The 228,853-nt window shown below is 66.1% G+C and carries 208 protein-coding genes, 1 tRNA gene, 1 pseudogene and 1 riboswitch (2 of these 211 only partly in view); of the genes and pseudogenes, 104 read left to right on the top strand and 106 right to left on the bottom strand.

Going from position 1 to position 228,853, the window contains the following annotated elements; genetic code table 11:
- Positions 1-1,177: the 5' portion of an MFS transporter gene (locus C8J43_RS07970; protein ID WP_133030421.1), read on the bottom strand. Its footprint begins 68 nt before the window's first position; only the first 1,177 of its 1,245 coding nucleotides appear in the window; it begins with the start codon at positions 1,175-1,177; its stop codon lies off the left edge, out of view.
- A gap of 125 nt (positions 1,178-1,302) precedes the next feature.
- On the opposite strand from C8J43_RS07970, the gene C8J43_RS07965 reads away from it, so the two are divergent.
- From C8J43_RS07965 to C8J43_RS07955, 3 genes are all read left to right on the top strand, one after another.
- Positions 1,303-2,307, top strand: coding sequence for a LacI family DNA-binding transcriptional regulator (locus C8J43_RS07965; RefSeq protein WP_133030420.1), 1,005 nt, complete (start codon positions 1,303-1,305; stop codon positions 2,305-2,307).
- Between the two features lie 273 nt (positions 2,308-2,580).
- Complete coding sequence (locus tag C8J43_RS07960; RefSeq protein WP_133030419.1) at positions 2,581-3,345, top strand: NUDIX domain-containing protein; 765 nt, start codon at positions 2,581-2,583, stop codon at positions 3,343-3,345.
- 4 nt (positions 3,346-3,349) lie between these two features.
- A complete protein-coding gene (locus tag C8J43_RS07955; protein ID WP_133030418.1) occupies positions 3,350-4,099 on the top strand; it encodes an extensin family protein in 750 nt (249 codons plus the stop codon).
- A gap of 8 nt (positions 4,100-4,107) precedes the next feature.
- Here C8J43_RS07955 and C8J43_RS07950 read toward each other — a convergent pair whose 3' ends face one another.
- From C8J43_RS07950 to C8J43_RS07935, 4 genes are all read right to left on the bottom strand, one after another.
- Positions 4,108-4,662, bottom strand: coding sequence for a hypothetical protein (locus C8J43_RS07950; RefSeq protein WP_133030417.1), 555 nt, complete (start codon positions 4,660-4,662; stop codon positions 4,108-4,110).
- Between the two features lie 236 nt (positions 4,663-4,898).
- Positions 4,899-5,198, bottom strand: coding sequence for a hypothetical protein (locus tag C8J43_RS07945; protein ID WP_056051272.1), 300 nt, complete (start codon positions 5,196-5,198; stop codon positions 4,899-4,901).
- 81 nt (positions 5,199-5,279) lie between these two features.
- A complete protein-coding gene (locus C8J43_RS07940) occupies positions 5,280-6,059 on the bottom strand; it encodes a transglutaminase family protein (protein WP_056491021.1) in 780 nt (259 codons plus the stop codon).
- 88 nt (positions 6,060-6,147) lie between these two features.
- Positions 6,148-6,897 (bottom strand): Bax inhibitor-1/YccA family protein, encoded by a 750-nt coding sequence (locus C8J43_RS07935; RefSeq protein WP_133030416.1) that lies wholly within the window; start codon positions 6,895-6,897, stop codon positions 6,148-6,150.
- A gap of 122 nt (positions 6,898-7,019) precedes the next feature.
- On the opposite strand from C8J43_RS07935, the gene thpR reads away from it, so the two are divergent.
- On the top strand, positions 7,020-7,577 hold the full coding sequence (gene thpR / locus C8J43_RS07930; protein ID WP_133030415.1) for an RNA 2',3'-cyclic phosphodiesterase: 558 nt from the start codon (positions 7,020-7,022) through the stop codon (positions 7,575-7,577).
- A 43-nt stretch (positions 7,578-7,620) separates the two neighbouring features.
- The gene (locus tag C8J43_RS07925; protein ID WP_133030414.1) at positions 7,621-8,157 is read left to right on the top strand and encodes a superoxide dismutase family protein; all 537 of its coding nucleotides are present in this window, start codon (positions 7,621-7,623) and stop codon (positions 8,155-8,157) included.
- Positions 8,158-8,409: 252 nt separating this feature from the next.
- On the opposite strand, the gene C8J43_RS07920 is transcribed toward C8J43_RS07925, so the two are convergent.
- The 3 genes from C8J43_RS07920 to C8J43_RS07910 form a co-directional block, all read right to left on the bottom strand.
- A complete protein-coding gene (locus C8J43_RS07920) occupies positions 8,410-10,011 on the bottom strand; it encodes an MFS transporter (protein WP_133030413.1) in 1,602 nt (533 codons plus the stop codon).
- Between the two features lie 87 nt (positions 10,012-10,098).
- Complete coding sequence (locus C8J43_RS07915; protein ID WP_133030412.1) at positions 10,099-10,899, bottom strand: hypothetical protein; 801 nt, start codon at positions 10,897-10,899, stop codon at positions 10,099-10,101.
- A complete protein-coding gene (locus C8J43_RS07910; RefSeq protein WP_133030411.1) occupies positions 10,899-12,119 on the bottom strand; it encodes a TIGR04063 family PEP-CTERM/XrtA system glycosyltransferase in 1,221 nt (406 codons plus the stop codon). Before C8J43_RS07910 ends, C8J43_RS07915 begins: the two co-directional genes overlap by 1 nt.
- A 97-nt stretch (positions 12,120-12,216) precedes the next feature.
- Here C8J43_RS07910 and C8J43_RS21865 point away from each other — a divergent pair, with 97 nt between their 5' ends.
- Genes C8J43_RS21865 through C8J43_RS07900 form a run of 3 tightly spaced genes read left to right on the top strand, consistent with a single transcriptional unit; the run spans position 12,217 to position 14,759 of the window.
- Positions 12,217-12,363 (top strand): hypothetical protein, encoded by a 147-nt coding sequence (locus C8J43_RS21865; protein WP_165899571.1) that lies wholly within the window; start codon positions 12,217-12,219, stop codon positions 12,361-12,363.
- Positions 12,356-13,711 carry a putative O-glycosylation ligase, exosortase A system-associated gene (locus tag C8J43_RS07905; protein ID WP_133030410.1) on the top strand — a complete coding sequence of 452 codons (1,356 nt, stop codon included), beginning with the start codon at positions 12,356-12,358 and terminating at the stop codon, positions 13,709-13,711. Before C8J43_RS21865 ends, C8J43_RS07905 begins: the two co-directional genes overlap by 8 nt.
- 10 nt (positions 13,712-13,721) lie before the next feature.
- Positions 13,722-14,759 (top strand): acyltransferase, encoded by a 1,038-nt coding sequence (locus C8J43_RS07900; RefSeq protein ID WP_133030409.1) that lies wholly within the window; start codon positions 13,722-13,724, stop codon positions 14,757-14,759.
- Between the two features lie 89 nt (positions 14,760-14,848).
- Here the strand turns inward: C8J43_RS07900 and C8J43_RS07895 are convergent, their stop codons facing one another.
- Positions 14,849-15,412, bottom strand: a complete 564-nt coding sequence (locus C8J43_RS07895; RefSeq protein ID WP_056065353.1) for a type 1 glutamine amidotransferase domain-containing protein — start codon at positions 15,410-15,412, stop codon at positions 14,849-14,851.
- A 182-nt stretch (positions 15,413-15,594) separates the two neighbouring features.
- On the opposite strand from C8J43_RS07895, the gene C8J43_RS07890 reads away from it, so the two are divergent.
- From C8J43_RS07890 to C8J43_RS07865, 5 genes are all read left to right on the top strand, one after another.
- Positions 15,595-16,551, top strand: coding sequence for a DNA topoisomerase IB (locus tag C8J43_RS07890; protein ID WP_133030808.1), 957 nt, complete (start codon positions 15,595-15,597; stop codon positions 16,549-16,551).
- An 11-nt stretch (positions 16,552-16,562) separates the two neighbouring features.
- Complete coding sequence (locus C8J43_RS07885; RefSeq protein WP_133030408.1) at positions 16,563-17,729, top strand: mechanosensitive ion channel domain-containing protein; 1,167 nt, start codon at positions 16,563-16,565, stop codon at positions 17,727-17,729.
- Positions 17,730-17,859: 130 nt separating this feature from the next.
- The gene (locus tag C8J43_RS07880) at positions 17,860-18,318 is read left to right on the top strand and encodes a MaoC family dehydratase (protein WP_133030407.1); all 459 of its coding nucleotides are present in this window, start codon (positions 17,860-17,862) and stop codon (positions 18,316-18,318) included.
- Between the two features lie 133 nt (positions 18,319-18,451).
- Entirely contained in the window at positions 18,452-19,630 is a 1,179-nt protein-coding gene (locus tag C8J43_RS07875; protein WP_133030406.1) for an acetyl-CoA C-acyltransferase, read from the top strand.
- A 399-nt stretch (positions 19,631-20,029) separates the two neighbouring features.
- Positions 20,030-20,512: a pyridoxamine 5'-phosphate oxidase family protein gene (locus tag C8J43_RS07865; RefSeq protein WP_133030405.1), complete on the top strand. Its 483-nt coding sequence runs from the start codon at positions 20,030-20,032 to the stop codon at positions 20,510-20,512.
- A gap of 36 nt (positions 20,513-20,548) precedes the next feature.
- Here C8J43_RS07865 and phaZ read toward each other — a convergent pair whose 3' ends face one another.
- Entirely contained in the window at positions 20,549-21,793 is a 1,245-nt protein-coding gene (gene phaZ / locus C8J43_RS07860) for a polyhydroxyalkanoate depolymerase (protein ID WP_133030404.1), read from the bottom strand.
- Between the two features lie 162 nt (positions 21,794-21,955).
- Here phaZ and C8J43_RS07855 point away from each other — a divergent pair, with 162 nt between their 5' ends.
- Positions 21,956-23,731, top strand: coding sequence for an ABC transporter transmembrane domain-containing protein (locus C8J43_RS07855; protein ID WP_133030403.1), 1,776 nt, complete (start codon positions 21,956-21,958; stop codon positions 23,729-23,731).
- Here C8J43_RS07855 and C8J43_RS07850 read toward each other — a convergent pair.
- A complete protein-coding gene (locus tag C8J43_RS07850; RefSeq protein ID WP_056051304.1) occupies positions 23,728-24,066 on the bottom strand; it encodes a TfoX/Sxy family protein in 339 nt (112 codons plus the stop codon). The two genes, C8J43_RS07855 and C8J43_RS07850, sit on opposite strands and share 4 nt — an antisense overlap.
- Before the next feature lie 108 nt (positions 24,067-24,174).
- Here C8J43_RS07850 and C8J43_RS07845 point away from each other — a divergent pair, with 108 nt between their 5' ends.
- Positions 24,175-25,332, top strand: a complete 1,158-nt coding sequence (locus tag C8J43_RS07845; protein WP_133030402.1) for a saccharopine dehydrogenase NADP-binding domain-containing protein — start codon at positions 24,175-24,177, stop codon at positions 25,330-25,332.
- On the opposite strand, the gene C8J43_RS07840 is transcribed toward C8J43_RS07845, so the two are convergent.
- From C8J43_RS07840 to rnr, 3 genes are read right to left on the bottom strand one after another with little or no spacing between them, the layout of a single operon-like run.
- Positions 25,333-25,632, bottom strand: a complete 300-nt coding sequence (locus C8J43_RS07840) for a hypothetical protein (protein ID WP_133030401.1) — start codon at positions 25,630-25,632, stop codon at positions 25,333-25,335.
- 31 nt (positions 25,633-25,663) lie between these two features.
- A complete protein-coding gene (locus tag C8J43_RS07835; RefSeq protein ID WP_121884445.1) occupies positions 25,664-25,960 on the bottom strand; it encodes a hypothetical protein in 297 nt (98 codons plus the stop codon).
- Positions 25,961-26,010: 50 nt separating this feature from the next.
- On the bottom strand, positions 26,011-28,242 hold the full coding sequence (gene rnr, locus C8J43_RS07830; RefSeq protein ID WP_133030400.1) for a ribonuclease R: 2,232 nt from the start codon (positions 28,240-28,242) through the stop codon (positions 26,011-26,013).
- A 231-nt stretch (positions 28,243-28,473) separates the two neighbouring features.
- On the opposite strand from rnr, the gene C8J43_RS07825 reads away from it, so the two are divergent.
- Positions 28,474-28,743 carry a hypothetical protein gene (locus tag C8J43_RS07825; RefSeq protein WP_056052907.1) on the top strand — a complete coding sequence of 90 codons (270 nt, stop codon included), beginning with the start codon at positions 28,474-28,476 and terminating at the stop codon, positions 28,741-28,743.
- 227 nt (positions 28,744-28,970) lie between these two features.
- On the opposite strand, the gene C8J43_RS07820 is transcribed toward C8J43_RS07825, so the two are convergent.
- From C8J43_RS07820 to C8J43_RS07805, 4 genes are all read right to left on the bottom strand, one after another.
- Positions 28,971-29,690 (bottom strand): SPOR domain-containing protein, encoded by a 720-nt coding sequence (locus C8J43_RS07820; RefSeq protein ID WP_107961713.1) that lies wholly within the window; start codon positions 29,688-29,690, stop codon positions 28,971-28,973.
- A complete protein-coding gene (argS, locus tag C8J43_RS07815) occupies positions 29,690-31,414 on the bottom strand; it encodes an arginine--tRNA ligase (RefSeq protein ID WP_133030399.1) in 1,725 nt (574 codons plus the stop codon). Before argS ends, C8J43_RS07820 begins: the two co-directional genes overlap by 1 nt.
- A gap of 398 nt (positions 31,415-31,812) precedes the next feature.
- Positions 31,813-32,967 (bottom strand): DUF1501 domain-containing protein, encoded by a 1,155-nt coding sequence (locus tag C8J43_RS07810; RefSeq protein WP_133030398.1) that lies wholly within the window; start codon positions 32,965-32,967, stop codon positions 31,813-31,815.
- A gap of 2 nt (positions 32,968-32,969) precedes the next feature.
- On the bottom strand, positions 32,970-34,511 hold the full coding sequence (locus C8J43_RS07805; protein ID WP_133030397.1) for a DUF1800 domain-containing protein: 1,542 nt from the start codon (positions 34,509-34,511) through the stop codon (positions 32,970-32,972).
- Positions 34,512-34,729: 218 nt separating this feature from the next.
- On the opposite strand from C8J43_RS07805, the gene C8J43_RS07800 reads away from it, so the two are divergent.
- Positions 34,730-35,023, top strand: a complete 294-nt coding sequence (locus tag C8J43_RS07800; protein WP_243645468.1) for a hypothetical protein — start codon at positions 34,730-34,732, stop codon at positions 35,021-35,023.
- A 180-nt stretch (positions 35,024-35,203) separates the two neighbouring features.
- Here the strand turns inward: C8J43_RS07800 and C8J43_RS07795 are convergent, their stop codons facing one another.
- The 20 genes from C8J43_RS07795 to C8J43_RS07700 all read right to left on the bottom strand — a co-directional run bounded on the left by C8J43_RS07795 (position 35,204) and on the right by C8J43_RS07700 (position 59,616).
- Positions 35,204-36,370, bottom strand: coding sequence for a deoxyguanosinetriphosphate triphosphohydrolase (locus C8J43_RS07795; protein ID WP_133030396.1), 1,167 nt, complete (start codon positions 36,368-36,370; stop codon positions 35,204-35,206).
- Between the two features lie 25 nt (positions 36,371-36,395).
- Complete coding sequence (locus tag C8J43_RS07790; RefSeq protein WP_133030805.1) at positions 36,396-38,570, bottom strand: tetratricopeptide repeat protein; 2,175 nt, start codon at positions 38,568-38,570, stop codon at positions 36,396-36,398.
- A gap of 324 nt (positions 38,571-38,894) precedes the next feature.
- Positions 38,895-40,469, bottom strand: a complete 1,575-nt coding sequence (ftsZ, locus tag C8J43_RS07785; RefSeq protein WP_133030395.1) for a cell division protein FtsZ — start codon at positions 40,467-40,469, stop codon at positions 38,895-38,897.
- A 113-nt stretch (positions 40,470-40,582) separates the two neighbouring features.
- Positions 40,583-41,845, bottom strand: coding sequence for a cell division protein FtsA (gene ftsA, locus C8J43_RS07780; RefSeq protein ID WP_056051322.1), 1,263 nt, complete (start codon positions 41,843-41,845; stop codon positions 40,583-40,585).
- Between the two features lies 1 nt (position 41,846).
- Positions 41,847-42,821 (bottom strand): cell division protein FtsQ/DivIB, encoded by a 975-nt coding sequence (locus C8J43_RS07775; RefSeq protein ID WP_056060220.1) that lies wholly within the window; start codon positions 42,819-42,821, stop codon positions 41,847-41,849.
- Positions 42,818-43,756, bottom strand: coding sequence for a D-alanine--D-alanine ligase (locus tag C8J43_RS07770; RefSeq protein ID WP_133030394.1), 939 nt, complete (start codon positions 43,754-43,756; stop codon positions 42,818-42,820). The genes C8J43_RS07775 and C8J43_RS07770 overlap by 4 nt, the downstream gene beginning before the upstream one ends.
- On the bottom strand, positions 43,753-44,856 hold the full coding sequence (gene murB, locus C8J43_RS07765) for a UDP-N-acetylmuramate dehydrogenase (RefSeq protein ID WP_243645467.1): 1,104 nt from the start codon (positions 44,854-44,856) through the stop codon (positions 43,753-43,755). The genes C8J43_RS07770 and murB overlap by 4 nt, the downstream gene beginning before the upstream one ends.
- Before the next feature lie 41 nt (positions 44,857-44,897).
- Positions 44,898-46,316, bottom strand: a complete 1,419-nt coding sequence (gene murC / locus C8J43_RS07760) for a UDP-N-acetylmuramate--L-alanine ligase (protein ID WP_056051327.1) — start codon at positions 46,314-46,316, stop codon at positions 44,898-44,900.
- Positions 46,313-47,467: an undecaprenyldiphospho-muramoylpentapeptide beta-N-acetylglucosaminyltransferase gene (murG, locus tag C8J43_RS07755; RefSeq protein WP_133030393.1), complete on the bottom strand. Its 1,155-nt coding sequence runs from the start codon at positions 47,465-47,467 to the stop codon at positions 46,313-46,315. Before murG ends, murC begins: the two co-directional genes overlap by 4 nt.
- Positions 47,464-48,645, bottom strand: a complete 1,182-nt coding sequence (locus C8J43_RS07750; RefSeq protein ID WP_060526809.1) for a putative peptidoglycan glycosyltransferase FtsW — start codon at positions 48,643-48,645, stop codon at positions 47,464-47,466. Before C8J43_RS07750 ends, murG begins: the two co-directional genes overlap by 4 nt.
- 71 nt (positions 48,646-48,716) lie before the next feature.
- Positions 48,717-50,093: a UDP-N-acetylmuramoyl-L-alanine--D-glutamate ligase gene (gene murD, locus C8J43_RS07745; RefSeq protein ID WP_133030392.1), complete on the bottom strand. Its 1,377-nt coding sequence runs from the start codon at positions 50,091-50,093 to the stop codon at positions 48,717-48,719.
- Positions 50,090-51,160 (bottom strand): phospho-N-acetylmuramoyl-pentapeptide-transferase, encoded by a 1,071-nt coding sequence (gene mraY / locus C8J43_RS07740; protein WP_056051331.1) that lies wholly within the window; start codon positions 51,158-51,160, stop codon positions 50,090-50,092. The genes murD and mraY overlap by 4 nt, the downstream gene beginning before the upstream one ends.
- Positions 51,161-52,540, bottom strand: a complete 1,380-nt coding sequence (gene murF / locus C8J43_RS07735) for a UDP-N-acetylmuramoyl-tripeptide--D-alanyl-D-alanine ligase (protein WP_133030391.1) — start codon at positions 52,538-52,540, stop codon at positions 51,161-51,163.
- A gap of 124 nt (positions 52,541-52,664) precedes the next feature.
- The gene (locus C8J43_RS07730; protein ID WP_133030390.1) at positions 52,665-54,080 is read right to left on the bottom strand and encodes a UDP-N-acetylmuramoyl-L-alanyl-D-glutamate--2,6-diaminopimelate ligase; all 1,416 of its coding nucleotides are present in this window, start codon (positions 54,078-54,080) and stop codon (positions 52,665-52,667) included.
- 10 nt (positions 54,081-54,090) lie between these two features.
- A complete protein-coding gene (locus C8J43_RS07725) occupies positions 54,091-55,809 on the bottom strand; it encodes a penicillin-binding protein 2 (protein ID WP_060526690.1) in 1,719 nt (572 codons plus the stop codon).
- On the bottom strand, positions 55,806-56,495 hold the full coding sequence (locus tag C8J43_RS07720) for a hypothetical protein (protein ID WP_133030389.1): 690 nt from the start codon (positions 56,493-56,495) through the stop codon (positions 55,806-55,808). Before C8J43_RS07720 ends, C8J43_RS07725 begins: the two co-directional genes overlap by 4 nt.
- On the bottom strand, positions 56,492-57,442 hold the full coding sequence (gene rsmH / locus C8J43_RS07715; RefSeq protein ID WP_056051344.1) for a 16S rRNA (cytosine(1402)-N(4))-methyltransferase RsmH: 951 nt from the start codon (positions 57,440-57,442) through the stop codon (positions 56,492-56,494). The genes C8J43_RS07720 and rsmH overlap by 4 nt, the downstream gene beginning before the upstream one ends.
- Positions 57,439-57,966 carry a division/cell wall cluster transcriptional repressor MraZ gene (locus C8J43_RS07710; protein ID WP_183129002.1) on the bottom strand — a complete coding sequence of 176 codons (528 nt, stop codon included), beginning with the start codon at positions 57,964-57,966 and terminating at the stop codon, positions 57,439-57,441. The genes rsmH and C8J43_RS07710 overlap by 4 nt, the downstream gene beginning before the upstream one ends.
- Positions 57,967-58,319: 353 nt before the next feature.
- Entirely contained in the window at positions 58,320-58,589 is a 270-nt protein-coding gene (locus C8J43_RS07705) for a hypothetical protein (protein ID WP_243645466.1), read from the bottom strand.
- A 58-nt stretch (positions 58,590-58,647) separates the two neighbouring features.
- Entirely contained in the window at positions 58,648-59,616 is a 969-nt protein-coding gene (locus tag C8J43_RS07700; RefSeq protein WP_133030388.1) for a cysteine synthase A, read from the bottom strand.
- A 190-nt stretch (positions 59,617-59,806) separates the two neighbouring features.
- On the opposite strand from C8J43_RS07700, the gene C8J43_RS21860 reads away from it, so the two are divergent.
- The 4 genes from C8J43_RS21860 to aat all read left to right on the top strand — a co-directional run bounded on the left by C8J43_RS21860 (position 59,807) and on the right by aat (position 62,060).
- Positions 59,807-59,959, top strand: coding sequence for a hypothetical protein (locus C8J43_RS21860; RefSeq protein ID WP_156364198.1), 153 nt, complete (start codon positions 59,807-59,809; stop codon positions 59,957-59,959).
- A gap of 139 nt (positions 59,960-60,098) precedes the next feature.
- A complete protein-coding gene (locus C8J43_RS07695; RefSeq protein WP_056051347.1) occupies positions 60,099-60,482 on the top strand; it encodes a hypothetical protein in 384 nt (127 codons plus the stop codon).
- Between the two features lie 124 nt (positions 60,483-60,606).
- Complete coding sequence (locus C8J43_RS07690; RefSeq protein WP_133030387.1) at positions 60,607-61,317, top strand: ParA family protein; 711 nt, start codon at positions 60,607-60,609, stop codon at positions 61,315-61,317.
- Positions 61,314-62,060: a leucyl/phenylalanyl-tRNA--protein transferase gene (aat, locus tag C8J43_RS07685; RefSeq protein ID WP_133030386.1), complete on the top strand. Its 747-nt coding sequence runs from the start codon at positions 61,314-61,316 to the stop codon at positions 62,058-62,060. Before C8J43_RS07690 ends, aat begins: the two co-directional genes overlap by 4 nt.
- Positions 62,061-62,095: 35 nt before the next feature.
- Here aat and C8J43_RS22610 read toward each other — a convergent pair.
- The 5 genes and pseudogenes from C8J43_RS22610 to C8J43_RS22155 all read right to left on the bottom strand — a co-directional run.
- Positions 62,096-62,329, bottom strand: a pseudogene (locus tag C8J43_RS22610) (DUF2155 domain-containing protein); the annotation flags it as partial.
- Positions 62,330-62,526: 197 nt separating this feature from the next.
- Positions 62,527-62,919 (bottom strand): NADH:ubiquinone oxidoreductase subunit NDUFA12, encoded by a 393-nt coding sequence (locus C8J43_RS07675; RefSeq protein WP_056051356.1) that lies wholly within the window; start codon positions 62,917-62,919, stop codon positions 62,527-62,529.
- 277 nt (positions 62,920-63,196) lie between these two features.
- Positions 63,197-63,691: a DUF192 domain-containing protein gene (locus C8J43_RS07670; protein ID WP_133030385.1), complete on the bottom strand. Its 495-nt coding sequence runs from the start codon at positions 63,689-63,691 to the stop codon at positions 63,197-63,199.
- On the bottom strand, positions 63,691-64,269 hold the full coding sequence (locus C8J43_RS07665; protein WP_243645504.1) for a cold shock protein: 579 nt from the start codon (positions 64,267-64,269) through the stop codon (positions 63,691-63,693). Before C8J43_RS07665 ends, C8J43_RS07670 begins: the two co-directional genes overlap by 1 nt.
- Before the next feature lie 100 nt (positions 64,270-64,369).
- Positions 64,370-65,047 (bottom strand): RecX family transcriptional regulator, encoded by a 678-nt coding sequence (locus C8J43_RS22155; protein ID WP_207893344.1) that lies wholly within the window; start codon positions 65,045-65,047, stop codon positions 64,370-64,372.
- Positions 65,048-65,145: 98 nt separating this feature from the next.
- On the opposite strand from C8J43_RS22155, the gene C8J43_RS07655 reads away from it, so the two are divergent.
- Both C8J43_RS07655 and C8J43_RS07650 read left to right on the top strand, forming a co-directional pair.
- Positions 65,146-66,933, top strand: a complete 1,788-nt coding sequence (locus C8J43_RS07655) for a fatty acyl-AMP ligase (RefSeq protein WP_133030384.1) — start codon at positions 65,146-65,148, stop codon at positions 66,931-66,933.
- Between the two features lie 138 nt (positions 66,934-67,071).
- Entirely contained in the window at positions 67,072-69,429 is a 2,358-nt protein-coding gene (locus C8J43_RS07650; protein ID WP_243645465.1) for an EAL domain-containing protein, read from the top strand.
- Between the two features lie 56 nt (positions 69,430-69,485).
- Here the strand turns inward: C8J43_RS07650 and C8J43_RS07645 are convergent, their stop codons facing one another.
- Complete coding sequence (locus C8J43_RS07645; protein ID WP_133030383.1) at positions 69,486-70,802, bottom strand: M20/M25/M40 family metallo-hydrolase; 1,317 nt, start codon at positions 70,800-70,802, stop codon at positions 69,486-69,488.
- A 286-nt stretch (positions 70,803-71,088) separates the two neighbouring features.
- On the opposite strand from C8J43_RS07645, the gene C8J43_RS07640 reads away from it, so the two are divergent.
- The gene (locus C8J43_RS07640) at positions 71,089-71,670 is read left to right on the top strand and encodes a hypothetical protein (RefSeq protein ID WP_133030382.1); all 582 of its coding nucleotides are present in this window, start codon (positions 71,089-71,091) and stop codon (positions 71,668-71,670) included.
- Here C8J43_RS07640 and C8J43_RS07635 read toward each other — a convergent pair.
- Positions 71,663-72,118: a universal stress protein gene (locus C8J43_RS07635; RefSeq protein ID WP_056051362.1), complete on the bottom strand. Its 456-nt coding sequence runs from the start codon at positions 72,116-72,118 to the stop codon at positions 71,663-71,665. The genes C8J43_RS07640 and C8J43_RS07635 overlap by 8 nt on opposite strands.
- A 122-nt stretch (positions 72,119-72,240) precedes the next feature.
- Here C8J43_RS07635 and C8J43_RS07630 point away from each other — a divergent pair, with 122 nt between their 5' ends.
- The 5 genes from C8J43_RS07630 (at position 72,241) to C8J43_RS07610 (ending at position 77,492) form a co-directional block, all read left to right on the top strand.
- Entirely contained in the window at positions 72,241-73,593 is a 1,353-nt protein-coding gene (locus C8J43_RS07630; RefSeq protein WP_133030381.1) for a pyruvate dehydrogenase complex dihydrolipoamide acetyltransferase, read from the top strand.
- A 10-nt stretch (positions 73,594-73,603) separates the two neighbouring features.
- Positions 73,604-73,834, top strand: a complete 231-nt coding sequence (locus tag C8J43_RS07625) for a hypothetical protein (protein WP_243645464.1) — start codon at positions 73,604-73,606, stop codon at positions 73,832-73,834.
- On the top strand, positions 73,831-74,220 hold the full coding sequence (locus C8J43_RS07620; RefSeq protein ID WP_133030379.1) for an acyl-CoA thioesterase: 390 nt from the start codon (positions 73,831-73,833) through the stop codon (positions 74,218-74,220). Before C8J43_RS07625 ends, C8J43_RS07620 begins: the two co-directional genes overlap by 4 nt.
- 15 nt (positions 74,221-74,235) lie before the next feature.
- A complete protein-coding gene (gene lpdA / locus C8J43_RS07615) occupies positions 74,236-75,630 on the top strand; it encodes a dihydrolipoyl dehydrogenase (RefSeq protein ID WP_133030378.1) in 1,395 nt (464 codons plus the stop codon).
- Between the two features lie 437 nt (positions 75,631-76,067).
- Entirely contained in the window at positions 76,068-77,492 is a 1,425-nt protein-coding gene (locus C8J43_RS07610; RefSeq protein ID WP_133030377.1) for a hypothetical protein, read from the top strand.
- 16 nt (positions 77,493-77,508) lie between these two features.
- Here C8J43_RS07610 and C8J43_RS07605 read toward each other — a convergent pair whose 3' ends face one another.
- From C8J43_RS07605 to C8J43_RS07590, 4 genes are all read right to left on the bottom strand, one after another.
- Positions 77,509-78,600, bottom strand: a complete 1,092-nt coding sequence (locus C8J43_RS07605) for an RcnB family protein (RefSeq protein WP_133030376.1) — start codon at positions 78,598-78,600, stop codon at positions 77,509-77,511.
- 118 nt (positions 78,601-78,718) lie between these two features.
- Positions 78,719-79,210 (bottom strand): GAF domain-containing protein, encoded by a 492-nt coding sequence (locus tag C8J43_RS07600; RefSeq protein WP_133030375.1) that lies wholly within the window; start codon positions 79,208-79,210, stop codon positions 78,719-78,721.
- Between the two features lie 326 nt (positions 79,211-79,536).
- Entirely contained in the window at positions 79,537-79,962 is a 426-nt protein-coding gene (arfB, locus tag C8J43_RS07595) for an alternative ribosome rescue aminoacyl-tRNA hydrolase ArfB (RefSeq protein ID WP_133030374.1), read from the bottom strand.
- 21 nt (positions 79,963-79,983) lie between these two features.
- Entirely contained in the window at positions 79,984-80,697 is a 714-nt protein-coding gene (locus C8J43_RS07590; RefSeq protein WP_133030373.1) for an RNA pseudouridine synthase, read from the bottom strand.
- Positions 80,698-80,727: 30 nt separating this feature from the next.
- Here C8J43_RS07590 and C8J43_RS22295 point away from each other — a divergent pair, with 30 nt between their 5' ends.
- The gene (locus tag C8J43_RS22295; RefSeq protein ID WP_279388825.1) at positions 80,728-81,492 is read left to right on the top strand and encodes a M15 family metallopeptidase; all 765 of its coding nucleotides are present in this window, start codon (positions 80,728-80,730) and stop codon (positions 81,490-81,492) included.
- Between the two features lie 209 nt (positions 81,493-81,701).
- Here the strand turns inward: C8J43_RS22295 and C8J43_RS07580 are convergent, their stop codons facing one another.
- Positions 81,702-82,013 carry a hypothetical protein gene (locus tag C8J43_RS07580; RefSeq protein ID WP_133030371.1) on the bottom strand — a complete coding sequence of 104 codons (312 nt, stop codon included), beginning with the start codon at positions 82,011-82,013 and terminating at the stop codon, positions 81,702-81,704.
- A gap of 548 nt (positions 82,014-82,561) precedes the next feature.
- Here C8J43_RS07580 and rpoB point away from each other — a divergent pair.
- Positions 82,562-86,716, top strand: a complete 4,155-nt coding sequence (gene rpoB, locus C8J43_RS07575; RefSeq protein ID WP_056051380.1) for a DNA-directed RNA polymerase subunit beta — start codon at positions 82,562-82,564, stop codon at positions 86,714-86,716.
- Positions 86,717-86,884: 168 nt separating this feature from the next.
- Positions 86,885-91,171, top strand: coding sequence for a DNA-directed RNA polymerase subunit beta' (gene rpoC / locus C8J43_RS07570; RefSeq protein WP_056060318.1), 4,287 nt, complete (start codon positions 86,885-86,887; stop codon positions 91,169-91,171).
- 72 nt (positions 91,172-91,243) lie between these two features.
- Here the strand turns inward: rpoC and C8J43_RS07565 are convergent, their stop codons facing one another.
- Positions 91,244-91,678 (bottom strand): hypothetical protein, encoded by a 435-nt coding sequence (locus C8J43_RS07565; RefSeq protein WP_133030370.1) that lies wholly within the window; start codon positions 91,676-91,678, stop codon positions 91,244-91,246.
- Positions 91,679-91,875: 197 nt separating this feature from the next.
- Between C8J43_RS07565 and C8J43_RS07560 the strand changes: the two genes are divergently transcribed.
- From C8J43_RS07560 to C8J43_RS07550, 3 genes are all read left to right on the top strand, one after another.
- Positions 91,876-92,598 (top strand): response regulator, encoded by a 723-nt coding sequence (locus C8J43_RS07560; RefSeq protein ID WP_133030369.1) that lies wholly within the window; start codon positions 91,876-91,878, stop codon positions 92,596-92,598.
- Positions 92,595-93,956, top strand: a complete 1,362-nt coding sequence (locus C8J43_RS07555) for a HAMP domain-containing sensor histidine kinase (protein ID WP_243645463.1) — start codon at positions 92,595-92,597, stop codon at positions 93,954-93,956. The genes C8J43_RS07560 and C8J43_RS07555 overlap by 4 nt, the downstream gene beginning before the upstream one ends.
- 89 nt (positions 93,957-94,045) lie before the next feature.
- A complete protein-coding gene (locus tag C8J43_RS07550) occupies positions 94,046-94,834 on the top strand; it encodes an EF-hand domain-containing protein (protein ID WP_133030367.1) in 789 nt (262 codons plus the stop codon).
- Positions 94,835-94,886: 52 nt separating this feature from the next.
- Here C8J43_RS07550 and C8J43_RS21855 read toward each other — a convergent pair whose 3' ends face one another.
- Positions 94,887-95,063 carry a hypothetical protein gene (locus C8J43_RS21855; RefSeq protein WP_165899570.1) on the bottom strand — a complete coding sequence of 59 codons (177 nt, stop codon included), beginning with the start codon at positions 95,061-95,063 and terminating at the stop codon, positions 94,887-94,889.
- Positions 95,064-95,224: 161 nt separating this feature from the next.
- Between C8J43_RS21855 and C8J43_RS07545 the strand changes: the two genes are divergently transcribed.
- Positions 95,225-96,520: a glycoside hydrolase family 130 protein gene (locus C8J43_RS07545; RefSeq protein ID WP_121904664.1), complete on the top strand. Its 1,296-nt coding sequence runs from the start codon at positions 95,225-95,227 to the stop codon at positions 96,518-96,520.
- Positions 96,521-96,620: 100 nt separating this feature from the next.
- On the opposite strand, the gene C8J43_RS07540 is transcribed toward C8J43_RS07545, so the two are convergent.
- Positions 96,621-97,229: an isochorismatase family protein gene (locus C8J43_RS07540; RefSeq protein ID WP_121904214.1), complete on the bottom strand. Its 609-nt coding sequence runs from the start codon at positions 97,227-97,229 to the stop codon at positions 96,621-96,623.
- Between the two features lie 83 nt (positions 97,230-97,312).
- Between C8J43_RS07540 and pncB the strand changes: the two genes are divergently transcribed.
- Positions 97,313-98,617: a nicotinate phosphoribosyltransferase gene (pncB, locus tag C8J43_RS07535; protein WP_133030366.1), complete on the top strand. Its 1,305-nt coding sequence runs from the start codon at positions 97,313-97,315 to the stop codon at positions 98,615-98,617.
- Positions 98,618-98,749: 132 nt separating this feature from the next.
- Here pncB and C8J43_RS07530 read toward each other — a convergent pair whose 3' ends face one another.
- Entirely contained in the window at positions 98,750-99,088 is a 339-nt protein-coding gene (locus C8J43_RS07530; RefSeq protein ID WP_056051400.1) for a DUF2794 domain-containing protein, read from the bottom strand.
- A 13-nt stretch (positions 99,089-99,101) separates the two neighbouring features.
- A complete protein-coding gene (gene epsC / locus C8J43_RS07525) occupies positions 99,102-99,794 on the bottom strand; it encodes a serine O-acetyltransferase EpsC (protein ID WP_056057758.1) in 693 nt (230 codons plus the stop codon).
- A 156-nt stretch (positions 99,795-99,950) separates the two neighbouring features.
- On the opposite strand from epsC, the gene C8J43_RS07520 reads away from it, so the two are divergent.
- Positions 99,951-100,724, top strand: coding sequence for a sulfite exporter TauE/SafE family protein (locus C8J43_RS07520; RefSeq protein WP_093400338.1), 774 nt, complete (start codon positions 99,951-99,953; stop codon positions 100,722-100,724).
- A gap of 131 nt (positions 100,725-100,855) precedes the next feature.
- Here the strand turns inward: C8J43_RS07520 and C8J43_RS07515 are convergent, their stop codons facing one another.
- Both C8J43_RS07515 and C8J43_RS07510 read right to left on the bottom strand, forming a co-directional pair.
- The gene (locus tag C8J43_RS07515) at positions 100,856-101,374 is read right to left on the bottom strand and encodes a carboxymuconolactone decarboxylase family protein (protein WP_121904218.1); all 519 of its coding nucleotides are present in this window, start codon (positions 101,372-101,374) and stop codon (positions 100,856-100,858) included.
- 128 nt (positions 101,375-101,502) lie between these two features.
- Entirely contained in the window at positions 101,503-102,048 is a 546-nt protein-coding gene (locus C8J43_RS07510; protein WP_055879693.1) for a peroxiredoxin, read from the bottom strand.
- 148 nt (positions 102,049-102,196) lie between these two features.
- Between C8J43_RS07510 and C8J43_RS07505 the strand changes: the two genes are divergently transcribed.
- The 3 genes from C8J43_RS07505 (at position 102,197) to C8J43_RS07495 (ending at position 104,759) form a co-directional block, all read left to right on the top strand.
- Positions 102,197-103,099 (top strand): hydrogen peroxide-inducible genes activator, encoded by a 903-nt coding sequence (locus C8J43_RS07505; protein ID WP_133030365.1) that lies wholly within the window; start codon positions 102,197-102,199, stop codon positions 103,097-103,099.
- A 238-nt stretch (positions 103,100-103,337) separates the two neighbouring features.
- Positions 103,338-103,970, top strand: coding sequence for a fasciclin domain-containing protein (locus C8J43_RS07500; protein ID WP_133030364.1), 633 nt, complete (start codon positions 103,338-103,340; stop codon positions 103,968-103,970).
- A 135-nt stretch (positions 103,971-104,105) separates the two neighbouring features.
- Positions 104,106-104,759, top strand: coding sequence for a fasciclin domain-containing protein (locus C8J43_RS07495; RefSeq protein WP_133030363.1), 654 nt, complete (start codon positions 104,106-104,108; stop codon positions 104,757-104,759).
- Between the two features lie 111 nt (positions 104,760-104,870).
- Here the strand turns inward: C8J43_RS07495 and C8J43_RS07490 are convergent, their stop codons facing one another.
- The 3 genes from C8J43_RS07490 to pgsA are packed head-to-tail and all read right to left on the bottom strand — an operon-like array spanning position 104,871 to position 106,141.
- Entirely contained in the window at positions 104,871-105,320 is a 450-nt protein-coding gene (locus C8J43_RS07490) for a molybdenum cofactor biosynthesis protein MoaE (RefSeq protein ID WP_133030362.1), read from the bottom strand.
- On the bottom strand, positions 105,317-105,574 hold the full coding sequence (gene moaD / locus C8J43_RS07485; RefSeq protein WP_133030361.1) for a molybdopterin converting factor subunit 1: 258 nt from the start codon (positions 105,572-105,574) through the stop codon (positions 105,317-105,319). The genes C8J43_RS07490 and moaD overlap by 4 nt, the downstream gene beginning before the upstream one ends.
- A 15-nt stretch (positions 105,575-105,589) precedes the next feature.
- Complete coding sequence (gene pgsA / locus C8J43_RS07480) at positions 105,590-106,141, bottom strand: CDP-diacylglycerol--glycerol-3-phosphate 3-phosphatidyltransferase (protein ID WP_133030360.1); 552 nt, start codon at positions 106,139-106,141, stop codon at positions 105,590-105,592.
- Positions 106,142-106,256: 115 nt separating this feature from the next.
- On the opposite strand from pgsA, the gene C8J43_RS07475 reads away from it, so the two are divergent.
- Positions 106,257-107,582, top strand: coding sequence for an MFS transporter (locus tag C8J43_RS07475; protein WP_133030359.1), 1,326 nt, complete (start codon positions 106,257-106,259; stop codon positions 107,580-107,582).
- Positions 107,583-107,686: 104 nt separating this feature from the next.
- On the opposite strand, the gene C8J43_RS21850 is transcribed toward C8J43_RS07475, so the two are convergent.
- Positions 107,687-107,851, bottom strand: a complete 165-nt coding sequence (locus C8J43_RS21850) for a hypothetical protein (protein ID WP_165899569.1) — start codon at positions 107,849-107,851, stop codon at positions 107,687-107,689.
- Positions 107,852-108,046: 195 nt separating this feature from the next.
- Here C8J43_RS21850 and C8J43_RS07470 point away from each other — a divergent pair, with 195 nt between their 5' ends.
- The 3 genes from C8J43_RS07470 (at position 108,047) to C8J43_RS07460 (ending at position 112,215) form a co-directional block, all read left to right on the top strand.
- Positions 108,047-109,165, top strand: a complete 1,119-nt coding sequence (locus C8J43_RS07470) for a DUF47 family protein (protein WP_133030358.1) — start codon at positions 108,047-108,049, stop codon at positions 109,163-109,165.
- 147 nt (positions 109,166-109,312) lie between these two features.
- Positions 109,313-110,311 (top strand): inorganic phosphate transporter, encoded by a 999-nt coding sequence (locus tag C8J43_RS07465; RefSeq protein ID WP_107953866.1) that lies wholly within the window; start codon positions 109,313-109,315, stop codon positions 110,309-110,311.
- Positions 110,312-110,421: 110 nt separating this feature from the next.
- Positions 110,422-112,215 (top strand): autotransporter domain-containing protein, encoded by a 1,794-nt coding sequence (locus C8J43_RS07460; RefSeq protein WP_165899568.1) that lies wholly within the window; start codon positions 110,422-110,424, stop codon positions 112,213-112,215.
- 146 nt (positions 112,216-112,361) lie between these two features.
- On the opposite strand, the gene C8J43_RS07455 is transcribed toward C8J43_RS07460, so the two are convergent.
- Both C8J43_RS07455 and C8J43_RS07450 read right to left on the bottom strand, forming a co-directional pair.
- A tRNA-Ala gene (locus tag C8J43_RS07455) sits at positions 112,362-112,437 on the bottom strand.
- An 82-nt stretch (positions 112,438-112,519) separates the two neighbouring features.
- Complete coding sequence (locus C8J43_RS07450) at positions 112,520-112,846, bottom strand: TIGR02300 family protein (protein ID WP_031395784.1); 327 nt, start codon at positions 112,844-112,846, stop codon at positions 112,520-112,522.
- Positions 112,847-112,945: 99 nt separating this feature from the next.
- Here C8J43_RS07450 and aroA point away from each other — a divergent pair, with 99 nt between their 5' ends.
- Both aroA and cmk read left to right on the top strand, forming a co-directional pair.
- Positions 112,946-114,280 (top strand): 3-phosphoshikimate 1-carboxyvinyltransferase, encoded by a 1,335-nt coding sequence (aroA, locus tag C8J43_RS07445; RefSeq protein ID WP_133030356.1) that lies wholly within the window; start codon positions 112,946-112,948, stop codon positions 114,278-114,280.
- Position 114,281: 1 nt separating this feature from the next.
- Positions 114,282-114,920, top strand: coding sequence for a (d)CMP kinase (cmk, locus tag C8J43_RS07440; RefSeq protein WP_133030355.1), 639 nt, complete (start codon positions 114,282-114,284; stop codon positions 114,918-114,920).
- Between the two features lie 283 nt (positions 114,921-115,203).
- On the opposite strand, the gene C8J43_RS07435 is transcribed toward cmk, so the two are convergent.
- Entirely contained in the window at positions 115,204-115,461 is a 258-nt protein-coding gene (locus tag C8J43_RS07435; protein ID WP_133030354.1) for a SemiSWEET family transporter, read from the bottom strand.
- A 276-nt stretch (positions 115,462-115,737) separates the two neighbouring features.
- On the opposite strand from C8J43_RS07435, the gene rpsA reads away from it, so the two are divergent.
- Complete coding sequence (gene rpsA, locus C8J43_RS07430) at positions 115,738-117,456, top strand: 30S ribosomal protein S1 (RefSeq protein WP_055879635.1); 1,719 nt, start codon at positions 115,738-115,740, stop codon at positions 117,454-117,456.
- 160 nt (positions 117,457-117,616) lie between these two features.
- Entirely contained in the window at positions 117,617-117,895 is a 279-nt protein-coding gene (ihfB, locus tag C8J43_RS07425; protein ID WP_056051424.1) for an integration host factor subunit beta, read from the top strand.
- 426 nt (positions 117,896-118,321) lie between these two features.
- Here the strand turns inward: ihfB and C8J43_RS07420 are convergent, their stop codons facing one another.
- Entirely contained in the window at positions 118,322-118,519 is a 198-nt protein-coding gene (locus C8J43_RS07420) for a hypothetical protein (RefSeq protein WP_133030353.1), read from the bottom strand.
- A 169-nt stretch (positions 118,520-118,688) separates the two neighbouring features.
- On the opposite strand from C8J43_RS07420, the gene C8J43_RS07415 reads away from it, so the two are divergent.
- Complete coding sequence (locus C8J43_RS07415; protein WP_133030352.1) at positions 118,689-119,384, top strand: outer membrane beta-barrel protein; 696 nt, start codon at positions 118,689-118,691, stop codon at positions 119,382-119,384.
- Between the two features lie 43 nt (positions 119,385-119,427).
- A complete protein-coding gene (locus C8J43_RS07410; RefSeq protein ID WP_133030351.1) occupies positions 119,428-120,498 on the top strand; it encodes a PA0069 family radical SAM protein in 1,071 nt (356 codons plus the stop codon).
- Between the two features lie 257 nt (positions 120,499-120,755).
- Here C8J43_RS07410 and C8J43_RS07405 read toward each other — a convergent pair whose 3' ends face one another.
- Both C8J43_RS07405 and C8J43_RS07400 read right to left on the bottom strand, forming a co-directional pair.
- Positions 120,756-121,118 (bottom strand): VOC family protein, encoded by a 363-nt coding sequence (locus tag C8J43_RS07405; protein WP_133030350.1) that lies wholly within the window; start codon positions 121,116-121,118, stop codon positions 120,756-120,758.
- A gap of 178 nt (positions 121,119-121,296) precedes the next feature.
- Positions 121,297-122,832 (bottom strand): aminoacyl--tRNA ligase-related protein, encoded by a 1,536-nt coding sequence (locus C8J43_RS07400; protein WP_133030349.1) that lies wholly within the window; start codon positions 122,830-122,832, stop codon positions 121,297-121,299.
- A gap of 84 nt (positions 122,833-122,916) precedes the next feature.
- On the opposite strand from C8J43_RS07400, the gene C8J43_RS07395 reads away from it, so the two are divergent.
- A complete protein-coding gene (locus C8J43_RS07395; protein ID WP_133030348.1) occupies positions 122,917-123,813 on the top strand; it encodes a DMT family transporter in 897 nt (298 codons plus the stop codon).
- A 156-nt stretch (positions 123,814-123,969) separates the two neighbouring features.
- On the opposite strand, the gene C8J43_RS07390 is transcribed toward C8J43_RS07395, so the two are convergent.
- From C8J43_RS07390 to glmU, 7 genes are all read right to left on the bottom strand, one after another.
- Positions 123,970-124,482 carry a CcdC protein domain-containing protein gene (locus tag C8J43_RS07390; RefSeq protein WP_133030347.1) on the bottom strand — a complete coding sequence of 171 codons (513 nt, stop codon included), beginning with the start codon at positions 124,480-124,482 and terminating at the stop codon, positions 123,970-123,972.
- Between the two features lie 149 nt (positions 124,483-124,631).
- Positions 124,632-126,293, bottom strand: a complete 1,662-nt coding sequence (gcvPB, locus tag C8J43_RS07385; protein WP_133030346.1) for an aminomethyl-transferring glycine dehydrogenase subunit GcvPB — start codon at positions 126,291-126,293, stop codon at positions 124,632-124,634.
- On the bottom strand, positions 126,290-127,660 hold the full coding sequence (gene gcvPA, locus C8J43_RS07380) for an aminomethyl-transferring glycine dehydrogenase subunit GcvPA (RefSeq protein ID WP_133030345.1): 1,371 nt from the start codon (positions 127,658-127,660) through the stop codon (positions 126,290-126,292). The genes gcvPB and gcvPA overlap by 4 nt, the downstream gene beginning before the upstream one ends.
- Positions 127,661-127,791: 131 nt before the next feature.
- Entirely contained in the window at positions 127,792-128,163 is a 372-nt protein-coding gene (gene gcvH, locus C8J43_RS07375) for a glycine cleavage system protein GcvH (protein ID WP_133030344.1), read from the bottom strand.
- A 1-nt stretch (position 128,164) separates the two neighbouring features.
- Positions 128,165-129,412, bottom strand: a complete 1,248-nt coding sequence (gene gcvT, locus C8J43_RS07370) for a glycine cleavage system aminomethyltransferase GcvT (protein WP_133030343.1) — start codon at positions 129,410-129,412, stop codon at positions 128,165-128,167.
- Positions 129,413-129,566: 154 nt separating this feature from the next.
- Positions 129,567-129,670, bottom strand: a riboswitch (glycine riboswitch).
- 256 nt (positions 129,671-129,926) lie between these two features.
- Positions 129,927-131,750: a glutamine--fructose-6-phosphate transaminase (isomerizing) gene (glmS, locus tag C8J43_RS07365; RefSeq protein WP_121904235.1), complete on the bottom strand. Its 1,824-nt coding sequence runs from the start codon at positions 131,748-131,750 to the stop codon at positions 129,927-129,929.
- 40 nt (positions 131,751-131,790) lie between these two features.
- Positions 131,791-133,182: a bifunctional UDP-N-acetylglucosamine diphosphorylase/glucosamine-1-phosphate N-acetyltransferase GlmU gene (gene glmU / locus C8J43_RS07360; RefSeq protein ID WP_133030342.1), complete on the bottom strand. Its 1,392-nt coding sequence runs from the start codon at positions 133,180-133,182 to the stop codon at positions 131,791-131,793.
- Between the two features lie 65 nt (positions 133,183-133,247).
- On the opposite strand from glmU, the gene C8J43_RS07355 reads away from it, so the two are divergent.
- Positions 133,248-133,931, top strand: a complete 684-nt coding sequence (locus tag C8J43_RS07355) for an HAD family hydrolase (protein WP_133030341.1) — start codon at positions 133,248-133,250, stop codon at positions 133,929-133,931.
- Positions 133,928-134,287 carry a hypothetical protein gene (locus C8J43_RS07350; RefSeq protein ID WP_056051447.1) on the top strand — a complete coding sequence of 120 codons (360 nt, stop codon included), beginning with the start codon at positions 133,928-133,930 and terminating at the stop codon, positions 134,285-134,287. Before C8J43_RS07355 ends, C8J43_RS07350 begins: the two co-directional genes overlap by 4 nt.
- 10 nt (positions 134,288-134,297) lie before the next feature.
- Here C8J43_RS07350 and C8J43_RS07345 read toward each other — a convergent pair whose 3' ends face one another.
- The 4 genes from C8J43_RS07345 to C8J43_RS07330 are packed head-to-tail and all read right to left on the bottom strand — an operon-like array spanning position 134,298 to position 136,804.
- Positions 134,298-135,260, bottom strand: a complete 963-nt coding sequence (locus C8J43_RS07345; RefSeq protein WP_133030801.1) for a nucleotidyltransferase family protein — start codon at positions 135,258-135,260, stop codon at positions 134,298-134,300.
- An 11-nt stretch (positions 135,261-135,271) separates the two neighbouring features.
- Positions 135,272-136,132 (bottom strand): HprK-related kinase A, encoded by an 861-nt coding sequence (locus tag C8J43_RS07340; protein WP_133030340.1) that lies wholly within the window; start codon positions 136,130-136,132, stop codon positions 135,272-135,274.
- Positions 136,129-136,404, bottom strand: a complete 276-nt coding sequence (locus C8J43_RS07335) for an HPr-rel-A system PqqD family peptide chaperone (protein ID WP_243645462.1) — start codon at positions 136,402-136,404, stop codon at positions 136,129-136,131. The genes C8J43_RS07340 and C8J43_RS07335 overlap by 4 nt, the downstream gene beginning before the upstream one ends.
- A 4-nt stretch (positions 136,405-136,408) precedes the next feature.
- Complete coding sequence (locus tag C8J43_RS07330; RefSeq protein WP_207893362.1) at positions 136,409-136,804, bottom strand: hypothetical protein; 396 nt, start codon at positions 136,802-136,804, stop codon at positions 136,409-136,411.
- 152 nt (positions 136,805-136,956) lie between these two features.
- Between C8J43_RS07330 and C8J43_RS07325 the strand changes: the two genes are divergently transcribed.
- The 9 genes from C8J43_RS07325 (at position 136,957) to C8J43_RS07285 (ending at position 145,902) form a co-directional block, all read left to right on the top strand.
- Positions 136,957-138,183, top strand: a complete 1,227-nt coding sequence (locus C8J43_RS07325) for an ATP-binding protein (protein WP_133030337.1) — start codon at positions 136,957-136,959, stop codon at positions 138,181-138,183.
- Between the two features lie 46 nt (positions 138,184-138,229).
- Positions 138,230-139,288, top strand: a complete 1,059-nt coding sequence (locus tag C8J43_RS07320) for a substrate-binding domain-containing protein (RefSeq protein ID WP_133030336.1) — start codon at positions 138,230-138,232, stop codon at positions 139,286-139,288.
- A 307-nt stretch (positions 139,289-139,595) separates the two neighbouring features.
- The gene (pstC, locus tag C8J43_RS07315; RefSeq protein WP_133030335.1) at positions 139,596-140,972 is read left to right on the top strand and encodes a phosphate ABC transporter permease subunit PstC; all 1,377 of its coding nucleotides are present in this window, start codon (positions 139,596-139,598) and stop codon (positions 140,970-140,972) included.
- Complete coding sequence (pstA, locus tag C8J43_RS07310; RefSeq protein ID WP_133030334.1) at positions 140,965-142,263, top strand: phosphate ABC transporter permease PstA; 1,299 nt, start codon at positions 140,965-140,967, stop codon at positions 142,261-142,263. The genes pstC and pstA overlap by 8 nt, the downstream gene beginning before the upstream one ends.
- Entirely contained in the window at positions 142,263-143,042 is a 780-nt protein-coding gene (pstB, locus tag C8J43_RS07305; protein WP_056051462.1) for a phosphate ABC transporter ATP-binding protein PstB, read from the top strand. Before pstA ends, pstB begins: the two co-directional genes overlap by 1 nt.
- Before the next feature lie 14 nt (positions 143,043-143,056).
- Entirely contained in the window at positions 143,057-143,746 is a 690-nt protein-coding gene (gene phoU / locus C8J43_RS07300; RefSeq protein WP_056057297.1) for a phosphate signaling complex protein PhoU, read from the top strand.
- Positions 143,746-144,438: a phosphate regulon transcriptional regulator PhoB gene (gene phoB / locus C8J43_RS07295; protein WP_055873047.1), complete on the top strand. Its 693-nt coding sequence runs from the start codon at positions 143,746-143,748 to the stop codon at positions 144,436-144,438. The genes phoU and phoB overlap by 1 nt, the downstream gene beginning before the upstream one ends.
- 127 nt (positions 144,439-144,565) lie before the next feature.
- Complete coding sequence (locus C8J43_RS07290) at positions 144,566-144,907, top strand: hypothetical protein (RefSeq protein WP_133030333.1); 342 nt, start codon at positions 144,566-144,568, stop codon at positions 144,905-144,907.
- 95 nt (positions 144,908-145,002) lie between these two features.
- The gene (locus C8J43_RS07285) at positions 145,003-145,902 is read left to right on the top strand and encodes an SDR family NAD(P)-dependent oxidoreductase (RefSeq protein ID WP_133030332.1); all 900 of its coding nucleotides are present in this window, start codon (positions 145,003-145,005) and stop codon (positions 145,900-145,902) included.
- Positions 145,903-145,977: 75 nt separating this feature from the next.
- Here the strand turns inward: C8J43_RS07285 and C8J43_RS07280 are convergent, their stop codons facing one another.
- Together C8J43_RS07280 and C8J43_RS07275 are read right to left on the bottom strand one after the other, a co-directional pair.
- A complete protein-coding gene (locus C8J43_RS07280) occupies positions 145,978-146,334 on the bottom strand; it encodes a PilZ domain-containing protein (RefSeq protein ID WP_121904243.1) in 357 nt (118 codons plus the stop codon).
- 106 nt (positions 146,335-146,440) lie between these two features.
- Positions 146,441-146,851, bottom strand: coding sequence for a phasin family protein (locus tag C8J43_RS07275; RefSeq protein ID WP_133030331.1), 411 nt, complete (start codon positions 146,849-146,851; stop codon positions 146,441-146,443).
- 142 nt (positions 146,852-146,993) lie between these two features.
- Between C8J43_RS07275 and C8J43_RS07270 the strand changes: the two genes are divergently transcribed.
- The 6 genes from C8J43_RS07270 to C8J43_RS07245 all read left to right on the top strand — a co-directional run bounded on the left by C8J43_RS07270 (position 146,994) and on the right by C8J43_RS07245 (position 154,682).
- Positions 146,994-147,608 (top strand): TetR/AcrR family transcriptional regulator, encoded by a 615-nt coding sequence (locus C8J43_RS07270; protein WP_133030330.1) that lies wholly within the window; start codon positions 146,994-146,996, stop codon positions 147,606-147,608.
- 308 nt (positions 147,609-147,916) lie between these two features.
- Complete coding sequence (locus C8J43_RS07265; RefSeq protein ID WP_133030329.1) at positions 147,917-148,315, top strand: hypothetical protein; 399 nt, start codon at positions 147,917-147,919, stop codon at positions 148,313-148,315.
- Between the two features lie 95 nt (positions 148,316-148,410).
- Positions 148,411-149,589, top strand: a complete 1,179-nt coding sequence (locus C8J43_RS07260; RefSeq protein WP_133030800.1) for an efflux RND transporter periplasmic adaptor subunit — start codon at positions 148,411-148,413, stop codon at positions 149,587-149,589.
- Positions 149,590-149,725: 136 nt separating this feature from the next.
- Positions 149,726-152,902 carry a multidrug efflux RND transporter permease subunit gene (locus C8J43_RS07255; protein ID WP_133030328.1) on the top strand — a complete coding sequence of 1,059 codons (3,177 nt, stop codon included), beginning with the start codon at positions 149,726-149,728 and terminating at the stop codon, positions 152,900-152,902.
- Positions 152,903-152,912: 10 nt separating this feature from the next.
- Complete coding sequence (locus C8J43_RS07250; protein ID WP_133030327.1) at positions 152,913-154,325, top strand: TolC family protein; 1,413 nt, start codon at positions 152,913-152,915, stop codon at positions 154,323-154,325.
- An 87-nt stretch (positions 154,326-154,412) separates the two neighbouring features.
- Positions 154,413-154,682: a hypothetical protein gene (locus tag C8J43_RS07245; RefSeq protein WP_056051483.1), complete on the top strand. Its 270-nt coding sequence runs from the start codon at positions 154,413-154,415 to the stop codon at positions 154,680-154,682.
- Positions 154,683-154,725: 43 nt separating this feature from the next.
- Here C8J43_RS07245 and C8J43_RS07240 read toward each other — a convergent pair whose 3' ends face one another.
- A complete protein-coding gene (locus C8J43_RS07240; protein ID WP_243645461.1) occupies positions 154,726-155,064 on the bottom strand; it encodes a hypothetical protein in 339 nt (112 codons plus the stop codon).
- 61 nt (positions 155,065-155,125) lie between these two features.
- Between C8J43_RS07240 and C8J43_RS21845 the strand changes: the two genes are divergently transcribed.
- Together C8J43_RS21845 and C8J43_RS07235 are read left to right on the top strand one after the other, a co-directional pair.
- Positions 155,126-155,278 (top strand): hypothetical protein, encoded by a 153-nt coding sequence (locus C8J43_RS21845; RefSeq protein ID WP_165899566.1) that lies wholly within the window; start codon positions 155,126-155,128, stop codon positions 155,276-155,278.
- A 62-nt stretch (positions 155,279-155,340) separates the two neighbouring features.
- A complete protein-coding gene (locus C8J43_RS07235) occupies positions 155,341-156,414 on the top strand; it encodes a lactonase family protein (RefSeq protein ID WP_133030326.1) in 1,074 nt (357 codons plus the stop codon).
- Positions 156,415-156,422: 8 nt separating this feature from the next.
- Here C8J43_RS07235 and C8J43_RS07230 read toward each other — a convergent pair whose 3' ends face one another.
- From C8J43_RS07230 to C8J43_RS07205, 7 genes are all read right to left on the bottom strand, one after another.
- On the bottom strand, positions 156,423-156,692 hold the full coding sequence (locus C8J43_RS07230) for a hypothetical protein (protein WP_133030325.1): 270 nt from the start codon (positions 156,690-156,692) through the stop codon (positions 156,423-156,425).
- 100 nt (positions 156,693-156,792) lie between these two features.
- Positions 156,793-158,337 carry a DHA2 family efflux MFS transporter permease subunit gene (locus C8J43_RS07225; RefSeq protein WP_060526619.1) on the bottom strand — a complete coding sequence of 515 codons (1,545 nt, stop codon included), beginning with the start codon at positions 158,335-158,337 and terminating at the stop codon, positions 156,793-156,795.
- Positions 158,338-158,614: 277 nt separating this feature from the next.
- On the bottom strand, positions 158,615-159,778 hold the full coding sequence (locus C8J43_RS07220; protein WP_133030324.1) for an efflux RND transporter periplasmic adaptor subunit: 1,164 nt from the start codon (positions 159,776-159,778) through the stop codon (positions 158,615-158,617).
- On the bottom strand, positions 159,775-161,187 hold the full coding sequence (locus tag C8J43_RS07215; protein WP_133030323.1) for an efflux transporter outer membrane subunit: 1,413 nt from the start codon (positions 161,185-161,187) through the stop codon (positions 159,775-159,777). Before C8J43_RS07215 ends, C8J43_RS07220 begins: the two co-directional genes overlap by 4 nt.
- On the bottom strand, positions 161,184-161,657 hold the full coding sequence (locus tag C8J43_RS07210) for a MarR family transcriptional regulator (protein WP_056051492.1): 474 nt from the start codon (positions 161,655-161,657) through the stop codon (positions 161,184-161,186). Before C8J43_RS07210 ends, C8J43_RS07215 begins: the two co-directional genes overlap by 4 nt.
- An 80-nt stretch (positions 161,658-161,737) precedes the next feature.
- Complete coding sequence (locus C8J43_RS21840; protein ID WP_156359358.1) at positions 161,738-161,899, bottom strand: hypothetical protein; 162 nt, start codon at positions 161,897-161,899, stop codon at positions 161,738-161,740.
- A 510-nt stretch (positions 161,900-162,409) separates the two neighbouring features.
- On the bottom strand, positions 162,410-165,946 hold the full coding sequence (locus C8J43_RS07205) for an autotransporter domain-containing protein (protein WP_133030322.1): 3,537 nt from the start codon (positions 165,944-165,946) through the stop codon (positions 162,410-162,412).
- Between the two features lie 426 nt (positions 165,947-166,372).
- On the opposite strand from C8J43_RS07205, the gene acnA reads away from it, so the two are divergent.
- Positions 166,373-169,057, top strand: coding sequence for an aconitate hydratase AcnA (gene acnA / locus C8J43_RS07200; protein WP_060526615.1), 2,685 nt, complete (start codon positions 166,373-166,375; stop codon positions 169,055-169,057).
- Positions 169,058-169,486: 429 nt separating this feature from the next.
- Here the strand turns inward: acnA and putA are convergent, their stop codons facing one another.
- Positions 169,487-173,089: a trifunctional transcriptional regulator/proline dehydrogenase/L-glutamate gamma-semialdehyde dehydrogenase gene (gene putA / locus C8J43_RS07195; protein ID WP_133030321.1), complete on the bottom strand. Its 3,603-nt coding sequence runs from the start codon at positions 173,087-173,089 to the stop codon at positions 169,487-169,489.
- A 107-nt stretch (positions 173,090-173,196) separates the two neighbouring features.
- On the opposite strand from putA, the gene C8J43_RS07190 reads away from it, so the two are divergent.
- A complete protein-coding gene (locus tag C8J43_RS07190) occupies positions 173,197-173,658 on the top strand; it encodes an Lrp/AsnC family transcriptional regulator (protein ID WP_133030320.1) in 462 nt (153 codons plus the stop codon).
- Between the two features lie 24 nt (positions 173,659-173,682).
- Here C8J43_RS07190 and C8J43_RS07185 read toward each other — a convergent pair whose 3' ends face one another.
- Together C8J43_RS07185 and C8J43_RS07180 are read right to left on the bottom strand one after the other, a co-directional pair.
- Positions 173,683-174,189 (bottom strand): DUF2141 domain-containing protein, encoded by a 507-nt coding sequence (locus C8J43_RS07185; RefSeq protein WP_133030798.1) that lies wholly within the window; start codon positions 174,187-174,189, stop codon positions 173,683-173,685.
- On the bottom strand, positions 174,189-175,112 hold the full coding sequence (locus C8J43_RS07180) for a hypothetical protein (protein ID WP_133030319.1): 924 nt from the start codon (positions 175,110-175,112) through the stop codon (positions 174,189-174,191). The genes C8J43_RS07185 and C8J43_RS07180 overlap by 1 nt, the downstream gene beginning before the upstream one ends.
- A 337-nt stretch (positions 175,113-175,449) precedes the next feature.
- Between C8J43_RS07180 and C8J43_RS07175 the strand changes: the two genes are divergently transcribed.
- The 10 genes from C8J43_RS07175 to C8J43_RS07130 all read left to right on the top strand — a co-directional run bounded on the left by C8J43_RS07175 (position 175,450) and on the right by C8J43_RS07130 (position 189,727).
- Positions 175,450-176,244 (top strand): polysaccharide deacetylase family protein, encoded by a 795-nt coding sequence (locus C8J43_RS07175; RefSeq protein WP_133030797.1) that lies wholly within the window; start codon positions 175,450-175,452, stop codon positions 176,242-176,244.
- Positions 176,241-177,431, top strand: coding sequence for a glycosyltransferase (locus C8J43_RS07170; protein ID WP_133030318.1), 1,191 nt, complete (start codon positions 176,241-176,243; stop codon positions 177,429-177,431). The genes C8J43_RS07175 and C8J43_RS07170 overlap by 4 nt, the downstream gene beginning before the upstream one ends.
- Complete coding sequence (locus tag C8J43_RS07165; protein WP_133030317.1) at positions 177,431-177,664, top strand: hypothetical protein; 234 nt, start codon at positions 177,431-177,433, stop codon at positions 177,662-177,664. Before C8J43_RS07170 ends, C8J43_RS07165 begins: the two co-directional genes overlap by 1 nt.
- A gap of 122 nt (positions 177,665-177,786) precedes the next feature.
- Positions 177,787-178,287 (top strand): RNA polymerase sigma factor, encoded by a 501-nt coding sequence (locus C8J43_RS07160; protein WP_060526608.1) that lies wholly within the window; start codon positions 177,787-177,789, stop codon positions 178,285-178,287.
- An 84-nt stretch (positions 178,288-178,371) separates the two neighbouring features.
- Positions 178,372-179,358 carry a FecR domain-containing protein gene (locus C8J43_RS07155; protein WP_133030316.1) on the top strand — a complete coding sequence of 329 codons (987 nt, stop codon included), beginning with the start codon at positions 178,372-178,374 and terminating at the stop codon, positions 179,356-179,358.
- Positions 179,258-181,606 (top strand): TonB-dependent receptor plug domain-containing protein, encoded by a 2,349-nt coding sequence (locus C8J43_RS07150; RefSeq protein ID WP_133030315.1) that lies wholly within the window; start codon positions 179,258-179,260, stop codon positions 181,604-181,606. Before C8J43_RS07155 ends, C8J43_RS07150 begins: the two co-directional genes overlap by 101 nt.
- A gap of 130 nt (positions 181,607-181,736) precedes the next feature.
- Positions 181,737-184,289, top strand: coding sequence for an exo 1,3/1,4-beta-D-glucan glucohydrolase (locus C8J43_RS07145; protein ID WP_133030314.1), 2,553 nt, complete (start codon positions 181,737-181,739; stop codon positions 184,287-184,289).
- A 159-nt stretch (positions 184,290-184,448) separates the two neighbouring features.
- Positions 184,449-187,394: a sugar-binding domain-containing protein gene (locus C8J43_RS07140; RefSeq protein ID WP_133030313.1), complete on the top strand. Its 2,946-nt coding sequence runs from the start codon at positions 184,449-184,451 to the stop codon at positions 187,392-187,394.
- A 108-nt stretch (positions 187,395-187,502) separates the two neighbouring features.
- Positions 187,503-188,270, top strand: coding sequence for a GDSL-type esterase/lipase family protein (locus tag C8J43_RS07135; protein WP_133030312.1), 768 nt, complete (start codon positions 187,503-187,505; stop codon positions 188,268-188,270).
- Entirely contained in the window at positions 188,270-189,727 is a 1,458-nt protein-coding gene (locus C8J43_RS07130) for a carboxylesterase family protein (protein ID WP_133030311.1), read from the top strand. The genes C8J43_RS07135 and C8J43_RS07130 overlap by 1 nt, the downstream gene beginning before the upstream one ends.
- A gap of 12 nt (positions 189,728-189,739) precedes the next feature.
- On the opposite strand, the gene C8J43_RS07125 is transcribed toward C8J43_RS07130, so the two are convergent.
- Together C8J43_RS07125 and C8J43_RS07120 are read right to left on the bottom strand one after the other, a co-directional pair.
- Positions 189,740-190,636: an ROK family protein gene (locus C8J43_RS07125; RefSeq protein ID WP_133030310.1), complete on the bottom strand. Its 897-nt coding sequence runs from the start codon at positions 190,634-190,636 to the stop codon at positions 189,740-189,742.
- A gap of 206 nt (positions 190,637-190,842) precedes the next feature.
- Positions 190,843-192,111, bottom strand: coding sequence for an ROK family transcriptional regulator (locus C8J43_RS07120; protein ID WP_243645460.1), 1,269 nt, complete (start codon positions 192,109-192,111; stop codon positions 190,843-190,845).
- A 299-nt stretch (positions 192,112-192,410) separates the two neighbouring features.
- Between C8J43_RS07120 and nadB the strand changes: the two genes are divergently transcribed.
- Positions 192,411-193,988 (top strand): L-aspartate oxidase, encoded by a 1,578-nt coding sequence (gene nadB / locus C8J43_RS07115; protein WP_133030309.1) that lies wholly within the window; start codon positions 192,411-192,413, stop codon positions 193,986-193,988.
- A 114-nt stretch (positions 193,989-194,102) separates the two neighbouring features.
- On the top strand, positions 194,103-195,215 hold the full coding sequence (locus C8J43_RS07110) for a serine hydrolase (RefSeq protein WP_165899565.1): 1,113 nt from the start codon (positions 194,103-194,105) through the stop codon (positions 195,213-195,215).
- Positions 195,216-195,361: 146 nt separating this feature from the next.
- Here the strand turns inward: C8J43_RS07110 and C8J43_RS07105 are convergent, their stop codons facing one another.
- From C8J43_RS07105 to C8J43_RS07085, 5 genes are all read right to left on the bottom strand, one after another.
- A complete protein-coding gene (locus C8J43_RS07105) occupies positions 195,362-196,606 on the bottom strand; it encodes a M20 family metallopeptidase (protein ID WP_133030308.1) in 1,245 nt (414 codons plus the stop codon).
- Positions 196,607-196,779: 173 nt separating this feature from the next.
- Complete coding sequence (locus C8J43_RS07100) at positions 196,780-198,423, bottom strand: helicase HerA-like domain-containing protein (protein ID WP_133030307.1); 1,644 nt, start codon at positions 198,421-198,423, stop codon at positions 196,780-196,782.
- A gap of 110 nt (positions 198,424-198,533) precedes the next feature.
- A complete protein-coding gene (locus C8J43_RS07095) occupies positions 198,534-200,090 on the bottom strand; it encodes a Do family serine endopeptidase (RefSeq protein ID WP_133030306.1) in 1,557 nt (518 codons plus the stop codon).
- 102 nt (positions 200,091-200,192) lie between these two features.
- A complete protein-coding gene (locus C8J43_RS07090) occupies positions 200,193-201,059 on the bottom strand; it encodes a protease modulator HflC (RefSeq protein WP_243645459.1) in 867 nt (288 codons plus the stop codon).
- Entirely contained in the window at positions 201,056-202,189 is a 1,134-nt protein-coding gene (locus tag C8J43_RS07085; protein ID WP_121904267.1) for a protease modulator HflK, read from the bottom strand. Before C8J43_RS07085 ends, C8J43_RS07090 begins: the two co-directional genes overlap by 4 nt.
- A gap of 70 nt (positions 202,190-202,259) precedes the next feature.
- On the opposite strand from C8J43_RS07085, the gene C8J43_RS07080 reads away from it, so the two are divergent.
- The 5 genes from C8J43_RS07080 (at position 202,260) to C8J43_RS07060 (ending at position 205,073) form a co-directional block, all read left to right on the top strand.
- Positions 202,260-203,210, top strand: coding sequence for an Mrp/NBP35 family ATP-binding protein (locus tag C8J43_RS07080; protein WP_121904679.1), 951 nt, complete (start codon positions 202,260-202,262; stop codon positions 203,208-203,210).
- A gap of 98 nt (positions 203,211-203,308) precedes the next feature.
- The gene (locus C8J43_RS07075) at positions 203,309-203,752 is read left to right on the top strand and encodes a CoA-binding protein (RefSeq protein ID WP_133030305.1); all 444 of its coding nucleotides are present in this window, start codon (positions 203,309-203,311) and stop codon (positions 203,750-203,752) included.
- 54 nt (positions 203,753-203,806) lie between these two features.
- The gene (locus C8J43_RS07070; RefSeq protein ID WP_133030304.1) at positions 203,807-204,160 is read left to right on the top strand and encodes a hypothetical protein; all 354 of its coding nucleotides are present in this window, start codon (positions 203,807-203,809) and stop codon (positions 204,158-204,160) included.
- Between the two features lie 7 nt (positions 204,161-204,167).
- Positions 204,168-204,596 carry a hypothetical protein gene (locus C8J43_RS07065; protein ID WP_121904270.1) on the top strand — a complete coding sequence of 143 codons (429 nt, stop codon included), beginning with the start codon at positions 204,168-204,170 and terminating at the stop codon, positions 204,594-204,596.
- Positions 204,597-204,611: 15 nt separating this feature from the next.
- Complete coding sequence (locus C8J43_RS07060) at positions 204,612-205,073, top strand: hypothetical protein (protein ID WP_121904271.1); 462 nt, start codon at positions 204,612-204,614, stop codon at positions 205,071-205,073.
- A gap of 250 nt (positions 205,074-205,323) precedes the next feature.
- Here C8J43_RS07060 and C8J43_RS07055 read toward each other — a convergent pair whose 3' ends face one another.
- A complete protein-coding gene (locus tag C8J43_RS07055; protein ID WP_133030303.1) occupies positions 205,324-206,613 on the bottom strand; it encodes a homoserine dehydrogenase in 1,290 nt (429 codons plus the stop codon).
- Between the two features lie 91 nt (positions 206,614-206,704).
- On the opposite strand from C8J43_RS07055, the gene C8J43_RS07050 reads away from it, so the two are divergent.
- The gene (locus C8J43_RS07050; RefSeq protein ID WP_133030302.1) at positions 206,705-209,452 is read left to right on the top strand and encodes a [protein-PII] uridylyltransferase; all 2,748 of its coding nucleotides are present in this window, start codon (positions 206,705-206,707) and stop codon (positions 209,450-209,452) included.
- A gap of 113 nt (positions 209,453-209,565) precedes the next feature.
- On the opposite strand, the gene C8J43_RS07045 is transcribed toward C8J43_RS07050, so the two are convergent.
- The 3 genes from C8J43_RS07045 to thrS all read right to left on the bottom strand — a co-directional run bounded on the left by C8J43_RS07045 (position 209,566) and on the right by thrS (position 215,578).
- A complete protein-coding gene (locus tag C8J43_RS07045; protein WP_133030301.1) occupies positions 209,566-212,484 on the bottom strand; it encodes a TonB-dependent receptor in 2,919 nt (972 codons plus the stop codon).
- A gap of 465 nt (positions 212,485-212,949) precedes the next feature.
- Complete coding sequence (gene infC / locus C8J43_RS07040) at positions 212,950-213,468, bottom strand: translation initiation factor IF-3 (protein WP_056051537.1); 519 nt, start codon at positions 213,466-213,468, stop codon at positions 212,950-212,952.
- 121 nt (positions 213,469-213,589) lie between these two features.
- Positions 213,590-215,578 carry a threonine--tRNA ligase gene (gene thrS, locus C8J43_RS07035; protein WP_133030300.1) on the bottom strand — a complete coding sequence of 663 codons (1,989 nt, stop codon included), beginning with the start codon at positions 215,576-215,578 and terminating at the stop codon, positions 213,590-213,592.
- A 135-nt stretch (positions 215,579-215,713) separates the two neighbouring features.
- On the opposite strand from thrS, the gene C8J43_RS07030 reads away from it, so the two are divergent.
- A complete protein-coding gene (locus C8J43_RS07030) occupies positions 215,714-216,277 on the top strand; it encodes a hypothetical protein (RefSeq protein ID WP_133030299.1) in 564 nt (187 codons plus the stop codon).
- Between the two features lie 156 nt (positions 216,278-216,433).
- Here the strand turns inward: C8J43_RS07030 and C8J43_RS07025 are convergent, their stop codons facing one another.
- Complete coding sequence (locus C8J43_RS07025) at positions 216,434-217,249, bottom strand: LD-carboxypeptidase (RefSeq protein WP_133030298.1); 816 nt, start codon at positions 217,247-217,249, stop codon at positions 216,434-216,436.
- A 49-nt stretch (positions 217,250-217,298) separates the two neighbouring features.
- Here C8J43_RS07025 and C8J43_RS07020 point away from each other — a divergent pair, with 49 nt between their 5' ends.
- The gene (locus C8J43_RS07020) at positions 217,299-218,696 is read left to right on the top strand and encodes a Mur ligase family protein (protein ID WP_133030297.1); all 1,398 of its coding nucleotides are present in this window, start codon (positions 217,299-217,301) and stop codon (positions 218,694-218,696) included.
- Positions 218,697-218,722: 26 nt separating this feature from the next.
- Positions 218,723-218,977: a DUF6356 family protein gene (locus tag C8J43_RS07015; protein WP_060526786.1), complete on the top strand. Its 255-nt coding sequence runs from the start codon at positions 218,723-218,725 to the stop codon at positions 218,975-218,977.
- Positions 218,978-219,226: 249 nt separating this feature from the next.
- Here the strand turns inward: C8J43_RS07015 and C8J43_RS07010 are convergent, their stop codons facing one another.
- Entirely contained in the window at positions 219,227-219,769 is a 543-nt protein-coding gene (locus C8J43_RS07010) for a hypothetical protein (protein ID WP_133030296.1), read from the bottom strand.
- Between the two features lie 203 nt (positions 219,770-219,972).
- On the opposite strand from C8J43_RS07010, the gene C8J43_RS07005 reads away from it, so the two are divergent.
- The 6 genes from C8J43_RS07005 to C8J43_RS06980 all read left to right on the top strand — a co-directional run bounded on the left by C8J43_RS07005 (position 219,973) and on the right by C8J43_RS06980 (position 223,648).
- Positions 219,973-220,725 (top strand): alpha/beta hydrolase, encoded by a 753-nt coding sequence (locus tag C8J43_RS07005; RefSeq protein ID WP_133030295.1) that lies wholly within the window; start codon positions 219,973-219,975, stop codon positions 220,723-220,725.
- Positions 220,722-221,543 (top strand): hypothetical protein, encoded by an 822-nt coding sequence (locus C8J43_RS07000; RefSeq protein WP_133030294.1) that lies wholly within the window; start codon positions 220,722-220,724, stop codon positions 221,541-221,543. The genes C8J43_RS07005 and C8J43_RS07000 overlap by 4 nt, the downstream gene beginning before the upstream one ends.
- Positions 221,544-221,688: 145 nt before the next feature.
- The gene (locus C8J43_RS06995; RefSeq protein WP_133030293.1) at positions 221,689-222,105 is read left to right on the top strand and encodes a VOC family protein; all 417 of its coding nucleotides are present in this window, start codon (positions 221,689-221,691) and stop codon (positions 222,103-222,105) included.
- Positions 222,106-222,112: 7 nt separating this feature from the next.
- A complete protein-coding gene (gene gloB, locus C8J43_RS06990) occupies positions 222,113-222,838 on the top strand; it encodes a hydroxyacylglutathione hydrolase (protein ID WP_133030292.1) in 726 nt (241 codons plus the stop codon).
- A gap of 40 nt (positions 222,839-222,878) precedes the next feature.
- Entirely contained in the window at positions 222,879-223,295 is a 417-nt protein-coding gene (locus tag C8J43_RS06985) for a hypothetical protein (protein WP_243645458.1), read from the top strand.
- Positions 223,295-223,648, top strand: a complete 354-nt coding sequence (locus C8J43_RS06980; RefSeq protein ID WP_133030291.1) for a hypothetical protein — start codon at positions 223,295-223,297, stop codon at positions 223,646-223,648. The genes C8J43_RS06985 and C8J43_RS06980 overlap by 1 nt, the downstream gene beginning before the upstream one ends.
- A gap of 189 nt (positions 223,649-223,837) precedes the next feature.
- Here the strand turns inward: C8J43_RS06980 and C8J43_RS06975 are convergent, their stop codons facing one another.
- A complete protein-coding gene (locus C8J43_RS06975) occupies positions 223,838-224,620 on the bottom strand; it encodes a crotonase/enoyl-CoA hydratase family protein (protein ID WP_133030290.1) in 783 nt (260 codons plus the stop codon).
- Positions 224,621-224,713: 93 nt separating this feature from the next.
- Between C8J43_RS06975 and C8J43_RS06970 the strand changes: the two genes are divergently transcribed.
- Entirely contained in the window at positions 224,714-225,169 is a 456-nt protein-coding gene (locus tag C8J43_RS06970) for a PaaI family thioesterase (protein WP_133030289.1), read from the top strand.
- Positions 225,166-225,555 carry a PaaI family thioesterase gene (locus C8J43_RS06965; RefSeq protein WP_133030288.1) on the top strand — a complete coding sequence of 130 codons (390 nt, stop codon included), beginning with the start codon at positions 225,166-225,168 and terminating at the stop codon, positions 225,553-225,555. Before C8J43_RS06970 ends, C8J43_RS06965 begins: the two co-directional genes overlap by 4 nt.
- A 121-nt stretch (positions 225,556-225,676) precedes the next feature.
- On the opposite strand, the gene C8J43_RS06960 is transcribed toward C8J43_RS06965, so the two are convergent.
- Entirely contained in the window at positions 225,677-226,822 is a 1,146-nt protein-coding gene (locus tag C8J43_RS06960) for a PQQ-dependent sugar dehydrogenase (RefSeq protein ID WP_133030287.1), read from the bottom strand.
- Between the two features lie 178 nt (positions 226,823-227,000).
- Here C8J43_RS06960 and rimP point away from each other — a divergent pair, with 178 nt between their 5' ends.
- Together rimP and nusA are read left to right on the top strand one after the other, a co-directional pair.
- A complete protein-coding gene (gene rimP, locus C8J43_RS06955; protein WP_120301366.1) occupies positions 227,001-227,597 on the top strand; it encodes a ribosome maturation protein RimP in 597 nt (198 codons plus the stop codon).
- Positions 227,597-228,853, top strand: the 5' portion of a protein-coding gene (gene nusA / locus C8J43_RS06950; protein ID WP_133030286.1) for a transcription termination factor NusA. The gene runs 534 nt beyond the window's last position; the window shows 1,257 of its 1,791 coding nt (coding positions 1-1,257); it begins with the start codon at positions 227,597-227,599; the stop codon falls past the right edge of the window. The genes rimP and nusA overlap by 1 nt, the downstream gene beginning before the upstream one ends.

Genomic DNA, 228,853 nt, shown 5'->3' with positions numbered 1-228,853 from the left:
CGATGGCGGGATACCACCACATATGCTGCCAGTCGGCGATGGTCGGCGATGCGGGCAGCTGCGCGTACAGCAGCGCGCCGATCTGCGAGCCGAGCAGCATGCCGACGCCGTAGGTGAACAGCGTCAGCATGCCCTGCGCCTGCGCGTTCACACCCTTCGGCGTCGCGATCGTGCCGGTGTAGATCGCGCCGGCGACGAAGAAGAAATCATAGCACACGCCGTGCAGCGCGACGCCGAGATACACCGCCCAGATCGACGATCCGCCATCGCCGATCGCGAACAAGGCGTAGCGCAGTGCCCATGCCGCCATGCCGACCAGCAGCAGCGGCTTCACGCCGAACCGGCGGTACAGCCACGGCATCGAGAACATGAAGACGAGCTCGGACATCTGCCCGATCGCGAGCGTGCCGCCGACGTTGCTGATGCCCGTCGCGCCGACATAGGGCGAGGCATAGGCGTAATACATCGCGAGCGGGATCGAGATCAGCGTCGCGCAGGTCATGAAGATCAGGAACGAGCGCTGGCGGAGCAACCCGAACGCCTCGACGCAGAACACCTGGCGGAGAACGCTCTCGTCGCGCGGCGCATCCGCCGTGACGTTCGGCAGCGTGAAGCTGTAGAGGCCGAGAACGATCGACACCACGCCTGCGACGCGGAAAATCTCCGGGCTAGCGGACAGGCCCGCCCAGCCGATGAGGAGGCCAGCGGTGATCCAGCCGAGCGTGCCGAACGCGCGGACGAACGGGAACTTGTCGGTCCGCTCGCCGAAGCTCTTCAGCGCGATCGTGTTCGCTAGGCCCACCGTCGGCATGTAGAGGATCATGTAGCAGAGCAGCAGCCAGACGAAGGTCCGGCCATTCTCGGGTGTGACCAGCGCCGGGAGCAGGAACAGCAGCACGCCGCCGATCAGGTGCAGGATCACCATCAGCATCCGCGGGGCGACGTAGCGCGCCGCCGCCATGCCGAGCAGGAACGAGCCGACGATCGACGCGATCGGCCCGACCGAAAAGGCGTTGCCGATGAGGTTGCCGATGCCGACGGTCTGCATGACGAGGCCGAGCGTGACGGTCCAGGCGCCCCAGACGAAGAACTGCAGGAACATCATCACGCTGAGGCGGCCGGTCAGCATTCCACCGACCGCGGGCGCGGCCTGAAATCCATCGTTCGTCACGGCCATTCGCCACCTCTCCGATCGCAGTTTTCCTGCTTGTCGGACACGAGGCTACGGAGGCGTGAAACGAATGTAAAGGATTACATCGGATATATATCGACACTGCCCCAAACCGGATCCATGACGAACGGATGCCGACGATCATCGAAGTGGCCGCACTCGCGGGCGTCTCCACCGCCACCGTGTCGCGCGTACTGAGCCGCCCCGAACAGGTGTCCGAGGAAACACGGCGGCGGGTGCTCGCGGTCGTCCGCGAGTCGGGGTATGCGCCCAATGTCGCCGCGCGCAGCCTGCGGACTTTGCGCGCGGCGAAGATCCTGCTGACGGTCCCCGACATCTCGAACGCGTTCTTCGCCAGCGTCATCCGCGGCGCGGAAGAGGCTGCGCGAGACGCGGGGTATTCGGTCGTCGTCGGCGACACGCGGCACGATCCAGACGTCGAGGATCAGTACGCTGATATGCTCTCACGCCGCGAAGTCGACGGGCTGATCTTCCTCGGCCACCGCCTGCCCGCCAGCCTTGCCCCGCTGCTGGCGCGCAAGGGGACCGCTGCGCCGATCGTCAACGGCTGCGAATACAGCCCGGACCTGGGCGTCCCCAGCGTCCACATCGACAATGCGGCCGCCAGCGCCGACGCGATCGACCATCTGATCGATCTCGGCCACCGCACCATCGGCGTCATCACTGGCCCCGAGATAAGCCCGATCAGCCGCGACCGCCTCGCCGGCGCGATCGTCGCCGCGACCCGCGCCGGCATGCGCGACAGCCTGCACATCCGCATCGGCGACTATTCCGCCGGATCCGCGGTCGACCACACGCGCGACCTGCTCGCGCACGACGTCACCGCGCTCTTCTGCTTCAGCGACGAGATGGCGATGGGCGCGCTCAGCGCGATCGGCGATGCGGGGCTCTCATGCCCCACCGACATCTCGGTGATCGGCTTCGACGACCTGCCGCTCGCGCGTTATTTTCAGCCTCCGCTGACCACCATCGCCCAGCCCAAGGGCATGATCGGGCGCCGCACGGTCGAACTGCTCGTCGACATCCTGCGCGGCGTCGACGGCCCTCCGCAGCAAGTCACGCTCCATCACGAACTCGTGGTGAGGAAAAGCACCGCGGCACTTCGCCCTCGATGACAGAAATCGGCGACAGGATTGTATGCCCGAGACTGACCGTCGTTTTCTCTTTCGCGTGACGCACGCTGCGTCTCTGGATCAAAGCTCAGCCGAACTGAAGCGGGCTATCGGCGGTGGCTTCGATAACGCTATGGGCGCGCCCCGCTGAACGGAGATCCGCCCGAGATTTACAGACGTTCGAGCCTTCAATGTCCTGAACCCCGCCGATCGAGAACGATCGGCAGACTTCGCGCATGCGCTACCGGACCGGCCGTTCGCGGAGTATCGCGGGCCATGCGCGAATCAGACCCGACGCCCCCGATCCCTGCAGCGACGTTGATCGTGTTCCGCGAAGCATCGGTAGGGCCACCCCAGATCCTGATGGTCGAGCGCGCGAAGGCGATGGCGTTCGCGGGGGGTGCACTCGTGTTTCCGGGCGGGCGGGTCGATCCCGGCGATCATGCGCTGGCGGCGTTGCTGGGGCGTTCCGACGCCGATACCGCCGCGCGGATCGCCGCGATTCGCGAGACTATCGAGGAAGTCGGACTGGCGATCGGCCTGTCGCCGGCACCATCGGCATCGACGCTCGCGACGCTCAGGGCCGCCTTGCACGCGGGGTTCCCCTTCGCGCAGGTGCTGGCGGAGGCAAAAACGCAGGTCGACGTCGATGCGCTCGAGTATTTCGCTCGATGGCTGCCCGCGCACGCCGCCGTGCGGATCTTCGACACGCGCTTCTATCTGGCCCGCCTGCCCGCCGGTGCGCCCGCACCCCGCGTCGACGCAACGGAGAATGTCCGCCTGTTTTGGTCCACCGCCGCCGACGTGTTGGCGGATGCCGATGCAGGCCGGGCCACGATCATCTTCCCGACCCGTCGCAATCTCGAACGGCTGGCGCAATTCGCCGATGTCGAGGCGGCAATTGCGCAGGCGCGGAGGCACCCGGTTCGCACGATCACGCCGTGGATCGAGACGCGCGACGGCGTCGATCATCTCTGCATTCCCGACGATCTCGGCTATCCCGTGACCGTGGAGCGGCTCAGCGACGCGGTTCGCGGCTAATCGCGTGCGCGCGCTTCGTCGTACGATCGGCGGGCTTACAGGGCTCGCATTGCTGGTCGCGCTCAGCCTCGTTCTGTGGGTCAACCTGCGCGCGCGACCGCAGGACTTGCCGTGGCCCCCGCTCAATCTCGGCCAACCGATCGGCGCGTTCACCGGCCGCAAGCTAACGGCGCTGACCCGAGATTTTCCAGCATGCCGGGCGATGCTCGACCAGGCCGGCGTGTCCTATACGGTCCTGCCGCCCCGTCGGGACGGGGACCGATGCGGCTATGCCGATGGGGTTCGCCTGGTCGAAGATCCCCGCACGGCAGATGGCAAGGTTCGGCGGATCGCGTTCAGCCCAGCGGGATTGGGCCTATCCTGCCCGGTCGCGGCGGCGCTAGCGTTGTGGGAGTGGAATGTCGTGCAGCCTGCCGCACAGCGGCATTTTGGCGCCCAAGTCGCGCGGATCGATCATCTCGGCAGCTATAGTTGCCGCCGCATCGCGGGCAGCGGCGCGACCGGCTGGAGCGAGCATTCGACAGCCGACGCCGTCGACATCGCGGGGTTTCGGCTCAGCAACGGCACGCGCATCACGATCGCGCGCGACTGGCGGGGCGACACGGCGAAAGCGGCGTTTCTCCACGACGTGCGCGACGGCGCATGCACGCTGTTCGCGACGACATTGTCACCCGATTACAATGCCGCACATGCCGACCATCTCCACCTCGACCAGGCCGAACGCGGATCGATCGGCTGGCGCGCGTGTCATTAAGTCTTCGATCAGTTCGCCAGCGTCGTCCCCGAATCGACCTTCTCCACCCAATAAGGAAAGAACGCCGGTTGACGGTTCGACCAGCCCGACGCGATCGCCGCGGCTTCGCTGATCGACTGGAGCAATTTTCGCCGGAGTTCGGGATGCAGATGCGGCAGCGCAGCGGCGGCGCAGAAGGCGGACGGCAGCCACGGCCGAACCTCCGCCCCGATCAGCCGCTCGTACAGGAAGCGCAACGCGGAAAAGCTGGTCAACCGCCCCTGTCCTAGATCGAACGCGACGAGGGTCATCAGCGGCGCGAGGAACGGCTCGATCGCGTCGAGACCGCTGTCGTCGGGCACCATGACGCGAAGATCGGGCAGCGCATTGTAGAGTCTCGCTTGGGCGCGGATGCTTGCCGCCTCGACGACATCGCGGGACCACCGCTCGGTCGCGTCGTCGCGGTCCAGCCCGACATCCAGAGACCGTCGGATGTAACGCTGCGCAGCGCTCGGAAAAGCCGCGAATTCCTTCATCTCGGCGAGGGTCATCGACCCCTGTGCCGGTTTCATTCTGGAAGCCATGTCGTCACCCCGCTCTCGTCAAGGAACCGGCAGACTATGCGCTCGGATGGTTAACAACGACCCTATCGCGCGTCATCTTTCCGTAACACCAAGCGACCATGAAAGCTGTTGCGCTGCAACAACGCTGCGACGAACCGAACGAAACTAAGCGATTTGATCGTCTTGCGCGGCGTTTGGGCAACAAAAAAGCGCCGGTCGTTGCCGACCGACGCCCGTTCGTTGAGCAGATGCGAGGGTTACGCCTGCTTTTCGCGCAGCGCCCGCTCGGCATCCTCGTCATAGCCCGACGACTTCGCCGGCTCGGTGCCAGACCCCGGCTGCGTCGCCGAAATCGGATCGCTGCCGTCCATCGACTCGTCGAGCCCGTTGTCGAGACGCGCGTCGGCGCTGTCCGGGTTCTTCTGCAGGCGCTTGCCGATCGACTTGTCCTGGCCCGCTTCCTGGCGCGGATCGCGACCCGAGCTCTTGCCCTCGGCATCCTTGTCGTCGGGCGCTACGGACAGGCTATCCAGCGCGCTCTTGTCTATGTCGGTCATTGCGACGTCCCTTTTTAATCTTGGCGATGACCAACGGTCGAAGCGAAGTTTGTTTCCCGGCGATGGGCTCCGCGGGGCGGCTCAATCCAGCGGCGTCACCTTCACCGTCTGCTCCCACAGATATGCCTGCCCGAACACCGTCATGAACGCGATATCGGTCGCATCGCGCCCGACGCAGACCCGCGCGATATCGCTGCACGTCGCCATCTTCGTCGCATCGATCAGCCGCCAGTCGCCTGCCAGCCACAGCTCCGCGACCGCATGGAAGTCGGGCGGATCGACACCCGGTGCATAGGCCGACACGCACCGCGCCGGAATCCCACCCGCCCGCGCGAGCGACACGAGCAGATGCGAATAATCCCGACACACCCCCGAGCGCGACGCGAACGTATCGAGCGCGGTCGTCTCGCCGCTGCTCGACCCGCAGCGATAGTCGAGCGACTGGTACACCCACTCGGTCAGCGCCGCCGCCAGCGGTCCGCCCTCCAGACCCCCGAACTCGCGCGCGACGAAGCCCTCGAATCGGTCCGACGGACAATAGCGGCTCGGCATCAGATACGGCGTCAGCTCGCCATCGAGCATTCGCGGCGGCGTTGCCGGATACAGCTCGAGCTGCACCCGCTCGCGATTTACGGCGACGATGGCCTTATACTCGGCCGTGAACCGGCCATGCCCGCGCGACCAGCAACGCTGGCCGATCCCGTCCTCGCCGCGCACCGCCCGGATCGGACTGTCGGACCACAGGGTAAGGGATTCGGACTCGATCGTCTGGTCGGCCATCGCCGCGGCCTCGATCTGGAGGAGCACATCGGCGTCCCCCGTAATCCCGTAATCCAGACGCACGTCGATCGAGAGCCGCATTGCGCGTCCCATTCCTGTCCCGAGGCCAAAAGAAAAGGGCCCGGCGGTGTCCCGCCGAGCCCTGCGTTCGTCACACCCTTAGCGGGAGTTAGTTGCGGCTGCTACCAAACAGACGCAGCACGAACATGAACATGTTGATGAAATCGAGGTACAGGCTCAGCGCCGACATGATGACGACCTTGCCGACCATGTCCGTGCCGGCGACCTGCGCATACAGGCTCTTGGTACGCTGCGTGTCGTAGGCGGTGAGGCCTGCGAACAAGAGCACACCAACGCCGCTGATGACCAGCTGCATGACGCCCGACTGCAGGAACATGTTGATCAGGCTCGCGACCAGCAGGCCGACGACACCGATGATCAGGAACGTCCCGAACGCCGACAGGTCGCGCTTGGTGGTGTAGCCGTACAGGCTGAGCGCCGCGAAACCGGCTGCAGTGGCGAAGAACGCACCCGCGATCGACGTGCCGCTATAGACCAGGAAGATGGTCGACATCGACAGACCCATCAGGACGGCAAAGCCCCAGAAGAGCATCTGCATCGTGCCGGTCGACATCTTGTTCTGGCCGTAGCTCATGCCGAACACGATCGCGAGCGGCGAGAACATGATGACGTACTTCAGGATGCCACCGCTCATGAACACCTGTGCGGCGGGCGACTCTGCGCCGCCCCATGCGAACAGCATCGCGACGATGCCCGTCAGCAGGACAGCCGAGCCCATGTAGTTATACACGGACAGCATGTACGACCGGAGACCAGCGTCATAGGCCTCGGTACGCTGGCCCGTGGCCGTCGTTCCGAACGGCGCGGCGCGGGGCCGGGGGTCAGACCAATTAGCCATTGTGAAATTAGCTCCTTTGTCCGGCATGGTGCCGGTTACGGTGAATATCGTCTTTTACAGGACGCTTTTCAAGCAGAGTGGTTGCATCGGCATGGTGGTTCGCGGTTAACCTGCCGCAATCCATGATTCGCCTTTTCGTCGCCCTTCGCCCTCCGCCCGCTATCCGTCAGAGCTTGCTCGACATAATGGAGGGCGTTCCGTCCGCACGATGGCAGGACGAGGAGCAACTGCACGTGACGCTGCGCTTCATCGGCGAGGTCGAACGGCCGGTCGCGGAGGACGTCGCGGTCGCGTTGAGCCAGATCGTCGCGCCGATCTCGAGTGTAACGCTCACCGGAGTCGGCCGCTTCGAGAAGCGCGGACGGACCGATACGCTTTGGGCCGGCGTGACGCCGCACGAGGCGCTCGCCGCGCTCCACCGCAAGGTCGACCAGGCGTGCGTTCGCGCCGGCCTCCCGCCCGAACACCGCGCGTATCTCCCGCACATCACCGTCGCGCGGCTGGCACGGTCGGCGGGTGTCGGGTTCGCGATCGAGGACTGGCTCGCGACGCATGCCGCACTGTCAAGCGCGCCCTTCCCGCTACCCCATCTCGTGCTGTACCAGAGCCATCTCGGCCGCGACGGCGCGACGTACGAACCGGTCGCGCGCTGGGCGCTCGATACCGGGGGTGGAACCTGAGCCACGGCGAAGGGTTCGCCAAGAGACAACAGGGAGAGACACTATGCGGATTGCGACACTGGCACTGCTCGGCGCGGCGACGATTGGACTCACCGCCTGCGAAAAGACCGGCATGGAGACCGGCGCACCTGTGTCCGGCGGCCAGCGCGCCACCGCGATGCTCCAGACCGCGACCGGCACCGACGTCGGCCGCGCCACCGCCACCGAAGTCGCGGGCGGGCTCCGCTTCACGCTCGACGCCAAGGCGATGCCCCCCGGCACGCACGGCGCACACATCCACATGGTCGGCCGCTGCGACGCCCCCGACTTCACGACCGCGGGCGGCCACTGGAACCCGACCGGCATGAAGCACGGCAGCATGAACCCGCAAGGCCCGCATGAAGGCGACCTGCCCAACCTGATCATCGGCACCGATGGACGCGGCACGATCGGCATCACGATCCCGGGTGCGACGATGGCCGGCCTGATGGACACGGACGGCTCGGCCTTCGTGGTGCATGCGGGTCCCGACGACATGATGACCGACCCGGCCGGCAACAGCGGCGGGCGGATCGCCTGCGGGGTGTTCCAGGCGGGGTGAGTGCGTGGCCCCTCCTAATCTTCAGGAGGGGCACATTCGCCCGCGCAACGTTCGTTCGTGCTGAGTAGAGACCGAGTAGTCGCGGAAGGCGGCGTATCGACGGCTCGTCTCGAAGCACCTGTCTCGCGCACTGACCCGCCCCCTCCCCGTTCGCCCTGAGCGAAGTCGAAGGGCATGCCCCAGGCGTAGGTGGCTCGACTTCGCTCAACACGAACGGAAGAGGGTGGCCGAGATAAGGTTCGCCAGGAGCGTTTAAACCGCCTCCCCCGCCGCCCGCGCCCTAGCCTCCCGCGTAGCCTCGGCCCCCGGCGCAAGCCGGTACGCAGCAACCGCACACGCCAGCGTGATCGGCGTCACCACCAGCAATGACAGCATCCCGATCGATAGGCTCCCGGTCAGCGTCGACACCCGCCCCGCCATATATGGCCCAAGCGCCAGCCCGATCAGCGTCGTCCCGATGAAGAACGTCGCCGTCGCCGTGCCCCGCATCCGCGGCAACACCATGTCTTGCGTCGTCGCAGCAGCCGCCCCCAGCGCGCACGACGCGGTCAACTGCGCGAGGAAGATCCCCGTGTAGAACGCTGCCGGCGACGACGCGGTGAAGGCGAGGATCAGGAACGGCACCGGCACCACCGCGCCGAAGATCACCACCCACAACCGCCCCGCCGGATTGCGCTGCCGCAACCGATCCGACACCACGCCGCCGATCGTCAGCCCCAGGAAGCCAGCGGTCGCGCCGAGGCTGCCGATCATGAACCCCGCCGACGCCGGCGTCGCGCCAAGCTCGCGCAACGCATAGGGCGCCGCCCAAAAACTCGCCGCGTAACTCAAAAATGCATTCAGCCCATACGCCACGACCGTGCACAGGAACGCCGGTGTGCCCACGATCAACGCGAAGGTCGGCGGATCGCGCCGCTTCAGCGCCGACGCCCACGAGAACACCGCATACACGCCGATCCCGATCGCCACCCATTGCGGCCAGGGCTCGCCCGCCGCCACCAGCCCCGACACCGCCGCGACCACCAGCGCGAGCGCAACGAGGTTATACCCGAGCGCCCGCGCGCCACCCATCGCAGCGCCGATCAAGGTCAGCGGCGGCACGATCGTCACCAGCTCGGCCCCGAACGCGCGGAACGGCGCCGGATGCTTTTCCGGCTCGGGCAGCCCCTCAACCAGCCCACGGATCGGCTCCTTCAACGTCGCGATCCAGACGGCGAGCAACAGCCCCGGCACGCCGACCGCCATGAACGCCGCCTGCCAGCCGACCAGCCCGAGCGGTCCGCCGCCGGGATAGGCCTTGTTCCAGCCCTGTACGATCAGCCCGCCGATGAACAACGAACAGCCGCCGCCCACGTACAATCCAGCGGAGTAGATCGACAACGCCGTCGCGCGCAGCCGCTTCGGAAAATAGTCGGAGATGATCGAGTATGCCGAAGGACTGGCGGTCGCCTCGCCGATCCCGACGCCGATCCGCGCCGCGGCAAGATGCCCGCCGGTCTTCGAAAAGCCCGACAGCGCGGTCATCACCGACCACAGCGACAGCCCGATCGTCATCAGCCTGACGCGGTGCCAATTGTCCGCCAGCCGCCCCAGCGGAATACCGAACAGCGAATAGAACACGCCGAACGCAGTGCCATACAGGAAGCCGAGATCCTGATCCTTCAGCCCCAGGTCGCGCTTGATGTCCTCCGCCAGGATCGAGATGATCTGCCGGTCCACGAAGTTCAGCACATAGACCAGGAACAGGACCGACAGCACATACCAGGCGTAGCGCGATGCGCCCTGTTCGGAGGGCGGGACGACGTCCGAGCTATCGCCCGATCGGTCAGCAAGCTCGTCTATAGTCGCCGCCATGATCCCTCCTCGATGTTTTCGAAGCTTGGGTATCAGAGCTTACCAGATAGAAAAAGCGGTTTCGACCCTATCGGGTACGTCCGGCCCTCAGTGTACTCCAAGCCGCCGCCGACGGCTCGCGCCCTTCTCAAGCCGGCGTAACAAGGCCTCGATCGTTTGCGGTTGCGCCGCCTCCTTAGGGGGCGTGGTCGGCTCGGCCGGGGGCGTTGTCGGCGCGACGACGGTCGGCTCCGACACCGGCAGTTCGGTATCGGCGTGCCCCTTCGCCTCAGGCACGTCCCACGGCTCGAGCATCGCCACGGGATCGGCGTTGCCGCCTGCCGCCCTTCTGTTGAGGGCGACGCTCTCTGTCGCGTTCAGCGAGATGTGGATCAGCGACGACACCGGTCGAGCCGGTGCCATCGGTGTCGGCAGGATCGCCGTCGGATCGAACGCCGCCAGCGGAAGATCGAGATCGACCGGAATGCCACGCTCGTCACGCACCTTGCCGACGCCGACCTCCATCATCGGCGTCCCGAGATCGGCGGCCGACATCGGTTTGCGCGGCGGCGCGTCGGGATGCGCATCGGCGCGACGGACCACGGGCAGATCGTCATCGCGACGTGGGCGCCGGACGAGCAAACCGCCAGGCCCTACCAACAGGAACAGCGACGACCACAGCAGCGCCGCGGCCAGCATGCCGCCGCCCAACGCCAGCAACAGGCGCGCCGTCATGCCGAGCGGCGGTGCCGCCGCCGGGATCAACGACGCAACCCCGGTGGTCCAGACCAAGCCTTCGAGGGTGGTGGTCGGCGACAGGAAGACGCCGCCCGCGACGATCACCGCGCCGACGACCGCGCCGTAGACGGGGACCGAACGGATCAGGCGTTGGCGGAGGAATGCGACCATCAATTTTCCCGTGCCGCGGCTGAAACGAGCCGCTGATAGACAGGTACATAGCGTAGAATGTTTGACGACCAGTTACGCTCCGCCTGCACGAAGGCGCGGCCCTGTGCTCGCCGCGCGTCCCAACCCGTGCGATCGTCGAACATCGCACCCAGTGCCGCGGCGATCGCGGCGGGATCGTCGGGCGCGAACAACGTGCCGGTATCGCTCGCCTTGCCCTCGGCGCGGATCAGTTCGCGGTGACCGCCGACATCCGACGCCGCGACCAGCCGCCCCTGCGCCATCGCCTCGAGTGGTTTCAACGGCGTGACCAGGTCGGTCAGCCGCATCCGTTTGCGTGGATAGGCGAGGATGTCGACCAGCCCGTAATAGCGCTCGACCGCGTCGTGCGGGACGCGGCCGATAAAGCGGATCGCGTCGGCGACCGGCGATGCCCCCGCCTGCGCGCGCAACGCAGCCTCCATCGGGCCACCGCCGACCATCAACAGGCGTGCGTTCGGACGCCGCGCCACCAGCATCGGCATCGCCGCGATCAGGTCGTCCAGTCCCTCGTAATCGTAGAAGCTGCCGATGAACCCAATCACGTCCGCGCCATCGAGCCCCAGTTCCGCGCCCAGCGCATCGTCGCGTGGCGGGGCGGTCCCGAACAGGTCGAGATCGACGCCATTGGGCGACACGATGATCTTGTCCGCCGCGATCCCGCGCGCGACCAAGTCGCCGCGCAGGCCCTCGCAGATCACCGCCACCGCATCCGCGCGCCGCACCGCCCACGTCTCGAGCGCGCGCGTCGCCCGGTAGCGCAGCGACGTCGCCGTGCCCGTGCCGTTGCCGACCGCCGCATCCTCCCAGAACGCACGGATCTCGTACACCAGCGGCAGTTTCCGCTTGCGCGCGACGATCAGGGCAGCGAGCGCATCGATCACCGGTGAATGCGCGTGAAGGATGTCGGGCTTGAAGGCATCGACCGCGGCCTCGATGCGCCGGGCAAACGCGGCGATCCCAGCGACCTCGCCGATCGGACCGGACGTCAGCGCCGCCGGCGTGCGATGAAAGGTCAGCCCGTCGACCGACTCCACCGACGCCGGCGCGTCGCCGTGCCGCGGCCCGGTCACCGCCGCGACGGTCCACCCCAGCCCCTCCTGCGCCTTTAGGATCGCCCGCGTGCGGAACGTATAGCCGCTCTGCAACGGAAGGCCGTGATCGAGGATATGAAGAATGCGCATCGTGCTATCCGCTTGCCACCACATCGCTTAACGGCGCGTCAACCGACCCGACCTAAAGCTGTCGGTCATAGCATCGTTGCCGGAAGGAGGCCGCATCATGATCGACAATCTCGCACTCGGCCTCAGCCACGGCCTGATGATGCTCGCCGCGTTCCTGTTGCTCAAGCGCCCCGACCTCGATCGCGAGCCAAGCCCGCACGATACGCCCGACAAACCCGACACGAGGCGCGGCCCGAGTGCGTGATCTCGCCTTCATCGCGTTCCTGCTGGCGTTTTTCGGGATGGGCTTCCGGCGGCCGTTCCTGCTGGTGCTCGTGTACGTCTATATCGATATCGTCTCGCCGCAGCGCCTCACCTACCTGCTGCTCAACACCATCCCGATCTCATTGATTGCGGTTGCGCTCGCGGTCGGCGGCTGGGTGCTCGCCGACGACAAGCGCGATACGCGGGTCGGCGCGCGGTCGATCCTGATCGTCGTGCTGATGCTCTATTGCTGGGCCACCACGCTCGCCGCCGACTTCCCGGTCGAGGCGCTAGAAAAGTGGGACTGGGTGTGGAAGGCGCTGATCTTCGCCGCGTTCCTGCCGCTGACGCTGCGGACGCGGTTGCGGATCGAGGCGCTGCTGGTGTTCATGGTCCTGTCCGCCTCGTCGATCATTATCGTCGGCGGGATCAAGACGATCGCCAGCGGCGGCGGCGGCTATGGCCAGTTGAACCTGATGGTCGACAATAATTCCGGCCTGTACGAGGGCAGCACGATCAGCACCGTCGCGATCGCGATCATCCCGGTGATCTTCTGGTTCATGGGGTATGGCACGATCTTCAAGCGCGACTGGCGGCTGAAGGGCTTCTGCCTCGCGCTGGTTTTCGCGTGCCTGCTGATCCCGGTCGGCACATCGACCCGTACCGGGCTGTTGTGCATCGGCCTGCTGGCGCTGCTGTCGTTGCGCGCGGTCAAGCGCAAGGGTTTGTATCTGGCGGCGATCGCCGCGCTCGGGGTTGCCGCCGTGCCGTTCCTCCCGTCGACCTTCACCAACCGGATGAACACCATCAAGACCTATCAGGCGGACGAGTCCGCCTCGACCCGGCTGGCGGTGTGGAAATGGACGATCGACTATGCGAAGGATCATCCGTTCGGCGGCGGGTTCAACGCCTTCCTCGGCAACCGGATCCGCTACGACCTGAAGACCGCCGAGGGTGGCGCGATCACCGGCGGGTCGAAGGTCGAGGTCGACAAGGCGCGCGCGTATCATAGCGCCTATTTCGAGATGCTCGGCGAACAGGGCTATCCGGGACTGGCGCTCTGGCTGGCGATCAACCTGATCGGCATCGTCCGGATGGAGGTGCTGCGTCGCCGCTACCGCGATCCCGACGACGAACTCGCCTGGGCCGGACCGCTCGCCGCCGCGTTGCAGAGCGCGCATATCGTCTATCTGCTGGGCGCCACGTTCATCGCGATCGCATTCCAGCCGTTCATCTACATGCTGATCGGGGCGCAGATTGGCCTCGACACGTATCTCGGTCGCAAGCGCAGCGAGCAGACGTTCCGGCCGATGCGCCGCGTACCGCAATCGCGACCCGCACCCCTGTGAAGACTCGCACGTGAAGACCGAGCTTCGGGCGCTGACCGGCGCGCGCGGTCTCGCCGCGTGGCTGGTCGTCCTCTACCACATCCGGCTGTCGATCGCCGGGCTTCCGCAGGCGGCGCTCGATATCCTCGCCAAGGGCTATCTAGCAGTCGACTTCTTCTTCTTGTTGTCCGGCTTCGTGATCTGGCTGACCTGGCATGAGCGCCTGCGCGCGCAAGGCGTCGCCGGGATCGCCCCGTTCCTGCGCAAGCGGATCGCGCGGATCTGGCCGCTGCACGTCGTCGTGCTGGCGGGTGCGGTGGCGCTCGCGCTGGTGTTCGTCGCGACCGGCCGCGCCGACCCGGTCGATTATCCCTTCGCACGACTCCCGCTCGACATACTGCTCTTGCAGAATTGGGGGTTCACGGACCGCCTGGCCTGGAACGATCCGAGCTGGTCGATCAGCGCCGAACTCGGCGCCTATCTGCTGTTTCCGCTGCTGATTGCGACGGTCGACTGGCGGCGGCTAGCCAGCCCGGTCTTGCTGGTCGTCGCACTGGCGATCCTCGTGCTGCTCTACCTCACGACGGCCGCCCCGACGCTCGATACCGATATCCCGCGCTACGGATTGCTGCGATGCCTGACCGAGTTCGCGACCGGTACGATCGTGAGCGCGCTCTGGCTGCGGTGGCGTGATGCTAGGAAAAGGCCGATCGTTATCGCTGCGTCAACCGCAGGCATCACGCTTCTCGCAGCCTGGGCGGCTGGAGCAGCCGAAACGCTGATGGTCCCGGCTGCGTTCGCTTGCCTGCTACTTGTATTGGCGCTCACAACCGCGGCAAATCACAATCCGCTCTCCAGCCGGGCGATCCACTATCTCGGCGAGATCAGCTACGCCACGTATCTCGGCCATTTCATGCTGTGGGTGGTGTTCAAGCTGCTGTTCGTCAGCAACGCGGCGGCTGTCCCGCCGGTGCTGATCGCACTGTACCTAAGCCTGGTACTGCTGGCCTCGATCGCGCTCTACCACCTGATCGAACGCCCGGCGCAACGCTGGCTCAACGCCCGCTAGACCGCCCCCTGTTTCCCCGCGAAGGCGGGGACCCAGTCTGGGCTCCCGCCTTCGCGGGAGAACAAGGAAGCGCGGGCAGACTTTTCGGATCAGTCGACCGGTTCGTCGGCCAGTTCTTCCTCCAGCGCGTCGATGATCGCCTTGTTGAACGCAGGAATATCATCCGGCTTGCGGCTCGTGATCAGATTGCCGTCGACTACGACCTCCTCGTCCACCACGTCCGCACCCGCATTCTCCAGGTCCGTGCGGATCGACGGGAAGCTCGTCACGCGGCGTCCATCGATCACGTCCGCCTCGGCCAGCAACCACGGCGCATGGCAGATCGCGGCGATGATCTTGCCGTCTTCCATGAACTCGGTGATGATCTCGATCGCGCGCTCTTCCTGACGCATCGTGTCCGGGTTGGCGACGCCGCCCGGCAGCACCAGCGCGTCGTAATCGTCGGTATCGACCTCATCGAGCGTCAGGTCGGGCGTCGCCGTCTCGGCCTTGTTGATGTCGCCCTTCATGCCCTGGATCGGGTCGGTCTTTATCGACGCGAGCGTCACCTTCGCGCCCGCCGCCTCCAGCGCTTTCCGCGGTTCGAACAGTTCGACGGTCTCGAAACCATCGGCAGCGAGCATCAATACGCGAGCTTGGGAAAGATCGGCCATGTCATGTCTCCAGTGAAATCCCGTGCCCCCTCAACCAAGCGCAGCCCGCCTCGTTCCGGAACGATGCGCCTTCCCGAACATTTGCAGAGATAGTCAGAATCAGACGCCCCCAAGGGACCACCACATTGCCCACCAAGATCGTGTATTCCGACGACTCCAAGCCCGGCATCACCCGCAAGAAGATGCGGAACGGCTGGGGCTATTGGGATGCCAAGGGCGAACGCATCACCGACCGCGACGAGATCGACCGGCTGAACGCGGTCGGCCTGCCCCCCGCCTACCGCGACGCCTGGTTCTGCCCCAAGCCCAACGGCCATATCCAGGCGGTCGGCTGGGACGAGAAGGGGCGCAAACAATACCGCTATCATCTGGGTTTTCGCGAAGCACAGGAGGCCGCCAAATACGAACGCTGCGCCGACTTCGGCCATGCGCTCCCCAAGATCCGCAAGGCGGTCGAAGCCGATCTCCGCAAACGCTCGCTCACCCGCGAACGCGCGGTCGCCGCGGTCATCCGCCTGCTCGACGGCGGCCATATCCGCATCGGCAATGAGGCTTACGCGGAGGGGAACGAGAGCTTCGGCGCCACCACGTTGCGCAAACGCCACGGTGAAGTGAAGGGCGCGACGCTGAAGCTCCAGTACAAGGGCAAGTCCGGCAAGATGCGGACGCTCAAGATCACCGACCGCTCGCTCAGCAGCTTCGTCAAGAAATGCCAGGACCTCGACGAACAGCACCTGTTCGCATGGCTCGACGATGCCGGCGTCGCGCACCCCGTCACCTCGACCGACGTCAACTGCTACATCCGCGACGTCACCGGCACCGATTTCACCGCCAAGAATTTTCGGACTTGGGCCGCCAGCGTCGCCGCGTTCGAGGCACTCGCGTCGGCCGAACGCGACCTCAGCCTCAAGTCGATGCTCGAGCCCGTCGTCGCGCGGCTCGGCAACACGCACGCGATCGCGCGCAAAAGCTATGTCCACCCGTCGCTGATCGCGCTGGTGAAGACCGGTCAGTCGACCTTCCGCAAGGCGCTCCGCCTCCCCCGCGCCAAGCGCTACATGAGCCGCGAGGAATGTGGACTCATCACGTTTCTCGAAGCCGGCACGCCCGCGACCGCAACCCTCGCAAAAGCGGCCTGACGAGTATTTCCATGTCCAACACAACCGCCGTCCCCAAAAAGCCGGTCTTCGACGCGAGCGACGTCGGCGACCAGGCGCAGGGCTTTGTCACCGCCAGCTTCGCGTGGGTGCAAGCCTATTGGCTCCAGATCCTGATCGCGTTCGGAATCGGCGCGGTGATCGTCGTCGCGCTCCACACCGCACGCCGCTTCGGCAGCAAACTCTGCGAACGCCCGCGCGCGCTCAACGGCTGGGGCATCGTCGTCGGCAAGGCGGTCGCCCGCACCGGCAATTTCTTCATCGTCATGCTCGCCGCCAAGTTGGTCGCCGGCTATTCCGCCGCCCCCGGCGAGGTCGCGACGACGATTAATTTCCTCTTCACCGTCGCCGCCGTGTTCCAGGCCGCCGTCTGGGTCCGCGAGATCATCCTCGGCGCGATAGAGCACCGCACGCAGTCCGAACATTATTCGGGCGAAGCGCTGCTCTCGGCGATGGGCCTGATCCGCCTGCTCGTCACGTTCGTCGTGTTCGCCGTCGCGCTGGTGGTGGTGCTCGACAATCTCGGGGTCAACGTCACCGGCCTCGTCGCGGGGTTGGGCGTCGGCGGCATCGCGATCGGCCTGGCGGCGCAGGGCATCTTCGCCGACCTGTTCGCCGCGCTCGCGATCATCTTCGACCGCCCGTTCCGCCGCGGCGACTCGATCAGCTACGACACCGCCTCGGGCAGCGTCGAGGCGATCGGCCTCAAATCGACACGCATCCGCGGCATCGACGGCGAGGAGCGCGTGATCTCGAACAAGAACCTCCTCAACAAGGAGATCCTCAACAACACGCAGCGCAACCACCGCCGCGCGAAGTTCGTCATTGGCGTCACCTATTCGACACCCCCCGAAGTCTGCTCGCGCATCCCCGCGATGCTGAAGGAGATCGTCGAAGCCAACGACAAGATCTTCACCCGCGCCGGCTTCACCGGCTTCGGCGCGTCGAGCCTCGATTTCGAGGTCCAGTTCGACAGCAAGGGGCCCGATTACGCGAGCTTCTACGACGGCCGCACGGCGGTCGGCATCGCCATCCTGAAGCGCTTCAACGACGAGAAGATCGAGATCGCCTTCCCGACGCAGGTGAACATGATGGCCGCACCCGATGGCTCGGTGGTGATGCCCTACCCCAAACCCACAGCGGCCAGCGACAACGTTTAGAACATCGGGTTCGCGCTTCCACCTGAGCAAATACGGGTTTTTCCTCTTTTAGGTTGGTCGAGGCTTGCAGGAGCCTTGCTGCCGCGGTTAGAGACGCATTAGCGTTCAGCGCCAACCTGAGAGGAACCCCGTGGCCACGATCACCACCGCCGAGATGCAGGGCCGCGTCGGCACCGAAACGGTGTCCGACTGGGTTGAGGTCACGCAGGCCATGATCGACAAGTTCGCCGACGCGACGGGCGACCACCAGTTTATCCACATCGATCCTGAACGCGCGGCGCAGACCCCGTTCGGCGGCACGATCGCACACGGCTTCCTAACGCTGTCGCTGATGCCGTTGCTGTCGTCGAAGGTGCCCGATGCGCCGACCATCGAGGGTGCCAAGATGGGCGTCAATTACGGCGGAAATTCGGTCCGCTTCCTGACCCCCGTCCGCTCCGGCTCGAAGGTCCGCGGCCGGTTCAAGCTGCTCTCGTTCGACGAAAAGCGCCCCGGCCAGTGGCAGCAGACCAACGCCTTCTCCGTCGAGATCGAAGGGCAGGAAAAGCCTGCCCTGATCGCCGAATGGATCAGCCAGGTCTTCGTTTGAACACTCATTCCCCTCCCGCTTGCGGGAGGGGTCAGGGGAGGGTCCGAGATAGCCGCGATTGCGCCGGTTGCTTTGGCCACCCCCTCCCCCAACCCCTCCCGCAAGCGGGAAGGGAGCAGATAAGGATATACCCATGCGTTCAGCCGTCATCGTCTCCACCGCCCGCACCCCCATCGGCCGCGCCTATCGCGGCGGCTTCAACAACACCCCCGCCCCCACGTTAGCCTCGCATTCGATCAAGGCCGCGGTCGAGCGGGCCGGCATCGACGGCGCGGAAGTCGACGACGTCGTTTTCGGCTGCGCGCTCCAGCAAGGTCACCAGGCCGGCAACATCGCCCGCACGTCGTTGCTGCGCGCCGGGCTCCCCGTCACCGTCTCGGGCATGTCGGTCGACCGCCAGTGCGCGTCGGGCCTGATGGCGATCGCCACCGCCGCCAAGCAGATCATCACCGACAACATGGACATCACGATCGGCGGCGGCGTCGAGAGCATCAGCCTCGTCCAGACCCCGCAGATGCGCGTCGCGCCCGATCCCCAGCTGATCGCGATGCACAAGGACGTCTACATGCCGATGCTGCAGACCGCCGAGGTCGTCGCCAAGCGCTATGGCATCAGCCGCGACGCGATGGACGCCTACGCGCTCCAGTCGCAGCAGCGCACCGCCGCCGCGCAGGCCGCGGGCTATTTCGACGCGGAGATCATTCCCGTCGACGCCAACATGGCGATCGTCGACAAGGCGACCAAGGAAGTTACGTACAAGGACGTGACGATCACCAAGGACGAGGGCAACCGCGCCGACACCACGTTGGAAGGTCTCCAGTCGCTGAAGCCGGTTATGGGCCCCGACTTCACGATCACCGCGGGCAACGCGTCGCAGTTGTCGGACGGCTCGTCGTCATCGGTCCTGATGGAAGAGAAGATCGCCTCGCAGCGCGGTCTCCAGCCGCTCGGTCGCTATGTCGGCATGGCGGTCGGCGGCACCGAGCCCGACGAGATGGGCATCGGCCCCGTGGTGGCGATCCCCAAGCTGCTCAAGCGCTTCGGCCTCAAGATGGACGATATCGGCCTGTGGGAACTCAACGAGGCGTTCGCGGTGCAGGTCCTGTATTGCCGCGACAATCTCGGCATCCCCGACGAGCTGCTCAACGTCAGCGGCGGCGCGATCTCAATCGGCCACCCCTACGGCATGACCGGCGCCCGCGCGACCGGCCACGCGCTGATCGAAGGCAAGCGTCGCGGCGCGAAGTATGTCGTCGTCACGATGTGCGTCGGCGGCGGCATGGGCGCAGCCGGGTTGTTCGAAGTGCTGTGACCTTGCAAGGTATCCGGCAAAGGGATATTTAGAGTTCGGCGAAGGACATTCTCGCCTTTCTGTGTGAGCCCCGGTCGTGCTAGCGGCTGGGGCTCAATACGTTTGGGACTCGACTGCTAGATCGAGCCTCGCCCGTGTGCTTACTCCTCTACGTGCAACTTCGATGATCTTCACAACCAAGGTTGCGAAGGCGACGAGCACGCCCAGTATCAGACACAGATCGACAAGAGACATTCTCGATCCTTTCGTGTTCAGCAGCAGGACTGCTGCCGTCGCCACCATGGCGCGTCGCACGCACTTTCACCAAGCGGCATCGCGTGCGCCGATCGGCCGCCCCCGCGCAACCAACCTCCGCCCCGCCCGTTCTCAGTGGCAATCCAAGCCAATAGGAGAATGACGATGGCCGACAAGGATACCCCGCAGGAAGTCGCAGCGAAGTTCATCGAGAAGCTGAAGTCGAGCCCGTTCGTGATGATCGGCCTCAACGATGGCCAGCATTCCGAGCCGATGACCGCGCAGATCGACGACGATCAGCCCAACACGCTGTTCTTCTTCGCCGGTCGCGACAACCGCATCGCCAAGGGCGGCGCCGCGATGGCGCAGTTCGTCGGCAAGGGCCATGATTTCTTCGCGTGCATGGCTGGCGACGTCTCGACGTCGAACGACCGCACGCAGATCGACAAGCTTTGGAACAACCAGGTCGAGGCATGGTTTCCGGGCGGCAAGGAAGACCCCAACCTGACGCTGCTGCGCTTCGACATCGACAGCGCCGAGCTGTGGGAAACCGATATCTCGATCGGCGGCCGCCTCAAGATGCTGTTCGGCGGCACGATCCGTTCGGACGAGTCGAGCAGCCACGCGGTGGTAAACTCGATCGCGTAACGACTGCGGGCAGCCTGCGAGGGCTGCCCGTTTTTCTTACCCATGCGCGGTGATGAACTCCTCCACCACCGGCGCGATCTTCTCCCGCCAGCGCGTGCCGTTGAAGATGCCGTAATGACCGGCCCCTTCCGCCATCAGATAGCGCTTCTTCTCGTCGGGTAGCGCAGTCGCCAGCGTCAGCGCAGCCTTGGTCTGCCCCAACCCCGAAATATCATCACGCTCGCCCTCGACCGCGAGCAGACCCACGTCAGTGATCGCCGCCGGATCAACCAGCCGACCCCGATGCGTCATGATCCCACGCGGCAGCGCATGGTTCTGGAACACGACGTCGATCGTCTGGAGATAGAATTCCGCGGTCATGTCGCAGACCGACCGGTATTCCTCGTAGAAATCCTGGCTTTGCGACGCGCTCTCGCCGTCGCCCTGGACGAGATGCTTATACATCTCCCAATGCGAGACCATATGGTTGCCCAAATTCATCGACATGAACCCGGCAAGCTGGAGGAAGCCGGGATACACCTTCCGCCCCGCACCGGGATAATTGCCCGGCACGGTCGCGATGACGTTCTGCTCGAACCACGCATGCGGCCGCTCGGTCGCCAGCGTGTTGACCGACGTCGGCGCCTCGCGCGTATCGACCGGTCCGCCCATCATCGTCAGCGTCTTGGGACGACACGGGTTCTTGTCCGCACTCATCAACGCGACCGCGGCATAACATGGCACCGAGGGCTGGCAGACGGCGAGCATGTGCGTGCCCCCCTGCCCCTCGTTGGGACCGATCTTTTCCAGGAAGGCGATCAGATAATCGATGTAGTTGTCGAGATCGAACCGCCCCGCCGACAGCGGCACGCTGCGCGCATCGCGCCAGTCGGTGATGTAGACGTCGGCGAACGGCAGCATCCGCTCGACGGTGCCGCGCAGCAATGTCGCGTAATGGCCGGACATCGGCGCCACGATCAGCAGCTTCGGACCGCCCTCGACGACCCCATTGTCATCGGCGCGCACGAAGCGCTTCAGCTGCCCGAAGCCCTTCCGCAGCACGATCTCCTCGCGCACCGCGACCTCGCGCCCGTCGATCGTCGTCGTGTCGAGACCAAAGGCAGGCTTTCCCCGCGTCGCATTCGCGTGTGCGAACACTTCGAGCGCCGATGCGACCACCGTGCCGCCGCCCAAATAGGCGAACGGGTTTGCCGGATTGTTCAGCATATCCGCGCCGAAGCTCGCCATCTTGCTGGCGCCGGCCATCATCGAACGCTGGAATTCATAGGCATCGTAGAGCATGCGGTATCCTCTCGCCTCATCGGGCTTTGCACGGTGGTAACGCAATTTTGCCGCAGTGCAACGCGCGATCGACCGCCGCTCCGTCCCGCGCGACCGGATCACCGCTCGCTGCGACGCCCGGTTCTCGTTGAGCGCTACCCCCGCCACTGCTAGGCACCGCGCATGGCCAAGCCGATACCCGAAGAGAAGACGTCCCGCCGGATCGGCGATCTCGCGATGGTGTGGCGTCACGCCTCCCAATATCCTCGCCAGATCGCGTTCGCGGGGCTTGCGCTGATGATGACGTCGGCGGCGACGATCGGCATTCCGTACGGGTTCAAGCGCGTCATCGACCGCGGCTTCGGCCCCGGCGCGGGCGGGTCGGTCGCCAACTCGTTCCACTATTTGCTGATGATCGTCGTGGTGCTCGCGCTCGCGACCGCGGTGCGCTTCTATTACGTCTCGTGGCTCGGCGAGCGCGTCGTCGCGGACATCCGCACCAACGTGCAGCGCCACCTGCTCCGCCTGACACCGCGCTTCTTCGAAGAGAACCGCCCGTCCGAGATTGCCTCGCGCCTCACGTCGGATACTGCGCTGATCGAACAAGTCGTCGGCAGCACGGTGTCGATAGCGCTCCGCAACACCTTCACCGGCATCGGCGGGCTGATCTACCTGTTCGCGATCTCGCCGAAGCTCGCGGGCATGCTGATGATCGGCATCCCGCTGATCATCCTGCCGATCGCGCTGCTCGGCAAGCGCGTCCGCAATTACTCGCGCACGTCGCAGGACCGAGTCGCCGACGTCGGCTCGATCGCGACCGAGACGCTCGGCGCGATGAAGGTCGTGCAGGCATTCGGGCAAGAAGACCGCGAGGCCGCGCGGTTCGCGGACGCGGTCGGCGCGACGTTTGCCGCGGCTCGCGCGCGGATCATGCTGCGTGCGGTGATGACCGCGATCGTAATCGGCCTCGTCTTCGGATCGATCACATTGGTCCTGTGGGAAGGCGCAATCGACGTAGCCGCCGGCCGCATCAGCGGCGGCGCGATCGCCGCGTTCGTACTGACCGGAGGCATCGTCGCAGGCGCGTTCGGCGCGCTGACCGAAGTCTATGGCGACCTGTTGCGCGGCGCCGGTGCGGCCGGACGCCTGTCCGAGTTGCTCCGCGAAAAGCCCGAGATCGCCGCGCCCGCCAACCCGGTCGCCCTGCCCCAACCGCCACGCGGCGCGCTCGCGTTCGAGGGGGTGCAGTTCCACTACCCGACGCGCCGCGACGTCGCCGCGCTCAACGGCTTCTCGCTCGACGTGAAGCCGGGCGAGACGGTCGCCGTCGTCGGCCCGTCGGGCGCGGGCAAGACCACGTTGTTCCAGCTGGTCCAGCGCTTCTACGACCCTGACGCCGGCCGCGTGACGCTCGACGGCATCGACCTGCGCGATGCCGACCCCGCCGACGTCCGTGCACGCATCGCGATGGTGCCGCAGGAGACGATCATCTTCGGCGCCTCGGCCCGCGACAATCTCCGCTACGGCGACTGGTCCGCAACCGACGACCAACTCTGGGCCGCCGCTGAAGCCGCCAACGCCGCCGAATTCCTACGCAAACTCCCCGAAGGCCTCGACACGTTCCTCGGCGAGGGCGGCGCACGCCTTTCCGGCGGCCAACGCCAGCGCGTCACGATCGCGCGCGCGCTCCTCCGCGATGCGCCGATCCTGCTGCTCGACGAGGCCACCAGTGCGCTCGATGCCGAAAGCGAGCGACTGGTGCAGGAAGCGCTCGAACGGCTCATGGCGAACCGCACCACGCTAGTCATTGCGCACCGCCTAGCGACCGTACGCGCGGCCGAGCGGATCATTGTGATGAGCGATGGTCAGATCGTCGAGGAAGGCTCGCACGCGTCGCTGATGACCAACAGCGGGCTGTATGCGCGGCTGGCGAGCCTGCAGTTCAACGAGGCCGCCTAAACCTTCGTGGGCTTGGGCTTCTTCGGTTTCGGCATCGGCAGTTCCGCGGTCGAGATACGGACGAGTTCCGCCAGCCACTCGGCATCGTCCCAGCGGTCCGCGTCGACCAGCAGGCACGGTTTCGCGCCCGGATAGGGCGGCGCTTCCTCGATCGCCCCCGCGAACGCGCGGCCGCCCGGTGTCGGCTTCACGAACAGCTGGTCGTCGCAGATCAGCGCGACCATTTTGCCGTCGCAATAGACGCCGTATTCGCCGAACATCGGCTTTGCGGAGACCTCCCCCGCCGCGGCGAGCTGGTCGACGATGAATGCGACGGTCTTGCGATCGGATGCCATCAAGCAATCCTCGCAGATCGCCGCGGCCTTGGCGAGCGATGCCGACGACGGCGTTTCACTTGCGATGCCATGCGCGCGCGCGCAAACTTGGCAAAACAGGAGATGGATATGCGCGACTTCGACATCGTCATCTACGGCGCGACCGGGTTCACCGGCCGGCTCGTGGCGGAGTATCTCGTCCAGACCTATCCCACCGGCGTTAGATGGGCGATGGCGGGGCGCTCGCTCACGAAACTGCAGGAGGTCCGCGACCTGATCGGAGCGCCTGCCGAGACGGCGCTTATCGCTGCCGACTCCGACGATCCCACCAGCCTGCGTGCAATGGCCCAGAGTGCCACCGTGGTCATCTCGACGGTCGGACCGTACCAGCTGTACGGCTCCAACCTCGTCGCCGCCTGCGCTGCAACCGGCACTGGTTATGTCGACCTGTGCGGCGAGCCAGCCTGGATGCGCCACATGATCGACGCGCATGAGGGCGAAGCGACGCGCACCGGTGCGCGGATCGTGTTCTCCTGCGGCTTCGACTCGATCCCTTTCGATCTCGGCGTGCTCACCTTGCAGGAAGCGGCGAAGGCGAAATACGGCATCCCAGCGCCCCGCGTGAAAGGCCGCGTGCGGAAGATGCAAGGGACGTTCTCCGGCGGCACCGCGGCCAGCCTAAAGGCGACGCTCGCCGCCGCAGCGCGCGATCCCGGCATCGTCAAGCTGCTGACCAGCCCGTTCGCGCTCACGCCGGGCTTCAGCGGACCGCATCAGCCGACCGGGCTGCTCCCCGAATACGACACGACCCTCTCGGCCTGGGTCGCGCCGTTCGTGATGGCGCCTATCAACACCAAGAACGTCCACCGCACCAATTTCCTGCTCGGCGAGGCCTATGGCGCGGACTTCGTCTATGACGAAATGATGGTCGCGGGGCTGGGCGATATCGGCAAGGTCGCGGCGGAGGCGATCGCGAAGTTCAATCCATTCTCGGGCGACAAGGGGCCGAAGCCAGGTGAAGGACCATCGAAGGAAGAGCGCGACGCCGGGCATTACGACCTGTTGTTCGCCGGCATCATGCCAGGCGGCGAACGGATCGACGCGGTCGTCACAGGCGACCGCGATCCCGGCTATGGCTCGACCAGCAAGATGATCGCCGAGGCGGCGTTGTGCCTCGTCCAGGACGTGGAGGGCGATGGCGGGATCTGGACACCGGGTGCGCTGATGGGGGCGAAGTTGCGCGATCGGCTGGTGGCGAAGGCGGGGCTTACTTTCACGGTCGGGTGATCAACCGCGGAAGAACCGCGTGGCGATCCAGGCGATCAGCACCGACACGATGATGGCGATCGGTACGGCGAGACGTCGGCGTCGCTCGATCGCAGCATAATGCGCGTCGAGATCGAAATAAAAGCGGCCTGGTGCGGTTTCGCGGACGATGCCGTTGGCGCGCAGCCGATCGAACGCCGCCTGCTCCCGAGCATCACGCGGTAGGAAGGCGATCGCATCGTCGGGTCCGATCGCGTGGCGCGTTAGAAACAGCGCCGGGATGGCTCCGCGGATCCGATGCGGACGCAACGCCATCGGCATGCCGGATGGGCTCGGATTTACCGGCGAGAGCTTATTCGGCAAGCGCGAAGACCGTCGCCGCCGCCGCAACGCTTGCAGCGACGCCCGATACCCCGACGATCGCTGCGGCTCGAAGTCGTACCGAAGCGCGAAATGCGCCAAGTTTGCGGGCGTCGAGATGGTAACGCCCGGCCCCGTCGTCGACGATCGCGCCATAGACTCGAAGTTGGCGGAATATTCGCGCGTCGTTCGCCACATAGGGGATCGCACGATCAGCCGACGTGGCCCGTGCCGCGACGAAATCCTTGACGATCCGTCGACGCGATCGGCCTAGAATAAGTCCCCGCATACTCTTCCCCCCGCGCCGATCTCGCATAGCGCGGGGGGTTTGCGCAATTCCTAACGCCGCTTGCCCTGATGGCGGATGTTCGCAGGCCGCCCACGCCGCTTGATCTCGCGCACCGGCTTGCGCCCACCCCGTGGAGGCTGGGCCGCGCCCTTCCCCTCGGGCATCTCGAAGCGCAGAGCGCCCGACACGGGGTTTGCCTCCGCAAGCCGCAATTCCATCGTCTGGCCCTGCGCGAAGACGTCACCGCTATGCTCGCCGGTCAGCGTCCGCGCGCCCTCGTCGAAGCGGAAATATTCGCCGCCGAGATCGCGCACCGGCATCAGGCCGTCGCCGCCGATCCCCTCGACCGTCGCGAAGAAGCCGAAATTGGTCACGCCGGTGATCCGCACATCCATCACCTGGCCGACGCGCTCCGACAGGAACGCCGCGACGTAGCGATCGGTGGTATCGCGCTCGGCCTCCATTGCGCGGCGTTCGAGCCGGCTGATGATCTCGCCGACCGACTCCATGTTGGCCGCATCGTCCGCCGGCAACCCGCCCTCGCCGAGCCCATAGGCGGACACCAGCGACCTATGAACGAGCAGATCGGCATAGCGCCGGATCGGCGAGGTGAAATGCGCGTAGCTGCCGAGACTAAGCCCGAAATGCCCGTGATTGCCGGGCGCGTAATAGGCCTGGGTCTGGGTGCGGAGGATCTGCTCCATCACCTGCGGCCGGAAATCCGCGTCGCCGATCCGCTCGATGATGTGGTTGAACGTCGCCGGCCGCACGACCTGCCCGAGCGCGAACGGCACGTCGAACGTCTCCAGATACTCCTTCAACGCCGCCAGTTTCTCGCGGCTCGGCGGCTCGTGGATGCGGTACATGACCGGCGCCTTCTTCGCCTCCAGCGCCTTGGCGGCCGCGACATTGGCGGCGATCATGTAGTCCTCGATCAACCGGTGCGCGTCGAGCCGTTCGCGCGGGGACACCGACATGATGCGGCCCTGCTCGTCGAGCACGACACGGCGTTCCGGCAGGTCGAGATCGAGCGGCGCGCGGGCATCCCGCGCCTTGGCCAGAGCATGCCAGCAAGCCCAGAGCGGCTGCAATGCGCTCAGCATATCGCCGCGCTCGTCCACCACCGGCGATGCGGCGTCGATGATCGCCTGCGCCTCTTCATACGCAAGGTTCGCGGCGATCCGCACCACCGCGCGCGTGAACCGCCACGACTTGAGCGAGCCATCCTTGCCGATCCGCAAATGGCACGCGAGCGCGGCACGGTCGGCACCTTCCTTCAGCGAACACACCTCCGCCGACAGGATCTCGGGCAGCATCGGCACGACCCGGTCGGGGAAATACACCGAGTTCCCGCGCCGCCGCGCCTCGCGGTCGACCTCGGACTTCGGCCGCACATAGAAACTGACGTCCGCGATTGCGACGATCGCCTTCCAGCCGCCCGCATTGGAGGGATCCTCGTCCGCCTCGGCCCAGACAGCATCGTCGTGATCGCGCGCATCCTCGGGATCGATCGCGACGATCGGCAAATCGCGCAGATCCTCACGCCCCTCACCCAACGGCAGCTTCGAGACCCGCTCCGCTTCGTCGAGCGCTTCCTGCGAGAAAACGTCGGGAATACCGAGCTTGTGGATTGCGATCAGGGAGAAACTCCGTGCCGCGAACGGATCGCCGAGCTTCTGCACGACACGGGCGGCGATCTTGGGCGGCTTGCCCGCAAGTTCCGCCAGCACGAGGTCGCCCGGTGCCGCGCCGCCCGCGTCCGCGACCGCGAACTCACGCCGCTCGCGCTTGTCGACCCCCGTCAGCCAGAGCCGCCCGCCATCCTCGCGCAGCACGCCCAACACTTGCTCGGACGCCGGCGCGAGCACCTTCATCGGATGCGCGATCCAGCCATTCCCGGCCTCCTCGGTCCGCGCGAGGATCCGCTCGCCAACGCCCAGCGCCCCGCGTTTCCGTTCGCGCACGCGCAGCCGCGGCGGCGGCACGCCCTCCGCCTCCCAACGCTCGGGCACCGCCCAGACGTTGCCGCCGTCGTCGACGTCCGTGATCCGCAGCACCGTCACCTTCGGAATGCCGCCCATTTTGTGGAACGCGCGACCGGGCGCGCTATCGATCAGCCCCTCGTCGGCCATATCCTTCAACAACGCTTTAAGCCCGATCTTGTCCTGCGCGCTGAGCCCGAAGCCCTTGGCGATCTCGCGTTTGCCCGCGGGCACGTCGGACGTGGCGATGAAGTCGAGGATCTGCTCGCGCGTCGGAAGACCGGCTTTTGGTTTGTACATCGCACACAGATAAGCACGCCAACCCGTTCCGTCACCCCGGCTTCACTCGGACCGACAGCATCCGGAAGGAATGGCAGATAGCTTATGCGGTACGGGATTGACGCTCGAAACGCCTGAGGACCAGAAGGATAGTCCTCCAATTTCGAGCAATCGGTACGCCAATTTTGGCTTTAGGGCTTGCAACGGGTCCAGATCGGCATAGTCTACTGAAAACATTGAAGGAGAGGCATGATGGCAACGCCCCTGAAGCTCGAAGCGGACCCCGAGGACAAAAACCTGGTCATCCTGCAAAGCCTCATCTGCCTGCTGCGAGAGAAGAACGTTCTCTCTCGCGCGGATATCGAGGAGTTGTGCGACAAGGTTCAGGCACGGGTCGCCAATCACGATAGCGATCCACTCCCTTGCCAGATGAACGGCGCGCTCGCCGCAGCCACCGAAGTCGCACAGATCGGCGATTATATCGGGCGCAAATACGGTGGAAAGCATCGTCGCGTGGTGTGATGCCCTAGCGGGTCGTCAAGCCAGGCGAAGACGATCGACTGTGCGATAGCGTCGCGCGACCGTAGCGCGACGCGCACAACCTCAAGCAGAGCGCCGTGCGCGAGGCCGGCCGCACCTTGGCGGTGTCATCACGCCACCGAAACCGCGCGCAACAAATAGATCTATGACAACCGGCGTTCAGCCAAGGTCTGCGGCAAACAGTAAGCTCCCGCCGATCGCCACAGCTCTTAGCTGGCGACGAAGCAAGTCTCGCCAGCGACCCGCAACCGGCCACAGATATCCGCCGCCTGGTTCGCGCTGCCTGCGTTCACGCGCAGACGATACAGGGTCCGACCGCCCGTCGCGACCGGCTGGACCGACTTGCCGAGCGCGCCGACATACGCGAACCGCTTCGAGAAGTTCGTCCAGGCCGCGTTGGCGACTGCTTCGCTCGGATACGCACCGAGCTGGACCAGCGAACCGCCGGTAGCCGCGCCGGCGCCACTCGGCTTCGACGCTGACAGCGGTGCCGTGGCGACCAGCCGACCACCCGAGGCAGGAACCTGTGCGACCGCGTTGCGACCCGCTGCGTCGTCAGCCTTGGCCGCGACCGCACGCTTGCCGTCGACAGGCGCTTCCGGCACGCCGCGCAGATCGATCGCGCCGTTACCCGACTTCCCCGCACTGGTCGCGATCGCCGAATCGCCCTCGCCCTTGACCTTCAGGCCGCCGGCGTCGTCGGGCTTGACCTTGTAGTCGCCTTCCTGCGCGGCGATCATCTGGCCGTCGCCGGTCGGCGCGCGCTGTTGCAGCTTGTAGATGCCGAAGATGATCGCCGCGAGCACCGCGAGACCGAGCACGACGAGCGCAATGACGCGGCCGATGCCAACGGTTTCCTGCTCGTCCGGCTCGACGGTTTCGAGCCAGGGGAGCCGGTCTTCCTCGCGCAGATCCATATCTTCGGCCATCACTTCATCTCCGAAACCGCTTCGACACCCATGATGGCGAGGCCGTTATGAATAATCTGCCCTATAGCGGACGCCAAGAAAAGCCGTGCCGCGGTCGCCTGTGGATCCTCGATCACCAGGAAACGACGGTCGGGCCGGTCGTTTCCGACATTCCATAGCGCATGGAACGCTGCAGCCAAGTCGTAGAGATAGAACGCAATTCTGTGTGGTTCGCGCGCGGTCGAGGCGATCTCGATTAGCCGCGGAAACTGCGCTGCGAGCTGTACGAGAGCAAGTTCGTCCGTATCAAGACGGGACAAATCCGCAGAAATAGGCGTGATTCCCGCCTCTTCCGCGCGCCGATGTAGCGATGCGATACGAGCATGCGCGTACTGGACATAGAAAACCGGGTTGTCCTTCGACGCCTCGACCACCTTGGCGAAGTCGAAATCCATCTGCGCATCGGACCGCCGCGTGAGCATCGTGAAGCGGACGACATCCTTGCCGACCTCGCGCACGACATCGGCCAGCGTGACGAAATTGCCCGACCGCTTCGACATCTTGACCGGCTCGCCGTTGCGCAACAGCCGGACCATCTGGACGAGCTTGACGTCGAACCGCGTCTTGCCGCCCGTCAGCGCCGCCACCGCCGCGACGATCCGCTTGACCGTGCCGCCATGATCCGCGCCCCAGATGTCGATCAGCTGATCGGCGCTCTGGCTCTTCTGGAAATGATAGGCGAGATCGGCGCCGAAATAGGTCCACGACCCGTTCGACTTCTTGATCGGGCGATCCTGGTCGTCGCCGAACTGCGACGAGCGGAACAGCGGCAGCTCGACCGGCTCCCAATCGTCGGGCGTCTCGCCCTTCGGCGCTTCGAGCACGCCGTCATAGACGAGATCGCGCGCGCGCAGTTCCGCCTCGGCCGCTTCGGGCTTCTTCGCAGCCTGAAGTTCTGCCTCCGACGCGAACACCTCGTGCTCGATCCCGAGCAAGGCCAGATCGGCACGGATCATCACCATCATCGCGGCGACTGCCTGCGTGCGGAAGATGACCAGCCATTCGGTCTCGGGCGCGCCGACGTAGCGGTCACCGAACTCCTTCGCGAGCGACTGGCCGACGGGGACGAGATAGTCGCCGGGATACAGGCCCTCGGGGATCTCGACGGTCTCGCCGAGCGCTTCGCGGTAACGGAGGTGGACGGAGCGCGCGAGCACATCGACCTGGCCGCCGGCATCGTTGACGTAATATTCGCGGATCACCTTGTGCCCGGCGAACTCGAGCAGGCTGGCAAGCGCATCGCCGACCACCGCACCGCGGCAATGGCCCATGTGCATCGGGCCGGTCGGGTTGGCCGACACATACTCGATGTTGACGGTGATCCCGTCGCCCTGCTTCGAGCGGCCGTAGTCCGCGCCGGCCTTGGGAATCGCGGCCAATTCGGCACGCCAGGCGTCGTCCGTGAGCTTCATGTTGATGAAGCCGGGGCCTGCGACGCTCGCCGAGGCGACGTCCTCGAGCTTGGACAGTTCGGCGACCAGTGCATCGGCCAGCACGCGCGGATTGGTCTTGGCGGGCTTGGCAAGGACCATCGCGGCGTTGGTCGCGAGATCGCCGTGGCTGGTGTCGCGCGGCGGCTCGACCGTGACGTTCTTGCGGTCGAGCCCAGCCGGCAACGTCCCCGCCGCGGTCAGCGTGTCGAGCGCCGCATCGATATGCGCGGCGAAACGGGTGTAGAGCGTCATGGCAGTCCCGGTACGTCAAGGAAACGCGCGCTCTAGACCATCACGGCTTTGCGCTCAATTTTAATCCCGTTGGAGGGACGGGTGATACGTGTCGACCAGTCCCACCGTCATTCCCGCGAAGGCGGGACGCCATACTGGCTAGCCAGGCGAGGTATAGCTGCCGTCCCAAGAATATAAGTCCCCGCCTCCGCGGGGACGACGGATGGGATGGGGCACATGTTTAGCCCCCCCCGTCATCCTGACGAAAGTCAGGAGCCAGGGTTATAAAGGGCGACATGTGGTACTCTGGGTCCTGACTTTCGTCAGGATGACGGACTTGGTGAAGGTTGCGGCTCTTCCGGTAAAGAAGCGCGGGCGAGCGGCGACTCGGCCGGGCGCATCTACAGCCCCCCCTACACTCAGACCCGCACCAGCCCCTCAACCACCGCCGTCCTTGCGCTCGCAGGAAACAACGCGGCCATCGCGCGGGCCGGCTCGACGCCGAAATGCGACGACACCGCGCCGCCGATGAACGCATCGAGCTGCATCGTCGGCTTCAAATCGCGTGCCTCGTACAGCGCGGCGGGAGCCAGGCCCGGCCAGTCGGACACTACCCTGCCCCCTTTCACGCCGCCGCCGAACAGCATCGCAGACGTGCCCGTGCCGTGATCGGTGCCGCCGGTGCCGTTGACCGCGACGGTCCGCCCGAACTCTGTCGCGACCAGCACCATCGTGTCGGCCCATAGCGGTCCCAGCCCCGCCTGTAGCGATGCGACCATCGCGTCGAGGCCCTTCAATTGCGCGGTCAGTCGGCCGCGTTGGCCAGTGTGCGTATCCCAGCCGCCGGTCTCGATCATCGCGATCCGCGCGCCGGTGTCGGGCTTGAGCAAGCGCGCGGCGAGCGCGCCGGTCGCCGCTGCATTGCGCCCGCCATCCTGCGCGAGATCGCTGGTGAGTTGCCGCGTGGCCATCGCCTCGCTCCACAAGCCGTGGAGTTGCTGGTCGCCCTCGTACAGCATCGCGACGCGTTGCAGCAGATCGTCGGACGCGTCCGGCAGGCTCGACGGCGCATAGGATGCTACCTCGCGCCGCCCCCGCAGTGCCATCGGCACGGTCGCCGCGACCGCAATCGCGCGTGCCTCGTCGGCCGGCAGCACGCCGAGCAGCCGGTTGAGCCAGCCGTCGCGGACCTGGTATGCGCTCGCGCCGCCGGTCTCGAGGACGTTCTGGCCATCGAAATGCGAGCGATCGCGGTAGGGCGAGGCGATCGCATGCGCGAACAGCGCCTGACCTTGTTTGTAAAGCCCGGCACTCGCGGTCATCGCCGGGTGCAGCGTGAACATGCCGTCGAGCTTTGCGCCCGTGGCGAAGTCCGCCGCGAGATCGCCCCGTGCGCCCGCAAACGCAGGATCGCCGACCGCGCCGATCGTGCCGAGACCATCGGCCGCGCCGCGCTGGATGATGAAGACGAACCGCTTGTCGGTCGCCGCGCGCGCAAAGGCGATGCGAGGCGCGAAGGCGGACGCCAGCACGCCAAGCGACCCGGTGGTGAGGAAGGAACGACGGTCGAGCATGACTATCTCCGCAGCGATTCGGGGGCGACGAGCAACAGTGCGAGCGCCTGCGCGGGGCTTTCCGCGCGCGACAGGCCCTGCGCAGTGGTGGGACTGAGCGAGGCGGGGTACAGCGTCGGCGCCAACGCCCGCGCATCGACCGGCCCGGCACGTGCCGCAAACCGCTCCGCCGCCTCCACACGCCGCAGGATCGCGTCGGGACCGGCCCAGGCTCCGGCGATATCGTCGTACCCAACCGGCTGCCCCGGTTGCCATATCGGCTGGCCGAGCTGGTTCATCATTCCGACCGTGACTCCGGGCTGGACAATGGTCGTGCCAAGAGCGCGCTGCGTCGAGAGATACCATTCCCACGGCGACTTGAACTTCACCGGCTGCGGCACCCACGCTTCGGGCGACGCGACGAGCGCGCGATAGACCGTCGGAAGATCACCGCCGGATTTCAGGAATGCCGTCTTCAACCGCGCGATCATCGCGGGCGGTGGCGTATCGCCCGCAAAGTGCCGGGCGAGCTTCGTCGCGATGTGCGTCGCCGTCGCGGGGTGGACCGCAAGATCGGACAGCACCGCCTGTGCCTGCGCTTCCCCCGCCGCGGGATAGAGCTTGCCCATCACCGTTCGATCGCCGGGTTGATGAACGTCGTCGAGGAACAGGAAGGCGCCCGCGCGCGAATCGTCCTGGACGCGCGCGCCGGGGCCACGACCGATGCCCGCGACCGTCCAGCCGGTCATCGCGCGCGCGAATTCGGTGACGTCGGCCTGACTGTAGCCGCTGCGGACGCCGAGCGTGTGCAACTCCATGATCTCGCGCGCGAGATTCTCGTTCAACCCGGTGCGTCGCTTGGTCTTCCGCACTGCAAAGGGACTGTCTGGACCGATCGATACCGCCTGATCGAGATACAGCAGCATCGCCGGATGCCGCTCGACCGCGTTCAGCATGTCGGCGAAGTTGCCCAGCACATGCGGGCGGATCGCCTCGAACTCCATTGGCCCGGCGAGCGCCATCACCTCGAATTTCTCGGTCGAGACCGCGAAATGGTTCGCCCAGAAATGCACGAGTCGCTCGACGAACGGTGCCTCGCCGGTCAGCGCGGCCATCGTCCGCGCCGCGACCGCCGCACCGTAATCGTTGCGACTTTGCTTCCCGATGACTTGTCGCGCCTCCTGCCGCGCCGCCGTTCCGGGATCGATCTTGCCCGGCATGCCAAGAGGCTGCGCCATCGGTGGGAGGGCAACGCCCGGGGACACGGGGGCGGGACTCATTGCGCCGGACATTGTGAGACCGGAGACCGCGGGCTTCCCATCCATGCCAATCGCAGCTTTCGGCGTGCGGGGCCCGAACTGCGCCTTGAGCGCCTTTTCCTGCGCGTAATAGGCGACAAGCCCGACCGAAATCCCGGCAGTCGAGGGCGCGGTTGCGATCACCGCTGGCCGTGGCTCGAACCGGTCGCACTGTGCTAACACCCACTTCGCCGGATCGCCGGCAATGGTATCACCGGGCCTTGCGCCGAGGCCAAACCGATTGAGCGCGATACTGGAAGCAGACACGACGCTTCTCCTTCGTCACCCGGCGTACGCGTCAAATGTCGTGCAAGTATGTCACGCGCGCCGCTCGTCGCATCCGCGCCGCAATTCGTCGTTGCACGGTACGCAATCGCGACGGATAGGTTTGCAATTGCAACTAATGCTGCGCCGCAATATTTCACTGGATCGAGAGTTGGGTGGAGACTCGATCCGGCTCGATGCACCACGCGGGAGATACGATCATGCGCAACGCTATCAAGATCATCGCAGCAGCAGCGGCAGCCCTCACCTCGACGATCGGCATGGCCGCCGACACCAAGCAGAGCTTCGTCCACGAGGGCAGTACCTATGTCTATACCTCGACGCAGGACGGCAGCCGCCAGGTGATCGACGGCCACCGCTATCCGTCGGGGCAGAAGTTCCACCTGATCGTCCGCGGCGATCGCGTGTCGGGTGTGTCGGGCGGCGTACCGGTCGCGTTCAAGACTAACGAGGCTAATGGCGCGGCTGGTGGCATCGCTGCGGTTACGCGCTGAGCTGAGTTTTTCCTAAGACGGCATGACGGCGGTCGGACTTAGGTCTGGCTGCCGTTTTGCGTTTGGTTTCAGACACCCCCGTCATCCTGACGTAAGTCAGGATCCAGGGTAACGAACGATGTCCTTAGCGGCTCTGGATCCTGACTTTCGTCAGGATGACGGACGAACGATGTCCCTGCCTCAAAACCCTTCGGGCAGGTCGATCGGGCCGACTAGTTCGCGGTAGCGCGATACGGCATACCGGTCCGTCATGCCCGCGATGAAATCCGCGATATGCCGGCTGCGGTCAGGATCCTCCGCCGGCAGCCGCTCGCGCCATTCCTCGGGCATCGTCCGCGGATCGGCGCGGTATACCGCGAACAGCCCCGACACGATGCCATGCGCCGCATCCGCCGCCGCCAGTTGCCGCGGATGATGATAGAGATTGGCGTACATGAACCGCTTCAGGTCGCGCTCGGCCTCTCGCATCTCGGGCGAGAAGCCGACCAGGCACTGGCCCGCATCGCGGACGTCGTCGACGCTGGTGACGCCGCTCGCCGCGATCCGCTGGCGGGTTTCGGCGATGAGATCGTTGACCATTATCCCGATCTGCGTGCGGACGAGCTCGCCGACCAGGCGCTTAGGCTCGATGTCGGGAAAGCGCCGCCGCACGTCGTTCCAGCCCCGCGCGACCAGCGGCACGGCGAGCATCTGGTCGAGCGTCAGCAACCCTGCGCGCAGGCCGTCGTCGATGTCGTGATTGTCGTAGGCGATATCGTCAGCGATTGCCGCAACCTGCGCCTCCAGCGACGAAAAGCTAGTCAGTGCGAGCGGATATTCCGCATCGGCGACCGCGAGCGCCCAGCCCGGATACCGCACCGGGCCGTTATGCTTGGCGAGGCCTTCGAGCGTTTCCCATGTCAGGTTGAGCCCGTTCCACAACGGATACGGCCGCTCGATCGTCATCAGCGTGCGCAGCGTGTGGCCGTTGTGATCGAACCCGCCCTGCCCCTTCAGCGCCGCCTTCAGCGCATCCTCGCCGGCATGGCCGAACGGCGGATGACCGATGTCGTGCGCGAGACACAGCGCCTCGGTCAGGTCCTCGTTCAGTTCGAGCGTCCGCGCGATCGTCCGGCCGATCTGCGCGACCTCGAGACTGTGCGTCAGGCGGACGCGAAAATGATCGCCGTCGGGCGCCATGAACACTTGCGTCTTGTGGCGGAGGCGACGGAAGCTGATCGAGTGAATGATCCGGTCGCGATCACGCTGGAAGGCATCGCGCGGGCCACGGACGGACCCGTTCTGTTCCTCGTGAAGCCGTCCTTTGCTGCGCGCCGGGTCCGATGCCCAGGGCGCGCGGTAGCTCATTTGGGCTGCCCGAGTGCGAACGCGCTCATTTCGAAGGGAGCTTCGTGATGATCTCGCCGGGATCGCTGGTGAAGGTGAACGTCGAGACGCCTTCCTTGGCGAGCTGATTGACGAAGGTGCGTGCCTCGGCATCGGTCTTGAACGGGCCGGCGAGCACGCGGTTGGTCGCCTTCCACGGCGCGGTCCAGCCGCCGCGGCTGCCGAACACGGTCGGTGCCTTGGCCTTCGCCTTCTTCCACGCCTTGGGCAGGTCGCCCTCGGTCGCGCCGGTCGACACCTGCACCCAGGTCCGTGCGGGGTTGGCACGGGCAATCCGCTTTTCCTCGGCCGCAGCCTTGTCGGCAGCAAGCTTCTCGGCGGCGGCGGCCTTTTTCTCGGCGAGCGCCTTCTTGTCCGCGATGGCTTTTCGCGCGGCCGCCTTCTTATCGAGAGCAGCCTTCTTGTCGGCGGCGAGCTGCTCGGCGGCGATCTTCTTGGCCGCGGCGTCACGCTCGGTCTTGGCCTTGGCCTCCGCGAGGACGCGTTCGGCATCGTCGGGCATCGGCACCGCAGCCTGCGTCACGACCGGCGCGGGATGCATCGGTGCGACACCGAGTTCGGAAGCGGGTATCGACAGCCCCGCGACGATCCGCGCGAGGATCGAATCCTCGCTCGACGCGACCGCGCGCGGCGGGATCGCAGCGGCCACCTCGACCGGCGGCGTCGAGGGTGTCGCACCAGCGGAGAAACCGGGGCTCGGCAGCGGCGCGGCGCTGGCCTGCCGTAGGGGTTCCGGCTGTACGGGGGTCGGTTGCACCGCCGCTTGCTGGATGGGCTCAGGCTGTATCCGCGCCTGCTGAACAGATCGCGACTGAACCGAGGCCTGTTGGGCCGGCGCGGGTTGCACGGGGCTCGCCGTGACCTGTTGGGTGGGCGTGCGCGTCGCTGCGGCAGCGACCGAATTGGCCACCCGCGTGTTGCTTTCCGACTGTATGCGCCCGGCAGGCAGGGCGGCCATCTGCGTTACGGTGGTCGCCGACAAAGCCCCGACCGGCGTCGGCGCGACCCGCGCCACCGAAACCGGCGACGGGATTTGCTGCCCTCCAGCCGCTGGCTGCGCGACTTGCGGCGCGCGATAGGTAGGCCGTGGCGTTACGATGCGCCCTCCTGTTTGCACGGGCGCGGCCTGGATCGTCTGGACCGACGACGACGCCAGCTGGACCGGCGGCGCGATTGCAGCGGGAATAGTCGGGGTGGGTGTCGCCGCAACAGGCGTTGCCGCAGCGGCACGCTTGGTAACCGCGGCCATTTCGGTCCGATCCGGCTTGCCGCGCCGGTTGCGCTTAGTCTTGCCAGAAGTCGCGACGACCACCGGTCGCGGCACAGCGGCCACCATAACCGGCGCGGTCGGATCGGGCGCCAGCATGCCCAGCGGTGGCGTCATCCGGGCGTCTGCTAAACGCGTGGGCGTCGCATGGACCTCCCCAAAATGCACAGCGAAAGCGCGGTCGCTCGCTGGCAGGCTTGGCAGGCGCTGGAAGAACGGTTGCAGACCTTGTGCGGTGCCAGCCGGCATCATCGTCGTCGCGATCTTCTCGGCACCGGCGACGTCGCCGTTCATCGCTATGATGAACGCACGCGAGCGCCATGCGCCACGATCGCTCTTGAGCAGCAATGGATTGAGCTGCTGGATCGCAAGTTCGGGCTTGCCCGAAATGCCGAGCGATAACGCGTAGCGCCTGATCGTCTCGTCATCGGGCGCATCGCGGAGTGCCACGCGATAATCGCGCTGCGCCCGATCCTGCTGGCCGATGAGGTCATAGGCGAGGCCGCGGTCGGCGGCGAACTTGCGCGGATCGAGGCCGAGGCCTTCCGCCTGCGCGTAATAACGCAGCGCCTCGCCCGGACGCTCGGATCGGACGAGAATCGACGCCATCCCCGCCTTTGCACGACCGTCACGCGGGTTCACCTTCTCGGCGCGCGCGAACAGCGCCGCGGCACCGCTGAGATCGCCGAGGCCCATCGACAGATCGCCGGCTTTTATCAGCGCATCGATGTCGCGCGGATTACTTGCCAGCTGGCGCATCACGTCGCCGAGCTTGTCCGCATCGGTCGTGCCCGGAAGCGCCTGGACGACGCCTTGCGCTGACGCGGCGGACGTCGCGGTCGCGAGCACGAGTGCCAGCGCAGCGGTCAGGAAATGATGGGACGAGCGAGTCATGAGGATCATCTGTCTAGACGCCAGCCCGACCGAACCGGCAATGTTTGCGTACACGGGTCGCGGCGAACCGAGGCGCGGTGGCGACGAACGATGCGTTGGGCAGCGTCATTCGCTCAAGAGCAGTATCTATCAGCTTGTGACACGCCTTCCTCCGAGATGCTCCGTCACCCCGGACTTGTTCCGGGGTCCACCGTGCCGCGTATCGCTGATCGGCGAGCTGCGGTGCCGTGGATGCCGGAACAAGCCTGGCATAACGGAGCTTTCGAGGCGTGCTTGAAACTCAAACCCGTCAGTCGACTTCCCGCCGACAGGATGATTCCCGGCTTACTGGTTGTTCTGGCGATGCAGGAAGCGGGGGATGTCGAGCGGGTCCTGAGGGGCCGCTTCGCCGTCTTCCTTCGCAGCACCGCGTGCCGCGTTCGACATGCGCTCGAACAGCGTACCGCCGAGCTTCACGCGCGGTGCGGCCGGCACCGCCTCGGGGGCAGCCTCGGCACCCGGAGCGAGCCAGCGACGACGTGCGCCACCTTCATCGGCAGCCGGCGTCGGCACCGGAACAGCCGGCGCGATCGGCGCGCGAGCGGGCGGCACCGACGATGCCGAAGCCGGACGCGCGATCGGACCACGACCGTAAGGCTCGTCGCCATACGTGCGCGGCGCGGGAGCAGGCTGAGGAGCAGCAACCGGCGCAGGCGCGGCCTGCGGCACCATCGTCTCGGCACCGAGCACCAGCTCGTCATCGGACTTCGACGCCGATGGCTCGACTTCCGACGACGCGTTCAGGTCGAGCGGCTCTTCATCGGCGGACGACGCAGCAGGCGCGGCCGACGAAGCGGCAGGCTCGCTCGGACGGAACGAGGTGTTCTCGTCGGTCTTGCGCGATCCGAAGCTGAACGAGCGGGTCGGCTCGGGCGCGACTTCCGGAGGACGCGCGTCGGCATCGATACCGGTCGCGACGACCGAGACGCGGATCTTGCCTTCGAGCTCCTGGTTGAACGCCGAACCCCAGATGATGTTCGCATCGGGATCGACCAGGTCGCGGATGTGATTCGCGGCCTCGTCGACTTCGAGCAGGCGCATGTCGTCGCCGCCGGTGATCGAGATGATAACGCCCTTCGCGCCGCGCATGCTGACGCCTTCGAGCAGCGGGTTCGATATCGCCTTCTGTGCAGCCTCGAGCGCGCGGTTGTCGCCGCTTGCCTCGCCGGTGCCCATCATCGCCTTGCCCATCTCCTGCATCACCGAGCGGACGTCGGCAAAATCGAGGTTGATGAGGCCCGGCATCACCATCAGGTCGGTGATGCTGCGGACGCCCTGCTGGAGCACCTCGTCCGCCATCGTGAACGCTTCCTTGAAGGTCGTATTCGCGTTGGCGATGAGGAACAGGTTCTGGTTCGGGATGACGATCAGCGTGTCGACATACTTCTGCAGTTCGTCGATGCCGCCCTCGGCCGACTTGGCGCGACGGTTGCCCTCGAATGCGAACGGCTTGGTCACGACGCCGACGGTCAGGATGCCCATGTCGCGCGCCGCCTTGGCGATGACCGGCGCTGCGCCCGTTCCCGTGCCGCCGCCCATGCCGGCGGTGATGAAGCACATGTGCGCGCCTTCGAGCATCTTGGCGAGCTGGTCGATCGTCTCTTCGGCGGCCGCGCGGCCGATCTCGGGACGGCTACCGGCGCCGAGACCCTGCGTGATCTTGGTGCCGAGCTGGATTCGCTGCGGTGCGGTCGACTGCTTCAACGCCTGCGCGTCGGTGTTCGCCACGAGGAAGTCGACGCCCTGGACGTCGGCCCTCATCATGTTGGCGATCGCGTTGCCGCCCGCGCCGCCGACGCCGATCACCGCGATGCGGGGGGCCAGATCGTCCACTTCGGGACTAAGGAATTCGATGCTCATCGCCGTTCTCCGCACAACCCGGTAGATACGCTACGGCCGGGCCCCTGATTAATCTGTGTGCACCAACGTCACGGCCTGTTCCAGCCGAAATAACGCCAGCGCCCTCGAAACTCTTAATAATTCGCGCGTGCCGCCTGAATCAACTTGCGCATCATGCCCATACCCTTTGGCCGATGCACCGTCGTCCGCTGCGGCGCGAGCCCGCGAAGGTCGATCGGGTTGGTCGCCGCGTAGAAGGCCAACCCCGCTAGCGTCGCGAACGCCGGTCCGCCATGCGCTTCCGGCAGCGCGGTCAGACCACGCGGTCGACCGATCCGCACCGACCGCCCGAGCGCCTGTTGCGCATAGTCGGCGATGCCCTTCAGCTCGGCACCACCGCCGGTCAGCACGACCTGACGCCCGACCGGCCCCTCAAACTTCAGCTTGGTGAGCGCGTTGCGCACTTCACCCATCTGATGCTCGAGCCGCTGGCGGATCACGCCGATCAGTTGCGCCTTGGTGATCTGAGCGCCCTCGCCCGCGCCGTCCTCGGCGGAGATCGGCATGACCGGGATCATGTCGTGATTGTCGCGGGGGCTGGCGTTGGCCGAGCCATGGAAGCACTTCATCCGCTCGGCATTCTGCCGCCGCGTACCGAACGCGCTGGCGATATCATCCGTAATGTCCTGCGCGCCGATCGGGATCGAGGTCAGCCCGACCAGCATGCCCCCCGCGAACAGCGACACGTTGGTGATCCCCGCCCCCATCTCGACCAACGCGACGCCAAGCTCGCGCTCCTCGTCGCTGAGGCAGGCCAAGCCCGTCGCGACCGGCGAGGCGATGATCGACTTCACCTCGAGATGCGCGGACCGCACGCAGAGATCGAGGTTCCGCACCGGCGAGCCATCAGCGGCGACGACATGGATATGCACCCCGAGCCGATCGGCATGCAGACCGAGCGGCGTCTTCACCCCCGTCAGCCCGTCGAGCGTATAGAGCGCCGGCTGCGCGTGGAGTACCATGCGGCCCTGCGGATCGATCGAGTTGCGCCCGGCGGCGAGCAGAGCGTCGATATCCTGCTGCTCGACGCGGTGGCCGCCAAGCTCGAACTCGACTTCGGCGACGTCGGACACGAGCCCGCCGGCCGAGAACCCGACCCAGACGTTCTCGATGTTGATCCCCGCGATCCGCTCCGCCTGCTCGACCGCCTCGCGCACCGCCGCCTCGGTCGTCGCCATGTCGGCGATATAGCCGCGCTTGACGCCGCGGCTCTCGCGCTGGCCGGTGCCGAGCACGATCAGCTCGCCGCCGTCCCCCTTCTGCGCGATCATCGCCGAAACCTTCGACGACCCGATATCGAGCGCCGTGATCAGCCCTTCCGGTGCCACCTTCGCCATGTCATCCCTCCCCGCCCGTTACGTTCGCGCCCGCCGTTTGCGACGGAGTATTCGTAGTTTCGCCCGTTGCCGGTGCGCTTGCCCCCGCGCTGGCAGGTGCCGGCACGTCGACGCTGTGCGCCAGGCTCGCGCCCGGTTTGCGCGCGACCAGCTTGGTCGGATCGCGCATGTCGAACCGGATCCAGCCGCGCCCCAGCAGCGGCCTCGCCCCATCCAGTTCGGCGAACTTCACCAGCGCACGAGGTGCACCGTCTTCCGGCAGTGCCAGCGTCTCGCCGCTCTCGAACGTCAGGTCCCAGCGCCGATTGCCGACCCAGGTCGCCGCCTTCACGCGCGGCTTCAGCGCTGGCGCGGCGGCGAGCAGCGTCTGGTACGACGCCTCCTGCCGATCCGCGCCCGGCCCGATCACCAGCGGCAAATTCGGGATCGCATCGGGCTGGACCGGCTCCAGCAGCACGCCCGACGAATCGATCAGCGTGAGCTGGCCATTGTCCTGCCACACCGCCGCCGGCGTGCGCTCGACGATATCGACCAGCATCGTATTCGGCAGCCGCCGCGACACGTGCGCGTCCGCGATCCAGCCATAGCGCAGCAGTTTCTGTCGCACCGCCTCCAGGTCGACCGACAGCATCGACGTCTGGTTCTGCTTGTCCTCCAGCGCGACCGCATAGACCGACATCCGGTCCATCCGCTTGAGGCCGGTGACCTCGATCTGCTCGACCTTGAAGCCCGCGCGCCCGGCACCCTCGGCCACCGCCGCGCCGATCATCCCCGGGATGCCGACCCACGTCGCCGCCGCGATCGCCACCGCGCCGCCCGCGCCGAGGATCGACCAGGTCGCGATTTTCCGAAGCGTGTCCTCGCTGACCGGGAGCATCCCGACCAGCCGGTCCATGACCGACACCTTCTTGACCGCGACCTTACGGCGCGGGGCGGGCCGCTTGGGCGGCGGACCGCGCTTGATCGTGCGGCTCATGGGGAAGGCTGATCCTGAAGCGCCTCGTCGACGATCGCCTGGACCAGCTCGGCATAGCTCATGCCGATATGCCGCGCCTGTTCGGGGACGAGGCTCAGCGGCGTCATCCCCGGCTGCGTGTTCACCTCGAGAAGGAAAAGCCCATCGACGCCACGCTCGTCATCCCAGCGGAAATCGGACCGCGACGCGCCCTTGCAGCCTAGCAACCGGTGCGCCTCGAGCGCGAGGCTCTTGCAGGCATCGGTGATCTCGTCGGGGATCTCTGCCGGGCAGACATGGACCGTCATCCCGTCGGTGTATTTCGCGTCGTAATCGTACCAGCCGCTCTTGGGCTTCAACTCGGTCACGCCGAGCGCCTTGCCGCCCAGCACCGCAGTCGTCAGCTCGCGCCCACGGATATACGGCTCGGCAAGCAGTTCCTCGAACTCGCCCCACGGCCCGACGCTGTCGCGCGCGATCGGATTACCGTAATTGCCGGAGTCAGTGACGATCGCCACGCCGACCGACGAGCCTTCGTTGACCGGCTTCAACACATAGGGCCGCGCCATCGGATCGCTCTCGAACAAGTCCGCCGACTTGACGATCCGCCCACCTGGCATCGGCACGCCCGCCGGGACAAGCAACAGCTTGGTCAGCACCTTGTCGATCGCGATTACTGACGTCGCGAGACCCGAATGGGTGTAGCGGAGGCCCATCAGGTCCAGCAGCCCCTGCACCGAACCGTCCTCGCCGGGGGTGCCGTGGAGCGCGTTGAACACGAGGTCGGGCTGAGCCTCGGCGAGCTTGGCCGCAACATCCCGCCCCATATCGATCCGCGTAACCCGGTGCCCCAGCGACTCCAGCGCATCGGCACAGCCATTACCCGACATCAGCGAAACCTCACGCTCCGCCGACCAGCCACCCATGAGGACTGCGATGTGAAGTGGACCCGTCATGCCTCCCCTCCCGCATGCGGGAGGGGACCGAGGGGTGGGCGCCCGCCATCACCGGCCGCATCGCTGGTGGAAAGCGCGGGCGCAGCACTGCTTGGCTGCCCCTCACCCCGACCCTCTCCCCACAGGGGAGAGGGAGCAGCGATGCCGACCCGCTGGATTTCCCACTCCAACGTCACCCCCGAATGCGCCTTCACTCTATCACGTACCTCTTCACCCAGCGCCTCGATCTCCGCGCTCGACGCGGACCCGAGGTTCAGCAGGAAATTACAATGCTTCTCGCTGACCTGCGCATCACCGCGAGTCAGCCCCCGACACCCGGCCGCGTCGATCAACGCCCAAGCCTTGTGCCCCTCGGGGTTCTTGAACGTAGAGCCCCCGGTGCGCGAACGGAGAGGCTGAGACGCCTCGCGCTCCGCCGCGATCCGGTCCATCTCCGCACCAATCACAGCTGGCTCGCCCGGCGTACCAGAGAAAACCGCTTCGACCACGACGGCTCCCGCGGGCAGGTCCGAATGACGATAGGTGAACCCGAGCTTCTCGGCAGGCCAAATCTCGACCGAACCCTCCCGCGTAACCACGGTAGCCTCGACCAGAATATCGCTGACATCGCGACCATAAGCCCCCGCGTTCATCCGAACCGCTCCGCCGACAGTACCCGGTATCCCACGCAGAAACTCAAGCCCGGCAATCCCAGCATCCCGCGCGGCACTGGCAACGGTAATCCCCATCGCCCCCGCGCCCGCACGAACGCGACCGTCCTGCACAGAAACCTTGGCCATGGCCTTGGGAAGCCGCACAACGACCCCCGGCACGCCGCCATCGCGCACGATCAGGTTCGAGCCTACGCCGACCGGTAGCACTGGAGTGGATGGATCGAGAGTCTTCAGCAACCCCGCCAGATCCTCGACATCCGAGGGTCGCACCAGCCACTCCGCCGAGCCACCGGTACGAAACCAGATAAAGTCCGCCAGACTGCCATTGGCCGTCAGAGTACCACGCAGATCCTCCCCGGCACGGGGAGGGGGACCGCCAAAGGCGGTGGAGGGGGCGCTGCCAGAAGCGTTACGCTCGTGGACGCCCCCCTCCACCATGCCCTGCATGGTCCCCCTCCCCGTACCGGGGAGGATTTGCGACACACCACTCACGCCATCACCTTCGCGCGTTCGGCAGCGATCGCATCGGCCAACCCGGCCGCCCACTTCGTGATGTCGCCAGCGCCAAGGCAAACGACCATGTCGTCCGCCTCAATCGTCGCCGCCAGTTCCACCGCCAGCGCGTCCGCATCCGCCACCACACCCGCAAACCGGTGCCCGCGCCGCTTCAACCCCTCGACCAGAGCCGCCGCATCGACACCCTCGACAGGCGCCTCGCCCGCCGCATAAACCGGCGTCACCAACACGCGATCCGCGTCGTTGAACGCGGTCTGGAAATCCTCCATCAGATTGCCAAGCCGCGAATAGCGATGCGGCTGCACCACCGCGATCACGCGGCCCTTCACGCCCTCGCGCGCCGCCGCGAGCACGGCACGGATCTCGACCGGGTGATGGCCGTAGTCGTCGATGATCGTGACGCCAGCCACTTCACCGACCTTGGTGAAGCGCCGCTTCACGCCGCCGAACTTGGCAAACCCCTGCTGGATCGTCGCATCCGCGATCCCGAGCTCCAGCGCCACGCCGATCGCCGCCAGCGCGTTCTGCACGTTGTGCCGCCCCGGCATCGGCATCTCGATTCCCGAAATCGTCCGCGTCGCGCCGTCACGCTCGCGCACCACGCAATCGAAGCGGTTGCCGCCCGGGATAGGCGTGACCTCCACCCCGCGCACATCAGCCTGCGCCGAGAAACCGTACGTTACGACCCGACGATCGCGCACCCGCGGCAGGATCCCCTGCACCTCCGGATGATCGAGGCACAGCAAGGCCGCGCCGTAGAACGGCACGTTCTCGACGAACTCGACGAAGGCATCTTTCACCGCGTCGAACGAGCCGTAATGGTCGAGATGCTCGGGATCGATGTTGGTGACGACCGCGATCGTCCCGTCGAGCCGCAGGAAGCTGCCGTCGCTCTCGTCCGCCTCGACCACCATCCAGTCGCTCGCGCCCAGTCGCGCATTCGAGCCGTACGAGTTGATGATCCCGCCATTGATGACCGTCGGATCGACCCCGCCCGCATCGAGCAACGCCGCGACCATCGACGTGGTCGTGGTCTTCCCGTGCGTGCCAGCCACCGCGACAGTCGACTTCAACCGCATCAGTTCGGCCAGCATTTCCGCGCGCCGCACGACCGGCACGCGAGCATTCAACGCCGCCTCGACCTCGGGGTTCGAGCGCACGATCGCGGTCGACACCACCACCACCGCGGCGTCGCCGATGTTCGACGCGGCATGGCCGATCGCCACCGGGATGCCCTTGTCGCGCAACCCCTGCACGACATAGCCCTCGGCCACGTCCGAGCCCTGCACGCGGTAGCCGAGGTTCTTCATCACCTCGGCGATGCCCGACATGCCGATCCCGCCGATGCCGACGAAATGGATCGTGCCGATATCCGTTGCGACGCCCTTCATGCGAACTGCGCCTTCGGCTTGGAGGGCGCACCGACCGGAATGCGCGACAATGGTGCGTCGAGGCTCTCGACCAGATCGGCCAGATCGCTTGCCGCATTCGGCCGCCCGCAACTGCGCGCACGCCCCGCCGCATTCTGCAACGCCGCCGGATCGAGCCCGAGTTTCTGCATCTGCTTGGCCAGTTCCACTGCGGTAAAGTCTCCCTGCGCGATCGTCCGCGCCCCGCCCGCCCGCGTGATCTCGCGCGCGTTCACCGTCTGGTGATCGTCGGTCGCACCCGGCAGCGGCACCAGGATTGCCGGACGCCCCGCCGCGGTCAGTTCCGAAATCGTCGACGCCCCGGCGCGTGCGATCACCAGGTGCGCCCACGCCAGTTGCTCGGGCATATCCGGCAGATACGTCGCCAGCTCGGCCGGGATATGATGCTCGGCATACTTCGCGCGGACCGCATCGATATCCTCGATCCGCGCCTGGTGAGTCACCTGCAACCGCCGCCGAAACGTCACCGGCAGCATCGCCAGACCATCAGGCACGACCTGCGACAGGATGCTCGCCCCCTGGCTCCCGCCGGTCACGAGCACACGGAAGATGCCATCCTCCTCCAGCAGCGGATACGGCCGCGAGCGCAGCGCCAGCACCGCCTCGCGCACCGGGTTGCCGACCAAATGCGCCTTGCCCAGCAGCTTCGGCGCGAGGCGCTCGGTCGGCTCGGACGAGGTCGCGATCGCGTCCACGCGCCCCGCGACGAAACGGTTCACGCGCCCCAGCACCGCGTTCTGCTCATGCACCGCGGTCGGGATCTTGTCCGCGAACGCCGCCAGCAACGCCGGCAGTGCAGGATAGCCGCCAAAGCCGATCACCGCGGCCGGCTTGAACGTCCGGTACAGCTCGCGCGCCATTGCTCGCCCGCGCCACATCTCCCGCGTGGCCCGAGCCCAACCGAGCGGTCCACCGGTAAAGCGCCCCGCCGGCAGGACATGCGTCTGGATATCCTCGAACAGCCCCGGAAACCGCACGCCGCGCGCATCGCTGACCAACGCGACACGGTGGCCGCGCTTGGTCAGTTCGGCCGCGAGCGCCGCTGCCGGGACCATGTGTCCCCCGGTCCCACCGGCTGCGAGGACGTAATGCCGAGACTGATTAACGTTCATTCACCACTCCAGCGGACGACATAGGGGCTCCGCGTGAGAAACGGATTGCGCCGGGTAAACGCCAGCAGCAACCCCATGCCGACCGACAACGCAATCATCGACGACCCGCCATAGCTGATGAACGGCAGCGTCATACCCTTCGACGGCGCGAGCCCCGTGTTCACCGCCATGCTCACCAGCGCCTGCGCGCCGAACTGCGTCGCGAGGCCCGCGGAGGCGAGCAGCTTGAATTCGTCCTGCTCGTCCAGCAGCTTGACGAACACGCGCACCACGATCGCCAGGAAGATCACCGCGATCACCGAACACGCGATCAGCCCGAATTCCTCGCCGATCACCGAGAAGATATAGTCGGTATGTGCCTCGGGCAGCCCGAACTTCGCCGCACCCGCGCCCGGCCCCGTCCCGGTCCAGCCGCCCGCGGTCAGCGTATTATGCGCCGCGTTCGTCTGGAAATGGTCGCCCGCGCCCTCGCCCTCGACACCCGGAAACAGGAACGCATCGATCCGCGACCGCGCCACGCCGTAGAACACATAGGCGGCAATCAGCCCGGCCGGCGCCATCGCGACGAGGCCGAGCATCACCTTGGCCGGCGTCCCCGCAATCATCAGCAGCGCCATCCACACCGAGCAGAAGATGATCGTCTGGCCGAAATCGGGTTGCAGCATCAGCAGCACCGCGACGCCCGCGGTCATCGCGCCGGTGATCAGCACGGTCGGCAGCTCGGCATCCTTCGCGCGCAGCGACAACAGCCACGCGACCGTGACGATGAATAGCGGCTTCAGGAACTCGGAAGGCTGGAACTGCGCGAACCCGACGCCGAGCCAGCGCCGCGCGCCATTCGCCTCGACGCCGATGAACGGCGTCACCATCAGCATCAGCACGAACAGCGCGCACCCGCCGATCGCCATCCGCCGCGCCATCGAGACCGGCATCATCGACACGCCGAACAGCACCGGGAGCGACACGCCGACCCACATCAACTGTCGCCAGAAATAGTAGAGCGGCGCGATCTTGTGATGCTCGCCCGAATAGCGGACCGCACTCGCCGGCGATGCCGCGGCGACCGCGATCAGGCCGATCGCGATCAGGAACAGCGTCAGCAGCAGCAGCATCCGGTCGATATCCCAGAACCACGTGCCGAGCGGCGACTGATCGCCCCGCCCGCCGCGCCGCTTCATCTTGGCGACGATGCTGGTCTTCGGTGTGCCCATATCGCCCCTAACGTCGATCCTTCCAGCGCGGATATCGGTCATGCCAGCGAGTCCACCGCGGCGCGGAACGCGGCCCCGCGCGCTTCGTAATCGCGAAACTGGTCGAAGCTAGCACAGGCGGGGGATAACAAAACAGTGTCGCCGGGCTTGGCGTTTGCGGCGGCAGTGCGGACCGCTGCGTCGAGCGTGCCGACGTTATCGACGGACATGGAGTCCTTCAGTATTTCGGCGAATTTCGGGCCAGCCTCGCCGATCGTGTAGGCGTGGACGACGTGGCCGAAGGCGGACTTGCAGGCGTCGAGATCGTCGCCCTTCGCGCGCCCACCGACGATCCAGTGGACCCGGTCGAACGCGGCCAAAGCCGGCGCAGTGCTTTCGGGATTGGTCGCCTTGCTGTCGTCGACATAGGCGACGCCGGCGTACGAGGCGATCTGCTCCATGCGGTGCGGCAGGCCGGTAAAACTCGTGAGGCCGCGGTCGATATCGACCTCGCTTACACCCAACGCCTTGACCACGGCGATCGCGGCGAGTGCGTTCTGGGCGTTGTGCGGGCCCTGGAGCGTCGGCCAGTTACTCTGATCCATGCACACGCCGGGCGCGATCTTGGTGAGGTGCTCGCCCTTCGCCGACAGCCCGCGCGCGATCTGCGCGGACGGTGCGTCGCCTATGCCGATGACCGCGTCATGCTCGGCCGACTGCATCGCGAACAGCCGCGCCTTGGAGGCCGCATAGCCTTCGAACCCGTCATACCGGTCGAGATGATCCGGCGTGATATTAAGCAGCACCGCGACGTCGCAATCGAACGTCTGCGTCAGGTCGATCTGGTAGCTCGACAGTTCGAGCACGTAGACGCCACCCTCGGGGAGCGCTTCCTGCTCGAGGATCGGCAGGCCGATGTTGCCGCCCATCAGTGTGGGGATGCCGGCGGTCTTGAGGATGTGGTGGACGAGTGCGGTGGTGGTGGACTTGCCATTGGTGCCGGTGATGCCGACGACCTTGTGTGGCGGGAGGTCTGCGCGGGCCTGCGCGAAGAGTTCGATGTCGCCGATGACAGGCACGCCGGCCACGCGCGCCGCGGCGGCAAGCGGGTGCGTGTTCAGCGGCACCCCCGGCGACACGACCAAAGCGTCGAACCCCGAGAGATCATCGAGCGGTGCGACTTCTAAAAGCCCTCTCCCCTCCGGGGAGAGGGTTGGGTGAGGGGCTGTCCCAGGCGCAGCATTGCTGGGCTGCCCCTCACCCCAACCCTCTCCCCGCAGGGGAGAGGGAGCAAAGACGGCACGCTTCGACTCGTCGGAATCCCACGCGACGACCTGCGCCCCACCAGCCACCAACGCCCGTACAGTCGCAGCCCCCGACCGCGCCAACCCCAGCACCGCATAGCGTTTCCCGCGCCAGGCCTTCGCAACGATCACCGCAACTTCAACGTCGAAAGACCGACCAGCGCCAGCACCAGCGCGATGATCCAGAAGCGGATCACCACCGTCGCCTCGGCCCACCCGAGCTGTTCGAAATGATGGTGGATCGGCGCCATCCGGAACACGCGCTTGCCGGTACGCTTGTAGAAGAACACCTGGATGATCACCGACAGCGCCTCGATCACGAACAGGCCGCCGATGATCCCCAGCACGATCTCGTGATGCGCGACGACTGCGATCGTCCCCAGCGCACCGCCCAGAGCCAGCGACCCGGTATCGCCCATGAACACCGCGGCCGGCGGCGCATTGAACCACAGGAACGCAAGCCCCGCGCCGACGATCGCCCCGCAGAAGATCGCAAGTTCACCCGCGCGAGGGACATGCGGAATACCGAGGTAATCGGCGAACTTCACGTTCCCGACGAGGTACACGATCACCATGAACGCGACGCTGGCGATGATCACCGGCATCGTTGCCAACCCGTCGAGCCCGTCCGTGAGGTTCACCGCATTGCCGAACGACACGATCGTGAACGCCGCGAACACCGGGAAGAACCAGCCGAGATCGAGATACATGCGAGACGTGAACGGCAAATACAGATGTGGCCCGTTCTGCGACATGATGATCGTCGCGGCGACGCCAGCGATGATGAACTCGAGCAACAGTCGCGTGCGCCCGCTGATCCCCGCGGTGCTCGCTTTACGCACCTTGTCGTAGTCGTCGAGGAACCCGATCGTCCCGAAGCCGAGCGTCACGAACAGGCACGCCCAGACATACGGGTTGCTCAGGTCCATCCACAGGAAGATCGCGAGGCACATCGAGGTCAGGATCATCAGCCCGCCCATCGTCGGCGTGCCGCGCTTCGACAGGTGCGACTGCGGGCCGTCGGCGCGGATCGGCTGGCCCTTGCCCTGCCGCACGCGCAACCAGCCGATGAACTTCGGCCCGATGATCAGGCCGATGATCAAGGCGGTCGCGACGGCACCGCCCGTCCGCACCGTCTGATACCGGATGAGGTTCAGCAGGCCGGGAAACCCCAGATGCTCGGCGAGCCAGTACAACATTCAGATAATCCCGCCTTTGAGGCCAGCCACTATGCGGGCGAGGCCCACCCCGTTCGATCCCTTGACGAGCACGACATCGCCCGGCGCCAGGATCGTCCGTAACGACGCGAGCGCGGCCGCAGCGTCGCCCACATGGACGGTTTCGATCTGTCCCTCAAGCACCTGCGCTAATGGCGCCATCGCTTCACCGACGAGCAGCGCCATTTCGACGCGCGCGGCGAGAATGGGCTCGGCGAGGCCGGCGTGATAGTCGTCGGAGCCTTCGCCCAGTTCGCGCATCTCGCCGAGCACCGCGATGTGGCGGCCAGGTTCATGCCCGAGGACACTGAGCGTCGCGCGCATCGAGGCTGGGTTGGCGTTGTAGCTCTCGTCGATCACAAGCGCCTGGCCTTCGCCGACGGTCACCAGAGACCGCGCACCGCGACCTTGCAGCCCGCCGAGTTCCGCAAGCGCGAGGCCGGCGAGTCCAAGATCACTGCCGGCCGCCTGCACGCAGGCCAGCACGCCGAGCGCATTGGACACCCAGTGCGCGCCGGGCTGCGCGATCGTGAAGCTCAGCTCGTGCTCGGCCCCCTGCCCCATCCGCGCGGTGACGAACGTCCCGCCCGTCGGCAGCCGCATCGCCTCGATCGCGCGGACATCGGCGCCCTTCTCGCTGCCGAACGTCACGATGTGCGCAGCATGGGGCGCGGCGTGTCCGAGCAGCCGGTCGCGGTGCGGGCTGTCATAGGGCACGATCGCGGTCCCGTCCGGTTCGAGCCCGGCAAAGATCTCCCCCTTCGCATCCGCGATCGCGCTTTCGTCGGGAAAGAACGCGGTATGCGCAGGCGCGATCGCGGTGATCATCGCGATATGCGGCCGCACGAGCAGCGTCAGCCCGGCGAGTTCGCCGGCATGGTTCATCCCCATCTCGAACACGCCGAACTTAGCGTCGCGCGGCATGCGGGCAAGGCTGAGCGGTACGCCGGTATGGTTGTTGTAACTCTTGACCGACCGATGGACCTCGCCGGGGGCTGCACGGTCGAGACAGGCAAACAAAGCCTCCTTCGCGCTGGTCTTGCCGACCGACCCGGTGACACCAATGATCTTGGCAGCGGAGCGCACGCGGCTGGCGGCGCCAAGCGCGTTTAAGGCGGCAAAACTGTCCGTCACGAGCACGTGCGGGTGGTCGCAGGGCTCGGACACGATCGCCCCCGCCGCTCCTTGTGCGAATGCCTGGTCGAGGAACAGGTGGCCATCGCTGGCCTCCCCCTTCATCGCGACGAACAAATCGCCCGGGCCAACTTCACGCGAGTCGAACGCAACGCCGGTGACGGCGAAGTCGCCAGACGCCACACCACCGGTAGCGGCCGCGATCTCGGCCGAAGTCCAGAGGCTCACTTCCCCCCTCCCGCGAGCGGGAGGGGGTCGGCGCGCGCCATCCACGAAGCGCAGCGCCTGCCGAACCCGCGAGCCCACCCCCGGCCCCTCCCGCTTGCGGGAGGGGGGAAGAAGAGAGTTGCGTTCACGCCGCGCACTCCCGCGCGACGGTCACGTCGTCGAACGGCAAGACCATGTCGCCGACGATCTGGCCTTGCTCATGCCCCTTGCCGGCGATCAGCACGATATCCTCTGGTCCTGCCTCGCGTACCGCCGCGCCGATCGCCGCGCGCCGATCACCGATTTCCTCAGCGCCGCGCGCACCCTTCAGCACATCGCACCGGATCGCGCGCGCGTCCTCGGTCCGGGGGTTGTCGTCGGTGACGATCACGCGGTCGGCGTGTTGCACCGCGACCTGCCCCATCGTCTCGCGCTTGCCGGTATCGCGATCACCGCCGGCGCCAAACACCACGATCAGCTTGCCACCAGCGTGCGGTTTGAGCGCGGCGATTGCGGCCTCCAAAGCGTCGGGCGTATGTGCATAGTCGACATAAACCGGCGCGCCAGACTTCGCGATCACCGCCCGCTCCAGCCGCCCGCGCACCGGCTGCAGGCGCGCGAGGTTCGCGATCGTAGCGGCCACATCGCCCCCGGTCGCGATCACCAGTCCGGCCGATACCAGCGCATTCGCCGCCTGGTAGGCGCCGATCAGCGGCAAGGTGACCTTGTACGTCTGGCCGTCAGCCTCGATCGTCAGCCCCTGCCCGAGCAAAGTCGGATCACGGCCCACGAGCCGCAACGTCTCGCCCTGCGTCCCGACCGTGATCAGCTTGTTGCCACGCTCGCGTGCCAGATCGATCACCCGCGCCGATTGCGGATCGTCCGCCCACACCACCGCAGCGCCGTCCGTCGAAAGCACTTCGGAGAACAGCCGGATTTTGGCGGTAAAATACGCCGCCATGTCGCCGTGATAGTCGAGATGGTCGCGGCTGAGATTGGTGAACGCCGCGGCAGCCACCTTCAGCCCCTCGGTCCGATACTGCGTCAGGCCGTGGCTCGACGCTTCGAACGCCAGATGCGTCACGCCTTCACGCGCAAGCCCAGCCACGTTCGACAGGAACGTCACCACATCCGGCGTGGTCAGCCCGGTCGTCACCCGCTCGTCGGCCGTCGTAACCCCCAGCGTCCCGATCGACGCCGCATGGAACCCCGCCATCCGCCAGAGCTGGCGGGTCATCTCGACACACGACGTTTTCCCGTTCGTCCCGGTAATCGCCACCGACGTCTCGGGAAACGGCGCGAAGAACTTCGCCGCCAGTTGCGCGAACCGCTCGCGAGGATTGTCGTCGGCGATGTAGGTCGCGCCCTCGACCGTCAGCCCAGGCCGCGCCACGACTGCGATCGCGCCCGAGCGGATCGCATCGGCCACGAAATCCTCGCCGTTGACGCGCGCGCCTTCGAACGCGCCGAACACCGTGCCCGGCGCGACTTTGCGGTGATCGATCGCGAACCCCGTCACCTGCGCCTCTTCCGTCCCGTCGGTCAGCGCTGCGAGTTTCATGCAATAGTCCTCATTGCCCGGTCGGCTGTGTACGCGACGGGTCCTGCCACAAAGTCGGCAGGATGTCAGACTCGTCGATATCGCGGTGCGCGTCGGGCACCACGCCCAGGATCGCCCCGACGCGCGAGATCGTCCGGCCGACCACCGGCGCGGTATTCCACGCCGCGGTCTTCCACCCGGCGGTTTCCTTCGTCCCGAGTGGCGAATCGAGCATCGCCAGCACGACATAGCGTGGCGCATCCATCGGGAACGCCGCGGCAAACGTCGCCACGTTGCGCGAATGATCGTAGCCACCCGAGACAGCCGCCTCGGCCGTCCCGGTCTTGCCACCGACGCGGTAGCCCGGTGCATCGCCCTTACGCCCCGTACCGCGCTGCACGATCAGCCGCAGCATCTGCCGCATCCGCGCGCTGGTCTGCTCGCTGATGACGCGACGACCGGCAACCGCATGCCCCGGCGCGACCTTCAGCAACGTCGCCGGCCGCCAGATCCCGCCATTGACCAGCGCCGCATAGGCGCTCGCCAGATGCAGCGGAGTCACCGCAATACCGTGGCCGTAAGCGGTGGTCATCGTCGTCGTCCGCGCCCAGTATTTCGGCCACAACGGACGGCCCTTCTCGCGCAGTTCGATATCGGGCTTGGTATCGAAGCCAAGCTTCTTGAACATCGCCTGCATCTTCGCGGGCCCGACCTCGTCGGCCACACGTGCGGTGGCGATGTTCGACGAGTAGATCAGCGTCTCGGCCATGTTGAGCCATCGCTTCGGATCACCGCGCTCGTCATGGATCGTGAAGCGCCCGACCTGGAGCGGGTGCGTCGCATCGAAGCGCCGCGCGAACGATGTGACGACACCCGTGTCCATCGCGGTCGCCATCGTGATCGGCTTGAACGTCGAGCCGAGCTCGAACACGCTCTGCGTCGTGATGTTGCGGAGCTGTTCGCTGCCCGACATGCCGACGCGGTTGGGGTTGAAGGTCGGCAACGAGACCATCGCGATCACTTCGCCAGTCGCGACGTCGAGGACGATGCCGCCAGCGCCGCGTGCCGAGAAGGTCGTCATCGCGCGGCCGAGTTCGCTCTCCATCGCCGCCTGGACGCGATTGTCGAGCGACAGCGCGACCGGCGTGCCGTTGAGCGCCGGGTTGGTCAGCCGCTCGTCGAGCACGCGCTCCATCCCGCTCATGCCGTGGCCTGCGGTCGACAGGAAGCCGAGCGCATGCGCCGCCATCGTCGATTGCGGGTAGAGCCGCTGCGTATCGCGGTCGAACACGATCGCGGGCTCGCCGATCGCATTGACCTGCTCGACCAGTGCCGGCGACGCGCGCCGCTGGAGATAGATGAAGCTCTTGCCCGACGTCAGCAGCGCATAATAATGCGCCTGGTCACCCGCCTCGGGCATCAGCGCGGCAAGCTTGCTGGCGATCTCGGTCGGATCGCCGATCAGCTTCTTCGGGTGCACCGCGATCGTCCACGCATCGATCGTCCGCGCGAGCGGCGCACCGTTGCGATCGACGATGTCGCCGCGTGCCGCGATCGCCGCCGATCGCGCCTGCGGATCGGCAAGCGATGCCTGCACCGCCAGCATCCCGAGTCGCCCGACCACCACCAGCACCGCTGCTCCGAACAGGAACATCAGCATCATCAGGCGCGTGTGCGCCGTCGCCACCAGTGCATGACGCTGGTTGGCGCTACGTTGCTGCGAGACGGGCCGGGCGACCAAGGCGGTCACCGCCGCTTACGGCTTTCGGAGCGGGCGCCGCTCATGATGTCACCCAGCGTCGTGTCGGACAGGAGCTTGCGGTCGAGCATCGCAACCGCCTGCGGCCGGACCTTGGCCACTGCCGCAAGGCGTTCGGTCTTGGCGGCGCGAACGAGTGCGGCCTCGGCGGAGCGCGGCGTCGACACCGACGCGCGGATCACGACCGGCTTGAGCGCGGTCTTCGAAGCAGCCTGGATCGCGACGTTCATCGCGCGCGGTGCGGTAACCTGCGCCATCTGGACGGGGGCAAGCTTAACGACTGCCGGCGCGGCGGTGACCGGGACGATCGGCACCGTGACAGCCGAGCCAGCACCCGACGGCACCAGCAGCGCGGCGGTCTGGACCCCGTCCGCGCGCAGGCTGTTGACGTCGAGCGCCGCGAGCGCGGCCTCGCTCACGACGAACTGGCCCGCGGTCGGCGCCGACAGTGCCAGCGTATCACCATTCCAGCGCTCGAGCTGCGCCAGATTGCCCCGCGTATCGAACTCGGTTTCCAGCGCACGGATGTCGCGCTGCGCGGAGCGGATCTGACCATTGACCGCCTCCAGCTTCTTGCGCTCGGCGGCGACCTGCAGCGACACGAGGTAGAAACCGAGCACGACGGCCACGCAGCCCCCGAACCAGCCCACACCCTTCATCCGATACGCCGCCGTCATGTCGTCACCTCTTCCGTCCAGGGTTGCGCGGAGGTCCGCCGCGCCGTCCGTAATGTCGCCGAGCGCGCCCGCGGGTTGCGTGCGATCTCGGCCTCGCCGGCGCGAACACCGCGGCCGACATGAGAAAAACTAGGTTCCGCAACGGCTTTCACCTGCGGAAGATGACGCGAACCTGAAGGCGAGCCACCGGACCGCGTGCGCAGGAAGCGCTTCACCATCCGGTCTTCGAGGCTGTGGAACGTCACGATCGCGAGGCGACCACCGGGCTTCAGCACGCGCTCGGCCGCAAGCAACCCGTCGGCCAGCTCACCGAGTTCGCGGTTCACATGGATCCGGATCGCCTGGAACGCGCGCGTCGCGGGGTCCTTCTTGTCGTGCGCCTTGTAGCCGAGCGCGCGGCGGACGATGTGCGCCAGCTCGCCGGTGCGCGTCAGCGGGCGCGCCGCGACGATCGCGCGGGCCACGCGACGCGACTTGGGCTCGTCGCCGTACTGATACAGCACGTCGGCGATCTCGTTCTCGTCCGCCTCGTTGACGAAGTCCGCCGCCGACATGCCGGCCTGCGCCATCCGCATGTCGAGCGGACCGTCCGACTGGAACGAGAAGCCGCGCTCGGCCTGGTCGAGCTGCATCGACGACACGCCGATATCGAGCGTCACGCCGTCCACCGGGGCAAGGCCGCGCGATTCGAGTTCGGACGCCATCGCCGAGAAGTCCGCGGCGATCAGGGTCAGGCCTTCTTCGGCCTCTTCCATCGCGCGACCATTGGCGATCGCGTCTGGATCGCGGTCGAACGCGACGATCCGCGCGCCCGACTTGAGCAACGCCAGCGTGTAGCCGCCCGCACCGAACGTGCCGTCGACCATCGTCTCGCCGGGCTCCGGGGAAAGCGCGGCCAGGACTTCGTCGAGCAGGACGGGGATATGCGGCGCGTCGGGACTGCTCACAGCTGCACTCCCTTCTCGGCCATGTAGAAGCGCGCCATCTCCTTGACGACGGGGGGCATGCCGTCGGTGGCGATCAGCGTCGCGGGATCCCAGATCTCGATATAATCGAGCACGCCATAGAAGAACGCATGGCCCTTGATGCCCGCATAGAAGCGCGGGAACGCGGGCATGATGAAACGACCGGAGCCGTCGAACGGCACCGCTTCGCCCGACGCGGCGGCGCGCTTGATGTTGTAGTCGTATTCGCCATTCTCGGACGTGTTCTCGGATTCGCGGCGATCGAGGCGCTCGGCGAGGATGTCGACGTAACCGGGATCATACGCGACCAGACAGCGATTCTTCTGATGCGCGCCGATGATGATGGTCCCGCCGTCCTTGCCGTTCGCCTTGGGCGCATTTGCCGAGAGCGTGGTGCGGAGCGCCGAGGGGATGGCTACCCGGCCCTTGTCGTCGACAAGGCCGATACCGTCTCCTTGATAGCGACCCCGCACCGACACGCCAAAACCCTTCGAAATGGCGCACATGATTCACCGTCCCGAGCCGCGACCCTCGTCGCGCCTCGACCGCAGCAATCGCCGACGGTGAAACATGCCCCTGTATTAATCTCCATCTACCATAGCGGACTGGGGACGCAACGGGATTTTTGGGGATTGGACGGAATCCACGACAGGTTTCGTCGACCAAATCGGGGAAAATTGCACCCCACAACGCGGATTAACACGCCATTAGGGACGTTAGGCTGGGGAATTCCGGGGATCAGGCACAATCGGCGGTTCGAACGGGCAGCCTCGATGGGCACGCGCGAATGTTCAACGCGGCATGGATCGTGCCCGGCGGTGTGCAATCATCGATGTGCAATCAACGGCAGCAATCAGCCTCAGCGAGTCGCGGATTGACCATTTGCACTGGGAGCTACGCCCATTTCGGCCAGGGGTTCGGTGGGATCGGCGGCGTCCACGCTGTTCGTCACACCCATGTTGGCCACCACGTCTGGCTGGGCAGCCCCTACCGCCGCGACCGGCCGCTCGCGGCTTGCAGAGCCGATGATCGCGCTGGCCAGCCCGATCAAAAGCACCACGGCCGCAAGGCCGATCAGGCCGACCTTGATGCGCTGCATGCGCTGATAGGGATCGTTGGGCGACTTCATCTTGTCGCGTTCCGATACCCGACCATCGTCCCGCTGTCGATTCTCGACGCAGGCCGGATCAAGTCAGGCCCTTGGCTGTGCGCCATTCGGGATCGTACAGCGTCGAAAGATACCGGAATCCGGTATCGCACAGGATCGTCGCGATGCGCTTTCCCGGCCCCAGATGTCGTGCCAGCGCGACCGCTCCCGCAACGTTGATACCCGACGACAAGCCAAGGCAGAGTCCTTCGTCGTCGAGCAGCCGGCGCACCCAGGCATACCCCTCCTGGTCCGAGATCCGGAACTGGGTGTCGATCGGCGCGCCTTCGAGGTTGGCGGTGATTCGCCCCTGCCCGATCCCCTCGGCGACCGACGATCCCTCGGACTTCAGTTCGCCGTGCGCGTAGTAATTGTAGAGGGCCGCGCCATGCGGGTCGCTGAGCGCGATGCAGACCGCCTCGTCCTTGGCCTTCAGCCCGAGCCCGACGCCGGCGATCGTCCCGCCGGTGCCGGCTGCACAGGTAAAGCCATCGACCCGGCCCTCCATCTGCGCCCAGATTTCCTCGGCGGTGCCGACGATATGCGCGCGGCGGTTGGCGATATTGTCGAACTGGTTCGCCCAGATCGCGCCCGGCGTCTCGTCGGCGATCCGGCGCGAGGTATGGACGAAATGGCACGGCGACGAGAACGCCGCCGCAGGCACCAGCACCAGCTCGGCCCCCAGAGCCCTGAGCGTGTCCATCTTCTCCCGGCTCTGCGTCTCCGGCATGACGATGATCGTCTTGTAGCCCTTGGCGTTGGCGACCAGCGCTAGACCGATACCGGTGTTGCCCGCGGTCCCCTCGACGATCGTGCCGCCAGGCTGGAGCAGACCCCGCTCCTCCGCATCCTCGACGATGAACAGCGCCGCGCGATCCTTGACCGACGCGCCGGGGTTGGCGAATTCGCACTTTCCGAAGATATCGCAGCCCGTTGCGTCGCTCGGCCCCTTCAGTCGAACGAGCGGGGTATTGCCGATCAGGGCGAGCGTATCAGATGTCGTGTGCATCGCCGACAAATGGCGCTGCCATCCGCCGCGGGCAACCCATCGAAAGTTTTGCGTGCTAAACACGATACGCCACGCCGACAGGTCGCGCCGAACGCCTCTTGCGCGAATCCATAACGTGCTTTCAGGGTGGATTGATCCATGTTAGCCTTGCCTCCTGTCCAAGTCGTGCCCAAGAAAGGGGCTATCGGTCATGAAAAACTACGAACATGCGCTGTCGTTGCTGGAGGAAGCAACGCGGATCATGCTCGCTGTCGGCGACACGCTGGTCGCCGCGCACATCGCGACACCGATCGACGTCATCGAAACGCGTCTCACCGCGTTGCGTGGTATGCAGAAGCCCTGATCCTCGTCCGGCACGCGCTCAACATGCCGCGCGCCCTGCGCAGCCCGTCAGCAAGACTGACCTGTTTGTCGTCCGGAGATGCGATGGTAGCGCTTAAACCTTGACGCCCTATGCTGCATGCGCGAAGCGAGGTTCCGCTATGAAGATCATCCCCATCACCGCCGTTGCCGCGCTGCTCGTGCTGGCTGCCTGCAACTCCAAGCCAGCCTCGCCAGAGGTGGTCGACACCAATCCCGATCCGATGGCGAACACGCTCGCAAACGCCGCGCCGGTCGAACTGCCGCCCGCGATCAAGTCGGAAAAGACGTTGCGTTGCAAGGACAACAGCCTGTTGTACGTGACGTTCTTCCAGGGCGACAAGCAGGCCGTGGTCCGCACCAAGCAGGACGGCACGCCGACCACGCTGAAGTCGGACGTCGCCGGTTCGCCGAAGACCGCCGAGGGCGGCTGGTCGATGACCGGCAACGAGGACAGCGTCACGTTGACCCGTCCGGGCAAGTCGGCGCAGATCTGCCACGCATAAGGCTCGATCGGCCAATATTTTGGCGTGAACGGTTCCAGAAACGGCCGGCGGTTTTTCCGCCGGCCGTTTTTCTTTGTGTCGTGCACCCTTGCCCGGACGCCGCCGGCCCGGCACCGTATGATCCATGGCAACACTAGCGATATACAGCCTGAAGGGCGGCGTCGGTAAGACGACGCTCGCCGTGAACCTCGCCTGGTGCGCCGCCGCGCTGTCGGCCAGACGTACACTGCTGTGGGATCTCGACCCGCAGGCCGCCGCGACCTGGGTGCTCGGGGGGCCGGGCAAGGTCGACCAGGCGCAGGCGATGTTCTCGAAGGATATCGCCGTCGCCAAGCAGGCACGGCCGACCGCATATCCGCAGCTCGACCTGATCGCCGCCGATGCGTCGCTCCGCGGGCTCGACCAGCTGTTCCACGATCTCGACAAGAAGAAGCGCCTCGCCAAACTGGTGTCCGACCTCGCCGGCTACGACCGCGTCGTCCTCGACTGCCCGCCGGGCCTGACCGAGACCGCCGACCAGGTCATGCGCGCCGCCGACCTGATCGTTATCCCGGTCATTCCCTCGCCGTTGTCGACTCGTGCCTATGATGCCGTCGTCGCGCATCTCGGCGGCCGGACGCCGCTGCTGCCGGTCCATGTCATGGTCGACAAGCGCCGCGCGCTCCATGCCGAGGCGCTGGCCATGCATCCCGACTGGCCGGTGATCCCGATGGCAAGCGGGATCGAGGCGATGGCATCGCGGCGAGCACCGGTCGGCGTCTTCTTGCCAAAGTCGTCGGCGGCCCGCGCGTTCGCTGATCTGTGGCGGCGGATCGAACAACGGCTGGCCGCGTGAGCGAGGGTCTCGATCCGAAAAATGGACTCGACCCGCAGCTCGTCCTGGGCGCCTACTCGGTCGGCGTCTTTCCGATGGCCGACAGCCGCGATGCCGCCAGCGTCTACTGGGTGGAGCCGCGCCGCCGCGCCGTGCTGCCGCTCGATTCGTTCCGGCTCTCGCGGTCGCTGCGCAAGACGATCGTCGCCGACCGGTTCCGGGTCACCGTCGATACCGCGTTCGAGCCGATCCTCCGGCTCTGCGCCGAAAGCGTCGCTGGCCGGCCCGAAACCTGGATCAACGCGAGCATCGAACGCGTCTTCACGACGCTGCACGCGATGGGCTTCGCACATTCGGTCGAATGCTGGGACGGTGGCAAGCTGGTCGGCGGACTCTATGGACTCGCGCTCGGCCGTGCGTTCTTCGGCGAGAGCATGGTCAGCCGCGCGACCGACGCGTCGAAGGTCGCGCTCGCGCATCTGGTCGCGCGGCTACGCGTCGGTGGGTTCACGCTGCTCGATTGTCAGTTTCAGACCTCGCACCTCGCCTCGCTCGGCGCGGTCGAAATCGATCGCGCGGATTACGTCGCGTTGCTGGCCGCGTCGCTCGACGGTGCGCTCGGCGCATCCGTTGCTGCGGGCGTGGCGTCGGCCGGCGACTTTCGCGCGCTCGATCGCTTGGCCGGCAAGGCCTCCGCATCGGGCGCGGTATCGGGCCCGGTCGCGGGGAACGTCATCGCGCAACTCTTGGTCCAGACGTCATAGACCGGATGCTGCACCGCGTTCAGCGCGGGGCGTTCCTTGTAGAGCCAGCCTGAAAACGTCCGGCGCCAGTGCGTGTCGACGCCGCGCACCAGCACCTGGACGAAGGCGCCGGTCAGCTGCTCCTGCTCCCACGGCGCGGTCTGTTCGCAGGCGCGCAGCCGCAGCACCACATCGCCCATCCGCGTCGCCTGACCGGGCTTCAGCGTAACGTCGTGCGTTTCGCCATTCCGCTTGTTCAGGATGCCGATCACCGCAACGCGTTGCGCCATCGGCGTTCCGCCATTCGCGATCGCCGCCGCCCCGGTATCGATCGTTTCGACGGAGGAACTCGCCGACTCATCCGCCATCGGCAGATCCTGCTGGACGACCCCGGCAGGCTTATTCGGCGTCTGCAACGCGCGATAGCCGAACCAGCCGCCTACCCCCAGCACCACGACCAGCACGGCCGCGGCAAGCCAGCGCAAATTCACCCTTCGGGGACCCAGGCTTCGTAGTCACCGGTGGCCGCGGCACGCGTTCCGCCCTTTTCAAGCGCACCCGAAGGCCGATAGGCGAGTGCGGTGCCGGTCATGTTGGGGATCGCCGGCTTCTGCCAGGCGCGAACCGGCGGCAAAGCGCGCTCGGGAACGTCGTCGACCTGATGATGCAACCAGCTGAACCACGCGGGCGGGACTCGGCTGGCGTCAGTCGCGCCCTGATAGATCACCCAGCGACGCGGGTTGCCGGCGGTATCCTTGCCGCCCTCGTAATAGACGTTGCCAAGCGCGTCCTCGCCCTTCTTCGCCATGCTGCGCAAGCCGAATTTGGTGCCGAGGGTGGCGCCGTTCCACCACGTGAAAGTCGATGCGAGAAAGCCCATGCCGGTGCGCTTAACCCGAGTGAGGGCGGGCTTCAACCATGATGATGGCCGAGGTCAGGCGAAGCCTCGCTTCCTGTGTAATTCGAGAGGCGTGCCGGTGCTTACCTTTTGCAGAAGGGATGTGCCGGCGTTCGACCGGCATGCCGCTCCCCCTTGTTCTCCCGCAAAAGAGGGAACCCAGTCTGGTCCCCGCCTTTGCGGGGAAACGTGTTACCCGCGTAGAGACGCAGCCTTCCCCATCACAGCCCGGCTCGGCGATCCGGCAGCCCCTACCGCGCTACTTCGCGCTCTCGTCCCAGGTTACGCGATCACCCTCGGCGATCCCCAATTCCGCAGACCGTCCACCCATCAGTTCCAGCACCGCGCCGACCGGTTCGCCCGACGGGATCGGCGCCTCGGAAAACGGTACGGTGTTGTCCGCGATCCGGGCGATCGTCCGGTCTGCACGGATGTAGAGAATGTCGAGCGGACTCGGCGTGTTCTTCATCCAGAAGTTCGCGTTCACCGGAGCGCCGCCGTCCGCCGGATAGGGCCAGAACAACATCCCGCCATCGGGTTTGAGATCGGTCCGGTACATCAGCCCACGTTCTTGTTCCGCCGCCGTCTTCGCGCGCTCGACGACGAACACATGCGGGCCGTTCGCGCTTTTGATCGTGAGCGTGAGCACCGGGGCATTCTCGGTCTTGGTATCGGCATGCATATACGCGATCCCGCCCGCTCCAGCTCCGCCAATCAGGACCGCGGCCAGACCGGCCTTGGCAAGTACGCTCATTACAAACCCTCTTCGACCACGACCGCCAGCGGCCCCTTCCGTCCTGCGACGACCCGCGCGCGGAGCGGCTGGTCGGGCTCGACCGATTCGATCCCTGCGCGACGCAGCGTCTCCATATGGACGAATATATCGCAGCCGTCTGCGCTACGGACAAGAAAGCCATAGCCCTTGAGGCGGTTGAACCATTTGACGACGACCGGCTCGAACGGGCCAGCGGCATCGATCATCGCGATCGGATCGACCCGGTCCGGCGACGATGTCGACGTCCGCTCCACCTCGGCGACGGCGTTGGTCATGTCTATCGAGACGATCTCGCGCGCCTGGAAGCCTCGACCGCGCTGAACCGACAGGGTCTCGATTCGTGCGCCCTCGGGCAGACTGCGGCGGCCATGAGGCTGCAGGACGGAAAAATGGACTAGGATATCGCCAACGCTATCGTCGTCCGCGACGGCGAAGCCGAACCCACGGGTCACGTCGAACCACTTGATGACGCCGCCGATCGCACGCACATCGACGCCGCCGACAAGTCCGGCCAATAGTCCCCCGTTGTCGATGGTGGCTTCGATCGCAGTTTCGATCGGCATTTCCGCCCCTGTTTGCGTCACTATACGCATCATTACACCCCTAGCCGCCTAGCTAGCACGCTTCGTCGCAATCGCAACGAATCCATGACGGACATCACTCGAAATCTGATGCTTCTACAACAGCCGACGGCGGGGCGGCGACGATCCGGCGTGCCAGATCGAAACGGTGACCGGCGCGAAGCATTGCCGCAAGTTGCTTCTCGTGCAGTTTTCGGTCCCCGTGCCCATCGCCGTCCCCGCTGCCGTATGGGCCGATCCGCTTGCGACGTGCGAACGCCAGCGCCGATTCGACCGCGCGGTCGGCAATCGCCGGCGCGACCGAGTCCGCGTCGCTTTCGTCGATGCCCGCTTCGCGAAATGCGCCCGCGACACGTCGCGCCCCCAGGCCTCGCCGCTGCATCGCCGCCGCGCGCTGCTCGGCAAAGGCCCGGTCGTCGACATAGCCGAGCTCGGCCATACGTTGCGCCAACTCGGCAGGGTCGGCGGCGGCGCCGGCAGCCTCGTCGGCCCAGCCACGTTCGCGGATCTTGCGGTTGAGGTAATCGGTCAGCCGCCCCCGCGTCGTCGCGAACCGTTCGACGTAGCGGAGCGCCAAACGTTCGAGCGCGGCGGCATCGAGTGGTTTGGGCGCGGGCCGTTCGCGCGATCGGCTCTTGTCCTGGCCTTTGCCCCACCCGCCGCGTTTCGCCGTGCCAAGACCATCCGTCGAGCGACTGTTGTCGGAGTCGCTAGCGTCGCGTTGGGGGTCGAGGGCATCGTCATCGTCGTCCACGCCATCATTGTGCCACACTGACACCCGAAGTTGAACGGCTAGACTAGAGATAGGCGTGGTGTGTTCGATCGCCGCGACGGAGCAAGGCAGGAACTGCGATGACGACCGAAACGGTAACGACCGACACGGCCACCACCGACGGCAAGCACGGCCAGACCGTAGCGGCCCCTGTCGCCACGCCGACCGCAGACGCCCTGCCGCGCCGCTTCGCCGATTTCGGCACGCTGGGCGAAGCCCTCGACTACGCCGCGAGCGGTAACCGTGGTCTTAATTTTCACGACGCGCGTGGCACTTTGTCGCAACCTTATCCTTACAGCCAGCTCCGTACCGACGCGCGTGCGATGGCGGATCGCCTGATCGCCGCCGGTGTTGCCCCCGCCGATCGCATCGCGCTGGTCGCGGAGACCGGCCCCGAGTTCGCCGCATTGTTCTTCGGCGTCGTCTATGCCGGCGCATGGCCCGTGCCGTTGCCGTTGCCGACCTCGTTCGGCGGCCGCGATTCGTACATCGAACAGCTTCGCGTCCAGCTTGAAAGCTGCGACCCAAAAATGCTGATCTTCCCGCCCGAACTCGCGCAGATGGCGGGCGAGGCCGCGCGCCTGTCTGGCACCATCGGGATCGACTGGTCCGAGTTCGCGACGCGCGAGGCGCCTGCTGCAACGCTCCCCGAAGCGAAGCCGGACGACATCGCATATCTGCAATATTCGAGCGGCTCGACGCGCTTCCCGCACGGCGTCGTCATCACGCATGCCGCGCTGCTCAACAACCTCGCCGCGCACAGCCACGGCATGGAAGTGTGCGACACCGATCGCTGCGTTTCCTGGCTGCCCTGGTATCACGACATGGGGCTGGTCGGCTGCTTCCTGTCGCCGATCGCCAACCAGGTCTCGACCGACTACCTCAAGACCGAGGATTTCGCGCGCCGTCCGCTCGCCTGGCTCGATCTCATCAGCCGGAACGAAGGCACGACGCTCAGCTATTCGCCGACTTTCGGCTACGATATCTGCGCGCGCCGCATGTCCTCGCAAACCAAGGCCAGCGACCGCTTCGACCTATCGCGCTGGCGTGTCGCGGGCAACGGCGCCGACATGATCCGCCCCGACGTGATGCAATCGTTCGTCGACGCGTTCGCCGATGCCGGCTTCAAGGCCAGCGCGTTCCTGCCGAGCTACGGCTTGGCCGAGGCGACGCTCGCCGTTTCGCTGATGCCGCCGGGCGAAGGCATCCGCGTCGAACTCGTCGAGGAAACACAGCTGTCGGGCGGCTCGCGCGGCGGCGACCGCCCGCAGCGGTATCGCGCGATCGTCAACTGCGGCAAACCGGTCCGCGACATGAAGATCGAGATCCGCGAAGAGGACGGTACCCCCCTCCCCGAGCGCGCGATCGGCAAAGTCTGGTGCAGCGGCAAGTCGGTGATGGTCGGCTATTTCCGCGACGACGCCGCGACCGAGGCGTGCATGGCGGACGGTTGGCTCGATACCGGCGACATGGGCTATATGTCGGACGGCTACATCTACATCGTCGGCCGCGCCAAGGACATGATCATCGTCAACGGCAAGAACCACTGGCCGCAGGACATCGAATGGGCGGTGGAACAGCTTCCCGGCTTCAAGGCCGGCGACATCGCCGCGTTCGCGATCACGACGCCCGGCGGCGAGGAAACCCCCGCCGTATTGGTCCAGTGCCGCAGCTCCGACGAAGCCGAACGCCTGCGCCTGCGCGACGAGATCCGCGAGCGCGTCCGTTCGGTGACGGGCATGAACTGCCTGATCGAACTGATCCCGCCGCGCACCCTGCCGCGCACCTCGTCGGGCAAGCTCAGCCGTGCGAAGGCACGCAACCTGTACCTCAGCGGCGATATCAAACCATACGATATCGCAGCCTGAGATATCGCCTCGACGGACGATGCTCAACGGCTCGAAGTTTGGCAGAACGCGCCGGTCAGACCGAGATCTGCGATGAATCGTCGTACCGGCGACGGTACGCCAACAGTCTGCTAACTAAAGCTTATTAGGGTTCGCTCCGTGAGCATCAAAACCCCTTCACCGTTGCGCGGGATCGCAGTCACGCTTCCCTTGTTGTTAGGTCTGCGCGACGGCTCCGATCCGGTCGAATGGAGCCGAATCCGGACTGCGCAACTGCACGGCGGGCGCAGGATGGCGCTGGTGATGCTCGCGGCGAACGGTATCGCCGCGACGGCCACGGCGCTGCTGGTCGACGACACGTCGCCGCAATGGCAGATCGCCAGCTGGCTCGGCGTGCTGCTGCTCGTCGTCGTCGGCATCGCGGCCCGGCGCCTCAGGGCGCCACAACTTGGCGATAGCCACATCGCGCTGCGCGATGTCCGCAACACCGGCTGGGAAGGCTTGCTGCTGGCGCTGGCATGGTCGACCGTACCCGTGCTGTTCTGTACCCATGCGCCGTCCGGGACGACCGCGGGTCTGGGGCTGACCCTGTGCGCACTAATGACCGGCGCGGCGTTCGCGATGGCGCCGCTGACGCTCGGAACCTTGGTCTTCCTCGGATATCTTGGCAGTGCTGTCACGCTCCAGCTAGCGATGGCAGGCACGATCGCGGCCTCGGTCGGCGTGTTCGTCTTCACCCTGTTGCTGATGCTGGTCTGCGTCAGCCGCGCGCGGACGCTGATGCTGCTCCACGCCAGCGAGATGGCGCTCGACGAGCGCGACGAGACCGTCAGCCTGCTGCTGCGCGAGTTCGAGGAGACCGGCGCCGACTGGCTGTGGGAGACCGATGCCGCACGCCGCATCGTCCGCGCCTCGCCACGTTTCGCGTTCGCGGCGGGCCTCGATCCAGCCAGCATCGACGGCATGCCGTTGCTCCAGCTGCTCGCCGGGCCGACCTGGGAGACCGGTGATTTTGCCACCGGATTGCGCACGCTCGCCGACAAGGTGAAGAAACGCGAGAGTTTTCGCGACCTGCGCCTGCCCGTGCAGATCAAGGGCGAAGACCGCTGGTGGGAGATCGCTGCCTCGCCGCGGTTCGACGACCGCGGCGTGTTCAGCGGGTTCCGCGGGGTCGGCTCCGATATTACCGAACAGCGCAAGTCGGTCGACAAGATCAACCGGATGGCGCGCTTCGACACGCTCACCGGGCTGCCCAACCGGCTGATGGTCAACGAAACACTGATCCGGACGATCGGCGAGGCCGGCCAGTGGGGTGGCCGGTACGCGTTCATGATGCTCGACCTCGACCGGTTCAAGGCGGTCAACGACACGCTTGGCCATCCGTTCGGCGATCGCTTGCTGAGCCGCGTCTCCGAACGGCTGAGCCAGTTGATGACCGACAACGAACTGTGCGGCCGGCTCGGCGGCGACGAGTTCGCGGTCATCGTCCGCGACGCCAGCGATCAGGTCGCGCTCGAATCGCTCGCCCAGCGGATCATCAACTCGCTGTCGCTCCCCTATGAAATGGATGCGCACACGCTCTACATCGGCGCGAGCATCGGTCTCGCGGTCGGTCCGCGCGATGGCCGGACCGCGGAAATGCTCATCCGTTCGGCCGATCTCGCCTTGTACCGCGCCAAGGATGCCGGTCGCGGCGTCTACCGCAGCTACGAACCGGCGCTTCACGTTCAGGCCGAAGAGCGCCGCGTCCTCGAGATCGCGCTGCGCACCGCGGTCGAGAATGGCGAGATGCATCTCGTCTACCAGCCCGTCGTCGACGCCGAAACCGGCGTCCTACTGGGTTTCGAGGCGTTGCTGCGCTGGAACAGCCCGGAATTCGGCATCGTGTCGCCCGACAAGTTCATCCCGCTTGCCGAGGAAACCCGGCTGATCGCCAACATCGGCGCCTGGGTATTGCGCACCGCGTGCGAGGAAGCTGCGCGCTGGCCATCGGTGATCCGGATCGCGGTCAACGTATCGCCCGACCAGCTGCAGAACCCCGGGTTCGTGACGACCGTCACCGGCGCGCTCGCCAGCTCCGGCCTGTCCGCCGAACGGCTCGAGCTCGAAGTGACCGAGAGCGTGTTCATGCATGAAGGGCTGGGCGTCGCCAAGGTCCTCGAGCGCGTCCTCGATCTCGGCGTGCGGCTCAGCCTCGACGATTTCGGGACCGGCTATTCGTCGCTCGGCTATCTCAGCCGGACCCGGTTCTCTTCGATCAAGATCGATCGCAGCTTCGTCCAGGACGCGGCCAAGGGGATGCGCGAGGCGATCGCGATCATCCGTGCGGTCGTCGCGCTGGCCGAGAGCCTCGGCATGGCGACCACCGCCGAGGGCGTCGAGACCGAGGCCGAACATCGGATGGTCCGGCAATTCGGCTGCACCAAGGTTCAGGGCTATTATTTCGGTCGCCCGCTTCCGGTCGAGGAAGCCCGCGCGCTGGCCAACCGCGGTTGGCAAAAGTCGGCGGCCGCCTGATCCGACAGCCGCCATCGACTGCCAACCCCGATACCGACCGTAATCTCCAGCCGCGACTATCGCCGGCGCTCACGCCCACCGAAACTGACCAGGCTCTCGGCGCCATCCGCCGATAGCGCCGACACGCCGACGAACGTGTCGTCGACCGGCACTTGGACCAGCACCGCCTGCGTACCCGTCACGTCGCGGACGTCCGTCCAGCCCTGCGCGTCGTTGCGGCGCCACCGGACGCGGTAGCGTGCGGCGCCCGGCACGGCAGTCCATTTGACCGTCGTATCGCGCGACAAGGCACCCGCGATCGATACGTCTTCAGGCGCCGCCGGCGCGGCGGCAATCTGCGCGATCGTCGCCACGTTGATCGCCGTCACCTTGGCCAGATACGGAAAGTCCATGCCCTCGATCGTGTCGCCATAGACGACACCTTTTTCGGTGCGCAGATCCTGATGCTGGCGATCCCAGTTCTCGGCCGCGACCGAGAACCGTACCGCGGGATAGCCGAGCTTAAGAAACGGTTCGTGATCGCCACCGCGACCGAACCGATCCGGCCGCCGATCGATCATCACGTCGAGCCCGCCCGGAATGCCGCCGGCGATCCCATCGATCGCCTTGGCCAGCGCGCGACTCGGGCCATCGTCCTCGCCGCCCTCCGCACGCCGTCCCTGTTGCGCAACCATGTCTTCCGATGCGCGAATGCCTTCCGAAAACACGCGCACCTTGTCCGCGACCCGGATGCCGCCCTGACCGACCGTGTTGCCGACGATGTCGTTGTTGAGCATCGCCGAGACCTGCCAGCCGCGCGCCTTCGCCGTATCGGCGAGCAGTTCGGCGCCCCACAAGCCCTGTTCTTCGCCCGAGAACACCGCGTAGACGATCGTCGCGTCGAACTGACGTTGCGACAGCAACCGCGCAGCCTCGAGGACCAGCGCCACGCCCGAGGCATTGTCGTTCGCGCCCGGCGCATCGGAGGTCGCATTCATGACATCGGTCACGCGGCTGTCGATATGTGCGCCGACGATCACCACCCGGTTCGGATCGCGGCCCTTCTGGATCCCCAGGACGTCTTCTACCACCACGCCGGTCGGTGCCCGCGGACCGGTGAAACGTCGCGAAATCCGGTCGACCGTGATGCACCCGCCGCACGATGCACCGATCTCCGTAAAGCGGCGCGCTGCCCAGGTCCGGGCGGCGCCGATACCGCGTTTGGGGTCGGTCGTTATCGACGCTGTATGGCGTGTGCCGAAATCGACCATCGTTGCGACGTCCGCCTTCAATCGGGTCGCAGAGGGCTTCGCCGAGGTCGGGGATTGGGTCGCAGGTGGGGGCGCGAGCGGGGCGGCGGCTGCGAGAAGCAGTGGAACGATAAGGGTCGACATGGAATGATCGTGCCCGGATCGCAGGCACGCCTCAAGTGTTTAATATCGCCGAGACGAACCAACTGAAACTGGAATTCAGCTGAAGATCACTTTCGGCGGAATTGATAAATCGCACGAACATGATTCAGATTTGATACTTTTTAATCAAATGCGTAGAGGTACTTATCGAAATCCGGGACCGATAGTGATTATAGGCCATTCAATCTCGAATATGGACGGTATCATACAAGCCATCGATGAACCGGTGGCTCGTGTGCTGAAACGTACGCGCACAGAGCTGATCGGCATGTCGTATACGTCAATCACGCACCCTGAGGATATCGCTCGCAACGTATCGCAGGTCCAGGCTCTTCGTCCGAATGGTCAGTCGCAATCGATCCGCAAGCGATATCTTGGCGGCGATGGCAGTATCATCACGCTCACTGTCCAGGTTTTGCGTATCGGCAGCGACGAGAGCGGCCATCTCGTCGGTACGATGTCGGCCGCCGCCCCACTCGGCTCGATGATTGCAGGTCCGCGTCACGACGACCGCCTGCCACATAGTCTTTGGCGCCGCGCAAAGGATCTGCTCGCGGTCATGCAGGCACGCGATAAGACGCTGGGCGGCGATCTGTTCGCCGATCATGCCTGGGCACTGCTGTTGAGCATCTATGTGGCGGAGGCCGAGAGCCGGATCGCCACGGTCGACTCGGTCGCCAGCCAGCTCGGTCTGAATCGCGCGACCTTGGATCGCTGGATTCGTGTGCTGGAGGCCAAATCGCTGGTCGATCCGCCCGATAGCATGCGCGAAGCACTCCAGCTGACCCGCTCCGGCATCGACGATGTCGAACGGCTTTTGTCGACCCGATCGCTGGTGGACGTCAGCTAAGACGATCGATCGCCTCGCGCGTCAGCGACCCGGGGATGATCATGACGGGGACCGGCAGCGCACCCGCGTCGGTTCCCGCGAAATGCGCGATCAGTTCGCCCGGCGCGCCGATCGCGGCCGCGCCCAGCACCAGTGCAGCGATCTCCGGGTTCGCCGCGATCATCTCGCGGATGATCTTGGGCGCTTCGCCTTCGCGGACCGTGATCGACGGACGCAGACCGGATTCCTCCAGCAACGTGCCCGCGGCGCCGGCGACCAACCCCTCGGCGTGCAACCGCGCTTCCTCCTCGATCGTCGCCTGGACGCCGCCGAACGCAATGAACTCCTGCGGCGGGATCACGGTGAGGATCTCGACGCCGCCGCCGGTCTTTACCGCGCGCCGGGCCGCGAACCGCAGCGCGATGCCAGCTTCCGGACTATCGTCGATAACCACCAGATAAATGCGCATTTTAGCCCCCGTTATTGCCGGTAATTGGGCCGAGGCGGGTCGATACGCAAGTGCGCCGGGGTTGACCCGAGCGGACGAGGGCGCGAGTAGGCATGCCGTTACGTCACGCCCTGGGGAAATCCATGTCGATCGAGATCAAGATGCCTGCGCTGTCCCCGACCATGGAGGAGGGTACCCTCGCCAAATGGTTGATCAAGGAGGGCGACGTCGTGAAATCCGGCGACCTGATGGCCGAGATCGAGACCGACAAGGCGACGATGGAATTCGAAGCCGTCGACGAAGGCACCGTGGTCAAGATCCTCGTCGCCGAGGGTACCGACAACGTGAAGGTCGGCACCGTCATCGCGATCATCGCCGAAGAGGGTGAGGACGCGTCGTCGGTTTCGTCTGCACCCACCAAGAGCGAGACGCCCGCGCCCGCCGCGAAGGAATCGGAAGCCCAGCCCGATCCGAAGGATCCCAACGACACCGGCAGCGAGGCCAAGCCGGTCGAGCGCACCGAGGCGTCGGCCGAGGACCATGGTCGTCCCGACGATGCCGGTGCGGCCAAGCCCGCCGCCAGCGGTGACCGCGTCAAGGCGAGCCCGCTCGCGCGCCGTCTCGCCGCCGACAAGGGTATCGATCTCGGCGCCGTGTCGGGTTCGGGACCGAAGGGTCGCATCGTCAAGGCCGACGTCGACAGCGCCAAGCCGGGTGCCGCCCCCGCTGCTGCGAAGACCGAAGCTGCTGCGCCGACTGCCGCTGCAGCCCCCGCGCCTGCCGCAAAGCCAGCTACCGTGCCGGACATCCCGCACGAGGCGACCAAGCTCAGCAACGTGCGCAAGACGATTGCACGTCGCCTGACCGAGTCGAAGCAGACCGTCCCGCACATCTACCTGACCGTGAACATCCGCCTCGACGCGCTGCTCAAGCTGCGTGGCGAGCTGAACAAGAGTCTCGAATCGCGCGGCGTGAAGCTGTCGGTCAACGACCTGCTGATCAAGGCGCAGGCCGTCGCGCTCATGCAGGTCCCGACCTGCAACGTGATGTTCACGCCCGACCAGCTCATCACCTTCCAGCGCGCCGACATCTCGGTCGCGGTGAGCACGCCGTCGGGGCTGATCACGCCGATCATCGTCGGGGCGGATACCGCCTCGCTGTCGTCGATCTCGACGCAGATGAAGGACCTCGCGGCACGGGCTCGCGACGGCAAGCTGAAGCCCGAAGAATATCAGGGCGGTACCGCCTCGATCAGCAACATGGGCATGTTCGGCATCACGCAGTTCGATGCGGTCATCAACCCGCCGCAGGCGATGATCCTCGCGGTCGGCGCGGGCGAGAAGCGTCCGTACGTCGTCGGCGACGAACTGACCGTGGCGACCGTCATGTCGGCGACCGGCAGCTTCGATCACCGCGCGATCGACGGTGCCGACGGCGCGCAGTTCATGAAGGCGTTCAAGCATCTGGTTGAGAACCCGCTGGGCATGCTCGCCTGAGATGGGCCTGGTGTCGTCGTTCAGGTCGCTTTCGGGCACCACCATCGAGATCCTGCATATCGTCGCGGGGCTCGTGGCGGCTGTGGCGATGACCTGGGCGGCGGCGTGGTCCTATCCGTTGGGATGGGACGTCATCTGGTGGTGCGGGGCGGCGGCGATGGTTGCTACCGTGGCGATGGGTCTGCGGCCGCTGCGCCGTGCCCAGCGCCAGGATCGCCTTGCACGTGAGAAAACAGCATGACCGAATTACCGCCTGAAAACGCTCCGACGATCCGCGTTACTGCGATGCCCGCCGACGCCAACCCGTATGGCGACATCTTCGGCGGCTGGCTGATGGGGCAGATGGATCTAGCCGCCGGCTCGGTCGCCTCGCGCCGCAGCGGCGGCCGTGCGGTCACGATCGCGGCGGACGCGATGAAATTCCACATGCCCGTCGTCGTCGGCGACGAGGTGTCGGTCTACGCGCATCTGATCGCGGTCGGCCGCACCTCGATGACGATCGAAGTCGAGGCGTGGCGCCGCGCGCGCCACAGCAACGACAGCTGCAAGGTCACTCAGGCGCGCTTCATCTTCGTGGCGGTCGGCGACGACCGCAAACCGCGGCCCGTGCCGCCCGAAACCAACTGAATCGAAGGACTTACCGTGGCTGATACCTATGATCTCGTCATCCTCGGCTCGGGCCCCGGCGGCTACGTCGCCGCGATCCGTGCGTCGCAACTCGGCCTGAAGGTCGCGATCGTCGAGCGCGAGCGGCTGGGCGGCATCTGCCTCAACTGGGGCTGCATCCCGACCAAGGCGCTGCTCCGCACGTCGGAAATCTATCACTACATGCAGAACGCCGAGAGCTACGGGCTCAAGGCGGACAATGTCGGCTTCGACCTCGCCAAGATCGTCGATCGTTCGCGGAAAGTTGCGGGTCAGCTGAACGCGGGCGTCAAAGGCCTGATGAAGAAGAACAAGGTGACCGTCGTCGAAGGCGTCGGCACCGTCACGGCCAAGGGCAAGCTCAGCGTCAAGCAGGGCGACAAGACCGTCGAGCTCGAAGCCAAGAACATCATCGTCGCGACCGGCGCCCGCGCGCGCGACCTGCCGTTCGCCAAGGCCGACGGCGAGCGGATCTGGACCTATCGCCACGCGATGGTCCCGACCGAGATGCCGACCAAGCTGCTGGTCATCGGCTCGGGCGCGATCGGCGTCGAGTTCGCCAGCTTCTACAACGACATGGGCGCCGACGTGACGATCGTCGAGATGCTCCCGCGGATCCTTCCCGTCGAGGACGAGGAAGTCTCCGCGTTCATGGACAAGGCGCTGACCAAGCAGGGCATCAAGCTGCTGACCCAGACCGGTCTCGAAGGGCTGACCCCTTCGGCGAACGGCGTCACGGCGAAGATCAAGGCGAAGGACGGCAAGGTTTCGCAAGAGACCTTCAGCCACGCGATCATCGCGATCGGCATCGTCCCCAACACCGAGAATATCGGGCTCGAGGCTTTGGGCATCGAGACCGACCGCGGCCACATCAAGACCGACGGTTACGGCCGCACCAACGTCGACGGCATCTGGGCGATCGGCGACGTCACCGGCGCGCCGTGGCTGGCGCACAAGGCGAGCCATGAGGGCATCATCGCGGTCGAGAAGATCGCCGGCGGCTCGCCGCACCAGATGGATAAGGCCAACATCCCCGGCTGCACCTATTCGCGCCCGCAGGTGGCGAGCGTAGGCATGACCGAGGCGAAGGCGAAGGAAGCCGGCTACGAGCTGAAGGTCGGCAAATTCCCCTTCATCGGCAACGGCAAGGCGATTGCGCTCGGTGAGGCGGAAGGCTTCGTGAAGACGGTGTTCGACGCCAAGACCGGCGAACTGCTCGGCGCGCACATGGTCGGCGCGGAAGTCACCGAGCTGATCCAGGGCTATGTCGTCGCGCGCCAGCTTGAGACGACCGAAGCCGAGCTGATGGAGACGGTGTTCGCGCATCCGACGTTGTCCGAGATGATGCATGAGAGCGTTCTCGCCGCGTACGGCCGGGCGATCCACTACTGAGCAACCGATCCTCCCCCCGCAAGGGGGAGGTGACGCCGAAGACGTCGGAGCGGGAGGACACGGAACCGAGGTCCTTCCTTTCCGCCCCCTCCGTCTGGCAAGCGCCAGCCACTCTATAGCGGGGGAGGACTTGAGGTTGGTACTCCTTCTCCGTCATCCTGACGAAAGTCAGGACCCAGGGTACCGCCCGCGGCGCTTTATCGCTCTGGATCCTGACTTTCGTCAGGATGACGGAGGCGAGTGGGGCGGCATTGTTCTTGTCAGGCACGAAGTCGAGACCAGTCTGATATCCGGCCGACGACCGATCCGAGCGAACCATCCCGTTTCGGCCCTATCTCTCTTGACCCTCGTGCGCGACGCGTCAAAGGGTCGCGCCGGCCACGACGTCCTGCTTTCAGGATTTCGCGGCGCATAAGCCACCGGTGCGGGAACCGCGAATGTCGATCGAACCAGACTCCCGCCTCACGCACCGCCACATCACGATAACGGCGGTCGCACTATGCATCGCCTCGCTCGCGCTCTTCTGGCCGGGCACCGCGATGTACGACACCGTCACGCAATATCAGCAGGTCCTGTCGGGCGTGTACGACGATTGGCACCCACCGGCGATGGCGCGAGTCTGGGCGCTGCTTGCGCCGCTCGGGCCCGGCGCGACGCCGATGCTGGTCCTGCAACTCGTCACCTATTGGCTCGGGCTCGGTTTGATCGCCGCCGCGCTAGCCCGGATCGGTCGCGCCCGCGGCGCCGCCGCGATCCTCGCGATCGGGCTGCTCCCGCCCTTTCTCGGCTGGCAAGGCGTGGTGCTCAAGGATGCGCAACTCGCTGGCGCGCTTCTCGCCGCAGTCGGAATCATAGGCTGGTGGCGACTCGTGCAGCGCCCGCTGCCCCGCGCGATGTATATCCCGGTCGCACTGCTGCTCGCCTACGCCGTGCTGGTCCGCGCCAACGCTGTGTTCATCGTCGTTCCGCTGATCGTGACGCTCGCCCCGCGCCCGGCACACCCCCTCGCCAAGCTCGTCGCCGGTCTCGTCGCGGTGGTCGCCGTGCTCGGCGTCGCGCCGATCGTGAACCATCAACTGCTCCGCGCGCAACCCAGTGGAGTCGAGGCGACCCAAGCGCTTTACGACATCGCGGGGATCGCCGCGCGTACACCGGACGGCAACACCATCGGCCTTACCCGGCAAGAGACAGCAACCGTGATCCAGCGGCGGTGCGCGAAGCCGTTCTTCTGGGATCCGCTCGGCGACGATGCGCATTGCGGAACGACAATGGCACGGCTGCGCGCGCTGCCAACCGCGACGCTGTACGTCACGCTCGCGTCAGCAGCGCTGCATCATCCGATCGCCTATGCCGGGCACCGCTTCGCGCATCTGAACTCGACCGACCGGTGGCTGGTCCCGTTCCACTGGCCGAGCGCGGCGCCGCCCGTCGCGTCGGAGCCGAACACGATCGGGCTCGCCAACCCAAGTGCAGGAGCCCGCGCGTGGGAGGTGCTGACCGCGATGATCGTCGAGACCCCGCTTGGCTGGCCGATCGCCTGGATCGTCGTCGCGATCACCGCGCTTGCCGCAAGCCTGTCACGCCCGCGCGATCCTGTTCGCGAACTTGCCACCGCGTTGCTGGTATCCGCCCTCGCGCTGGAGGTCAGCTTCGCGGTGCTGAGCATCGCGTCCGACCTGCGCTATCACCTGTGGCCGATGATCGCGACGGCAGTCTCCGTTGTCCTGCTCGCCGATCGCGCACCGCCGCGGCGGGTCCTGATGATCGGCGCAACCGCGCTGACGATCGTGATTTGCAGCGGGCTGGCAGCGCGCATGACGCTACCCCTCCCGCCCCAGTCCTATGCAGGCATGCTGGGGTAAGCCGCCGGCAGCGCCCCTAGCGCCGGCGTAGCTTGCGCCGCGGATAGGGCACCGTCTCGTAATATTCGGTGGTCGTCGTTGTCGTCGTCACCGGGACGGACTGAACGACCACCGTCGTCGAGCCTGCCGGATAGGCCGGGCCGCTGGTGGTCGTGACCGTGGTGGCGCCATCGCGCGAAACCCAGGTTTCGCCCGGCGCGCTCGCGTAGGTACGCGGCGGCTGATAGCCGGCGCCATAGGGCGCCGCGTAGTCGTCCGCATACGGCGCGGGCGGCGGATAGCCTGCGCCGTATCCCGCACGGAGTGGTGGCGGCGTGCCACGGCCACGATCCTCGGCCTTGTCGATCGCGTAACCCGCCGCTGCGCCGACGCCGGCACCGATCAGCGTACCGCCGAGACGGTTGCCACGTCCGGCGATGACGTTGCCCGCGACGCCACCGGCTACGGCACCGATCGCGGCACCGCCCAGACCCGTGTCGCGCCGACCGTAGCGACCATCGTCCGACCGCGGCGTGCGACCATCATCATAAGGCGGCGCATACCCGCGTTCGCTCGGCCCGGCGTACACCGTGTCGTTTGCCGCATAGTCTCGCGGACTTATCGTCACCGAACTGCTCGAATCATAGCGGTCCCAATCGACGTCGCCGACGGTGTCGTAAACCGATCCTCGCGGGTCGATCAGGACGGCGTCGTCGTAGTAGCGCGCCCAGTTATACCCCTGCGGCGGTTGGGGAAGACCGTAGGTCGACCAGTCGCCCACGTAGAAGCGCGGCGCATTCCAATAGCCGGGCACCGCCCAGCCGCGATGCGGGCGGCGGTAGCCGGTCCAGCCGCCCGGCGCGTTCGCACCTGCCCACCAGCGACCGCCGATCTTGCTGCCCCAACGCGGCTGGCGGTGCGGTCCCGCCTGTCGCGACGCGGTCTGCCCGATGGAAGGATTGGGGGCGGGAGGATTGGCGGCGATCGGACCGGGCCGGCGGGGATTTGCCATCGGTGCCTGCATCGTCGCGCCCGGCATGCCGTAGCTGGCGCCGGGCCGCTGCTGCGCGTGCGCCGCGCCGCCGCCGACCAAGGCGAGCCCTGCGCTCGCGAGAATAAGGCTCCGCATGTTCATCTCCCTGGTTCCGCCACCCTATCCCGCGCAAACGCCGGATGTCTTGAGTGGTTGCTTACCAAAGCCGGGAGCGAGTCACCAGCAAGCGTACCGTCCCGAAACGGAGCAGCGCCTAGAGCCGCTGGCTCAACAATGCGGCGAGCGCCTCGCACCCTGCCGCATCCTCAGCGTCGAACCGCGCCGGCTCCGGGCTGTCGAGATCGAGCACGGCGATCAGCGTGCCGTCCTTGATCACCGGTACCACCAGCTCCGACCGGCTTGCCGCGTCGCAGGCGATGTGTCCTGGGAATGCGTGCACGTCCTCGACCAACTGCGTGGTCAGCGTCGCGGCGGCGGCCCCGCATACGCCCTTGCCGACCGGGATGCGAATGCACGCAACCTTGCCCTGGAATGGCCCGAGGACGAGTTCGCTACCCTCCGCTTCGGGCACCAGCCGGTAGAAGCCTGCCCAATTGAGATCGGGCAGATATTCCCACACCAGCGCCGCCGCATTGGCCATGTTGGCGATCGGATCGGCCTCGTCCGCCGTCAGCGCGTCTAGCGCGGCGAGCAGGTCGCGGTAGAGGTCGGCCTTAGTGCCTGCGGAGATATCGAACTGGTACATGTGATCTTCCTTGATCGGCGGCGGCGATAGGCCGGAAGTTCCATCCGTCATCCTAGCGCACACTGAGGGCTGCCATATTGGCTTCGAAAGCCCATTCCTCAAGCATACCCCAGCTTTCGCCGGGGTGCCGGAGGGGGCTTACGACGTGCAACCTCGCAAAACCAAACTTAGGCGGGAGCCCAGGGTCGCGAGCGCGACCGTTTGAAATACTGGACCCTAGCCTGTGCGGGGGAACGGTAGGGAGGCGCTCTAGGGATCAGGTTTTTGCCGGGCCCGCCCGGGGTTCGCTGGAAGAGAGCGTGCTTGAGCCACCCGATCACACCTGCTCAATCGTCGCGCACCTTGCCCCGGCCCGCCTTCACGCCGCTCCGCACCTTCTTCGTATCGACCCGCCGAGCCTTTGCCGCCTTGGACGGCTTGGTCGCGCGGCGTGCTTTCGGGACGATCGTCGCCTCCTTGATCAGCGCGACGAGACGCTCACGGACTTCCTGGCGGTTGAGCAGTTGCGAGCGCGAGCCCTCGCTACGCAACACCAGCACGCCGTCGCGCGTCAGGCGCGATCCGGCCAGCACGGCGATACGGTTCTTAACTGCCAGCGGAAGGCCGGGCGAGAGGCCGACGTCGAACCGCAGGATCACCGCGCTGTCGGTGGTGTTGACGTGCTGACCGCCGGGACCGCCCGAGCGCGCGGTGCTCTCGATCAGTTCACTATCGTCGATCGAGATCGATCGGGTGATCGGGATCGCGACCATCAGCCCCTGCCCTCAGCCCGCTCAGTCGTCGGTGGAGTCGGGCGTCGTAACTTCAGCAACCGGAGCGACGGCAACCGGAGCAGCCTCGTCGGCGAACCCGGCCTTGGCGAAGCGCTCGGGCAACGGCGCTTCGGCGAGCACGTCGGGCTTGCCCGGGCGCGGGACTATCAGGCGTTGCGCGTGGAGCATCATGCCGAGGCCGTCCGCCTTGCCGTAGACGCCATCGCCGACAACCGGCGCGCCGAGGCCACTCGCGGCGTGGACGCGGATCTGATGCGTGCGGCCCGTCTCGGGGAGGAACTCGACCAGCGAGCGTCCGTCCCTGATCTCGAGCACGCGCCACTTGGTGCGCGACTTCTTGCCGTTAGGGTCCTCCACCATCCGCCAGCCGGTTTCGGCGGTGCTGACCTTGCCGAGGGGCATTTCGATTAGGCCCGATTCACCGTCAACCTCACCGTCGAGGAGGGCGACGTAGCGTTTCGAGACGAGGCCCTGCTCGAACGCCTGCTGCAACCGGGCATGCGCCTTCGGATTGCGCGACAAAAGCAGGCAGCCACTCGTGTCGCGGTCGAGCCGGTGCACCGCCTTCGGCCAGCGCTGGAAGCCGAACTTCAGGCTTTCGAGATGATTTTCGAGGCTCAGCGAGCCATCGCGGGGCGGATCGACCGGCAGCCCTGCGGGCTTGTCGATCACCAGGGCCTCGCCGTCGAGGAAGAGTACGCGTTCACCATGCATGGCGCCGCCCTTGCCATCATTAGCGTCTGCGTGCCAGAGCCCGCGTCGATGTTGCACCGCACGCTCGCCCTCGCGCTCCTCTTCGCCCCGACCGTCGCGGAGGCCCAATTGTGCGAAGGCCAGAGCGCGGCGATCGCGCCCGATGGTCGCGCGTTCGGGCATCTGCCGTATGGTGACGCCGCCGAAACCGAACTGGTCACGCTGCCGTCCGAATATTCGGTGGGCAATCCGTGCGTCGTACGCGCGGATATCCTGCCCGATCTGTTGCGGCTGTTCGCAGCCGCGCAGGGCGATCCTTCCGTGATGGGCCAGCTCCGCGCGCTCTCGTGTCAACGGTCGATCGCGCGCCAGCGCAGCGTGTTCTGCCGCGGCGAAATCAGCACCGCGGCCGATCGGGCGATCTCGGTCGCGCCGCCTGGGTATAGCGAGCATTCGACCGGCTATGCGCTCGACTTCGCGGTCCGGCCCGCGAACGGGTGTCCCGATGCGGAGGCGTGCATGGCCGCGACGCCCGCCGCGCGCTGGCTGCGGCTGAACGCGCCGCGGTTCGGGTTCGAGCAGAGCTTTCCCGGTAGCAACAAGCAGAACGTGAAATGGGAGCCCTGGCACTGGCGCTGGGTTGGCACGAGCGGCAGTGCGCCCGGGGCGGCGAAGGCGCGGTTCGTGTTCGCGCGGGCCCGGCGGTTGTATCCGGCGGATCCCGCGGTGCTGCCGCTGGTGGTGAAGGTGTCGGCGCAACCGCCGGTGCCGGTGGCTCCGGTCGTGGTGGTGCCGTCGAAGAAGAAGCGGCGGTAGAACAAAGACTGGTTTGATCGGGGCTATGTGCCTCTGAGAGCAGTACCACCCCGGCGGAGGCCGGGGCCCAGTTGGGGAACGTTGCTGACGACGGGCAGCGCTTCGTTACTGCCACCTTTCCAACTGGGCCCCGGCCTTCGCCGGGGTGGTAGTTTTTTTGGAGGGGCACCTGTGAGTGACGCGCCCATTGGATGCCCCACTCTACCCAATCAGTGCAGCACCAGTCCGCCCGTACGCACGACACCGTCCTGTAACGCGTGATCGTACAGCAATTCGGTCTCCAGCTTCACCTGGAGCGACAGCCGGTCGAGCATCGACTCGGCCTGCACGCCGAACGCAGCCCAGTCGTCGGGGGAAATCGTCGGCAGCCAGTGGCCGATAAACGCCTTCCAGTCCGAGCGGAGGATGTCGAGGTCCTCCTCCATCATCGCGATCGTATCGGCCGAGCAGCGCGCTTCCATCGCCACGACGGTCCGATCGATGACCTCGTCCTCGACGCCGAGATGATCGGCGACGGTCACTGCCAGCTCGATCAGCTTGCGCGACGCGATTGCGCTTTGCGTATTAGATTCTCGTGATAAATTAACGAGTTCCGAACACTGCCGGGCAATATTCTCGTGATCTTCGATCAACCGAATCCAATTCGCACGGTCCTGATCGGATACTTCTCGCTCTGCGATCTTCGCGTTCATGACGTCGCTACTCCCCTGCGAATGCCAAACGGTAACACTGAATATACGCGTCAAATATTACCAAAGATGCAATAGCGTCAGGCGTTTGACCATAGCTATAGTATTTCCGGCAGTGCGGCCGTGTCGAAACGACCGTGTCGCGACCACCCTTTGACATGACGCCGCGGCGCGCCTATATCCGCATCTCACCACAGCATCCGGGAAATGACATGCCGTCGCGCAGCGTGTCGATCGTATTGGATACCGAGGTTTCATACGCTGAGAGCCGCCGCACCTGATGCGCGCGGCCTTTTTGCGTGAACGTGCGTCCCGCTTGGGGGTTCCCAAGCACGAAATTACGACTGATCCGTCAGTTTTTATAGGGCGAAACAAAACCTATGGCTTCCAAGGCGATCGAACACGGCACTGCAAAGCGCCGTATCCGCAAGGTTTTCGGCAACATCCACGAAGTCGTGCAGATGCCGAACCTGATCGAAGTCCAGCGCGAGAGCTACGAGCAGTTCCTGCGCTCCGACAAGTCGATCGGCCACGTCTCGGGTCTCGAGAAGACGCTGCGCAGCGTGTTCCCGATCCAGGATTTCGCCGGCACCGCCTATCTCGATTTCGACGATTACGTCCTTGAGCCGCCGAAGTTCGACGTCGAGGAATGCCGCCAGCGCGGCATCACCTACGCCGCGCCGATGCGCGTCACGCTGCGTCTGACCGCGTTCGAGGTCGATCCCGATACCGAGGCCAAGTCGGTCATCGATATCAAGGAGCAGGACGTGTACATGGGCGACATGCCGCTCATGACCGAGAACGGCACGTTCTTCATCAACGGCACCGAGCGCGTCATCGTCAGCCAGATGCACCGTTCGCCGGGCGTCCTGTTCGATCACGATCGTGGCAAGACGCACGCATCGGGCAAGTATCTGTTCGCGGCGCGCGTGATCCCGTATCGCGGTTCGTGGCTCGATTTCGAGTTCGACGCGAAGGACATCGTCAACGTCCGCATCGATCGCAAGCGCAAGCTGCCCGTCACGGCGCTGCTCTACGCGCTCGGCATGACATCGGAAGAGATCCTCAACTATTTCTACAACCGCGTGACGTTCGTCCGCGGCCAGGGTGGCTGGATCGTTCCGTTCCAGGTCGAGAACTGGCGCGGCCAGAAGCCGATGTTCGACATCGTCGATGCGAAGACCGGCGAAGTCGTGTTCCCGAACGGCCAGAAGATCAGTCCCCGTGCTGCGAACAAGGCGTTCAAGGACGGCCTGACCGACCTGCTGATCCCGACCGAGGAGATCTTCGGCCGCTATTCGGCATACGACCTGATCGACGAGTCGACCGGTCGCATCTACATCGAAGCCGGTGACGAAGTGACCGCCGAGAACCTCGAACTGCTCGACCAGGCAGGCATCGAGCGTCTCGACCTGCTCGACATCGATCACGTCGCGACGGGTCCGTGGATCCGCAACACGCTCAAGGTCGACAAGGCCGAGGAGCGCGAGCAGGCGCTGTCCGACATCTACCGCGTGATGCGCCCCGGCGAGCCGCCGACGCTGGAGACTGCAGAGGCATTGTTCTCGGGCCTGTTCTTCGATCCGGATCGCTACGACCTGTCGGCCGTCGGCCGCGTGAAGCTCAACATGCGCCTCGACCTCGACGTTGAGGACACCGTGACGACGCTGCGCACCGAGGACATTCTCGAGGTCATCAAGACGCTCGTGAACCTCAAGGACGGCAAGGGCGAAATCGACGATATCGACAACCTCGGTAACCGTCGTGTCCGTTCGGTCGGCGAGTTGCTCGAGAACCAGTACCGCGTCGGCCTGCTCCGCATGGAGCGTGCCGTTAAGGAGCGCATGTCGTCGGTCGACGTCTCGACGGTCATGCCGAACGACCTGATCAACGCGAAGCCTGCGGTTGCCGCGGTCCGCGAATTCTTCGGCTCGTCGCAGCTGTCGCAGTTCATGGATCAGACCAATCCACTGTCGGAAGTCACCCACAAGCGTCGCGTGTCGGCACTTGGACCAGGTGGTCTGACGCGTGAGCGCGCTGGCTTCGAAGTCCGCGACGTTCATCCGACGCACTATGGCCGCATCTGCCCGATCGAGACGCCGGAAGGCCCGAACATCGGTCTGATCAACTCGCTCGCGAGCTTCTCGCGGGTGAACAAGTACGGCTTCATCGAGACTCCGTACCGCAAGGTCGTCGACCACAAGGTCACCGACGACGTCGTGTACCTGTCGGCAATGGAAGAGGCCAAGCACACGATCGCGCAGGCCAACGCCGAGCTCGATTCGTCGAACGGCTTCGTCGAGGAGCTGGTGTCGTCGCGTCAGGCTGGCGAATTCCTGATGGCGCTGCCCGACAACATCACGTTGATGGACGTCAGCCCCAAGCAGCTCGTCTCGGTCGCCGCATCGCTCATTCCGTTCCTGGAAAACGATGACGCCAACCGTGCGCTGATGGGCTCGAACATGCAGCGTCAGGCCGTGCCGCTCGTCCAGGCCGAGGCGCCGTTCGTCGGCACCGGCATGGAAGAGACCGTGGCACGTGACTCTGGCGCCGCGATCTCGGCAAAGCGTGCGGGCATCGTCGACCAGGTCGACGCGGCGCGTATCGTGATCCGGGCAACCGGCGAGATCGATGCCGGCAAGTCGGGCGTCGACATCTACACGCTGATGAAGTTCCAGCGTTCGAACCAGTCGACCTGCATCAACCAGCGTCCGCTGGTGAAGGTGGGCGATGCGGTTCGTGCCGGCGACGTGCTCGCCGACGGCCCGTCGACCGAGTTCGGCGAGCTGGCGCTGGGTCGCAACAGCCTCGTCGCGTTCATGCCGTGGAACGGCTACAACTACGAGGATTCGATCCTGATCTCCGAGCGGATCGTTAAGGACGACGTGTTCACGTCGATCCATATCGACGAGTTCGAGGTGATGGCTCGCGACACGAAGCTTGGGCCAGAGGACATCACGCGCGACATCCCGAACGTCGGCGAGGAAGCGCTTCGCAACCTCGACGAAGCGGGCATCGTCTACATCGGTGCAGAGGTCGAGCCGGGCGATATTCTCGCCGGCAAGATCACGCCGAAGGGTGAATCGCCGATGACGCCGGAGGAGAAGCTTCTCCGTGCGATCTTCGGCGAGAAGGCCAGCGACGTGCGCGATACGTCGCTTCGCCTGCCGCCGGGCGTGTCGGGTACGGTCGTCGACGTTCGCGTCTTCAACCGTCACGGCATCGACAAGGACGAGCGCGCGATGGCGATCGAGCGCGAGGAGATCGAGCGCCTGAAGAAGGATTCGGACGACGAGCGTTCGATCCTGAACCGTGCGACCTGGTCGCGTCTTCGCGAGATGCTGCTCGACCAGACCGCCACCTCGGCGCCGAAGGGCGTCAAGAAGGGCGTCGTGATCGACATGGATCTGCTCGACAGCGTCGACCGCCACGAGTGGTGGAAGTTCGCGGTCGCCGACGACAAGGTCCAGAGCGATCTGGAAGCGGTCAAGATCCAGTATGACGATGCGGCCAAGCTGATCACGGACAAGTTCCACGATCGCCGCGAGAAGCTGGAGCGTGGTGACGAGCTGTCGCCGGGCGTGCTGAAGATGGTCAAGGTGTTCGTCGCGGTGAAGCGCAAGCTGCAGCCGGGCGACAAGATGGCCGGCCGTCACGGCAACAAGGGCGTCATAAGCCGCATCCTGCCGGCGGAGGACATGCCGTTCCTCGCCGACGGTACGCCGGTCGATATCGTGCTCAACCCGCTGGGCGTGCCGTCGCGCATGAACGTCGGGCAGATCTTCGAGACGCATCTGGGCTGGGCCGCACGTGGCCTGGGCCAGTCGATCACCGCGGCTCTCGAGACGTGGCGTGAAGAGAATCCGGACGCCAAGCCGGGTGCGATGCCGGAGGCAGTCCGCGATCGCCTCAAGACGGTGTACGGCGAACAGTATCACGCCGAGATCGATGCCCGCACGGGTGACGAGATCGTCGAGCTGGCCAAGAACCTGAAGGGCGGCGTGCCGATGGCGACGCCGGTGTTCGATGGTGCCCGCGAAGCCGATGTCTCGGCGATGCTGGCGCTGGCGGGCCTCGACACGTCGGGTCAGTCGGACCTGTTCGACGGCCGCACCGGCGATCAGTTCGATCGCAAGGTGACGGTGGGCTACATCTACATGCTGAAGCTCCACCATCTGGTCGACGACAAGATCCACGCACGGTCGATCGGGCCGTACAGCCTCGTCACTCAGCAGCCGCTGGGTGGTAAGGCGCAGTTCGGTGGGCAGCGCTTCGGCGAGATGGAGGTCTGGGCACTCCAGGCCTACGGCGCGGCGTACACCTTGCAGGAAATGCTGACGGTAAAGTCCGATGACGTCGTCGGCCGCACCAAGGTCTACGAGGCGATCGTCAAGGGCGACGACACGTTCGAGGCCGGCATTCCGGAGAGCTTCAACGTGCTCGTCAAGGAAATGCGCTCGCTCGGCCTGAATGTGGACCTGAAGCAGTCGGAGCCCGGCTTCGACAGCGACGGTATCCAGATCGCGGCGGAGTAAGCCTCAACTCCTCCCCTCCCGCGACGGGTTCCCATCAAAGTAATACTTTGACGGGGCCCTAGCAGGAGGGGTCGGGGGAGGGCCTGTCCCCGCAGGCGCCACCCCGAGAGGCTACGACATCCCCTCCCCTAGCCCCTCCCGCCATGCGGAAGGGGAATGGAGAATAAAATGAACGAGATGACCCCCTTCGCCAATCCGGTCGCCAAGACCGAGACGTTCGACCAGATCCAGATCGGCATCGCGTCCCCGGACAAGATACGTTCGTGGTCGTTCGGCGAGATCAAGAAGCCCGAGACCATCAACTATCGCACGTTCAAGCCCGAGCGTGACGGCCTGTTCTGCGCGCGCATCTTCGGTCCGATCAAGGACTACGAGTGCCTGTGCGGCAAGTACAAGCGCATGAAGTACAAGGGCATCGTCTGCGAGAAGTGCGGCGTCGAGGTTACCGTCTCGAAGGTTCGCCGCGAGCGGATGGGCCATATCGAGCTTGCCGCCCCGGTCGCACACATCTGGTTCCTGAAGTCGCTGCCGTCGCGCATCGGCCTGCTGCTCGACATGCAGCTGAAGCAGCTCGAGCGCGTGCTGTACTTCGAGGCGTACATCGTGATCGAGCCGGGCCTGACCCCGCTCGAAAAGTACCAGCTGATGACCGAGGACGAGCTCCTCGACGCGCAGGACCAGTATGGCGAGGACGCGTTCTCGGCCGGTATCGGTGCCGAAGCGGTCCGCATCATGCTCGAATCGCTCGATCTCGTCGGTGAGCGTACCGCGCTGCTCGAAGAGCTCGCGGTCACCAAGTCCGAGCTGAAGCCCAAGAAGATCATCAAGCGCCTGAAGGTCGTCGAGAGCTTCATCGATTCGGGCAACCGCCCCGAGTGGATGATCCTCGAGGTCGTTCCGGTCATCCCGCCCGAGCTGCGCCCGCTGGTGCCGCTGGACGGTGGTCGTTTCGCGACGTCGGATCTAAACGATCTGTATCGCCGCGTGATCAACCGCAACAACCGCCTGAAGCGCCTGATGGAGCTCCGCGCGCCGGACATCATCGTCCGCAACGAGAAGCGCATGCTCCAGGAGGCCGTCGACGCACTGTTCGACAACGGTCGCCGCGGTCGCACGATCACGGGCGCGAACAAGCGTCCGCTGAAGTCGCTGTCCGACATGCTCAAGGGCAAGCAGGGCCGCTTCCGTCAGAATCTGCTCGGCAAGCGCGTCGACTATTCGGGTCGTTCGGTCATCGTGACCGGTCCTGAGCTGAAGCTGCACCAGTGCGGCCTGCCGAAGAAGATGGCGCTCGAGCTGTTCAAGCCGTTCATCTACGCGCGTCTCGATGCGAAGGGTCTGTCGATGACCCTGAAGCAGGCGAAGAAGTGGGTCGAGAAGGAGCGCAAGGAAGTCTGGGATATCCTGGACGAGGTGATCCGCGAGCATCCGGTCATGCTGAACCGTGCGCCGACGCTTCACCGTCTCGGCATCCAGGCGTTCGAGCCGGTTCTGATCGAGGGCAAGGCGATCCAGCTTCACCCGCTGGTCTGCTCCGCGTTCAACGCCGATTTCGACGGCGATCAGATGGCCGTGCACGTCCCGCTGAGCCTCGAGGCCCAGCTTGAAGCGCGCGTCCTGATGATGTCGACGAACAACATCCTGTCGCCTGCCAACGGCAAGCCGATCATCGTCCCGTCGCAGGACATGGTCCTCGGTCTCTATTATCTGTCGATGATGAAGGAGAACGAGCCGGGCCAGGGGATGCTGCTCGGTGACATGGCCGAAGTGCACCAGGCGCTGAACGCCCAGGCGGTCACGCTGCACACCAAGGTCATCAGCCGCGTTCCGCAGACCGACGAGAAGGGCAAGCAGTACCTCAAGCGGTACGAGACGACCCCGGGCCGCATGCTGCTGGGCGAGTGCCTGCCGCACAGCCACAAGGTGCCGTTCGACACCGTCAACCGCCTCCTCACCAAGAAGGACGTGGGCGACGTGATCGACGAGGTCTATCGTCACACCGGCCAGAAGGAGACCGTGCTGTTCGCCGACGCGATCATGTCGCTCGGCTTCCGCCACGCGTTCCGCGCCGGCATCTCGTTCGGCAAGGACGACATGATCATTCCGGACGCCAAGGTTGGTCTGGTCGACGACACCAAGGCGCTCGTGAAGGACTTCGAGCAGCAGTATCAGGACGGCCTGATCACGCAGCAGGAGAAGTACAACAAGGTGATCGACGCCTGGAGCCGTTGCGGCGACCAGGTCGCGAACGCCATGATGGACGAGATCCGTGCGGTGAAGGTCGACGAGGAGACCGGTCGTGAAAAGCCGATCAACTCGATCTACATGATGGCCCACTCGGGTGCTCGTGGTTCGCAGGCGCAGATCAAGCAGCTTGCCGGTATGCGTGGCCTGATGGCCAAGCCGTCGGGCGAGATCATTGAAACGCCGATCATCTCGAACTTCAAGGAAGGCCTGACCGTCCTCGAATACTTCAACTCGACCCACGGCGCTCGCAAGGGCCTCGCGGATACGGCGTTGAAGACGGCGAACTCGGGCTACCTGACGCGTCGTCTGGTCGACGTGTCGCAGGATTGCGTCATCATCGAACCGGATTGCGGCACGACCCGCGCGCTGGAGATGAAGGCCATTCTTCAGGGTGGTTCGACGATCGCAAGCCTCGGCGAGCGCATCCTCGGTCGTACGACCGCGGAGGACATCGTCGATCCGAAGACCGGCAAGGTCGTCATCCCGTCGGGCACGCTGCTCGACGAGCCGATGATCACGACGATCGAGGGTCTCGGCACGCAGTCGTGCAAGATCCGCAGCCCGCTGGTCTGCGAGTCGAAGATTGGCGTCTGCGGCAAGTGCTACGGGCGTGATCTCGCCCGCGGTACGCCGGTCAACATCGGTGAAGCTGTCGGCGTCATCGCCGCGCAGTCGATCGGTGAGCCGGGCACGCAGCTGACGATGCGTACGTTCCACATCGGTGGTGCGGCGCAGCTCAACGAAACGTCGAACCTTGAGGCGCATGCCGACGGTACGGTGCAGTTCCGCGATCTGCGTATCATCGTCGACCAGCGTGGCCGTCGCGTGGTGCTCAGCCGCTCGGGTGAAATCGCGATCGTCGACATGGACGGCCGCGAGCTCTCGGTCGATCGCATCCCCTACGGTGCGTACGTGCTGTTCGACGATGGTCACATCGTGTCGCGCGGCGACCGGATGGCCGAGTGGGATCCGTTCACCATGCCGGTGATCACGGAGAACCCGGGCACGATCAAGTATGTCGACCTGATCGAGGGCAAGACGCTCACCGAGCAGACCGACGAAGCCACGGGCATCGCCCAGCGCGTCGTGATCGAATATCGTGCGGCGACCAAGTCGAAGGAGGATCTGCGTCCGCGCATGACCCTGCTCGACGAGACGTCGGGCGAGACCGGTCGTTACATGCTGGCGATCGGCGCTACGTTGTCGGTCGAGGATGGCGCACAGGTGTTCGGCGGCGACGTCGTGGCCCGCGTCAGCCGCGAGAGCGCCAAGACGCGCGACATCACCGGTGGTCTGCCGCGTGTTGCCGAGCTGTTCGAGGCACGCATCCCCAAGGACTCGGCGATCATCGCCAAGATCTCGGGCCGCGTCGTGTTCGGCAAGGACTACAAGGCGAAGCGCAAGATCGGCATCCAGCCCGAGGATGGCGGCGACGTCGTCGAGTATCTGGTGCCGAAGTCGAAGGTGATCGACGTGCAGGAAGGCGATTACGTCAAGCGCGGCGACAATTTGATCGGCGGTTCGCCCGATCCGCACGACATCCTCGAGACGATGGGCATCGAACCCCTCGCCGAGTATCTCGTGTCGGAAATCCAGGAGGTGTATCGTCTCCAGGGCGTGAAGATCAACGACAAGCACATCGAGACGATCGTTCGTCAGATGCTGCAGAAGGTCGAGATCACCGACGGCGGCGACACCACGCTGCTGAAGGGCGAGCAGGTCGATCGCGAGGAAATGGACGCGACCAACGAGAAGCTCGAGAAGAAGCAGACCCGCGCACAGGGCAAGCCCATCCTGCTCGGCATCACCAAGGCGTCGCTGCAGACCCGCAGCTTCATCTCGGCGGCATCGTTCCAGGAGACTACGCGAGTGCTCACCGAAGCAGCCGTGCAGGGCAAGCAGGACATGCTGATGGGCCTGAAGGAGAACGTGATCGTCGGCCGGCTTATCCCGGCAGGCACCGGCGCAGGTCTCAACCGCCTGCGTGTCGTGGCCAACAGCCGCGACGCCGCGATGCGCGTCCAGCAGCGCAAGATGGCGGAGGTGTCGATCGTGGCACCGATGTCGGCTGCCGACGAGCATGCTGCCGAGCTGGCACGTTCGCCGCGTGACGCAGGCGGCACGGGTGAGGATCCGCTCGCAGCGGTCGTCACCTCGGGCACCGGCACCGATGCGGATGCCGGCGAGTATCTGAACGAGACCGAGTAATCGGTTTCGTCAGACGCCTTCCGCGCTGACTGAAATAAGAGGCCGTCGTCCGGGATACCGGGCGGCGGCTTTTTAGTGTTTGCGCGCGGTACGTGGGGGTTCGGCGGCGATGCAGTCGGACTGGCCGTGACACTTGAAGAAGGCGGCGCACACCGACTTAGCGAACGCGGGCAACTCTCTCGCGCTGCGCACGGCGTCGATCTCGGCCAAATTGCCGCAGGTCGCCCCGGCCATCGTGGTGGCGCATCGGCCGGCTTCGGCAACCGACATCGCGGCGTGTGTGCGGGGCGCGGCACTGGCCTCGTACGTCTCGAGCACGTCACGGAGATCGGCGGGGGACAGCCATTCCAGATGCTTCGCCGGGCACTGCCTGCCGATCTCGATGCGGTAAGGCCGCCACGGATCGTCCGCCGCCGTACCGGCAAATGCGAGCAGCGCGCAGACCGCGGCGGTTGCGACGATCCGCACGACCCCGATGGCAAGCGCAGGAAGACTCGACGGCGTCATGCCGCACATCGTGCCGACCCGACCTTACAGCACGCTGACGATAGTATGTAACACAATCGCTATTCTGGTGGGACGCCGGCCCGTTGTACTGAGATCACGAAGACCGTTCCCTGCTATTCGCCGACTATATGGCCTGATATCCCGATGATGATCGGCGCAGAAACATCGCGAACACATCGCCGACCTAAGAAAGACCGATGAATTCAACGCCTGTTCAAGAGTCGGCCAAGCCCGTGCTGCTGGTGGTCGACGACGACCACATGATCCGGACGCTGTTGGCGCAGAGCCTCGGCATGCATGGGTTTCAGGTCGAGACGGCCACCAATGCGCAGGAGATGGACGCCGTCCTGGCGCGGTGCCCGGTATCGCTGATCCTGCTCGACGTGATGATGCCCGGCGAAGATGGCGTGTCCGTCTGCCGCCGGCTCGCGCGGGTCGGCGCACCGCCGATCGTGATGCTCAGCGCGCTGGGCGATGAACCCGATCGGATCCTCGGCCTCGAAATCGGCGCGAGCCACTATCTGTCCAAGCCGTGCAGCCCGAGGGAGATCCTGGCGACCGTCCGTGCCGCACTGCGCGCGCGCGAAATCCAGGATGCCGGTGAAAGCCGGTCGTTCGCATTCCTCGGCTGGCGTGTCGATTTCGCGGCGCACGAGCTGTTCGATCCGGACGGCACACTGATCGACCTGACCGACGGCGAGTTCGCGGTTCTGCGCGCGTTCGTCGAGCGGCCGAGACGCGTGCTGGCGCGCGATGCGCTGCTGGAGGCGGCGCGCGGACCCGACACCGACGCGTTCGATCGCGCGATCGACGTGCAGGTCAGCCGGTTGCGCCGCAAGCTTCGCTCGCGCGGCGACGAGATCATCCGCACGATCCGCAACGAGGGCTATTTCTTCGTACCGCGCGTGGCCCGACAGTGACGCAACCTGCCACGATGTACACGCCGTCGAAACTCGGCAGGCTGCGTCCGTGGACGCTGTTCGTCCGGATCCTCGCGTTGCTGCTGACGACGGTGCTGCTGGTCCAGATCCTGAACTTCGCGATCGTGCTGTTGATGCCGCCGCCGATGCCCGTGATCTACACGACGGCGCGCGTTGCCGGCGTGGTCCGCTCAGGCAGCGACCCGGCAAAATTGCTCACCATGAGAATCACGGGCGGCCCCCCTCGACCGTCCGACAGTTCGCGCGATGCACGCCTCGCCAAACTGATCGCCAACGACCTTGCGCTGCCGGCAGAGCGCGTGACCGTCGAGACCGAACCCTCCGCGATGCCGATGCTGGCGGGAGCGCTTCGCCCCCCGGTGCCGATGGGCATGGTCAGATCCCGTCATCACCTCTTCGAGAACGCCTTGTTCGGACCGTTCGTTGTGTCGATAGAGCGGCCGGACGGGCGGTGGCTCGTGATCCGGCCAACCAACGGCACGATCGGGCCCTGGCGCGCGCGCATCGTCCTGTGGTTCCTGGCGGCGATGGCGGTCGTCGCGCCGATCGCCCTGCTGTTGGCCCGCCGCGTCGCGACTCCGATCGGGCGGTTTGCCGCCGCCGCCGAACGGCTCGGCCGCGATCCGCGGGCCGCCCCCCTGCCCGTCACCGGTCCGCCCGAGATCGCCGAAGCCGCCAGCGCGTTCAACCTGATGCAGGAACGGCTCAACCGGTACGTCGAGGATCGTACCACGCTGATCGCAGCGGTCGCGCACGATCTGCGGACGCCGCTGATGCGGCTGTCGCTGCGGCTCGAAAAGGCGCCGGAAGATATTCGGATCGCAAGCGAAGGCGATATCCAGGAGATGAGCCAGCGGATCGGCTCGGCGATGGCATTCGTCCGCGACATGACCCGCCATGTCCGCCGCCAGAAGCTTGACCTTAGATCGCTCGCCGAAAGCGTGACCGACGATTTTGCGGATCGCGGCGATCAGGTGGTGCTGCACCCCGGATCGCCACTGATCATCGAAGGCGACACGCCGTCGCTGAAGGCGCTGCTCGCGAATCTGGTGGGCAATGCCGTCAATTATGCCGGGCATGCCGAAGTCCTGCTCCACCGCGCCGGCGGGATGGCCGTGCTCGAAGTGTTCGACTCCGGTAGCGGCATGGCACCCGCCGACCTGGCGCGCGCGTTCGAGCCGTTCTTTCGCGCCGAACACTCGCGCAACCGCGATACCGGCGGCAGCGGGCTGGGCCTCGCCAGCGTGCGCGCGGTCGCCCGCGGACATGGCGGCGAGGCGACGATCAAAAACCGCGCCGACGGTGGCCTGCTGGTGCGGGTGACGTTGCCCGTATGACCTGAGCGATACGTCGGTACCGGCGCGGCCCGACATATCGGGGCAACGTTTCGCGTGCCAGTTGGCCGTCACGGTATCGAGGAGGCGTCATGCGCACAGTATTTCTTATCGGCCTGGCTGGCGCGCTGGCGGGGTGCGCTGGCGACCTGCCGAGACAACGCGGATCGAGCGCGCACGATGATGCCGCACATCGCCTTGCCGACGCGGGGGCCGACCACGGTCACGGGCAGTTGTTCGTCAGTCCGATGGGCGAACCGTTCAGGGCGTCGCAACACCCCGGCGCGGCGGAGGCGCTCTGGTTCGCGGGTGCCGACGCCGACGGCGATGGTCGTATCACCGAAGCGGAATTCCAGCGCGATGCGATGCGGTTCTTCGCGGTGCTCGATCGCGGGAACGACGGCGAGATCGATCCCGACGACATCGCCTATTACGAAAACGTCCTGGTTCCCGAGATCCGTGTCGCGTCGGGCGGCGGCGGGATTTCATCGGGAGCACGCGGCCCTGGGGGGCGTGGTGGTCGCGGCGCCGGTGGTGGACGAAGGCAGGGCGGCGGCGGCGGCGGCGGCGGCGGCGGCGGTCAGAGGATGCACAGGGACAGCGACGACGGCAAGAAGACCGATGCCACCGTCCATGAACGGCTCGGTGCCGCGAAATTCGGGTTCTTCGATTTCCCCGAACCGGTCATCGCGGCCGATCGCAACCTGAACCGCGGCGTCGATCGATCCGAATTCGCGATGGCCGCCGCGACCCGGTTCGCCGCACTCGACCGCAATCGCGATGGTGCGCTGACCCGCGGCGAATTGCCGAAGGCCGGCGCCGAAACGTGGCGGAACGGATCAGATCACCCTGCCCCGCCGCCGGATCGCGATACGCCATAATCGTGGCGACGGCGGCGGATCGGACGCCCCTTTTACCAATATCGCGACCGGGTCAGCCGAGCACGCCCGAGACGATCCAGCGGCGGCTGACCGCGGATTTGACGATCGCTGCGCCACAGCGTCGACAGGCGGAACGCTGGACCGGCTGGTCCTCACGGTCGCGGTGGCGTGACCGCGGTGCGTGCAACCCCAGCGCGCAGTCGCTGGCGTGTGTCGATAGTCCGCGCATGCCGCCTCCACCCCAAGATCGAACGTCGGTCATGACGCGCCATGTTTTCCCGCGTATGTCTGTTGTCTGTGCGGTGAAGGGTTTGTCATGCGGCGATCCGGGTGCTCCGGCGTTTGCAGTCGATACCGCACCGCGCCGGTCGGCGCACAAGGGAGCCGATCATGGCCGTAACGGACCTCGTCACCTTCTCGAACATCCAGCTGCGCCCCGATCCGTCGCGGACCGTGATCCGCCCGTTCAACGTCGACTATCCGGGTCCGTTCAAAGTCGAGGGTCATCCTCGCGTCGAGCGCGTGATCGACCGCGTGCTGTCGCTGACCCCCGACGAGCTGCATGCCGAACGCGAACGCGTCACGGCGTCGCTCGACGAGCGCCACCGCGACGTTGACGACCTGCTGCTCCACCGCTTCGGCGAAGTCATGGCGAGGACGCCGGACGCCCGCACCATCACGCGCGACCAGCAGGTGCTGATCGGCGCGTATCTCAGCGAGGAATATTCGTTCGAGGCCGCTGCGCTGTTCAACCCGAGCATGGTGCTGCACCCGGATCAGACCGGCGCGCCCGACGATGGTCTCCGCTTCATCCTGTCGCTGCGCGGGATCGGCGAGGGTCATGTCTCGTCGGTGACGTTCCGCACGGGGAGTTGGTCGCCGCAGGACGGCTTCTCGGTCGATCCCGCCAGCCGGACAGCTGTGCCGCCGCGGATCGAACCGTCGGATCAGGGCGCGACCGATGGCGGCCCCACCCGGCTGCAATGCGGCAATAGTCGCGAGCTGTCCGAAACCGTGATCTTCCCGATCCTGCCGAGCCAGCGCCAGGGGATCGAGGATCTGCGGCTCGTCCGGTTCGAGGATGCCGGCGAGGTCCAGTATCTCGGCACCTATACCGCGTTCAGCGGCTCCGAGACACGCTGCGAACTGCTGCGCGGCGAGGATTTCAAGACGTTCGAGATGCAGCCGATGCGCGGCGCGGTCGCGGGCACCAAGGGTATGGCGCTGTTCCCGCGGAAGATCCACGGGCGCTATGCGATGCTCGGGCGACAGGACAACGAGAATATCTGGTACCTGACCTCGGACGACCTGCTGACCTGGGACGGGGGCATTAGGATCGTCGAGCCGAAATGGCCGTGGGAGTTCATCCAGATGGGCAATTGCGGCTCGCCGATCGAGATCGACGAGGGCTGGCTGGTGCTGACCCACGGGGTCGGCAGCGTCCGCAATTACTGCGTCGGCGCGTGCCTGCTCGACAAGGCCGACCCGACCAAGCTGCTCGCGCGGATGACCGACCCGCTGATCGTGCCGAGCCCCAAGGAGCGCGACGGGTATGTGCCCAACGTCGTCTATAGCTGTGGCGGGATCGTACATGGCCGCACGTTGCTGCTGCCGTTCGGCGTGGCCGACAATTTCGCCTCGTTCGCGACGGTGGATGTCGGGCGGTTGCTCGCGGCGATGGCATGAACGCCGGCAGCGTGAAAGCATGTTCCCCCGCGAGGGCGGGGGTCCAACCTGGGCTCCCGCGGGAGAGCAATAGAGAGTGCGAACTGCTGCCCGAACCGGCTTACGCGATGCGTTCCGTTGGTTGGACGATCAACCGCGCGCCGGCGAAATCCTCCGCCGCAACCGCATCGATCTGCCGTTCGATCCCGCGCGTGAGCCCTGCCGGCACGGTTACCGCGAAGCCACGTGCGATCAGGCCTTCGACCGCCCAGCGAACGCAATAGTCCGCCGCAACGCCGATGACCGTAACGTCGGTAACGCCCCTCGCGGCGAGGCCTGCGAAGAAGTCCTCCCGCGACACCGTTGGCTGCCCTTCGTCGCGCGCGTCCTCGATCGCCAGCCCCGGTTCGGCCCACATGTCGAACACGCCCTTCTCGATCCGCCACGCCGGGATCGCCGGGTCGACCAGCGCGACGTCGAGGATGTTGCCCCACCCTTTCGTGCCCCGGACGCAGTGGATCGGGAACATCGCCGCCTCGGGCGACGCGGCATAGGTTTCGCGGAAATGCGTATCGAACGTGAACAGGACTCCGGCAGTGCCGGCGGCGGGCAGTGCCGACAGCCACGCCTGCATCGGCGCGACCAGCGCGTCCGCCCCGGCCACGCTCAGCGCGCCGCCCTCCGCCATGAAATCCCACTGCGTATCCACCACGACCACGAACCGCGCCATCGCCCGTCTCCTTTGCCCGCTGCTTGACACAAACGCGTCTTCTCGGACACCCGCAGCCCACGCAAACGCAGGAGCCCGCGCGCATGGCCGTGACCGATATCGCCACCCGGACGTACAATCACAATTTCCGGCTCGATCCGATCGTGCGCAGCCTGCTCGATACCGATTTCTACAAGCTGTTGATGTTGCAGATGATCCGGCAGGTGTATCCCGACGTCAGCGCCACTTTCGCGCTGATCAACCGGACCAAGACGGTGCGGCTGGCGGAGATCGTCGACGAGGACGAACTGCGCGCGCAGCTTGATCATGCGCGGACGCTGCGGTTCGCGAAGAAGGAGCTGATCTGGCTCGCGGGCAACAGCTTCTATGGGAAGCAGAAGATGTTCGGGCCGGAGTTCCTCGCGTGGCTCGCCGAGTTCCAGTTGCCCGCCTATGATCTGCGCAAGGTCGACGGGCAGTACGAGCTGCATTTCGAGGGCCCGTGGACGCACACGACGATGTGGGAAATCCCCGCGCTGACGATCATCAACGAACTGAAGTCGCGCGCAGCCCTGCGCGATCGCGGGCGGTTCGCGCTCGACATCGTCTACGCGCGCGCCAAGGCCAAGCTGTGGGAGAAGGTCGAGCGGCTGCGCGAACTGCCCGATCTCGTGCTGTCGGACTTCGGCACGCGGCGCCGGCATGGATTCCTGTGGCAGCGCTGGTGCGTCGAGGCGCTGAAGGAAGGGCTCGGCGACCGGTTCATCGGTACGTCCAACGTGCTGTTGGCTATGGATGCCGACCTCGAGGCGATCGGCACGAACGCGCACGAACTGCCGATGGTGACCGCCGCGCTGGCCGAGAGCGACGCCGAGCTTGCCGAGGCGCCGTACCGCGTGCTCCAGCATTGGCGGCAACATTATAACGGCAATCTGCTGATTGCCCTCCCCGACGCGTTCGGGACGACCGCGTTCCTGCGCAACGCGCCGCACTGGCTGGCGGAGTGGACCGGCTTTCGCCCCGACAGCGCGCCGCCGATCGCGGGCGGCGAGCAGATCATCCGCTGGTGGGAGGAACAAGGCGTCGATCCGAAGACCAAACTGCTGATCTTCTCCGACGGGATGGACATCGACACGATCGAGCAGACGTATCGGCATTTCCATGGGCGGGTGCGGATGAGCTTTGGCTGGGGGACGAACCTGACGAACGACTTCCGCGGCTGCGATCCCGATGGGGCGGCCGCGCTGGAGCCGATCTCGCTGGTCTGCAAGGTGATCGCGGCGAACGGGCGGCCTGCGGTGAAGCTGTCGGATAATCCCGCCAAGGCGACCGGTGAACCTGCGGAGATCGCGCGATATCTGCGAGTGTTCGGCGAAGCGGACCGCGAGACGGCGCCGGTGCTGGTGTAACACGGCCCATTACCCCCCTCCCTGGAAGGGAGGGTCGGGGGTGGGTCGGTGTCCGTATCAGGCAACGTTATGACACGAGCAGGCCTACCCACCCCCCAGCCCCTCCCTTTCAGGGAGGGGGGCAGAATTAAGTTAGTCCTCGACCAGTTTCATGAACCGCCGCTCGACTGGCGCCAGCACCGGCCCGAGTTCATGACCTCGCTTCACCACCGCGCCGGCCTCGCCGATCAGCGCCCACATCCCCTGCTTGTTACGCAGCGACGGGCGTTTCTCGATCCGGAACTCCGGCCGTTCGGCGGCGCGGCGGAAGGCGGCGAACACCGCGGCATCCTTGCCGAGATCGATCGCATAGTCGCGCCAGTGCCCCGCTGCGACCATCCGGCCGTAGAGGTCCAGGATCCGGTTCAGTTCGAGGCGTTCGAAGCCGACCTGCGTCGCCTTGGACGGTGTGGGGAAAGGTACGACGCCCATCAGTTATCCACCATCATGCGCGGTCGCGACGGTCCTCTGGATGCTCGTCGGCGAGCAGCGCGTCGAGCCGCTTGCGCATCGTCTCCAGCTCGCAGCGCATGATCTCCATCTTCTGCGTCGCGGGATCGAACATCTCGCTGCACGGCGTCCCGTAGGGCACGAAGCGCGGCACCTCGGGCGCGTTGCCGCCCTCGATCGTGGTCGCGCGCGCGGGGATGCCGACGACCGTCGTCCCCGCCGGCACGTCGCGCGTGACGACCGCGTTGGCGCCGACACGCGAGCGCTTGCCGAGCGTGATCGGGCCCAGCACCTGCGCGCCCGAACCGATGATCGCGCCATCGGAGATGGTCGGGTGGCGCTTGCCCTGGACGCCGTTGTCGGGGCTGGTGCCGCCGAGCGTGACGCACTGGTAGATCGTCACGTCGTCGCCGATCTCCGCGGTCTCGCCAATCACGACGAAGCCGTGGTCGATAAAGAAATTGCGGCCGATCGTCGCGCCCGGATGGATGTCGATCGCCGTCGTAAAGCGCGACCAGTGATTGACGCAGCGCGCGAGGAAATAGAGTTTCGCCTTGTACAGGCGGTGCGCGATGCGGTGATAGCCGAGCGCCCAGACGCCGGGATACAGCATGATTTCGGCGCGCGAATGCGGGGCGGGATCGCGGGCGCGGATCGAATCCAGATAGGCCAGTAATCCGCTCGACATCCGCAGTCCCCTTCGCGATTTCCGTATCTAGGGTATCGAACGATCGATTTCCAGAACCGCGCGTGTGGGTCGCCTCACGCTATAGGGATCGGGGTAAAGCCTATCTTTGTTGTGGGATAAGCCGGCGCGTTGCAGTCTGGGCGGAATATTGAGGGGATGCCGATGTTCGACCTGACGACCTTGAGCTTCGAAACGCTCCTGCCCTTCATCCTGGTCGGGTTCGCCGCGCAGATCGTCGATGGCGCGCTGGGGATGGCGTTCGGGGTGATTTCGAACACGCTGCTGCTGTGGGTCGGCGTGCCGCCGGCCGCGGCGTCGGCGGGCGTGCATACCGTCGAGACCTTCACCACCGCGGTGTCGGGGATCAGCCATGTGCTGCACAAGAACGTCAACTGGACGCTGTTCCTGCGGCTGATGATCCCGGGCGTTATCGGCGGCGTGCTGGGCGCGTACGTGCTGTCGAACATCGATGCGAGCACGGCGAAACCGTTCATCCTCGCGTATCTGACGTCGATCGGCGTGTACCTGCTGTACCGCGGGCTTCGTTATCCGCCGAAGCAGAAGGAGCCGAAGATCGTCGAGCCGCTCGGGCTGGTCGGCGGGTTTCTCGATGCGGCGGGCGGTGGCGGCTGGGGCCCGGTGGTGACGTCGAACCTGCTGGTCCAGGGCGCATCGCCGCGGACCACGATCGGGACGGTGAATACCGCGGAGTTCTTCCTGACCGCGACGATCTCGGCGACGTTCATCACGCAGCTCGGCTGGGCGGCGTTCACGCAGGCGACGGTGGGGTTGCTGATCGGCGGCGTGCTGGCCGCTCCGTTCGGGGCGATGCTGGCGAAGCGCGTGCCGGCGAAGACGCTGATGGTGCTGGTCGGCGTGATCCTGACCATCACCAGCTTGTTCGGACTATACCGCGCGATCTGGCACTAAGTCCTTCCCCCGCCAAACTCGCTCCCGTCATCCTGGCGAACGCCAGGATCCAGAGTATCGGGCGCTACGATATTGGCTCTGGATCCTGACTTTCGTCAGGATGACGGAAGCGGTTTGGGAGGGGGATTACTTCACAACGTTGCGTGGACCGTCGCGACCGCCGCCATCACGGCGCCGATGCGGACCGAGGTCTGGATCGCTTCTGCCGTAACGCCTGCCTTCTTCAAAATCTGCTCGTGGCTGTCGATGCACATGCCGCAGCCGTTCATCGCCGACACGGCCAGGCTGAACAGCTCGAAATCGACCTTGTCGATACCCGGCTGGCCGATCACGTTCATCCGCAGCTTGGCCGGCATGTTGCGATATTCCTGGTTCCCGGCGAGATGCGTGAACCGGTAATAGACGTTGTTCATCGCCATCACCGCAGCCGCCGCGCGCGCTGCGTTCGCGGCCTCGGGCGAGAGCTTCGGCACGCATTCGGCTTCGGCGGCCTCGACCAGCGGCTTGTAGCCCGAGCCGTGTGCGCAGGTGAGCAGCAGGCCGTATTTGCGCTGGTCGGACAGATGCGTCTCGTTCAGCAGCGAGCCGACGTTGAGACGGATGTCCTTGGCGTAGTCGGGCAGTTGCCCTGCGAATTCCTTGAGCGACATGATAATTCCTTCTGCTCCCCTTCCGCCTGCGGGAGGGGTCGGGGGAGGGACTGGAGACAAAAAGAGAGGGCGGCCCGTATGGACACGCCCTCCCCCAACCCCTCCCGTGAACGGGAGGGGAGTTTTAGTTACGCAGCGAGCTGGAGGACGTCGTCGCCCTTGTTCCAGTTGCACGGGCAGAGCTCGTCGGTCTGCAGCGCGTCGAGCACGCGGAGCGTCTCGGCGGGGTTGCGGCCGACGTTCAGGCCGTTGACCTGGACCGCCTGAATGACGTTGTCCGGATCGATGATGAAGGTCGCACGGAACGCCACATGCTCGTTCTTGTCGACGATGCCGAGCGCGTCGGCGAGCTTCGCGCCGTTATCCGCGAGCCACGGGAAGTCTGCGGCGGCAAGGTCCGCGTCCGACTTGCGCCAGGCGAGGTGGACGTGCGCGGTATCGGTCGACGCGCCGATCAGCACGGCGTCGCGGTCCTCGAAATCGCCGCGGATGTCGCTGTAGCCGACGATCTCGGTCGGGCACACGAACGTGAAGTCCTTCGGCCAGTAGAACAGCACCTTCCACTTGCCGGGATATGCCGTCGTCAGGTCGAGCGTCTCGCCGGCGGGCAGCGCTGCGGTGCCCTGCTGGACGGGAATGGTCATCGATGGGAACTGGTCGCCGATGGTCAACATGATGGAAGCCTCCTGGAAATAAACTCGGCTCCAGGCATCCTCAAAGGCAGCGGTTGGCCCGCTCGGTCGTTGTGCAATGCGGTATATGGGGGCTGGTGTAATCGATCCAACGCTCTATTTATCATCTGATGATCGATAGAGGCGATTAATGGCGGCGACCTACCTACCCACGTTGAAACAGTTGCAATATCTTGTTGCGCTGAAGGACCACGGCCATTTCGGACGTGCCGCGGAGGCGTGTTTCGTGACGCAATCGACGCTGTCGGCGGGCCTGCGCGAGCTCGAAACGCTGATCGGCGTGGTGCTTGTCGAGCGGACCCGTCGAGTCGTGCGGTTCACGCCGCTGGGCGACGGGATCGCCGACAAGGCGCGGCGCGTGCTGCGCGAGGCGGAGGAACTGGGCGACATGGCGCGTGCCGCCGGCCAGCCGCTTTCGGGCGACATGCGGATGAGCGTCATCCCGACGATCGCGCCGTTCATGCTGCCGAGGATCCTGCCACGGTTGCGGAAGGATTATCCCGACCTCAAGCTGTTTTTGCGCGAGGAGCCGAGCGGTCCGGCCTGCGAGGGGCTGCACAACGGCCGCACTGACTGCGTGCTCCTCGCGCTCCCCTATGCGTGTGGCGAGGTGACGTCGGAGACGCTGTTCGAGGATCGGCTGTTCGTGGCCTATCCGTCGGGCGAAGAGCCGACCGCGCTGCCTGCGATCCCGGCGTCGGCGATCGACGAGACGCGGCTGCTGCTGCTCGAGGACGGACACTGCCTGAAGGATCATGCGCTCGGCGCGTGCAACCGGCCGGAGTTGCGCGCGGAGGCGACTATGCTCGGCACGTCGCTGCACACGATCGTGCAGATGGTCGACAATAGGCTCGGCATCACGATGCTGCCGGAGATGGCGCTCAAGGCCGGGATACTCGACAACACCAACATCACCGCACGCCCGCTCGACGAGATCAATGCCGTGCGGAAGATCGCGCTGGTCTGGCGGCGGGCGAGCCCGCGCGAGAAGGATTTCCGGTTGATGGCGAAGGCGCTCGCCGACGTTCAGTAGTCGCCCTCTCCTTCTGTGCCCCTCCCTGGAAGGGAGGGGTTGGGGGTGGGTCGGCGCCCGTATCAGGCAATCTCACGACACAAGCTGGCCGACCCACCCCCTGCCCCTCCCTTTCAGGGATGGGAGACCGTTGCGAATTGAGCGCGCTCGGTCTTCACCTTGACCCGAGATTGGCACGGGTGCGCAACCAACTCGGCGTTCGATCGTATGTTTCGCAGTTCCCGCTGGAGATCCAACGATGTCGAAGACGCTTCCGCTACTGCTGATCACGGGTGCGCTGGCGCTTGCGGCGTGCAGTGGCAAATCGAAGGACGACGTCGCCAGTGCGTCGACCACGCCGATCAATCCCGCGCTCGCCGTCCCGAACGGGCCGCCCGCGGTGGCCAATCCGACCGTCGGCGGCGTGCCGATGATGGCGACGCAGACGATCGTCGACAACGCGTCGGCGGCGCCCAATCTCTCGACGCTGGTTGCCGCGGTGAAGGCAGCTGGCTTGGTGCCGACCTTGTCTGGGCCGGGGCCGTTCACGGTGTTCGCACCCACCAACGACGCGTTCGGGCGGCTTGCCCCCGGCATGGTCGACACGTTGCTGAAGCCGGAGAACAAGGCCTCGCTGACCAAGGTGCTGACCTATCACGTCGTGCCCGGCGTCGTGACCGCCGACGATCTGCGCCGCCGCATCACGACAGGCGGCGGTACCGCGACGCTGACCACGGTCGAGGGCGACTCGATCACCGCGACGCTGGTCGGCGCGGTGATCACGCTCACCGATGTCAACGGCAACAAGAGCTATGTCGAGACCGCAGATGTCCGCCAGTCGAACGGCATCGTTCATGTCGTCAACGGCGTGATCGTGCCCAAGCTGAGTTGATCTGAGTGCAATTAGGCTCGATTCATCGCGCCGATGCTGCGGCTTGTCGGCAAAATCATTGAGTCCGACCGATACCTAACCCAAGTTTTTCCGTTCGAGTTTCACACGTCCCTTCCACAATCTCTGGAGTTGCAGATGACTGTTAAGACCAACCTGATGATCGCAGCCGCATCGAGCCTGCTCCTCGCCACCGGCGCGACCGCGCAGACCACCGCACCTGCTGCGCCGCGGACGGGCGCGCCCACGACGGCTGCTCCGACGGCAGCGGCGCCGGGCGCGACGACCGCAGCGCCTCAGGCTGCCGGTGCGCCCGCTGCGTCGACGGCCGCAGCGACCACGACGATCGCGGCCGCTCTCCCGACGCTGCCGAACCGTGCGACGCTGACCAAGCTGGTCACCGCAGCGAAGTTGCAGACGACGCTCGCAGGCCCCGGCCCGTACACGCTGTTCGCGCCGAGCGACGAAGCGTTCACGCGTCTGCCCGCGGGTGCGCTCGACACGCTGCTGAAGCCTGAGTCGGTGCCGACGCTGGCGACGATCATCAAGTATCACGTCGTCGCCGGTGCGCTGACGTCGGAGCAGCTGAAGGCGCAGATCACCGCGGGCGGTGGCAAGGCCACGCTGACCACGCTCGCCGGTCAGCCGCTGATCGCGTCGCTCGAAGCCAACGGCAATATCGCGCTGACCGATACCGCCGGGATCAAGTCGTTCGTCGATACGGCGGACATCAAGGAGACGAACGGCGTCGTTCATCTCACCAACGGCATGAGCGTTCCGAAGCTCGGCTGATTTGAGTGCGGGCCGCGGTCTCATCGGAGAGCGCGGCCTGCACTGCCTTGCTTACCACGAAGGCGGGAATCCAGTCTGGGCTCCCGCTTTCGCGGTGGAGCAAGCTTTGCGCTAGCTGCTCGGCGTATTCCACCGGGCAGCGGCGGCGTGATCGTGATCACGCGCCTCTACCCAGCTAGCTTCAACTCCGCGCGTCTCTCGCTTCCAGAATGGCGCGTCGGTCTTCAGCCGATCGATCAGATACGCGCAGGCTTCCAGCGCCGCACCCCGGTGTGCCGCCGCCGCCGCGACGAACACGATGCGCTCGCCCGGATGCATCGGCCCGACGCGGTGCACGATGATCGCGGCGCTCAGCGACCAGCGCTCGATCGCACCCTCGGCAACCTTGAGCAACGCAGCCTCGGTCGCGTCGGGATAATGTTCGAGCTCGAGCGTTCCCACGCCGTCGTCCGCACGCACCAGTCCGGTGAACGTCGCCACCGCGCCGGCGCCAGCCGCCTCCGCGCGCGTCATCTCGGCGGCGATATCGATCGGCAATTGCTGGACCGAGATATGGATCATCCGCCGGTCACCGGTGGGAAGATCGCGATTTCCTGTGCGCGACCGATCGGCGTATCGAGCGGCACGAAATCCTGATCGATCGCCGCGCGTAGTCGCGAGCGGTTCTCGAACGCACCCGCATGGGCGGCGCTCGTCTCCGCCAGCCAATCGACCAGATCGGCCACCGTCACGACGCTCGTCGGAGGCTCGACCGACTCTTCACCCGTGCCGATGCGCTCGCGCACCCAGGCGAAATACACCATCCGTATCGTCATGCCCGTAATGCCTATTCAGTCCATGTGCTTCAGGCCGACGCGGAGATAATCCCATCCGGTCATCAGCGTAAGGACGGCTGCGCCCCACAACGCGACGATGCCGACGGTGTGCACCCAGACCATGTCGGGCACCGCGCCGCCGAGGATGATGCCGCCGAGTGACACGAGCTGCAACGTCGTCTTCCATTTCGCCAGCTGCGAAACCGGTACGGAGACCTGCACCTGTGCAAGAAATTCGCGCAGGCCCGACACCGCGATCTCGCGCAGCAGGATGACAAGCGCGGCGATCACGTGGACGCCCGGAATATCGCGCGTACCGACCAGGATCAGGATCACCGCCGCGACCATGATCTTGTCCGCGATCGGATCGAGGAAGATCCCCAGCCGCGACACCGCACCGCTCGACCGCGCGAGGTACCCGTCGAAATAATCGGTAATACCCATCAGGCAATACAGCACGAAGGCGATACCGTACCCCGCCTCCCAGTCGGGCCACCACAGGAACCAGACCAGCAGGGGCACCGCGACGATCCGCGACAATGTCAGGAGGTTAGGCAAGCTCAACACCCACCACCCCTATACCGGTCGGTCGCGCGGCGAAACCGGTTTAAGCGTTGGCGCGCGGATGACGCTCGGCTAAGGGTTGGACATATTACCGCAACGATCAGGGCTATTTCCCGTCATGCTCAATGCCCTTGGGTTGCTGAAGCAACGTCGCTTCCTCCCGCTGTTCACGACCCAGTTTCTCGGCGCGTTCAACGACAATCTGTTCAAGACCTCGATGGTCCTGTTCGCGACCTATGCGGTCTTCAACGACCCGAAGATGGAGGCCAATTTCAACGCGCTGGCGACGGGACTCGGCATCCTGCCGTTCTTCCTGCTGTCCGCGCTTGCCGGGCAATTGGCGGACAGCCACGACAAGGCGCGGATCATCCGGATCGTCAAGACGGTCGAGATCGGCATCATGCTTCTGGGTGCGACCGGGCTGATGGTCGCGCGTGCGGGGCATCCGTCGCTCGGAATCGGGCTCATGCTCGGCGCGGTGCTGTGCCTGGGCGTGCATTCGACCTTCTTCGGGCCGATCAAATACGCGATTCTGCCGCAGCATCTGAAGCCGTGCGACGTGCTCGGCGGCACTGGACTCGTTGAGGCGGGAACGTATCTCGCGATCCTGCTGGGCACCGTGACCGCAGGCTGGATCCCGATCGAGGGCGCCGCTGCCAGCGTGCTGGTCGTCGCCGCGATCGGCTGGTTTGCAGGACGCCAGGTGCCGCCGGCGCCACGCGAAGGCCCGCCGCTGAAGCTCGACTACAACCCGTTCACGGCGTCGTGGCGACTGATCAGCGCGACGCTGCACATCCCACGGCTATTCCTCGCAATCATCGCGATCAGCTTCTTCTGGACGATCGGCGCGGTGCTGATCATCGTCTTCCCGCCGCTAGTGAAGAACGTGCTCACCGCCGACGAGCGAGTCGCGAGCTTCGTGATCGCGGTGTTCTCGGTCGGGGTCGCGATCGGCTCGGTGGTCATCAACACGATGCTGCGAGGGCGTATCTCGGCGAAGTTCTCGCCCGCGTCGGTGATCGCGATGGGCGGGTTCGTCGTGCTATTCTCGTTCCTCGCGCGGACCTGGACGCCGGCGCCACCGGGGCATTATTACGACTGGGCGGGCTTCATCCATCAGCCGGGTGCGATCCCCGTGCTGGCGACGCTGCTGGCGATCGCGATCACCGGCGGAATGTTCGTGGTGCCGCTATACGCATTCCTGACGACGACCGTCGAGAAGGACCAGACCGCGCGGACCGTGGCGGCGAACAACGTGGTTAACTCGGGCGCGATGACGGTCGGTTCGATCCTCGTCATCGGCATCACCGCGATGGGCGTGACGCCCGAGGACATGCTGTTTCTCGTCGCAGCGATGTGCCTCGTCTCGGCATGGCTGGCGCAGAAGCTGCACCGGGCCTGCGACGACGACGCGATCGGGTGTTTGCCGACGCTGAGGGGGTAGCCTCACTCCTGAGTCCGTTCGCCCTGAGCGAAGTCGAAGGGTGAGTCCCAAAAGCAGGTGCTTCGACTGCGCTCAGCACGAACGGAAAAAGGGGTGCGTGAGCCTCAGAAAATGAAGCTGTAAAAGCACGTGAAAAACGCCGCGAAGCTCAGCAGAAACAGCTTCACGTCGTGATCGTCGTTCTTCGCGCTGGCGACTACCGGCGGCGGCAACGATCGGCGCAGCGGATGGCGGGCGGCTTCGTTGGTAAGGACTAGGCGTCTGGTCATGATGAAAACGTTAACGTCGCGTTTACCAATTCGACCAGTGGCAAAAGTGGTTAAACTGGCGGCGTCCGGCAATGGGACAGAAATGGGCCCCAGCTGACGGCCCATAAAGCCGCCGCCGATCCGCTATCCTTGCGTAAAAACCGCGTATAAGCTCCAGTCTTTCCCCGTGATTCTGCGGGCGCGAGGACCCGGACCATCGAGCAGATCGGCGCACTTCCCTATGTGATCGACGAGGCCGGACATGCGCGCGTGATGCTGATCACGTCGCGCGATACCGGCCGCTGGGTGATTCCCAAGGGCAATCCCATCACCGGGCTCGCCAGCCACGAGGCCGCAGCCCAAGAAGCCTATGAGGAAGCCGGCATCCGCGGCATCCCCTGCCCCTCGCCCGTCGGGCAATTCGCCTATCGCAAACGCCGCCGCACCGGCCGTTACCGCGACATGATCGTCACCGTGTTTCCACTCGCGTTCGTCGAGCAGGTGGAGGACTGGCCCGAGCGTCATCAGCGCGACACACGCTGGTTTACGCTTGATCGTGCGGCGGAGGCTGTCAATGAGCCCGGCCTGAAGGCGCTGATCGCTGCTTTCCGTGAGCCGCCGATCCCGGCGTCGCTCGCGCAACGTATCTTACCCGTCGTGCGCGGAAGCGCGAAAAGGAGAATTCCGATGCTGGGCTGGTTCCAGTCGCTGATGCCGAAGCAGGGACGGTTCTTCGAACTGTTCGACGCGCATGCCGCGACCCTGGTCGCCGGCGCCAATGCGCTTGCACGGCTTCTCCACGGCGAAGGCTCGATCGAGGGTCAGATCGCCGAGATCGTCAAGCGCGAGCACGAGGCCGACGACATCACGCGCGAGGTCCTTCAGGACGTTCGCCGCGTGTTCGTCACGCCGTTCGACCGCAGCGCGATCACCGATCTGATTGGCGTCATGGACGACGCGATCGACCAGATGAACGGCACCGCCAACGCGATCGCGCTGTACGAGGTCACCGAATTCTCGCCGCAGATGCGCGACATGGCCGGCATCATCGTCGAGGCCGCACGGATCACCGCGGAGGCGATTCCGCTGCTCCGCTCGCTCGGCACCAATGCAGGGCGTCTGCACGACCTGACCGCGCGGCTGATCCAGATCGAGGGGCATGCCGACGACATCCACGACACGGGCCTGCGCGCGCTGTTCCAGGCGTCGAAGATCAGTGCGGACCCGATGACGTTCATCATCAACCGCGAGATCTACAGCAGCCTGGAAAAGATCGTCGACCGCTTCGAGGATGTGGCGAACGAGATCCAGGGGCTGGTCATCGACCATGCTTGATGTGTCGACATTGTCCTCTCCCCTCCCTGGAAGGGAGGGGTTGGGGGTGGGTCGGCCCGAGACGAATCGTGACACCCGCCCCATACCGACCCACCCCCTGCCCCTCCCTTCCAGGGAGGGGAGTCCGACGGCGTCCGGAGCGGCGGCATGATCCTCTCCCTCCCCCTCCTCATCGGCCTCATCGGCATAGCGCTGCTGTTCGACTTCCTGAACGGCCTCCACGACGCGGCGAACTCGATCGCCACCGTCGTCTCGACGCGCGTGCTGAAGCCTCAATACGCCGTTCTCTGGGCGGCGTTCTTCAACTTCATCGCGTTCGCCGTCTTCGGCCTCCACGTCGCGCAGACCGTCGGCACCGGGATCGTCCAGGCGCACGTGATCGACGCGCAGGTGATCTTCGCCGCGCTGATGGGGGCGATCGCGTGGAACGTCATCACCTGGGTGCTCGGCATCCCGTCGAGCAGCAGCCACGCATTGATCGGCGGGCTGCTCGGCGCGGGTATCGCCAAGATCGGTTTCGGCGCGATCGTTTGGAGCGGCGTCATCAAGACCGTCCTAGCGATCTTCGCCTCGCCCGCGATCGGCCTGATGCTCGCACTCGTGCTGGTGCTGATCGTCGCGTGGACGAGCCTGAAGCTCACCCCGCTCGGTGTCGACAAGCGTTTCCGCAAACTTCAGCTGATATCCGCCGCGCTCTATTCGCTCGGCCACGGCGGCAACGACGCGCAGAAGACGATGGGGATCATCGCCGTGCTGCTGTATTCGCAGGGCCTGCTCGGCGGCGAATTCCACGTGCCGCTCTGGGTCGTCCTGTCCTGCCAGGCGGCGATGGCGCTCGGCACGCTGTCGGGTGGCTGGCGGATCGTCCACACGATGGGCTCGAAGATCACGCGGCTAACCCCGGCGCAGGGGTTCTGTGCGGAGACCGGCGGCGCGATCACGCTGTTCGCCGCGACCTTCTGGGGCATCCCGGTATCGTCGACGCACACCATTACCGGCTCGATCGTCGGCGTCGGTGCCGCCCGGCGCCTCTCCGCTGTTCGCTGGAACGTCGCCAGCAACATCGTCGTCGCCTGGACGCTCACCCTGCCCGCCGCCGGATTGATCGGCGCGGGAACGTACCTGCTCGTCGGCCTGTTCGTCTGAACGACCACCTCCCGCGCCCAATCGGCACTCTATTGACGCGGACGTAAGCGGCTCCGACACTCCCTGTCGAGCGAAGGACAATGATCCTTCGCCGCCAGGGAGAGGGTATCATGAAGACGACCTACACGGCGTTGCTGTTCGGGAGCGCGCTGAGCGTCGCGAGTCCGGGCCACGCACAGACCGCCAGCCTGACCAGCGTCGCGAGCACCGAGACCTATAACCGCATGGTCGTGTTCGGTGACAGCCTCGCCGACGGCGGCTATTACCTGACGCTCGACCCACGCCTGCCGCGCGACGCGGGCAGCTTCACGACCAACCCCGACCCGGTCGCACCCGAGGTCCTCGCGGCGCGACTCGGGCTGTCGCTTGACCCGGTCTACGGCAAGGGCGGCACCAACTATGCGGTCGGCGGCGCCCGCGTGACCGCCGCGAACGCGCTATCGATCCCGGTCGCGACCCAGATCAGCAATTTCCTCGCCGCCGGCGGCAGTTTCGGGCCGCGCGACCTCGTCTACATCCAGGGCGGCGGCAACGATTATTTCGCGTTCCAGGCGGCCGGCAGCACCAACACTGCGATCGTGACGACGGCTGCCACGCAGCTTGCCGCGCAGGTCGGCCGGCTCCAGGCCGCCGGTGCCACGCGGATCGTCACGCTCGCGGTTCAGACCGGCGGCGCGGCCGGGCTCCAGCTGTTCAACCGGACCTATGCCGCGGCATTGGCGGCGGCGAACGTCAACGCGCTGTATTTCGATACCGACCGGCTGTTCGGCGAACTCGTCGCCAGTCCCGCGACCTATGGCTACACCAACATCACCGGAGTCGCCTGCACCGTCCCCTCGTCGCTCGCCTGCACGCGCGCGACGCTCGTGTCACCGAACGCCAACGAGACGTATATCCAGGCCGACAGCGTCCACCCAGCCGGCATCACGCAGCGTATCCAGGGGCAGGCATTGGCCAGCCTGGTCCAGGCCCCCGACCAGATCGCCGGACTCGGTTATGCGGCGCAGGCGATGTTCCGCGGACAGCGCGACCTGTTCGAAGCCGCCGAGCGTGGCGGCGCGCAACGCGACGGACACGCGCTGTCGGTGTTCGGCGGCGCCGGCTATCATTATTATTCGAGCGGCACGTCCGCCCAGCGCGTCGGCATTACCGAGCGCGGCTTCAGCGGCACCGCAGGCGCCGACCTCGCGATCGGCAATGCATCGGGGGTCGGTCTCGCCGGTGGCTATTCGGACGGCACCGGCGACTTCAAGACCGGCGCTGGCAGCTACAAGCCCCGCGCCTGGTCGGTCAGCGGCTACGCGCGGGGTGACCTCGGCCCGGTCCGCCTGCTTGCGGACGGGACCTATGGCGAGATCGATTACCGCCACATTCGGCGCACCGTCCAGCTCCGCCCGGCGATCCGATCGCATGAGGGCGAGACCGACGGCACCTACGTCGCTGGGCGAGTGACTGCCGCGGTCGACCTCGTCAAGTTCGGCGGGCTCGCCTTCGGCCCAGACCTCGCGGCGCAGTATGACCGGGTTCGTATCGCCGGCTATGCGGAAACCGGCGGGCTTTCGACTGCGGCGAGCTTCGGCAAGCAGGAGATCGAAAGCCTGACGGGCCGCTTCGGCGCTGTCCTTCGCACCGTTCCCGGAGAACCCGTGCGGTTCTTCGCACGCGCCGGGTACGAGCGCGAATTCGACGACGATCCCCGCACGCTGACGATGACGCCAACGGGTGCCCCAATCAGCTTCACGAGCACGGTCGAACGCGCCGATCGCAGCTATATGAGCTATGCGATGGGGGTGGACGGCAATGTCGCAGGGCAGTTGTCGCTCCGCGCTGGTGTCGCCGGCTACGCGTTGCGCGACGACCGCGACAGCGTGTCGGCATTCATGGGGCTATCCGCCGCGTTCTAGCTGCGTGGCGACCGTGTTCGGGATGTGGAGGCTCCGCGTCCCGAACACCGTTCGAGGCGGGCTGAGGCAACATGCCTAGGACGTTGCCGTCCGGCTCGATCGCGCTATCTGAAAAAACGGTCCAATCGACCGGTCATCAACGGAAATGGTGGAGCCGAGGGGGATCGAACCCCTGACCTTTCGCATGCCATGCGAACGCTCTCCCAGCTGAGCTACGGCCCCATTCCCGTTGGGAGGCGGGTCACTAACCGGACCCGCCCGGGTTGGCAAGCGGCGTAAATGCCGCCTGCCAAATTTATTCCAATTAACGCTCGTGCTCGTCCTGCGGCGTCTCGACGCCGAGGTCGTCGTCGCCGCCGAGATCGACTTCGTCGTCCGCCGACGGCTCTTCGTCCTCGCCGGTGATCGAGGCGATGTCCTCTTCCTCGTCACCCTCGAGATCCGCGTCGGGCTTCTTGGTGTCGGGCTTGGCGACCTCGAACGGCAGCGGCTGCTTCGACTTCAGGATGGGCTCGGGCTCCCACGCATACCCGCATTCGATGCAGGTCACGGGGTCGGCTTTTTCGAGGTCGTAGAAACGCGTCGCGCATTTCGGGCACGAACGCTTCGTGCCCCATTCCGGCTTGATCATGCCGATAGAACCTTTCGGATGAATGGATTGCGGGGGGATACCCTCGCAAAGTGGGCGCGCCTTGCCATAGCGCAAGGCCACTGTCAAAAGCCCGGCCCCATGGCACACCCCCTCCCCACTTCGATGGACGTCGTCGCGCGCGGTCCTTTGACCGGTTCGATCGCGGTCCCCGGCGACAAGTCGATCAGCCACCGCGCGCTGATGTTCGCGAGCCTCGCGGTCGGCACCAGCCGGATCGAGGGGTTGCTGGAGGGTGAGGACGTGCTCGCGACCGCGGCGGCGATGCGCGCGATGGGCGCGACGATCGAGCGTAGCGAGGACGGGATCTGGGTGGTGGACGGCGTTGGGGTCGGCGGACTGCTCCAGCCAGAGACCGCGCTGGAGATGGGGAATTCGGGGACATCGACGCGCCTGCTGATGGGGCTGGTGTCGAGCCATCCGATTACCTGCACCTTCACCGGTGATGCGTCGCTGTCGGGGCGGCCGATGGGGCGCGTGATCGAGCCGCTGTCGCAGATGGGGGCGGACATCACGTCCTCGCCAGGCGGGCGGCTGCCGCTGATGGTACGCGGGATGTGTCCGGCGGTGCCGATCGAATACACGCTGCCGGTCGCGTCGGCGCAGGTGAAGTCGGCGATTTTGCTGGCTGGGCTCAACACGCCGGGGATCACGCGAGTCATCGAGCCGGTCGCGACGCGCGATCATAGCGAGCGAATGCTGACCGGGTTCGGCGCGAAGCTGACCGTCGAGGAGACGAACCAGGGCCGCGTCATCTCGATCACCGGCGAAGCGGACCTGAAGCCGCAGGATATCGTCGTGCCGGGCGACCCATCGTCGTCGGCGTTCTGGCTGGTCGCGGCGTCTATCGTACCGGGGTCGGATATCGTCGTGCGCAACGTCGGGCTGAACCCGACGCGGATCGGGATCGTTACGGCTCTGCGGATGATGGGCGCGGATATTACCGAGCTCGACCCGCGCGTCGTTGGGGGCGAACCGGTCGCGGACCTGCGCGTTCGCCACGCGCCGCTGACCGCGATCGAGGTGCCGGCCGATCTCGCGCCGAGCATGATCGACGAATATCCCGTGCTGTTCGTGGCGGCGGCGTTCGCGACCGGCACGACCGTCGCGCGCGGCGCTCATGAGTTGCGCGTCAAGGAATCGGACCGGATCACGACGATGCGGATCGCGCTCGAAGCCTGCGGGGTTCTTTGCGAGGAGTTCGAAGACGGCATGGCGATCACCGGCTCGGGCGGCGCGGCGATTCGCGGTGGCGCTCGGGTGGCCTCGAAACTCGACCACCGCATCGCAATGAGCATGGTCGTGGCTGGACTTGGCGCCGTTCAGCCCGTCACGATCGATGATGTATCGCCGGTGGCGACGAGCTATCCCGTGTTCTTCCGGTCGCTCGACGCGCTTACCGGCCGGGGGAATTAAGATGATCATCGCAGTCGACGGTCCGGCGGCATCGGGCAAGGGCACCATCGCGCGTGCCTTGGCCAAGCATTACAAGTTGCCGTATCTCGATACCGGGCTGCTGTACCGCGCGGTCGCGTTGAGCGTGGCGCGGATGGGGCTCGATCCGGAGACCGAGGCCGACGCGGTCGCGGCGTGCGATTTCAACGATGCGCTGTTGAGCGACCCGGCGCTGCGCGACGACGATATCGGCGCGCTGGCGTCGGTGGTGTCGGCGCATCCGCTGGTCCGCGCGGCATTGTTGCATCGGCAGAAGCGGTTTGCGGCGCAGGAGGGTGGCGCGATTTTGGATGGGCGCGATATCGGCACGGTGATCGCGCCGGATGCGGATGCGAAGCTGTTCGTGAAGGCCACGCCGAATATCCGGGCGCAGCGGCGGCATGCGGAGTTGCAGGCTCGGGGGGGGACTGCGAGCAAGGATCGGGTTCTGGCGGACATTCGGGCTCGGGATGCTCGGGATAGTGGGCGGTCTACGGCGCCGTTGGTGATGGCGGCGGATGCTGCTTTGCTGGATACGAGTTTTCTGTCGATCGAGGCTTCGGTGCAGAGGGCGGTTGCGTTGGTTGAGGCGCAGCGTGCGAAGAAGGCGGCTTCGGTTTAAGCCATCCCCTCTCAGCAGCGGCAACCACCCCGGCGAAGGCCGGGGCCCAATTGGAACGTCCGCGGTAACGAAGCGCGGTCCTCAGTTAGTACCGTCCCCCAATTGGGCCCCGGCCTCCGCCGGGGTGGTTGCTCTGTTGGGGGGAGCTACCGCAACCCAATATTGTTTTCCCGCGAAGGCGGGGACCCAGACTGGGCTCCCGCCTTCGCGGGAGAACAAGGAAGCGGGGGCGCCGCCCGTCATACTCCCAAGCCCCGCTCACAGCGACGCGACCCACGCTCCCCTAAATCGCAGTAACCAGCGCCACCGCCCCGAACACCACCCCCGGCGCATTAGCCACGACGATCGGCCAGTCCCGCTTGTCCTTCAAAAACCCATACCCGACCCACAGCGCGCAGTTCACCATCGTCGCGAACGGCTGGACCACCGATCCCTTCTGCCCTGAAAGGTTCAGCATGATCTGGTCGATGTACGACAGGTACATCACGATCGCCGTCACGGTGGCGACCCAGCCCAGCACGAGAATGCCGCGTTCGTTCAAATCTTCGCTCCTGTTGTGAAGCGCCCTTAACGAAGCCGAGCCGAACTTGCTCCGAGACCCGGTTTCGGCTATACGGAACCGTCCGGCGAGCGATGCTCGTGGAGGAAGGCGCGGAGACCCTCGAGTCTCACGCGCCGTTTTCGCATTCAGCGTCTACGTCCTCTGCGCCTCGTGCAGTCCGGATGCTGCGTTCGACGTTCGGTCGTCGCGGCAACGAAGGCCAAGACCAGCGGACCCAACCGCTTGGCCGGAAACAGACTAGGATTACTGAATTCTATGGCAACCCAGGTAATGCCGACCCGCGACGATTTCGCGGCGATGCTGAACGAAACGCTCGGCGACGCCGACAGCTTCGAGGGCCGCGTGGTGCATGGCACCGTGACCGGCATCGAGAACGACATGGCCGTCATCGACGTCGGTCTGAAGTCGGAAGGCCGCGTGCCGCTTCGCGAATTCGCAGCGCCGGGCCAGAAGGCTGACCTCAAGGTCGGCGACGAAGTCGAAGTCTATGTCGACCGCGTCGAGAACGTCCACGGCGAAGCGATGCTCAGCCGCGATCGCGCCCGTCGCGAAGCCGCATGGGACAAGCTGGAAACCGAATTCTCCAAGACAACCCGCGTCGAAGGCGTCATCTTCGGCCGCGTGAAGGGTGGCTTCACCGTCGACCTGAACGGCGCCGTTGCCTTCCTGCCCGGTTCGCAGGTCGATATCCGCCCCGTGCGCGATGTCACCCCGCTGATGGATATCCCCCAGCCGTTCCAGATCCTGAAGATGGACCGCAAGCGCGGCAACATCGTCGTGTCGCGTCGCGCCGTTCTCGAAGAGACGCGCGCAGAGCAGCGTTCGGGCCTGATCCTCAGCCTGGCCGAGGGCCAGATCATCGACGGCGTCGTCAAGAACATCACCGATTACGGTGCGTTCGTTGACCTCGGCGGCATCGATGGCCTGCTGCACGTCACCGATCTCAGCTACAAGCGCGTCGGTCACCCGAGCGAAGTCCTGAACATCGGCGACACCGTCAAGGTGCAGATCATCCGCATCAACAAGGACACCCAGCGCATCAGCCTCGGCATGAAGCAGCTGGAGAGCGATCCCTGGGATGGCGCGATGGTCAAGTACCCGGTCGGCGCGAAGCTCACCGGCCGCGTCACGAACATCACCGAATATGGTGCGTTCGTCGAGCTGGAAGCGGGCATCGAAGGCCTCGTCCACGTGTCGGAAATGTCCTGGACCAAGAAGAACGTCCATCCGGGCAAGATCGTGTCGACCTCGCAGGAAGTCGACGTCATGGTCCTCGAAGTCGATTCCGAGAAGCGTCGCATCTCGCTCGGCCTCAAGCAGGCTCAGGCCAATCCTTGGGAGGCATTCGCTGCCGCTCATCCGATCGGTTCGACCGTCGAAGGCGAAGTCAAGAACGCAACCGAGTTCGGTCTGTTCATCGGCCTCGACAATGACGTCGACGGCATGGTCCACATGTCGGACATCGCCTGGGGTGTTTCGGGCGAGGACGCGCTCAACCTGCATCGCAAGGGTGAGACGGTCGAGGCCGTCGTGCTCGACATCGACGCCGAGAAGGAGCGTATTTCGCTCGGCATGAAGCAGCTCGAGCGCGGCGGGCCATCGGCTGGCGGCATCGCAGCAGCAGGCGACAAGCTGAACAAGAACGCGATCGTTACCGTGACCGTTCTCGAAGTCCGCGACGCGGGCCTCGAAGTGCAGCAGGGCGACGATGGCGCGACCGGCTTCATCAAGCGCACGGATCTGGGTCGCGATCGCGACGAGCAGCGTCCGGAGCGTTTCCAGGTCGGCCAGAAGTTCGACGCGATGGTCACCGGCTTCGATCGTTCGAAGAAGCCGACCTTCTCGATCAAGGCTATGCAGATCTCGGAAGAGAAGCAGGCTGTCGCTCAGTACGGTTCGTCGGACTCCGGCGCGACTCTGGGCAACATCCTGGGCGAGGCTCTCAAGGCCCGTACGGAAGCCGAGAAGAAGTAAGCTCAACGGCTTAACCAAGATTTGGCCCGGCATGTCGCGAACATGCCGGGCTTTTTCTTATCTACCCCATTTTGGTTTTTGACTGCGTCCGGATTAGTGCTAACGCTTTGTATGTTGACTTACATCAACGAGCGGAACTGCCACATGAGCGGGAAATCGAATGATTCGATCTGAACTAGTCTTGAAGATCGCCGAAGCGCATCCGGACTTGCAACCGAACGAAGTCGAGCTGATCGTCAGTACGTTCTTCGACGAAATTTCGAAGCGGCTCGCCGGCGATGGCCGTGTCGAACTGCGCGGGTTCGGCGCATTTTCGACGCGCGCGCGCGATGCGCGTACCGGTCGCAACCCGCGTACCGGCGAGGTCGTCGCGGTCGACGCCAAGCGCGTGCCGTATTTCAAACCCGGCAAGGAAATGCGCGCCCGCCTCAACGTGTGAGGTCTTGGCGGCGGCACCGAAGCGTCTTAAGACCGCCTCGGATGCGGGCGTGGCGGAATGGTAGACGCACCGGACTTAGACATGCTTGAGTGCCCACGGGGAAACCCGCGGCGTAGAACTGCTCAAATTCGGGGAAGCCTGTAAAATGGGAATCCCGAGCCAAGCCCGAGAGCGATCTCGGGAAGGTGTAGAGACTAGACGGGCAGCACCTGTATCCCGGCCTGCCGGGACATGGTGAAGGGATAGTCCAGACCACAAACGCCCTCGGGCGGCGGTGAAAACCGTAGCTGGTACGAAAATCCGTTGGGCCTAGGCCCGTGGGGGTTCGAGTCCCCCCGCCCGCACCATCCTGCCCAATGGGCCTGTCCATCGATCGACGCCAGCGACGCCACTGCGGCGACGCAGTTTACTCGCCAGCGGCACGCATCACTCTGCGCCCGACGATCCTTTTGCGGCGTGCATCAGGTCGACCAATTGTTTGTTGATCGATGCGCCGTGCAGGTGAAGATGCACCGCATCATAGCCCTCGCGACGCAAGCGCTGCCGCAGGTCGTTGACCGAGCTGCAAGTGCCGGATCGTGCCAGTTCGAATGCGCGCTCCACGGTGGTGATCTGTTCCGTCATGCTACCGCCCTAGGCGTTCTGTCGCCCCTTCGCGAGCGCTCATTCGAAGCCCGACCGATGGATCGGAAATGGACGCAACCGTGCTGGGTTAACCTTGTCGAAACCACGTGGCGGGGAGAGAGACGACCGTGGGATCAGCCAGGGGGCTGGTTCACAGGGGACCTATCGAATGTACAAGTACCTGCTTATCGCGGCACTCGCCGCCGCACCGGCCGCGCCAGCTTTCGCACAGTCCGACGTGGGTCCGAATGGCGCCAGCGACGCTGCGACCGCGTATGGCCAGTCAGATGGCGTCAGCGGCCTGCGCGTCGAGCCGCGGATCGGCTACGACCGCGTCATCACCGAACTGAACGTCGAAGCCGGTGAAAACTCGGGCCGCCTGAGCGAAGGCAAGAGCGGCGTCACCTATGGCGGCGAGGTCGGCTACGATATGGTCGTCAACGGCGGCACCATGCTCGGCGTCTATGGCGGTATCGAGGGATCGAGCGCCAAGCAGTGCTTCGACGGTGGCGACGGTGTCGACACCTGCCTGAAGCCCGGCCGCAACCTGACCGCCGGCGTGCGCGGTGGCTTTCTGATCAACCCGACGACGGTAGCCTATATCAAGGGCGGCTATTCGAACGGCCAGATCCGCCTCAACTACACCGATCCGACCTTCCCTGAGGACAATTTCCGCCTTTCGGACAACCTGAGCGGCTTCCACGTCGGTGCAGGCGTACAGGCCGGGTTCGGGCGCAATTTCTACGGCAAGCTCGAATACGTCTACACCGATTACAACGGCTATGAAGTCGTCGACGGGTCGGACAAGGCGAGCCTCGATTTCAGCCGTCACCAGGTCGTCGCCGGGATCGGCTTCCGCTTCTAATATCGTTCTTGCTATGTTCCGTGGCGATGTCTAGTTTCACCCGATGAAACAGGCCCGCCCGGTTCGTGGTGCTACCCGCAATGACGAAAGCCGGCGGTTCAATCTGCCGCAGACCGAGGCGGACGGCGACTGGCTCGACATGCGCGAGGGGATCGACGGGATCGCCCCAAAGCTTCGGACGACGGTGACCGTCGAGACCCCGCGCACGATCATCAGCCGCAACGCGTCGCCCGACGTGCCGTTCGACCGCTCGATCAATCCGTATCGGGGGTGCGAACACGGCTGCATCTATTGTTTCGCGCGGCCGAGCCATGCGTTTCATGATCTGTCGCCGGGGCTCGATTTCGAGAGCAAGCTGTTCGCGAAACCGTCCGCCGCGACGCTGTTGCGCGCTGAACTGTCGAAGCCTGGCTATGTCGTCGCACCGATGGCGCTGGGGACGAACACCGATCCTTACCAGCCGATCGAGAGCGACTGGCGGATCACGCGCGGCATCATCGAGGTTCTGGCGGAGACCGATCATCCATTGACGATCACCACGAAGTCGGACCGGGTGGTGCGCGATATCGATTTGCTCGCGCCGATGGCAGCCAAGGGCCTAGCGGCGGTGGCGATGTCGATCACCTCGCTCGATCCGAAGGTCGCGTCGACGGTCGAGCCGCGCGCGCCACATCCCGAGCGACGGCTGGCGGCGGTGCGCAAGCTCGCGGATGCGGGGGTGCCGGTGTACGTGTCGATCGCGCCCGTCATCCCGGCGATCACCGATCATGAGATCGAGCATTTGATCGCGCGCGCGGCGGAGGCAGGCGCGACGCGCGCGTTCTTCATTCCGGTGCGATTGCCGCATGAGGTGGCACCGCTGTTCCGGGCTTGGCTCGACGAGCATTTTCCGGATCGCGCGGGGAAAGTAATGGCGACGATCGCGTCGCTGCGTGGCGGCAAGGACAATGATCCGAACTTCTTCACGCGAATGCAGGGGCAAGGGCCTTGGGCGGATCTGCTCGGGACCCGGTTCCGGATTGCGTGTGCGAAGCATGGGCTGAACCGCGAGCGGGTGGCTTTGCGGAACGATCTGTTCCGGGCGCCGAGGGGGCCGCAGGGGGAGTTGTTCTGACAATGAGGGAGGTAGCTTGGCTGACCACTCTGTCGCCCCCCATCAGATAAAGGGCGACTAACTTACTCCCCTCCCTGGAAGGGAGGGGTGGGGGTGGGTCGGCTTCCGCACACCCGAACCCCATGGCTCAAGCAGGCCAACCCACCCCCGGCCCCTCCCTTCCAGGGAGGGGAGAAGTCTCCACGTCGGCATGGTCGAGACCAAAGGCGCCCTATCCCGATCTACCGCTGATCGTCATATCAAACACGGGCACTTCCTCAACCTTCTGGGTCCTCGGGTTGCCAAAGCTCAACCGGGTTGCCTTCCGGATCATGGATGCGCGCGAAGCGACCGAAACCGGGCATATCCCATTCGGGATCGGTGATTACGGCGATTCCTGCCGCACGAAGGCTCGCGATCATACCGTCGAGGTCGTCGACGCGCAGATTGAGCATCCAGGGGCGATCCGCGGCGAAATAGTCGGCGGCGACGGCGAACGGCGCGAAGACGCTGGGGCCTGCCTGAGTCTCCCACGATCCATACGGCACCGACCCGACGCCGAGATGCTCGACATACCAGGCGCGTATCGCCTCCGGGTCCTTTGCCCGGAAGAAGAAACCACCGACCCCCGTCACGCCCATGCCTGCCCCCTAAGGTCGCATCGCCAAAGCCAATGCGACGATACCAGACGAGCGCCACGATGCAGCGGACAGACCGGACGGTTTTGGTTGCTCCTTGCCTCGGGTTTCCAGGCGGTCGCCACGCTCCGCCCCAATGCTGAGCCTTGGACGCGACGCCGGTAGCGGCCGATCGGCATGCCTAGTAGGCGCGGCCGATCAGGATGCGCTCCACCGCGGGGTCGCCGGTGAAGATGCAGGCGCCGTCATCGCACCCGGTCTGTCCCATCGGCGCGTTGCGGATCGTCAGCTTCAGCGCCTTCAACCGTTCGACGACCTTGTCGAGTGCCGCGCCGGTCGGCTTGGACCAGCGGACGTCGACCCAGCCGGGGTTCTTCACGCCGTCGGCGAAATGCGCTTCGACCGCGGCGAAGTCGTTGGCGGGGACGATGTTGCCCTTCACGCGGTTCATCGATTCGACGTGGAGCGTCGCCTGCACTTCGGCCAGCATGCCCGAGACATCTGCAACGAACGCGTCGCGCGGCGTGGCGATGCTGTCGAGCTTGCCATCCTCGCGGTACAGGCGGTCGCGGCGGATCACGGTGACGTTGCCGCCGGCCATGTCGCGGCCGCCGACCTCGATCACGATCGGGGCGCCCTTCTTGACCCAGCCCCAGCGCTTGGTCGCAGCCTTGGCGGGCTTGAGGTCGAGCAGCGCGCGGACCGGTTCGCCAAGCGCGGACTGCTTGGCGAGTTCGGCCTGGAGCGACTTGCAGTATTCGACGATCGCCGCGTCCTCGGGGACGTCGCGCAGCATCGGCACGATCACGACCTGCCACGGGGCGATCATCGGCGGCACGCGCAGGCCGTCGTCGTCGCCGTGGACCATGATGACCGCGCCGATCATCCGCGTCGACACGCCCCAGCTGGTGGTGTTGCACAGCTCGAACTCGCCGCCAGCGTTCTGGAAGCGGATGTTCTGCGCCGACGCGAAGTTGGTGCCGAGGTAATGCGAGGTGCCCGCCTGGAGCGCCTTGCCGTCCTGCATCATCGCCTCGATCGAATAGGTCGCGACGGCGCCGGGGAAGCGCTCGTTCTCGGGCTTCTCGCCGGCGATGACGTGGACGCCGAGGCACTCCTCCGCGAAATCGCGATAGACTTCGAGCATCTTCAGCGTCTCGTCGCGCGCTTCGTCGGCGGTCGCATGCGCGGTGTGGCCCTCCTGCCAGAGGAACTCGCTGGTGCGCAGGAACATGCGGGTGCGCATTTCCCAGCGGACGACGTTCGCCCATTGGTTGATCAGCACGGGCAGGTCGCGCCACGACTGGACCCAGCGTGCGAACGCGGCGCCGATGACCATCTCGGAGGTCGGACGGACGACCAGCGGCTCCTCGAGCTTTGCGTCGGGATCGGGGATCAGGCGGCCGTAACCGTCGGCCTTGAGGCGGTGGTGCGTGACCACGGCCATTTCCTTGGCGAAGCCGTCGACGTGCTCGGCCTCCTTCTCGAAGTAGGAGAGCGGGATGAACAGCGGGAAATAGCAGTTCTCATGGCCCGTCGCCTTGATCCGGTCGTCGAGCAGGCGCTGGATGCGCTCCCAGATGCCGTAGCCCCACGGGCGGATGACCATGCAGCCGCGGACGCCGGATTCCTCGGCGAGATCGGCCTCGGAGATGACGGCCTGGTACCAGGCGGAGAAATCCGCCTCGCGGGTGACGGGGAGTGCGCGCTTTATCATGGGGTGCGGATAGCGGGTGCGCGGGGGTTCGTCACGTGTGAGTTGCGGGATGGCGACGCGGCGGTGGTTTGCGTAGGGTCGCGCATGCCCACCGACCGCATCCTTCCCGCCATCGGCATGCGGTTGCTGTCGGTCGTGATCTTCGCGCTGATGAATACCGCGATCAAGTTGGCCGAGCGGCACGGCGCGAGCGTGTCGGAGATCCTGTTCTTTCGTCAGTTCGGCGCGTGCCTGCTGGTGTCGGCGGTGATCGTCGCAGGGCCGGGCCTGCCTTCGGTCAAGACCAGGCGGCTGCCCGCGCACATCGTTCGCGCGATCGTCGGGCTGTCGGCGATGGCGTTCACCTTCAACGGGATCGTCGCGCTGCCGCTCGCGGAGGCGACGACGATCGGGTTCACGGTGCCGGTGTTCGCGACGATCCTGGGGGCGCTGGTGTTGCGCGAGCCGACCGGGTGGCATCGCTGGGCGGCGGTCGCGACCGGGTTCGCGGGTGTGTTGATCGTCGCACAGCCCGGAAGCGGCGACCACTTTCCGTTGTGGGGTGCGGGGTGTGCGCTGGCGGGGGCGTTCGGCACGGCGAGCGTGTCGATCCTGTTGCGGCAGATTGGCAAGACCGAGAGTGCGCTGACGACGGTGTTCTGGTTCTCGGCGCTGTCGCTGATCCCGTTGTCGGTGTTTTACGGGCGGGCGGCACAGTCGCATGATCTGGTCGCGTGGATTTGCCTGGCGAGCGTCGGGATCTTCGGCGGGCTGGCGCAGATTGCGATGACGACGTCGTTGCGGCTCGGGCCCGTGTCGGTGGTGGTGCCGATGGATTATTCGAGCCTGTTGTGGGCGACGTTGCTGGGGTGGCTGGTGTTCGACACGCTGCCGGCGGAGGCGACCTGGGTCGGGGCGCCGGTTATCGTCGCGAGCGGGTTGTATATCGTTTGGCGGGAGCATGTGCGGCGGCGGGAAGAGACGGATCGGGCGATCGCTTGATGGCGAGACCTGTAATCCTCCCCCGCTAGGGGGAGGTGGCGCCGAAGGCGTCGGAGGGGGAGGACACGGAACGGAGGTTGCCCTTTCCTCCCCCTCCGTCTGGCAAGGGGCCAGCCACCTCCCCCTTGCGGGGGAGGATCATACGGTAGCGGCGGGTTAGCGGACGCGTGCCGTTTCGAGCATCCGTTTGGCGCGAAGGTACATTTCGATGCGTTGGGTGGTGAACAGGCCTAGCGCCAACGCGACCAGCATGTCGGTGATGGCGAAGGCGTCGAGGTGGAGGGCTTGGCCGTCGCCGATGACGGCGCGCGCGCCGGTGCGGACTGCGACGATCGCGACGATGAACAGGACCGCGGCGGGGGAGGACGTCGTGTTGAGTGCGTGGCTGTCGGGATCGATCGTGATCCGCATGAGCTTGCCGCGTTGCCAGCCTAGTGCTGCGCCCATGATCAGGGCCAGCGCGCAGAACAGCCAGGCGAGGCCGTGCGGCGGGTACATCGCGAACATGTACAGCGCGACGACGGCGTAGAGCACGGGGAAGATCCAGAGACGTTCGAGCTTGAGCGGCTTTACGATACTCATACGGCGCCAGCGGACCGCGAAGACTATGCCGATGACGACCGCGGTGATCGCGTAGCTGATCCAGCCTTGTGCTTCGTGCGCCTGCATCGATCCTGGCCCCCACCCCGGTTGGGGCGGAGGCTAGATCGGTTGCGGTGTTCTGGGCAATCCGTTTTCCTGCGTATGCAGGAATCCAGGGTTACGGGCTGTTGCGTTCGTGACCCTGGGCTCCTGCGTTCGCAGGAGAACTGCGAGGTTTACTCCGCCGCCTGCGCTAGCGGAGCGGGGTCCTTCCAGACCAGGACCGGTTTCCGTGCCGCGAGCGTCTCGTCGAGGCGCGCGCGGGGGGCGAAATGGGGCGCGGTCTTGAGGCTCGGGTCGCCAGCTTTGGCGCGTTCGGCGACCGAGCGGAGCGCGGCGATGAACTGGTCGAGTGCCGCCTTCGATTCGGTCTCGGTCGGCTCGACCAGCATCGCGCCGTGGACGACGAGCGGGAAGTACATCGTCATCGGGTGGAAGCCCTCGTCGATCAGGCCCTTCGCGATGTCGATCGTCGAGAAGCCGGCGGCGAGGCCCGAGTCCGAGAACAGCGCCTCGTGCATGCACGGACCCGAGGGCCCGAACGGCGCGTCGAGCGTGTCGTCGAGGCTGCGGAGGATGTAGTTCGCATTAAGCACCGCATCCTCGGACACCTGGCGCAGGCCGTCCGCGCCGTGGCTGAGGATGTAGGTCAGTGCGCGCGTGAACATGCCCATCTGGCCGTGGAACGCGACCATGCGGCCGAAGCTGCCGGCGTGATGTTCGCCTGCGGTTTCTTCCTCGACGAGGACGAACTGGCCGTCCTGGTTCTCGACGAACGGGAGCGGTGCGTAGGGGGTCAAAGCCTCCGAGAACACGACCGGACCCGAACCTGGACCGCCGCCGCCGTGGGGAGTCGAGAAGGTCTTGTGCAGGTTGATGTGCATCGCGTCGATGCCGAGATCGCCCGGCCGGACGCGACCGACGATCGCGTTGAAGTTCGCGCCGTCGCAATAGACGAAGCCGCCCGCCGCGTGGACCGCGTCGGAGATCTCGCGCATGTCGCGCTCGAACAGGCCGCACGTGTTGGGGTTGGTGATCATCACGCCCGCGACGTCGGGGCCGAGCCGGGACTTCAGCGCGGCGGTGTCGACGCGGCCTTCGGCGGTGGCGGGGATGTCTTCGACGCTGTAGCCGGCGAACGCTGCGGTGGCGGGGTTGGTGCCGTGTGCGCTCTCGGGGACGAGGATGATCTTCCGCGCGCCTTCGCCTTTGGCTTCGAGTGCGGCGCGGATCGCGAGGATGCCGCAGAGTTCGCCGTGCGCGCCGGCCTTGGGGCTCATCGCGACCGAGGTCATGCCGGTGAGCGTGACGAGCCAGTGCGCGAGCTGGTGGATGACTTCGAGTGCGCCCTGGACCGTGTCGACCGGCTGGAGCGGGTGGACGTCGGAGAACCCAGGCAGCCGCGCCATCTTCTCGTTGAGGCGCGGGTTGTGCTTCATGGTGCACGAGCCGAGCGGGAAGAAGCCGAGGTCGATGCCGTAGTTCTGGCGTGAGAGGCGGGTGTAGTGGCGGACGGTTTCGGGCTCGGAGAGACCGGGGAGGCCGATGGGTGCGGTGCGCGACAGGTTGCCGAGGCGCGATAGCCCTCTCCCCTCAAGGGAGAGGGTTGGGTGAGGGGCTATTCCGGGTGCAGCATTGCTGGGCTGCCCCTCACCCCGACCCTCTCCCCGGAGGGGAGAGGGAGCAGCGAAATCTACGCCGGTGGTTTGGCTGTCGCCAATCTCGAAGATCAAGGCTTCTTCCAGCATCAGCGCCTTGTTGCCGGTTACCGATGCGGGGACGTTACCCGTGTTCGCCTCGGGCGAGGTCGGGCGCCAGCCGCTCTGGTTGATGCTCATGCCAGTATCTCCCCAAGGACGGTGGATAGTGCGGACGCAAGCGTTTCGACGTCCTCCGCGGTGGTCGTTTCCGTCACGGCGACGACGAGGCCGTTCGCGAGGGCGTCCTGGCCGGGGTACAAGCGCCCAAGCGACACGCCGGCGAGGATGCCGCGATCGGCCAGCGTGCGGACGACGGGGCGGGCTTCGGTCGGAAGCTTCAGCGTGAACTCGTTGAAGAAGCTCTCGTTGACCAGTTCCACACCGGGGATCTGTGACAGGCGTTCGGCGGCGGATACCGCGCCTGCGTGGTTCACTTCGGCCAACTGGCGCAAACCGGCTTCACCGAGCAGCGTCATGTGGATCGAGAAGGCCAGCGCGCAGAGGCCGGAGTTGGTGCAGATGTTCGACGTCGCCTTTTCGCGGCGGATGTGCTGCTCGCGGGTCGACAGCGTGAGGACGAAACCGCGGCGGCCGTCGGCGTCGACGGTCTCGCCGCAGAGGCGACCGGGCATCTGGCGGACGTATTTGTCCTTGCAGCCGAACAGGCCGACATAAGGCCCGCCGAACTGCAGGCCGACGCCGAGCGACTGGCCTTCGCCGACGACGATGTCCGCATCCATCTCGCCCGGCGAGGTGATTGCCCCGAGTGCGACGGGCTCGGTGACGACCGCGATCAGCAGCGCCTTCTTCGCGTGGCACGCATCCGCGAGCGGACGCAGGTCGGCGATGCGGCCGAGGATGTCCGGGTATTGGACGACGACGCACGACGTATCGTCGTCGATCTTCGCGATCAGCTGGTCGAGGTCCATCTCGGCGACCAGTTCGGGCGCGGTCGTGTCGAGCACGTCGCCGGTGAACTTGGCCATCGTATTCGCGACCGAGACGTAATGCGGGTGGAGGCCCGACGAGAGGATCGCACGCCCACGCTTGGTGATGCGGCGCGCCATCACGATCGCTTCCCAGCACGCGGTCGAGCCGTCGTACATCGAAGCGTTGGCGACGTCGGTGCCGAGCAGCCGCGCGACCTGAGTCTGGAACTCGAACAGCATCTGCAGCGTGCCCTGCGCGATTTCGGGCTGGTACGGCGTGTAGGCGGTGAGGAACTCGCCGCGCTGGATCAGGTGGTCGACCGACGCCGGGACGTGGTGCTTGTACGCACCGCAGCCGAGGAAGAACGGCGCTTCGCCGGCGGTGAGGTTCTTCTTGGCCAGCGCCGACATGTGGCGTTCGACAGCCATTTCGGAGGCGTGCATCGGCAGGTCGCGGACCGGGCCGTCGAGGCGGGCAGCTTCGGGGACGTCGACGAAGAGGTCGTCGATGGTCGAGGCGCCGATGACGGCGAGCATTTCCGCACGGTCGGGCTGGGTCAGGGGAAGGTAGCGCATCGGCATCGACTCCCCCCTCCCGCATGCGGGAGGGGTCGGGGGTGGGCGCCCGGCATCAAACGGGCGAAACGCTGGAGGAGAGCGCGTGCCCACCCCCTGCCCCTCCCGCTAGCGGGAGGGGGTTCTAGGACTTACAGCCCTTCGACGAAGGCTGCGTAGGCGGCTTCGTCCATCAGGCTGTCGAGTTCGCTCGGGTCGCTGAGCGTCAGCTTGAAGAACCAGCCCGCCGCTTCGGCATCCGAGTTCACCAGGCTGGAGTCGTCGGTCAAAGCAGCGTTGCCCTCGGTGACGGTGCCCGAGACCGGGGAGTACACGTCGGACGCGGCCTTGACCGACTCGACGACCGCAGCTTCGCCGCCCTTCGACAGGGTCTTGCCGGCTTCGGGAACGTCGACGAACACGACGTCGCCGAGCTGGCTCTGCGCGTATTCGGAAATGCCGACGGTGCCGATGTCACCATCGACGTCGACCCATTCATGATCCTGCGTGAAGTAACGGCTCATATCACTTGGCTCCTGCGCGGACGTAGCGGTGGGGAATGAAGGGCATCGCGGTGACGGTGGCGGTGTGGACCTTGCCGCGTTGCGCGATTTCGATACGGGTGCCGGGCGTCGACAGCGCGAGCGGCACATAGGCCATCGCGATCGGCTTCCCGAGGGTGGGTGCGAAACCACCGCTGGTGAGGCGGCCGATCGTCGCGCCGGTGTCGTCGATCACCTCGGCACCTTCGCGCGCGGGCTGGCGGCCCTCGACGATCAGGCCGACACGCTTGGTGGCGGGGCCGTGCTCGCGCTGGGTGAGGATGCGCTCGGCACCAGGGAAATCGGCGGCCTCGCGGCGGCGCTTCGACAGCGCGAAGCCGAGGTCGGCCATGACCGGCGTGATCTCGGGATCGAGGTCGTGGCCGTAGAGCGGCAGGCCGGCTTCGAGACGCAGCGAATCGCGCGCGCCGAGGCCGATCGGCTTGATCTCGGGGAGCGCGAGCAATGCGTCGGCAAACGCTACGGCGTGTTCGGCGGGGAGCGAGATCTCGACGCCGTCTTCGCCGGTGTAGCCCGAGCGGCTGATCCAGAGCGGCACGTCGTTCCAGTGGAACGCGCCAGCGGTCATGAACACGAGCGCGTCGACACCGGGGACGATCCGCGCGACCGCCTCGACCGCCTTGGGACCCTGCACCGCGAGCAGCGCCTGGTCCTCGAGGATGTTGATCGTGACGTCGTCGGGCAGATGCTCGATCAGGTAGCTGATGTCGTCGTACTTGGTGGCGCCGTTGACGACGACGTAGAAACTACCGCTCGCGGTGGGCGATGGGTGGAGCGGGTCGTACGCCTCGGGCTCGACGTCGGCCGCGGAGAACGGCGACGGCTGGTCGTCGGGCAGGCGCGTGGCCATCAGGTCGTCGAGGATGCCGCCGTCCTGCGCGAGCAGCAGCGAGTAGCGCATCTTGCCCTCGCCGAGCCCTGCGATGTCGCCCGGCAGGACGGTTTCGAGCGCGTGCGCGACGCCTTCGCCGGAGAAGACGAGCTGGCCCATGTGGCTGACGTCGAACAGGCCGGCCGAGTCGCGCGTCCAGGCGTGTTCGGCCATGATGCCTTCATACTGGATCGGCATCTCGTAGCCGGCGAACTCTACCATCCGCGCGCCCTGCGCCCGGTGCCATGCGTCGAGCGGCAATGGCAGGATCTCGGGCTCGACGTAATCGTCGGCCTGGTCGATGATGCTGGCGTAATCGCGCAGTTCTGGGTCGCTCATGGTCGTCTCCGTCGAAGGGGCGCGCGGCACCAATGGGTGCAACGATCCAAACCCCCTCTGTCACGGGACCTGAGAGCTTTCGCGCGGGAGTTGTCCAGCGCTTACCCCTTCGGTGGCCCTCGACTCACGTCAGGACGCTTTCCAGAGTGTCGATCAGCCTCGCGCGGTCTCTGGTGCCTGAGAGATTCCGGGGTGGTTGCTCCTTCGGCGGTTCCGTTGGCCCTCAAAGGACCGGAAACGCTCTCCCGCGCGGTGCCATGCCGGTTGCCCGACATCGACGCCGCGAGTTGTGACGCGGCGCACAATCTTAGTCAATCGAGGGTTTGGGATTCGGGGAGAAAACGCTCGCTCGGCCTAAGAGGAAAGCACCACCCCGGCGAAGGCCGGGGCCCAGTTGGAAAGGTTATCGTAACAGCGGACAATCCGTCGTTACTACCGTCCCCCAACTGGGCCCCGGCATTCGCCGGGGTGGTGGACTTATCTCTAGGTGTACGAACCGACGGAAAGCGGACCGCTATTCGACCGTCACGCTCTTCGCGAGATTACGCGGCTGGTCGACATCCGTGCCCTTGAGCACCGCGACATGATACGCCAGCAACTGCACCGGTACCGCATACACCAGCGGCGCGATCAGCGGGTGGACCTTGGGCATGGTGATCGTCGCCATGCAGCCCTCGCCCGCCGCCTGGATGCCGTCGTAATCCGAGATCAGCACGACCTTGCCGCCGCGCGCCATGACCTCCTGCATGTTGCTGACGGTCTTGTCGAACAACGGCCCAGACGGCGCGATGACGATGACCGGGACGTGCTCGTCGATCAGCGCGATCGGGCCGTGCTTCATCTCCCCGGCGGCATAGCCCTCGGCATGGATGTAGCTGATTTCCTTCAGCTTCAACGCGCCTTCGAGTGCCAGCGGGTAATCCGTCCCGCGCCCGAGATACAGCACGTCGCGCGCGCCGGCGATGTTGTGCGCCATCGCCTCGATCGCTTCGTCATACGCCAGCGCGCCGTTGAGCGCGGCGGGCGCCTCGGCGAGGTGGCGGACGATCTCGCGTTCCTGGTCCCTCGTCAGCAAACCCTTCGCGCGCGCCAGGTTCGCGGCGAGTGCGGCCAGCACAGCGAGTTGGCAGGTGAACGCCTTGGTCGAGGCCACGCCGATCTCGGGGCCGGCATGCGTCGGAAGCAACAGATCCGCCTCACGCGCCATCGAACTGGTCGGCACGTTGACGACGACCGCGATCTTCTGGCCCTCGGCCTTCGCATGACGCAGCGCGGCGAGCGTGTCCGCGGTTTCGCCCGACTGCGAAATGAAGAGCGCGAGCCCGCCATCCTCCATCACTGGCGCGCGGTAGCGGAACTCCGACGCGACATCGAGATCGACGGGCACGCGTGCGAACTGCTCGAACCAGTATTTGGCGACCATGCCGGCATAGAAGCTCGTTCCGCACGCGACGATCGTCACCCGCTTGATCGTGGACAGGTCGAACTCGGGGATCGGCAGCGAGACCTCGCCTTCCATCCGCTTGAGGTACGAGCGGAGCGTCTGCGCGACGACGATCGGCTGCTCGTAGATCTCCTTGAGCATGTAATGCTTGTGGTTGCCCTTCGAGATCACCTCGCCAGTGATCCCCGAGAGCGTGATCGCGCGCTCGACGGGAGTGTTCTCGCGGTCATAGACCTGCGCGCCGTCGCGGGTCAGCACGACCCAGTCGCCCTCGTCGAGATATGCGATTCGCTGCGTCAACGGGGCGAGCGCGAGCGCGTCCGAGCCGAGATACATCTCGCCCTCGCCGTGACCGACCACCAACGGCGAACCGAGGCGCGCGCCAATCAGCAGGTCGGGATGCTGGCGGAACAGGATCGCGAGCGCGAACGCGCCGTGGAGGCGCGGCAGGATCTCGCGGACGGCCGAAACCGGGTCCATGCCCGCCTCGACCTTCTCGCTGATCAGGTGCGCGACGACTTCGGTGTCGGTTTCGCTGGTGAACGTCCGGCCGCGCGCGATCAGTTCGTCGCGCAGCGGCTTGAAGTTCTCGATGATGCCGTTGTGGACGACCGCGACTTCGCCGGTGGCGTGCGGATGCGCGTTGTTGGTGGTCGGGCCGCCATGCGTCGCCCAGCGGGTGTGCGCGATGCCGGTCTTGCCCGGCAGCGGATGCGCGGCGAGTTCGTTGGCGAGATTGACCAGCTTGCCCGACGCCCGCCGGCGCTCGATCGCGCCGTCATTGTCGGTGGCGATACCCGCCGAATCATAGCCCCGATATTCGAGCCGTTTCAGGCCGTCGAGCAACCGACCCGCGACGTCTTCGCCGCTCAAAATTCCAACGATGCCGCACATCAGATCATACTCCGGGGAAACAGGATTTCGCTTGCGAACTTCATCGAGCAGCCTTGCGTGCGATCATCTTCTCGCGAAAGCGCGATGCCCAACCTGGCTTCGAGGTCTGCGGCGGACGCACCAGCGCCAGCGCATCGGCCTCCACGTCCTGCGTCACCACCGACCCGGCTGCGACGATCGCGCCTGCGCCGATCGTGACCGGCGCGACCAGTGCCGAGTTCGAGCCGATGAACGCGCCCTCGCCGACGACCGTGCGATATTTGAAATAGCCGTCATAGTTGCAGGTGATCGTGCCTGCGCCGATGTTCGCGCCCGCGCCGATGTCCGCGTCGCCGATATAGGTGAGGTGGCTGACCTTCGCGCCCTCGCCGATGATAGCCTTCTTGATCTCGACGAAATTGCCGACCTTGGCGTCCGCCTGCAAGTCCGCGCCGGGGCGGAGGCGCGCGAAAGGCCCTACGTTGGCGCCCTTGCCGACCGAGGCACCCTCGACATGGCTGAACGCGTGGATCGTCGCGCCGTCCGCGATGCGCGCGCCGGGGCCGAACACGACGTTGGGCTCGATCACAACATCGCGGCCGATCTGCGTGTCATGTGAGAACCAGACGGTGTCGGGCGCGATCAATGTCGCGCCGTCCGTCATCGCCTGCGCGCGCCGCGTCGCCTGCCAGGCGCCCTCGACACCGGCGAGTTCACCGCGGCTGTTGACGCCGGCGACTTCGTCCGCGCCGGTCTCGATGACAGCGGACGAGCGGCCGGCGGCACCTGCCAGCCCGACGATATCGGTGAGGTAATATTCGCCTGCCGCATTGTCGTTGCCGAGCCTGTCGAGCAGCGCGAACAGGTCGGTCGAGCGCACCGCCATCAGCCCGGAATTGCACAGCGTCACCGCGCGCTCCGCCTCCGACGCGTCCTTATACTCGACGATCCGGTCCATCAGGCCCGCGGCGTCGGCGATGACGCGACCATAGGCGCCGGGGTCTGCGGGGCGAAAGCCGAGCACGACGACGGCGGGGTTGTCGTCACCGTGCAACCGGTCGATCATCCGCTGCATCGTCGCCGCGGTGACGAGCGGCACGTCGCCGTAGAGGATCAGGACATCGCCCTCGAATCCCGCCAGCGTGTCGCGAGCCTGCGCAACCGCGTGGCCGGTGCCGAGCTGCTCCGCCTGGAGTGCAGTGGAAATACCGAGCGGTGCGACCGCCGCCTCGACCTGCTCGCGCCCTGCGCCGGTCACGACGACGGTTTTTGCCGGATGCAGCGCGGCTGCGCTTGCGACCAGATGCAACAGCATCGGCCGCCCGGCGATCGGGTGGAGGACCTTGTGCAGGTCCGATTTCATCCGCGTGCCCTTGCCAGCGGCAAGAATAACGACCGCAATCGGGTGTGCGGGGGAAGGCGCCGAAAACGGTTGGTCGTTGGAATGCGTCATCATGGAAGGATCGCTGCCACGAAAGCCTTGCCAATTCCATAGCGCCGCTGGCAGGCGTAGCTGCAATGACGTATTTTTCTTTCGATATCGTCGGGTTCGACCTCGACGGTACGCTTCTCGATACCAGCGGCGACCTAGCCGCCGCGGTCAACCACGCGCTGATTACGGCTGGTCGCCCGGAATTGAGCGTCGAGCAGGTCAAGCCGATGATCGGTGGCGGCGCGCGGCATATGCTCAAGCAGGGCCTGACCGCGACCGGCGGCTATGACGAGGCGATGCTCGACACGCTGCATGCCAAGCTGCTCGCCTATTACGAGGCGAACATCTGCGTGCTGACCAAGCCGTACCCCGGCGCCATCGAGGCGCTCGATGCGCTGGCGGCGAACGGCGTGACGCTCGGGATCGTCACCAACAAGATCGAGCGCTTTGCGCGGACCGTGCTCGACCAGCTCGGCCTGACCGATCGGTTCGCCTGCATCCTCGGCGGCGATACGCTGGCCGAATCGAAGCCGTCGCCGATGCCGATCCTTAAGATGGTCCGACTTTGCCGGGAAAGCGGGAGCGGCGGAGGACGCGCCGCGTTCGTCGGCGATTCGATCTTCGATATCCAGGCGGGACAGGCCGCGGGGCTGCCGACGATCGCGTGCAGCTTCGGCTTCCTGATGCAGCCGGTCGCGGAACTCGGCGCCGACGCGGTGATCGACGGCTATGCCGAATTGCTGCCGACGCTCGAAAGGCTCGGCGCATGAACCGGCCGCTGTTTCTCCGCATCGCGCTGGTGTTGGCGATCGTGTTCGCGGTGACGATGGCGCTGCTGCCCAAGCCGCCGCACATGCCGATCGACCAGTTCGGCGACAAGTTCGAGCATATGCTCGCGTTCGCGACGATGTCGCTGCTGGCGGCGTTCGCGTATCCGACCGCCAAGCTGTCGCGGATCGGCGAGCGGTTCTCGTTTCTGGGCGCGCTGATCGAGGTGCTGCAGTCGATCCCGTCGCTGCACCGCGATTGCGACATCCACGACTGGATCGCGGATACGCTGGCGATCACGGTCGTGCTGCTGATCGTCTGGTCGGTGCGGCGCCAGCGTGGCGCGCGGTTACCGTAAGTCCGGCGTCCTAACCCTTGCGGTACTTGGTCCAGAGATGCCGTGCGAGCATCGCCGGCGGCATCCGCAACCAGTGCGAGCGGATGTAGAAGGCGAGCCGCGTGACCGGTCGCGTCGGTCTGCCCCAGCCGTCGCGAGCGGTAAGCCGACGGACATAGAGGCGATCGACACCTCGCGCGTTGCCGATGCCGAACATCGCATAGACCAGCCGTAGCGACCGCGCCACCTGTTCGTGCAGGCCGTGCCGTCGCGCATCCGCATCGAGTCCATCGGTCCCGAACTCGTCGACCAGGCACCGGATGTCCCACAGGTTGCGCAAGCCGCCTGCCAGATCGCCGTCCGCGAACAGATGCGCCGCGGCATGGACGATCATCCCGTTCGGCGACAGCGTGCGCAGCCCGTTCTCCAACGCCACGCTGCCCGCGATCAGCGTCGCCGGATCGGGCGTGACCCGCGCGGTGAGCGGCAGGATCGTGTGGTGCACGTCGATCATCCGGTCGCGCTCGCGGTGGATCAGCGGCGGCAGTTCGTGCATCCAGCGCCGATAATAGACGTCGTCATACGGATCGGGCTTCACCCATTCCCAGCCCGCCGCGAGCAACGCCGCCTCGACCGCATCGAGCGACGCGCGCGGCACCAGGATGTCGAGATCGCCGATCGAGCGCCCCTGCCCCGCCGACAGTCCCGCCGCGACGAACGCGGTCCCCTTCAACAGCACGACCGGGCAGCCGACCGCGGCGAGCGCCCGCCGCGCCATCTCCGCCTCCCAGAGCGCGGCGCGGCGACCCTGCTCGGCGGCGGCGCGCGCGTCCGCCAGGATCGTCTTCACCGCGACAGGCATTGGCAGGCCATCAAGGCGGGTCGCCAGCGTCCCGATCAACTGCTCCGCGCGCGCCATCGCCAGCAATGCGGTCCAGCCATCCGCATCGAGCCCGACGACGCTGGCCGGATCGGCGAGCGCGCGCGCGAGCATGCGGGCATCGGTCACAGTGCGGACCACAGCGCCTCGACCTGCTCGATCGCGCTCGCCCCGTCCGGATAGTCGATCGCCACTGAGGGAACCCCCGCGATCAGACCGGTCAGCGCGCGGAACCCGGCCTCGCCCAGTGCCACGTAATTGGTCGACGCCTGCGTCATCCGCACGAACCCCTCGGCCGGCGGCACCGGTCGCGTTTCGGCCTCGAACCCGTACCGAGGGAATACCAGCAGTGCCGGGCGCGCTGGAACATCCATCGCTGCGATCGCGCCCGCATCCGGAACCATATGGCGGATGTCGCCCTTCGGCGTTGCCGGCATCAGCGGCCCCATCCGCGCGTCGGGCCATGCTGCTTCGGCGGCGGCGATCGCTTCGTTCTTCAGGCTGATCAGTCGCGGGAACGCGTGGACCAGTCCAGTCGCCGGATCGAGCAGCGCGAACTCGTCCCCCATGAACCGCCAACCCTTCGCCGCGAGCAGCGTCGCCAGCGTCGACTTCCCCGCCCCCGAAATCCCCGTCATCAACAGCGCCCGCCCGTCGCGCTCGACCGCCGATGCGTGGAGCAATAGATACCGCCGGGCACCGAGCGCCATCTGGAGGTTCATCGCCATCTCGGCCGCGAGCAGACCTTGGCGCAGCGGCAACGGCGCCGCTTCCGGCAGCATATAGTCGCCGCCGATCTCGACCGAGGGGCGGATGAACCGGCGCCAGGGTCGGCGCGCAAAAAGCCGTACGGTGAAGTCCGGCACGCCGTCGTTCGGTTTTGGGTAGTCGCGGTACAGCGTCTCCAGCTGCGCGATCGGGGACCGCCAGTCGGAGCCGATGCGGAACCCGATCGGGCCGATGCGCACGGCAAACGCGTGCCTCACGCCGCCTCGACCAGTCCGGCTTCGATCAGCTCGTCGAGCCGCGCCGCCAACGCCTCGCGCGTCCCGTCGGTCAGGTCATAGTTCTGCCCTAGCCGATCGAGCAGCGCATCGAGCGATAGTCCGCCCTCACCCAGCACGGCCAGGATCTGCGGCGCGGGTTCGGTCAGCAGATGCGTGATCCCCGACGCGCGGTGATAGACCGCGGTGAATTCGTCGAGCGGCGCGATCAGCACTCCGTCGGTCGGCGGCGCTCGATAGACCGCGTCGTCCACGGTCTCAGGCGCGCGGCATCTGCAACGACGCAAAGCAGGTGAAGCCGCCCTGGCCGCGCTGCAACCGGCGGATATAATTGACATATGCTCGGCTACGCTCGGAATCGGTCCCGGGCAGGCTCCTGCCGGTCGCCATCGATCGCTTGACCTCTTCGCCCTTGAACGGCCGCGGTGACGAGGGGAATGCGCCCTTGGTGCGGGCCGGAACGACCCTGCCGTTCGCATCGATATAGCTGCCGGCGCGGCCCGGATCGGGCACCGGGATTTCGCAATTCAGTACCGAACCGGCCGTCTGCGCGAGCGCGGGCCGGATCGACACGACCGCACCCGCCGTCACCGCACCGAGCGCCAGGACGCGACGACGCGTCGGCACGCCGTCCTCGCGGTGCTCCGGGATCATGGCCGGATCCTGCTCTGGTCGCGTATCGTCGCTCATGATGCCCCTGTTATTCCCAAGCCCTTTCACAATCCTGAAGCGCTGACAATATAGCCGCACCGATCGTACCGAACTAGGACGGGTGCGCGCCCCGTCCGCGCGCCTTGGAGATCACCATGCTTTCCGGATTTGGCCTGCGTACCTTCTGGGCGATCGTCGTCGTCATCGTCGCCTCGGTCGCGGTATTCGTTATCACCCGCGACATCCAGGGTGCGATCGTCGCGGTGGTCGGTGGCGTCGCCGCCGCGCTGGTGGCCGCCGGGACCGGCGACGAGACGCCCGCCCCGGACGACACCCTGTCCGCCGTGCCCTCGGTGATGGACGAAGTGCTCGACGCGATCGTCGCGCCGGTGATGCTGGTCCAGGACGGGCGGGTTACGCTGGCCAACAGCGCGGCGCGGACGCTGCTCGGCGCGCACATCCTCGGCGAGGATGCGCGCGTCGCGATCCGCCACCCCGCCGCGGCCGAGCGACTCGGCACCCCCGGGCCGATCGACGGCGAGCGGCCGATCGAACTGGTCGGTCTCGGGACGCGTGACCAGCGTTGGGAGATGCGATTGGGCGAAGCGTCGGACGGCCAGCGGATCGTCCATCTCGTCGACCAGACCGGCAATTACGCCGCGGAACGGATGCGGATCGATTTCGTCGCCAATGCCAGCCACGAATTGCGCACGCCGCTAGCGTCGATCCTCGGCTTCATCGAGACGTTGCGTGACGAGGCGGGGGAGGATGCCGAGGTCCGTGCGCGGTTCCTGAAGGTGATGGACGACGAGGCGCGGCGGATGCAGCGGCTGGTGGAGGATCTGATCTCGCTGAGCCGGATCGAGGCGGAGAAGTTCCGCCTGCCCGATCAGGCGGTCAACCTCGCGCAATTGGTCACCGACGTCTGCGCCGAGGTGGTCGATGCCGCGGGCGATCGCGGGCTCGATCTGGTCGCGACGATCGATCCCCGCCTCGCACCGGTATCCGGCGACAAGGCCCAGCTGTCGCAGATGCTCCACAATCTGATCGGAAATGCGATGAAATACGGTCGCGCGGGAACGCCGGTCTCGATCGATCTGAAACGCGACGATCTGAGCATGATCCGCCTGTCGATCCGCGACGAGGGCGACGGGATCGCGGCGGTGCACATTCCGCGGTTGACCGAGCGCTTCTATCGTGCGGACGCGGGGCGAAGCCGGTCGCTGGGCGGCACGGGGCTAGGTCTGGCAATCGTCAAGCACATCGTCGAGCGCCACCGCGGGCGGCTCGATATCGCCAGCCAAGTCGGTGTCGGGACGGTCGTTTCGGTCATCCTGCCCCCGAGCGGCGGCGCGGCCAAAGGCGCTGTCATAAAAGGGTAACCCAACTGTCACACAGGATCGTCTTAAGTACCGCTAAGGCCGGTGCATGACGGGAATTCTGGTGCAGCGGTTCGTTCTACTTGGGGTGTTGGGTGCTCTGGCCGCGTGCGTCGATCAGGCGAACGGCGGTGGGGCGGGTTCGCGCGACCAGATCACCGCGGTCGGGTCCTCCACCGTCTATCCGTTCACGACGATGATCGCCGAGCAACTCGTCGCCAACGATCCTGACGCAAAGGCGCCGGTGATCGAATCGACCGGGACCGGCGCGGGGATGAAGCTGTTCTGTGCGGGCGTCGGCGCGGCGCATCCCGATATCGAGGATGCATCGCGGCGGATGAAGGCGAGCGAATACGCGACCTGCGCGAAGAACGGCGTGCGCGACGTGATCGAGATCCAGGTCGGGATCGACGGCATCGCCTTTGCCGAGGCAAAGAACGGCCCGAAGATGCAGCTGACGCCGACCGATCTCTACAAAGCGCTCGCCGCCAACCCGGGGGGCAAGGTGAATACGGCGCGGGTGTGGCGCGACGTTAATCCTGCGCTGCCCGCGGTGCCGATCCAGGTTTACGGGCCACCGGCGACGAGTGGCACGCGGGATGCGCTGGCCGAGCTGATCCTGACCAAGGGGTGCGAGGCGAGCGATCCGACGGCCAAGGCGCTCGCGAAGTCGGATGCCGAGGCGCACAAGGCGCTGTGCACGCGGGTGCGCGAGGACGGGGTTTATGTCGATGCCGGCGAGAACGACAATCTGATCGTCCAGAAATTGCAGTCGAACCCCAACGCGATCGGCGTGTTCGGGTACAGCTATCTCGAAGAGAATAAGGACGACGTGAACGGGGTATCGATCTCGGGCGTCGCGCCGACCTATGCGACGATCGCGGACAATGCGTATCCGGGGTCTCGGCCGCTGTATATCTATGTGAAGAAGGCGCATCTGACCGCGATCCCGGGGTTGCGGAGCTTGTTGAAGCTGTATGCGGCGAACTGGGGGGCGACGGGGCCGTTGGTTAAGCGGGGGTTGATTGCGTCTCCGGCTGAGATTCAGGCTCGGTCGGCGGCGATTATCGCGAACGAGACTGTGCTGGATCCGGCGGTGTTGTCGTGATGTTTGGCCCACGCAATCGCTCGCCCCTCCTAGTTCCCTCGCGAACGCGGGAGCCCAGGGGCCAAGCTCGCCAACGGAACTTAGCTGGGCCCCCGCGTCCGCGGGGGAACGATACTTTGGCGGTGATAGCCCCAAATTATAGCGCCACCACCCCGGCGGAGGCCGGGGCCCAGTTGGGCACCGTTGCATTGGCGAGCACTGCGCTGCGTTACCTCAACCTTTCCAACTGGGCCCCGGCCTTCGCCGGGGTGGTGGCTGGTGGGATGGCGCGTGCGCGCGTGACCAAACGCTCCGGGCGAGAACTATAATGTCCCCCATCGCCCTCCTCTTCCTCGTCCTCGGCCTGGGCCTCATCGGCTGGCTCACCGCGCGCGTCCGCGCCACGCGATTCCGCGCTGGCAGCACCGTGCGGTTCAGTTCGCTGCCGTCGCACCACGGCTGGTACGTCGCGTTGTGGACCGCGATCCCGCCGCTCGTCTTCCTCGTGGTCTGGTCGATGACTGCGCCGGCGCTCGTCACCGATGCGGTGCTTGCGACCCCGGCCGCGATCCAGCTCCCCCCGCCCGGCTTCGACCGCGCCTCGATCCTGTCCGAAGCGCGCAGCCTTGCGGAAGGTCGCAGCTTCGGCGCGTTCCATGGGCTCGCCCGTACGCTCGCCCCCTCCTACGCCGCGGCACAATCGCGCTACGACTGGATCGCCACCGCCGCCGCCCTGCTGCTCGCATTCGCAGGCGGCGCGTTCGCCTTCACCCGCGTCAAACCCGGCTTCGGCGCGCGGACTCAGGTCGAGCGGGTGGTGATGTTGATGCTGCTCGGCGCATCGCTGATCGCGATCCTGACCACGGTCGGCATCGTCGCGTCGCTGCTGTACGAGTCCGCGCGGTTCTTTTCCGTGGTGCCGATCACCGATTTCCTGTTCGGCACGCATTGGAGCCCGCAGGTTATCGACAGCCGCGATCCGGGCGCGTCGCTCGGCGCGGTGCCGCTGTTCTGGGGGACGTTCTTCATCGGCGCGGTGATCGCGATGATCGTCGCGATTCCGTTCGGACTGATGAGCGCGATCTACCTCACGCAATATGCCGCGCCGAACACGCGCAAGTGGATGAAGCCGATCCTCGAGGTGCTCGCGGGCGTGCCGACCGTCGTCTACGGCTATTTCGCCGCGCTGACCGTCGCGCCCGCGGTGCGTGACCTCGCCGTGTCGGTCGGGATCAGCTGGGCGTCGTCGGAAAGCGCGCTCGCCGCGGGCCTCGTGATGGGCATCATGATCATTCCGTTCGTGTCGTCGATGGCGGACGACTCGATCGCCGCGGTCCCCTCGTCGATGCGCGACGGGAGCCTCGCGATGGGTGCGACTTCGTCCGAGACGATCCGCCGCGTGCTGCTGCCGGCCGCGCTCCCCGGTGTCGTTGGCGGCGTATTGCTGGCCGTGTCGCGCGCGATCGGCGAGACGATGATCGTCGTCATGGCCGCCTCCGGTGTCGCCACGCTGACGCTCAACCCGTTCGCCAGCACCACCACCGTCACCAAGCAGATCGTCGACCTGCTGACCGGCGAGGCCGAGTTCGACAGCCCCAAGACGCTCGCCGCGTTCGCGCTGGGGCTGACGCTGTTCGTGGTCACGCTCCTTCTCAACATCGTCGCGCTGCGCGTCGTCAAACGGTACCGCGAAGCCTATGAGTGACACGCTCGTGCCCCAGATTCCTGTAACGAATGCGGAGCCGGTGCGGCGCGTCCCGACCGACTGGACGACGCAGGCGATGCAGTCGCGCATCCGCCGCCGCTATGCGTCCGAGCGCCGCTTCCGCTTCGCCGGGCTCGCCGCGGTATGGCTGTCGGCGGCGTTCCTCGCCTATTTGCTGATCACGATGGTGATGCAGGGCGCGAGCGGATTCGTCGAGACACGCGTGTCGCTCCCGATTGATCTCGCCGCCGCCAAACTGCCGATCGAACCCGCCCGCCTCGTCGGGCGCGGCGCCGATCTCGCGCTCGCCGGCGCCGGCCTCGAAGGCACGGTAGACTCTGCCGCGACCAAGGCGTTCGGTAAGGACGGCACCGACCTGCTCTCCGACGGCGCCTGGGCGGTGGTCCGCGACGCGATCAAGGCCGACCCGTCGCTGCTCCAGCGCAAGACCGTGTTCGAGGTCCCCGTCTCCAGCCCGATCGACGTCGCCGCCAAGGGCAATGGCACGCGCGACGCCGAAGCGATCGTCGCGCGGCTGAAGGCGAGCGGCGCGCTGACCCGTGGGTTCAACGCGGGCTTCCTCACCTCGGCGGACTCGACCGATGCGACGCGCGTCGGGATCTGGGGGGCATTCAAGGGGTCGTTGCTGACGATGATCGTCACGCTGCTGCTGGCGTTCCCGATCGGCGTGCTGTCCGCACTGTATCTCGAGGAATATGCGCCGAAGAACCGCTGGACCGACTTGATCGAGGTGTCGATCAACAACCTCGCCGCGGTGCCGTCGATCATCTTCGGGCTGCTCGGGTTGGCCGTGTTCCTCGGCACGTTCGGCATGCCGCGCTCCGCACCTATAGTGGGCGGCCTGACGCTCGCGCTGATGACGATGCCCGTCATCGTCATCGCCGGGCGCAACGCGATCAAGGCCGTCCCGCCGTCGATCCGCGACGCCGCGCTCGGGATCGGCGCATCGCCGGTGCAGGTCGTCTTCCACCACGTCCTGCCGCTCGCTTTGCCCGGTATCCTCACCGGCACGATCATCGGCATGGCGCGCGCGCTCGGCGAGACCGCGCCGCTGCTGATGATCGGCATGCGTGCGTTCATTGCAGCCCCACCGTCCGGGCTAAGCGATCCCGCGACCGTCCTGCCCGTCCAGATCTTCCTATGGTCCGATCAGGTCAGCCGCGGCTTCGTCGAGAAGACCTCCGCCGCGATCATCGTCCTGCTCGTGTTCCTGCTCGCGATGAACGGCGTCGCGATCTACCTCCGCAACCGATTCGAGACCCGCTGGTGATGCCAAAACCTTTCAAGCCTCCCGTCCTCAAGATGACGGCGCGCAACGTCTCCGTCGCCTATGGCAGCAAGATCGCGATCAACGACGTCTCGATCGACGTCGACCAGGACGAGGTGGTCGCGTTCATCGGCCCGTCGGGCTGCGGCAAGTCGACCTTCCTGCGCACGCTCAACCGCATGAACGACACCGTCGCCAGCGCGCGCGTGACCGGCGAGATCAAGCTCGACGGCCAGGACATCTATTCGCCGGACATGGACGTGGTGCAGCTCCGCGCCCGCGTCGGCATGGTGTTCCAGAAGCCGAACCCGTTCCCGAAATCGATCTACGAGAACGTCGCCTACGGCCCGCGCATCCATGGGCTCGCAGGCGCCAAGGCGGATCTCGACCGGATCGTCGAGAAGTCGCTGCGCCGTGCGGGCCTCTGGGACGAGGTCAAGGATCGCCTCTCGGACAGCGGCACGGCCTTGTCGGGCGGCCAGCAGCAGCGGCTGTGCATCGCACGCGCGATCGCGGTTGATCCCGAGGTCATCCTGATGGACGAGCCATGCTCGGCACTCGATCCGATCGCGACCGCCAAGATCGAGGAGCTGATCCACGAACTGCGCGGGCGCTATGCGATGGTGATCGTCACGCACAACATGCAGCAGGCGGCGCGCGTCAGCCAGAAGACCGCGTTCTTCCACCTCGGCACGCTGGTCGAATACGGCAACACCTCGGACATCTTCACCAATCCCCGCGAAGAGCGGACCAAGGATTACATCACCGGCCGTTACGGCTGAGTCGGGAAACGACCATGAACACGCATACGGTCAAGGCCTTCGACAACGACATCGGCGAGCTCCGCGGGTTGATCTCGCAGATGGGCGGGCTCGCCGAGGACGCGATCGACAAGGCGATGCAGGCGCTGCAACGCAACGACCTCGCGCTCGCGGAACAGGTGCGCGTCGCCGACAAGCAGATCGACGTCATCGAGGCGGAGGTCGAACGGCTCGCGGTGCGGATCATCGCGCTCCGCGCGCCGATGGCGGTCGATCTTCGCGAGGTCGTCGCCGCGCTGAAGATCGCGGGCGTCGTCGAGCGGATCGGCGACTACGCCAAGAACATCGCCAAGCGCGTGCCGATGATCGAGAGCGAGCACCGGATCGAGCCGATCTCGATCCTGCCGGCGATGGGCCGGATGGCGAGCGAGATGGTCCACGACGTGCTCGACGCGTTCGCCGCGCGCGATCCCGAGGAAGCCGTCCGCGTCGTCGAATGCGACAATGCGCTCGACGATTTCTACGACAGCATATTTCGCACGCTGGTCACCTACATGGTCGAGAACCCCAGGACGATCGGCCAGGTCGCGCATCTGCTGTTCGTCGCCAAGAACCTCGAGCGGATCGGCGACCACGCCACCAACGTCGCCGAGATGGTCTATTTCGCCGCAACCGGCACGCAGATGGTCGATCGCGAACGCGGCATAAAGAAGGAGCAGGCATAATGGCACGCGCAAAGATGCTGCTGGTCGAGGACGACGCCGCCCTAGCCGAATTGCTGGTCTGGCATTTCAAGCGCGAGGATTTCGAGATCGCGCATACCCCCGATGGCGAGGAAGCGTTGCTGCTCGCCAAGGAGAAGGTGCCCGATATCGTCCTGCTCGACTGGATGGTCGAGGGGTTGTCGGGGATCGAGGTTTGCCGCCGCCTGCGCCGTGCGCCCGAAACGCAGAACGTGCCGATCATCATGCTGACCGCACGCGGTGAAGAAGAGGATCGCGTTCGCGGCCTCGAAACCGGCGCCGACGATTACGTGACTAAGCCTTTCTCGCCGCGCGAACTCGTCGCACGCGTGGGGGCTGTGTTGCGCCGGGTCCGCCCTGCCCTCGCCGGTGAAGCGCTCAGCTACGCCGACATCGAGATGGACACGGTCGGCCACAAGGTCCGCCGTTCGGGCGAAGTCGTGTCGCTCGGACCGACCGAGTTCCGACTGCTGAAGCATTTCCTCGAACATCCGGGCTGGGTGTTCTCGCGCGAACGCCTGCTCGATGCGGTCTGGGGACATGACAGCGATATCGAGAGCCGCACGGTCGACGTGCATATTCGGCGACTGCGCAAGGCGATCAACGTCGGCGAGCGTCCGGACATCATCCGGACCGTCCGCTCGGCAGGCTATTCGCTCGATACGGGCGGCTGAACCGCTGTCCCGATATGGGTCTAGCGGCGGGCCGAATGGAATCGGTTGCGAAACGAAGGACCCAAGCGCGACTTAGTGCGTTCAACCGTCGCGCTACCAAAATGGTGCACCCATTTAGGAGATTCGTATGAAGTCCATTCTTCTCGCCGCCGCCGCTCTTCTCGCGACGCCCGTGATCGCCCAGACGGCTCCGGCCGATCCCGCAGCGCAGACGGCACCCGCCGATCCCGCAGCGCAGGCCGCACCCGCCGACCAGCCGGCGCCGGCACCTGCCGATCCGGCAGCGGCAGCACCCGCCGATGCCGCCGCACCGGCAGCCGCGCCGATGGCGCCTCCCGCACCACCAGCAGGTGCAGGCAAAATCGTCTTCGGTCAGCCGACCGTGACGCCGCCGACGCCCGCACCGGCCGACTATCCGGTCTGCTCTAAGACGGTCAAGGACGGCTGCCGCAACCGCGGCGGCAAGTAAGTCCGGCGGCAAGCGGCGGGTGATCCTGCCGCTTGCCTAGCTGGCTTTACGTTCTAGGAAAGGCGCTCCAACTATAAGAGAGGGGCGCCTTTTCCATGTCTATCAGCTTTGAAAATCGAGTCGCGATCGTCACCGGCGCGGGCGGCGGCCTAGGTCGCGAATACGCGCTCGAACTGGCCAGTCGTGGTGCGAAGGTCGTCGTAAACGATCTCGGTGCCTCGCGCGACGGCACCGGCCATTCCGACGCAGCGCTCAAAGTCGTCGAGGAAATCGAAGCGGCCGGCGGCGAGGCGATGTCGAACGGCGGAAGCGTCACCGACTACGAGCAGATGGTCGAGATGGTCGCGCGCGCCTCGGAGAAATGGGGCGGCGTCCACATCCTCATCAACAACGCCGGCGTGCTGCGCGACAAGAGCTTCGCCAAGATGGAGCCCGCCGACTTCAAGTTCGTCGTCGACGTCCACCTGAACGGCTCGGCCAACGCCACCAAGGCGGTCTGGGACACGATGCGCGCGCAGAACTACGGTCGAATCCTGATGACCGCGTCGTCGACCGGTCTCTTCGGCAATTTCGGCCAGGCGAACTACGGTGCCGCCAAGCTGGGTCTTGCCGGCCTTACCAAGACGCTCGCGATCGAAGGCGCGAAGAACAACATCAAGGTCAACACGATCGCGCCGACTGCGGGCACGCGCATGACTCAGGACATCTTCCCCGAGGAAGCGTTCAAGGCCTTCTCGCCGGACAAGGTCGCGCCCGCCGCGGTGTTCCTCGTGTCGGAGGACGCCCCCACCAACATGATCGTCGGCGCCGGCGCGGGCGTGTTTCAGGCAGCGTACGTGACGCTGACGCAGGGCAAATTGCTGACCGGCGACGATCTGTCGGTCGAAGGGGTCGCCGCGCATTGGGACGCGATCATCGACCGTGCCGGGGAAATCGTTCCCCAGTCGGGGTCGGAACAGTCGATGAGCATCCTGGCCAAACTACAGGGTCGCTAGAATCCCCGCACCCGTGCATCGCCGTCGGCCGCGGACAATACGGCATGTGCGGGGAGAGGCCTTATCCCCCTTGAGTCACTTGGCGTAGGGATCGTTCAACGCCGCCAGCCAGCCGGCGGAGGGTGGGGCAATGACGTGCCCTGCCACCCGTCGCGCTCTGGCAAGCGCGAGATCGATCGGCTCGTGGAACCGCAATCCGGCAAGGCCCGCCCTCACCCACATCACATCGGCGGCCATATGCTCGACCCTGCCGATCACCAGCACAACCACGTCGCCCACGGCCATTTTGACGGGTTGCACGATGCACATCCCCATCTCGGAGATGTTGGTCACCCGGTGAGCGGTGCTACCCGCTCGGCCGGCCTGAAAAACATCCGCACTCAACATGACGCTGGTCCGCGTCGCCCGTCCAAGGAATGTCGAAGGTTGCATCGCTCACGTCTGCAGGAGTGCGGGAGATGATCCGAAGCCATTCAGCTCAAGACCGAACCAGGACACCCTGCCCAACAAGACGTCCCGGACCGACATACGGCGACCGTTACGTGTCGCCGTTCCGCAGCGGCGCGACCGCATCCTTGCCGAAGCGAATGATGAGTTCGCCGATCTCGCGCGCCTGGCTCATGCTGCGCTGGCTCTGCTCGCGCAGATAGTCCCCCTGAATCTTCATCACCTGCTGAAGGTCCTTGGCGCTTGCCGCCTCGCGCATCGCGGTGAACGCTTCGCGCGCGTTCTGCTCGGCCTGGTCGATCATCGTCTTGCCGATCGTCGCGCCGCCCTCGGCGATCTTCTCGCCCGATTGCTTCATGGCCTCGCCGGCACGCTTGGCGGGCTCAGCGACCTTCTCGGAAAAGCTGGCCCGCGCGGTGTCGGCGCTTTCGCGAATCCGGTCGGCAGTCGCTTTCGCATAGTCCGCGCCCTGATCGATCGCGCTTTTGACTTCGTCGGCCATGATCTCGTTCCTTTCGATTCCACCGGTCACGGCTCTTTCAACCGGTGCGCGCCGCAATGGTTGCACAAACGAAACACCGATCGCCAGTATGATCTTGCGGTAACTGGACCTTTTGACGTGTCGGCCCTATATACCGACCGGTATGAATAGGCTTTGCACGCTCACCGCCCCCAAGGGCCGCCCCCGCGAGTTCGATCTCGACCAGGCGTTGGCGGGTGCGCTGCGCGTATTCTGGCGTAACGGCTATGAGGGCGCGTCGATGGCGGAACTGACCGCCGAGATGGGGATCACCAAGCCCAGCCTCTACGCCGCGTTCGGCAACAAGGAGGCGCTGTTCCACAAGGCGCTCGATCTCTACGAGCGTGAGAAGCTGGCCTATATGACGTCAGCGCTCGACGCGCCGACCGCGCGTGCCGTAGCGGAAAACCTGCTGAGCGGCGCACTACAGATGCAGATGAGCACCTGCGATCCCAAGGGGTGTCTCAGCGTCATCAGCAGCGTCGCGTGCAGTGCGGAAGCCGAGCCTATCAAGGCCGAAGTCGCCAAGCGTCGCGTCTCGTCCGAAGCCGCGCTGATGAAGCGGTTCGACGAAGCCAAGGCGGCGGGCGAGTTCCCCGATGGCCTCGAGTCGCACGCGCTGATGCGGTACCTCTTCGCGATCATGCAGGGGCTGTCGATCCAGGCCGGCTCGGGCGCGAGCTGCACCGAGCTCCAGCAGCTCGTCGAGACCAGCATGCTCATGTGGCCGACCAAATAGACACGGTTTCTACCGCGCCGCGGAAAAAATACCGGGCGGTACAAAAGTCTGTTGACTAGATGAACGTCAGGTTTATATACCGACTGGTATCGAAGCTCTCTCCTACTTCGGATGGGGCAACCGGGGACACCAACCCATGACCACGGTTAAAACCTAGGCTTCGGCCGAACTTTCGAAAATTCCAAGCGGGCAAGCGCGGCACGGTGATGTGCCGGCAACGACCGCGCACGCCTCGCGACCAGCTGACGTCGGTGGACCGTCCACCGACGAAGGCCAGCGCTTGCCCAAGATCAAAAGGGGACAATCCCATGGCTTATCTCGATCTCGACAACATGTTCGCTTCGCCCGTCACCAGCCGCACGCAGGCCGCAGCAGCCCCTGCCCCGATCGGCTTCTCGGCATTGGAATGGAGCGTCATCGCTCTCGCCAAGCGCGACACGCTACGCAGCCTGTCCGGCCCGAGCCGCATGTCGCGCGCGATGGGCAGCCTGTTCGGGCTCAGCACCGCATCGCGGCTCGCCGACCCCCGGCTCGAGGCGCTGCGGCGGATGGCGGTGTACGCCTGGCGTCGCGGCTTCGCGCTGCCGATGGCCGAGATCCAGGGCTTCCTCGCCGCCGGCTTTGCCGAGGCACAGATCGAAACGCTCGTCGAGAGCGTGACCGGCATGCGCGTCGGCATCCAGCAGAAGCGGAGCATCGCAGCGTGAACCAACTTACCACGATCACGGCTGCGAACGACGCCGACGTCGTAGCGTCGCCGCCCGCGGACCGTCACCGACGCCCGGCCTGGCAGCGCGGCGCGATGGTGCTCGTGCCGATCGCGCTGCTCGGCGCGGTCGGCGTGAAGATGTTCGATCATCCCGACGCGGCGATGGCGGCACCCCCGCCTGCCTCCGTCACGGTGGCCTCGCCGCTCGTGCGGCAGGTCAGCGAATGGGACGATTATGTCGGCCGATTCGCGCCGAGCCGTACCGTCGAGATTCGCCCGCGCGTCGCGGGCGAAGTTACCGGCATCCATTTCCGCGACGGCGAGATCGTCAGCAAGGGCCAGTTGCTCTTCACGATCGACTCCCGTCCGTTTGCGGCTGCTCTGGCCGAGGCGCATGCCAACGTCGCGAGCGCTAAGAGCGCTTTGTCGCTGGCCCGCACCGATCTTGGTCGCGCACAGCGACTAGTCGCCGATGAAGCGGTCTCGGCAGGCGAAGTCGACGCCTTGCGTGGCAAGCTCGAAGCAGCCCAAGCCGCGCTCGCCGCAGCGCAGGCACGCGAACGCGCCCGCGCTCTGGACGTAGGCTTCACGCAGGTTCGCGCACCGATCGGCGGTCGGATTTCCGATCGCCGTGTCGATGCCGGCAACCAGGTCGCGGGCGGCGAAGGCACCGGCGGCACGGTGCTGACGACGATCAACGCACTCGACCCGATCTACTTCACGTTCGACGGTTCCGAGGCTCTGTATCTCAAGACGCAGCGCGCGCGTCAGCCGGGTGCGACCCCGGCGGCGGTCGAGATCCAGTTGCAGGACGAGACCGAGCATCGCTGGAAGGGCAAGCTCGACTTCACCGACAACGGCCTCGACCAGCGATCGGGCACGATCCGTGGTCGTGCGGTCCTCGCCAACCCGGGGTATTTCCTGACACCAGGCATGTTCGGCAACATGCGCCTCGCAAGTGCGGGGACGCGGCAGGCTCTGCTGGTGCCCGACGATGCGGTGCAGACCGATCAGGCGCGCAAGGTCCTGCTGACGATCGATGCGAAGAACGTCGTGAGCCAGAAGCCGGTCGAACTCGGCCCGGTGGTCGATGGGCTGCGGATCGTGCGTTCGGGGATCGGGCCGAACGACCGGATCATCATCCAGGGTACGCAAATGGCGATGCCCGGCGCGACCGTGGCGCCGAAGGTCGGCCGGATCGTGGTGGCCTCGGGTACGACGGCCCCAGCCTCGGTCCAGCCCATCTCGGGTGAGGCCACGCTCGCGAGATAGGCGTCCACCCCGGCGAAGGCCGGGGCCCAATTGGGATAGCGTTTCGACTTAATCACTGCGGTTCGCCCAATTGGGCCCCGGCCTCCGCCGGGGTGGTGTTGGTGTGTGCCCGCGCCCCTCTACCGAGGAAATTCCCATGCGCTTCTCGCGCTTCTTCATCACCCGGCCGATCTTCGCGGGCGTGATCGCGGTGATCATCACGATCGTCGGTGCGATCGCCTACATGACGCTGCCGGTGTCGCAATATCCCGACATCGTCCCCCCCACCGTCACCGTCAGCGCGACCTATCCCGGCGCCTCGGCCGAGACGGTCGCCGAAACCGTCGCCGCGCCGATCGAGCAGGAGATCAACGGCGTCGACAACATGCTGTACCAGTCGTCGCAATCGACCGGTGACGGCAAGGTCACGATCACCGTCACCTTCAAGATCGGCACCAACCTCGACGCGGCGCAGGTGCTCGTCCAGAACCGTGTTGCGGTCGCCGTCCCGCGCCTGCCCGAGGACGTCCAGCGTCTCGGCGTGGTGACGCGGAAGACGTCGCCCGACTTCCTGATGGTGGTGAACCTCGTCTCGCCCGACAACTCGCTCGATCGCGGCTACATCTCGAACTACGCGCTGACGCAGGTCCGCGATCGCCTCAGCCGCATCGACGGCGTCGGCGACGTGCAGCTGTTCGGCGCGCGCGACTATTCGATGCGCGTCTGGATCGATCCCGGCCGCGCCGCCGCGCTCGACCTCACCGCCGGCGAGATCGTCGCTGCGTTGCGTGCGCAGAACGTCCAGGTCGCCGCCGGCACGCTCGGCCAGCCGCCCTATGACAAGGGCAACAGTGCGTTCCAGCTCAACGTCGAGACGCAGGGCCGCCTGACCGATCCCAAGGAGTTCGCCGACGTCGTCATCCGCACCGACGCGCAAGGCCGCCAGGTCCGCGTCTCGGACGTCGCGCGGGTCGAGCTCGGCGCGCAGGATTACGGCGCGAATACCTATCTCAGCGGCAAGCCCACGGTCATCGCCGCGGTCTTTCAGCGTCCCGGCTCGAACGCACTCGGCGCGGCGCAGGCCGTCACCGCCGAGATGGAGAGCATGTCGAAGCGCTTCCCCAAGGGCCTCGAATACAAGGTCATCTACAACCCGACCGAGTTCATCGCGCAGTCGATCGACGCGGTGAAGCACACGCTCTTCGAGGCGATGGTCCTCGTGGTGCTCGTCATCCTCGTCTTCCTGCAGAAGTGGCGCGCGGCGATCATTCCGATCGTGGCGATCCCGGTCTCGCTGATCGGCACCTTCGCGGTGCTCGCCGCCGCCGGGTACAGCCTCAACAACCTCTCTCTGTTCGGCCTCGTCCTCGCGATCGGCATCGTCGTCGATGACGCGATCGTCGTGGTCGAGAATGTCGAGCGCAACCTCGAGCACGGGCTCTCCCCATTGGAGGCAGCGCGCACGTCGATGGACGAAGTGTCGGGCGCGCTGGTCGCGATCGTGCTCGTGCTGTGCGCGGTGTTCATCCCGACCGTGTTCCTCACCGGCCTCTCGGGCGCGTTCTACCGCCAGTTCGCGGTGACGATCTCGACCGCGACGATCATCTCGCTGCTGATCTCGCTGACACTGTCGCCGGCACTCGCCGCGATGCTGCTCAAGCCGACCACCCCCGCGGATTCCGGCAACCGCCTGACCCGTACGGTCCGCCGCGCCGGCGATGCCTTCAACCGCGGGTTCGAGAGGATGAGCGAGAGCTATGCCCGCCTCACCGCGCGCCTGGTTACCGCACCGAAGCGCATGATGATCGCCTATGCCGCACTGATCGCGGTCACCGTTGGCGTGTTCACGATCACCCCGTCGGGCTTCGTCCCCGCGCAGGATCAGGGCTATTTCCTGACCGTCATCCAGCTTCCGCCCGGCTCGTCGGTCGAGCGCACCGACGCGGTCATGCAGAAGGTCGCGAAACGCATCCTCCCGCTCGCCGGTGTCAAGGGCGCGGTGATGCTCGCGGGCTTCGACGGTCCGTCGCAGACGCTCGCCCCCAACTCGGCGGCCGCGTACATCCCGCTGAAGAGCTTCGAGGAGCGCAAGAAGCTCGGCGTCACCCTCGCCAGCATCATGGCGGAGTCGCAGAAGGCGACCGGCGACATCACCGAAGCGCGTCTGCTGATCGTCCCGCCACCGCTGATCCAGGGCATCGGCTCGGCCGGCGGCTACCGCCTGATGGTACAGGACCAGGGTGGGCACGGGTACGCCGACCTCGGCAAGACGAGCTACGCGCTGATCGGCCAGGCGAACCAGACCAAGGGTCTCGCCCAGATCTACACGTTCTTCGACACCGCGACGCCGCGCATCTTCGCCGACGTCGACCGCGCCAAGGCCAACCTCTTGGGCGTCCCCCCGGAGCGCGTGTTCGAGGCGTTGCAGGTCTATCTCGGTTCGGCCTTCGTCAACGACTTCAACCTGCTGGGCCGGACTTACCGCGTCACCGCGCAGGCCGACGCACCGTTCCGCAACACCACCGCGGACATCGCCAACCTGAAGACGCGCTCCAACTCGGGCCAGATGGTCCCGGTCGGCTCGGTCTCGACGTTCAAGGACAAGACCGGCCCGTACCGCGTGGTCCGCTACAACCTCTTCCCCGCGGTCGAGGTCGATGGCGACACCGCCAAAGGCTATTCCTCGGGCCAGTCGCTGGTTGCGATGGAGAAGCTCGCCGATGCGTCGCTCCCTGCCGGCTACGCGCATGAATGGACCGGCATCGCCTACCAGCAGAAGGCCGCGGGCAGCACCGCCGCGCTCGTCTTCGGCATGGCGGTGGTGTTCGTCTTCCTCGTGCTCGCCGCGCAATATGAGAGCCTGACGTTGCCGCTCGCGATCATCCTGATCGTGCCGATGTGTCTGCTCGCTGCGATGACCGGCGTGAACCTGCGAGGGATGGACAACAACGTCCTCACGCAGATCGGCTTGGTCGTGCTGATTGCTCTCGCCGCGAAGAACGCGATCCTGGTCGTGGAGTTCGCCAAACAGGCAGAGGAACAGGACGGCCTCACCCCGGTCGAGGCCGCGGTACGCGCGGCGAAGGACCGGTTGCGGCCGATCCTGATGACGAGCTTCGCGTTCATCCTCGGCGCGGTGCCGCTGGTGATCGCGACCGGTGCCGGTGCGGAACTCCGCCAGGCGCTCGGGACCGCGGTGTTCTTCGGGATGATCGGCGTGACCGGGTTCGGGCTGCTCTTCACCCCCACCTTCTATGTCGTCGCACGGGCGCTGGCGCTGCGGTTCGAACGCCGCCGTCCTGCCCCCGCCGCGACCCTTCAGCCAGCCGAATAGGACCAGCATCATGAAGTCCGCCCTCCTCGCGAGCCTCTCGGCGCTGACGCTCGCCGCGTGTGCCGCCGGCCCCGACTATGTCGCGCCGATCACCCCACCCAAGGCGGCGGCGTCGTTCGTCACCGCGAACGCAGCCACCGTCACGACGGCGCCGGATAACGACTGGTGGCGGATGTACCGCGACCCGGTCCTCGACGGCCTCGTCACGGACGCGCTCGCAGCGAACACCGACCTCCGCGTCGCCGTCGCTCGCCTCGACAGCGCCCGCGCGTCGCTGCGCGGCGCGAAGACCGACCGCGAACCTCAGGTTAACGCGGGCGCGAGCGGCAATTACGCGCGCACGTCGCAACTCCAGAACCTGCCCGGCCTCGACCGTGAGCGCGCCACCTATGACGTAGGCCTAGACGTCAGCTACGAGGTTGATCTCGCCGGCCGAGTCCGCCGCAACGTCGAAGCAGCCCGCGGTGACGTCGGCGCGGCGCAGGCGGATGCGGACGCCGTGCGCGTCTCGATCGTCGCGGCAACGACCCGCGCCTATGTCGATGCAGCCTCGTCCGCCGAACGCCTCGCGGTCGCCAGGCGGATCGTCGACCTGCTCGACAAGTCGAACACGCTGACCGGCAAGCGCGTCGACGCCGGTCGTGCAGCCCGCCTCGACCAAGTCCGCATCGCCGCACTGCGCGACCAGCGCGCCGCCAACATCCCGCAGATCGAAGCCGAGCGCCAAGCCGCGCTGTTCCGCCTCGCCACGCTCACCGGCCGCACTCCGCAGGACCTGCCCGCAACCGCCGGCGCGCGCACCACCACACCGCGCCTCGACCAGCCAATCCCGATCGGCGACGGCGCGGCGCTGCTAGCCCGCCGTCCCGACGTCCACGCCGCCGAACGTCGACTGGCCGCAGCCACCGCACGGATCGGCGTCCAGACCTCGCAGCTCTACCCGCAGATCTCACTCGGTGGGTCGATCGGCTCGACCGCACTCAGCGTCGGCGACATCTTCACCGGCGGCCCTATTCGCTGGCTGCTCGGCCCGCTGCTGAACTGGTCGCTCAACCAGTCGGCAGCCCGCGCGCGGATCGCCGGCGCCGAAGCGGACTCGCGTGGCGCACTCGCCAATTTCGATGGCAGCGTCCTTACCGCGCTCGAGGAAACCGAGACCGCGCTGTCGAACTACGCCCGCGAACTCGATCGCCGCACGCAGCTACAGTCGGCGCACGACAACGCCGCCACCGCCGCCCGCATCACCCGCGCCCGCCAGCGTGAGGGCCAGATCGACTTCCTCGACGTCCTCGACGCCGAGCGGACTTTGGCGGATACGGACACGGACCTCGCCGCCGCCGACGCCCGCATCGCCGGTGCGCAGGTCGACCTGTTCCGCGCGCTGGGCGGCGGCTGGCAGGCACCGACCCCGCGCCCCGTCTGATGCGCGTCGCACCGTGCCGCATTAAACCGGCACGTTAACACTCTGTAAAGCAACCGACAGCAAACCCGCGGTCGAAGCGGAGACATTATGACCGACGATCACGCGGCGACGCGCACGCAGGCATGGCAGGCGCAGGTTGCGTATCATCGCAGCCGGGCCGAGCAGGAACAGCGGCTGGCCAGCCGGTCGCGTACGGATGCCGGACGTGCGGCGCATCAGGCGCTCAGCGAGCGTCATCTGCAACTGGCGGCGTCCGCCGAACTGGTGACGGATATGCCCGACCCGGAAATGCCGCGCAGCACGTCGCTGCACGACACCGGCAGGCTTATCCGCGAGAGTTACAGCGAGGCGGGATAAGCGCCTCGGACGATGGCGGCAGCGATAATGGTGGCGGCGCCCCTCAAGCGAGGTCGTCGATAGCGTCGATGTCGATCTTGCCGAGATTGATGCCGTCGTACAGCGCGAGCAGCGCGGTGACTTCCTCGACGACGGTTTCTTGTTCGGCGCGCCAGCGTGCGGTCGCATCGTTCTGCGGCACGCCGTCCATCCCGTCATGCAGCGTGAACCCCTGATCGATCAGCCAGATCGCATCCGACGCACGCGACCGCTGCCGTCGCAGGTGATACACCCATTGCTCGATGATCCCCGAAGGAACCAGTCTGTCCAGATCGCCCATCGGCTCGCGGTAGGACAACGCTATCAGCAATACCAGCCTGCCACGACACGGAATATCGCGCATTTCGGGGCGTTAACCGTCTTGGGACATTGGCCGGAAACATCGCAGGTCCAGCAGGGGGGCAATGGATCTTCTCGCGCATCCCTCGATCATCGAACGCCGCATGGACGACCAATCCGTCCTCGCCCGCCGCGCGCCGAACACGCTGATCGCAGAGATGCACCGCGATCTTGCGAGGCTGTACCGCGAGCAGCTGGTTGCTCTGCTGACGATCTGATCCGCGCGGGCCGCGCGACGATCCGAAGCGACCCAACGGCAAAACCGCGATAGACGATCGCCATGACATTCGCTGAAGCCCGGCCCGAACCCTCTTCCACCGCCGCCTCCGTATCAGGGCAGCTATGGATCGGAACCTATGCCGGCGGCGGCGGTGTGGGCCTATACCCGCTTTCGATCGAAGCCGATCGCCTGGTAATCGGTCCCGCGGATACCGCAGCGCGCAACGTGTCGTTCGGCGTCTACTCGTCGCGGTTCGATACGCAGTATTTGGTCGACGAGCAGGACGACGGCGCACTCGGAGTCTATCACGGGGCAACCGACGCGTGGCTGATGCTGGCTTCGTCGAGCAGCGGCGGCGCAGCACCGTGCCACGTCGCGCTCGACCGGACGCAATCCTGTATCGCCATCGCCAATTACGGCAGCGGCACCACCGCGCTGTACCGCCTGGACGCAGCAGGGCTCCCGATCCTCCCAGCCGATATCCATAAAGCTGTCGGCCACGGCCCGGATCGCGAACGCCAGACATCGCCGCACGCACATTGGGTCGGCTTCGGTCTCGACAACTGGTGTCTGTATGTCGCCGATCTCGGCGCGGACGTCGTGCGCGCGTTCGCCGTCGACGTGACGTTAGGGACGCTCGGACCACCGCGCATCGCCTTCGTCGCCCCGCCCGGATCAGGGCCACGGCACATGCTGTTCACCGCCACCCATCCGGGAACCGCGTATCTGATCTGCGAGCTGTCGAGCACGCTGATGATCCTCGATGTCGACGGAGCAGATCTGCGCACGCGAGCGACACTGTCAACGCTGCCCGCAGGCTGGCAGGGTTCGACCATCGTCGCGCATATCGACGCGAATGCCGCAGGCGATCGCCTCTACGTGTCCAACCGCGGCCATGACAGCATCGCGGTCTTCGCGCTCGATCCGAACGGCGACGCATCACTCATCCAGCATGTCTCGAGCGGCGGCGCCTCGCCGCGGTTCTTCACGATATTCGACGACGGCCGGCGAATGGTCGTCGCGCACGAACGCGATCACCGCGTCACGATCCTCGACGTGCGGCCGGACGGGACCCTCGCCCCGACCGACCTCGCCGTCACCGTTCCCGGCGCGGCGTTCGCCTTCGTCAGCTGACGCCTTTGTTAGCTGACGCTGGCGATCAGCATCGTCAGTTCGTTGCGGACCGGATCGATCCCGACCGCTGGCGTGGGCTTCGCGATCCGGCGCTTGCCGGGATAGGATGCCTGCACCGCGTCGCACAGGTCGCGGACCGAGACGCGGACGCAGGCGCCCTCGTCGCAGACCAGTCGCGGCTTGCTCACGGTCGTCAGGCACACGCGCTCGCCGGCCAAAGCCGGTGCGCCGGCGAACAGCAGGCACGCGACAGCGAGCCGCGAAGCGGTTGATTTCATCGTCATTTGGTTTGGCCCCCCACAGGCGTTTCAGAAGTCGTAACTGTCTTATAGGACACACTCGTTTCGATTGTGTTTCGATCATGCTTAATATCGTTCGTCAGTCCGCCGCGATCGGCCCTTCCTGCGGAGTCGGTCGGCGCGTGAACCAGACGATCGCAATCAGCGCCACGCACAGCCATGCCGAAACGCGGAAGATGTCGGTCGACGCCAGCAGATACGCCTGCCCAACCATCTGCCGCGTGATCGCCCCTGCAGCCTGGACATCGGTCAGCCCCATCCGCGTGAGCGCACCCCGCGCCAACTGATAGGGCGATCCCGACCCGACCGCTTCGGACAAATGCGACTGATGCAGCGTCTCGCGGCGATCCCACGCGGTCGTGATCAGCGACGCGGCGAAGCTGCCCGCGGTAATCCGCGCGAAGTTCGAGATGCCGGTCGCCGACGGCAGCCGCTCGGCCGGGATTCGGTCGAACGAGATCGTCAGCATCGCGAGGAAGAACGTGCTCATCGCGATCCCCTGCACCAGCATCGGCAGCATCAGATCGTAGAAGCTCGCATAGGTCGTGTAGCCCGAGCGCAGGTAATAGGAATAGCCGAACGACGCGAACGCGACCGTCGCCAGGATGCGCGCGTCGATCTTGCCGCTCAGCCGCGCGACGAACGGCGTCAGGATCACCGCGACCGCGCCCGACGGCGCCGCGACCAGCCCCGCCCAGGTCGCGGTATAGCCGAGCTGGGTCTGCAACCAGAGCGGCAGCAGCAGCGTGTTGGCGAAGAACACCGCGTAACCGAGGCAGAACGCGATCGTCCCAATCGCGAAATTGCGGCTCTTGAACAGGGTCAGGTTCACCGCCGGATTGGCGTCGGTCAGTTCCCAGATCAGCCAGCCGACGAACCCGATCGCGGCGACGAGCGCGGCGATCACGATGCGCTCCGAGGCGAACCAGTCGTCGTTCTTGCCGAGATCGAGCACGATCTGCAACGCGCCGACCCACACCACCAGCATGATCAGCCCGACCTGGTCGATCGGCAGTTTGCGCGTCGGCGTGTCGCGCTTGCCGAGCTTGTTCCAGCACACGAACGCGCAGAACATCCCGAACGGCACGTTGATCAGGAAAATCCAGCTCCAGTGATAATTGTCGGAGATATAGCCGCCGAGGATCGGCCCCATGATCGGCGCGACCAGCGTCGTCATCGACCAGATGCCGAGCGCGGTGGATCGCTTGTGCGCCGGGAAGATCGCGATCAGCAGGGCCTGGCTACCGGGGATCATCGGCCCGGACACCGCGCCCTGGAGGATGCGGAAGCCGATCAGCGACGGCAGGTCCCACGCGATCCCGCACAGGAACGACGCGATCGTGAACAGGAACACCGAGACGCAGAACGTCCGCACCACGCCGAACCGGCCCATCAGCCACCCGGTCAATGGCACCGCGACGCCGTTAGCCACCGCAAACGCGGTGACGATCCAGGTGGAATTGTCGCTCGAGACGCCGAGGTTGCCGGCGATCGTCGGCAGCGACACGTTGGCGATGGTGGTGTCGAGCACCTGCATGAACGTTCCCAGCGCTAGCGCGAACGCGGTGAGGGCGAGCGAGCCACCGACGAGGGGCGCGGGACCGGGGCCCGAGGGGGCGGCCATTATGCGGCGCTCTGCTGCGATTGAGACCGAAACGCCGTACTACAACCACCCCGGCGAAGGCCGGGGCCCAATTGGGGAACGTTGCTAATGGTGGACGGTGGTCCGTTACGACCACCTCTCCAATTGGGCCCCGGCCTCCGCCGGGGTGGTGCAAAATGTAAATGGGCTCCCCGCAAGCCCCCTGTTTCCCCGCGAAGGCGGGAGTCCAGACTGGGCTCCCGCCTTCGCGGGAGAACAAGGAGGACATGATCTATGCTGCGAAACAAACGCCCCAACATCACCGGTTAGCCGCAATGATCTGCCGGATCTTCGCCTCGACCGCGGGGTCGCCCCCGCCCGTCGCCAACCCCTTGTAGGCAGCCGCCGCCGGCCGCCCGACCATCGTCCCCGACGTGTCCGCGGTCGATACCGTCGCGTTCACCGACAGCCCGACCCGCAGTGGATTGCGCCGCAGCTCGCCCTTGTCGAGCGCGATGCGGACCGGCACGCGCTGGGTGATCTTGATCCAGTTTCCGCTGGCGTTCTGCGGCGGCAGCAGCGCGAACGCGTTGCCGCTGCCCGCGCCAAGCCCGACGACGTGCCCGTGATAGACCAGGTCATCGCCATACATATCCGCGGTCACGGTCGCCGGCTGGCCGATCCGCAGATCGCGCAACTGCGTCTCGCGGAAGTTCGCATCGACCCACACGCGGTCGAGCGGCACCACAGCCATCAGCGGCATTCCCGCCGACACCTGCTGTCCGAGCTGCACGGTCCGCTGCGCGACGACGCCGTCGATCGGCGCGACGACATGCATGTGGCTCCGCGTGATCGCCGCGCGTCGATACGCCGCGATCGATGCCATCACGGCGGGGTTGGTCGACACGGTGGTGCCCGCGACGCCGCTGCGCGATTGCACCTGCTGGCTGTGCGCGAGTTGCAGTGTCGCCGCCGCCACCTTCACCTGATCGGCGGCGTGGCTCAATTCCTCACCCGAGATCGCGCCTTCTGCGGCAGCCCCCCGACGCCGCACCAAGTCGTTCCGCGCGCGCGCCAGTTCGGCTTCGGCCTGGACCACCGCTGCCCCGGTTTCATTGACCTTCGAGAAATCCGACCGGGTCGCACGCACCGCCCGCGCGAGCTCCGCTTCGGCGGATGCCAGCCCGACATCGGCAGTCGCTGCGTCGAGATCGATCAGCGGCTGCCCCGCCTTCACCATTTGCGTGTTGTCGGCGTGGATCGCGGTCACCTGCCCCGGATCGCGCGCGGTGATCGAGACGACATCGCCCGCGACATACGCATCGTCGGTTTCCTGCTCGGGCGCCGCGAGCAGGAAGTGGAACACCGCCCACACGATCACGCCGACCAGCACGATGATGCCGAGGATCGTCAGCCCGAGCTTGCGCCCCCGCGGATTGCCGGCAGGAGCAGCCGCAGCCGCGTGCGTTTCGGTATCGGTCATCGTGTCACTTCCTGAAAATCGAAACCGCCCCCCAAGGCCAGCACGAGTTGCACACGCTGTTGCGCCGAATTCGCGGCGAGGTCGGCATCGGCTTGTTCCGCGACGAGCAGGCGCACATCGTTGTCGACGAGGTCGAGCCGATTATCGAGCCCGCTGGAGACGCGGATCGCGTTAAGCCGCCCGGTCTCGGCATAGCCGCGCACCACCTCGCGTTGGCGTGCACGGTCGGCCTCCAGCGCGCCGATCCGCGCGACCGCATCGGCGGCTTCGCGCACCGCCCCGATCACGCGATCGTTGTAATCCGCGGTCGCCAGATCGAGCGCCGCGGTCGCCCCCGCCAGTCCCGCCTTCAGCCGACCATTGTCGAAGATCGGCAGATGGATCGCCGGACCGGCGCCCACCGTCCCGGCACCGAACGACACCAGATTGCCGAGCCCGACCGCCTGGAACCCCGCCATCGCAGCCAGGTTCACGTTCGGATAAAAGGCCCGCCGCGCGACCTGACGCCCCGCAGACGCCGCGTCGATCCGCGCCTGAGCGGCAGCGATGTCGGCGCGCCGTGCGAGCAGATCCGCCGGCACCGTCCTCGGCAACGGCAGGACCGCATCGAGCTTCAATGCCGTCGCCCCGATCGTCGCGGGGTAATCGACACCGCGCCCGGCGAGCGCCGCCAGCGCGTTCTTTGCCAGCACCTGCGCCGCCTGCGCACGCAGCAACGCCTGCTGCGCCTGCGCCAGCAACGTCGTCGCCGCCTGCGCATCGAGCTTGCTGCCGAGCTTGTTGCGGATCCGCACATTGACCAACCGCAGCGTATTCTGCCGCGTCGCGATCGTCCGCTGCGCGATCGCCGCCTGCGCTTCGGCGCGTTCGAGATCGATATAGGTCTGCACCACCGCCCCCGACAGCGCCAACCGCGCCGCCGCGACGTCGAGCGCAGCGGCGCGTACCGACGCACGCGCACCAGCGATCGCCGCCTTCTGACGCCCGAACAGATCGAGGTTCCAGCTGAGGTTCGCCGCGACCGTCCCGACGAACTGGGTCGTTCCAGCGTAGGGCGGCGGAATGGTGTATCGTCCACTCAGCCGCGCATATTGCTCCTGCGCGTCGAACGCCACCTCGGGGCCGTTGTCCGCGCGGTTGGTCGACAGCACCGCCTGCGCCTGCGTGACCCGCGCCAGCGCGGCGTCGAGCGTAGGATTGCCCGCCACCGCATCGTGCACCAGGCGATCGAGCTGCGGATCGCCGAACCCGCGCCACCAGTCCGTCGCAACGAACGGCGCCGGCTCGACGGACAGACCGAGCGTCGAGGGTGCGATTGGCGCCACGACGGTCTCGGATGCAGGCGCCGCGCATCCCGCGAGCATCCCCGTCAGCAGCGTGGTCGCAAAAATCCGGTGTCGAGCGGTCATGGCCGGCGGCCCTCCGTAAGAGCATCGTCCAGCGTCGTGCGGAGTTTCTGCAGGAGGCCGATCAAGGTGTCGATCTCGTCCGCTGCCCAACCCTGGGCGAGCAGGACGTTCCAATAGGCGACGATCCGGTCGCGACACCGGATCGCGATCGCTTCGCCGTCGGGAGTCAGTTCGAGATTGAGCACGCGCCGGTCGTCGTTCGCGCGCGACCGCGTCACCCATCCGCGCTGCTCCATCGTATCGACGAGCCGGGTGCTGGCGCCCTTGTCGTAGGACAGGTCGCGCGCAAGATCCGCGCAGGTCGACGATCGTCCGGCGAGAAGCGACATGAGCGCAGACCACTGCGTTCCGGACACGCCTTCGTCGACGAAGATCGGTTCGATCAAACTCTGTCCGATCTGGTGGACGCGCCGCGACAGATAGCCGAGCGAGCATTCCGGGCCGAATTCCGCGGGCGTGAAAAAGTCCATATGGTTGCCATGACAACCATTGCCGCGGCAGTCAATTGCGAACTGCGCTCGAGGACGTCGGGCCCCGACGTACCGCAGACTTACGCCGCGAGCGTGGCGATCCGTTCCTCCGCGCACAGCAGGCAATCGTCCAGCTTCGCGCCGAGCATGAATTCCTGCTCCGAGTCGGCGATGTCGCGCGACTCGTTGATAAGGCGGCTGATAGCCGTCAGGCGTTCGATAGCTTGATCTGCGCTTCGCATCGGACTTCCCCCTATTCGCTTGCCTATGTCAGGAGTGCCGGACCGGCACCCTTCGCTCGTTTAGCCGCCACTTCCCCTCGCAGGACTTGCTCAGCATCGCCCCGTGCCGATCGGCAATGCCGAGGACGGTCGATCACGACATTATAGGACGCGAGTTAATGAAGCGGACACGCCAAACCTTATCTTTGTCATAGTAATTGATCAACATCTCAAAACAAGCCTGATAATTCCAAGACATCGATCAAGCATAGTTGGGATTTTAGGCAGCCCAGCAATGGCTATCCCGCGAATAAACCATAATATTTGTTAGTTCTGAAAGAACTATCCAATATCAGTATCATCCTTTCATCAGGCAACAATACGCGGCCGCATTGATGGTCGGACGAAAGATGCCGAACGTATCGCCCGAGTCGGGATGTCACTTCGGATCGGAACGCACAACGAAAAGGGCCATCCGCTAAGCGGACGGCCCTTGCCGGATCGGCGCTATCGCCAAATCGAGGTACCCTGTCAGAAGCGGATGCTGATCGATCCCTTGTAGGTCTGGTTCGACACGTCGCTGCGCTCGATCGTGGTATCGGCGCCGATCGAGACGTCGACTCGGTCGCCGACCAGCGTCAGGCCGCCGCTGACTTCACCCCAGTTCTTGTCCTGACCGGCAAGCGCGAACAGCGCGTTCGGACCGATCCCGCCGACGAAGTTCGCGCCGAACACACCCGGCGTCGAGTTGAAGTCGTGGACGTAATTGGCTGCGACGTACGGCTTGAGCGACGCGCCGCCGCTTAGGAACAGCCCGGCACGCCCCTGCACGCTGTCGAAGCTGTCGCGGTCGACGTACAACGCCGGGCCGCTCCCGTTCGGGCGGCCAGTCTCGATCGACTTGCCGAAGCCGATATGGCTGGCCCGGATAGACACGCGCGGGCCGACCTTCAGCATCGACAGGTCGAACGCCTTGCCGAGGCCGACTTCGCCGACCAGCGTCAGCGCATTGTCGGTGCTGCGCAACCGGTAGCTGGTGCCGACGAAGCCGACGGTGCGATCGGTCTTCGCGACGAACGCGCCCGCGCTGAGTTGCGTGTCGAGGATAATCCCCGACGCGGTCTCCAGCTTGCCGTAGACCGTCCCCTGGTACAGCGCGCCCTTGGCCCGCTGCGCGATCCCGCCGGTGGTGCCGTCGGTGTCGGTGTACGAGACCGACAGGCCGATCACCGCGCCCTCGCCGGCCTGCTTCTCCAGACCGCCGGCGATGAAATAACCGTCGAACTTGTCATGCCCGCCAAACGGGACCGCAGTCGGCATCGAGCGGCTGCGGCCGTCGATATAGCCGCCCGCGATGAAGCCACCCATGTCATCGGGAAGCTTGCCCGACTGGACGACCGGGCCGCCGGTGTCGCTCATCATGTCCTGTCCGCCCGGCAGGTCGCTCGCCATCAGCGAGGCCACCTGGAACGGCTTGCCGATCAGCGCGAGCGTACCCCCGAGCCCGTGGCGCGTATCGATCTGCGCGATGCGATCGCGGTAGAACCGCGACATCGTGTCGACCGAGGCCACGCCGAGGCTCGACTTCAGCGTTTCCGCGCGGGGCGCGAGCCCCTCCAGCGTCGAGCGGATCGTCGCTGCGGTCTGCAGATCGAGCGTGCCGTACAGCCCGCTCAGCGCCGCATAGTTTGACCGGTTGCGATCGAGCAGCCCGGCATACGCTGTCTGGATCGGCGTCGCGGCAACGACATTGCTATATTGCCCCGCAGCAATCCGCACCTGCACCGCATTGGCGCTGTAAACATAGGTAGGCGTCAGGATCGCGCTGAGCGGCGTCGCCGCATTGAACGCCCCGCTGACCCCGCCCTGCGCGGTCACGATCGTGTAGATATCGTTCGATCGAATGGTCTGCCCTGCGACGGGCGCGAACCCGACGCTGCCGCCGAGATTGACGATCCCGTTGGTCGCCGCGCCACTGGCGTTGAACGTCGTCGCCACGAAGGCAAGCTTGTCCGACGTGCCGTTGGCGCCGAGATCGACGAGCAGGTTGGTGCCCGAAGCGAGGATGCCGTTGCCTGCGACGGTCAGCGTCCCGATCGTCCCCATCGTGCCGGGCGCGATCATGCCCGAGACGCTGGTGAAGAACGGCGTGTTGATCCGCCCCGATCCGGTCAGCAGTCCGGCGAGCATAAAATAGTCGCCCTGCGTAGAGATCACGCCGTCGTTCTGCACCGTGCCGGTGACCTGATTGATCGTCATCAGGCTGGTCAGCGACCCGGCCGACGTCACCGCCAGCTTGGCCATGCTGCCCGCGACGGTGAACTTGTCGACCGTGACCGACGATGCGAGCGTGGTGGTGCCCGCCGCCGCCAGCGTGACGTCGTAATAGCGTGCGCTACGCTGCGTGGTGCGATCGGGATCAATGTTGTTGGGGACGAAGTTGGTCGCGCCCGGCAGGCCGTTGGCGAGCGTCGGCGACAGCACCGCGAGCGCCGTCACGTCCTTACCGGCCTGCGCGACGTTCTCCGCGCTGGCCAGCAGCGACGCGTCGGCTTTGCCGCCCTGCGCCACGGTTTCCAGCATCATGCCGGCCGCGGCGACACCGCCCGTCGCGACCTTGGTCACGACTGCCGGCGAGGCGGCGGTCGTCGTCACCGGAACGCCGTCGACCGTCTGGACGCCCGTCTTCACGTCGACGCAATCGGTCTGGAAACATACCTGGCCGAACTTGCTGCCATCGCCGGCGATACCCGCGCCGGTGCTGGTCGGCACGCCGTTGACCAGCTTGCCGTCGACGATGATCTGGTAGTTCGGGTCGAGCGCGGTCACCCAGTGCGATGCGTCGGTCCACTGACCGTCGCCCGCCCTGGTCTGCGCATAGCGATACGGATTGTTCGCGGTGATATAATCCGAGAACAGATAGAGGGGCTGGTAAAAGCTCGCCGTGCCATAGGCACCGAACGGCTGCGCGCCATAGAACCGGTTACCGCCCGACAGGACGCCGATCACGACCTGCTTGGCGAAGGTGCGATCGAGGATCAGCGGACCGCCCGAATCGCCGCCCGCGGTCGTACCCTCGTTGGGCAGCGCGTCGTCCTTGAACAGGTTGAAATCATAGGGGCTGGCTGCAGCGGTGCCACGGCGGGGATCGTCGAAATCGAGCTGGTAGAGATTCTGCGGCAGGCCGCTGGTCGATCCGAACAGGAACGCATCGCGATCGTCGAACGAGCCGAGGATGCCGATCGTGTTCTCGGCGATGCGGCGGCGGTAGTCGATGCCGTTGGTATCGCCGACCAGCGTGCCACCCTGCCCGCTGCGACCATAGCCGGTGATCGTCACGTGATAGCCGGTGCCGGTGGTCGCGCCGATCGTCGCGGGTGCCGGCAGCGCGGACAGCAACAGCGCCCAGGTCGGCACGTTGGCGGCGGGCGTATCGAGCGTCGCGATCGCGACGTCACCCTGGATGAAGTTCTGCGACAGGCCGAGCTTCAGCGAGTCGGCATTATAGACGACCTGATTGACGTTATACAGGAAGTTGGCGGTGTTGGTCTTGTACTGCTGAGCATTGACCGCGCCGGTCGCGGTGGTCGGCAGGAACCAGTCGATCACCGCGGGGCGGTTGTTCTGCGCGAACCCGAACGCGATCGGGATGCCGCCGCCCTGCGATCCATATTGCCACGGATCCTGCGCACCGGTGCCGGCGCCGTTCTCGTTGACGCAATGCGCGGCGAAGATGACCGTGCGCGGGTTGATCAGCGACCCGGTACAGATTCCGAGGCCGCCACCGCCCGCATCGATCGTCATCTGGCCGACACCGTTCACGCCACCCGCGACGTCCTGTGCGGTGGTCGGCGTACCCGGAGCGCTAATGACGATGCTCGGCTGGGTGACCAGATCGGCGGGGTTGAGCGTGCTGCCATACGCCATCACGTCGACGCTCGTCGGTCGCTCCTGGGCCGACGCCAGCGTCGGAACGGCCGCCGCGATCAGGATCGCGGTGGACGCGAGCAGGTTCAGCCGTGACCGACGCGTGAGACAGTTCGTTGCGTCCGCAGAAACGATCGTCATCTGTATAACCCCCTGTTCGTGCCGTCCATTTTCGGAAACGTGCACCATGAAGGGAAGCTATGCAGACCATTTTGCGAACGCAATCGATGATCCGTCGAGTTTCACACCTTTGTAATTATTCGTAACAAACGCGTTAAATATGCCACAGGCCGATCGACCGTCGTCGCGGTGGTCTCGGCTGGTCCGACAGGACGCGCGCACCAAAATGGCCACGTGCGACCGCTAACGCCCGGTAGCGCTATCGCGCATACCGCGATCACCGAATACCTTGCAGCGCGGCACCCGTGCCCTTCCCCGATGCGCTCCCCCTTGCTAAGGCCCCTCCGGTAACAGCATTTTTCGCTCGGTCCCCGACGCGCCCGCGTGGCCTATATGGCTGCTTTCCCCTCGGCGCCCGGCGGCCCGACGCCCACGGGAAGGACCCCTATGACTGCCATCGGCCAGGACACCCTCAAGACCCGCACCAGCCTCTCCACCGGCGGCAAGTCGTACGACTATTACAGCCTCGCCAAGGCATCGGAACAGCTCGGCGACATCAGCCGCCTGCCCTTCTCGATGAAGGTGCTGCTCGAGAACCTGCTCCGCTTCGAGGACGGCGTGACTGTCACGCGCGAGGATATCCAGGCGATCGTCGACTGGCAGAAGGAGCGTCGCAGCGACCGCGAGATCCAGTATCGCCCGGCGCGCGTGCTGATGCAGGACTTCACCGGTGTCCCTTGCGTGGTCGACCTCGCCGCGATGCGCGACGCGATGACCAAGCTCGGCGGCAACCCCGAGAAGATCAACCCGCAGGTCCCCGTCCACCTCGTCATCGATCACTCGGTGATGGTCGACGAGTTCGGCACGCCGCAGGCATTCCACGACAATGTCGACCTCGAATATGAGCGCAACATCGAGCGCTACGAGTTCCTGAAGTGGGGCAGCAAGGCGCTCGACAATTTCCAGGTCGTCCCCCCCGGCACCGGCATCTGCCACCAGGTGAACCTCGAATATATCGGCCAGGCCGTCTGGTCGTCGGCTAGTTCGGGTGACCACGGCGACGGCACGATGATCGCGTACCCGGATACGCTGGTCGGCACCGACAGCCACACGACGATGATCAACGGTCTCGGCGTGCTAGGCTGGGGCGTCGGCGGGATCGAGGCCGAGGCCGCGATGCTCGGCCAGCCCGTCTCGATGCTGATTCCCGAGGTCGTCGGCTTCAAGCTGCTCGGCAAGCTGAACGAGGGCATCACCGCCACCGATCTGGTGCTGACCGTCACGCAGATGCTGCGCGCCAAGGGTGTGGTCGGTCGCTTCGTCGAGTTCTTCGGCCCCGGCCTGTCGTCGATGACGCTCGCCGATCGCGCGACGATCGCCAACATGGCGCCCGAATACGGCGCGACCTGCGGCTTCTTCCCGATCGACGACAAGACGCTAGACTACATGCGCCTCACCGCACGCTCGGATGAGAATGTCGAGCTGGTCGAGGCCTATGCCAAGGCGAACGGCTTCTGGCGCGACGAGAATGCCGAGGATCCGGTGTTCACCGACACGCTCGAACTCGACATGGGCACCGTCGTCGCCTCGCTCGCCGGCCCGAAGCGCCCGCAGGACCGCGTCAGCCTCAACAAGGTCGACGAGGTGTTCAACAGCGACCTCCACAAGCTGTACCACAAGGAGCAGCCCGCCCGCGTCGCGGTCGAGGGTCGCGAGCATGATATCGGCGACGGCGACGTCGTCATTGCCGCGATCACCAGCTGCACCAACACGTCGAACCCGTCGGTGCTGGTTGCCGCAGGGCTCGTCGCGCGCAAGGCGAACGCACTCGGCCTCAAGTCGAAGCCGTGGGTGAAGACCTCGCTCGCCCCCGGTTCGCAGGTCGTCACCGACTATCTCGACAAGGCTGGCCTTACCGCGGATCTGAACGCACTCGGCTTCAACCTCGTCGGCTATGGCTGCACGACTTGCATCGGCAACTCGGGGCCGCTGGCGCCTGCGATCTCGGCAGCGATCAACGAGAACGATCTCGTCGCCGCGTCGGTCCTGTCGGGCAACCGCAACTTCGAGGGCCGCGTCTCGCCCGACGTCCGCGCCAACTTCCTCGCCTCGCCCCCGCTGGTCGTTGCCTATGCGATCAAGGGCACCGTCACGACCGACATGATCGAAACGCCGCTGGGCCAGGGGTCGGACGGCCAGGACGTGTATCTGCGCGATATCTGGCCGACCAACGAGGAAGTCCGCACGACGATGGACGCCAACATCGACGCCGGCATGTTCGGCGCGCGCTACGGCGACGTCTATGCGGGCGACGCCAAGTGGCGCGAGATCGACGTCACCGGCTCGGACACCTACGCATGGCGCGCAGGCTCGACCTATGTCGCCAACCCGCCGTACTTCGAGGGCCTCAGCATGACGCCGTCGCCGGTGCAGGACATCATCGACGCCAAGCCGCTCGCGATCCTCGGCGATTCGATCACCACCGATCACATCTCGCCGGCCGGTTCGATCAAGGCCGACAGCCCCGCAGGCCGCTTCCTGCAGGAGCATCAAGTCAGCAAGGCGGACTTCAACAGCTATGGCGCGCGTCGCGGCAACCATGACGTGATGATGCGCGGTACCTTCGCCAACATCCGCATCAAGAACGAGATGGTCCCCGGCATCGAGGGCGGCATGTCGAAGTACGACGGCGAAGTCATGGCGATCTACGACGCCGCCATGCGCTTCAAGCAGGACGGCACCCCGCTCGTGATCGTCGCGGGCAAGGAATACGGCACCGGCTCGTCGCGCGACTGGGCAGCGAAGGGTACCAACCTGCTCGGCGTCCGCGCGGTCATCACCGAGAGCTTCGAGCGCATCCACCGCTCGAACCTGGTCGGCATGGGTGTGCTGCCCTTGCAGTTCGCGGAAGGCACCGATCGCAAGACGCTCGGCCTCGACGGTTCGGAGACGTTCACGATCCTAGACGTGGCCAGCATCCGCCCGCGTCAGGACGTCACGGTCAAGATGACCCGCGCCGACGGCACCAGCGAGACGTTCCAGACCAAGTGCCGGATCGATACCGTCAACGAGCTGGAATACTTCCTCAACGGTGGCATCCTCCACTACGTCCTGCGCAAGCTGGCCGCGTAAGACTGCCCTACGATCCTCCCCCGCCATGGGGAGGTGGCGCCGAAGGCGACGGAGGGGGAGGACACGGAACAGAGGTTCCCCTTACCTCCCCCTCCGTCAGGCAAGCGCCTGCCACGTCCCCCTGGCGGGGGAGGATCGATAGACTTCAAACATCTCAGGTTATTGTCGCGCGTCTAGCGCCGAGCCCAGCGCGCTCCCGAAAACAAAAAGGCGGGGCGACCGTGAAGGTCGCCCCGTAGTTCAGGGAGAAGACCGGGACAGGGGGGACCCGGTCAAAGTCGCCGTCCACAGGGGGAGAGGGAGCGGCGACGCTCTCCCTTTCGCGCCGATATGTTGCAGGGATATGTCGGTCGCGTGTTCGAGCGACATTTTTACAATTAATACGGTCTTCGGCATGAATTTCATGCCCGGCCTACCCTGGCCGCCGCCTCAACCGATCATCATTAAGCTCGCATTGCCCCCTGCAGCGGTGGTGTTGATCGAGGTCGATACCTCCTCCAGCAGCCAGTCGGGCGTGTAGGCGAGCGGCGCGCCAAGCTTGGCCGCATGGACGAGAACGATCGGCCCCGGCATCGCCGCTACCCGTTCGACCATCTGCGCCACCACCGCCGCATCGCCCTCGACCAGCACCGCGGCGAACGGCGCGTCGCCGTCATCTGCGAACACCGAAGCGACCCCCGCAGGGACCCCCTCGGGCAACGCCATACCCTCGACCTGCGCGCGATTGCCCGTCGCCAGCACCACCGCCATCTGCTCCAGCAACCCCGCTGGCGTGGCGGGCTTCAACAGCACACGCCCGCGCGGATGCAATGCATAGACGTTGCGCTCGCCGACCGGGCCCGGCAGCAGCGTCTCGACACCCAGCGCCGACCCGTCGCGATAGAGACGCGCGGCGGTGGCGGTGGCGCGATGGCCACGTTGCCCCAGCCACGCGATGAACGAGTCGAGCAGCGGCATCGGCGTACCGGACCCGATCTGCGCGTTCGCGGCCTCGGTCACGAGCCGCCCGAGATACAGCGGACCGCCCGCCTTCGGACCAGTCCCCGACAGCCCGCGCCCGCCGAACGGCTGCACGCCGACGATCGCGCCGATGACGTTGCGATTGACGTAGATATTACCCGCCTTCACCCGCGCGGTGATGTCCGAGACGGTCCCGTCGAGCCGCGTGTGCAGCCCGAACGTCAGCCCATACCCAGTCGCATTGATCGCATCGATCAGCGCGTCGAGCTTATCGCGCTTGAACCGGATGACGTGGAGCACCGGCCCGAACACCTCGCGTTCGACGTCGCCGATATGACCGATCTCGATGATCGTCGGCGCGACGAACGTACCATGCGCGCACTCGGCCGGCAGCTCCTGCTGGTCGACCCGGTACCCCGCCGCGCGCATCCGGGCGATATGCGACTCGATCCCCGTCTTCGCCTCGGCGGTGATGACCGGACCGATATCGATCGCCAGCCGGTCGGTACGGCCGATCCGCAATTCCTGCAGCGCACCCTTCAGCATCGCCAGCGTCCGGTCGGCAACCTCCTCCTGCAGGCACAGGATGCGCAGTGCAGAGCACCGCTGTCCCGCGCTATCGAAAGCAGAGGCGAGCACGTCCGCCACGACCTGTTCCGCGAGCGCCGACGAATCGACGATCATCGCGTTCTGGCCACCGGTCTCTGCGATCAGCGGGATCGGCGCGCCGGTGGCGGACAGCCGCGTCGCCAACTGGCGCTGGATCAGCCGAGCTACGTCGGTCGACCCCGTGAACATCACCGCAGCCGTCTCGGGCGCACCGACCAGCGCCGCGCCGATCGCGCCGTCGCCGGGAACGAGGTGCAACGCATCCGCCGGGATCCCCGCCTCGTGCAACAACCGCACCGCTTCGGCAGCGATCAACGGGGTTTCCTCGGCAGGCTTGGCGAGCACCGGATTGCCCGCGACCAGCGCGGCGGCGACCTGCCCCGCAAAAATCGCGAGCGGGAAATTCCACGGGCTGATGCACACCACCGGCCCCAGCGCTATCTGCGCGGGCCCCATCGTAGTCCGCGCCTGCTTTGCATAATAGCGCAGGAAATCGATCGCCTCACGAACCTCGCCGATCGCGTTGGCCGCCGACTTGCCCGCCTCGCGGATCACCAGACCGATCAGGATCGGCATCCGCGCCTGCATCGCGTCGGCTGCACGATCGAGCGCCGCAGCGCGATCGGCCACCGGCGTTGCGGACCAAATGCTCGCGGCCGCCCGCGCCACGACAGCGCGCGCGTCCTCGACGGCGACTTCGGCAACGTGACCGACGACGTCGCGGTGGTTGGCCGGGTTGAGTACCGCACGCGTCTCGCCGCTGGCCTCGGAACCGGCATACCACGCGATCGCCGCGCTTTCCCGTAGATCGTCGCCCAGCGCCGTCAACGCAGTCTCGTCGCTGAGATCGATGCCGTCCGAGTTGCGCCGATCGGGGAACAGTCCGCCCGGCAGCGCGATCTCGTCATGGCGCGCGCCGGGATTGGGCATCGCCGACACGATATCGACGGGGTCGGCGATCATCGCGTCGATCGAGATCGCAGGATCGGCGATCCGGTTGACGAACGACGAGTTCGCGCCATTCTCGAGCAACCGGCGAACCAGATACGCGAGCAACGTCTCATGCGTGCCGACCGGCGCGTAGATCCGGCACGGCCGGTCGAGCTTATCCTTGCCGACCACCTGTTGATACAGCGGCTCGCCCATCCCGTGCAGGCACTGGAACTCGTACTGGCCGATCGCGAAATCGGGTCCGGCAAGCTGGTAGATCGTCGCCAGCGTCTGCGCATTGTGCGTTGCGAACTGCGGGAAGACGGCATCCGGCGCGGCCAGCAGTTTCCGTGCGCACGCGATGTACGCGATGTCGGTATGGAGCTTGCGCGTGTAGACCGGGAAGTCGGCGAGGCCATCGACCTGCGCGCGCTTGATCTCGGCATCCCAATACGCGCCCTTGACCAGCCGGACCATGATCCGCCGCTCCGATCGCCGCGCGAGATCGACGATCCAGTCGATCACGAACGGGCACCGCTTGCCATAGCCCTGGACGACGAACCCGAGCCCGTTCCAGCCCGCCAGATCGGGATCGAGCGCGAGGCTCTCGAGCAGGTCGAGCGACAGTTCGAGCCGGTCGGCCTCCTCGGCATCGATGTTGAAACCGATGTCGTAGCGCTTCGCCAGCGCGGCGAGACGCGCCACCATCGGCAGCAACTCCTCCATGACACGCGCCGCCTGCCCGCGGACGTAGCGCGGGTGCAGGGCGGACAGCTTGATCGAGATGCCCGGCCCCGCATACACACCGCGCCCCGCCGACGCTTTGCCGATCGCGTGGATCGCGGTCTCGTAATCGGCATAATAGCGCGCGGCATCGGCGGCGGTCGTCGCCGCTTCGCCGAGCATGTCGTAGCTGTAGCCGAAACCCTTGGCCTCGAGTTCACGTGCGCGCTTGAGCGCCTGCTTGATCGTCTCGCCGGTGACGAACTGCTCGCCCATCATCCGCATCGCGAGATCGACGCCGCGGCGGATGACCGGCTCGCCGACCCGCGCGACCAGCCGCGACAACGCCGCGCCGAGCCCGCGATCGTCGGCGCTCCCGACCAGCTTGCCGGTGACCACCAACCCCCAGGTCGCGGCGTTGACGAACAGCGACTTGCCGCCGCCGAGATGCGCGGTCCAGTCGCCGCCGGCGATCTTGTCGCGGATCAGCGCATCGCGCGTCGCATCGTCCGGAATCCGCAGCAGCGCCTCGGCAAGGCACATAAGCGCGACGCCCTCCTGGCTCGACAACGAATATTCCTGCACCAGCCCCTCGACACCGGTACCGCGATGTTCGGCGCGCATCCGCGTCACCAGATCGCGCGCCGTCTCGCGCACCGCAGCGTGCGTCTCGGGGTCGAGCGTCGCGGACTTGATCAAAGGTGCGAGCGCCTCGGCCTCGTCCAGCCGATACGCGGCGGTGATCGCCGATCGCAACGGGGTAGCCTCGCGGATAGCGGGGGCGAAGGCGGCGAAGGGCTGGCTGGTCATTCCACCGCCATAGATCGCTTCCAAAAGTCGATCCGACTTATGTATCGGCATCCGGCGGGCTATATCGCTTTTGTACGCGCCATTCGCGGACCGATCGGAGTGATTTGATGCCGGCAACAGTTGAAATGGATGGCTTCGACCACAAGATCGTTGCCGCATTGCTGGAGGACGGCCGCATGTCGGTCACCGACCTCGCGGCCGCCGTCGGGCTGTCGAAGACGCCGTGCCAGGTTCGCCTGCGCAAACTGATCGCAAGCGGCGTGATCCGCGGTTTCTGCGCCATCGTCGATGCCGAGAAGATGGGTCTCGATCACGTCGCGTTCGCCGAGGTGAAGCTCGACGACACGCGCGAGCAGGCGCTGAAAGCGTTCAACGCCGCGGTCCGCCGCATCCCCGAGGTTGAGGAATGCCACATGATCGCGAGCAGCTTCGATTATCTGCTGAAGGTCCGCACCGCCGACATCCGCCGCTACCGCGCGGTGCTCGGCGAGAAGATCTCGAGCCTGCCGCACGTCGCGAGCACGTCGACCTTCGTGGCGATGGAAACCGTCAAGGACAGGACCCGCTGATCCGCGGGCCCGGATCCTCCTCGGCTATTGCTTGATCGGCGCGAACGAGAACAGTCCGCTGCGATAGTTCATGACAACGTGCGTGGTGGTGATGCCGTCATGGACCACGACCTTGGCCTGATCGGCATGCGGCTTGGAATGGCCGAGCTTGGGGTTGCTGGCAAAGCCGATACCATCGTGGAGCAGACTGAAGCCGTGGCCGCCGTCGCGCGCATGGACGACGCTGAGAGCATAGGTCCCCGGTGCCGGCACGCGCAGGCAGAGCGACACCACGCCGGTCGCGGGCACGGTGATCACCGACCGCCGGAAGGTCTTGCCGGCGCCGATCAGGACGTTGTCGTCGGCAAGGAAATCGCCGTCGCGCGCCGGGTAGAGTTCGGCGCGGAGCACGCCGACGCGGTCCTTCAGGCCATCGACGTCGACGATCAGCGCGGGCCCCGGTTCGTTGGGTCGGCAGCGCGCCTCGACGGTGCCGAGCCTCGGGGTCGAGGGAATAGCCGTAGCGGCGAGCGCCAGTATCGAGAACAGGATCACTTGTTACGCTCCATGGTGGCGAGTTCGACCGCGGTCAGCGCCGCGCCGAGCAGAAGATGCGTGACCAGCCACAGCCCGGCGATCATGGTCAGCACCGCGGTCACTTCGGAGGTCCGCCCGACGGTGAACGCGACCAGCCCAGCGAACACGATGTCCTTGTTCGGCAACAGCGGCAGGCGCGAGACGAGCATCCGCAACGTCGCCAGCGCGAGCCACCAGGCGAGCGGCGCGGCGGGCATCACGGCTGCCCACAGCAACGCAGCCAGCACGGTGGTGGCGACGATCCGCAGGAAATGGATGACCGCGATCCGGGTCAGTTCCGGGCGCGGCAGCGTCAGCAGCCGCTTGCGCAGCACCAGCGTGACGAGCGACGGGATCGCCATGCTCGCCGCGGACACGATCATGACCTTCGCGCTGGTGCCGAGATGCAGCGCGGCGAGCGCGTGCCAGCTCGCCGCCGCCAGCGCGAGCGTGCAGACGTTGGCGACGACCGCGGACAGGATCGCGACGTCCTTGATCGCGCCGAACGGCGTACCGACCATCGTCGCGTGCTTGCGCGCCCAGCCGTAGAAATACAGTTCGCCCGAGTAACCGAGGATGATCTCGTTGCTGATCCGCTTGCGCAGCAGCGCGAGAATGCCGCCCGCCGGCAATCGCCAGAGGCGCCGGTAGATCACCCATTCGCTGAACGGCGTCACCAGATAGCCCAGCGCGAAGATCGCCCAGAACAGCGGCGACATCGGCACCATGTGCAGGATGCCCGGCACGTCGAGGCTGCGCAGCTGCCACAGCGCGCCGATCAGGATCGCGGCGGACAACAGCGGCGCGAGCCAGCGGCCGACGAAGCCCTTGCGGACGACGGTCGGTGTCAGGGCGGGAAAAACCTGTGCGCGCGTCAGCGTCAGCGGCATCTCTGTCATGCGACATTGCTCCGGTAGTAACGGGACCTGGCCAACGGCGGGCGGCAGAGGCGTGTGGTGCCAAGCGACGCCGAAGCGAGTGATCCGGATCGGGTCATGCCCACAGGACGCCGCCAGCAACGCCGAGCCGCAGCGATGCCCGTCCCATCAGTGAAATAATTTGCCGGTAGGGATCGGCGCGGACTGCGGAAGCATCGAGGCGGCGCCGTCCCGTCATCAGTGCGCGACGTATGAAGGCAAGACCATGGCGACATTCGACCAGAGCGGGGGCGACCAGAGCGAGAGCGGGGGCGACCACAGCGGGGGGCAGCGTCCTCCAGCGTCCGACGCCAAGTCGATGGCACGCAAATCGGCGGCGCAGCGACGCCTCGTCGTGTCGATCCACGACGTCTCGCCCGCCTTCGCCGCGCCGATCGACCTGCTCGCCGAACGGATCGATGCGATCCTGGGCGGTCCGAAGTTCGCGATGCTGGTGGTCCCCGATCACTGGGGCGCCGCGCGGCTCGATCATGCCCCGGCGTTCGAGCGGCGGCTGCGCGCATGGTCCGATGCCGGCGTCGAGATGTTCCTGCACGGCTGGTTCCACCGCGACGCGAGCGATCACCGCAATGCGGCCACTGCTCTGAAGGCGCGCTACATGACCGCTGGCGAAGGCGAGTTCCTCGGGCTCGACGCGGTCGAAGCCGAACACCGGATGCGCGCCGGTCGCGACATGGTCGAGCAGGCGATCGGTCGGTCGGTCGCGGGCTTCATCGCGCCGGCCTGGCTCTACGGACCGGGCGCGCATGCCGCGCTGAAGGCCTGCGACTTCGCGCTGGCCGAAGATCATTTCCGCGTATGGCAGCCTGCCACCGGCGCGATCGTCTCGCGCGGCCCGGTCGTGACCTGGGCCAGCCGGACGCGCGCGCGGACCGCCAGTTCGCTCGCGGTCGCCGCCGCGGCGCGCGTCATGCCCGACTGGATGCCGACGATGCGAGTCGCGGTCCATCCCGGCGACGTGACCAAGGAATCGCTGCTGACCAGCATCGACCGCACGCTGCGCACGCTCGCCGAGCGCCGCACGGTCTCTCGCTACGCCGACCTGGTCGCCGACCAGATGTCCGCTGCACCGGTCGAGAGGATCGCGGCATGAAGATCGTCGACGTCTGCGCATTCTACACGCCGACCGGCGGCGGCGTGCGCACCTATATCGACCGCAAGCTCGTCGCGCTCGCCGCGCGCGGGCACGAGGTCGTCGTCATCGCCCCCGGCGAGGAGAACCGTGAAGAACAACGCGGCCCCAACGCCCGCGTGCGCTGGTTGAAATCGCCACGCTTCCCGCTCGACCGCTCCTATCGCTACTTCGCCGACCGCGCCGCCTTGCATGCGATGCTCGACGAGGAGGACGCCGACGTCGTCGAGGTGTCGTCGCCGTGGCGAAGTGCATCGATGGTCGCGGACTGGCGGACGCAGTCGGGGTCGCGCGCGCGGCTTTCGCTGATCGCACATGCCGATCCACTGTCCGCCTACGCCTATCGCTGGTTCGGCAACGTCGCCTCGACCCAGGCGATCGATCGTGCGTTCGACTGGTATTGGCGGCATCTGCGCCGGCTCGACGCGCAGTTCGACCATATCGTCAGCGCCAGCGACAGCCTGACCCAACGGTTGCGCGAAGGCGGTCTCAACAAGGTGACGACCGATCCGATGGGTGTCGATCCGGGCCAGTTCTCGCCGCGCTTGCGCGACGCCGACCTGCGCCGCGAGATGCTGGCGCTGTGTGGACTGGGCGAGGATGCACTGCTGCTGATCGGGGTGGGTCGCCATGCGCCAGAGAAGCGCTGGGACATGGTCGCGCAGGCCGCGACGGTCGCGGGCACGCACACCCCGGTCGGGCTGTTGATCATCGGCGGCGGTTCGCGGCAACGGCGCGTGATGGATGCGATCGGCGACAACCCGCATGTCCGCCTGCTCGAACCGATCCGCGACCGGACCGCGATCGCCCGGCTGATGGCGAGTGCCGATGCGCTGGTCCACGGCTGCGAAGCGGAGACCTTCTGCTTCGTCGCGGCCGAGGCGATCGCGTCGGGACTGACGCTGATCGCCCCCGACCGCGGCGGCGCCGCCGATCTCGCGCGCGCCAGCGACGGCGTGCTCTATCGATCCGGCGACACGCAGGCGGTCGCCGATGCGATCCTGGCGTTTGCCGGAACGCGGCTGGCGTCGGCGGCGGGTCCTCTCGATCGCCCGGTCCGGACGATGGACGATCACTTCGACGCGCTGCTCGCCTTGTACCAGGATAATATGGCTGCGCAGCCCGAACGCCGGCAGGACGTGGCATGATGACCGCCATGGCTCGGATCTCGATGCCGGACACCAGCGAGGACGATCTGCCGGGCGCGACCACCGTGGCGCGACCATCGATCCGCGACGACCTGACCCGATCGCCACCCGTCGCCGCGACGCCGTGGCGGGCGCCGCTCTTCTACCTCGCCCCGATCGCCGCGATCTTCCTGCTGATCGCGGTCGCAATCGTGCTGCTGTGGCGGGTCGTCACGCGGTCCCGCAGCCTGTGACACGCCCCACCGTCCTTCGGTAGCGACAGACGCCGCGATACGCGGTATCCGTCCCGGTTCCTGAAGTTCGGAGCAATGCCGTAGCCGACGCGGAAAGTTTTCAGCCTGCCGGGCTTTCGGCAGTGCTTGCGGCGCATCGCCCGCAGCTCGTCCGGTTCTTCACCGGGCGGACGGGGAGTGCTGCGGAAGCCGAAGACGTGGTGCAGGAGATCTGGTTGCGCACCGCCGAACCCGCCGCGGGGCCGATCGCCAACCCGCTCGCCTATCTCCACCGGATCGGCCTGAATATCGTGCTCGACCGGGTGCGCGCGACCGGACGGCGCGCGCGCCGCGATACCGGCTATGCGGAGAGCATGACGACGATCATGGGCGACGAAGCGGTCGACGATACGCCCTCCGCCTTCGACGCGGTCGCCGGGCGGCAGCGGATTGCGCAACTGGCGACCGCGCTCGCCGGCCCCCCCGAGGGGGCGATGCGAGTTTTCCGTCGCCACAAGATCGATGGCCTGTCGCACGCCGAGGTCGCCGCGGAGTTCGGCATCACCCGCAGTGCGGTCGAAAAGCACATCGCCGTCGCGCTCAGGCATCTCAGAAAGGCGCTCGATGATCGAAACGACGATTGATCGTCACGCCCGACTGCGGTGCGGGATGAACGGTGGCGTCTATGGCACGAGCGGGGGGCATCCGCTTGGAACGAGGGCACCTTGATGGCTGCGACGACCCAAGACCCGATCGACGCAGCGGCAGTCTGGCACGCCCGGATCGATGCGCCCGACATGGATTGGGAGGGGTTCGGCGACTGGCTCGCCCACGACGCCGAGCACCGCGCCGCCTATGATTCGATCGCGCTGCTCGATGCCGAGATCGGCGAGGCCGCTCCTTCGATCGCCGCGCTGTTACCGGCAAACGACGACGCGGTGGTCGAAGCGCAACCGCTCGCCCTGCCTCCTCGCGCATCGCGCTGGCGCTGGGCGGCGACCGGCACCGGCGGCGCGCTCGCGGCCGGGCTGGCGCTGCTATTCGTCGCGCCACAGCTCGGTGGCGAGGGGGCACAGGTCTATGCGACGAACGCCGGCGATACGCGCGCGCTGACGCTGGCGGATGGCAGTGCGATGCGGATCGATCGCGGATCGCGCGTTTCGGTCGCCGGCGGCACCACCCCGCTGATCACGCTGGCGAACGGCGCGGCGAGCTTTACCGTCCGTCACGATCCGTCGCGAACGCTGATCGTCCGCGCCGGCGACTACGACATCCGCGACGTCGGCACGCGCTTTTCGGTCGTCAACGCCGGTCGAACGCTGTCGGTCGCCGTCGCCGAAGGCGAAGTCAGCGTCGCGCCGCACACCGGCGACGGGTCGCCTCCCGCGACGGTGAGCGCGGGGCAGCGGCTCGACATCGACACGACGACCGGGATCGCCGAGCGGCGCTCGGTTTCGCCCGCCTCGGTCGCCGACTGGACCGATGGCCGGCTCAACTACGACGGTGCGCCGTTACCGCTGGTTGTCGCGGACATATCGCGGTATGCGACCGCCCCGCTGGTGGTCGATCCGTCCGCCGCTGGGCTGCGCTTTTCCGGGGTTTTAACGATTGGCGATGGATCGCGGCTCCTCGATCAGCTTCGCGCGGTTCTGCCTGTACGGTTGCGTCGCGCTGATGGCGTCGTCCATATCGAGCGCGCCGGCCTACGCGGATAAACCGGCTCAGGGCGGGATCAGCATCGCCCAGGGCTCGCTGCGCACCGCACTCGATTCGCTCGCGCGGCAGACGGGCATTTCGATCGGCATGGCCGGGTCGCTGCCCGCCGTGCAGGTCAAACGCATCGATCATGTGTCGGATATCGCCAGGGCGCTTCGCAAGCTGCTTGCCGGCACGCATCTGCGCGCGGTCCGCGTCGATGCGACGACCTGGCGGATCGAACCGGCATCGCACCGCGACCCGGTCGAGCGACACCGCGAGATCGCGCCGCCGGCCGACACCGGCGGCGATATCATCGTCACCGCCAGCAAACGCGACGAACGTCTGTCCGACCTTCCCGCCTCGATCGGCATCTTCGGGGCGCCCGCGCTGGATCACCTGAGCGGCAAGCGCGGGCTGGTCGATCTCCTCGCCGCCACCGACGGCGCGTTCTCGACCAATCTCGGGCCGGGCCGGGACCGGGTGTTCCTGCGCGGCGTCGCCGACAGTGCCTTCAACGGCACCAGCCAGTCGCTCGTCAGCCTGTATCTCGACGATGCACGGATCGGCTATTCCTCCCCCGATCCCGACCTCAGGATGGTCGATATCGACCATGTCGAGATCCTCCGCGGGCCACAGGGAACGCTGTACGGCACCGGCGCGCTCGGCGGTGTGGTCAGGATCGTCACAACCCGGCCCGATCTCGACAGCGTGTCCCAGACGCTCTCGACCGAGGTCACCGGGATCAAGGACGGCGCTCTGGGCGGCGCGCTCGATGCGACCGTCAACCTGCCGATCGTGACGGGCAGCGTCGCGCTGCGCGCATCGGCATGGGCGGAGACGATGCCCGGCTGGATCGACGACAGCGGACGCGGCAAACGCAACGTCAATCGCACCGGGCGAACCGGCGCCCGCGCGGCGCTGCGCTGGGCGATCGGCGACGGCTGGACCGCGACCGCGAGCGGGGTCGGTCAGTGGATCGACACGCGCGACAGCCAATACGCCACGCGAGGGCTGACGCGCGCGACCTCGATCGCCGAGCCGCAGGACAATGATTTCGTGACGGGATCGCTCGACATCCGCGGATCTATCGGCCGGCTCGACGTACAGTCGACCAGTTCGGTCGTATCGCACGATTTCACCAGCACCTACGACGCGAGCAGCAGGGCGAGCCTGCTCGATACCGCCACGCCGCTCGCCTATGACGAGAGTCGCGAGATCCGCCTGCTGACGCAGGAGTTTCGCGTCAGCGATCCGTCCGCGCGCCATCCCTGGATCATCGGTGCGTCGCTGCTGAATGGCACCACCCGGCTGAAGGGCAGCTTCGTCGCGGCCGGCGACGCGATCGAAGCCCGCGACGACAAGGAGGCGGTCTTCGAGGCCGCGCTGTTCGCCGAAGGCACCGAGCGGCTGTCCTCCGCGCTCGACTTCAAGCTCGGTCTGCGCGGCTTCGTCACGACCAACGACATCGAACAGCAGGGCCCGCAGGAGCAGAGCGCGACCAAGCTCGGCGTCACCCCCAGCGCGACGCTCAGTTGGCACCGCGACGACATTGGCTTGGTCTGGCTACGCTATGCCAGCGCGATCCGGCCCGCGGCGGTCTCGCGCGATCTGCCCGGTAAAGACCAGAAGATTCCAGGCGACGAACTGCAAAGCCTCGAACTCGGCTGGCGGATACGCGCGTTCGACGACCGGGTCAGCCTCACCGGCGCGGTCTTCGGATCGGTCTGGAAGCATCTGCGCAGTGATGTGGTCGATTCGGACGGACTGTTCGGCACGATCGACGTCGGCAACGCCACCAATTACGGCATCGAGTTCGGCGCGCGGATGGACGCGCGACCGCTGACGATCGATGTCGGTACCACCATCCAGCGCGCAAGACTGACCTCCCCCAGCGAATACCAGCGAGGCAACGACGACGACCGCCGCCTGCCGGTGGTCCCCGACTTTTCCGCGCGATTCGGCCTGACGCGGAAATTCTCGCTGATCGCGCTGCCCGCCAGCGCCTATCTGACCGCCCGCTATATCGGCCAGACCCGGTTGAGCTTCGACCCGACGCTCGATCGCCGGGCGGGCAATTATGCGACGGTCGCCGCCGGTGCGACGGTCGACGACGGTCCGCGCCACTGGTCGCTTGCGGTCGACAATCTCCTGAACGGACGCGGCAACAGTTTCGGCTTCGGCAACCCGTTCACGCTCGCGTCGATCAAGCAGACCGTCCCGGTCCGACCGCGCGCGATCACGCTGAGCCTGTCGATCGGCTTCTGAGCAACGCGACCCCCGCGCGACAACGCCCGCCACCGCACGACCAATTCGTTTGCATGCTACCGCGCCGCACCGGTACGAGGAGGCCATAAGGTACCGATACCAAATCGCGTGCCATCTCGGGGGGACTATGATGTCGGCAGGCTTTTCCACGGTCACGATCGCGCTTCTGCTGCAATCGGCAGCAACGCCGATACCAGCCCCGACTACCACAGCGACCGCCACCCCTACCGCAACCCTGTCTGCGGTCGCGCACCCGGAGATCTGGCCTACCGCGAACGCCCGCCCCTCGCGCGATCCGAAGGCCGAGGCACGGATCGACGCGATCCTGAAACGCATGTCCGTGGAGGACAAGATCGGCCAGCTGATCCAGGTCGACATCGCCAGCATCGAGCCGTCGGATCTGCGCACCTACAAGCTCGGCTCGATCCTCAACGGCGGCAACGCCGGCCCGCACGGCAACGATCTCGCGCCGCCGGTCGAATGGCTGAAGCTCGCGGACGACTTCTACGACGCGTCGATGGCGCGCAACGACGGCCGCCCCGCGATCCCGGTGATCTGGGGCACCGACGCGGTCCACGGCAACAACAACATACCCGGCGCGACGCTCTTCCCGCACAATATCGGGCTCGGCGCAGCGCGCGACCGCGACCTGATGCGCGAGATCGGCCACGTCACCGCGATCGAGACCGCCGCCGCGGGCATCGACTGGACCTTCGCACCGACGCTCGCCGTCGTCCGCGACGACCGCTGGGGCCGGACGTACGAGAGCTATTCCGAGGAACCGCAGGTCCAGGCCGATTACGCCGGCGCGGTGATCGAAGGCGTCCAGGGCAAGGTCGGCACCAAGGAATTCCTCGCCCCCGACCACGTCATCGCGACGACGAAGCACTTCCTCGGTGATGGCGGCACCGGCGGACGCGACCAGGGTGACGCGCGTATCCCAGAGACGACGCTGCGCGACATCCACCTTGGCGGCTACCCCGCCGCGATCGAGGCGGGCACGCAGTCGGTGATGGCCAGCTTCTCGAGCTGGAACGGCGCCAAGATGCACGGCAACAAGAGCCTGCTGACCGGCGTGCTCAAGGACCGCCTCCACTTCGACGGCTTCGTGGTCGGCGACTGGAACGGCCACGGCCAGGTCGACGGGTGCAGCAACGAGAGTTGCGCCGCGGCGATCAACGCCGGCCTCGACATGTTCATGTATTCGGGCAGCGGGTGGAAGACGCTCTACGCCAACACGCTGAAACAGGCGCAATCCGGAGAGATCCCCGCCGCGCGCCTAGACGACGCGGTCCGCCGCATCCTGCGCGTGAAAATCCGCGCCGGCACGTTCGATCGCGGTCGCCCGTCGTCGCGCGCGCTCGCCGGCAAGATGACCCTGATCGGTGCCGCCGACCACCGCGCGATCGCGCGACGTGCCGCGCGTGAGTCGATGGTGCTGCTCAAGAACGAAGGCGAACTCCTCCCGCTCAAGCCCTCCGCCAACATCCTCGTCGCAGGCGGCGGTGCGGACAACATCCCGCAACAGGCCGGCGGCTGGTCGCTCACCTGGCAGGGCGGCGGCACCACCAACGCGAACTTTCCCAACGCCGAGACGATCTGGTCGGGGATCAGCACCGCGGTCAAGGACGCCGGCGGCACCGCGACGCTGTCGGCGGACGGCAGCTTCGCGAAGAAGCCCGACGCGGCGATCGTCGTGTTCGGCGAACAGCCCTATGCCGAGTTCAAGGGCGATCGCCCCAACCTCGAATTCAGCCCCGACGACAAGTCCGACCTCGACCTCCTGCGCAAGCTGAAGGCCGCGGGCGTGCCGGTCGTCGCGGTGTTCCTGTCAGGTCGCCCGCTCTGGGTGAATGCCGAACTCAACGCCTCCGACGCGTTCGTCGCGGCGTTCCTGCCAGGCAGCGAAGGCGGCGGCGTCGCCGACGTGCTGTTCCGCCAGAAGGACGGCAGCGTCGCCAACGACTTCCGCGGCAAACTCAGTTTCTCCTGGCCCAAACGCCCCGACCAGTATGTCCTCAACCGTTCCGACCCCGGCTACGACCCGCTGTTCGCATTCGGCTACGGCCTCAGTTACGCCAAGCCGGGCAGCGTGCCGAAGCTCGACGAAACTCGCCCCGCCGGCATGGCCGCATCGTCGAATGGCACGATCTTCGGCAAGGGCCGCGTTCCCGAAGGCTGGTCGCTCGCGCTGGTCGAGCAGGGCCAGTCGAAGGTCCGCCTCCTCGGCGTCAACGCGACGACCGCGACCAAGCGCCTCACCGCCTCCGCAGTCGACCGCCGCCGCCAGGAAGACGCGCGCGCGTTCGTCTGGACCGGCGGCCCCGCCGAAACGCGGGTCGAGGCGTCGGGTCCGCTTGATCTCACGCGCGAGAGCAACGGCGAACTCAGCCTCGTCGTCGACGTCCGCGTCGATCGCGCAGGCAGCGCACCAGTCGGTCTCGGCATGGTCAGCAACGACGGCAAGTCGGTCACCGTCCCGATCACCAGGACGCTCGCGGCCGGCAAGCCGGGCGACTGGCAGCAGGTGATCGTTCCGCTGAAATGCTTCGCCAAGCGCGGCATCGACATGGCGCACGTCACCGCACCGTTCGTGATCGCCACCGACGGCAAGCTTGGCCTCTCGATCTCCGACGTCAAGATCGACTCCGCGCCCGTGCCGATGACGAAGTGCGGCGATTGATCGGGCCGAGCGGGCGGTCGCACCGCCCGCTCGGCTGACGTCGAATTTCCTCATGAGACCTAATTCGCCAAATCAATTGGCTTTCTCAGTCGGTCATGCTCTGATGGATTGATAGCGCAGCCCGGCCACAGATCCGGCTGCCGATATGGGGGATGACTGATGACCGACCGTTCTGCCACCGGGCTTGGCGTTTCCCTGTTTGGGCTGATGCTCGCATCGACCGCGTCGGCGCAGACGCTGGCGGGACCCGCGGCGCTGCCCGCCGGCTATGCCGATCGCGGCACGGTGAAGTCCGAATGGCCGGTCCAGGTGCGCCAGATGGCCGGACAGGTCACCCCCCAGGATCCCGCAACCATCCCCCGGACCCGCGCGCCGTTGCCCAAGCCCGTCGCCAAGCCGATCCCGCGGGGTCCCGCACTCGCCAGACGCGCCCCCGGCCTGTGGACCGTCGCCGGCTGGCGTCTCGCCGAAGCCCCCAAGGTTCAAGCGGATGGTGCCGCCCTGTCGCGCGTGGGCTATGACGCGAAATCCTGGTATGTCGCCACCGTTCCCGGCACCGTCCTGACGACGCTGGTCGATCGCGGCGTCTATGCCGATCCCGCGTTCGGACTGAACAACCTGACGATCCCCGAGAGCTTGGCGCGGCAGGATTACTGGTATCGCACCGAGATCGATGTTCCCGCCGAAACCACCGGCAAGCATCTCGAACTGAACTTCAAAGGTGTGAACTACGCTGCCGAGATCTGGCTGAACGGCGCGCGTCTCGGCACGATGAAGGGCGCGTTCATCCGCGGCCGGTTCGACGTCACCGGCAAGCTTGCAGCGGGCCGCAACGTCATCGCGGTCAAGGTGTCGCCGCCTCCCCATCCCGGCGTTGCTCACGAGGAGTCGATGACCGCGGGCGTGGGCGAGAATGGCGGGATGCAGATGCTCGATGGCCCGACCTTCGTCGCGAGCGAGGGCTGGGACTGGATCCCGTCGATCCGCGACCGCAACACCGGGCTGTGGCAGGGCGTCGACTTGATCGCGACCGGTGATACCGCGCTGGGCGATGCACACGTGGTGACGACCTTGCCGTACGCCGACAACAGCGTCGCTAACGTCGAGATCACCGTGCCGGTCCGCAACCTGACCGACCAGCCGACCACCGCCACGGTCACCGCGAAGTTCGACGCCGTCACGGTCAGCAAGTCGGTACCGCTCGCGCCCCATGCCAGCGCCGACGTGATGATGGCGCCCGCCGAGTTTCCCGCGCTCGCAGTCCGCAATCCGAAGCTCTGGTGGCCGAACGGCTACGGCGCGCCCGCGCTGCACGACCTGACGCTCACGACTGCCGCCAACAACGCCGTCTCCGACACCAAGACCCTGCGCTTCGGCATGCGGCAGGTGACGTACGAGATCTCGCTGATGGACAAGACCGATACGCTGCGCCGCGTCGGCATCGACCTGTCCAAGGCGCGCGCGCTCCACACGCAGATCGTCGACGGCACGCACCAGGGTATCCGCAAGACCGACAATGGCTGGGCCGCCTCGCTCGTCCCCGGCGCCGAAACCTCGCCGGCGGTGACGCCGATCGCGGGCGACGCCGGGCTCGCGCCCTACCTCCTGATCAAGGTCAACGGCGTGCGGATCGCCGCGCGTGGCGGCAATATCGGCATGGACGACTTCATGAAGCGGACCGAACGCGAGCGCCTGCTGCCGTTCTTCCGGCTGCATCAGGACGCGAACCTCAACATCATCCGCAACTGGGTCGGCCAGAATACCGAGGAAACGTTCTACGATCTAGCCGACGAACACGGGCTGATGATCCTCAACGATTTCTGGGAATCGACTCAGGATTACAACATCGAGGCGCAGGACGTGCCGCTGTTCGCCGCCAATGCCGAAGACGTGGTGAAGCGGTTCCGCAACCATCCCTCGATCGTCGTCTGGTTCGGCCGCAACGAGGGCGTGCCGCAGCCGATCCTCAACGAGGCGCTGCAGGGGATCATCAACCGCGACGACGGCACGCGCCTCTACATGGGCTCGTCGAACCGCGTGAACCTGCAGAACAGCGGCCCGTACAACTGGCGGCCCGAGTCCACCTACTTCACCGAACACGCGAAGGGCTTCTCGGTCGAACTCGGCACGCCCAGCTTCCCGACGCTGGAGGCATGGACGCGTGCGCTGCCTAAGGCCGATCTCTGGCCGATCGGCGATACCTGGGCGTATCACGACTGGCACCAGACCGGGAACGGCGCGGTCAAGACGTACATGGATGCGCTCGCGACTCGCTATGGTGCGGGCACCAGCCTGCCCGACTTCGAACGCAAGGCGCAGATGATGGAGTACGACTCCTATCGCGCGATCTTCGAAGGGTTCAACGCCGGGCTGTGGACCACCAACTCCGCGAGAATGCTGTGGATGACGCAGCCCGCCTGGCCGTCCTCGGCGTGGCAGATCTTCTCGTCCGACTATGACACGCACGCCGCGTTCTACGGCACCAAGAAGGCGTCCGAGCCGGTCCACGTCCAGATGAACCTGCCCGATCACAAGATCGTGCTGGTCAACAACGGTCCCGCGCTGACCGGTGCGGTGGTTCATGCCAAGGTGACGTCGCTGGACAACCGCGTGCTCGCCGAACAGCGCGCGACGGTCAGCGCAGGCGCCGGACTGGTCGCGGATGCCTTCACGCTCGATCTGGCACCGCTGCTGACGCAGGGCATGGTGCTGGTCTCGCTCGACGTGACAGATGCCGCCGGCAAGATCGTCTCGCAGAACGTCTATTGGCAGGGTGCCGACGACGACGCCTATCGCGGCATGACGACGATGGCGAAGGTCCGCCTGACCTCGACCGCGACCAGCCGCCGCGATGGCGACGAGATCGCGACCACGCTCGACCTGTCCAATCCGGGCAGCGTCGCCGCGCTGGCGACCAAGCTGACGGTGATGAACGGCGACGGGACGCAGGTCCTGCCCGCCTATTTCACCGATAACTATGTCTCGCTGCTGCCGGGTGCCAAGCGGCGGATCGAGATCCGCTACCCCGCCTCCGCGACCAAGGGCAGGACGACGGTCGCGCTGCGCGGCTGGAACGTGACGCAGACCGCCGTCAAAGTCCGCTGAACCGATAAAGATCCTCGCCGCCCTCGCCTTGCTTGTAGCCCCGGCAGCGGCGGCGGCGCAGGACCACCCGATGCGCTCCGGTGACCGCCGACCCGATAGGATGACCCGATGAAACCGACCCATCTGTTGCTCGCTGCGCTCGCCGTCGCCGTGGCGTTCCCCGTCTTCGCCGCCGACCCGACGCCCGAGCAGAAATCGGCGAAGGAAGCCGAGGACCGGCTGCACACCGACTGGGCGTGGGTCGGCCGTTACCGCGACGCGAACGCCGCTCTCCCCGCCCCCGTCGCCGGGCAACCCCGCATCGTCCTGATCGGCGACTCGATCACGCAGGGCTGGTTCGATCACATTCCGACGTTCTTCACGCCCGGCCGGATCGGCCGCGGCATCGGCGGGCAGACCACGCCGCAGATGCTGGTCCGCTTCCCCGCCGACGTCATCGCGCTCAAGCCCGCCGTGGTGCAGATCATGGCCGGCACCAACGACATCGCGTTCAATACCGGACCGATGACGCCCGACGAGAGCAAGGCCAACATCCGCGCGATGACCGAACTCGCACAGGCCAACGGCATCCGCGTGATCCTTGCCTCGATCCCGCCCGCGGATCGCTATCCGTGGCGGCCGGGGCTCGATACCGGCAGCAAGATCGTCGCGATGAACGCGTGGCTCAAATCCTATGCGGCGGCGACCGGCTCGACCTATGCCGATTACTGGTCCGCGCTGGTCGCGCCCGGCACGCTGGGGATGCGCGAGGGGCTCTCGTCGGATCACGTCCACCCGACGGTGGCCGGGTATGCGGTGATGGCACCGGTCGCCGAACGCGCGTTCAAGGCGGCGCTGTCGCACCCCGCCCCGACCCGCGCGATGATCGCCCGCTGATGCTGCTCGCCGCGCTAGCCCTATCGACCGCAATCGTCTCCACCGACCGCGGCGCGGTGCGCGGCGAGGTGACTGCGGATGGTCGCCAGCTCTACCGCGGCATTCCCTACGCCGCGCCGCCGACGGGGCCGCTCCGCTGGAAGCCACCGCAGCCGGTCCGCACTTGGCAGACTACCCGCGACGCCATCGCGTCTGCGCCATCTTGCCCACAGGTCGATCGCGGCTGGAACACCCAGGCGGCCAGTTTCGCGAGCGAGGACTGCCTTTATCTCGAGATCGCGACGCCCGATCCCAAACCCGCCAGGCCGCTGCCTGTGATGGTCTGGATCCACGGCGGCTCGAACTATGCGGGCGGCGGCGCGGGCACGATCCAGTCGGGCATGGTCCGCAAGGGCGTCGTGCTCGTCAGCATCCAGTACCGGCTCGGCGCGCTCGGCTTTATGTCGCACCCTGCGCTCACCCGCGAAGGCGGCGGCGCCTCGGGCAATTACGGGCTGATGGACCAGCAGGCGGCACTCCGCTGGGTCCGCGCCAACATCGCAGCCTTCGGCGGCGATCCCGCCAACGTCACGCTGTTCGGCGAAAGCGCCGGTGCGATGGACGTCGGCCTGCATTTACTCAGCCCCGGCTCGCGCAGACTGTTCGCCAAGGCGATCGAAGAAAGCGGCACGCCCGGCTTCGGCACGCCGCCGCGCAGCCTCGCCGAGAACGAACGCCTCGGCACCATGATCGCGGCAAAGGCCGGCATCGCGCAGACCGCCGCCGCGCTCCGCGCGCTCCCCGTCGCACGCCTGATCGCCGCGACCGAGACGGTCGACGTTCCCGGTCTCGCTGACAAGAGCTTCATCTGGCTCCAGGCGATCGTCGACGGCCGCGTCCTCACCGAAACGCCGGCCGAGACCCTGGCGAAAGGCGGCAACCCCGCCCCGCTGATCGTCGGTAACAATGCGCGCGAACTGACGCTCCACGGCGGCGTATCGCGCGCCAGCGAGGCGATCGCGGACGCGTTCGGGCGCAACGCCGGCCTCGCGCGGCGAGCATATGGCGTGGACACGATCCCGGTCGCCGATCCGCGGATGGGCGATCTCGACCTGATCCTGTCGAACGACATCACCTTCCGCTGCCCGGTGACAACCATCGCAGCCGAGCGAACCCGCGCAGGCCAGCCCGTCTGGCAGTACCAGTTCGACTATACCGCCCCCGACGCCAAGCCGGTGACGCATGGCAGCGAGATCCGCTACGTGATGGCGGGCAGCGACGAACTCGAACCGGGCGCGCCGCCGATGCAGGCCTATTGGCTCGCCTTCGCGCGCACCGGCACCCCGAACGCAGCCGGACTGCCGACCTGGGAACGCTACGATCTGGCGAGCAAGACGTATCTCGGTTTCGTCAACGGCGGTCCGCAGCCCGGCAACGATCTGCGCGGCGCGGTCTGCGGACTGCGCGCCGCGCCCTGACGTCGAACGGCGTCAGGCTGGCCAGAGCCGCGCGGCGCCGCGGACCCCGCTGCTGTCGCCCCACACCGCCTGGACGATCTTCGCGTCCCAGCCATCCGAGAACGTGTGGCTGCGCACCACCGCGGGAAGCCGATCGTAGATCTCCACGACGTTCGACATGCCGCCCCCGAGCACGAAGCAATCCGGATCGACCAGGTTCGCGATCAGCGCGAGCGCGCGACCCAGGCGGTCGATGTAGCGATCGAGCGTCGCACTCGCGCCCGCGTCGCCGGCGCGCGCCGCAGCGATGATCGCCGCGCCGTCGAGCGCCTGCCCCGTGACGCTCTCATAATCGCGACGGAACCCCGTCCCCGACACCCAGCTTTCCAGGCAGCCATGCTGGCCGCACCAGCACGCAGGCCCCGGCACCTCGACTCCCGTCGGCCACGGCAGCGGGACATGGCCCCATTCGCCGGCAATCCCGTTCGCGCCCTCGACGATCCGCCCGTCGATCACCAGTCCGCCGCCGCAGCCGGTCCCGACGATGATCGCGAACGCCGATCGCGCACCCGCTGCGGCGCCATCGACCGCCTCCGATAGCGCCAGGCAATTGGCATCGTTCGCCATCCGCACCGGTCGCTCCATCGCGGTTTCCAGGTCTTCGCGGAACGTGCGGCCGTTGAGATAGAGCGAATTGGCGTTGCGCATCAGGCCGGTGCGCGGCGAGATCGATCCTGGCGTGCCGATCCCGATCGTGCCCGGCGCGCCGGCTTCCGCCTCGACTGCGAGAACGAGTTCGCGGACGTCGCGCACCGCGCGATCGTAATCGCCCGGGTTGGGCACGCGAAGACGGCTGAGGAACTGGCCGCCCTCGTCGAGCGCCGCGGCCTCGATCTTCGTCCCGCCGAAATCAATACCAATCTGAACCATCGATCGCCTCTCCCATCGAACGCCGTCGGCGACGTCGAAACCGGAGGGGGGAGTGCAGCGTCTCTCGGTAAAAGAGGCACAGGGGCTTCGCTGCGATCAGAACCGCCGATGCCAATCGCTCCCACCGTCGCCCAGTCGCAGCGGCACGTGTGAGACCAATCTAGCCAAGCACCATCGAATTAAAAAGTTAAATTGCGTTAATCGTTTCAGCCGGAGCGGCCGGCCTGCATCAAGATGGCGTCCGACGGAAGGATATGGTGGAGGAACGGCAGGATCGCCGCGCCGATCGCGGGCGCATCGTCCGACATCGCGGCGCGCATCACCCGCGCCGCCGATGGCAACGCCGATTTTTCCAGCATCGCGTTGAGCCGCTCGACCAGCGCATCGACCAAAGGCCCGGGCAACCGTCCCCCGATCAGGACCGCACCGGGATCGACCAGGCAACTCACCGCGATCAGCGGCGCGATCAGCGATTGCGCCGCATCCTCGACCCAGTCGGCGACGATTGCCGTCACGGCTGGATCGTCACCGGTGAGCGCGCCGACCCCCGCAATGTCGCAGCCCCCCGCCTCCAGCCGGTCGTAGAGCGCGGACAGCGACACCGTTTCCTGTACCGTACGGCCTTGGGCACGCTTGGTCATGTCGGGCATGAAACCGATCTCGCCGCTGCGCGCGCCGGCGCCACGGAAGTAATTCCCGTCGATCACCAGTCCGCCGCCCAGCCCCGCGCTGACCAAGACGTAGAAGAAGCTCGGTAGCACCATCCCCGATCCGAATTGCGCCTCGCCGATCGCCGCCGCTGCGGCATCGTTGTCGACATAGACCGGCCAGGGCGCGATCGCCCCGACGAGCGCGACGACGTCGACGTCGTCCCACCCCTCATACGCGGCGGGACGATGCGGAAACGGCACCCGCCCCAAGTCGTCGGGCATCGCGACGCCAACTCCCAGCAGGCGTGCCTCGTCGATCAGGTCGGAGGCTCGGATCGCGGCGATCTCGTCGCGCAGCCAAGCCGAGACCACTTCGGGCATCGCGAACGCGATTTCACGCGTCGCGCGCGTCAGGACCGTCCCCGCGAGGTCGAGCGACACGATCGTGATGTGGTCACGGTCGATATTGATCCCGACCGAAAAGCCGCCCGCCGGATTGATCACGAGCTGCGCCGCGGGCTGACCGCGCGCGCCCTGCCGCCGCCCCGCGTCGCTGATCAGCCCCGCCTCGAGGAGCCGCCGCGTGATGTTGGCGATCGTCGGCGCGGTCAGCCCGGTGATCGTGGCGAGATCGGTCCGGCTCGCCTCGCCGCTCACGCGGATCACCTGCAGCACGGTCCGCTGGTTGTAGTCGCCCGCGCGTTCGAGGTTGGTTCCCGAAAGACTGATGCCAAGCCGCGCGCCGCGATCGCCAAGCCGCGCGCCGCGATCGACCGCCGCCGACTTTCCCGGCGCGCCCGAGCCCAGTTCCTTGTTCTTCGTCACATGCTTCGCCCGTTCCGGTCGGTTGCGCGGAGATTCGATCCCCGGACCATACCGATCGCAGCCTGACGCCCAAATCGCAGCGGGTCAAAGCCGGCTATCGTCGGTTTCGCCGTCGATCGGGACTGGCGTTTCGCTGCCGTCGACTCAATCGGTTGAGGCGTCACAGTTTTCTCGCACGACCCGTCCTATCTGCTGTCCTGAACCCGGTATTTTGTGCCACATCGGGCGAATGCAGGATCGTCTTTTCGCGCCGCGCCGCCGCGCGCGCCTATCACCACTTACGTCGAGGCTCTGCCACCATGAATAGCGACGTCCTGATCGTCGGCTCGGGCGCCGCCGGGCTTACCGCGGCGCTAAACCTGGCGGAGCGCTTCAAGGTCACCGTGCTCGCCAAGGGTGCGCTCAACGAAGGCTCGACCGCCTGGGCGCAAGGGGGGATCGCCGCGGTGCTCGAACCCGGTGACACGTTCGAGAACCATGTCGAGGACACGATGGTCGCCGGCGCAGGCCTCAATGACCGCGCGATCGTCGAGATGGTCGTCGAGGGCGCCCCCGCGGCGATCGAACGCCTGACGCATCTCGGCGTGCCGTTCGAGACCGAGGGCAACGCGCTCCACCTGACTCGCGAGGGCGGCCACTCGCATCGCCGCATCGTCCATGTCGCCGACGCGACCGGCTGGGCGGTGCAGGAAGCGCTCCAGAAGGCCGCCGAAGCACATCCGAACATCACGCTCGTCCCCGACCAGATCGCGATCGACCTCGCCACCGGCCGTCACGAGGAACGCTATTCGGGATCCGGCAACGTCTGGGGCGTCTACGCGGTCGACCGCAAGACCGAGCGCGTCGCCCTCTACACCGCGCGCGCGACGATCCTCGCAACGGGCGGCGCAGGACGCACCTACCTGTTCTCGACCGCCCCCCGCGGCGCGACCGGCGACGGCATCGCGATGGCATGGCGCGCGGGCGCCCGCGTCTCCAACATGGAGATGATGCAGTTCCACCCGACCTGCCTCTACAATCTGGAGGTCAAAAATTTCCTGATCACCGAGGCGGTCCGCGGTGAAGGCGGGCGGCTGATCAACCCGTCGACCGGCAAGCGTTTCATGACCTATTACGACCCTGTGCGGATGGAGCTCGCCCCCCGCGATATCGTCGCGCGCGCGATCGACGCCGAGATCAAGCGCTACGGGCTCGACTACGTCCATCTCGACATCAGTCACATGCCGGCCGAGTTCATCCGACACCATTTCCCGAATATCCACGAGAAGCTGCTCGGTCTCGGCATCGACATGACCACGCAGCCGATCCCGGTTGTCCCGGCGCAGCATTACACCTGCGGCGGCATCGTCATCGACGAGCACGGCAAGACCGATCTGCCCGGGCTGTACGCGGCGGGAGAATGTACCGAATCCGGCCTGCACGGTGCCAACCGGCTCGCGTCCAATTCGCTCCTCGAATGCTTCGTGTTCGGCGAGGCGGCGGCGGACAGCATCGCAGCCGCGTGGGACTCGCTGCCCCCGCCCCCGCCGATCCGCCCGTGGGACGAAAGCCGCGTCACCGATTCCGATGAAGAGGTCGTGATCAAGCAGACCTGGACCGAGATCCGCCGCTTCATGTGGAATTACGTTGGCATCGTCCGCACCACCAAGCGGCTCGAACGCGCCAAGCACCGCATCGAACTGCTCAACGACGAGGTCGCCGAATATTACCAGCATTTCCGCGTCACGCCCGACCTGATCGAACTGCGCAACCTGCTCCAGACCGCCGAACTGATCGTCCGATCCGCGCTGCATCGGCACGAGAGCCGCGGGCTGCATTTCACGCTCGACTACCCCGAAACCCTGCCGGAGGCGGTCGATACGGTTCTCGTTCCATAGGATGACGGCGGCTCGGCGCATCGTCGGCGCGCTTCGTCGCAGCGACGTGCTGCCGCAGTTTCACGTGGCGGATCAACGGATAAGGGTCGGTGCTTCAGTGCAGGGCGTTCCATCATGACATCGGCGAGTGCGTTCAAGCGTCTTCTGGTAACCTCGCTGTTCGGCGCGGCGCTCGCCGGTTGCGGATCGGCCTCGCGGCCAAGCCCTCCCGCGGTCGGACCGATGCACCAGTCCGAGGGGTTCGTCTCGATCCCGGTGCCGCCGCCACTGCCCCGCGCTCTGCGCCCCGCTCCGCTCAGCCTCGTCAACGCGATCTCCGAGCTGCACAGCGGTTTCCAGGGCAAGGCAGGCATCGCCATCCGCGCGGTCGACGATGGCTGGACGGTCGAAGCCGGCGGGCGCCAGCTCCTGCCGCAGCAATCGGTCAGCAAGCTCTGGGTGGCGCTGACCGTGATGGACCTGCGCGATCAGGGCAAGCTGCGCCTCGACGAACCGATCGTCGTCCGCCCCCAGGACCTGACTCTATTTCACCAGCCGATCGCGATGCTCGTCAAGGGCGACGGCTATCGCACCACTGTTGGCGACCTTCTCACCCGCGCGCTGACGCATAGCGACAATACGGCGAACGACCGGCTGCTCACGCGGGTCGGCGGGCCGTCCGCGGTACGGTCGATGATCGCACGGAAACAGCTTGGTGCAATCCGCTTCGGTCCGGGCGAACGGCTGCTTCAGAGTGGTACGGCGGGGCTGATCTGGCAGCCGTCCTACGCGGTCAATGGCGGCTTCCTGACTGCGCGCAATCGGCTGTCGCCCGCCGCGCGCGAGGCGGCGCTGAATGCGTATGTCCGCAATCCACCCGATGGCGCCGCACCGATCGCGATTGCCGACGCGATCGCGCGGCTGGCGAAGGGGGATATCCTGTCCGAGACCTCGACCAAGATCCTCCTCGATACGATGGGGCGTTCGGTGACAGGCCGCGCTCGTCTGCGCGCGGCGCTCCCCGGCGGCTGGGAGATCGCGCACAAGACCGGCACCGGCCAGGACCTCGGCCGCCGCAACGCCGGCTTCAACGATGTCGGCCTGCTGACCGCGCCGGACGGACGCCGCTATGCGATCGCGGTAATGATCGGGGATACGATCCGGCCAATGCCCGAACGCCAGCGCCTGATCCAACAGGCCGCAGCCGCAGTCGCCCACTACGCCGGAACCACCCGCCCGCTGCACTGAAGCAGATATTCTGAGCGCATCCCAATTATCTACGTCATCCTGACGAAAGTCAGGACCCAGGATCACGGGCGATACCGTAGTTGGCTCTGGGTCCTGACTTTCGTCAGGATGACGTAAGAAGGGCGACTTCCCCTTTTCGGCGAGCCTCAGTCGAAGCCGTTTGCGAGGAACCGCTCCGCCACCGCGCAGTGCATCGCAATGCCGTGCGCCATGACGCGTTCGTCGATCGTCATCTTGGTATTATGCAACGGCGGGTTGGTACGCGGATCGCTACCCTCGGGCGCGGCACCAATGAACGCCATTGCCCCGGGCAGCTTCTGGAGGACGTACGAGAAGTCCTCCGCGCCCATCATCGGCGGCATCACCTGATACGCGCCCTCGCCGCCAATCGCGGTCGCGCACGCCTTCATCAGATCGGTCGCGCGTTCGTCGTTGACGGTGACCGGATAGCCTTCCTCGATCGTCGGCGCACCGACCGCGCCGTGTGCGGCGGCGATACCCTCGACCATGCGGATGAACGCCGCGCGGACCTGCTCGCGAGTGCGCTCCGACAGCGTCCGCATCGTGCCAAGCATCTCGACGGTCGACGGGATGACGTTGTGTGCGGAGCCGGCGTTAAGCTTGGTGATCGACAGCACTGCGGGGTCGGTAACCGCGACCTGACGCGCGACATAGGTCTGCAGGGCCGTAACGATTTCGCAGGCGATCGGCAGCGGATCGAGGCAGTCGTGCGGCATAGCGGCGTGGCCGCCGCGGCCGGTGATCGTCGCACGCAACGTATCGGTAGAGGCCATCAGCGTGCCTGCGCGGCTGACGACATGCCCCATCGGCATGTTGGGCGAGATGTGGAGCGCGAAGCCCGCCTCCGGCAGGGGTGAGTCGAGCAAGCCGTCGGCGATCATGTGGCGCGCGCCGTGATGCCCCTCCTCGCCCGGCTGGAACATGAACACGACCGTGCCAGGCAGTTCGTCCCGCCGTGCGCACAGCGCCTTGGCCGCGCCGACGAGCATGGCGGTATGCGAATCATGCCCGCAGGCGTGCATCGCGCCGTCGATCTTGGAGGCGAACGGGAGGCCGGTTTCCTCCTGCATCGGCAGCGCATCCATGTCGCCGCGGAGGAGTACCGTGCGCCCGTTGCCACCAGCATTGCCAGCGCGCCCGCCACGCAGGATCGCGACGAAGCCGGTGGTTGAGGTGCCCTCTCGGATTTCGAGCGGGAGCCCAGCGAGCGCGGCCTTCACCTTGTCCGAGGTGCGCGGGCAATGGAGGCCGACTTCGGGGTCCGCGTGGATCGCACGGCGAAGGGTGATGGCTTCGTCGAGGCTGTCCTCGCCAATGGCGGTCCAGTCGGTCGGGGCCCAGTCGGTAGTGGATTCGAAATCGAGGGACATGTCTGACTCCTTGAAAACTGGCTTCCACCCCGGCGAAGGCCGGGGCCCAATTGGAAAGGTCGATGCAACGAAGCGCCGTGCGACGTTACCTCCGTTCCCCAATTGGGCCCCGGCCTCCGCCGGGGTGGTGTGTTTGTTTGGGGGGCGGCTCGGCCCCTGATCATGAGGGCAGTCTACCCCCGGAACAGCCCGCCTAAAACCCCGCGCAGTACCGTGCCGACCAGACCACCGCTCGACGACGACCGGCGGGACTTGGTGCCAAAGACTTGCTTGCCGATCTCGTTCGCTACCTGCCGCCCAATCGACGAACTTGCCGCGCGTGTCGCCGACGATGCCATCTTGGTCCAGGGCGAGTTCGCCGCCTCGCGGTCGGCCTCGCGCTGCTGGCGGTCCGCCTCGCGTTGGTCCGCAATGCGAGCGCGTTCCGCTTCTTTCGCAGCCTTTGCATCGAGCTTCGCCTGCGCCGCCGCGGCCTTATCCGCCTCGGTCGTCGCCTTAGCCTCCGCCGCCGCGGCGCTTGCCTCCTGCGTCTTCGCGGCCAGCAATTCCTCCGCTGACTCCCGATCGACCAGCGTGTCGTACTTCGCCCCGACCGCATCGGTCTCGATCATCACCTTGCGCTCGGCCGGCGTGATCGGCCCGACGCGCGAGGCGGGCGGCTTGATCAGCGTGCGTTCGACCGGGGTCGGTGCGCCATCCGCCTGAAGCAACGACACCAGTGCCTCGCCGACCTTCAGCTCGGTGATGATCGTCGCGACGTCGACGCCGGGATTCGCGCGGAACGTCTCCGCTGCCGAGCGCACCGCGGCCTGATCACGCGGGGTGAACGCGCGCAACGCATGCTGGACGCGGTTGCCGAGCTGGCCCGCAACCGTGTCGGGAACATCGATCGGGTTCTGCGTGATGAAGTACACGCCGACGCCCTTCGAGCGGATCAGGCGGACGAACTGTTCGATCTTCTCCAGCAGCGCCTTGGGCGCCTCATCGAACAGCAGATGCGCCTCGTCGAAGAAGAAGCACAGCACCGGCTTGTTGGGATCGCCGATCTCGGGGAGATGCTCGAACAGTTCGCTCATCAGCCACAGCAGAAACGTCGCGTACAGTTTCGGCGAGGCCATCAGCTTGTCCGCGGCGAGGATGTTGACAATCCCCCGCCCCTTGTCGTCGACGCCGATGAAGTCGTTCATCTCGAGCGCCGGCTCACCGAAGAAATTCTCCGCGCCCTGCGTGCGCAGCTGGAGCAGCGAGCGCTGGGTCGCGCCGATCGATTGCTTCGACACGTTGCCGTATGTCACCGTCAGCTCGTCCGCGCGGCCGGCACATTCGGTGAGCATCGCCTGGAGATCGTCGAGATCGATCAGCAGGAGCCCCTCCTTGTCGGCGACGTGGAAGGCGATCGTCAGCACGCCCTCCTGCACCTCGTTGAGGTCCATCAGCCGCGACAGCAGCAGCGGGCCCATCTCGCTGATCGTGGTGCGGATCGGATGACCCTGCTCGCCGAACAGGTCCCAGAACTGGACCGGGTTGTCGGCATAGGCCCAGTTCTCGTCACCGATCGCGTTCGCGCGCTCGGCGAAGGTCGCGTGCGTCTTCGCGGTCGGCGAGCCGGCCATGGCGAGGCCGGACAGGTCGCCCTTCACGTCGGCGACGAAGCACGGCACGCCGTTCGCCGAGAAGCCCTCGATGATCCCCTGCAACGTCACCGTCTTGCCGGTGCCGGTCGCGCCCGCGATCAAACCGTGGCGGTTGGCGCGCTTCAGTTCGAGCGTCTGCGGCTTCCCGTCCACGCTCGCGCCGATGAAGATGCCGTCGGTCATGGGTCTCGTCCTCTGTATCCGGCGCCGACCCTAACCCCGCGCGCCGCAAAGAAAAAGGACCGCCGCTCAGGCGAGCGACGGTCCTTTGGATCAGTCGTGTCGGTCGTGGATTACTTGATCTTGACCGGCAGGAACTGCGCAGGCGTGCGTCCACGCTTGACCTGCAACAGGACCTGCGGGCGACCTGCGGACTTGGCGACGTTGACCGCGTTCTGGACGTCGACCGCGGTGCGCACGGGCGTGCCGTTGACCGAGATGATGACGTCGCCGCGTTTGAGCTTGCCGAACGCATCGCTGGTCTGCGCGACCACCGCGATCACGACACCCTGCGTGCCCGCCTCGACGCCAACCGCCTGCGCGATCGCCGGGGTCAGCGGCTGGACACCGATCCCCAGTGCGGCCCCGGCTACGGGTGCGGCGGGGGTGGCGGAATCGTCGCCATCGTCGCCATCGTCGGTACCGAAGCCCTGCGCATCGCCGCCGACCACAGCCGCCAGCTTGTCTGCGCTCGGCCGCGGGACCACGATCACGTTCGCGACCACCGGCTTGCCATTACGCAGGACGTCGAGACGCGCGGTCTGACCCGGCTTCACGTTCGAGACAAGGTAGGACAGCGACTGTTCGGCGGTCACCGGCGTACCGTTGACCTTGGTCACGACGTCACCGGCACGTACGCCAGCCTTCGCCGAAGGACCGCCCGCGGTCACGTCGTTGATCAGCTCGCCCGAGTTCTTGGCGATGCCGAGCGCTGCCGCCGTATCCTCGTCGATCGGGCCACTGCGACCCAATTGCACGCCGATGTAACCGCGTTCGATCGTGCCGCCCTTCATGAAGGTGGCGATGATCGGCTTGGCAACGGCGGCGGGGATCGCGAAGCCGATGCCAATATTGCCGCCCGACTGGCTGAAGATCTGCGAGTTCACGCCGATCACGTTGCCGTTGAGATCGAACATCGGGCCGCCCGAGTTGCCCTGGTTGATCGACGCGTCGGTCTGGATGAAGCGGTCATACGCGCCGCCCTGACCGGTCACGCGGTTGATCGCCGAGACAATGCCCGCCGTGACCGTACCGCCAAGGCCGAATGGCTCGCCGATCGCGACCACCCAATCGCCGACGCGTGCGCCGTTCGAATCGCCGAACTTCACGAACGGCAGGTTCGCCGCGTCGATCTTGAGCAGCGCGAGATCAGAATCCTGATCCTTGCCGATAACCTTGGCGACATATTCCTTCTTGTCGCTGAGCGTCACGGTGATCGAATCGACTGTCGCGCCCTGCGCGCCCGGCGAGATCACGTGGTTGTTCGTGACGATATAGCCGTCCGGCGAGATCAGGAAGCCCGAACCGAGCGAGGCGCCTTCGCGCTTCACCGGCGCGCCGCCCTGGCCACCGCCGCCCATGCCGCCGAACAGGTCCCCGAACGGTGTGCCCGCAAATGGATTGGCCTGCTGCTTCTGGACGATCGTCTGCTTGGTCGAGATGTTGACGACCGCGGGCTGAAGACGCGCGACCATGTCGGCGAAGCTCATCGGCGCGCCGGGTTTCGGCGAGACCGCCTGGATCGCACCGGGTTCGTTCTGCGCGACCTGCGCGCCGCTTGGCTGGAGCGCGAGCGTCGCGGTCGCGCCGCCGAGGAGAAGAGCACTGGTAATGGCGTAGGCGTAACGCACTAGATGTTGTCCTCTCGTTTCATCAATCGAAACAGGTATCCCGTAGGGACACCGTTCTGAATGATGCTTGAATATGAACGGGCGTTCAAAGGTTCCGCAGGCTCAACGCCCGCGGCCCTCGAATTCCCGCAAATAGCTGTTGTTCGGCGAAAGAATGATCGAGGTCGATCCTTCGGGTGCCGGACCGCCATCCGCGCCGAACGTGTGGCGATACGACTGCATCGCTCGGTAGAAGTCGTAGAAATCGGCGTCCTTGCCGAAGCTCTCGGCATAGATCTTCGCCGAATCCGCGTCGGCCTGAGCACGGACGATCTGCGCCTGCTTCTGGCCTTCGGCACGGATCGTGATCGCCTCCTGCTGACGGGCGCTCGACATGCGCTTCAAGGCGCTTTCGAGCGGCAAGCCGACGGGCAGGTTCGCCTGCTTGATGCGGACGTCGACGATCTCGACACCGTACTGGCTGGCGACGCGCTGGAGACCCTTCTGGATATTGTCCATCAGTTCCGAACGTTCGGGACTCAGCAGTTCGACGAAACGCCGCTTGCCGAGTTCGTTGCGCAGCGCCGAGCCGAGGATCGGACGAAGCTGATCGGGGATCCGGTCCTCGCTACCGACCGCGTTACGCATCTTGCGCGGATCGACGATCCGGTAACGCGCATAGGCGTCGACCTCGAGCCGGAGCTGGTCGGTCGACAGCACCAGCGTATTGTCCAGCTCAAGATCCTGCACGCGCTTGTCGATCCAGACGATCCGATCGACGAACGGAATGCGCGCGATCAGGCCCGCACCGGTCTGGCCGAACTGCGTGTTCGGCTGCCACGCGTTGACGGTGCGGATCGGCTGGCCGAACCGCAGGATCACCGCCTGCTTGGTCTCGGGCACGATCGCGAAGGTTGATGCGGCGAGGATCACCAGCAACAGGGCGATGATCCCGGCGACGATCGGGTTACGGAAACTCACGGCGTTCACTGGGCAGCTCCAGGCTGAGCTTGAGGTGCCGCGGCGGCAGCGGCGGGCGCTGGCGTGACTACCTCGGGATTCGGTAGGCGCTTGGCGTTCGACAGCGGCAGATACGGCACCACCCCGCCCGGCGTCTCGACGATCGTCTTGTCGCTCTTGGCGAGCACCGCCTCCATCGTCTCATAATACATGCGGCGACGCGTCACTTCAGGCGCGAGCTTGTACTGCTCGTAGACCTTGTCGAACGACGCGGCCTCGCCCTGCGCGCGCGCGACAACCTGTTGCGCATAGGAGCGCGACTGGTTGAGGTTGGCGATCGCCTCCTGCTGCGCGGCGGTGACCGCGTTGAAGTCCTCGACGATCCGTGCGGGTGCGGCGGCCTGCTTGATCGCGACGCCCTGGATGCGGACGCCCGACTTGTAGTCATTGAGAATCTGCTGGGTCAGGTCGGCGACACGCTGCTCGATCACGGTACGACCGGTGCCGATCGCCTGGTCGAGCGTCGTCGTCGCGACCACTGCGCGCATCGCGCTCTCGGCGGCAGCGCGGACGGTCTCGTTCGGCTCCGCGAGCTGGAACACGTAATCGCGTGGATCGGAAATATCCCAGCGCACCGAATATGCGAGGTCGATGATGTTCTGGTCGCCGGTCAGCGTCAGATTCTCGCCGTCCCCGGTCGGGAAATTGTCGGTGCGGATCTTCTGTACGTCGACCACCGTCACGTCGGAAATCGGCGCGGGCATCGTCAGGCGAACGCCCGGATCGAGCGTGCCGGCGTACTTGCCGAAATAGGTGACGACGCCGCGCTGCTGCGGACCGATCTGGTGGACCGAGGTGAACAGGATCCACACGACCGCGATGATCGCGACGCCGATCGCCCAGAGCGCGCGAGCGTTGGCCCCCGACGGCAGGCCGCCAAAGCCACCATTACCGCCGCCACCACCACCCGAGCCGCGCGCTTTACGCAGGAACTCGTCGAGCGCGGTCGGCTTGGCGGCAGGCTTGCGGCCACCTGGAGGTTGCGCCCAGGGATTGCGCGGGCCGCTGTTACCGTCGTCGCCCGAGCCGCCCCAAGGGCCTTTCGGTGTTTCGGTGGCGAGGATATCGGGGCGCCGGAACCAGCGCGAGAAGATCGTCATACCAACCTTTATAGGTGTGCGCTGGCGGAAAAACAGTGCCAAGCGGCCCGGGCGGCCCTATCTGGCGCGGATGATCGACATCGAAGGCGTAAAGGCGGCGGTTGCCGCAGTAGCGGGCAAGCGGGCGACCGTCCGGCTCGAAGGAACGCGAGCGGGCATCATCATCGATGCGACTGGGCTCGACCCGCAGGCGCGCGATGCACTGGAGGCCACCGTGCGGATGGCGGCGACGCAGCCCGGCGTGACCGAGGTGCGGATCGCCGTCACTGCGGAACGCTCGACCCGCCGGCTGATCGCGGTCGCCAGCGGCAAGGGTGGCGTCGGCAAATCGACGCTCGCCGCCAACTTGGCCATCGCGATGTCGCGTGCGGGCCGCCGCGTCGGGCTGGTCGACGCCGATATCTACGGACCGTCGCAGCCGCGACTGATGAACGTCGAGGGCACCCGGCCGACCGCGAAGGACAAGATCCTCGATCCGGTCCCGACCCCGTACGGCGTACCGCTGCTGTCGATGGGCCAGCTCGTCGAGCCGGGCAAGGCTATCGCGTGGCGCGGACCGATGGCGGCGGGGGCACTCGGCCAGCTGGTCGAGGCCGACTGGGGCGTGACCGATACGCTCGTGCTCGATCTCCCACCCGGTACCGGCGATGTCCAGCTGACGATGGTCCAGAAATACCGGCCCGCGGGCGCGGTGATCGTCTCGACCCCGCAGGATCTCGCGCTGATCGATGCGCGCCGCGCGATCGATCTGTTCGAGAAGGCCGGCATCCCGATCATCGGACTGGTCGAGAACATGGCGGGCTATATCTGCCCGCATTGCGGCGAGGCATCGGACCCGTTCGGCAATGGCGGCGCGGAAGCGGCGGCGCGTGAACTCGGCATCCCGTTCCTCGGCCGCGTACCGCTGACGATCTCGATCCGCACGGCCTCCGACGCGGGCACGCCGCCGGCCTCGAGCCCGGACGATACGGTGTTCATGCCGATTGCGGCTCAGGTCGTCGCATGGCTCGGGAAACTGTGAAACCCACGGGCCTGATCTACGTTGTCTGATTACCGGTCGTACCCGACGTGTTGAGTTGCGGTACGAGCGGACCAGATTTCTTCTTGCAGGAGGCATCGATGCCGTTGACCGCCGATGCCGACATCAAGGCCCTGCTCGAGAGCGCGCGCACGATCGCGTTGATCGGCGCCTCCGACCGCCCCGATCGCCCCTCCTACGGCGTAATGGCCGAGCTCCAGGCGCATGGCTACCGTGTGATCCCGATCAATCCGCAGATCACCGGCGAGCACATCCACGGCGAGTTCGTCTTTCGCGACCTGTCGCAACTCGGCGATCCGATCGACATCGTCGACATCTTCCGCAACTCGACCGCCGCCGGTGAGGCCGTCGACCAGGCCATCGCGGCGGGGGCAAAAGCGGTGTGGATGCAGCTTGGCGTCGTTAACGAAGACGCTGCCGCACGTGCCGAAGCCGCAGGACTGAAGGTGGTGATGGATCGGTGTCCGGCAATCGACATTCCACGGCTTGGTGTCGCCAAGATTGACGCAACCACCCGCGAATGACGCTTGCTACCCCGGCCGATCGCAGCCAGGCTGCGGATCTGGTTGGAGGCGCTCATGCTCGCGATGCTGCTGTCGATACTGATCGAGGACCCGCTGATCGCTACCGCAAAGGCGCGCACGGCCGCCGAGAAACCGTGTATCCAGAGTGCCGACGAGACCGATATCACGGTTTGCGGGATGCGACATGCCGACCGGTTCCGTGTGCCGCTTGCGACGCGTATCGTCGAACGTCGGGATATGGTGACAGAACAGCGGTCAGCGTTGGTCCATGCGCGTACGCCGATGGAAGATATGGGGCCATTTCTGGTAGGCGGGGGTAGCGCTGGCGTGCGGGCAACCGTTGGCTTCGGTCCCGGCGAGGGCTCCGGCGACGTGAAAGCCGGCGGCATGCGTCCGACAGCACCGTGACGGCCCGATGATCATAACCGTCCTGCTCTCGATGCTCGCGCAAGCCGCACCAACGGCTGCGTCTACGCAAACACCTCTGCCAGAGCGCTTCTCGATTTTGGCCGATCCATGTGCAGCGGCGTCAAAGGATGGCAGTGAGATCATCGTCTGCGGCGGCCCCGCGGCGAACAGCCCGCGCCTGCCGCTGCCGGACGAACGCGGCCCTCCCGACCGTGCGGTCGCGTCCAATCCCGAGCTCAGCGCCGTTCGTGCGCTGCAACTGGAGGGCACGCCCTGCGCGGCCAGCCAGCGCGGATGCCAGGTTGGCTTTGGCCCACCGATCGCCCCGATCGCAAAGGCGGCAGTCGGACTGATCAAGAGCGCATTGGCGAAGAAACCGGACAAGCTTGGTCGCGTGCCGATCGACCTCGACGGCCCCGTCGGCACCGTCAACTAAGGCTTTGGAGACGCTGTGATCCTGCTGCTGATCCTGCTGCAAACCGCCGTGCCTGCCATCCCGATCGTCGCTCCCCCGCCGCAGCGCTGGTCGATCCTGAACCCGCCCGCCTGCCCGGGTTCGAGCCCGACCGAAATCATTGTCTGCGGCGGCAAGGGGACGGCCGAGCAACGCCTGCCGCTACCCGAAGAACGCCCGCCGCAGGATCGACCGCGCCAGCCGACCGGCGATCCGCGTGCCGCGCTCGACAATGCGGGGCCGGTGTGTCCACCGGGTGGGTGCACCGGGGTCGATCTGCTGACGGTGCCGGTGGTGCTGATCCGCGGCATCGGCGCACTGATCGATCCCCATAGCTGCTGCGAGAATGGCGAGGGGAAGGATGCGATGGCGCTGGTGCGCGACGTCGCGCGAAAGTTTCGGAAAAAGCCTGACACGTCGAACCGCGTGCCGATCGTGCTCGATGAGCCGGTGAAGTAAAGGCGCCTCCGCTGACAAAAGCAGAATGTTGCCCCGCGAAGGCGTGGACCCAGTCTGGACTCCCGCCTTCGCGGGAGGACAAGGAGGAGGTTGCCTAGCTGTCCTCCACCCCGGCGAAGGCCGGGGCCCAATTCGGGGACGTTAGTAACGAGGCGCATGGCCGCTACTGCGACCTTTCCGATTGGGCTCCAGCCTCCGCCGGGGTGGTAGCCTTTAGGCGGGCGTGGCGGTCATTACCGGCCCCCTCCCCTCAATCTAGGATATGCATCCACATCGGCTGGCCCACGAGACTCTGCGACCCCCGCAGTTTCTCCAGCGCCTGCGCGATCGAGCGTTCCGGGCTCTCGTGAGTCACGATCGCCACCAGCACGCTGCCATCGGCGATTGCGCCGCGCTGGATCAGGCTCTCGATCGAGACGCCCGCGTCGCGCATAGCGGCCGCGATCTCGGCCAGCACGCCGACCCGGTCCGCCACGGTGAACCGCAAATACGCACGCCCCCGCCGCTCGCCGCTGTCCGCCTTAGGGGCGGCGGTAAGCGAGACCACTGGCATCGCGAACGGAGGCCCGAACTCGCCACGCGCGATGTCGATGAGGTCGGCCACTACTGCGCTCGCAGTCGGGCCATCGCCCGCGCCGGCCCCCTGGAACAGCAAGCGGCCGACGAAATTGCCCTCTGCGACCACCGCGTTCAGCGATCCGGTAACGTGCGCGAGCGGGTGATCGATCGGTACGAGATGCGGATGGACGCGCTGAAACAGGCCTTCCGCGCCCGCTTCGGCCAGCCCCAACAGCCGCACGCGATACCCGAGCGCCGCTGCTTCGGCGATATCCGCGCCTAGCAGATGCCGAATGCCGCTGATCGCAACGTCGTCGAACGCCGGCTGAGTCCCGAACGCGACCGCCGCGAGGATCGACAGCTTGTGCGCCGCATCAACGCCGTCGATGTCGAAACTCGGATCGGACTCGGCAAACCCCAAGGCCTGCGCTTCCGCCAGCACCTCGGCGAAATCGCGGCCCTCCGATTCCATCTTCGAAAGGATGAAATTGCAGGTACCGTTGAGGATCCCGTAAACGCGGGCGATTTCGTTCGCCGCAGCACCTTCCCGCAGCCCCTTGATGACCGGAATGCCGCCCGCGACCGCCGCCTCGAACTTCAGCGCAACGCCTGCCCCTTCGGCAGCCTGCGCGAGTTCGAGCCCGTGATGCGCGATCATCGCCTTGTTCGCGGTAACGAAGTTACGCCCGGCCGCCAGCGTGCTGCGCGCCAAGGTCAACGCGGGGCCGTCCGATCCGCCGATCAGTTCGACCACGACATCCGCGCCCGGCTGTTTCGCCAGTGCGGTCGTGTCATCGACCCACGCGAACCGCGACAGATCGACGCCGCGATCCTTGCCGCGATCACGCGCGGAAACCGCGACGATCTCAATCTCGCGACCTGCCCGCCGTGCAATCAACTCGCGGTTCGCATTCAGCAATCGGATCACACCGCCGCCGACGGTTCCCAGCCCCGCAAGGGCCACGCGCAATGGTTCGCTCATTTTCGTCCTCCACTCGCGCGTCCGGTTACGTTTCGGCGGGCGTTTGCGCAATCCTGATGACGCACGCGCGCGGCGCCCCTATCTGGGCGCTATGTCCGGCCGCTTCGATCACCTCCCCAACCGTCGCACGATCATCGATCGCCGCGCCGTCGCCGAAACGATTGCCGCGCTGGAGGGGGTCGACCCCACCGCGCTACGCCGCGAAGCGACCACGCTTCTGAAGGCCGCGCTTGATAAAGGCCGGGTCGAGGTCGAACGCCGCCTCGTCGAACATCCATCCCGCGGGCTCGAAGCGTCAGGGGCGCAAGCGTATCTGATCGACGCGCTGCTCCGCATCCTGTTCGATTTCACCACGCAGCGGCTGTACCCGCTGCCCAACCCGACGATCGGCGAGCGCCTGACGGTGATCGCGGTCGGTGGTTACGGCCGCGCGGAAATGGCGCCGCATTCGGACGTCGATATCGGCTTCCTCACCCCCGGCAAGCAGACGCCCTGGGCCGAGCGCGTGATCGAATCGATGCTGTACGCGCTGTGGGATCTCGGGCTGAAGCTGGGCCAGTCCAGCCGCTCGCTCGACGAGATGGTCCGCCAGGCCAAGAGCGACGTCACCGTCCGCACCGCGCTTCTCGAAGCACGCTATGTTTGCGGCGATACCGAACTGTACGAGCAGGCGTCGCACCGCTTCAAGACCGAGGTTCAGGCGGACACTGCGCGCACCTTCATCGCCGACAAGCTCGCCGAGCGCGACGCGCGCCACCGCAAGATGGGCGACACGCGCTATGTCGTCGAACCCAACGTCAAGGAGGGCAAGGGCGGCCTGCGCGATCTTCACGCTTTGTTTTGGATCGGCAAATACATCTACGACGTCCAGCGCGCCGCCGAACTGGTCGAGGTCGGGCTGTTCACCAAGGCCGAATACCGGCTGTTCCACCGCGCCGACAATTTCTTCCAGGCGGTGCGCTGCCATCTGCACAGCATCACCGGCCGCGCGGAGGACCGTCTGACGTTCGACCTGCAACGCGAGATCGCCGACCGGATGCGGTTCTCCGACCGCCCCGGCAAGTCGAAGGTCGAGCGCTTCATGCAGTTCTACTTCCTGCAGGCAAAAACCGTCGGCACGCTCAGCGGCGTCTTCCTCGCGCATCTCGACGAGAAGTTCGCAGCGCGCGGCCGGCGCTTCGGCTTGCCGACGATCCGCCGTTCGCCGCGGAAGCTCAATGGTTTTGTGCTCGATCGCGGACGGCTGGCGCTGCCTAGCGACGACTTCTTCCAGGCCGATCCCGAACGGCTAATCGAGATCTTCCAGCTCGCCGACAAGCACGGCGTCGAGATCCACCCGCTGGCGATGCGCGCCGCGGCGCGGGATGCCAAGCTGGTCGACGATGTGCGCACCAGCCCGACCGCGAACGCGCTGTTTCTCGACGTGCTGACCTCGCCGCGCGATCCCGAACTGGTGCTGCGCTGGATGAACGAGGCGGGCGTGTTCGGCCGTTTCGTGCCCGATTTCGCGCGTGTCGTCGCGCAGATGCAGTTCGACATGTATCATCACTATACCGTCGACGAGCACACCATTCGCGCGATCGGCCTGCTCGCGCGGATCGAGAGCGGCGTGCTCAAGGAGGATCATCCGCTAGCGAGCGCGATCTTCGAGCAGATCGTGTCGCGTCGGGCGCTATATGTCGCGGTGCTGCTACACGACATCGCCAAGGGGCGCGGCGGCGATCACTCGATCCTCGGCGCGGAGGTGGCGCAGCGGCTGTGCCCGCGCTTCGGGCTGACCCCGGCGGAGACCGAAACCGTAGCTTGGCTAGTGCGCTGGCACCTGCTGATGTCCGCAACCGCGTTCAAGCGCGATCTCAGCGACTTCAAGACGATCCTCGATTTCTGCGATGTGGTGCAGAGCCCGGAGCGGTTGCGCCTGCTGCTCACGTTGACGATCGTCGATATCCGGGCGGTCGGGCCCGGGGTGTGGAACGGCTGGAAGCGCCAGTTGCTCGGCGACCTGTACGAGTCCGCGGAGGAGGTCTTGCGGCTCGGCCACAAGCAGAAGGGGCGTGCCGAGCGGATCGCGGCCAAGCAGGCACATCTTCGCGACGAACTCGGCTGGAGCGAGGAAACTTTCGCGACGCTCGTGCACCGCCTCCCAGAGGCCTATTGGATCGCCGAACCCGAGGATGTGCTGGCGCATAACGCCCGCTTCCTTGCGACCACGGGCGATGCGCAACTCGCGATCGACGCACACGTCTATCCGGGGCGTGGCGCGACCTTGGTGACGATCTACGCGGCCGATCACCCTGGGCTGTTCTACCGCATCGCCGGTGCGATCCATGTCGCTGGGGGCAACATCATCGATGCACGGATTCACACGACCCGTGACGGAATGGCGATCGATAATTTCCTTGTGCAAGATCCGTTCGGACGGCCGTTCGACGAATCCGGCCAGCTTTCGCGGCTGAAGACCGCGATCGAGGATGCACTCGCCAACCGCGGCAAGCTCGCCGATCGGCTGGTGGCGAAGCCCCTGCCCCGCACGCGGGCGGAGGCCTTCGACATCGTCCCGAATGCGCTGGTCGACAATAAGGCATCGAACCGGTTCACGGTGGTCGAGGTCAATGCGCGAGACCGCCCGGCACTGCTCAACCAGCTCGCGAACGCGCTGTTCCAGTCGAAGGTGACGATCCACTCCGCGCATGTCGCGACGTACGGCGAGCGCGCGGTGGATACGTTCTACATCACCGACCTGACGGGCGACCGGATCACCCAGCCCGCGCGGTTGAGGACGCTGGAGCGAAGGCTACTGGCAGCCGCGGCGGGCGAAGAGATCGATCTGGCGGCTTAGCGCGCTTCCGGTTCTCCTGCGAACGCACGAGAACAAAGGGTTTTCAGGGAGCTCAAGCACGGAAAAGCCGGCCCGCAGCGAACTGCGGGCCGGCTTTTCATTCAGTCAGGCGATCAGAAGCGCGAGCGCAGCGTCAGGCCGTAGGTGCGTGGCTCGGCGAGGAACGCCGAGTAAAGCGCGTTGCCAGTGCCGCCATAGGCTGCAACGTTGGCCGAAGACCCCGCACCCTGGAACGGCGTGTTGAACGCGACCTGGATGTAGTTCTTGTTGAACACGTTCTGCGCCCAGAATTCGAGCGCCCAGACCTGGTCCTTGCCGCGCAGACCGACACGCGCGTTGACGACGGCAAAACCATCCTGCTTCTTCTCGGGCGCCAGATCGGAGCCGGTGTTGTAGTCCGACGACAGGCGGCTATCGACGTAGAACAGCCCCGACATGCCGTTGGCACCGATATCCGGAGTCCAGGCAAACGACGTAGTGACGACGTTCTTGGGTGCGTTCGACAGCTGGCTGCCCGGCAGCAGGAAGAGTGCCCGGTCGAGTGCCTCGCCGGTGGTCGAGCTGCCGATCAGGTTCTTACGGAAGTGCGTGTCGGCATAGGTATAGCCTGCGGTGAACGTAACCTGCTTGATCGGCGACATCGTCGCTTCCAGCTCGACGCCCTGCGAGATCACGCCCGGCTTCTTCGAGCGGTTCGTCGGGCATGTCCCGGTCTGCGCACCAGTAACGGGGTTGAAGCCGTTGTCCCTGTCGAGCCCATTGAGATTGTCCTTACACGCCTCGATGTTCTGAACGACGAAGATCGAGCCGTTGAAGGTGTTGAGCTGGAAGTCGGTGAACTCTTCACGGAATGCGGCGACGTTAAAGGTGAACCCACGCGTGTTGAACTTCGCACCGATCTCGTAATTGTTCACCTTCTCGGCGTTGAAACGCAGGCCGGGCGCGTCGGCGTTGGTGCGTGGTGTCAGCACACCGTTTACACCGCCAAGATCCGATCGATCGAGATTGTAGCCACCCGCCTTGTAGCCCTTGGCGTAGGACGCATAGGTCAGCAACTTGGTGAACGGCTTCCACGACAGGACCGCCGTGCCGGTGAATTCGCCGTCGCCGAAGCTGTCGTTCAGGTTCAGGGCGTTGAGTGCGGGGCTGGAGTTACCCGTGCACGTCAACGTGACGATACCCTGCGCAAACGCCGTGGCGCCGCTCTGCGACTGTGTCAGCGGCGCGAGTGCCGCCTGCTGGATCGGGCAAACCGTGTTGTTGTTGTTGAACTTCGCGTTGAACTTCTTGGTTTCATGCGTGTAGCGAAGACCGCCGGTCAGCGACAACGTATCGGTCAGATGCAGGATGTTGTGCGTGAAGAACGCATAATTCTCGCTTTTCTGGCGATAGATCGAGCCCGAGTCGCCAACGTTGTTCACGCCGCCGCCAAGTCCTGGACCGCCGGTCAGACGATCGAGTGCCGACGTGATCAGGCCACCTGCCGGGCCAAAGGCGCCGCCAATCGTTGCGCGTCCAGCGGCGCTCATGCAGCCCGGATTGTTCTGGTTCTGGAGCGCGGCAACCGGGCTGACCGTCGCGACGAGGCGGCAGGCAGCGAATTGCCCATATTGCGCGCCGAAGACAACGTTATCGACCAGCTTAAGCTTCTCGTTCGAGTAGAAGCCGCCGACCAGCCAGTCGAGCTTATCGTTGAACAGCGAGCCCTGCAGACGCGCTTCCTGCGTGAAGGTCTTGAACTGGCGGTACGCGTTGCCGTCGCCCGCGCGGTGCGTGAGGTCGACGTTGGTGTAATCGACATCGCCGGCATTGCCCGACTTGTATTGGCGATACGACGTGATCGACGTCAGCGTGGCGCCGCCGAGATCCCAATCGGCCTGCAACGAGCCGCCATAATCCTTGGTTGTATTCCGGAACGTCTGACCCGGCGTGATCGCGACATCGCGGTTGAACGGATCGGGCCTGTTGCCGGCGAGCGGGAACGCCGCGCCCTGCCGACGCAGGATATCGACGATGCGGTTGGTGGCGTTGTTGACCACCGCGCCGTCGGTGTTGACGGTTCCGAAGAACGGCGCGACGCCGGCTGCGGTCGGCGTAGGATCGGTCGTTTCGACCTGGTTGTAATAGACCGCGCCGCAGCAGCTTTCCTTGCGGTGCGAATAGTCGCCAATCAGGCGGAAGCTCAAGGTCTCGGTCGGCTTGAACAGCAGCTGCCCACGGACGAAATAGCGATCGCGGTCGTTGACGCGGCTTTCGCTGCCGTTCGCCGCCGTGACGTTCTTGTAGAAACCGTCACGCTTCACGAAGACACCGTCGACGCGGAAGGCGAGCTTGTCAGCGATCAGCGGACCGGTGATGCCGCCGGCGAGGCGCTTCTGATCGTAATTGCCATAGGTCGCCTCGGCGTTGCCGTGCCAGTCGAACTCGGGCGAGCGGGTGATGATGTTGATGAGACCCGCGGAGGCGTTGCGACCGAACAGCGTGCCTTGCGGACCGCGCAGAACCTCGACGCGGTCGATCTCGCCCAGTTCGTTGAGACCGACGCCGGTGCGGCTGCGATAGACGCCGTCGATGAAGACAGCGACCGAGCTTTCGAGGCCGGGATTGTCGCCGACCGTACCGATTCCGCGAATACGCGCGGACGCGTTCGATTCGTTACCGGTCGACGAGATGAGCAACGATGGGGCAAGCTGGTTGAGCGAGCGGATGTCGCTGCCGCCTGAATTCTGCAGCGCTTCCTGACCGACTGCCGAGACCGCGATCGGCACGTTCGACAGGCGCTCGGAACGGCGGGTCGCGGTAATGACGATGTCACTCGCGTTGACGCCGGCGTCGGCATCGGTTGCCGCGCTGGCCGCACGCGTCGTGTCGGCATCCGTCGCCGCGTTGGTCTGGCCTGCGACCGATGCGTTCGCCGTTCCCTGCGATGGCGTGGCCTGCGCCTCGACGGTTGAGGTCGCCTGCTGCGCGAGTGCCGGTGTTACAATGGCCGCAGTCGCAGCAGCGGACAACAGATATGCGATCATACGCATCGGCACTCTCTCCTGATGTGTTCGAATGTTTTCGAACTTATGGTTTGGAGCATTGGTAGAGAGATTACGCCCTGCGCGTCTAGTGATTTCCGCATACGGAAATAGATTTTCGAAGATCGTGTCTCCAAACCGCCACACCGTGGCAGCGGCCAAACCCTAGTTTCAAATTGCAACGTTTTGTCCGGCGGCGTTACATGGCGTTACCTAGCGACCTCGGAGCAGACCGACGCGCCGGCTCAAGCCCGCCGCAGGTGACAGACAGCGCACGATATGTTTGGCAGCGAAACATGGGTGCGGCCGTGACGCCGGCCCTGCGGATCGCCGCGACGGCGACCAGCTGGACGCTCCCGTCGCCCGACCGATGCGTGCCCGGAAGAATTGCAGACAAGAAAAAGGCCGGCCAGTCCGTTGGGACCAACCAGCCTTTCAAAGCTCACATCGTCGCGGCAAGAAGCCGCCGCGCAGTTACTTGGGTGCGAGCACCATCAGCATCTGGCGGCCTTCCATGCGCGGATACGCCTCGATCTTGGCGATCTCCGCGACGTCGTCCTGGACGCGCTTCAACAAATTCATGCCGAGCTGCCCATGGCTGAGTTCGCGACCGCGGAAGCGCAGCGTGATCTTGACCTTGTCGCCCTCGCCGATGAAATCGTTCACCTTCTTCATCTTCGTGTCGTAGTCATGGTCGTCGATGTTCGGACGCATCTTGATCTCCTTGATCTCCTGCGTCTTCTGCGACTTGCGTGCGAGGTTCGCCTTCTTCTGCGCCTCGTACTTGAACTTGCCGACATCGAGGAACTTGGCGACGGGCGGATCGGCGTTAGGCGAAACCTCGACTAGGTCGAGGCCATGCTCGGCCGCCTGCTCGATCGCTTCGCGCGTGTACATCACGCCCAGATTCTCGCCCTCGTGATCGATCACGCGGACCTTCTGGCTCTGGATGAATTCGTTGAATCGCGGGCCGTTCATTGCGGGCGTCTGCATCGGCCGGCGTATCGTGGGAGGACGTATGGGGGTTGCTCCTGAAGTTTCAGACAATATTTGGGCCGGTCTATAGCGCAGAAACGCGCGCCCGAACAGATGGCGAATAGCCGGCCCCGTTGGATCACATATCGGGTGCGCGTGCCTCGACCGCAAGACGCGCGATCGCTTCGTCGAGCGTCAGGATGGTTTGTGCCTGGCTGCCGAGCGTGCGCAACGCGACCTTGCCTTCCTCGGCCTCGCGCTTGCCGACGACCAGCAGGTTCGGCACCTTCGCGAGGCTGTGCTCGCGCACCTTGTAGTTGATCTTCTCGTTGCGGAGATCGGTTTCGACGCGGATCCCGGCAGCCTTCAGCTTGGCCGCGACCTCGGCGGCATAGTCGTCGGCATCCGACACGATCGTCGCGACGACCGCCTGCACCGGCGCGAGCCAGAGCGGAAAGCGCCCGGCATGATGCTCGATCAGTATCCCCAAGAAGCGCTCGAACGTGCCAAGAATGGCGCGATGAAGCATGACCGGGCGATGCCGCTCGCCGTCCGCGCCCACGTACGACGCGTCGAGTCGCTCGGGCAGCACGTAATCGAGCTGCAATGTCCCGCACTGCCACGTCCGGCCGATCGCGTCGGTCAGGTGGAATTCGAGCTTCGGACCGTAGAACGCACCCTCGCCCGGCAACTCCTCGAACTGGAAGCGATCCTCCATCAGCCCGGCAAGCGTCAATGCCTCACGCAGATCACCCTCGGCGCGGTCCCACAGCGCGTCGTCGCCGGCGCGATTATCGGGCCGCAACGCGAGCTTCACCATGTAGTCGGCGAAACCCAGGTCGCGGTACACCGCGTCGAGCAACTCGCAGAATGCGCGCGTCTCGGCGACGATCTGCTCGGGCGTGCAGAAAATATGTGCGTCGTCCTGCGTGAACTGGCGGACGCGCATGATGCCGTGCAGCGCGCCGTGCGGCTCGTTGCGATGGCAGCAGCCGAACTCGGCGAGCCGCAGCGGCAGGTCGCGGTACGACTTAATCCCCTGGCGGAAGACCTGGACGTGCGCCGGGCAGTTCATCGGCTTCAGTGCCATCAGATCGCCCTTGCCGGTCAGCACCGGTGCGTTCGGATCGATTCCGGGCACCTCGTCGGGGACCACGAACATGTTCTCGCGGAACTTGCCCCAATGGCCCGACGCCTCCCACATCTTGGCGTCCATCAGCTGCGGCGTCTTGATCTCGGCATAGCCGGCCGCGTCGAGCTTGCGGCGCATATACGCCTCGAGCTGCCGCCACATCACCCAGCCCTTGGGATGCCAGAACACCGAGCCCTGCGCTTCGGACTGGAGATGGAAGAGGTCCATTTCCTGCGCGATGCGGCGATGGTCGCGCTTGGCCGCCTCCTCGATCCGCAACAGATGCGCGTCGAGCTGCTTCTTGTTGAGCCAGCCGGTGCCGTAGATGCGGGACAGCATCGCGTTCTTCTGGTCGCCGCGCCAATAGGCGCCGCTGACGCGCGTCAGCTTGAACGCGGCGGGGTCGAGCTTGCCGGTCGACGCCATGTGGGGCCCGCGGCACATGTCGAGCCACTCGCCCTGGCGATAGATCGTCAATTCTTCGCCCTCGGGGAGCTCGGCGGCCCATTCGGCCTTGAAGCTCTCGCCCTGCTGCGTCCAGCGATCGATCAGCTGCTGCCGCGACCAGACCTCGCGCAGGAACGGCTCGTTCCGGGCGATGATCGCACGCATCTCGGCCTCGATCGCGGGCAGGTCCTCGTCGGTGAACGGGCGGTCCTTCGGCGCGAAGTCGTAATAGAAGCCGTCGTCGGTCGCAGGACCGAAGGTGATCTGCGTGCCCGGGAAGAGGTGCTGCACCGCTTCGGCCATGACGTGCGCGAGATCGTGGCGGACGAGTTCGAGCGCATCCGCCTCGTCGCGCGCGGTCACCAGCGCGAGTGCGGTATCGCCCTCGAACGGCCGGTTGAGGTCGCGCACCTGTCCGTCGATGCGCGCGGCGAGCGCGGCCTTGGCGAGGCCCGGGCCGATCGCCGCGGCGACATCCGCGGGGGTAGTCCCGGGCGCAACCTCGCGGACGGAACCGTCGGGCAGCGTGATTCGGAACATTGCAGACATGGGAGACTTTCTCTCGGGATGACGCGCGCGGACCGATCCGCGCACGGCGTGTATATAAGGTGATACGCGCGCAGGGCTACTCCAGACGGACATGCGCCGGATTGGGGAGTGTCTGGGCGTTTTGGGAGATGTACGATGCTGGGTCTGCTGATGATGCTGTCCGCCGCTGCCGCTCCTGCTCCGGGCGTTGCTGCGACATGCGCGCCAGCGAGGTTGGCGGCGTGCCACGATACGAACCAGCTGGTGATGGCGCCCGCGTTCACCGCGGCAGTCCGACGCTTCATCGGTAAGCGCAAGGCGGCGTATCTCTATGCGAACGGCGACGTCGCGGATCAGCAGATCGAGGTGCTACACGGCCCACCCGACGAACCGACGCGGATCGGGGCGCTGTACCGCTTCACCGCGTGCCGGGCGCATAGTTGTCCTGAGAAGGGGGCAACGGTGCTCGATCCGGCCGGAAAGATCGTGGCGCTGGCGATCCTGTATTCGCCGTGCGCGACCGCCGACACGCGCGAGTGCAACCGACGCGACGATCTGGTGGTGTTCATGCGCGAGCGGGATCGCGTGCAGCGGGTGGAGGTGGTGGCGAACCTGCGCGCCTGGGCTGTGGAGCAGGTGGCTGGGAGCTATACGGTACCGGGTCAGCCGAAGGAGCGGTTCGGGGGAATGCAGGTCATTGATCCGACGGCGGTACAATAGCAGGCGATTGTACCGCGACTACCACCCCGGCGAAGGCCGGGGCCCATTTGGGAGAACGTCGCTAACGGAGGATTGCGCTCCGTCACTCCGGCCTTTCCAATTGGGCCCCGGCCTCCGCCGGGGTGGAGCAAGGTCAGACACTATCTGATGCCTCGCTCAGACCACCCCGAACGGCACCACATGGTTCGCCTGCGTATGCCCGATCTCCGCCCGCCCCAGATACGGCACTCCCATGTCCCGCGACCAGCGGATCATCATGTAGTCTAGCGTCTCGCCCCAGGGCGGATCATTCTCCTGCACCGCCGTCACCGCACCCAGCCGCAGCCCCGCAATCCCCTTCAACTGCGTGGCGTTGGCGACCTTGAACAGCATCCGGTCGATCGCATACAGCGGCTCCGACACCTCCTCGACGATCAGCACGTGATCGGTAAGATCAGGCAGCCACGGCGTACCGATCAGCGAGGTCAGGATGCTGAGGTTGAACGCCGCAGACGGCCGCCCGTCGAGCCCCGGCTCCAGCCCCGCCCGATCGCCGCGCACCATCCAGCCGAGCGACCGTGCGACCGTCGCCTCGCCGTCATGCCGGTTGATGTCGCTGACCATCGGCCCGTGGACCGGCCGCCCCATCCGCCGTGCGTACAGCGCGCCGAGCAGGAAGCCCACGTCGGAATAGCCGAGATATGTCTTGTGCCGCGCCGCACGGCCGAGCTCGGGCATGACCATCGCGAGGATTCGGTTGGCGCCATAGCCTCCGCGCAGGAACCAGAGCGCATCGAAAGCCGGATCGTTGGCGTATTCGAGGAACGCCCCCGCCCGCCGAAAGTCCGAGCCGGCGAAATGGCCGTCGGTCTCCAGGCACTGCGGGTGAAAGACGAGTTCAACCTCGGGGAACGCGCTAGCCGCATACGCGGTGATCTTGGCGATCGCCGCGGGATTGGTTCGGCTCGACGCGGCGAGGACACCGATGCGCATTGTTGTTCCCGACCTTGCCCCGTTACCAAACCGCCCATATCGCGGGCCGATGGATATCAGCAAACCCTGTTTCTTCGTTGGCATCGGTGGCTCGGGCATGATGCCGCTCGCGATGATCCTCGCGGGCCGCGGCGCGACCGTCGCGGGTTCGGACCGTAACCTCGACCAGGGCCGCGTCCCCGCCAAGTTCGACGACCTCGCTGCAAAGGGCGTCGCGCTGTTCCCGCAGGACGGCAGCGGGATCGTCACGGCCGACCAGCTCGTCATTGCCTCCGCGGCGATCGAGGCGACCGTGCCGGACATGATCGCCGCGGACGCGTTAGGCTGCACGCGCTCAACCCGCGCGGCCATGCTGGCGTCGCTGTTCAACGACAGCCGCCTGTCGATCGGTGTCGCGGGCACGAGCGGCAAGTCGACCGTCACCGGGATGATCGGCTGGATCCTCCACGCCGTCGGGCGCGATCCGACGGTGATGAACGGCGCGGTGATGAAGAACTTCGCAACCCCCGACGCGCCGTTCGCGAGTGCGCTGGTCGGAGAAGGTGAAGCGTTCGTCAGCGAAGTGGATGAGAGCGACGGATCGATCGCGGGCTATGCGCCGAAGATCGCGGTGCTGAACAATGTCAGCCTCGACCACAAGTCGCTCGAGGAACTGCGCGTGCTGTTCGGGGACTTCATCGCCAAGGCCGAGACGGCGATAGTGAACGCGAACGATCCCGATGCGGCGGCGCTCGCGGCGCGCCTGCCACGTGGTCAGGTCACGACGTTCGCGATCGACGCGTCGGCCGATCTGCGCGCCGAGAATTTGAAGCCCGAGCCGTTCGCGATCCGCTTCGACATCGTCTCGCGCGGCGTCCGGACGCCGGTGAAGCTTGCCGTCCCCGGCCGACACAACGTGTCGAATGCGCTCGCCGCGATCGGTGCGGCGATGGCGGCGGACGTATCGCTGGCCGATGCGGTCAAGGCGATCGCGGGGTTCACGGGCCTGCGCCGCCGTTTCGATCTCGTCGGAGAGGCGGGTGGGATCGCGGTGATCGACGATTTCGGGCACAACCCCGACAAGATCGCCGCGACGCTCGATACGCTCCACGCGTTCCCTGGGCGACTGCTGCTGTTCTTCCAGCCGCACGGCTATGGCCCGTTGAAGGTGATGGGGCCCGAACTCGTCGCCACCTTCGTCGAACGGATGGCAGAGGACGACGTGCTCGTCCTGCCCGACCCGGCCTATTATGGCGGGACGGTCGCGCGCGAGGTCACCAGCGCCGACATCGTCGCGCAGATAATGGAGGGACGTCGTGACGCGCGGCACATCGCCGACCGCGCCGAAGCCGCCGCGGCGCTGGTCGCGGAAGCGCGTCCGGGCGACCGCATCGTCGTGATGGGCGCGCGCGACGACACGCTGAGCGTGCTCGCCAGCGGCATGGTCGACGCTTTGGCCGCACGGTGATACGATCACCGCTTAGGAGACCAATGATGTTCCGCCGCCTGTTCCTCGACCACCCCGACACCGTCGGCGAGAGTTACACCGAGCATTTCGGCGTCGCCGGGCGGTTCGGCATGACGATGATCAAGGGCGGCCTCGGTGCGCTGGTCCACGCGTTCGTGCCCGCGTGGTGCAAGACGCGCGGGAGCGACACGGTCGCCGAACTGCACCGGCAAATGGTCGAGAAGCGCGGCGCGGTGGCGGCCGATCAGACGCAGATGAAGACGGTCGAGTTCATCATTTAAAGCGCTTGAAAAAAGCTATCCGTCGACAGCCGCTAAAATAAGATGTGAAGATTGCGAACGTCGAACTCGCCCACCCAGCAAGTGAGACACGGTCAGTTGCGCTTTTCCTTGCTTGGCGTATAAACTGAAATGGCCGGGCGTCTTCCCGACGCCCGGCGGAAATGATTGATGATAGTTATTTCACCCCCAACGGGGCTGCGAGGTTGGCAGGTGTCCAGACCTGTTTCCCCCGGTAGCCTTTAGGCTCAACTAGGTATTATGATCCGCATTGGCGGTCTCCTGGTCTGAGTGCGATGATGATCCGACAGACGCGGTAAGCAAATCTGGGTCTGTCGGTTCATTCCATTGAGGCGGCAACGGTTGATCCGTCAGCCACCAGAAATACATGTTGTTGCGCTTCGAGGTGCGGAACCGAGGATCCTTCGATACCGTCGAACGAAAATTGTTCAGCGGATCCGTTCCACCGATCTCTGCACCTTTCGCCTGCACTTCCTCCATCAACCGGACGATCGGCAGAGGCTCTTGATGCTGCATCAGCACTAGTTCGGCTGCATCGCCTTGAGATAGCTTACGACTATCTGCGGTGCGCTTTACCGCAGCGTCCAAAGCGCGTGCCGCTGCAACCTTAACTGGCTGCGCGTGAGGGCTGGCCTCGAAGAATGGTGCCCCGCCCAGACCTACAACTGCGTCATCGAAGGCTTTGAATGCCGCATATGCCGGCGTAGCCTGCAGTGCCTCATAGGCCTGCTGACGCAAATCTCTCGCCTTCTCCAGCCATGACGAATCCACCATCGGTCGCTCCTCTTGGGTCGTTGTAACAGGTTTGGGATTTGGGTCAAACCTTATCACCCAAACTTATGCCACACCCCCAACCGTCTCGTAATGTTCCATATCATTCGTGCATGTAGAAGTGCGATCCGCCTGGGGGATATCATTGGATGCGCAGTTCATGGGTTCGGCTACCAACAGCAGCGCAGCCGAGCTAAGGCGAGGCAATGACCGACACGCTTCCATCCACGCCCACGCCTCCCGTCAAGGAGCGCCCTCGCCTCGCCTATCATCACACGCCTGGAACGGGTCCGACCCTGGTGTTCCTGTCGGGCTATGCGTCGGACATGAACGGGACCAAGGCGGTGACGCTGGAGGCGTGGGCGAAGTCCGAGGGGCGCGCGTTCCTGCGGTTCGATTATGGCGGGTGCGGGCAGAGCGAGGGGGAGTTCGAGGACCAGACGCTGGTCGACTGGCGCGACGACGTACTGGCGATGATCGACGCGCTGGCCGAGGGCTCCGCGATCCTGGTCGGCTCGTCGCTGGGCGGGTGGCTTATGTTGATGGTGGCCAAGCTGCGCCCCGACCTAGTCAAGGGGTTGGTCGGGATCGCTCCGGCACCCGACTTCACCGACTGGGGTTTCACCACCGACGAGAAGATGACGCTGCTCAGCAATGGGCGGCTCGAGCGCAAGAACCCCTATGGTCCCGAACCGACGGTATATACCCGCGCATTCTGGTCGTCGGGTGAGGCGAACCGGCTGATGTTCGGCGAGATCGCGTTCGACGGGCCGGTCCGGCTGGTGCAGGGGCAGCGCGATCCGGACGTGCCGTGGCACCGCACCGCGCGCCTTGCCGAGCTGTTGCGTTCAGCCGACGTGCAGACGTGGCTGGTCAAGGACGGCGATCACCGCCTGTCGCGCGACAGCGACATCTCCCTCATCATCCGGGCGGTCGAGGATGTGATCGCCGCGCTATGATCTCGATTTTGCTCGCCCTCGCCGTCGCTCAGACCGCTGGCCAAGCCACTGGCCATACCTCCGGCTTGGCACCGGCTCAGGCCGGGCCGCTCGATATCCGGGCCGACCGGTTGCAGCGCTGTATCGCGCTCGTCCAGACCGATCCGGCGGCGGCGCGGGCCGAGGCGGCGCGGTGGCGGATCGCGGGCGGGCGCTTTGCCGCACGCGAATGTGCCGGGCTCGCGTTTGCCGCGGAAAAAGCCTGGCCGGCGGCGGCGGGCGAATTCGAGGAGGCCGCGCGAGCGGCGCAGCTCGCCAAAAATGCCGGCGCGGCAACCTATTGGGCGCAGGCGGGCAATGCGTGGCTGGCGGCGGCCGACCCGGCCAAGGCGCGTGTGGCGCTCGATTCGGCGCTGACCGCGGGGACGCTGACCGGCTTGCCGCTGGGCGAGGCGCAGCTGGATCATGCGCGCGCGCTGGTCGCGACGGGGGACCTGGAGTCGGCGCGGACCGATATCGATCTGGCGCTGACCAACGCGGCGGACGATCCGCTCGCGTGGCTGTTGTCGGCGACGCTGGCGCGGCGCGAGGGCAATCCGGCGCGGGCGAAGAAGGATATCGGCGAGGCGTTGCGGCGGTCGGCGGACGATGCTTCGGTGCAGTTGGAGGCGGGGAATATCGCCGCGTTGGCGGGCGACGAGGATGGCGCGCGGGCGGCTTGGGGTCAGGCGGCTCGGCTGGCGCCGGATACGCCCGTCGGGCGGAGCGCGGTGACGGCGTTGAAGCAGTTCGACGGGCAGGCTAGCGCGCCTCGTCCCCGCGCGCCGATCGGACGCTAGCGCCCGCTTCCTTGTTCTCCCGCGAAGGCGGGAGCCCAGACTGGGTCCCCGCCTTCGCGGGGAAACAAGCTTCCCTGGGAGCCCTACCCTTTCACGCCACTCAAGCCATCCCTATCTGCGCTTCCGAACAACCCTCGGAGCAAGCATGAAATATCTCCACACGATGATCCGCGTGACCGACCCGGCGAAGACGATCGCGTTCTTCGAGACGCTGGGCCTGAAGGAGGTCCGCCGGATGGAGAACGAGAAGGGTCGGTTCACGCTGATCTTCCTGTCGGTCCCCGGCGACGAGGGTGCCGAGGTCGAGCTGACGCACAATTGGGATCCCGAGGAGTATGGCGAGGGTCGCAACTTCGGTCACCTCGCCTACCGCGTCGACAATATCTACGACACCTGCCAGCGGCTGATGGACTCGGGCGTGACGATCAACCGGCCGCCGCGCGACGGGCACATGGCGTTCGTGCGGACCCCCGACAACATCTCGATCGAGCTGTTGCAGGCCGACGGCGCGCTCGACCCCGCCGAGCCTTGGGCGTCGATGTCGAACACCGGCAAGTGGTGACACGCTGATGCTCGATATCGTCCGCGTACCGGTGCTGGCCGACAATTACGCCTGGCTGATCCACGACACAGTCTCGGGCGAGACGGTGGTGGTCGATCCGGGTGAGGCGGGGCCGGTGATCGCCGCCGCCAAGAAGCGCGACTGGCGGATCGACCGGGTGTGGACGACGCACTGGCATCCCGATCATACCGGCGGCAATGCCGAGATGAAGGCGTATGGCGCCACGATCGTCGGCCCGGCGGCAGAGGCGGACAAGATCCCGACGCTCGACGAGCAGGTCGGCGAAGGCGATATCGTACGTCTCGGTGCGCACGAGGCGACCGTGATGTCGGTACCGGGGCATACGCAGGGGCATATCGCGTTCCACTTCGCCGACGATGCGGCGATCTTCACCGGCGACACGCTGTTCGCGATGGGATGTGGACGGCTGTTCGAGGGGACGCCGGCGGACATGTTCGCGAACATGCAGCGGTACGCCAAGCTGTCGGACGAGACCGAAGTGTTCTGCGGGCATGAATATACGCAGAGCAACGGGCGCTATGCGTTGGTTGCCGAGCCGGACAATGCGGACATCGTCGCGCGGATGGTCGAGGTCGACGCGGCGCGGGCGAAGGGTGAGCCTACCGTGCCGACGACGATCGGGCGCGAGCGGGCGACCAACCCGTTCCTGCGGGCGACGTCGGTCGAACAGCTTGCGGGCTATCGTGCGGCGAAGGATGCGTTTCGCGGATAAAGGGCGCATGAGGGTGGCGGGGATTTTGAGGAGCGTTGCGATGCGGATGCGAACCCTGCCACTGTTGATATTGCCGGCTGTCATGCTCGGTGCGTGTACGCAGACCCAGGCGGAGGTCGAGCGCGCGCAGGTCCGCGAGGCTGGCGTGCAGGAGAAGCTGGCGAAGGAACTCGCCGGGCTCGTGCCGGGCAAGCCCGAGACGTGCATCAGCCAGTTTCCGCAGAAACAGAGCTCGGGCTACGGCGCGACGATCCTGTACCGGGTGAATAGCGGGCTGGTGTATCGGAGCGACACCGTCGGCGGGTGCGAAGGGATTGCGCGCGGCGATATCCTGGTGACGCGGACGCCTAGCGGGCAGCTTTGCCGGGGCGATATCGCGCAGACGTTCGACCAGACGTCGCGCTTTCCGACCGGGAGTTGCAGCTTTGGCGACTTCGTGCCGTATCGGAAGCCGTGATGCGCGCGCTGCTCCTCGCGGCGTTGGCGCTTCCTCTTCTCGCCGGTCGATCGGACCCGCTTGAGGGGCGCATTGCGGGGGCGCCCGTACGGTGCATCGACCTTCAGCAGCTCAACGGGCCCGAGATCGTCGATTCGCAGACGATCCTGTATCGGCAATCGGGCAAGCGAATCTGGAGGACGGGGACGGTTGGCGAGTGTGCTTCATTGCGGCCGTTCGATACGTTGATCGTTGACGTTTATGGCGGGCAATTGTGTCGGAACGACCGGTTTCGGACGGTGTCCGGGGGGATGTCGATTCCGTCGGGATATTGCCGGTTCCGGGATTTCACGCCGTACGACAAGGTGAAGTAGGGCTCGTTCCGGCTTAATGCGCGCCCCCGTTTGTTGCACCACCCCGGCGAAGGCCGGGGCCCAATTGGGGGACGGTGCCGACTGACGACGGCGCTGCGTTACATCGACCTTTCCAATTAGGCCCCGGCCTTCGCCGGGGTGGTAGCGAAGTCGGGCAACGGTTGGACTTTCTTTATCCTAACGGAGGGCTCAGTCCTCGAATACCGCCGCCCGCTTCTCCATATTCGCGCGGACCTGCTCGACCTGATTAGGCGTGCGGATGACCTTCAGCTGCTCTTCGGTTTCCGCGTGCAGCACCGCTACCGCATCGGCATCCGCAGCAAGGTTGTAGAGTGCCTTCGATCCGCGGATCGCGTGGGGATTCCTTCCCGCGATCTCGCGGGCGAGCATCATCGCCTCGCCGAGCGGGTCCTCCGACAGCCGCGTGACGAAGCCGTGCCGTAGTGCCTCCGCGCCATCGAACTCACGGGCGGTGTAAGTAAGTTCGCGCAGCACGTCGTCGCGGGCTAGCGTGCGCCATAACGCGATGCCGGCCATGTCGGGGACCAGGCCCCAGTACGTCTCGCGGATCGCGAAGCGGGCTTGCGGGTGGGCGATGCGGATGTCGGCACCGGACATGATCTGGAAGCCGCCGCCGAACGCGACGCCGTGGACTGCGGCGATCACCGGCATCGGCAAGGTGCGCCAGCCCCACGCGACCTGCTGGACGAGGTTGGCGCCCTCGTCGGTGCGGTCGCCTAGCGCCAGTCCAGAGCCGCCGTTCGCCATCGAGGCCATGTCGAGGCCGGCGCAGAATGCCTTGCCTTCGCCGGAGAGGACGACGCAGCGGACTTCGGTCATTCCCTTGAGCCGGTCGATCGCGGCGGCGATACCCTCGAACATCGCCGGGTCGATCGCGTTCATCTTGTCGGCGCGCGCGAGGCGGACGTCGGCGATGCCGTCCGTGACGGTGATGGTGACCCGGTCGTTCATAGTGGCGATCCTCTCGATCTTTGCGCGAACGCTAACCGCGCCTGTGCCCGCCCGCAATGTTGCGCGCGGCCACCCGGCGTGTAGAGGCGGGCAATGGCTGGTTTTGATCCACAATGGTTTGCGACGCGCGGGTTCGGCGGGCACGGTGCCGCGCTGGGGATGCGCTATCACGCGCATGGCGACGACTGGGCGGAGCTTGCGCTGCCCTATGATGAGCGGCTGATCGGCGACCGCGCGAGCGGCGTAATTGCGTCGGGGCCGATCATCACGATGATGGACATGGCGACGAGCCTGGCGATCTGGATCAAGCGCAACGCGTTCGTGCCGCATGCGACGCTCGACCTGCGGGTGGATTATCTGCGGCCGGCGACGCCGGGGAAGACGGTGATCGGGCGCGGCGAATGCTACCGGATCACGCGCTCGATCGCGTTCGTGCGCGGGCAGGCGCATGACGGCGACCCCGGCGATCCGCTCGCGCATGTCGCGGGGACGTTCATGGTGGTGGGCGACGTCGCCGGCATGGGTCTCAACAGAAGGATCGAGGCATGACGATCGGCCTGCCGCCCTATGCGGAGATTCTCCGTGTGTCGGTCGAAGCCGAGGACGGCGCGCCACCGGTGTTGCTGATGCCGTTTGCGGATGACGTGCTCGGGCGGCCGGGGTTTTTGCATGGGGGTGCGATCTCGGGGTTGCTGGAGATGGCGGCGATCGCGGCTTTGCAGCATGCGTTGGAGGCTGAGGGCGGCGGGCGGATCAAGCCGGTCAACGTTACCGTCGATTTCATGCGGGGTGGCAGGGACAAGCCTACGCGGGCGGCGGGCGTTGTGACCCGGTTGGGCACGCGGGTGGCCAATGTCGAGGCGACCGCTTGGCAGGACGAGCGCGACAAACCGATTGCCGCGGCCCGGATGAACTACCTGATCGTGCGGGACTAGCCGCTTCTGCTCCCCTTCCGCCTGCGGGAGGGGTCGGGGGGGGTGTGCCTCACAGACCGGACGCCAGTACGTACGTCGCGCCCTCCCCTAACCCCTCCCGCAAGCGGGAGGGGAATTTGGCTTACTTCGCAGTCAGTTTGATCAGGCGGCCTTGTGAGTCGCCGCCGTCTTCGAGGACCCAGATCGCGCCGTCGGGGCCTTGTTCGACATCGCGGATTCTTGCCCCCATGTCCCATTGGTCGCCCTTGGCGGCGTTGGTACCGTTCAGGTCTACGCGGACCAGCGACTTGGAAGACAACCCACCTATGAACGCGTCGCCCTTCCATTGCGGGAACATGCTGCCCGAATAGATCATCAGGCCGCCGGGGGAGATGACCGGGTTCCAGAACACCTTGGGCGGCTCATAGCCGTCACCGGGCTTGTGATCGGGGATGTCGGAGCCGTCGTAGTTGCTGCCGTTCGAGGCGTTGGGCCAGCCATAGTTGAGGCCGGGCTTGATGAGGTTGACCTCGTCGCCGCCCTTTGGCCCCATCTCCTGCTCCCAGAGATTGCCCTGCGCGTCGAACGCGATGCCGAGCAGGTTGCGGTGGCCGTAGCTCCAGATCTCGGGTGCGAAGCCCTTTGCCACGAGCGGGTTGCCGGGGGCGGGTTTGCCGTCGAGCGTGAGGCGCAGCACCTTGCCGAGCGTGACCTTGGGGTCCTGTGCGGGGGTGAACTTCTGCCGCTCGCCATTGGTGAAGAACAGGTATTTGCCATCGGGAGAGAAGGCGATGCGGCCGGAATAGTGGCCGTTGCCCTCAACGAACGGACGCGCGCGAAACAACTCCTCGACGCCTTCGAGCCGCGGAGTGGGAGCATCCAAGAAAAGCTTGCCGCGCCAAAGCACAACGCCCTTGCCCCCTTCGCCGGCGACCGATCCCGAAAAATAGACGAGATGATTTCGTGCATAATCGGGTGCCAGAACCACGTCCATTAGTGCCCCCTGCCCGGCCGAGTCGATTTTCGGTATTCCGGCGACCGGCATCGTAGCAACGACACTGTCTTTTGCGGTCCCCGAACCAATCATAAGGAAGACCATCCGGCCGTCCTTTTCGGTTATTAGCGCACCACCTGTTGGCAGGACCGTCATCGCCCAGGGTGAATCGAAGTCGGCGACCACCGTCTCCTTGAACGGCTTCCCCGCCGCGGCCGGTTGCGCGGAACAAGCGGTCGAAGCGAGCAGCGTGGCGGACAGCAACCCAGTGGCAAACAGCGTTTTGCGAATCATGATCTTCTCCCGGAAATCCCTGCGCTAACGCAGCGTACTAAACGAAGGTTGCTCCCGCTTGCGGAGCAGCGCCACCCCGCGTATAGAGGCACCACTTCTCTACATCGCCAGATGAAGAGGCTGCGGGGCTTGCTCCGCGGCGGCAATCACCTGTGCTTTGGCCCTGTTTGGAATTTCGATGGCGAATATCGCCCTGCTGACCGACCTGATCGAACCCGAGGCGACCGCGCTCGGCCTCAGCCTCGTGCGCGTGCGCATGCAGGGCGGCAAGTCCGATCCGACGTTGCAGGTGATGGCCGAGCGCCCCGACACCCGCCAGTTGCTGATCGACGATTGCGCCGAGCTGTCGCGCCGAATCTCGGACAAGTTCGATGCGCTCGAAGCCGAGGGCAAGGACCCGGTCGGCGAGGACGCGTATCGTCTCGAGGTGTCGAGCCCCGGTATCGATCGTCCGCTGACCCGGTTGCAGGATTTCGCAGACTGGGAAGGCCAGGAGGCACGTATTCGCCTCGTCGAGCCGTTCGAGGACCGCAAGCAGATCTCGGGCAATCTGATGGGCGTCGAGGGGACGAAGATCACCGTCGACGTCAACAAGCACAAGCTCATGACGATCGACTTTTCGCAGGTCGCCGACGCCAAGCTCGTCATGACCGACCGTCTCATCGCCGCGACCGCGCCGCTTTCCACCGAAGGCGCGGACGAGGTTTTCTATCAAGATACGCCCACCGATGAGCCCGATGCTCACGAGGCCGACACCGAAGAAGGACAGCATTGATGGCCACGGCAGTCACCGCAAACCGCGCGGAACTGATCGCGATCGCGAATTCGGTCGCGTCGGAGAAGATGATCGACAAGGCGATCGTGATCGAGGCGATGGAGGACGCGATCCAGCGCGCCGCCCGCTCGCGCTACGGCGCCGAGAACGACATCCGCGCGAAGCTCGATCCGAACACCGGCGATCTGCGCTTGTGGCGCGTCGTCGAAGTGGTCGAGGCGGTCGACGATTATTTCAAGCAGGTCGACGTCAAGGGCGCGCAGAAGCTTCAGAAGGACGCCGCTCTCGGCGACTTCATCGTCGATCCGCTGCCCCCGATCGAGTTCGGCCGCATCGCCGCACAGGCCGCCAAGCAGGTCATCTTCCAGAAGGTCCGCGACGCCGAGCGCGAACGCCAGTTCGAAGAGTATAAGGACCGCGCCGGCGAGATCATCACCGGCGTCGTCAAGCGCGTCGAGTTCGGCCATGTCGTCGTCGACCTGGGCCGCGCCGAGGGCGTGATCCGCCGCGACGCGCAGATCCCGCGCGAAGTGGTGCGCGTCAACGACCGCATCCGCTCGCTGATCCTCAACGTCCGCCGCGAGAACCGTGGGCCGCAGATCTTCCTCAGCCGCGCGCACCCCGACTTCATGAAGAAGCTGTTCGCGCAGGAAGTGCCCGAGATCTACGACGGCATCATCGAGATCAAGGCCGCAGCCCGCGATCCCGGTTCGCGCGCGAAGATCGGCGTCATCTCGCATGACTCGTCGATCGATCCGGTCGGCGCGTGCGTCGGCATGAAGGGCTCGCGCGTCCAGGCCGTTGTCCAGGAAATGCAGGGCGAGAAGATCGACATCATCCCCTGGTCGCCCGACATCGCGACCTTCGTCGTCAACGCGTTGCAGCCGGCCTCCGTGTCGCGCGTCGTGATCGACGAGGAAGAAGAACGTATCGAGGTGGTCGTTCCCGATGACCAGCTCAGCCTCGCGATCGGTCGTCGTGGCCAGAACGTGCGGCTTGCGTCGCAGCTGACCGGCAAGGCGATCGACATCCTCACCGAGGCCGATGCGTCCGAGAAGCGCCAGAAGGACTTCGTCGAGCGCTCGGCGATGTTCGAGAAGGAGCTCGACGTCGACGAGACGCTCGCACAGCTGCTGGTCGCCGAAGGGTTCACGAACCTCGAGGAGGTCGCGTATGTCGAGGTCGAGGAGATCGCCGGCATCGAGGGCTTCGACGAGGATCTGGCGGGCGAGTTGCAGAACCGTGCGACCGAAGCT

This window comes from Sphingomonas sp. PP-CE-1G-424, from assembly GCF_004341085.1.
Lineage (GTDB): Bacteria > Pseudomonadota > Alphaproteobacteria > Sphingomonadales > Sphingomonadaceae > Sphingomonas.
The sequence above is the reverse complement of the archived record's forward strand: the minus strand, read 5'-3'. Positions and strand labels throughout refer to the sequence as shown.

What these genes read in the sequence shown, in the direction of transcription:
- C8J43_RS07710 (WP_183129002.1), bottom strand. Translation starts at nt 57,966, where the DNA reads ATGTGCGCCATTTCGAAGGGTTTTGGCGTGTCGGTGCGGGGTCGCTAT.
- C8J43_RS07590 (WP_133030373.1), bottom strand. Translation starts at nt 80,697, where the DNA reads ATGCATGGTGAACGCGTACTCTTCCTCGACGGCGAGGCCCTGGTGATC.
- C8J43_RS07395 (WP_133030348.1), top strand. Translation starts at nt 122,917, where the DNA reads ATGCCCACCGACCGCATCCTTCCCGCCATCGGCATGCGGTTGCTGTCG.
- C8J43_RS21865 (WP_165899571.1), top strand. Translation starts at nt 12,217, where the DNA reads ATGATCGACAATCTCGCACTCGGCCTCAGCCACGGCCTGATGATGCTC.
- ftsA (WP_056051322.1), bottom strand. Translation starts at nt 41,845, where the DNA reads ATGGCGAAGGTGGCACCGGAAGGGCTGATCACGGCGCTCGATATCGGG.
- pstB (WP_056051462.1), top strand. Translation starts at nt 142,263, where the DNA reads ATGCCAAAACCTTTCAAGCCTCCCGTCCTCAAGATGACGGCGCGCAAC.
- C8J43_RS07645 (WP_133030383.1), bottom strand. Translation starts at nt 70,802, where the DNA reads ATGTCGACCCTTATCGTTCCACTGCTTCTCGCAGCCGCCGCCCCGCTC.
- C8J43_RS06975 (WP_133030290.1), bottom strand. Translation starts at nt 224,620, where the DNA reads ATGAACGACCGGGTCACCATCACCGTCACGGACGGCATCGCCGACGTC.
- C8J43_RS07125 (WP_133030310.1), bottom strand. Translation starts at nt 190,636, where the DNA reads ATGGTTCAGATTGGTATTGATTTCGGCGGGACGAAGATCGAGGCCGCG.
- C8J43_RS07620 (WP_133030379.1), top strand. Translation starts at nt 73,831, where the DNA reads ATGACCGAATTACCGCCTGAAAACGCTCCGACGATCCGCGTTACTGCG.
- moaD (WP_133030361.1), bottom strand. Translation starts at nt 105,574, where the DNA reads ATGACGATACGGATGGTGTATTTCGCCTGGGTGCGCGAGCGCATCGGC.
- C8J43_RS07840 (WP_133030401.1), bottom strand. Translation starts at nt 25,632, where the DNA reads ATGCCGATGGCGTTGCGTCCGCATCGGATCCGCGGAGCCATCCCGGCG.
- pstC (WP_133030335.1), top strand. Translation starts at nt 139,596, where the DNA reads ATGTCCCCCATCGCCCTCCTCTTCCTCGTCCTCGGCCTGGGCCTCATC.
- C8J43_RS07015 (WP_060526786.1), top strand. Translation starts at nt 218,723, where the DNA reads ATGTTCCGCCGCCTGTTCCTCGACCACCCCGACACCGTCGGCGAGAGT.
- C8J43_RS07670 (WP_133030385.1), bottom strand. Translation starts at nt 63,691, where the DNA reads ATGAGCGTACTTGCCAAGGCCGGTCTGGCCGCGGTCCTGATTGGCGGA.
- C8J43_RS07515 (WP_121904218.1), bottom strand. Translation starts at nt 101,374, where the DNA reads ATGTCGCTCAAGGAATTCGCAGGGCAACTGCCCGACTACGCCAAGGAC.
- C8J43_RS07330 (WP_207893362.1), bottom strand. Translation starts at nt 136,804, where the DNA reads ATGATCCCGGAGCACCGCGAGGACGGCGTGCCGACGCGTCGTCGCGTC.
- C8J43_RS07500 (WP_133030364.1), top strand. Translation starts at nt 103,338, where the DNA reads ATGTCGAAGACGCTTCCGCTACTGCTGATCACGGGTGCGCTGGCGCTT.
- C8J43_RS07210 (WP_056051492.1), bottom strand. Translation starts at nt 161,657, where the DNA reads ATGGACTTTTTCACGCCCGCGGAATTCGGCCCGGAATGCTCGCTCGGC.
- C8J43_RS21855 (WP_165899570.1), bottom strand. Translation starts at nt 95,063, where the DNA reads ATGCGCGGACTATCGACACACGCCAGCGACTGCGCGCTGGGGTTGCAC.
- phaZ (WP_133030404.1), bottom strand. Translation starts at nt 21,793, where the DNA reads ATGCTCTACGATGCCTATGAATTCCAGCGTTCGATGATGGCCGGCGCC.
- C8J43_RS07910 (WP_133030411.1), bottom strand. Translation starts at nt 12,119, where the DNA reads ATGCGCATTCTTCATATCCTCGATCACGGCCTTCCGTTGCAGAGCGGC.
- C8J43_RS07770 (WP_133030394.1), bottom strand. Translation starts at nt 43,756, where the DNA reads ATGACGGGTCCACTTCACATCGCAGTCCTCATGGGTGGCTGGTCGGCG.
- C8J43_RS06985 (WP_243645458.1), top strand. Translation starts at nt 222,879, where the DNA reads ATGCGGATGCGAACCCTGCCACTGTTGATATTGCCGGCTGTCATGCTC.
- aroA (WP_133030356.1), top strand. Translation starts at nt 112,946, where the DNA reads ATGGCACACCCCCTCCCCACTTCGATGGACGTCGTCGCGCGCGGTCCT.
- C8J43_RS07675 (WP_056051356.1), bottom strand. Translation starts at nt 62,919, where the DNA reads ATGGGCTTTCTCGCATCGACTTTCACGTGGTGGAACGGCGCCACCCTC.
- C8J43_RS07085 (WP_121904267.1), bottom strand. Translation starts at nt 202,189, where the DNA reads ATGACGATCTTCTCGCGCTGGTTCCGGCGCCCCGATATCCTCGCCACC.
- C8J43_RS07945 (WP_056051272.1), bottom strand. Translation starts at nt 5,198, where the DNA reads ATGACCGACATAGACAAGAGCGCGCTGGATAGCCTGTCCGTAGCGCCC.
- C8J43_RS06970 (WP_133030289.1), top strand. Translation starts at nt 224,714, where the DNA reads ATGGCTGGTTTTGATCCACAATGGTTTGCGACGCGCGGGTTCGGCGGG.
- thrS (WP_133030300.1), bottom strand. Translation starts at nt 215,578, where the DNA reads ATGTCTGCAATGTTCCGAATCACGCTGCCCGACGGTTCCGTCCGCGAG.
- C8J43_RS07705 (WP_243645466.1), bottom strand. Translation starts at nt 58,589, where the DNA reads ATGAAGTCGCCCAACGATCCCTATCAGCGCATGCAGCGCATCAAGGTC.
- putA (WP_133030321.1), bottom strand. Translation starts at nt 173,089, where the DNA reads ATGACCAGCCAGCCCTTCGCCGCCTTCGCCCCCGCTATCCGCGAGGCT.
- C8J43_RS07935 (WP_133030416.1), bottom strand. Translation starts at nt 6,897, where the DNA reads ATGGCTAATTGGTCTGACCCCCGGCCCCGCGCCGCGCCGTTCGGAACG.
- C8J43_RS07700 (WP_133030388.1), bottom strand. Translation starts at nt 59,616, where the DNA reads ATGCACACGACATCTGATACGCTCGCCCTGATCGGCAATACCCCGCTC.
- gloB (WP_133030292.1), top strand. Translation starts at nt 222,113, where the DNA reads ATGCTCGATATCGTCCGCGTACCGGTGCTGGCCGACAATTACGCCTGG.
- ihfB (WP_056051424.1), top strand. Translation starts at nt 117,617, where the DNA reads ATGATTCGATCTGAACTAGTCTTGAAGATCGCCGAAGCGCATCCGGAC.
- C8J43_RS07225 (WP_060526619.1), bottom strand. Translation starts at nt 158,337, where the DNA reads ATGGCCGCCCCCTCGGGCCCCGGTCCCGCGCCCCTCGTCGGTGGCTCG.
- C8J43_RS07795 (WP_133030396.1), bottom strand. Translation starts at nt 36,370, where the DNA reads ATGAGCTACCGCGCGCCCTGGGCATCGGACCCGGCGCGCAGCAAAGGA.
- C8J43_RS07250 (WP_133030327.1), top strand. Translation starts at nt 152,913, where the DNA reads ATGAAGTCCGCCCTCCTCGCGAGCCTCTCGGCGCTGACGCTCGCCGCG.
- C8J43_RS07010 (WP_133030296.1), bottom strand. Translation starts at nt 219,769, where the DNA reads ATGGTGGATTCGTCATGGCTGGAGAAGGCGAGAGATTTGCGTCAGCAG.
- C8J43_RS07720 (WP_133030389.1), bottom strand. Translation starts at nt 56,495, where the DNA reads ATGACGGCGGCGTATCGGATGAAGGGTGTGGGCTGGTTCGGGGGCTGC.
- C8J43_RS07230 (WP_133030325.1), bottom strand. Translation starts at nt 156,692, where the DNA reads ATGAAATCAACCGCTTCGCGGCTCGCTGTCGCGTGCCTGCTGTTCGCC.
- C8J43_RS07025 (WP_133030298.1), bottom strand. Translation starts at nt 217,249, where the DNA reads ATGCGCATCGGTGTCCTCGCCGCGTCGAGCCGAACCAATCCCGCGGCG.
- C8J43_RS07915 (WP_133030412.1), bottom strand. Translation starts at nt 10,899, where the DNA reads ATGGTCGCATTCCTCCGCCAACGCCTGATCCGTTCGGTCCCCGTCTAC.
- mraY (WP_056051331.1), bottom strand. Translation starts at nt 51,160, where the DNA reads ATGTTGTACTGGCTCGCCGAGCATCTGGGGTTTCCCGGCCTGCTGAAC.
- C8J43_RS07285 (WP_133030332.1), top strand. Translation starts at nt 145,003, where the DNA reads ATGTCTATCAGCTTTGAAAATCGAGTCGCGATCGTCACCGGCGCGGGC.
- C8J43_RS07255 (WP_133030328.1), top strand. Translation starts at nt 149,726, where the DNA reads ATGCGCTTCTCGCGCTTCTTCATCACCCGGCCGATCTTCGCGGGCGTG.
- C8J43_RS07850 (WP_056051304.1), bottom strand. Translation starts at nt 24,066, where the DNA reads ATGGCATCCGATCGCAAGACCGTCGCATTCATCGTCGACCAGCTCGCC.
- C8J43_RS07895 (WP_056065353.1), bottom strand. Translation starts at nt 15,412, where the DNA reads ATGGCCGATCTTTCCCAAGCTCGCGTATTGATGCTCGCTGCCGATGGT.
- C8J43_RS07325 (WP_133030337.1), top strand. Translation starts at nt 136,957, where the DNA reads ATGCTTTCCGGATTTGGCCTGCGTACCTTCTGGGCGATCGTCGTCGTC.
- ftsZ (WP_133030395.1), bottom strand. Translation starts at nt 40,469, where the DNA reads ATGAGCATCGAATTCCTTAGTCCCGAAGTGGACGATCTGGCCCCCCGC.
- C8J43_RS21860 (WP_156364198.1), top strand. Translation starts at nt 59,807, where the DNA reads ATGAAAAACTACGAACATGCGCTGTCGTTGCTGGAGGAAGCAACGCGG.
- thpR (WP_133030415.1), top strand. Translation starts at nt 7,020, where the DNA reads ATGATTCGCCTTTTCGTCGCCCTTCGCCCTCCGCCCGCTATCCGTCAG.
- C8J43_RS07275 (WP_133030331.1), bottom strand. Translation starts at nt 146,851, where the DNA reads ATGGCCGACGAAGTCAAAAGCGCGATCGATCAGGGCGCGGACTATGCG.
- C8J43_RS07135 (WP_133030312.1), top strand. Translation starts at nt 187,503, where the DNA reads ATGAAACCGACCCATCTGTTGCTCGCTGCGCTCGCCGTCGCCGTGGCG.
- C8J43_RS07400 (WP_133030349.1), bottom strand. Translation starts at nt 122,832, where the DNA reads ATGATAAAGCGCGCACTCCCCGTCACCCGCGAGGCGGATTTCTCCGCC.
- C8J43_RS07000 (WP_133030294.1), top strand. Translation starts at nt 220,722, where the DNA reads ATGATCTCGATTTTGCTCGCCCTCGCCGTCGCTCAGACCGCTGGCCAA.
- C8J43_RS07920 (WP_133030413.1), bottom strand. Translation starts at nt 10,011, where the DNA reads ATGGCGGCGACTATAGACGAGCTTGCTGACCGATCGGGCGATAGCTCG.
- C8J43_RS07405 (WP_133030350.1), bottom strand. Translation starts at nt 121,118, where the DNA reads ATGGGCGTGACGGGGGTCGGTGGTTTCTTCTTCCGGGCAAAGGACCCG.
- C8J43_RS07800 (WP_243645468.1), top strand. Translation starts at nt 34,730, where the DNA reads ATGCGCAACGCTATCAAGATCATCGCAGCAGCAGCGGCAGCCCTCACC.
- C8J43_RS07240 (WP_243645461.1), bottom strand. Translation starts at nt 155,064, where the DNA reads ATGCGCGATATTCCGTGTCGTGGCAGGCTGGTATTGCTGATAGCGTTG.
- C8J43_RS07640 (WP_133030382.1), top strand. Translation starts at nt 71,089, where the DNA reads ATGTCGTATACGTCAATCACGCACCCTGAGGATATCGCTCGCAACGTA.
- C8J43_RS07825 (WP_056052907.1), top strand. Translation starts at nt 28,474, where the DNA reads ATGGCAACGCCCCTGAAGCTCGAAGCGGACCCCGAGGACAAAAACCTG.
- C8J43_RS07965 (WP_133030420.1), top strand. Translation starts at nt 1,303, where the DNA reads ATGCCGACGATCATCGAAGTGGCCGCACTCGCGGGCGTCTCCACCGCC.
- C8J43_RS07180 (WP_133030319.1), bottom strand. Translation starts at nt 175,112, where the DNA reads ATGACAGAGATGCCGCTGACGCTGACGCGCGCACAGGTTTTTCCCGCC.
- C8J43_RS06960 (WP_133030287.1), bottom strand. Translation starts at nt 226,822, where the DNA reads ATGATTCGCAAAACGCTGTTTGCCACTGGGTTGCTGTCCGCCACGCTG.
- C8J43_RS07260 (WP_133030800.1), top strand. Translation starts at nt 148,411, where the DNA reads ATGGTGCTCGTGCCGATCGCGCTGCTCGGCGCGGTCGGCGTGAAGATG.
- C8J43_RS21850 (WP_165899569.1), bottom strand. Translation starts at nt 107,851, where the DNA reads ATGACCAGACGCCTAGTCCTTACCAACGAAGCCGCCCGCCATCCGCTG.
- glmS (WP_121904235.1), bottom strand. Translation starts at nt 131,750, where the DNA reads ATGTGCGGCATCGTTGGAATTTTGAGCGGCGAAGACGTCGCGGGTCGG.
- C8J43_RS06995 (WP_133030293.1), top strand. Translation starts at nt 221,689, where the DNA reads ATGAAATATCTCCACACGATGATCCGCGTGACCGACCCGGCGAAGACG.
- C8J43_RS07530 (WP_056051400.1), bottom strand. Translation starts at nt 99,088, where the DNA reads ATGGGCGTCGTACCTTTCCCCACACCGTCCAAGGCGACGCAGGTCGGC.
- rpoB (WP_056051380.1), top strand. Translation starts at nt 82,562, where the DNA reads ATGGCTTCCAAGGCGATCGAACACGGCACTGCAAAGCGCCGTATCCGC.
- cmk (WP_133030355.1), top strand. Translation starts at nt 114,282, where the DNA reads ATGATCATCGCAGTCGACGGTCCGGCGGCATCGGGCAAGGGCACCATC.
- gcvH (WP_133030344.1), bottom strand. Translation starts at nt 128,163, where the DNA reads ATGAGCCGTTACTTCACGCAGGATCATGAATGGGTCGACGTCGATGGT.
- C8J43_RS07950 (WP_133030417.1), bottom strand. Translation starts at nt 4,662, where the DNA reads ATGGCTTCCAGAATGAAACCGGCACAGGGGTCGATGACCCTCGCCGAG.
- C8J43_RS07635 (WP_056051362.1), bottom strand. Translation starts at nt 72,118, where the DNA reads ATGCGCATTTATCTGGTGGTTATCGACGATAGTCCGGAAGCTGGCATC.
- C8J43_RS07475 (WP_133030359.1), top strand. Translation starts at nt 106,257, where the DNA reads ATGCTCAATGCCCTTGGGTTGCTGAAGCAACGTCGCTTCCTCCCGCTG.
- C8J43_RS07110 (WP_165899565.1), top strand. Translation starts at nt 194,103, where the DNA reads ATGACATCGGCGAGTGCGTTCAAGCGTCTTCTGGTAACCTCGCTGTTC.
- murB (WP_243645467.1), bottom strand. Translation starts at nt 44,856, where the DNA reads ATGCAGGGCATGGTGGAGGGGGGCGTCCACGAGCGTAACGCTTCTGGC.
- C8J43_RS07280 (WP_121904243.1), bottom strand. Translation starts at nt 146,334, where the DNA reads ATGCAACCTTCGACATTCCTTGGACGGGCGACGCGGACCAGCGTCATG.
- murG (WP_133030393.1), bottom strand. Translation starts at nt 47,467, where the DNA reads ATGAACGTTAATCAGTCTCGGCATTACGTCCTCGCAGCCGGTGGGACC.
- C8J43_RS07145 (WP_133030314.1), top strand. Translation starts at nt 181,737, where the DNA reads ATGTCGGCAGGCTTTTCCACGGTCACGATCGCGCTTCTGCTGCAATCG.
- C8J43_RS07080 (WP_121904679.1), top strand. Translation starts at nt 202,260, where the DNA reads ATGATCGACATCGAAGGCGTAAAGGCGGCGGTTGCCGCAGTAGCGGGC.
- pncB (WP_133030366.1), top strand. Translation starts at nt 97,313, where the DNA reads ATGGCCGTGACCGATATCGCCACCCGGACGTACAATCACAATTTCCGG.
- C8J43_RS07490 (WP_133030362.1), bottom strand. Translation starts at nt 105,320, where the DNA reads ATGATCCATATCTCGGTCCAGCAATTGCCGATCGATATCGCCGCCGAG.
- C8J43_RS07565 (WP_133030370.1), bottom strand. Translation starts at nt 91,678, where the DNA reads ATGACGCCGTCGAGTCTTCCTGCGCTTGCCATCGGGGTCGTGCGGATC.
- C8J43_RS07460 (WP_165899568.1), top strand. Translation starts at nt 110,422, where the DNA reads ATGAAGACGACCTACACGGCGTTGCTGTTCGGGAGCGCGCTGAGCGTC.
- C8J43_RS07075 (WP_133030305.1), top strand. Translation starts at nt 203,309, where the DNA reads ATGCCGTTGACCGCCGATGCCGACATCAAGGCCCTGCTCGAGAGCGCG.
- phoU (WP_056057297.1), top strand. Translation starts at nt 143,057, where the DNA reads ATGAACACGCATACGGTCAAGGCCTTCGACAACGACATCGGCGAGCTC.
- C8J43_RS07790 (WP_133030805.1), bottom strand. Translation starts at nt 38,570, where the DNA reads ATGACTCGCTCGTCCCATCATTTCCTGACCGCTGCGCTGGCACTCGTG.
- C8J43_RS06965 (WP_133030288.1), top strand. Translation starts at nt 225,166, where the DNA reads ATGACGATCGGCCTGCCGCCCTATGCGGAGATTCTCCGTGTGTCGGTC.
- C8J43_RS07810 (WP_133030398.1), bottom strand. Translation starts at nt 32,967, where the DNA reads ATGCTCGACCGTCGTTCCTTCCTCACCACCGGGTCGCTTGGCGTGCTG.
- C8J43_RS07960 (WP_133030419.1), top strand. Translation starts at nt 2,581, where the DNA reads ATGCGCGAATCAGACCCGACGCCCCCGATCCCTGCAGCGACGTTGATC.
- C8J43_RS07350 (WP_056051447.1), top strand. Translation starts at nt 133,928, where the DNA reads ATGAACCGGCCGCTGTTTCTCCGCATCGCGCTGGTGTTGGCGATCGTG.
- C8J43_RS07560 (WP_133030369.1), top strand. Translation starts at nt 91,876, where the DNA reads ATGAATTCAACGCCTGTTCAAGAGTCGGCCAAGCCCGTGCTGCTGGTG.
- C8J43_RS07510 (WP_055879693.1), bottom strand. Translation starts at nt 102,048, where the DNA reads ATGTTGACCATCGGCGACCAGTTCCCATCGATGACCATTCCCGTCCAG.
- acnA (WP_060526615.1), top strand. Translation starts at nt 166,373, where the DNA reads ATGACTGCCATCGGCCAGGACACCCTCAAGACCCGCACCAGCCTCTCC.
- C8J43_RS07465 (WP_107953866.1), top strand. Translation starts at nt 109,313, where the DNA reads ATGATCCTCTCCCTCCCCCTCCTCATCGGCCTCATCGGCATAGCGCTG.
- C8J43_RS07245 (WP_056051483.1), top strand. Translation starts at nt 154,413, where the DNA reads ATGACCGACGATCACGCGGCGACGCGCACGCAGGCATGGCAGGCGCAG.
- C8J43_RS07270 (WP_133030330.1), top strand. Translation starts at nt 146,994, where the DNA reads ATGAATAGGCTTTGCACGCTCACCGCCCCCAAGGGCCGCCCCCGCGAG.
- C8J43_RS07610 (WP_133030377.1), top strand. Translation starts at nt 76,068, where the DNA reads ATGTCGATCGAACCAGACTCCCGCCTCACGCACCGCCACATCACGATA.
- C8J43_RS07130 (WP_133030311.1), top strand. Translation starts at nt 188,270, where the DNA reads ATGCTGCTCGCCGCGCTAGCCCTATCGACCGCAATCGTCTCCACCGAC.
- C8J43_RS07775 (WP_056060220.1), bottom strand. Translation starts at nt 42,821, where the DNA reads ATGAGCCGCACGATCAAGCGCGGTCCGCCGCCCAAGCGGCCCGCCCCG.
- C8J43_RS07020 (WP_133030297.1), top strand. Translation starts at nt 217,299, where the DNA reads ATGGATATCAGCAAACCCTGTTTCTTCGTTGGCATCGGTGGCTCGGGC.
- C8J43_RS07105 (WP_133030308.1), bottom strand. Translation starts at nt 196,606, where the DNA reads ATGTCCCTCGATTTCGAATCCACTACCGACTGGGCCCCGACCGACTGG.
- phoB (WP_055873047.1), top strand. Translation starts at nt 143,746, where the DNA reads ATGGCACGCGCAAAGATGCTGCTGGTCGAGGACGACGCCGCCCTAGCC.
- C8J43_RS07355 (WP_133030341.1), top strand. Translation starts at nt 133,248, where the DNA reads ATGACGTATTTTTCTTTCGATATCGTCGGGTTCGACCTCGACGGTACG.
- C8J43_RS07450 (WP_031395784.1), bottom strand. Translation starts at nt 112,846, where the DNA reads ATGATCAAGCCGGAATGGGGCACGAAGCGTTCGTGCCCGAAATGCGCG.
- C8J43_RS07750 (WP_060526809.1), bottom strand. Translation starts at nt 48,645, where the DNA reads ATGAAGCGGCGCGGCGGGCGGGGCGATCAGTCGCCGCTCGGCACGTGG.
- C8J43_RS07865 (WP_133030405.1), top strand. Translation starts at nt 20,030, where the DNA reads ATGGCCGACAAGGATACCCCGCAGGAAGTCGCAGCGAAGTTCATCGAG.
- C8J43_RS07730 (WP_133030390.1), bottom strand. Translation starts at nt 54,080, where the DNA reads ATGAAACTCGCAGCGCTGACCGACGGGACGGAAGAGGCGCAGGTGACG.
- C8J43_RS07505 (WP_133030365.1), top strand. Translation starts at nt 102,197, where the DNA reads ATGGCGGCGACCTACCTACCCACGTTGAAACAGTTGCAATATCTTGTT.
- arfB (WP_133030374.1), bottom strand. Translation starts at nt 79,962, where the DNA reads ATGGTCGCGATCCCGATCACCCGATCGATCTCGATCGACGATAGTGAA.
- C8J43_RS07520 (WP_093400338.1), top strand. Translation starts at nt 99,951, where the DNA reads ATGCCGATGTTCGACCTGACGACCTTGAGCTTCGAAACGCTCCTGCCC.
- C8J43_RS07925 (WP_133030414.1), top strand. Translation starts at nt 7,621, where the DNA reads ATGCGGATTGCGACACTGGCACTGCTCGGCGCGGCGACGATTGGACTC.
- C8J43_RS07070 (WP_133030304.1), top strand. Translation starts at nt 203,807, where the DNA reads ATGCTCGCGATGCTGCTGTCGATACTGATCGAGGACCCGCTGATCGCT.
- C8J43_RS07050 (WP_133030302.1), top strand. Translation starts at nt 206,705, where the DNA reads ATGTCCGGCCGCTTCGATCACCTCCCCAACCGTCGCACGATCATCGAT.
- C8J43_RS07100 (WP_133030307.1), bottom strand. Translation starts at nt 198,423, where the DNA reads ATGACCGACGGCATCTTCATCGGCGCGAGCGTGGACGGGAAGCCGCAG.
- C8J43_RS07875 (WP_133030406.1), top strand. Translation starts at nt 18,452, where the DNA reads ATGCGTTCAGCCGTCATCGTCTCCACCGCCCGCACCCCCATCGGCCGC.
- C8J43_RS07845 (WP_133030402.1), top strand. Translation starts at nt 24,175, where the DNA reads ATGCGCGACTTCGACATCGTCATCTACGGCGCGACCGGGTTCACCGGC.
- C8J43_RS07630 (WP_133030381.1), top strand. Translation starts at nt 72,241, where the DNA reads ATGTCGATCGAGATCAAGATGCCTGCGCTGTCCCCGACCATGGAGGAG.
- C8J43_RS07150 (WP_133030315.1), top strand. Translation starts at nt 179,258, where the DNA reads ATGGATCGCGGCTCCTCGATCAGCTTCGCGCGGTTCTGCCTGTACGGT.
- C8J43_RS07170 (WP_133030318.1), top strand. Translation starts at nt 176,241, where the DNA reads ATGAAGATCGTCGACGTCTGCGCATTCTACACGCCGACCGGCGGCGGC.
- C8J43_RS07265 (WP_133030329.1), top strand. Translation starts at nt 147,917, where the DNA reads ATGGCTTATCTCGATCTCGACAACATGTTCGCTTCGCCCGTCACCAGC.
- argS (WP_133030399.1), bottom strand. Translation starts at nt 31,414, where the DNA reads ATGACGCTCTACACCCGTTTCGCCGCGCATATCGATGCGGCGCTCGAC.
- C8J43_RS07030 (WP_133030299.1), top strand. Translation starts at nt 215,714, where the DNA reads ATGCTGGGTCTGCTGATGATGCTGTCCGCCGCTGCCGCTCCTGCTCCG.
- C8J43_RS07550 (WP_133030367.1), top strand. Translation starts at nt 94,046, where the DNA reads ATGCGCACAGTATTTCTTATCGGCCTGGCTGGCGCGCTGGCGGGGTGC.
- C8J43_RS07345 (WP_133030801.1), bottom strand. Translation starts at nt 135,260, where the DNA reads ATGCTCGCGCGCGCGCTCGCCGATCCGGCCAGCGTCGTCGGGCTCGAT.
- C8J43_RS07885 (WP_133030408.1), top strand. Translation starts at nt 16,563, where the DNA reads ATGTCCAACACAACCGCCGTCCCCAAAAAGCCGGTCTTCGACGCGAGC.
- C8J43_RS07690 (WP_133030387.1), top strand. Translation starts at nt 60,607, where the DNA reads ATGGCAACACTAGCGATATACAGCCTGAAGGGCGGCGTCGGTAAGACG.
- epsC (WP_056057758.1), bottom strand. Translation starts at nt 99,794, where the DNA reads ATGTCGAGCGGATTACTGGCCTATCTGGATTCGATCCGCGCCCGCGAT.
- C8J43_RS07495 (WP_133030363.1), top strand. Translation starts at nt 104,106, where the DNA reads ATGACTGTTAAGACCAACCTGATGATCGCAGCCGCATCGAGCCTGCTC.
- C8J43_RS07415 (WP_133030352.1), top strand. Translation starts at nt 118,689, where the DNA reads ATGTACAAGTACCTGCTTATCGCGGCACTCGCCGCCGCACCGGCCGCG.
- C8J43_RS07540 (WP_121904214.1), bottom strand. Translation starts at nt 97,229, where the DNA reads ATGGCGCGGTTCGTGGTCGTGGTGGATACGCAGTGGGATTTCATGGCG.
- C8J43_RS07835 (WP_121884445.1), bottom strand. Translation starts at nt 25,960, where the DNA reads ATGCGGGGACTTATTCTAGGCCGATCGCGTCGACGGATCGTCAAGGAT.
- gcvPB (WP_133030346.1), bottom strand. Translation starts at nt 126,293, where the DNA reads ATGAGCATCAACCAGAGCGGCTGGCGCCCGACCTCGCCCGAGGCGAAC.
- C8J43_RS07165 (WP_133030317.1), top strand. Translation starts at nt 177,431, where the DNA reads ATGACCGCCATGGCTCGGATCTCGATGCCGGACACCAGCGAGGACGAT.
- C8J43_RS07140 (WP_133030313.1), top strand. Translation starts at nt 184,449, where the DNA reads ATGACCGACCGTTCTGCCACCGGGCTTGGCGTTTCCCTGTTTGGGCTG.
- C8J43_RS07545 (WP_121904664.1), top strand. Translation starts at nt 95,225, where the DNA reads ATGGCCGTAACGGACCTCGTCACCTTCTCGAACATCCAGCTGCGCCCC.
- C8J43_RS07045 (WP_133030301.1), bottom strand. Translation starts at nt 212,484, where the DNA reads ATGCGTATGATCGCATATCTGTTGTCCGCTGCTGCGACTGCGGCCATT.
- C8J43_RS07410 (WP_133030351.1), top strand. Translation starts at nt 119,428, where the DNA reads ATGAAACAGGCCCGCCCGGTTCGTGGTGCTACCCGCAATGACGAAAGC.
- gcvPA (WP_133030345.1), bottom strand. Translation starts at nt 127,660, where the DNA reads ATGCGCTACCTTCCCCTGACCCAGCCCGACCGTGCGGAAATGCTCGCC.
- C8J43_RS07005 (WP_133030295.1), top strand. Translation starts at nt 219,973, where the DNA reads ATGACCGACACGCTTCCATCCACGCCCACGCCTCCCGTCAAGGAGCGC.
- C8J43_RS07390 (WP_133030347.1), bottom strand. Translation starts at nt 124,482, where the DNA reads ATGCAGGCGCACGAAGCACAAGGCTGGATCAGCTACGCGATCACCGCG.
- murC (WP_056051327.1), bottom strand. Translation starts at nt 46,316, where the DNA reads ATGAAGGGCGTCGCAACGGATATCGGCACGATCCATTTCGTCGGCATC.
- C8J43_RS07220 (WP_133030324.1), bottom strand. Translation starts at nt 159,778, where the DNA reads ATGACCGATACCGAAACGCACGCGGCTGCGGCTGCTCCTGCCGGCAAT.
- glmU (WP_133030342.1), bottom strand. Translation starts at nt 133,182, where the DNA reads ATGACGCATTCCAACGACCAACCGTTTTCGGCGCCTTCCCCCGCACAC.
- C8J43_RS07320 (WP_133030336.1), top strand. Translation starts at nt 138,230, where the DNA reads ATGACGGGAATTCTGGTGCAGCGGTTCGTTCTACTTGGGGTGTTGGGT.
- C8J43_RS07290 (WP_133030333.1), top strand. Translation starts at nt 144,566, where the DNA reads ATGAAGTCCATTCTTCTCGCCGCCGCCGCTCTTCTCGCGACGCCCGTG.
- C8J43_RS07190 (WP_133030320.1), top strand. Translation starts at nt 173,197, where the DNA reads ATGCCGGCAACAGTTGAAATGGATGGCTTCGACCACAAGATCGTTGCC.
- C8J43_RS07605 (WP_133030376.1), bottom strand. Translation starts at nt 78,600, where the DNA reads ATGCGGAGCCTTATTCTCGCGAGCGCAGGGCTCGCCTTGGTCGGCGGC.
- C8J43_RS07215 (WP_133030323.1), bottom strand. Translation starts at nt 161,187, where the DNA reads ATGACCGCTCGACACCGGATTTTTGCGACCACGCTGCTGACGGGGATG.
- rpsA (WP_055879635.1), top strand. Translation starts at nt 115,738, where the DNA reads ATGGCAACCCAGGTAATGCCGACCCGCGACGATTTCGCGGCGATGCTG.
- C8J43_RS07055 (WP_133030303.1), bottom strand. Translation starts at nt 206,613, where the DNA reads ATGAGCGAACCATTGCGCGTGGCCCTTGCGGGGCTGGGAACCGTCGGC.
- nadB (WP_133030309.1), top strand. Translation starts at nt 192,411, where the DNA reads ATGAATAGCGACGTCCTGATCGTCGGCTCGGGCGCCGCCGGGCTTACC.
- C8J43_RS07205 (WP_133030322.1), bottom strand. Translation starts at nt 165,946, where the DNA reads ATGACGATCGTTTCTGCGGACGCAACGAACTGTCTCACGCGTCGGTCA.
- C8J43_RS07065 (WP_121904270.1), top strand. Translation starts at nt 204,168, where the DNA reads ATGATCATAACCGTCCTGCTCTCGATGCTCGCGCAAGCCGCACCAACG.
- C8J43_RS07695 (WP_056051347.1), top strand. Translation starts at nt 60,099, where the DNA reads ATGAAGATCATCCCCATCACCGCCGTTGCCGCGCTGCTCGTGCTGGCT.
- C8J43_RS06980 (WP_133030291.1), top strand. Translation starts at nt 223,295, where the DNA reads ATGCGCGCGCTGCTCCTCGCGGCGTTGGCGCTTCCTCTTCTCGCCGGT.
- rpoC (WP_056060318.1), top strand. Translation starts at nt 86,885, where the DNA reads ATGAACGAGATGACCCCCTTCGCCAATCCGGTCGCCAAGACCGAGACG.
- C8J43_RS07175 (WP_133030797.1), top strand. Translation starts at nt 175,450, where the DNA reads ATGGCACGCAAATCGGCGGCGCAGCGACGCCTCGTCGTGTCGATCCAC.
- rimP (WP_120301366.1), top strand. Translation starts at nt 227,001, where the DNA reads ATGGCGAATATCGCCCTGCTGACCGACCTGATCGAACCCGAGGCGACC.
- rnr (WP_133030400.1), bottom strand. Translation starts at nt 28,242, where the DNA reads ATGTACAAACCAAAAGCCGGTCTTCCGACGCGCGAGCAGATCCTCGAC.
- gcvT (WP_133030343.1), bottom strand. Translation starts at nt 129,412, where the DNA reads ATGAGCGACCCAGAACTGCGCGATTACGCCAGCATCATCGACCAGGCC.
- C8J43_RS07820 (WP_107961713.1), bottom strand. Translation starts at nt 29,690, where the DNA reads ATGGCCGAAGATATGGATCTGCGCGAGGAAGACCGGCTCCCCTGGCTC.
- C8J43_RS07420 (WP_133030353.1), bottom strand. Translation starts at nt 118,519, where the DNA reads ATGACGGAACAGATCACCACCGTGGAGCGCGCATTCGAACTGGCACGA.
- C8J43_RS21845 (WP_165899566.1), top strand. Translation starts at nt 155,126, where the DNA reads ATGGATCTTCTCGCGCATCCCTCGATCATCGAACGCCGCATGGACGAC.
- C8J43_RS07655 (WP_133030384.1), top strand. Translation starts at nt 65,146, where the DNA reads ATGACGACCGAAACGGTAACGACCGACACGGCCACCACCGACGGCAAG.
- C8J43_RS07890 (WP_133030808.1), top strand. Translation starts at nt 15,595, where the DNA reads ATGCGGAACGGCTGGGGCTATTGGGATGCCAAGGGCGAACGCATCACC.
- pstA (WP_133030334.1), top strand. Translation starts at nt 140,965, where the DNA reads ATGAGTGACACGCTCGTGCCCCAGATTCCTGTAACGAATGCGGAGCCG.
- infC (WP_056051537.1), bottom strand. Translation starts at nt 213,468, where the DNA reads ATGCAGACGCCCGCAATGAACGGCCCGCGATTCAACGAATTCATCCAG.
- C8J43_RS07600 (WP_133030375.1), bottom strand. Translation starts at nt 79,210, where the DNA reads ATGTACCAGTTCGATATCTCCGCAGGCACTAAGGCCGACCTCTACCGC.
- C8J43_RS07940 (WP_056491021.1), bottom strand. Translation starts at nt 6,059, where the DNA reads ATGCGGCTCTCGATCGACGTGCGTCTGGATTACGGGATTACGGGGGAC.
- C8J43_RS07855 (WP_133030403.1), top strand. Translation starts at nt 21,956, where the DNA reads ATGGCCAAGCCGATACCCGAAGAGAAGACGTCCCGCCGGATCGGCGAT.
- C8J43_RS21840 (WP_156359358.1), bottom strand. Translation starts at nt 161,899, where the DNA reads ATGCGAAGCGCAGATCAAGCTATCGAACGCCTGACGGCTATCAGCCGC.
- C8J43_RS07155 (WP_133030316.1), top strand. Translation starts at nt 178,372, where the DNA reads ATGGCTGCGACGACCCAAGACCCGATCGACGCAGCGGCAGTCTGGCAC.
- C8J43_RS07235 (WP_133030326.1), top strand. Translation starts at nt 155,341, where the DNA reads ATGACATTCGCTGAAGCCCGGCCCGAACCCTCTTCCACCGCCGCCTCC.